General features: G+C 27.3%; 189 protein-coding genes, 8 tRNA genes, 6 rRNA genes, 1 other RNA gene and 1 pseudogene (2 of these 205 cut by a window edge). 179 read left to right on the forward strand and 26 right to left on the reverse strand.

Annotation, left to right across the window (positions count from 1 at the left end; genetic code table 11):
- Positions 1-124 carry the end of an IS30 family transposase gene (locus tag OMES3154_RS01325; RefSeq protein ID WP_156683029.1) on the forward strand. The gene continues 1,109 nt to the left of window position 1, outside the view, so only the last 124 of its 1,233 coding nucleotides appear in the window; its start codon lies off the left edge, out of view; the stop codon is at positions 122-124.
- Positions 125-385: 261 nt separating this feature from the next.
- Here OMES3154_RS01325 and OMES3154_RS01330 read toward each other — a convergent pair whose 3' ends face one another.
- Positions 386-2,113, reverse strand: a complete 1,728-nt coding sequence (locus OMES3154_RS01330; protein ID WP_156682836.1) for an IS1634 family transposase — start codon at positions 2,111-2,113, stop codon at positions 386-388.
- Between the two features lie 765 nt (positions 2,114-2,878).
- On the opposite strand from OMES3154_RS01330, the gene OMES3154_RS01335 reads away from it, so the two are divergent.
- Together OMES3154_RS01335 and OMES3154_RS01340 are read left to right on the forward strand one after the other, a co-directional pair.
- Complete coding sequence (locus OMES3154_RS01335) at positions 2,879-11,857, forward strand: OmpA family protein (protein ID WP_156683030.1); 8,979 nt, start codon at positions 2,879-2,881, stop codon at positions 11,855-11,857.
- Between the two features lie 116 nt (positions 11,858-11,973).
- Positions 11,974-12,882, forward strand: a complete 909-nt coding sequence (locus OMES3154_RS01340) for a Yip1 family protein (RefSeq protein ID WP_156683031.1) — start codon at positions 11,974-11,976, stop codon at positions 12,880-12,882.
- A 7-nt stretch (positions 12,883-12,889) separates the two neighbouring features.
- Here OMES3154_RS01340 and OMES3154_RS01345 read toward each other — a convergent pair whose 3' ends face one another.
- Positions 12,890-13,507, reverse strand: coding sequence for an SdpI family protein (locus OMES3154_RS01345; RefSeq protein ID WP_197271457.1), 618 nt, complete (start codon positions 13,505-13,507; stop codon positions 12,890-12,892).
- Positions 13,500-13,772, reverse strand: coding sequence for an autorepressor SdpR family transcription factor (locus OMES3154_RS01350; protein ID WP_156683033.1), 273 nt, complete (start codon positions 13,770-13,772; stop codon positions 13,500-13,502). The genes OMES3154_RS01345 and OMES3154_RS01350 overlap by 8 nt, the downstream gene beginning before the upstream one ends.
- Positions 13,773-13,923: 151 nt before the next feature.
- On the opposite strand from OMES3154_RS01350, the gene OMES3154_RS01355 reads away from it, so the two are divergent.
- The 50 genes and pseudogenes from OMES3154_RS01355 to argS all read left to right on the forward strand — a co-directional run bounded on the left by OMES3154_RS01355 (position 13,924) and on the right by argS (position 82,204).
- Positions 13,924-15,522 carry a peptide ABC transporter substrate-binding protein gene (locus tag OMES3154_RS01355; RefSeq protein WP_156683034.1) on the forward strand — a complete coding sequence of 533 codons (1,599 nt, stop codon included), beginning with the start codon at positions 13,924-13,926 and terminating at the stop codon, positions 15,520-15,522.
- A 67-nt stretch (positions 15,523-15,589) separates the two neighbouring features.
- Positions 15,590-16,426, forward strand: a complete 837-nt coding sequence (locus OMES3154_RS01360; protein ID WP_156683035.1) for an AraC family transcriptional regulator — start codon at positions 15,590-15,592, stop codon at positions 16,424-16,426.
- Between the two features lie 17 nt (positions 16,427-16,443).
- Positions 16,444-16,992: a hypothetical protein gene (locus OMES3154_RS01365; protein ID WP_156683036.1), complete on the forward strand. Its 549-nt coding sequence runs from the start codon at positions 16,444-16,446 to the stop codon at positions 16,990-16,992.
- Positions 16,993-18,066 carry a PrsW family intramembrane metalloprotease gene (locus OMES3154_RS01370; RefSeq protein WP_156683037.1) on the forward strand — a complete coding sequence of 358 codons (1,074 nt, stop codon included), beginning with the start codon at positions 16,993-16,995 and terminating at the stop codon, positions 18,064-18,066.
- Between the two features lie 3 nt (positions 18,067-18,069).
- Positions 18,070-18,918 carry a helix-turn-helix transcriptional regulator gene (locus OMES3154_RS01375; RefSeq protein WP_156683038.1) on the forward strand — a complete coding sequence of 283 codons (849 nt, stop codon included), beginning with the start codon at positions 18,070-18,072 and terminating at the stop codon, positions 18,916-18,918.
- A gap of 94 nt (positions 18,919-19,012) precedes the next feature.
- Positions 19,013-19,888 carry a CPBP family intramembrane glutamic endopeptidase gene (locus tag OMES3154_RS01380; RefSeq protein WP_156683039.1) on the forward strand — a complete coding sequence of 292 codons (876 nt, stop codon included), beginning with the start codon at positions 19,013-19,015 and terminating at the stop codon, positions 19,886-19,888.
- On the forward strand, positions 19,888-20,664 hold the full coding sequence (locus OMES3154_RS01385; protein WP_156683040.1) for a CPBP family intramembrane glutamic endopeptidase: 777 nt from the start codon (positions 19,888-19,890) through the stop codon (positions 20,662-20,664). The genes OMES3154_RS01380 and OMES3154_RS01385 overlap by 1 nt, the downstream gene beginning before the upstream one ends.
- A complete protein-coding gene (locus OMES3154_RS01390) occupies positions 20,657-21,799 on the forward strand; it encodes a serine hydrolase domain-containing protein (protein WP_156683041.1) in 1,143 nt (380 codons plus the stop codon). Before OMES3154_RS01385 ends, OMES3154_RS01390 begins: the two co-directional genes overlap by 8 nt.
- Positions 21,800-21,820: 21 nt before the next feature.
- A complete protein-coding gene (locus tag OMES3154_RS01395; RefSeq protein WP_156683042.1) occupies positions 21,821-23,653 on the forward strand; it encodes a glycerophosphodiester phosphodiesterase family protein in 1,833 nt (610 codons plus the stop codon).
- A gap of 208 nt (positions 23,654-23,861) precedes the next feature.
- The gene (locus tag OMES3154_RS01400; protein WP_156683043.1) at positions 23,862-24,395 is read left to right on the forward strand and encodes a hypothetical protein; all 534 of its coding nucleotides are present in this window, start codon (positions 23,862-23,864) and stop codon (positions 24,393-24,395) included.
- Entirely contained in the window at positions 24,385-39,795 is a 15,411-nt protein-coding gene (locus tag OMES3154_RS01405; RefSeq protein ID WP_156683044.1) for an OmpA family protein, read from the forward strand. Before OMES3154_RS01400 ends, OMES3154_RS01405 begins: the two co-directional genes overlap by 11 nt.
- Before the next feature lie 164 nt (positions 39,796-39,959).
- The gene (gene istA, locus OMES3154_RS01410; RefSeq protein WP_156683045.1) at positions 39,960-41,231 is read left to right on the forward strand and encodes an IS21 family transposase; all 1,272 of its coding nucleotides are present in this window, start codon (positions 39,960-39,962) and stop codon (positions 41,229-41,231) included.
- A pseudogene (gene istB, locus OMES3154_RS06640) lies at positions 41,218-41,965 on the forward strand (IS21-like element helper ATPase IstB). The gene istA and the pseudogene istB overlap by 14 nt, the downstream one beginning before the upstream one ends.
- Before the next feature lie 249 nt (positions 41,966-42,214).
- Positions 42,215-42,472 (forward strand): type II toxin-antitoxin system Phd/YefM family antitoxin, encoded by a 258-nt coding sequence (locus OMES3154_RS01420; RefSeq protein WP_156683046.1) that lies wholly within the window; start codon positions 42,215-42,217, stop codon positions 42,470-42,472.
- Complete coding sequence (locus OMES3154_RS01425; RefSeq protein ID WP_156683047.1) at positions 42,462-42,773, forward strand: type II toxin-antitoxin system RelE/ParE family toxin; 312 nt, start codon at positions 42,462-42,464, stop codon at positions 42,771-42,773. Before OMES3154_RS01420 ends, OMES3154_RS01425 begins: the two co-directional genes overlap by 11 nt.
- Before the next feature lie 78 nt (positions 42,774-42,851).
- Complete coding sequence (locus OMES3154_RS01430) at positions 42,852-45,392, forward strand: M1 family metallopeptidase (RefSeq protein WP_156683048.1); 2,541 nt, start codon at positions 42,852-42,854, stop codon at positions 45,390-45,392.
- Positions 45,393-45,539: 147 nt separating this feature from the next.
- Complete coding sequence (gene gnpA / locus OMES3154_RS01435) at positions 45,540-47,711, forward strand: 1,3-beta-galactosyl-N-acetylhexosamine phosphorylase (RefSeq protein ID WP_156683049.1); 2,172 nt, start codon at positions 45,540-45,542, stop codon at positions 47,709-47,711.
- Positions 47,712-47,719: 8 nt separating this feature from the next.
- Positions 47,720-48,610 carry a carbohydrate ABC transporter permease gene (locus tag OMES3154_RS01440; RefSeq protein ID WP_156683050.1) on the forward strand — a complete coding sequence of 297 codons (891 nt, stop codon included), beginning with the start codon at positions 47,720-47,722 and terminating at the stop codon, positions 48,608-48,610.
- 9 nt (positions 48,611-48,619) lie between these two features.
- Positions 48,620-49,489 carry a carbohydrate ABC transporter permease gene (locus OMES3154_RS01445; RefSeq protein ID WP_231679243.1) on the forward strand — a complete coding sequence of 290 codons (870 nt, stop codon included), beginning with the start codon at positions 48,620-48,622 and terminating at the stop codon, positions 49,487-49,489.
- Positions 49,486-49,647, forward strand: coding sequence for a DUF6903 family protein (locus OMES3154_RS01450; protein ID WP_156683051.1), 162 nt, complete (start codon positions 49,486-49,488; stop codon positions 49,645-49,647). Before OMES3154_RS01445 ends, OMES3154_RS01450 begins: the two co-directional genes overlap by 4 nt.
- A 17-nt stretch (positions 49,648-49,664) precedes the next feature.
- Positions 49,665-50,987, forward strand: coding sequence for a carbohydrate ABC transporter substrate-binding protein (locus tag OMES3154_RS01455; RefSeq protein WP_156683052.1), 1,323 nt, complete (start codon positions 49,665-49,667; stop codon positions 50,985-50,987).
- Between the two features lie 128 nt (positions 50,988-51,115).
- The gene (gene leuS, locus OMES3154_RS01460) at positions 51,116-53,683 is read left to right on the forward strand and encodes a leucine--tRNA ligase (RefSeq protein ID WP_156683053.1); all 2,568 of its coding nucleotides are present in this window, start codon (positions 51,116-51,118) and stop codon (positions 53,681-53,683) included.
- Between the two features lie 8 nt (positions 53,684-53,691).
- The gene (locus tag OMES3154_RS01465) at positions 53,692-53,958 is read left to right on the forward strand and encodes a PTS transporter subunit EIIB (protein WP_156683054.1); all 267 of its coding nucleotides are present in this window, start codon (positions 53,692-53,694) and stop codon (positions 53,956-53,958) included.
- Between the two features lie 179 nt (positions 53,959-54,137).
- Positions 54,138-55,478: a H2O-forming NADH oxidase gene (gene nox / locus OMES3154_RS01470; protein ID WP_156683055.1), complete on the forward strand. Its 1,341-nt coding sequence runs from the start codon at positions 54,138-54,140 to the stop codon at positions 55,476-55,478.
- Between the two features lie 79 nt (positions 55,479-55,557).
- The gene (gene trxA / locus OMES3154_RS01475) at positions 55,558-55,887 is read left to right on the forward strand and encodes a thioredoxin (protein ID WP_156683056.1); all 330 of its coding nucleotides are present in this window, start codon (positions 55,558-55,560) and stop codon (positions 55,885-55,887) included.
- Positions 55,888-56,141: 254 nt separating this feature from the next.
- A 16S ribosomal RNA gene (locus OMES3154_RS01480) occupies positions 56,142-57,653 on the forward strand.
- 53 nt (positions 57,654-57,706) lie between these two features.
- Positions 57,707-57,783 (forward strand) — tRNA-Ile (locus OMES3154_RS01485).
- A gap of 14 nt (positions 57,784-57,797) precedes the next feature.
- Positions 57,798-57,873 (forward strand) — tRNA-Ala (locus OMES3154_RS01490).
- Positions 57,874-57,959: 86 nt separating this feature from the next.
- Positions 57,960-60,865, forward strand: a 23S ribosomal RNA gene (locus OMES3154_RS01495).
- Positions 60,866-60,915: 50 nt separating this feature from the next.
- Positions 60,916-61,024, forward strand: a 5S ribosomal RNA gene (gene rrf / locus OMES3154_RS01500).
- Together the 16S, 23S and 5S rRNA genes with 4 tRNA genes alongside form the textbook arrangement of a ribosomal RNA operon.
- Positions 61,025-61,035: 11 nt before the next feature.
- Positions 61,036-61,112, forward strand: a tRNA-Asn gene (locus tag OMES3154_RS01505).
- A 68-nt stretch (positions 61,113-61,180) separates the two neighbouring features.
- A tRNA-Met gene (locus OMES3154_RS01510) sits at positions 61,181-61,257 on the forward strand.
- A gap of 27 nt (positions 61,258-61,284) precedes the next feature.
- Complete coding sequence (locus tag OMES3154_RS01515; RefSeq protein ID WP_156683057.1) at positions 61,285-62,169, forward strand: LysR family transcriptional regulator; 885 nt, start codon at positions 61,285-61,287, stop codon at positions 62,167-62,169.
- A 1-nt stretch (position 62,170) separates the two neighbouring features.
- Positions 62,171-62,965, forward strand: a complete 795-nt coding sequence (locus OMES3154_RS01520; RefSeq protein WP_156683058.1) for an endonuclease/exonuclease/phosphatase family protein — start codon at positions 62,171-62,173, stop codon at positions 62,963-62,965.
- Entirely contained in the window at positions 62,965-64,296 is a 1,332-nt protein-coding gene (locus OMES3154_RS01525) for an MATE family efflux transporter (protein WP_156683059.1), read from the forward strand. The genes OMES3154_RS01520 and OMES3154_RS01525 overlap by 1 nt, the downstream gene beginning before the upstream one ends.
- Complete coding sequence (locus OMES3154_RS01530) at positions 64,296-64,898, forward strand: TrmB family transcriptional regulator (protein ID WP_156683060.1); 603 nt, start codon at positions 64,296-64,298, stop codon at positions 64,896-64,898. The genes OMES3154_RS01525 and OMES3154_RS01530 overlap by 1 nt, the downstream gene beginning before the upstream one ends.
- Positions 64,882-65,367 (forward strand): dihydrofolate reductase, encoded by a 486-nt coding sequence (locus tag OMES3154_RS01535; protein WP_156683061.1) that lies wholly within the window; start codon positions 64,882-64,884, stop codon positions 65,365-65,367. Before OMES3154_RS01530 ends, OMES3154_RS01535 begins: the two co-directional genes overlap by 17 nt.
- Before the next feature lie 147 nt (positions 65,368-65,514).
- Positions 65,515-66,441, forward strand: a complete 927-nt coding sequence (gene rbsK, locus OMES3154_RS01540; RefSeq protein WP_156683062.1) for a ribokinase — start codon at positions 65,515-65,517, stop codon at positions 66,439-66,441.
- Entirely contained in the window at positions 66,428-66,829 is a 402-nt protein-coding gene (gene rbsD / locus OMES3154_RS01545; protein ID WP_156683063.1) for a D-ribose pyranase, read from the forward strand. The genes rbsK and rbsD overlap by 14 nt, the downstream gene beginning before the upstream one ends.
- Positions 66,829-68,313 carry a sugar ABC transporter ATP-binding protein gene (locus OMES3154_RS01550; RefSeq protein ID WP_156683064.1) on the forward strand — a complete coding sequence of 495 codons (1,485 nt, stop codon included), beginning with the start codon at positions 66,829-66,831 and terminating at the stop codon, positions 68,311-68,313. Before rbsD ends, OMES3154_RS01550 begins: the two co-directional genes overlap by 1 nt.
- A 10-nt stretch (positions 68,314-68,323) precedes the next feature.
- Entirely contained in the window at positions 68,324-69,259 is a 936-nt protein-coding gene (locus OMES3154_RS01555) for an ABC transporter permease subunit (protein ID WP_156683065.1), read from the forward strand.
- 40 nt (positions 69,260-69,299) lie between these two features.
- Positions 69,300-70,190, forward strand: coding sequence for a ribose ABC transporter substrate-binding protein RbsB (gene rbsB, locus OMES3154_RS01560; protein WP_156683066.1), 891 nt, complete (start codon positions 69,300-69,302; stop codon positions 70,188-70,190).
- 9 nt (positions 70,191-70,199) lie between these two features.
- The gene (locus tag OMES3154_RS01565) at positions 70,200-71,156 is read left to right on the forward strand and encodes a LacI family DNA-binding transcriptional regulator (protein WP_156683067.1); all 957 of its coding nucleotides are present in this window, start codon (positions 70,200-70,202) and stop codon (positions 71,154-71,156) included.
- 254 nt (positions 71,157-71,410) lie between these two features.
- Entirely contained in the window at positions 71,411-72,643 is a 1,233-nt protein-coding gene (locus OMES3154_RS01570; protein ID WP_156683029.1) for an IS30 family transposase, read from the forward strand.
- Between the two features lie 240 nt (positions 72,644-72,883).
- Complete coding sequence (locus tag OMES3154_RS01575) at positions 72,884-74,173, forward strand: YadA C-terminal domain-containing protein (protein ID WP_156683068.1); 1,290 nt, start codon at positions 72,884-72,886, stop codon at positions 74,171-74,173.
- A 280-nt stretch (positions 74,174-74,453) separates the two neighbouring features.
- Positions 74,454-75,686, forward strand: coding sequence for an IS30 family transposase (locus OMES3154_RS01580; protein ID WP_156683069.1), 1,233 nt, complete (start codon positions 74,454-74,456; stop codon positions 75,684-75,686).
- 324 nt (positions 75,687-76,010) lie between these two features.
- A complete protein-coding gene (locus tag OMES3154_RS01585) occupies positions 76,011-77,243 on the forward strand; it encodes an IS30 family transposase (protein ID WP_156683029.1) in 1,233 nt (410 codons plus the stop codon).
- Between the two features lie 240 nt (positions 77,244-77,483).
- Positions 77,484-78,773, forward strand: a complete 1,290-nt coding sequence (locus OMES3154_RS01590; protein WP_156683068.1) for a YadA C-terminal domain-containing protein — start codon at positions 77,484-77,486, stop codon at positions 78,771-78,773.
- Positions 78,774-79,053: 280 nt separating this feature from the next.
- Complete coding sequence (locus OMES3154_RS01595) at positions 79,054-80,286, forward strand: IS30 family transposase (protein ID WP_156683069.1); 1,233 nt, start codon at positions 79,054-79,056, stop codon at positions 80,284-80,286.
- A gap of 190 nt (positions 80,287-80,476) precedes the next feature.
- The gene (argS, locus tag OMES3154_RS01600; RefSeq protein ID WP_156683070.1) at positions 80,477-82,204 is read left to right on the forward strand and encodes an arginine--tRNA ligase; all 1,728 of its coding nucleotides are present in this window, start codon (positions 80,477-80,479) and stop codon (positions 82,202-82,204) included.
- Between the two features lie 19 nt (positions 82,205-82,223).
- Here the strand turns inward: argS and OMES3154_RS01605 are convergent, their stop codons facing one another.
- Positions 82,224-82,613, reverse strand: coding sequence for a thioesterase family protein (locus tag OMES3154_RS01605; RefSeq protein WP_156683071.1), 390 nt, complete (start codon positions 82,611-82,613; stop codon positions 82,224-82,226).
- A gap of 244 nt (positions 82,614-82,857) precedes the next feature.
- On the opposite strand from OMES3154_RS01605, the gene arcA reads away from it, so the two are divergent.
- From arcA to OMES3154_RS01630, 5 genes are all read left to right on the forward strand, one after another.
- A complete protein-coding gene (arcA, locus tag OMES3154_RS01610) occupies positions 82,858-84,078 on the forward strand; it encodes an arginine deiminase (protein ID WP_197271459.1) in 1,221 nt (406 codons plus the stop codon).
- A gap of 24 nt (positions 84,079-84,102) precedes the next feature.
- A complete protein-coding gene (argF, locus tag OMES3154_RS01615) occupies positions 84,103-85,095 on the forward strand; it encodes an ornithine carbamoyltransferase (protein WP_156683073.1) in 993 nt (330 codons plus the stop codon).
- A gap of 5 nt (positions 85,096-85,100) precedes the next feature.
- Complete coding sequence (arcC, locus tag OMES3154_RS01620) at positions 85,101-86,036, forward strand: carbamate kinase (protein ID WP_156683074.1); 936 nt, start codon at positions 85,101-85,103, stop codon at positions 86,034-86,036.
- 15 nt (positions 86,037-86,051) lie between these two features.
- Entirely contained in the window at positions 86,052-87,452 is a 1,401-nt protein-coding gene (locus tag OMES3154_RS01625; protein ID WP_156683075.1) for a YfcC family protein, read from the forward strand.
- Positions 87,453-87,533: 81 nt separating this feature from the next.
- On the forward strand, positions 87,534-88,520 hold the full coding sequence (locus tag OMES3154_RS01630; protein WP_156683076.1) for a LacI family DNA-binding transcriptional regulator: 987 nt from the start codon (positions 87,534-87,536) through the stop codon (positions 88,518-88,520).
- A gap of 12 nt (positions 88,521-88,532) precedes the next feature.
- On the opposite strand, the gene OMES3154_RS01635 is transcribed toward OMES3154_RS01630, so the two are convergent.
- The 3 genes from OMES3154_RS01635 to OMES3154_RS01645 all read right to left on the reverse strand — a co-directional run bounded on the left by OMES3154_RS01635 (position 88,533) and on the right by OMES3154_RS01645 (position 90,821).
- Positions 88,533-89,027: a hypothetical protein gene (locus tag OMES3154_RS01635; protein ID WP_156683077.1), complete on the reverse strand. Its 495-nt coding sequence runs from the start codon at positions 89,025-89,027 to the stop codon at positions 88,533-88,535.
- A gap of 65 nt (positions 89,028-89,092) precedes the next feature.
- Complete coding sequence (locus OMES3154_RS01640; protein WP_197271460.1) at positions 89,093-90,406, reverse strand: OmpA family protein; 1,314 nt, start codon at positions 90,404-90,406, stop codon at positions 89,093-89,095.
- 79 nt (positions 90,407-90,485) lie between these two features.
- On the reverse strand, positions 90,486-90,821 hold the full coding sequence (locus tag OMES3154_RS01645; protein ID WP_156683078.1) for a hypothetical protein: 336 nt from the start codon (positions 90,819-90,821) through the stop codon (positions 90,486-90,488).
- A 288-nt stretch (positions 90,822-91,109) separates the two neighbouring features.
- On the opposite strand from OMES3154_RS01645, the gene mnmA reads away from it, so the two are divergent.
- From mnmA to OMES3154_RS01770, 25 genes are all read left to right on the forward strand, one after another.
- Positions 91,110-92,195: a tRNA 2-thiouridine(34) synthase MnmA gene (gene mnmA / locus OMES3154_RS01650; protein WP_156683079.1), complete on the forward strand. Its 1,086-nt coding sequence runs from the start codon at positions 91,110-91,112 to the stop codon at positions 92,193-92,195.
- Between the two features lie 2 nt (positions 92,196-92,197).
- Positions 92,198-93,991: a tetratricopeptide repeat protein gene (locus tag OMES3154_RS01655; protein WP_156683080.1), complete on the forward strand. Its 1,794-nt coding sequence runs from the start codon at positions 92,198-92,200 to the stop codon at positions 93,989-93,991.
- Positions 93,975-94,460, forward strand: a complete 486-nt coding sequence (locus OMES3154_RS01660) for a hypothetical protein (protein WP_156683081.1) — start codon at positions 93,975-93,977, stop codon at positions 94,458-94,460. The genes OMES3154_RS01655 and OMES3154_RS01660 overlap by 17 nt, the downstream gene beginning before the upstream one ends.
- A gap of 1 nt (position 94,461) precedes the next feature.
- Entirely contained in the window at positions 94,462-95,751 is a 1,290-nt protein-coding gene (gene rsmB / locus OMES3154_RS01665; protein ID WP_231679244.1) for a 16S rRNA (cytosine(967)-C(5))-methyltransferase RsmB, read from the forward strand.
- A 1-nt stretch (position 95,752) separates the two neighbouring features.
- The gene (locus OMES3154_RS01670) at positions 95,753-97,483 is read left to right on the forward strand and encodes an NUDIX domain-containing protein (RefSeq protein ID WP_156683083.1); all 1,731 of its coding nucleotides are present in this window, start codon (positions 95,753-95,755) and stop codon (positions 97,481-97,483) included.
- Positions 97,473-98,036: an RNA methyltransferase gene (locus OMES3154_RS01675; protein WP_156683084.1), complete on the forward strand. Its 564-nt coding sequence runs from the start codon at positions 97,473-97,475 to the stop codon at positions 98,034-98,036. Before OMES3154_RS01670 ends, OMES3154_RS01675 begins: the two co-directional genes overlap by 11 nt.
- Entirely contained in the window at positions 98,036-98,422 is a 387-nt protein-coding gene (locus tag OMES3154_RS01680; protein ID WP_156683085.1) for a PTS-dependent dihydroxyacetone kinase phosphotransferase subunit DhaM, read from the forward strand. The genes OMES3154_RS01675 and OMES3154_RS01680 overlap by 1 nt, the downstream gene beginning before the upstream one ends.
- A gap of 1 nt (position 98,423) precedes the next feature.
- A complete protein-coding gene (locus tag OMES3154_RS01685; RefSeq protein ID WP_156683086.1) occupies positions 98,424-99,068 on the forward strand; it encodes a hypothetical protein in 645 nt (214 codons plus the stop codon).
- Positions 99,069-99,563 (forward strand): ribosome maturation factor RimM, encoded by a 495-nt coding sequence (gene rimM / locus OMES3154_RS01690; protein WP_156683087.1) that lies wholly within the window; start codon positions 99,069-99,071, stop codon positions 99,561-99,563.
- Positions 99,560-100,279 carry a tRNA (guanosine(37)-N1)-methyltransferase TrmD gene (trmD, locus tag OMES3154_RS01695; RefSeq protein ID WP_156683088.1) on the forward strand — a complete coding sequence of 240 codons (720 nt, stop codon included), beginning with the start codon at positions 99,560-99,562 and terminating at the stop codon, positions 100,277-100,279. Before rimM ends, trmD begins: the two co-directional genes overlap by 4 nt.
- Complete coding sequence (locus tag OMES3154_RS01700; protein ID WP_231679245.1) at positions 100,279-100,734, forward strand: ankyrin repeat domain-containing protein; 456 nt, start codon at positions 100,279-100,281, stop codon at positions 100,732-100,734. The genes trmD and OMES3154_RS01700 overlap by 1 nt, the downstream gene beginning before the upstream one ends.
- An 8-nt stretch (positions 100,735-100,742) precedes the next feature.
- Positions 100,743-101,270 carry a chromate transporter gene (locus tag OMES3154_RS01705; protein ID WP_156683090.1) on the forward strand — a complete coding sequence of 176 codons (528 nt, stop codon included), beginning with the start codon at positions 100,743-100,745 and terminating at the stop codon, positions 101,268-101,270.
- The gene (locus tag OMES3154_RS01710; protein WP_156683091.1) at positions 101,267-101,779 is read left to right on the forward strand and encodes a chromate transporter; all 513 of its coding nucleotides are present in this window, start codon (positions 101,267-101,269) and stop codon (positions 101,777-101,779) included. The genes OMES3154_RS01705 and OMES3154_RS01710 overlap by 4 nt, the downstream gene beginning before the upstream one ends.
- Positions 101,780-101,816: 37 nt before the next feature.
- Complete coding sequence (locus OMES3154_RS01715; RefSeq protein ID WP_156683092.1) at positions 101,817-102,527, forward strand: GntR family transcriptional regulator; 711 nt, start codon at positions 101,817-101,819, stop codon at positions 102,525-102,527.
- Positions 102,528-102,538: 11 nt separating this feature from the next.
- Entirely contained in the window at positions 102,539-103,087 is a 549-nt protein-coding gene (locus OMES3154_RS01720) for a DJ-1/PfpI family protein (RefSeq protein WP_156683093.1), read from the forward strand.
- 95 nt (positions 103,088-103,182) lie between these two features.
- Positions 103,183-103,743, forward strand: coding sequence for a bis(5'-nucleosyl)-tetraphosphatase (symmetrical) YqeK (gene yqeK, locus OMES3154_RS01725; protein ID WP_156683094.1), 561 nt, complete (start codon positions 103,183-103,185; stop codon positions 103,741-103,743).
- On the forward strand, positions 103,730-105,550 hold the full coding sequence (locus tag OMES3154_RS01730) for a ribonuclease R family protein (RefSeq protein ID WP_156683095.1): 1,821 nt from the start codon (positions 103,730-103,732) through the stop codon (positions 105,548-105,550). The genes yqeK and OMES3154_RS01730 overlap by 14 nt, the downstream gene beginning before the upstream one ends.
- Before the next feature lie 2 nt (positions 105,551-105,552).
- Positions 105,553-105,990, forward strand: a complete 438-nt coding sequence (gene smpB, locus OMES3154_RS01735; RefSeq protein ID WP_156683096.1) for an SsrA-binding protein SmpB — start codon at positions 105,553-105,555, stop codon at positions 105,988-105,990.
- A gap of 192 nt (positions 105,991-106,182) precedes the next feature.
- A 16S ribosomal RNA gene (locus OMES3154_RS01740) occupies positions 106,183-107,694 on the forward strand.
- A 136-nt stretch (positions 107,695-107,830) separates the two neighbouring features.
- Positions 107,831-110,736: ribosomal RNA gene (locus OMES3154_RS01745) — 23S ribosomal RNA — on the forward strand.
- A gap of 50 nt (positions 110,737-110,786) precedes the next feature.
- Positions 110,787-110,895, forward strand: a 5S ribosomal RNA gene (gene rrf, locus OMES3154_RS01750).
- A gap of 8 nt (positions 110,896-110,903) precedes the next feature.
- Positions 110,904-110,980 (forward strand) — tRNA-Pro (locus OMES3154_RS01755).
- Positions 110,981-111,005: 25 nt separating this feature from the next.
- Positions 111,006-111,081: transfer RNA gene (locus OMES3154_RS01760), tRNA-Gly, on the forward strand.
- 3 nt (positions 111,082-111,084) lie between these two features.
- Positions 111,085-111,160 (forward strand) — tRNA-His (locus OMES3154_RS01765).
- A gap of 5 nt (positions 111,161-111,165) precedes the next feature.
- Positions 111,166-111,249, forward strand: a tRNA-Leu gene (locus OMES3154_RS01770).
- A 108-nt stretch (positions 111,250-111,357) separates the two neighbouring features.
- Here the strand turns inward: OMES3154_RS01770 and OMES3154_RS01775 are convergent.
- Complete coding sequence (locus tag OMES3154_RS01775) at positions 111,358-112,644, reverse strand: ATP-binding protein (protein ID WP_156683097.1); 1,287 nt, start codon at positions 112,642-112,644, stop codon at positions 111,358-111,360.
- A gap of 115 nt (positions 112,645-112,759) precedes the next feature.
- On the opposite strand from OMES3154_RS01775, the gene alr reads away from it, so the two are divergent.
- The 8 genes from alr (at position 112,760) to dusA (ending at position 121,243) form a co-directional block, all read left to right on the forward strand.
- The gene (gene alr, locus OMES3154_RS01780) at positions 112,760-113,776 is read left to right on the forward strand and encodes an alanine racemase (protein WP_156683098.1); all 1,017 of its coding nucleotides are present in this window, start codon (positions 112,760-112,762) and stop codon (positions 113,774-113,776) included.
- A 64-nt stretch (positions 113,777-113,840) separates the two neighbouring features.
- Positions 113,841-114,671: a serine aminopeptidase domain-containing protein gene (locus tag OMES3154_RS01785; RefSeq protein WP_156683099.1), complete on the forward strand. Its 831-nt coding sequence runs from the start codon at positions 113,841-113,843 to the stop codon at positions 114,669-114,671.
- A gap of 4 nt (positions 114,672-114,675) precedes the next feature.
- Positions 114,676-116,040, forward strand: coding sequence for an aldehyde dehydrogenase family protein (locus OMES3154_RS01790; protein ID WP_156683100.1), 1,365 nt, complete (start codon positions 114,676-114,678; stop codon positions 116,038-116,040).
- 56 nt (positions 116,041-116,096) lie between these two features.
- The gene (locus tag OMES3154_RS01795; RefSeq protein ID WP_156683101.1) at positions 116,097-117,053 is read left to right on the forward strand and encodes an ROK family protein; all 957 of its coding nucleotides are present in this window, start codon (positions 116,097-116,099) and stop codon (positions 117,051-117,053) included.
- Positions 117,054-117,056: 3 nt separating this feature from the next.
- Entirely contained in the window at positions 117,057-118,649 is a 1,593-nt protein-coding gene (gene malQ / locus OMES3154_RS01800) for a 4-alpha-glucanotransferase (RefSeq protein ID WP_269432406.1), read from the forward strand.
- A 2-nt stretch (positions 118,650-118,651) separates the two neighbouring features.
- Positions 118,652-119,866 carry a replication-associated recombination protein A gene (locus OMES3154_RS01805; RefSeq protein WP_156683102.1) on the forward strand — a complete coding sequence of 405 codons (1,215 nt, stop codon included), beginning with the start codon at positions 118,652-118,654 and terminating at the stop codon, positions 119,864-119,866.
- Positions 119,853-120,299, forward strand: coding sequence for a DMT family transporter (locus tag OMES3154_RS01810; RefSeq protein WP_156683103.1), 447 nt, complete (start codon positions 119,853-119,855; stop codon positions 120,297-120,299). Before OMES3154_RS01805 ends, OMES3154_RS01810 begins: the two co-directional genes overlap by 14 nt.
- Positions 120,299-121,243, forward strand: a complete 945-nt coding sequence (gene dusA, locus OMES3154_RS01815) for a tRNA dihydrouridine(20/20a) synthase DusA (protein WP_231679246.1) — start codon at positions 120,299-120,301, stop codon at positions 121,241-121,243. Before OMES3154_RS01810 ends, dusA begins: the two co-directional genes overlap by 1 nt.
- 31 nt (positions 121,244-121,274) lie before the next feature.
- Here the strand turns inward: dusA and nhaC are convergent, their stop codons facing one another.
- From nhaC to OMES3154_RS01855, 8 genes are all read right to left on the reverse strand, one after another.
- Complete coding sequence (nhaC, locus tag OMES3154_RS01820; RefSeq protein WP_156683105.1) at positions 121,275-122,657, reverse strand: Na+/H+ antiporter NhaC; 1,383 nt, start codon at positions 122,655-122,657, stop codon at positions 121,275-121,277.
- Between the two features lie 245 nt (positions 122,658-122,902).
- On the reverse strand, positions 122,903-124,267 hold the full coding sequence (gene mnmE, locus OMES3154_RS01825; RefSeq protein WP_156683940.1) for a tRNA uridine-5-carboxymethylaminomethyl(34) synthesis GTPase MnmE: 1,365 nt from the start codon (positions 124,265-124,267) through the stop codon (positions 122,903-122,905).
- Between the two features lie 11 nt (positions 124,268-124,278).
- Complete coding sequence (locus OMES3154_RS01830) at positions 124,279-124,992, reverse strand: Jag family protein (protein WP_156683106.1); 714 nt, start codon at positions 124,990-124,992, stop codon at positions 124,279-124,281.
- A gap of 9 nt (positions 124,993-125,001) precedes the next feature.
- Positions 125,002-125,673: a YidC/Oxa1 family membrane protein insertase gene (locus OMES3154_RS01835; RefSeq protein WP_156683107.1), complete on the reverse strand. Its 672-nt coding sequence runs from the start codon at positions 125,671-125,673 to the stop codon at positions 125,002-125,004.
- A 9-nt stretch (positions 125,674-125,682) separates the two neighbouring features.
- Positions 125,683-125,892, reverse strand: coding sequence for a membrane protein insertion efficiency factor YidD (gene yidD, locus OMES3154_RS01840; RefSeq protein WP_156683108.1), 210 nt, complete (start codon positions 125,890-125,892; stop codon positions 125,683-125,685).
- Positions 125,873-126,208 carry a ribonuclease P protein component gene (gene rnpA, locus OMES3154_RS01845; protein WP_156683109.1) on the reverse strand — a complete coding sequence of 112 codons (336 nt, stop codon included), beginning with the start codon at positions 126,206-126,208 and terminating at the stop codon, positions 125,873-125,875. The genes yidD and rnpA overlap by 20 nt, the downstream gene beginning before the upstream one ends.
- Before the next feature lie 45 nt (positions 126,209-126,253).
- Positions 126,254-126,388 carry a 50S ribosomal protein L34 gene (gene rpmH / locus OMES3154_RS01850; protein ID WP_156683110.1) on the reverse strand — a complete coding sequence of 45 codons (135 nt, stop codon included), beginning with the start codon at positions 126,386-126,388 and terminating at the stop codon, positions 126,254-126,256.
- 98 nt (positions 126,389-126,486) lie between these two features.
- Entirely contained in the window at positions 126,487-126,735 is a 249-nt protein-coding gene (locus OMES3154_RS01855) for a hypothetical protein (protein WP_156683111.1), read from the reverse strand.
- Positions 126,736-126,838: 103 nt separating this feature from the next.
- Here OMES3154_RS01855 and dnaE point away from each other — a divergent pair, with 103 nt between their 5' ends.
- The 21 genes from dnaE to OMES3154_RS01960 all read left to right on the forward strand — a co-directional run bounded on the left by dnaE (position 126,839) and on the right by OMES3154_RS01960 (position 153,249).
- Positions 126,839-129,880: a DNA polymerase III subunit alpha gene (gene dnaE / locus OMES3154_RS01860; protein WP_156683112.1), complete on the forward strand. Its 3,042-nt coding sequence runs from the start codon at positions 126,839-126,841 to the stop codon at positions 129,878-129,880.
- A gap of 38 nt (positions 129,881-129,918) precedes the next feature.
- Positions 129,919-130,941, forward strand: coding sequence for a hypothetical protein (locus tag OMES3154_RS01865; RefSeq protein WP_156683113.1), 1,023 nt, complete (start codon positions 129,919-129,921; stop codon positions 130,939-130,941).
- Between the two features lie 19 nt (positions 130,942-130,960).
- Positions 130,961-131,980 (forward strand): tetratricopeptide repeat protein, encoded by a 1,020-nt coding sequence (locus OMES3154_RS01870; RefSeq protein ID WP_156683114.1) that lies wholly within the window; start codon positions 130,961-130,963, stop codon positions 131,978-131,980.
- A 9-nt stretch (positions 131,981-131,989) separates the two neighbouring features.
- Positions 131,990-132,907 carry a manganese-dependent inorganic pyrophosphatase gene (locus OMES3154_RS01875; RefSeq protein WP_156683115.1) on the forward strand — a complete coding sequence of 306 codons (918 nt, stop codon included), beginning with the start codon at positions 131,990-131,992 and terminating at the stop codon, positions 132,905-132,907.
- 54 nt (positions 132,908-132,961) lie between these two features.
- Positions 132,962-134,224, forward strand: a complete 1,263-nt coding sequence (locus OMES3154_RS01880; protein WP_231679247.1) for an MFS transporter — start codon at positions 132,962-132,964, stop codon at positions 134,222-134,224.
- A 23-nt stretch (positions 134,225-134,247) separates the two neighbouring features.
- Positions 134,248-134,970: a hypothetical protein gene (locus OMES3154_RS01885; protein WP_156683116.1), complete on the forward strand. Its 723-nt coding sequence runs from the start codon at positions 134,248-134,250 to the stop codon at positions 134,968-134,970.
- 33 nt (positions 134,971-135,003) lie between these two features.
- Positions 135,004-136,323 (forward strand): FAD-dependent oxidoreductase, encoded by a 1,320-nt coding sequence (locus tag OMES3154_RS01890; RefSeq protein WP_156683117.1) that lies wholly within the window; start codon positions 135,004-135,006, stop codon positions 136,321-136,323.
- 2 nt (positions 136,324-136,325) lie between these two features.
- On the forward strand, positions 136,326-136,655 hold the full coding sequence (locus tag OMES3154_RS01895) for a winged helix-turn-helix transcriptional regulator (RefSeq protein ID WP_156683118.1): 330 nt from the start codon (positions 136,326-136,328) through the stop codon (positions 136,653-136,655).
- 96 nt (positions 136,656-136,751) lie between these two features.
- Positions 136,752-136,940, forward strand: a complete 189-nt coding sequence (locus OMES3154_RS01900) for a hypothetical protein (RefSeq protein ID WP_156683119.1) — start codon at positions 136,752-136,754, stop codon at positions 136,938-136,940.
- 126 nt (positions 136,941-137,066) lie between these two features.
- On the forward strand, positions 137,067-137,570 hold the full coding sequence (locus tag OMES3154_RS01905) for a flavodoxin domain-containing protein (RefSeq protein ID WP_156683120.1): 504 nt from the start codon (positions 137,067-137,069) through the stop codon (positions 137,568-137,570).
- Positions 137,563-138,834, forward strand: coding sequence for an FAD-dependent oxidoreductase (locus OMES3154_RS01910; RefSeq protein WP_156683121.1), 1,272 nt, complete (start codon positions 137,563-137,565; stop codon positions 138,832-138,834). The genes OMES3154_RS01905 and OMES3154_RS01910 overlap by 8 nt, the downstream gene beginning before the upstream one ends.
- Positions 138,835-140,049 (forward strand): L-serine ammonia-lyase, iron-sulfur-dependent, subunit alpha, encoded by a 1,215-nt coding sequence (locus OMES3154_RS01915; RefSeq protein WP_156683122.1) that lies wholly within the window; start codon positions 138,835-138,837, stop codon positions 140,047-140,049. It abuts the gene before it with no gap.
- Between the two features lie 11 nt (positions 140,050-140,060).
- The gene (gene polA / locus OMES3154_RS01920; protein WP_156683123.1) at positions 140,061-142,589 is read left to right on the forward strand and encodes a DNA polymerase I; all 2,529 of its coding nucleotides are present in this window, start codon (positions 140,061-140,063) and stop codon (positions 142,587-142,589) included.
- The gene (locus OMES3154_RS01925) at positions 142,586-143,266 is read left to right on the forward strand and encodes an AzlC family ABC transporter permease (RefSeq protein ID WP_156683124.1); all 681 of its coding nucleotides are present in this window, start codon (positions 142,586-142,588) and stop codon (positions 143,264-143,266) included. The genes polA and OMES3154_RS01925 overlap by 4 nt, the downstream gene beginning before the upstream one ends.
- Before the next feature lie 4 nt (positions 143,267-143,270).
- Positions 143,271-145,316 (forward strand): carboxy terminal-processing peptidase, encoded by a 2,046-nt coding sequence (locus tag OMES3154_RS01930; RefSeq protein WP_156683125.1) that lies wholly within the window; start codon positions 143,271-143,273, stop codon positions 145,314-145,316.
- 10 nt (positions 145,317-145,326) lie between these two features.
- Positions 145,327-147,909 carry a single-stranded-DNA-specific exonuclease RecJ gene (recJ, locus tag OMES3154_RS01935; RefSeq protein ID WP_156683126.1) on the forward strand — a complete coding sequence of 861 codons (2,583 nt, stop codon included), beginning with the start codon at positions 145,327-145,329 and terminating at the stop codon, positions 147,907-147,909.
- Positions 147,910-147,949: 40 nt separating this feature from the next.
- Positions 147,950-148,438, forward strand: coding sequence for a flavodoxin (locus OMES3154_RS01940; RefSeq protein ID WP_156683127.1), 489 nt, complete (start codon positions 147,950-147,952; stop codon positions 148,436-148,438).
- A gap of 12 nt (positions 148,439-148,450) precedes the next feature.
- Positions 148,451-149,083, forward strand: coding sequence for a ribulose-phosphate 3-epimerase (gene rpe, locus OMES3154_RS01945; RefSeq protein WP_407938949.1), 633 nt, complete (start codon positions 148,451-148,453; stop codon positions 149,081-149,083).
- Positions 149,083-149,742 (forward strand): winged helix DNA-binding protein, encoded by a 660-nt coding sequence (locus OMES3154_RS01950; protein WP_156683129.1) that lies wholly within the window; start codon positions 149,083-149,085, stop codon positions 149,740-149,742. Before rpe ends, OMES3154_RS01950 begins: the two co-directional genes overlap by 1 nt.
- 1 nt (position 149,743) lies before the next feature.
- Positions 149,744-151,198: an Rqc2 family fibronectin-binding protein gene (locus OMES3154_RS01955; protein WP_156683130.1), complete on the forward strand. Its 1,455-nt coding sequence runs from the start codon at positions 149,744-149,746 to the stop codon at positions 151,196-151,198.
- Positions 151,199-151,206: 8 nt separating this feature from the next.
- A complete protein-coding gene (locus tag OMES3154_RS01960) occupies positions 151,207-153,249 on the forward strand; it encodes a glutamine synthetase III (protein WP_156683131.1) in 2,043 nt (680 codons plus the stop codon).
- Between the two features lie 97 nt (positions 153,250-153,346).
- Here OMES3154_RS01960 and OMES3154_RS01965 read toward each other — a convergent pair whose 3' ends face one another.
- Positions 153,347-154,519, reverse strand: a complete 1,173-nt coding sequence (locus OMES3154_RS01965; protein WP_156683929.1) for an IS110 family RNA-guided transposase — start codon at positions 154,517-154,519, stop codon at positions 153,347-153,349.
- 296 nt (positions 154,520-154,815) lie between these two features.
- Between OMES3154_RS01965 and OMES3154_RS01970 the strand changes: the two genes are divergently transcribed.
- Together OMES3154_RS01970 and OMES3154_RS01975 are read left to right on the forward strand one after the other, a co-directional pair.
- On the forward strand, positions 154,816-155,730 hold the full coding sequence (locus OMES3154_RS01970) for a D-alanine--D-alanine ligase (protein ID WP_156683132.1): 915 nt from the start codon (positions 154,816-154,818) through the stop codon (positions 155,728-155,730).
- Between the two features lie 6 nt (positions 155,731-155,736).
- Complete coding sequence (locus tag OMES3154_RS01975; protein WP_156683133.1) at positions 155,737-156,672, forward strand: NAD-dependent epimerase/dehydratase family protein; 936 nt, start codon at positions 155,737-155,739, stop codon at positions 156,670-156,672.
- A 69-nt stretch (positions 156,673-156,741) separates the two neighbouring features.
- Here OMES3154_RS01975 and OMES3154_RS01980 read toward each other — a convergent pair whose 3' ends face one another.
- On the reverse strand, positions 156,742-157,302 hold the full coding sequence (locus OMES3154_RS01980) for a hypothetical protein (RefSeq protein ID WP_156683134.1): 561 nt from the start codon (positions 157,300-157,302) through the stop codon (positions 156,742-156,744).
- Between the two features lie 185 nt (positions 157,303-157,487).
- Between OMES3154_RS01980 and OMES3154_RS01985 the strand changes: the two genes are divergently transcribed.
- From OMES3154_RS01985 to OMES3154_RS02015, 7 genes are all read left to right on the forward strand, one after another.
- A complete protein-coding gene (locus tag OMES3154_RS01985; RefSeq protein WP_156683135.1) occupies positions 157,488-158,660 on the forward strand; it encodes a cation diffusion facilitator family transporter in 1,173 nt (390 codons plus the stop codon).
- Between the two features lie 89 nt (positions 158,661-158,749).
- Positions 158,750-159,544, forward strand: coding sequence for a glucosamine-6-phosphate deaminase (gene nagB / locus OMES3154_RS01990; protein WP_156683136.1), 795 nt, complete (start codon positions 158,750-158,752; stop codon positions 159,542-159,544).
- Between the two features lie 94 nt (positions 159,545-159,638).
- Positions 159,639-160,688, forward strand: coding sequence for an extracellular solute-binding protein (locus OMES3154_RS01995; RefSeq protein WP_231679248.1), 1,050 nt, complete (start codon positions 159,639-159,641; stop codon positions 160,686-160,688).
- Positions 160,689-160,739: 51 nt separating this feature from the next.
- Positions 160,740-161,786, forward strand: a complete 1,047-nt coding sequence (locus OMES3154_RS02000; protein WP_156683137.1) for an extracellular solute-binding protein — start codon at positions 160,740-160,742, stop codon at positions 161,784-161,786.
- 81 nt (positions 161,787-161,867) lie between these two features.
- Positions 161,868-163,136: a histidine-type phosphatase gene (locus tag OMES3154_RS02005; protein ID WP_156683138.1), complete on the forward strand. Its 1,269-nt coding sequence runs from the start codon at positions 161,868-161,870 to the stop codon at positions 163,134-163,136.
- Between the two features lie 88 nt (positions 163,137-163,224).
- Positions 163,225-167,307: a translocation/assembly module TamB domain-containing protein gene (locus OMES3154_RS02010; protein WP_156683139.1), complete on the forward strand. Its 4,083-nt coding sequence runs from the start codon at positions 163,225-163,227 to the stop codon at positions 167,305-167,307.
- 14 nt (positions 167,308-167,321) lie between these two features.
- Positions 167,322-169,472 carry a BamA/OMP85 family outer membrane protein gene (locus OMES3154_RS02015; protein ID WP_156683140.1) on the forward strand — a complete coding sequence of 717 codons (2,151 nt, stop codon included), beginning with the start codon at positions 167,322-167,324 and terminating at the stop codon, positions 169,470-169,472.
- A 21-nt stretch (positions 169,473-169,493) separates the two neighbouring features.
- Here the strand turns inward: OMES3154_RS02015 and OMES3154_RS02020 are convergent, their stop codons facing one another.
- Positions 169,494-170,174, reverse strand: coding sequence for a DUF4299 family protein (locus OMES3154_RS02020; RefSeq protein WP_156683141.1), 681 nt, complete (start codon positions 170,172-170,174; stop codon positions 169,494-169,496).
- Positions 170,175-170,265: 91 nt separating this feature from the next.
- On the opposite strand from OMES3154_RS02020, the gene OMES3154_RS02025 reads away from it, so the two are divergent.
- Genes OMES3154_RS02025 through OMES3154_RS02070 form a run of 10 tightly spaced genes read left to right on the forward strand, consistent with a single transcriptional unit; the run spans position 170,266 to position 179,050 of the window.
- Complete coding sequence (locus OMES3154_RS02025) at positions 170,266-171,216, forward strand: hypothetical protein (protein ID WP_156683142.1); 951 nt, start codon at positions 170,266-170,268, stop codon at positions 171,214-171,216.
- A complete protein-coding gene (locus OMES3154_RS02030) occupies positions 171,213-172,022 on the forward strand; it encodes a MurR/RpiR family transcriptional regulator (protein ID WP_156683143.1) in 810 nt (269 codons plus the stop codon). Before OMES3154_RS02025 ends, OMES3154_RS02030 begins: the two co-directional genes overlap by 4 nt.
- Positions 172,023-172,041: 19 nt before the next feature.
- Positions 172,042-172,737 (forward strand): N-acetylmannosamine-6-phosphate 2-epimerase, encoded by a 696-nt coding sequence (locus OMES3154_RS02035; protein ID WP_156683144.1) that lies wholly within the window; start codon positions 172,042-172,044, stop codon positions 172,735-172,737.
- Positions 172,737-173,591: an ROK family protein gene (locus OMES3154_RS02040; protein ID WP_231679249.1), complete on the forward strand. Its 855-nt coding sequence runs from the start codon at positions 172,737-172,739 to the stop codon at positions 173,589-173,591. Before OMES3154_RS02035 ends, OMES3154_RS02040 begins: the two co-directional genes overlap by 1 nt.
- 1 nt (position 173,592) lies before the next feature.
- Complete coding sequence (locus OMES3154_RS02045) at positions 173,593-174,525, forward strand: dihydrodipicolinate synthase family protein (protein WP_156683146.1); 933 nt, start codon at positions 173,593-173,595, stop codon at positions 174,523-174,525.
- 45 nt (positions 174,526-174,570) lie between these two features.
- Positions 174,571-175,902 (forward strand): ABC transporter substrate-binding protein, encoded by a 1,332-nt coding sequence (locus tag OMES3154_RS02050; RefSeq protein ID WP_156683147.1) that lies wholly within the window; start codon positions 174,571-174,573, stop codon positions 175,900-175,902.
- 57 nt (positions 175,903-175,959) lie between these two features.
- The gene (locus OMES3154_RS02055; protein ID WP_156683148.1) at positions 175,960-176,850 is read left to right on the forward strand and encodes a carbohydrate ABC transporter permease; all 891 of its coding nucleotides are present in this window, start codon (positions 175,960-175,962) and stop codon (positions 176,848-176,850) included.
- Between the two features lie 12 nt (positions 176,851-176,862).
- Positions 176,863-177,696 (forward strand): carbohydrate ABC transporter permease, encoded by an 834-nt coding sequence (locus tag OMES3154_RS02060; protein ID WP_156683149.1) that lies wholly within the window; start codon positions 176,863-176,865, stop codon positions 177,694-177,696.
- Positions 177,693-177,947 carry a hypothetical protein gene (locus OMES3154_RS02065; RefSeq protein ID WP_156683150.1) on the forward strand — a complete coding sequence of 85 codons (255 nt, stop codon included), beginning with the start codon at positions 177,693-177,695 and terminating at the stop codon, positions 177,945-177,947. Before OMES3154_RS02060 ends, OMES3154_RS02065 begins: the two co-directional genes overlap by 4 nt.
- Positions 177,948-177,964: 17 nt before the next feature.
- Positions 177,965-179,050, forward strand: coding sequence for an ABC transporter ATP-binding protein (locus tag OMES3154_RS02070; RefSeq protein ID WP_156683151.1), 1,086 nt, complete (start codon positions 177,965-177,967; stop codon positions 179,048-179,050).
- A gap of 140 nt (positions 179,051-179,190) precedes the next feature.
- On the opposite strand, the gene OMES3154_RS02075 is transcribed toward OMES3154_RS02070, so the two are convergent.
- Both OMES3154_RS02075 and OMES3154_RS02080 read right to left on the reverse strand, forming a co-directional pair.
- Complete coding sequence (locus OMES3154_RS02075) at positions 179,191-180,288, reverse strand: chloride channel protein (RefSeq protein ID WP_197271463.1); 1,098 nt, start codon at positions 180,286-180,288, stop codon at positions 179,191-179,193.
- 35 nt (positions 180,289-180,323) lie between these two features.
- Positions 180,324-180,893 carry a LemA family protein gene (locus tag OMES3154_RS02080; protein WP_156683153.1) on the reverse strand — a complete coding sequence of 190 codons (570 nt, stop codon included), beginning with the start codon at positions 180,891-180,893 and terminating at the stop codon, positions 180,324-180,326.
- A 117-nt stretch (positions 180,894-181,010) separates the two neighbouring features.
- Between OMES3154_RS02080 and ssrA the strand changes: the two genes are divergently transcribed.
- The 27 genes from ssrA (at position 181,011) to OMES3154_RS02210 (ending at position 204,083) form a co-directional block, all read left to right on the forward strand.
- Positions 181,011-181,343, forward strand: a transfer-messenger RNA (tmRNA) gene (gene ssrA / locus OMES3154_RS02085).
- 19 nt (positions 181,344-181,362) lie between these two features.
- On the forward strand, positions 181,363-182,958 hold the full coding sequence (locus OMES3154_RS02090) for a ClC family H(+)/Cl(-) exchange transporter (protein WP_156683154.1): 1,596 nt from the start codon (positions 181,363-181,365) through the stop codon (positions 182,956-182,958).
- Positions 182,958-184,388 (forward strand): nicotinate phosphoribosyltransferase, encoded by a 1,431-nt coding sequence (locus OMES3154_RS02095; RefSeq protein WP_156683155.1) that lies wholly within the window; start codon positions 182,958-182,960, stop codon positions 184,386-184,388. The genes OMES3154_RS02090 and OMES3154_RS02095 overlap by 1 nt, the downstream gene beginning before the upstream one ends.
- A 14-nt stretch (positions 184,389-184,402) precedes the next feature.
- A complete protein-coding gene (gene trpS / locus OMES3154_RS02100) occupies positions 184,403-185,374 on the forward strand; it encodes a tryptophan--tRNA ligase (RefSeq protein ID WP_156683156.1) in 972 nt (323 codons plus the stop codon).
- Complete coding sequence (locus tag OMES3154_RS02105) at positions 185,371-186,279, forward strand: DNA polymerase III subunit delta (protein ID WP_156683157.1); 909 nt, start codon at positions 185,371-185,373, stop codon at positions 186,277-186,279. Before trpS ends, OMES3154_RS02105 begins: the two co-directional genes overlap by 4 nt.
- A gap of 78 nt (positions 186,280-186,357) precedes the next feature.
- Positions 186,358-187,395 (forward strand): LLM class flavin-dependent oxidoreductase, encoded by a 1,038-nt coding sequence (locus OMES3154_RS02110; protein WP_156683158.1) that lies wholly within the window; start codon positions 186,358-186,360, stop codon positions 187,393-187,395.
- 70 nt (positions 187,396-187,465) lie between these two features.
- Positions 187,466-187,711: a hypothetical protein gene (locus OMES3154_RS02115; protein WP_156683159.1), complete on the forward strand. Its 246-nt coding sequence runs from the start codon at positions 187,466-187,468 to the stop codon at positions 187,709-187,711.
- A gap of 62 nt (positions 187,712-187,773) precedes the next feature.
- Positions 187,774-188,643 (forward strand): HipA domain-containing protein, encoded by an 870-nt coding sequence (locus OMES3154_RS02120; protein WP_156683160.1) that lies wholly within the window; start codon positions 187,774-187,776, stop codon positions 188,641-188,643.
- A gap of 366 nt (positions 188,644-189,009) precedes the next feature.
- The gene (locus tag OMES3154_RS02125) at positions 189,010-189,330 is read left to right on the forward strand and encodes a cell division protein SepF (protein WP_156683161.1); all 321 of its coding nucleotides are present in this window, start codon (positions 189,010-189,012) and stop codon (positions 189,328-189,330) included.
- Between the two features lie 47 nt (positions 189,331-189,377).
- Positions 189,378-190,649, forward strand: a complete 1,272-nt coding sequence (gene obgE, locus OMES3154_RS02130; RefSeq protein ID WP_156683162.1) for a GTPase ObgE — start codon at positions 189,378-189,380, stop codon at positions 190,647-190,649.
- Positions 190,636-191,502 (forward strand): tRNA (adenosine(37)-N6)-dimethylallyltransferase MiaA, encoded by an 867-nt coding sequence (gene miaA / locus OMES3154_RS02135; protein WP_156683943.1) that lies wholly within the window; start codon positions 190,636-190,638, stop codon positions 191,500-191,502. The genes obgE and miaA overlap by 14 nt, the downstream gene beginning before the upstream one ends.
- Complete coding sequence (locus tag OMES3154_RS02140) at positions 191,492-191,938, forward strand: PTS sugar transporter subunit IIA (protein ID WP_156683163.1); 447 nt, start codon at positions 191,492-191,494, stop codon at positions 191,936-191,938. The genes miaA and OMES3154_RS02140 overlap by 11 nt, the downstream gene beginning before the upstream one ends.
- 7 nt (positions 191,939-191,945) lie before the next feature.
- Entirely contained in the window at positions 191,946-192,587 is a 642-nt protein-coding gene (gene udk / locus OMES3154_RS02145) for a uridine kinase (RefSeq protein WP_156683164.1), read from the forward strand.
- 1 nt (position 192,588) lies between these two features.
- Complete coding sequence (locus OMES3154_RS02150; RefSeq protein ID WP_156683165.1) at positions 192,589-193,185, forward strand: hypothetical protein; 597 nt, start codon at positions 192,589-192,591, stop codon at positions 193,183-193,185.
- Complete coding sequence (locus tag OMES3154_RS02155) at positions 193,178-193,813, forward strand: HAD family hydrolase (protein ID WP_156683166.1); 636 nt, start codon at positions 193,178-193,180, stop codon at positions 193,811-193,813. The genes OMES3154_RS02150 and OMES3154_RS02155 overlap by 8 nt, the downstream gene beginning before the upstream one ends.
- A gap of 2 nt (positions 193,814-193,815) precedes the next feature.
- Positions 193,816-194,544 (forward strand): NAD(+)/NADH kinase, encoded by a 729-nt coding sequence (locus OMES3154_RS02160; protein WP_156683167.1) that lies wholly within the window; start codon positions 193,816-193,818, stop codon positions 194,542-194,544.
- 1 nt (position 194,545) lies between these two features.
- Entirely contained in the window at positions 194,546-195,493 is a 948-nt protein-coding gene (locus OMES3154_RS02165; protein ID WP_156683168.1) for an alpha/beta hydrolase, read from the forward strand.
- A 14-nt stretch (positions 195,494-195,507) separates the two neighbouring features.
- Complete coding sequence (locus OMES3154_RS02170) at positions 195,508-196,449, forward strand: alpha/beta hydrolase fold domain-containing protein (RefSeq protein ID WP_156683169.1); 942 nt, start codon at positions 195,508-195,510, stop codon at positions 196,447-196,449.
- Positions 196,424-198,073, forward strand: a complete 1,650-nt coding sequence (recN, locus tag OMES3154_RS02175) for a DNA repair protein RecN (protein ID WP_156683170.1) — start codon at positions 196,424-196,426, stop codon at positions 198,071-198,073. The genes OMES3154_RS02170 and recN overlap by 26 nt, the downstream gene beginning before the upstream one ends.
- Positions 198,066-198,944, forward strand: coding sequence for a tyrosine-type recombinase/integrase (locus tag OMES3154_RS02180; protein WP_156683171.1), 879 nt, complete (start codon positions 198,066-198,068; stop codon positions 198,942-198,944). The genes recN and OMES3154_RS02180 overlap by 8 nt, the downstream gene beginning before the upstream one ends.
- Positions 198,937-199,320 carry a hypothetical protein gene (locus OMES3154_RS06520; RefSeq protein ID WP_231679250.1) on the forward strand — a complete coding sequence of 128 codons (384 nt, stop codon included), beginning with the start codon at positions 198,937-198,939 and terminating at the stop codon, positions 199,318-199,320. The genes OMES3154_RS02180 and OMES3154_RS06520 overlap by 8 nt, the downstream gene beginning before the upstream one ends.
- 12 nt (positions 199,321-199,332) lie before the next feature.
- Positions 199,333-200,112, forward strand: coding sequence for a TIGR00282 family metallophosphoesterase (locus OMES3154_RS02185; RefSeq protein ID WP_156683172.1), 780 nt, complete (start codon positions 199,333-199,335; stop codon positions 200,110-200,112).
- Positions 200,109-201,038 (forward strand): 50S ribosomal protein L11 methyltransferase, encoded by a 930-nt coding sequence (locus tag OMES3154_RS02190; RefSeq protein ID WP_156683173.1) that lies wholly within the window; start codon positions 200,109-200,111, stop codon positions 201,036-201,038. Before OMES3154_RS02185 ends, OMES3154_RS02190 begins: the two co-directional genes overlap by 4 nt.
- Positions 201,022-201,648: a (d)CMP kinase gene (gene cmk / locus OMES3154_RS02195; RefSeq protein ID WP_156683174.1), complete on the forward strand. Its 627-nt coding sequence runs from the start codon at positions 201,022-201,024 to the stop codon at positions 201,646-201,648. The genes OMES3154_RS02190 and cmk overlap by 17 nt, the downstream gene beginning before the upstream one ends.
- A complete protein-coding gene (locus OMES3154_RS02200; protein WP_156683175.1) occupies positions 201,645-202,202 on the forward strand; it encodes a CvpA family protein in 558 nt (185 codons plus the stop codon). The genes cmk and OMES3154_RS02200 overlap by 4 nt, the downstream gene beginning before the upstream one ends.
- Positions 202,202-203,308: a rod shape-determining protein RodA gene (gene rodA / locus OMES3154_RS02205; RefSeq protein WP_156683176.1), complete on the forward strand. Its 1,107-nt coding sequence runs from the start codon at positions 202,202-202,204 to the stop codon at positions 203,306-203,308. Before OMES3154_RS02200 ends, rodA begins: the two co-directional genes overlap by 1 nt.
- A complete protein-coding gene (locus OMES3154_RS02210; protein ID WP_156683177.1) occupies positions 203,289-204,083 on the forward strand; it encodes an RluA family pseudouridine synthase in 795 nt (264 codons plus the stop codon). The genes rodA and OMES3154_RS02210 overlap by 20 nt, the downstream gene beginning before the upstream one ends.
- A 28-nt stretch (positions 204,084-204,111) precedes the next feature.
- Here the strand turns inward: OMES3154_RS02210 and OMES3154_RS02215 are convergent, their stop codons facing one another.
- Positions 204,112-204,366, reverse strand: a complete 255-nt coding sequence (locus OMES3154_RS02215; protein ID WP_156683178.1) for an HPr family phosphocarrier protein — start codon at positions 204,364-204,366, stop codon at positions 204,112-204,114.
- Between the two features lie 73 nt (positions 204,367-204,439).
- Between OMES3154_RS02215 and dapB the strand changes: the two genes are divergently transcribed.
- The 3 genes from dapB to OMES3154_RS02230 are packed head-to-tail and all read left to right on the forward strand — an operon-like array spanning position 204,440 to position 208,413.
- The gene (gene dapB / locus OMES3154_RS02220) at positions 204,440-205,057 is read left to right on the forward strand and encodes a 4-hydroxy-tetrahydrodipicolinate reductase (RefSeq protein ID WP_156683179.1); all 618 of its coding nucleotides are present in this window, start codon (positions 204,440-204,442) and stop codon (positions 205,055-205,057) included.
- Between the two features lie 37 nt (positions 205,058-205,094).
- Positions 205,095-206,738: an AAA family ATPase gene (locus OMES3154_RS02225; protein WP_156683180.1), complete on the forward strand. Its 1,644-nt coding sequence runs from the start codon at positions 205,095-205,097 to the stop codon at positions 206,736-206,738.
- Between the two features lie 22 nt (positions 206,739-206,760).
- On the forward strand, positions 206,761-208,413 hold the full coding sequence (locus OMES3154_RS02230; protein WP_156683181.1) for an AAA family ATPase: 1,653 nt from the start codon (positions 206,761-206,763) through the stop codon (positions 208,411-208,413).
- 29 nt (positions 208,414-208,442) lie between these two features.
- On the opposite strand, the gene gpmA is transcribed toward OMES3154_RS02230, so the two are convergent.
- Entirely contained in the window at positions 208,443-209,129 is a 687-nt protein-coding gene (gpmA, locus tag OMES3154_RS02235; protein WP_156683182.1) for a 2,3-diphosphoglycerate-dependent phosphoglycerate mutase, read from the reverse strand.
- A 141-nt stretch (positions 209,130-209,270) separates the two neighbouring features.
- Here gpmA and OMES3154_RS02240 point away from each other — a divergent pair, with 141 nt between their 5' ends.
- The 7 genes from OMES3154_RS02240 (at position 209,271) to OMES3154_RS02270 (ending at position 214,546) form a co-directional block, all read left to right on the forward strand.
- Complete coding sequence (locus OMES3154_RS02240) at positions 209,271-210,158, forward strand: DMT family transporter (protein WP_156683183.1); 888 nt, start codon at positions 209,271-209,273, stop codon at positions 210,156-210,158.
- A 320-nt stretch (positions 210,159-210,478) separates the two neighbouring features.
- Positions 210,479-210,685: a YadA C-terminal domain-containing protein gene (locus tag OMES3154_RS02245; RefSeq protein WP_156683184.1), complete on the forward strand. Its 207-nt coding sequence runs from the start codon at positions 210,479-210,481 to the stop codon at positions 210,683-210,685.
- Positions 210,686-210,809: 124 nt separating this feature from the next.
- A complete protein-coding gene (locus tag OMES3154_RS06645; protein WP_407938968.1) occupies positions 210,810-211,121 on the forward strand; it encodes an OmpA family protein in 312 nt (103 codons plus the stop codon).
- Positions 211,122-211,334: 213 nt separating this feature from the next.
- Positions 211,335-212,594 (forward strand): signal peptidase I, encoded by a 1,260-nt coding sequence (lepB, locus tag OMES3154_RS02255; protein ID WP_156683185.1) that lies wholly within the window; start codon positions 211,335-211,337, stop codon positions 212,592-212,594.
- Entirely contained in the window at positions 212,584-212,946 is a 363-nt protein-coding gene (locus OMES3154_RS02260) for a GNAT family N-acetyltransferase (RefSeq protein ID WP_156683186.1), read from the forward strand. Before lepB ends, OMES3154_RS02260 begins: the two co-directional genes overlap by 11 nt.
- 12 nt (positions 212,947-212,958) lie before the next feature.
- Positions 212,959-214,023 carry a recombinase RecA gene (gene recA, locus OMES3154_RS02265; RefSeq protein ID WP_156683187.1) on the forward strand — a complete coding sequence of 355 codons (1,065 nt, stop codon included), beginning with the start codon at positions 212,959-212,961 and terminating at the stop codon, positions 214,021-214,023.
- On the forward strand, positions 213,998-214,546 hold the full coding sequence (locus OMES3154_RS02270) for a regulatory protein RecX (protein WP_156683188.1): 549 nt from the start codon (positions 213,998-214,000) through the stop codon (positions 214,544-214,546). The genes recA and OMES3154_RS02270 overlap by 26 nt, the downstream gene beginning before the upstream one ends.
- A 26-nt stretch (positions 214,547-214,572) precedes the next feature.
- Here the strand turns inward: OMES3154_RS02270 and OMES3154_RS06430 are convergent, their stop codons facing one another.
- Together OMES3154_RS06430 and OMES3154_RS02275 are read right to left on the reverse strand one after the other, a co-directional pair.
- A complete protein-coding gene (locus OMES3154_RS06430) occupies positions 214,573-214,746 on the reverse strand; it encodes a hypothetical protein (RefSeq protein ID WP_197271465.1) in 174 nt (57 codons plus the stop codon).
- Between the two features lie 72 nt (positions 214,747-214,818).
- The gene (locus OMES3154_RS02275) at positions 214,819-215,325 is read right to left on the reverse strand and encodes a hypothetical protein (protein WP_231679251.1); all 507 of its coding nucleotides are present in this window, start codon (positions 215,323-215,325) and stop codon (positions 214,819-214,821) included.
- Positions 215,326-215,491: 166 nt separating this feature from the next.
- Between OMES3154_RS02275 and OMES3154_RS02280 the strand changes: the two genes are divergently transcribed.
- From OMES3154_RS02280 to OMES3154_RS02305, 6 genes are read left to right on the forward strand one after another with little or no spacing between them, the layout of a single operon-like run.
- Positions 215,492-216,793: a sugar ABC transporter substrate-binding protein gene (locus OMES3154_RS02280; protein WP_156683189.1), complete on the forward strand. Its 1,302-nt coding sequence runs from the start codon at positions 215,492-215,494 to the stop codon at positions 216,791-216,793.
- A 60-nt stretch (positions 216,794-216,853) separates the two neighbouring features.
- A complete protein-coding gene (locus OMES3154_RS02285; RefSeq protein WP_156683190.1) occupies positions 216,854-217,270 on the forward strand; it encodes a hypothetical protein in 417 nt (138 codons plus the stop codon).
- A 4-nt stretch (positions 217,271-217,274) separates the two neighbouring features.
- Positions 217,275-219,356: a carbohydrate ABC transporter permease gene (locus OMES3154_RS02290; RefSeq protein ID WP_156683191.1), complete on the forward strand. Its 2,082-nt coding sequence runs from the start codon at positions 217,275-217,277 to the stop codon at positions 219,354-219,356.
- A 3-nt stretch (positions 219,357-219,359) separates the two neighbouring features.
- Positions 219,360-220,256 carry a sugar ABC transporter permease gene (locus tag OMES3154_RS02295; protein ID WP_156683192.1) on the forward strand — a complete coding sequence of 299 codons (897 nt, stop codon included), beginning with the start codon at positions 219,360-219,362 and terminating at the stop codon, positions 220,254-220,256.
- Between the two features lie 8 nt (positions 220,257-220,264).
- On the forward strand, positions 220,265-221,350 hold the full coding sequence (locus OMES3154_RS02300) for an ABC transporter ATP-binding protein (RefSeq protein WP_156683193.1): 1,086 nt from the start codon (positions 220,265-220,267) through the stop codon (positions 221,348-221,350).
- A 7-nt stretch (positions 221,351-221,357) separates the two neighbouring features.
- Positions 221,358-222,350, forward strand: coding sequence for a LacI family DNA-binding transcriptional regulator (locus tag OMES3154_RS02305; RefSeq protein WP_156683194.1), 993 nt, complete (start codon positions 221,358-221,360; stop codon positions 222,348-222,350).
- A 97-nt stretch (positions 222,351-222,447) separates the two neighbouring features.
- Here the strand turns inward: OMES3154_RS02305 and OMES3154_RS02310 are convergent, their stop codons facing one another.
- A complete protein-coding gene (locus tag OMES3154_RS02310) occupies positions 222,448-223,620 on the reverse strand; it encodes an IS110 family RNA-guided transposase (RefSeq protein WP_156683929.1) in 1,173 nt (390 codons plus the stop codon).
- A 298-nt stretch (positions 223,621-223,918) separates the two neighbouring features.
- On the opposite strand from OMES3154_RS02310, the gene OMES3154_RS02315 reads away from it, so the two are divergent.
- The 5 genes from OMES3154_RS02315 to sufB form a co-directional block, all read left to right on the forward strand.
- Positions 223,919-225,178 (forward strand): sugar ABC transporter substrate-binding protein, encoded by a 1,260-nt coding sequence (locus OMES3154_RS02315; protein WP_156683195.1) that lies wholly within the window; start codon positions 223,919-223,921, stop codon positions 225,176-225,178.
- Between the two features lie 13 nt (positions 225,179-225,191).
- On the forward strand, positions 225,192-226,880 hold the full coding sequence (locus tag OMES3154_RS02320) for a glycoside hydrolase family 13 protein (RefSeq protein WP_156683196.1): 1,689 nt from the start codon (positions 225,192-225,194) through the stop codon (positions 226,878-226,880).
- Between the two features lie 115 nt (positions 226,881-226,995).
- Positions 226,996-228,633, forward strand: a complete 1,638-nt coding sequence (locus OMES3154_RS02325) for a SulP family inorganic anion transporter (RefSeq protein WP_156683197.1) — start codon at positions 226,996-226,998, stop codon at positions 228,631-228,633.
- 149 nt (positions 228,634-228,782) lie between these two features.
- Positions 228,783-229,517, forward strand: a complete 735-nt coding sequence (gene sufC, locus OMES3154_RS02330) for a Fe-S cluster assembly ATPase SufC (protein WP_156683198.1) — start codon at positions 228,783-228,785, stop codon at positions 229,515-229,517.
- Positions 229,518-229,526: 9 nt separating this feature from the next.
- A protein-coding gene (sufB, locus tag OMES3154_RS02335) for a Fe-S cluster assembly protein SufB (RefSeq protein ID WP_156683199.1) crosses the window boundary here: on the forward strand, positions 229,527-230,686 show its 5' portion. 253 nt of this gene lie beyond the right edge of the window; 1,160 of the gene's 1,413 nt are visible here — the first part of the coding sequence; its start codon is at positions 229,527-229,529; its stop codon lies beyond the right edge, outside the window.

Raw genomic sequence — 230,686 nt, forward strand, 5'->3', positions numbered from 1 at the left:
TAATAAAACCCCTAATGATATGTTTATTGAAACTTATAGTAAAACTTTACTATCAAAACTATCATTAAGGGCATATAATTGTGATGAAGTTGTTTTATTACCATTAAATACAACCTCTAAATAATTATAAACCAAATAATAAAAAATAACAATTAGAAAATCCCAAAGTGTTGCATATCAAACTTTAAAAGTATATAAAAAAAATACTAGGTGTTGCATATCAAACTTTAAAGTACAGAGTGTGAAATTTGCAATTTACTTTGAAAATGTTATATAATCTTGAGTTTAGCAGTTTAAATTAAAATAAATAAAGCCTAGCCCTTTAAAAATAAGGGGTCTAGGCATTTTTTCTTTTGTGTAAAAGTCTGGACAATATCAAAATATTTTAAATTTTTTTAATATTTCCTATTAAGCTTCTTAAATCATTTCCATCGTATAATGTGTTATTTATTTTTAAGTTTAATGCTAATTGTATTTCAGCTATGACATTAGTTATTTTACTTATTTGGTAATAATTATTATTTCTTAGTTTATGTAGTTTAAAGTCTAATAAATTTTCTTGTATTTTTTCTATTGAGTATTTTCTTTTCAATAATAATTGTATTATTCTTAAAAATGACAATGCTAGAAAGCCAATTAAAAAATGTCCTTCTATTCTACAATCTTTTTTTAAATAAATATTATCAATATCTAAGTCTGTTTTTAAATGTCTGAATGATTCTTCTATTAAATACTGTTGTCTGTAGTTTTCTATTATTTCATCATCTTTTGTATTTAATTTATTTGTGATTAATAATGAATAACCTGAAGTAGTTTCGTACTTATCTAGTTTTTTCTCATCTAATTTTGCTTTTGCTTCTTTAGTGTCAGTTTTAACAAGTCCTGATGCAATGTTTTTGAATAAGTCTTTAAGTTTTTTTGGCTCTTTTATATACTTTTCAGCATTTTCTAATTCTTCCATTCTAATATGTTTTGAACGTTCATCATATTTCTTTGAGTACATAAATATATATTTTTGAGTTATAGATACTTTTGTGTTTTCTCCTTTAGTGTTTTTAACTGTTAAAGTTATATCTAATGGAATACTGAAGTAGCATCCTTTTAGATTTTCATTTGCTTTCATTATTTTTTCAATTTCAGGTTTAACAATTTTTTCAAATGTAGAATAAACATCTTTATTTACACGAAGAAGACTTTCTTTAAAGATGTAATTATTTTTGCTAAGTAATATCTTAACAATATTATCATTTGATACAAGTCCAGCATCAGCTACAATAGTAGTCTTTTTAATATTGAATTTTTTCTTTTGATCATCTAAAAACTCAACTAAAGTAGAAACATCATTTCTATTTCCACTAAAAAGCTTGTAATTAATAGGTAGACCCTTAGAATCAGTTAAAAGAGCCATTTGTATTGTAGGAAGACCATTCTTAACTTTACTATATCCTGGATTTATCAGTACAGTAGTATCATCTGTATATACAAAGTAATTAGTTAAATCATAATGAGTGCATGATAAATCATAGGGTATTAGTTTTTTTATATTTTTGTTTAAGTTTACAATTAATTCATCTTTATTTTTATTTAATAATTCTAACCCTCTATAAATATCATCTTTAGTTAAACTAAAAACGTCAGCAAGTTTATCTTGATGATTAAAATCAGATAATTTTGAAGAAGGATAAAGTATTCTACAAATTATTGATAGTTGAAGTAGTTTAGTAAGATTAATTTTACTTCTTTGACCTGCAGATATTTTTTTTGATAACTTATCAAATCCAAGTTGGTGATAAATACTTTGAATAATTAAACTACCTATATTTTTTTCTAACTTTTCATCAACTAAAGATAATGAGGATAAATCAGTAAGATTTATTTCTTCGTCAATAAAATCTAAAGATAAGACATTTTTCTTTTTATTAGTGAGTTTTTGAGTTCTATCCTTTTCAAATTCTTCTTTGTAGTATGCTATAGGATCAGCGTGTATTTTTTTTAGTTCTTCAAGTGTACCTAAAAGTTCTCTAACTTTTTTATATTTATTTTTCCCAACTCTAACATTTTCAGTTTTATATAGATAAGTAGCATAAGGTAATTTCCTAATATCAAGATACATGTTCAACACCTCTTTTTTATTTACATTATATCATATTTATTAAATATTGTCTATACTCTTTTTGAAAAAACTTGACAAAAAAAAGCTAATATTTTCATAGCTTACATATCATTTTATGATTTTTAAACTGCTAAACTCCCGAATAACAATTAGAAAATCCCAAAGTGTTGCATATCAAACTTTAAAAGTATATAAAAAAAATACTAGGTGTTGCATATCAAACTTTAAAGTACAGAGTGTGAAATTTGCAATTTACTTTGAAAATGTTATATAATAAGATTAGGGTAAATATAATTAAAAATAATTAGATGAATAGAGAGTGGAAAAATGAGAACTGTTAATAATAGAAATTTATATAAATCAAGGAATTATGATTATACTTAAATTTCAAATAATGTTATCTAATAAAATTAAAAATATACTGAAAGGAATAAAGAACATAAAAAATATTACACATCGCATATTATATAATAGATATTAAGATGTTTAATTGTTAAGGTAAAAACCTAAATAATGACGTACCAATACATTGTGAGTAAATTTAATAAACTATTATAAAAGAACTATGCATATTAGATAAATATACGTAATTCTTTCAAATATTAGGTAATAAGGAATTTTAAAGAATAGAAAAGGCATATTATGATTAAAATTGTATTTTAAATATCATAATATTTTGTGTTTAATAAAAAAATAAAATAAAGAATAAATAAGTATTGGAACGCATGTTAGGCTACATTAGCTTAGCGAAAAAAGGAGAAATAAATGAAAAATTTTAAAGAAATAGAAAGACAACTAAAGACGGTTTTAAAACATAGATTTAGTATTAAAAAAAGTACCGTTATACAGTTTTTAATGTTAGGTATGGTATTTGCAACTAGTAGTAGATCATTGGCAATAACAGAAGGGACAGCAACAAATAATGCCATTGCAATAGGTAGTGGATCAGTAGCGACATCTGAATCACTAGCTGTGGGAGTTGGTGCAAAAACAGAAAATACGCAATCAGTTGCTATAGGAAACTACGCAAAAGCTTCAGGAGATCAATCTGTAGCTATTGGTGGAGTTAGTTATTCTAATGGAAGTAGTTTAAATACGGAAGCAAGTGGAAATCAATCAATGGCTATTGGTGGGAATGTTAAAGCTTATGGTAATTCTTCTATAGCTATTGGTGGAGATGATACTGATAAGGTTAAAGATCAGGATATTGTATATAATGGTAAAAATATGACAGTAGATGCAGCATTAATAAAAGCTTCGGGAATAAGTCTAAATGCGCAAGGGCATTGGTACCCTACTATAACTGAAGGAGGAGGTTCTATTGCAATTGGTGTAAAAGCAAGAGCACTAAAAGCATTAAGTTTAAGTTTAGGAACAGCTTCAACAGCAGATGGTGTACTTTCATTAGCATTAGGAGCAGGAGCATATGCATCTAGAGATAACTCTATTGCATTAGGACCAGGATCATCTACAAAAGAAGAGGCTAAATTTGTTGAATTATCGGTTATAAAAACATTAACAGAAACAGGAGAAGATACAGGTAAAACTATAACATATAAAAACTTTGCTGGAGGGTCTGAAAATTTATCACCAGGAGATCAGGTTTCAATTGGGTCAAAAGGATTTGAAAGACAAATAAAGCATTTAGCACCAGGGGAAATATCTAAAACATCTACAGATGCAATTAACGGATCACAATTAGCTTCAATAGCTGGTAGTTTACAAGGTAGTATTGCTAAAAATGCAAAAGATATTAGTAATATAAAAGCAAAAGGAACACAATTACCAATAGTATACACAGATAAAGATGGAAACAAGTTATATAAACAAGAAGATGGAACATTTAAGAAAAATGCAGATGGTAGTGGAGATACAGTAACTGAGGTTATAACTTCATTACAAGGAGGAGATGAGTCAACAACAAATCCAGTAGAATTAGCAAATGTAAAAAGTGGAATAGATTCTGAAAAGATTGGAAAAGGTAAAATAGAAAAAGATACTGCAATAGAAGTAGCAAGTAAATTAAATGATTTAGATGACACTAAAGCATTAAATACAGCGGCAACAGTAGGTGACTTACAAGCGTTATCAGTAGCAGGATTAACATTTACAGATAATAAAGGGAATAAGATACATAAAAAACTAGGAGAAACACTACAAATTAAAGGTGGAAATGATGGTACATCAGTATCAGATAAAAATACATATGTTGAAGCTAGTACAGATGGTAAATTAGTAGTAAAATTTGCAGAAACTCCTTTATTTAAAGAAATTAAATTAGGAGAAGATGGAGCAAAAACTACATTAAAAACAGATGTTGATGGAGATTTATCAATAGAAAAACCTGTTGCAAGTGGAACAGCGACACCAGAAAAAGTATTAACAGATAAAAACTATGCAGAAAAAGTTCTATTATCATATAAAGTAAATGATGAAGCAGATACAGCTGCTAAGAAAGTAACATTACAAAAAGGATTAACATTTAAAGGTGATGCTAATATTACAGTAGAATCAGAAGCTAATGGAGTAATAACACATAAATTAAATAAAGACTTAACAGGAATAGACTCAATAGGAAAAACTGATGGAGCAAAAATCGCAATAGGAGCAGATACGGTAACATTATCAAAAGGATCTGATCCAGTTAAATTAACAGGAATAAAATCAGGAGAAATTTCTGACACTTCAAAAGATGCAATAACAGGAAAACAATTAAAAGGATTAGCAGATAAATTAGGATTAACACCAGATTCTAACGGAGAATTTCCAGATTTAACTGACATGCCACAGTTAAAAGGTGCAGATGGTCAAGATGCAACAGCAAGTACAAGTATATTAGATGCAATAAAAGCAAATGCAACAGCACTAAATAGAGGATTTAAAATTAGAGCAACTGATAATACAGGAGCAGATGATAAAACACAATATTTAGGAAGTACAACAACATTTGTAGAAGCAGGATCAACAGGAATTACTAAGAATACTGTTAAATACAATGGTTCAAACCTAACAACTAAATATACATACGATGGTGGAAATGGAAAAGTAGAAATAGGATTTAAAGAAACTCCTTTATTTAAAGGATTAGAATTAGGAGAAGATGGAGCAAAAACTACATTAAAAACAGATGTTGATGGAGATTTATCAATAGAAAAACCTGTTGCAAGTGGAACAGCGACACCAGAAAAAGTATTAACAGATAAAAACTATGCAGAAAAAGTTCTATTATCATATAAAGTAAATGATGAAGCAGATACAGCTGCTAAGAAAGTAACATTACAAAAAGGATTAACATTTAAAGGTGATGCTAATATTACAGTAGAATCAGAAGCTAATGGAGTAATAACACATAAATTAAATAAAGACTTAACAGGAATAGACTCAATAGGAAAAACTGATGGAGCAAAAATCGCAATAGGAGCAGATACGGTAACATTATCAAAAGGATCTGATCCAGTTAAATTAACAGGAATAAAATCAGGAGAAATTTCTGACACTTCAAAAGATGCAATAACAGGAAAACAATTAAAAGGATTAGCAGATAAATTAGGATTAACACCAGATTCTAACGGAGAATTTCCAGATTTAACTGACATGCCACAGTTAAAAGGTGCAGATGGTCAAGATGCAACAGCAAGTACAAGTATATTAGATGCAATAAAAGCAAATGCAACAGCACTAAATAGAGGATTTAAAATTAGAGCAACTGATAATACAGGAGCAGATGATAAAACACAATATTTAGGAAGTACAACAATATTTGTAGAAGCAGGATCAACAGGAATTACTAAGAATACTGTTAAATACAATGGTTCAAACCTAACAACTAAATATACATATGATGGTGGAAATGGAAAAGTAGAAATAGGATTTAAAGAAACTCCTTTATTTAAAGGACTAGAATTAGGAGAAGAATCTAATAAGATAACACTAACACCAGGAACAGATGGAACATTAATATTGGCTAAAGATCCAGTGGGAACACCAACAGATGATAAAGTAGTATTAAAAGGTTTAAAAGATGGAATAGATAAAGATTCAGCAGTGACTAAAAAGGCATTAGATGATGCTAAAAGTGAATTAAAAACTGCAGCAGATTCATTAGGAAATAAGGCATTAACAATAAGTGATGGTGGAACCGAAGATTCTCATAAGTTTGTAAGAAATAATAATGAAGATAAAACATTAAAAATAATAGCTGGTAATATTGCTACAGACTATAAAGATACAAATTTAAAGACGGAAATAGTAGATGGAGAAAATGGGAATAAGATATTAAATATAGGATTAAAAGAAAGTCCAGAATTTAAAGAAATTAAATTAGGAGAAGATGGAGCAAAAACTACATTAAAAACAGATGTTGATGGAGATTTATCAATAGAAAAACCTGTTGCAAGTGGAACAGCGACACCAGAAAAAGTATTAACAGATAAAAACTATGCAGAAAAAGTTCTATTATCATATAAAGTAAATGATGAAGCAGATACAGCTGCTAAGAAAGTAACATTACAAAAAGGATTAACATTTAAAGGTGATGCTAATATTACAGTAGAATCAGAAGCTAATGGAGTAATAACACATAAATTAAATAAAGACTTAACAGGAATAGACTCAATAGGAAAAACTGATGGAGCAAAAATCGCAATAGGAGCAGATACGGTAACATTATCAAAAGGATCTGATCCAGTTAAATTAACAGGAATAAAATCAGGAGAAATTTCTGACACTTCAAAAGATGCAATAACAGGAAAACAATTAAAAGGATTAGCAGATAAATTAGGATTAACACCAGATTCTAACGGAGAATTTCCAGATTTAACTGACATGCCACAGTTAAAAGGTGCAGATGGTCAAGATGCAACAGCAAGTACAAGTATATTAGATGCAATAAAAGCAAATGCAACAGCACTAAATAGAGGATTTAAAATTAGAGCAACTGATAATACAGGAGCAGATGATAAAACACAATATTTAGGAAGTACAACAACATTTGTAGAAGCAGGATCAACAGGAATTACTAAGAATACTGTTAAATACAATGGTTCAAACCTAACAACTAAATATACATACGATGGTGGAAATGGAAAAGTAGAAATAGGATTTAAAGAAACTCCTTTATTTAAAGGATTAGAATTAGGAGAAGAATCTAATAAGATAACACTAACACCAGGAACAGATGGAACATTAACATTAGCTAATAATCCAGCAGGACAAGGCAATGATGGTGGAAAAGTAGAATTAAAAGGCTTAAAAGCAGGAACAGATGATGATTCAGCAGTAACTAAGGGACAATTAGATGACCTAACTTCAAAAACAGGAGATTCAACAAAAGATGACCAAGATGCTAGAAATACAGCGGGAACTGCAGGAAATGATGGATTAAATGGTAAATCATTAAATGACAAAATAAATGCAGTAAGAAGAGGAGAAGCTGGAACTGTTGTATATACTAATGCTGCTGGAGAAAGATTAGTAAAAGCTAAAAACGGTAAATTCTATAAACTAGGTGAAGTAGATAAAGATGGAGAACCGGTTCAAGGAGCAAAACCAGTAGAAACTTCAGATGTAATAGCATCATTAGTAAATCCAGATGGAGAAACAACAGAACCTACAAGATTAGCAAATATATCAAGTGGATTAGATAATACTAAGATAGGAAAAGGTTTAATAGCTGATGCTGATGCCAAAACAGCAGTAGATAAATTAAATAAGTTAGTTGACACTAATATATTAAATTCAGCAGCAACATTAGGAGATTTACAAGCAATATCAGTAGCAGGACTTAATTTTGCAGGTAATAATAGTGTAGCAGATATACATAAAAAACTAGGAGAAACACTAGAAATACAAGGTGGATACACAGGAAATGAAAAATCATCTAAAAATACATATGTTGAAAACGATGGTAGTAAATTAGTAGTTAAAATTGCAGAAACTCCAGAGTTTAAAGGATTAGAATTAAAAGCAAGTGAAACAGCAAAAAAAGTTAAATTTACACCAGATGAAGCTGGAAACTTGACATTAAGTAAAGATGTAGCAGCAGGAGAAGATAATAAGGTAGTATTAAATGGACTTAAAGAAGGAACAACAGCTGATTCAGCAGTAACTAAGGGTCAATTAGATAAACTAGCAGAAAAATCAGGAGATTCAACAAAAGATGACCAAGATACTAGAAATACAGGTACTGGAGCAGCAGCAAAAGATGGATTAAATGGAAAATCATTAAATGATAAAATAAATGCAGTAAGAAGAGGAGAAGCAGGACCAGTTGTATATACTAATAAACAAGGTGATAGATTAGTAAAAGCAAAAGATGGTAAGTTCTATAAAGCAGAAGATGTAAATCCAGATGGAACAGCTATAACTGGAAAACAATCAGTAGATAATGTAGTAACATCACTAGTTAATCCAGATGGAACAACAACGGCTCCTACATCATTAGCAAATATATCAAGTGGAATAGATTCTGAAAAGATTGGAAAAGGTAAAATAGAAAAAGATACTGCAATAGAAGTAGCAAGTAAATTAAATGATTTAGATGACACTAAAGCATTAAATACAGCGGCAACAGTAGGTGACTTACAAGCGTTATCAGTAGCAGGATTAACATTTACAGATAATAAAGGGAATAAGATACATAAAAAACTAGGAGAAACACTACAAATTAAAGGTGGAAATGATGGTACATCAGTATCAGATAAAAATACATATGTTGAAGCTAGTACAGATGGTAAATTAGTAGTAAAATTTGCAGAAACTCCAGAATTTAAAGGATTAGAATTAAAAGCAAGCGATGGTGCTAAAAAAGTTAAATTTACACCAGATGCAGATGGAAACTTAACATTAAGTAATGATTCTACAGGAGAAGAAGCAGGAAAAGTAGAGCTTAAAGGATTAAAAGAAGGTACAACAGCTGATTCAGCAGTAACTAAGGGACAATTAGATAAACTAGCAGAAAAATCAGGAGATTCATCAAAAGACGCTGAGGACGCTAGAAATACAGGTACTGGAGCAGCAGCAAAAGATGGTTTAAATGGAAAATCTCTAAATGACAAAATAAATGCAGTAAGAAGAGGGGAAGCAGGACCAGTTGTATATACTAATAAACAAGGTGATAGATTAGTAAAAGCAAAAGATGGTAAGTTCTATAAAGCAGAAGATGTAAATCCAGATGGAACAGCTATAACTGGAAAACAATCAGTAGATAATGTAGTAACATCACTAGTTAATCCAGATGGAACAACAACAAACCCAACAACATTAGGAAATATTGCAAGTGGAATAGATCCAACTAAGGTAGGAGTAGATCCAGCATCAGGAGAAGAAGCAGCACCAATAAAAGATGATGTAGCAAAAGCAGTTACAGAAACATTAAATGGAATAAAAGATAAAAACAAATTAAATACAGCAGCAACAGTAGGAGACTTACAAGCAATATCAGTAGCAGGATTAACATTTGGTGGAAATTCTGGAACAGATATACATAAAAAACTAGGAGAAAAACTAGAAATAATAGGTGCACATTCTAAAGAAAACACATCAGATAAAAATACATATGTTGAAGCTAGTACAGATGGTAAATTAGTAGTTAAATTTGCTGATAGACCTGAATTTGATGAAATTAAGATAAAAGGAACAGATGCTAATAATCCAATAGTTATTAACTCAGACGGTATTGATTTATCAGGTAAGGCTATTACAAATGTTAAATCTAATTTAGATGATATAGCTAGTGATACAGCAGTAAAAGCAGCACCAACAGATGAAACTATTAAATCTATTAAATCTAACGCTGCAACAGTAAATGATGTATTAAACGCTGGATTTAATATACAAGGAAATGGTAATGCAGTAGACTTTGTAAAAGCTTATGATACTGTAAACTTTGTAGATGGATTAAATACAGTTGCAAAAGTTGAAAAGGATAATAATGGAGTTGTATCAGTTAAATATGATGTTGACTTAACAGAACTAAAAGATAATAACCCATTTGAATATGTAGATGCTAACGATAAAAAAGTTGTTAAATTAGGTGATAATTATTATCCAGAAGGAACAAAATTAAAAGAAGGTAGACCAGTTGATGCTAGTGGGAATGCTACAGAAGCATTAAATACTAAAGTTGTTAAATTAGGTGATAATTATTATCCAGCAGGAACAGTATTAAAAGAAGATAAGCCAGTTGATGCTAGTGGACAAGCTGTAGAAGCATTAAATCCTGATAAAGTAGCGTATAATATTTCTATAAAATCAAAAGGAGAAGCTAAACCACTTAAAAATATTGCAGATGGTAAAGTAGAAAAAGGATCAAAAGAAGCAGTAAATGGAGGTCAATTATTTGCAATAACGGGTGGTGTAGTATCTAACGGTGTTCCTGTAGATGAGAGTGGTAAACCAATGTTAAAAACATACAATGTTGATGGTCAAGGAGAATATGTACAAAATTCTGTTTATACAGCTATTCAACGTATGAATGAAGAAGGAATTAAATTCTTCCACGTTAATGATGGTACTAAAGAAGGAGAAACAAAAGATCAAACAAGTAACACAGAAGATGCTAGTGCTGGTGGACTATATTCAGCAGCTATTGGATATAAAGCAGATGCTAGTGGAAATGAATCGGTAGCATTAGGACATGGAGCTAAAGCCTCTGGAGAACAATCAATAGCAATAGGTACAGGAAATATAGTTACTGGAGCTCATTCAGGAGCAATAGGGGATCCTAATACTATTAAGGCAGATAGTTCTTATGCTGTAGGTAATGATAACACTATTAATACAGAAAATACATTTGTATTAGGTAATAATGTAACAGAAACACATGAAAACTCTATATTCTTAGGTGATAGTTCAGCTTATGTAGAAGCAGATTCAACAACAGCAGGGGCTGGTAAATTAACACAACAAACTCTTGGAGGTGGAGTAGTTAATGAATATGCAGGTGGAGATAATGTAGTTGGTGTACTAAGTGTTGGTAATAAAGGACAAACACGTCGTATTCAAAATGTAGCTCCAGGATTAATATCTAAAGACAGTAGAGATGCAATTAATGGTTCTCAACTATATTCAGTAAATGACAAAGTTAATAATGCATTAAGTGGTGTTGCAAATGCTATAGCAACTGCTAATTTAACTCAAGTAAGTTATAGAGGAGATTACAGTAAACAAATAAGTGCAGGGTATGGATATTATGGTAATGAACATGCATTAGGACTTGGATTTAGTGGTATAACTGAAGGTGGTAAAGTAATTTACAAACTAAGCGGAAGTATTAACACAAGAGGAAAAATTGGAGTTGGAGTTGGTTTAGGTTATCAATTTGATAAGAAAAATAGAGGCTCTGATGAATATGCAGAAAAAATATCTAAATTAGAAAATCAAGTAAGAGAATTAACTGAAAAAGTTAAGGAAAACAGAGAAAGACTATATGTTATAGATAATTATGTAAATGATAAATTCAGTTTAACTAAAACTCAAATAATTAAGTTAAAAGCTATAGTTAAAGAAATAAATGAAAAATATTCAGACAGAATTATAGATATAACAGGGTATACAGATACAAATGCATCTGATAGATATAATTTAGATTTAGGATTAAAAAGAGCTAATAAGATACAAGATGTAATGATAGAATTAGGACTAAAAAATCCTCAAAATATAAGAAAAGTGTCAAGTTTTGGATTTAATAATAAAGTAAATTCAAGCTTTGGAGAAAATAGAAGAGTAGAAATTATAGTTAAATAATTTTTAAAACTAAAAAAGGCTATTGCAGATTTAAAAAAATGCATAGCTTTTTTTCTTGACAAAAAAATAAATCGTAATATAAATTAGACAGATATAAAAAAAAGAGGTGTTGTTTTGTGGAAAATAAATTTGATGAAGCAATAAAGAATTATTTATGTATTGTTTGTATGAAAAATAAAAAGGATATGTATCTAAATACCATAGACGCAAGAATATATTGTGATGATTGCAAAAAAGATGGTATTTATAGAAAATGTGATAAGGCATATACTAAATTTATATTTACTCTAATTACAATGTTATTATTAGGTATAGGATTAGCTTATGTTGCTTATGAAATTGAGATTACAGCTCTAAGCAGAAGATATGGATATACAGAAGTAGAATCTGTTGCTAGGAAGTTAGTAGTAGCTGCTATGCTCTTTTTACCAGTATCTATTTGGAGTTTAAAAGTTAATGAGACAGATAGGAATTTAATTGATAATATTGCTTCATATACATATTCATTTTTATATTTTATATCACCATTAGCAGTACCTTTTTTAATATTGTGGCTAATCTTTTTAAATGAGATAGAATTATTTCATGTTATATTTTCTATTTTATCTGTAATTGTAATATTTCATGGATTAAATATAGTTTTTTTAATACCGAAAGAGAAAAAAAATCTTCAAGCTAAAAGAGATTATATAAATAGTGTTATTTCATTAATAGATGAACAAAAAAAAGCAGGAGGAATTCCACTTCGTTTATGGTATTTTTTAGATGATCTATTTGATAAAAGAGTAGTTTCAAAAGAAGAAATTTACCAAGATTTCCAATATTTCATAAAGTTTGATAATATTAATGAAAAATTAGCTAAACAGTATTACGAACTATTGAAGGTTTTAGTTGAAATGTCAGAAGAATATGAAGATTACGATATTGAAAAACCTTACGATGAAAATTATTTTAAAATAATATCAATTATTTCTGAAATGAGTAAAGTAGTTTTAGAAATCAAAGAAAATAAGGAAAGAGGCTAAAAGCCTCTTATTTGTTTTTCTTTACATATAAAATATATGAATATATAACTGGAATAAATAGTAATGATAGTGATGACATAAATAATATTAAAAATCCTTTATTATTTTTCATCGCTATAGAAAATATTAATATAAATCCAATAATAAATAATATCTTTCCTCCGAGCTTATTAGTTTTATTCCAAATCTCATCATCGTTTAGTGTCCAAGGTGTTTTAATACCTAGGGTATAGTTTCCTAGTATTATAAATAAAAGACCTAATATGATTTTTACTATCATAGAAATATTTACATCATAATTAAATGAAACTAGTAAAGAAACTAAATAAAGTATGTTAAGTAGTACAGGTATAATTACGATATATATATCTTTTAATTTTGCCTTATTATCTATATTTCTAGGGTCAAGATACATAAATGTAGAAACTATAATATTTAGTAAAAAGCTTGCAATAGGTGCTATAAAAACAAAAGCTTTTTTTGATGTATAACCATCTATATTACCATTAAAATCCCAATGTGTTGGAATAAGACTAGGTATACTTTGGTAAATTGGTATTGAATATATAAGTGGTATTAAACATAATAATGACACAATAAAAATTTTTCTATAATTTTTAATCATCTTTTTCATCTCCTTTTAAATTTTGAAACCATAACATCAATTCTTCAATTACAGATAAATTTATTTCGTAGTATATAAAGTTTTTGTATTTTGTTTCCGATATTAAATCAGCATTTTTTAAAATACTTAGATGGTATGAAACCGTTGGTGCTGTAATATTAAATTTTTCTGCAATTTCTCCAGCATTCATCTTCCCAGATTTTAAATACATAAGAATATTTCTTCTAACTGGATCTGATAAAGCTTTAAAATATTCTTTAAACATTTTAGACCTCCTATTTAGATATCTATCTATTTAGATTAAATTCTAAATAGATTCTATTGTCAATCACATATTTTTCGTTTGCTAATTATTAGGTGTGATTTTTTTTATTGTGTTAGAATAATATATAGCAAAATAAAAGGGGGAAAACAAAATGATAAAAAAAATATTAAGTATAGTAATTTTTTCTTTCGCATTAATATCTTGTGGAGGATCAAATGAAGTAATACCATTAACAATTAACGTAGGATCAGAAGGAAGAACATTAGATCCACAATTAGCAACTGATTCAACAACAACAGTTGTAAATACATTTTTACAAGAAGGGCTAACTAGACTTGATGTAAATAGTAAAAAAATAGTTCCAGGACTAGCTAAGAGTTGGGATCTAAGCAAAGATGGACTTGTTTGGACATTTTATTTAAGAGATAATATAAAGTGGTCAAATGGTGATGAAATAACAGCAAATGATTTTAAATATGCTTGGTTAAGAGCATTAAATCCTGATACTGCTTCAGAATACGCATATATGCTATTTCCAATAAAAAATGCAAAAGAATATAACGCAAAAAAAGTAAAAGAAGATGAAATTGGTATAAAGGTAATAAATGATAAAACACTAGAAGTTACGTTAAATTCAGTAACTCCATATTTCACATCATTAACATCATTTTTAACATATTTACCAGTAAATGAGAAATTTATAAAAAAAGTTGGTTCTGAATTTTCTCTAGAAGCAGATAAAATACTTTATTCAGGACCATACAAAATGGTAGATTGGGTACATAATGCTGAAATGAAATTAGAAAAAAATGAAAACTATTATGATAAAGATATCATAAGTGATCATAAAGTAGTTCTTAAATTTATTGCTGACTCAACAGCAGCATTAAATATATTTAAAAATGATGAGTTAGATGTAGTGGCATTATCATCAGAACAATATGAAAAATTTAAAGATGATAAAAGATTACATTTAGTAGAGGATGCAACTATATGGTACTTAGGGTTTAATCACATGAACTCGTCAGTATTAAAAAATAGAAAGATTAGAAAAGCAATACTACAAGCAATTGATAAAGAAAAGTTAGTTGAAATTGCAACAAATGGTATAAGTAAAGATATATATAATATAACGCCAACAGGTGTAGGAATTGAAGGATTTAAAACAAATGACTTTGCTTTAGAAGTTGGAGAAACTTTTTCTAGATTTAATAAAGAAGAAGCAAAAAAACTATTAAAAGAAGGAATGCGTGAGTTAAACATAGATAAAATGCCAACATTATCGCTAATAGTAAATGATGGTGGGGTAAACAAAAAGTTTGGTGAAATTATACAAGAAGATTTAAGAAAAAATTTATCAATAGATATTAATGTAGAGTTAGTTACATTTAAGGAAAGACTAGCTAGAACAAATGCAGGGGATTTTGATATTGTCTTACGTGGATGGAATGCAGATTATAAAGATCCACTAACATTTTTAGACTTATTTGTAACAAATGGTGGGAATAATAGTGGTAAATATTCTAATAAAGAATATGACGAAAGTATAAGAATAGCTCAAACAGAAAAAGATCCTAAAAAAAGATTTGAAGCATTAAAAAAAGCTGAAAAAATTGCAGGAGAAGATGTAATAGTAGCAATTTTACATCAACCAAAAAAACTATACCTTGTAAATCCAAGAGTAAGTAATTATGCTTTTTATGGTATAGGTGTGAAATTTGACTTTACAAGAGCAAAAGTTAAAGAGTAAAAATTGAAAAAAATAAGTATTCATGGTACACTATATGAAACACACGTAAAGATTTTAAGGAGATATCATGAATTACTTAGTAGTTATAAATAATATAATAAATTATCTTGAAAAAAATTTAGGAAGTGAGATTGATAAAAAATACATATCAGATACATCTGCACTTCCTTATGATATTATTTCAAGATTATTTACTATACTCACTGGATTTTCAATACATCAGTATTTTAGAAATAGAAAACTTAGCGAAGCTGCAAAAACACTTAGTGAAAATAGCGAAGTAAAAATAACAGAGTTAGCTTTCTTATATGGATATGATTCGCTAGAGGCTTTTAACCTAGCTTTTAGAAAATACCATGGGAAAGCTCCATCAAGTGTTTTAAAAGGGGCTTCGTATAATTATTTAACACCTTTAGAACTTCAATTAAATGTTTTAGGCGGAGATAAGTTGAATGTTAAAATAGAAACTATTAGTGATTTAGAAGTAAGTGCACTTAGAATTTCAGAAGCAAAAAAAATAAAAAAAGAAGATATAAAAAGTATATGGGATGACTTTAAATTAAAAATTGATGAAGTTATTGATCACAAAACAATAGATATATATGAAATTATATGCGATGACAGCAATAATGTACCTACGTATTATGCAGCTTGTAGTAAATTAGATGATAAATTAAATAAAAAACTAAATCTTAAAAGCTTAATAATACCTAGTAGGCAGTATGCCATATTCACAATAATAGGTTCTGTTGATGATCAAATAGAAAAAGTTATACAAAATATATTAAATACATTTTTTGATTTAGAAGATAATAATAAATATTTTTCTCCTGAATTTGCTTACTATAAAGCAGGTAATAGATTTGATGAGAAATATGAAATTAAATTCTGTATTGCAATCTAAAAAAGGAGGAAATTTATATGAAGGAAATAAAAAAATTAAAGCAAAAGTGTTTTGCTATTATTATTTCATTAGCGTTAATATCAACTTGGTATGTTCCTAGTATCATATCTAGTTTTATAACAGACAAAAAAGTAGTAGTTAAAAAAGGTGAAAAAGGTTCAATAAAATCATTTGATTTAGAGATTAAATTTGATGCACCAACTAATTGGGAAAGATCAAGACAGGAATCAGACGCCATAATAAAATACGAGTCTAAGGATGAAAAAGCTAAAATAGTTGTAGAAGTACTATCAGATTCAACTGATTTTAAAGTGACTTTAGATAGATACATAAAAAATAAAAATAGAGCTAATAAAGCAATTGCTTTAACAGATGAAAAAGTAGAAAAAAACGGATTTAAAGGTAAATACTTTTATGTTGTAGAACCAATAAAACAACTTTTTGGTAAAGGTGCTGTTTTATATAAAAATGGGACATTTTTATCAGTAATTTCTTATGGAAATGAAAAAGAAGCTACAGATAATTTAATGAAAATTTTAGATAGCTTAGAATGGGAGGCAATATAAATGTTAGATAATAATAATGTAGTAGAAAGAGAATTTTTTAGACCAGATTTAGCAACTTGGTGGATATTTTGTTTGTTTGTAGCAATATGTGGAGCAGGTGTTAGTATAGAATTTGCAAGTGGATTTATAGACACTTCTTATACAATTAAAACTCTAATTCCTTTATTTATTATTACAGCTTTAATATTTATTTCTATAATATTAATTGCAGATCCATATAAGGCTCGTAGAAATTTTGTTTTACTAATTTCTTTTATAGGAGGGTCTACTATAGCAACATATTTATCTTTACTAGGAAACGGTGAAATAGATAATATAGTAATAAATCTTTTACCAGATGGTAAAGGTCTTGAGTGGTCAGCTGCTATTGCGGGACCAACAACAGAAGAGTGGTCAAAAATGCTTGTAATAATTCTTGTTATGTTAATAGCATATAAAACTCTTGTAAGACCAATACATGGTTTTTTAGTTGGTGCATTTGTAGGTTTAGGCTTTCAAATGTTTGAAAATGTAAGTTATGCTACTAATAGTGCTTTAAGTAATGCAAATAGTGATTTAATGGGAGCTTTATCAACTACAATAATGAGATCTCTTGTAGGTATCTCATCTCACTGGCTATATTCAGCAATTATAGGAGTAGGGGTTGCAATTCTTTTAAATAGAACTATTCATAAAAAGAGTTTAAAAAAACGTATATTATTATTTATTGCATTTTATTTAATAGGATATTTTTGCCACTTTATATGGAATTCTCCACTTGGGTCTTCAAGTATTATAGGGTCTTTATTAATTCCTGTAAAAGTTATATTATGGATTGTTATTTTATACTATGTAGCAAGATATGCACTAAAAGAAGAAAGAGAGTATTTAAATCAAGTTAAGGATAAAATTGATTTATCTACATTTAAATATGATAAAGAATTATTAAGTAAAGCAATTTTAGATAGAAAAAATAGAAAGAAATTCTACAAGGTATTCAAAAAGGAAAAAGGGAAAGAAGAGTTAAAAGCATTAAAAAATGAACAAAATATTTATCTTGAAATGTTGCAGGAAACGGGAATAATAAGAGGCTAATATATGGATTATTTAGCTATATTAATAGAAGTTATAGAATATATAGAAAGTGATATAAAAAGAGCTATAGACAAGGAATACATTAGTATTAGGTTTGGAGTATCTTATGAAACTTTATCAAGAGTTTCTAGCATATATATGGAAGGCATTACCTTAACAAAATACATTAAATATAGAAGATTAAGTGAAGCTTGTAATGAATTATTAGAAACTAATAATATGATTAGCGATATGGCTATTCAATATGGGTATCAATCTAGTAATGCTTTTTCAAATGCTTTTAAAAAATATCACGGGAATTCGCCATTAGATGTAAGAAATGGTGCAAGCTATAAGAAGTTTTTATTTAATAGCACAAAACTTTATGAAAAATTAAGTGAAAAAGTAGTAATTACTGTGGAAAATATTAAATCCTATGAAGTAAGTGCTATAAAAATTGGAAACTATAAAGATTTAATAGAAAAAAAGGTTGATTTCTCATCGCTTTGGAATGATTTTACAAATGATAACGAGAAAAAAACTATGTTAAAAGATAAAAATGTATATGAAATTATTGATATAGATAACAAAAAAGAGGCTATATACTATATAGCATTTGAAAAACTAGATAAGAATTTAGAAAAAAGTTTAAATATGAAACCACTAAAAATTAAGTCTAGTAAATACACGGTATTATCAACAAAAGTAGCTGCAAGATCAAATTTGATGCCTAAAATTTTGGATTATGTTGTATCAAAATTTTTAAGCGAAGATAATAGAAAAAATCCTAGTCAAAATAGATTTTTATGTGCAAAATCACCTGCCTGGGGCAGTGTTGATTTCGACTTAAAATACTATATAGATATGGAATAATACATTTAGACCTCATTATTTTTTTACGAGAATGATTATGTACTGTAAAAAATAAATGTATTATACTTAAAGAAAAAACAAAAAAGGAGAAAAGATGTTTAAAGAAAGAAAAGACGCTATAAAATATAGTGGTATGGGAAAAATTATTGGATTAACTTTACTAATGTTTCTTTTAGGAAATATAGTAATAGAGGGAGTAACAAGTATACTAGGTGACTTAGTATTTGGAGCTAGTGAAAGCCAAATATCTATAGGATCTACTTTTGCTATGATTTTAAATGTAGTAATAATGACAGTAATTATGATGCTAGTTAGTAAAATCAAATTAAAAGACTTAGGTCTTGATTCAAAAGCAGTTATAAAAAATATATTAATAGGTGCTATCAGTGGGATACTTGTATTAACAGTTGTTGGACTTAGTATAAAGATGATGGGAGCAGTAACTATTGTAAGTGTATACAAATCAAGTTATTTAAAAATGATAATAGTTTCTCTTATATTTTTTATCTTTCAAGGAACATTCGAAGAATTAGTATTTAGATCATTTATAATGACGCAATTATCTAAAAAGTTTGGTGATTTTTTAGGTATTATATTAAGTGCCCTGTTATTTATATCAGTACATTTATTAAATCCAGGTATAAGCTACATGGCAATATTAAACCTATTAATAGCTAGTATTGTATTCTCAATGGTTTACTATGTTTGGGGAAATCTATGGTTATCAGGATTAGCTCATGGGCTTTGGAATTATACGCAAAGTGTAATATTTGGATCATCAGTTTCTGGTTTAACTTTAACTGAAAAGGTACTATTATCTACACCAGTTAATGGAAAAGACCTTATATCTGGTGGAGTTTATGGTTTTGAAGGTGGAATAGTTACAAGTATTATGGGTATAATTTTAATTGTAGTTTTAATTATAGTAGCTATGAAAAAAAATAATTGTAGTTGTAAGGTGGTAAAATAATGACGAAAAATCAAAGAATAGCAGTAATAACAACTGTAATTTATACACTGATAATGTCTATGGGTATGTTTGTAATGCATAATATAGTTGGATTAGACTATTCTAATTCTAATATGGTATATACCCTAGTATATTTTGAAATTGCAATGACAATTTTAACAATAGTAGTATATAGAAAATATTTTAAAAATAAGGCTTTTAACAAACCAAAAAATAAACCAAGAAAGATATTCTTGTTTGTATTTGCTGTTATGATATTAGGATCTTTAGTGTTAGCATACCAATATTTTATTAATGCAACATATAGTCCTACAAAAAATAAGCTACTGCTTATGGCTATAACAACAACTATGTTAGTTGGTTTTTCAGAAGAACTTATGTATCGTGGTATAGTATTACCTGCATTTTTAGAAAACCATTCTAAATTTAAAACAATACTAATTTCATCTGCATTTTTTTCATCGCTACATGCGGTTAATATTTTAGGTGGATTTGAACTAACAGGAGTAATATCACAAGTAGTAGTTACATTTTTTGTTGGTATAACATTTGCGTGTATATTTACTGAAATAAAAAGTTTATTACCATTAATAATATTTCACGGATGGTGGGACTTTTTATCAATTGGTGGAGGAGCAGTAACAGAATCAAAAATAACTGGAGCAATAACAGCTGCTATTGTTGTTTTTGAAATATTAATGGGACTTATCATGTTATTTACAGTTATAAGAAAAGACGATAAAATAAAAAAAATGGAGAATTTAGAAAATGAATAAAAAAATAATGAGTCTATTAGGAAGTTTAGTAGTTTTAACTACAGTTTCTTGTAGTACAACAAGTATAGAAAAAAAAGAAGTTAAGAAAAACTCATATATTCAATTAATGACTGAAAAATTTTCAGAAAATAATAGAAATACTGGAGTAGTAGTATCAATAGAAAAAGATGGAAAAACTAGTGTATATAAAAGTGGATATGCTAATTATGAAACTAAAAAACTTGTAAATGAAAATGACTATTTTGAAATAGGAAGTGCTAGTAAATTATTTACAGCAATAGCTATAATGCAATTAGTAGAAGATAAAAAGTTATCATTAGATACAAAAATAAGTAAATTTTATCCATCGGGAGATATTGTTAAATTAGCTACGTATAAAGGAAAAAACTACTGGGATACAATAACAGTAGAAATGCTTTTAAATCACACAACAGGATTTATAGATTACTTAAATGTACACGGGTCATCTGATAAAGTATTAGAGTTATATAATCATTCAAATGAAGTATTTAGTTTTGATGATTTAATAAAATTATCAACTGACTATGGTGATGCACAATTTAAACCAGGAGATAGCTTTGCATATTGTAATACAAACTACGTAATTTTAGGTGATATTATAAGTAAAGTATCAGGGATGAATTGGAAAAAATATATTAAGACTAATCTATTTGAAAAAGCAGGATTAAAAGATACATATTTAGGATCAGAATTACCAAAAGAAATAAAAGATAAAGTTATAACAGGATATTACGATGATTTAGAAACTAAAATGCCATTTAGTTTAGCTTCAAGTGCAGGAGAAATAGTTTCTACTCAAAAAGATTTACAAAAATTCTTAAGCTTCTTTATAAGTGGTAAGTTTTATAAAGATAAAAAAACTTTAGATATACAATTAAATAGAGGAAAGCATAGTATGCAAGAAGGAAAAGGGATGCCTATTTATAGCTTAGGAGTAACTGAGTTTTTAGGTGGATATGGACATAATGGACAAACATTAGGATTCCAATCATTTGTGGCAGCTAACCCAACAACAAAAACTAATTATGTTTTACTTATGAATAATGCAAATGCAAATAGTATGATGCTATATGTTATGCTTGTAAATGCTCTAGCACAATTAGAAAAAAATTAAAATAAGACAGGAAGAAAAATAATGGATAGTATGAAAGAAAATATATGGTCAAAAAAAGGGAAAATTATATGGTTATATACAAAATATCTAATAATTACAAAATTAATTACAGCTACATTATTATTACCTAGTTTTTCGTTTATAACTTCAAAATTAGTACACTTAAGTGGTAGAACTAATTTAACAAGTGGGAATTATAAGGGATTTATACTTAGTATATATGGGCTACCTTTAATAGTTATAGGTGTATTATTACTAGCTGTAATTTTAGCAATAGATATAAATACCTTTATAATAACAAGTGCATTAATAGAAGAAGGAAAATTAAATATAAAACTAAAAAGTGTTTTAATAGAAGCTATTAAATCTGTAAAACATTTTTTCTCACCAGTTGGTATGATAATGGTACTATTTGTGGCTTTTGCAATGCCTTTAATAGGTCTTGAAATAAAATTAGGTCCATTAGAAGAATTTAAGATTCCAAATTTCATAACATCCGTTATATTTGGAAACACTTTATATTTATCAATATATATAATTTCATTACTATTATTATTTATTATTGCTATCACATACAGTCTTACAATACACTTTATACTAATAGATGGGCAAGATATAAAAAAAGCACTTAAAAGTTCTAGACTTTTTATGAAAAAGTACTGGAAAACTTTTATTAAAGACTATATTATAAAAATAATAAAACTAACTATAAAAAGTGGTATAGCTATTTTAGTATTTGTACTAATAGCATATATATTTGATATTGTATTTAGTAGATTCTATACAAACGATAATGTTTCATTTATTATGCTACTATTAGCGCTATCTGAAATAATTGGGTATATAGCCTTTTTAGCAGTACCATTAGCAATTTCACATTTAACAGAACTATTTTATGAGTACCACAAAAAAGAAGGTAAAATACTGAAATTAAAATTAGTACCTGAGGAAGAATTAATTGTAAATGAAAAATGTTCAAAAAATATAAGTATGAAAACAAAGGCTGAAATATTTTTACTTTTATGTGCAATATTTACATTCAACTGGGTAGCAGCTAGTTTAACTGAAAAATATTTTGATCAAATATTTAAAATAAATAAATCAATTCAAATAGTTGCCCATAGAGCAGGAGGAGATTTAGAAGCTGAAAATACTGTAGAAGGTGTAAAAGAAGCTATAAAAGAAAACGCAAGCTTTGTAGAAATTGATGTTCAAAGAACAAAAGATGGTAAATATGTAATAAACCATGATGCAACTTTTAATAGAACTGCAGGAGTTGATAAAACTCCAATGGAGATGACTTTTAATGAAATAAAAGAGTTAGAAGTTGAAAATGCATTCGATTTAACTAAACCAAATAGAAAGGTTGCAAGTTTTGAAGAAATATTAGATGCAGCTAAAGGTAAAATTGGTGTATTTGTAGAATTAAAAGAAAAAAGTGCAGATTATAAGATGGTAGATGATGTTGTAAAAATTATTAAAGAAAAAAATATGTTAGATGAGTGTGTTATTTTATCACTAGATTACGATTTAATTGAATATACACATGATAATTACCCAGAAATTAAAACTGGATTTTTATACTTCTTCTCAACTGGAGATTTAAAAGATTTAAAAGCAGATTATTTAATAATGGAAGAAGGAGAAGCAAGTCATAGTAGAGTTTCTGAAATACATGAAGCTAATAAAAAGGCAATTGTATGGACTGTAAATACAGAAGAATCTATAGATAGATTTATAAAATCTAATGTTGATGGAATAATAACTGACCATGTACTTTTACTTAATAAGGCAAAAGAAGAAGTTAAAAAAAGAACTCATTTAGAAATAATAATAGATTCATTTAGAGAATAATTAAAAGCTTAGGGAACACCTAGGCTTTTTGTTATAAAGAGCTCTTCCAAAATTTGACAAAATAGGTGGGGGGGGGGGTATAATATATAAATAATTTTGGGGTAGTAATTATTAAGTTATTATCCTTTGTTTTATCACATAAAAAAACTACAGAGGCTATATTAACATATAGTTTTTTGTCGTTAATAAAGAAAGTTGGTGGGATGTTATGTTAAAAAGAGTACTAGTGATAGTTTTAATATTACTGTCCAATCTAGTATTTTCGCAGGATTTTGGTAAAGAGATAATAAAAAGGCAAGAAATAATAAAAAAAGCATTTGATGAAAATCTATTTTATGATGAAGGAGTAGTGTACGCTGATGTATTAGAAGCAGACTATTTTTTAGAAATACTAAATGATTCAAAATTGAATTTAAAGGGAAATGTAGGAGTTTTAGTATTTCCTGATTTAGATAAATTAGATAAATATTTAATAAGTGCATCAAAAAAATTAAAGGGTATAAAAATTTATTTATTAGATAAAAAAACTAACGCTTACAAAATGGAAAATAGAAGTTTTGAGGAATTAAAAAACAAAAATAAATATATTGAAATTAGTAACATAAAGTTCATTATAATATCTTCAGAAGATAAAATTATAAACGATATCTACTTAAATAGCTTAATAGAAAAAGATATGATGAATAATGTTATATATAAAAAGATGGGGATAAATTTCGGAGGAGAGTATAATGAATTCTAAAATACAAGAAATAGAAAGATGGCTAAAAAGAAGCCTTAAAAATAGGATAAGTATAAATAAAAATACTATAATAAGCTACATGATGAAAGGTATGGCAGGAGTATTTGCTATGCTTATTTTTAGTGCAAATACTTATGCTGGATTTAAGATTACTTGGATGGATGGTAGTGGATATGCTAGAGGTGAGAATGTAAATCAATATGAAAATTCTGTTGGAATTGGGTCTGGTTTTGAAGGTAAAAATGCAGTCGTAATAGGAACTTCTTCTAATGTAAAGGAATCTAGTGTTACTATAGGATTTAATACAACTAATAACGCAACATCTTCTGTAGCTATAGGTAGACAAGCTAATATAGAAAAGGCTGCATCTCAAAAAAGTGTTGCAATAGGTATGTTAGCTAAAATTACAGGGAGGTCTCAAAGTTCTACAGCAATAGGATATAATTCTACGGTTTCAAATGGAGGAGCTGTATCTATTGGTGCTGAATCAACAGCATCGGGTTTTTATTCAACTGCATTAGGAGGTTATGCAAATTCTAAAGGAAGAAACTCTATAGCAATTGGAGTTTTTGCAGAAACTGGAGAAGGAGATAATGCAAGAAGAGCAATAGCTATAGGGAGTGGAAGTAGGGGTATTTCAGAAGAAAAAAACTATGCAGGAGCTAAAGCTGAAAGAAAAGACTCTTTAGCAATAGGAACAGCAGCTAATTCACAAGGAGAAAGCTCAATTGCTATAGGTAAAGAATCAGTTTCAAATGGTTTAAATAGTATTGCTATAGGGACAAGTACACAGGCTAAAGTAGGTTCAGTAGCAATAGGAAGTGGTGCTTTAGCACAAACTAATGAAGACAATCATACAACAGTAGCAATAGGAAAAGGTGCTCAATCATTAGTAGGTTGGTCTGTTGCTATCGGAGAATCATCAAAAGCTCATGAAAGTGCTATTGGGATAGGATATAGTGCAATATCAAAGGGGTTATCAGTAGCTATTGGTAGAGAGAGTAATGCAAACCAATACTCAACAGCTATTGGTTTTAAATCTATCGCTGATGGTCCAGTAAGCACTTCTTTTGGGTTTGCATCAAACGCAAAAGAACTTAGAAGTACTGCACTTGGAGCTGAAAGTCATGCAGAAGGGAATGCATCTATTTCAATAGGATCACTTACTACATCGCGAGGAGATAGATCTATAGCTATTGGAGGAACTTTTGAAAAAAATGCTACTCCTGGAAAAAATCCTGAATTTTTCCCTGCTTATGCACTTGCAAATGATGCTATTGCAATAGGTGCAGCTACGCGTGCTGAAAATAAAGAATCTATAGCAATAGGTAAAGCAGCAAATGCAACAGGTGAGAGGTCAACAGCAATTGGTAATGGTTCAAAGGCAGGGAACGGGCAATCACTTGCTTTAGGTTCTAATGTGGAGACTAAAAAATCACAATCAATAGGTATAGGTAATGACATTGTAATAACAGGTGAAGGTGCTATAGGTATAGGAGGAGATGATTCTATTTCATATAATACTGGCTTGCTTGATGTTGTTACAAGTAAACTTTCACAAGAGAGTAAAAATGATATAGTTAATGGAAATTATTCAAAAACCTATGCTAATGGTACAGCTTCTGTTGCTATTGGTATGAGTACTTTAGCAGTTGGGGATGCTTCTACATCATTAGGTACTAGAGCAGCAGCTCTTGGTGAAAAATCAGTAGCTTTAGGATTTGAATCAGTAGCTTTAGGTAATTATAGTACAGCATTAGGTGAAGGAGCAAGGGCAATAGCATTAGAATCATTTGCAGGGTCTATTAATGCAAGAGCAACAGGAAAGCAGTCAATTGCCTTGGGTCATTATGCATCAACAGGTAAAAATGGATCATGGGTTACTGATAATAAAGGAACAAATGGTCAATATTCTATTGCTATAGGATCACATGCTACTGTAACAGGTGAAAAATCAATATATATAGGTAAAAGAAATGGTCATGAAAGTTCAGGAGTAAGTGGGAATGAATCAGTAGGAATAGGGTATAACAATAATGTACACTCAGATAATGCAATAGTATTAGGTAGTAATACAACGATAGCGCAAGGAAAAAATGATGCCATTGCAATAGGAAATACTGTTACTGTTGGAAATCCAAATGTAATAGCAATTGGTAAAGAAGCTAAAGCAAATGGGACTAATACAGTGTCAATTGGATTAAGTGCTGAGGCAGCAGCTGATCTATCAGTTGCAATAGGTAATGCTTCTAAAACAGAAGGAACAAATTCAACAGCTGTAGGGAATAGTGCTCATGCAGGAAATTGGGCAACAGCTTATGGTAACCAATCAAATGCTTCTACAGATGATGCTGTAGCAGTTGGTAATACAGCATTAGCTTCTGGTAATAATTCAACTGCTATTGGAGCTCATACAAATGCTAGTGCAGTTGGAGCAATTGCTATTGGTGGAAATAATACTAATAGAGCAACTGCAAGTGCAACTAATGCAATCTCAATTGGAGCAAATAGTACAAATAAAGAAGATGCTATAGCTATAGGAAGAGGAGCAAGTGTTTCTAACAATGGCGGAGTTGCTATTGGTGAAGGTTCTCAATCTCTAGTAAATTCAGGAGTAATTGGTTATGATTTATGGAACCAAACAAATTCAGGTGCTGCTTGGGTATCAACAAAAGCTGCTTTTGCAGTTGGAACATCTGCTAACACTAGGCAAATAACAGGAGTTGCTGCAGGTAAGGAAGATACTGATGCAGTAAATGTTGCTCAATTAAAAAGAGCAAAAGTTACAATTAGTGGAAATGGTGGAAATCATCAAGTATTAAAACAAACAGATGGTAATATAGACTTTAAAAATGGTAATAATACAACAGCTGTTGTAGAAACTGATAATACGGTTAAATATGATATAAATCCATTTGTTACATTACAAAACACAGGAGATAAAAATAGTGCTGGATTACATATAAAATATAGTGCAAATCCAGAAGCAAATTACTCAAAATTAAATGGAGATACACTTGAAATTAGTAGACAAGGTAATGGAATAACTAATGTTGTTAAGTTAGGTATAGATAGTAATAATAATGAAGGTTATTTAACTGGATTAGAAGACCGTTCACCTATTACAAGACAAAATCATAACTATAGTACAAATTATGCAAATGATAAAAAACGTGCTGCAACAGAAGGAGCAGTTGCAGACATTGCTAATTCACTAGGTTGGGAAATATTAAATGGAAATGTTAAAGTTGGAGATGTTGCAAAACTTGAAAGTGGAGTTGTAACTAAAAAACAAGTTGCATTTAAAGGAGTAGATGGGAAAACTAAAGTAGATGTTACTAGTAATAATAATGGTTATGATGTAACCATAGGACTTTCAGAAAGTATAGAAAATAAAATAAATAGTATTGATGTAAGTGCTAAAGCAGATAAAAATGGTTCTAATATATCTAATCCTAAAACTTGGAGAGACAATTTAGAGGTTTATTCAAAAGCTGAAGTCAATAGTAAGGGAATTACCTTTGAGGACGATAAAAATATAACTACGAAAATTAATTTAGAAGGTACTTTAGGTATTAAGGGTTCAAAGGATCAAAATAATTTTGGGACTGTTACAAAAATTTCAAATAATACAGTTACAATAGATCTAAATGAAGCTACAAAAAATGAACTTTCTAAAATAGGGACAACTGAAACAGGGTTAGGTGAATTAAAAAATAATAAATTAACTTTTAAAGATTCAAATGGAACTTCTTTTGAAAGAAAAAATAGTGAGGATAAGGTACTTACTATTAAAGAAGGAGATATTACAGATAAATATAAAGGGGATAATTTAAAAACACAAATTGAAAATACACAAGATGGTGCAATAATTAAAATTGGATTAAAGAAAAATTTAACTGCAATACAATCAATTTCTGATGGAAGAAATAAATTAGAGTTAAATAATAACGGTGCTATAAAATTATCAAATGCTAGTAATGAGTCTGTAAAATTAACAGGTTTAAGTGATGGGGAAATTGGTGAAAATTCAACAGATGCAGTAACAGGTAAACAGTTACACACATTACAAGAAAAAGCAATATCATTTGTTGGAAATGATGCAAATAATAAGGTAAATAGAAAATTGGGAGAAACTTTAAAAATTATTGGTGAAGGAACTTTAAAGGGAGAGACTGCAAGTAATAATATTAAAGTAGAAAAAAATAAGGAAGATACATTAGAAATTAAATTAGCAAAAGATTTAGTTGGAATTACCTCTATATCAAATGGAGATAATAAGATTACTATTGATGGAGATAAAACTACATTTAGTAATGATATTTATGTTGGGGGAAATAAAGTTGTAACTGAGAATAAAATATCATCTTTAGGAAATCTTACATATAAGGCAAATAGTGGTGAATCTAAAACAGTAGGATTAACAACAGGATTAGATTTTATAGGAGATAAAAATATTACTGCTTCTGTAGAAGAAAATGGTAAAGTTAAATATACTCTTAAAAAAGAATTAGAAATAGATTCAATAGCTAAAGAAAATGGAGCAAAAATTATTTTAGGTGAAAATGACATTACTTTAAGTAAAGGAAATAGTGAAGCTATAAAACTAAAAGGTGTAGCAAAAGGAACTTCTAATGATGAAGCTGTAAATTATGAACAATTAAAGCCATTTGTTGATTCTTTAGGTGGAAATGCAACTATTAATGCTGATGGTACTGTTGCAAAGCCAACATATTCTCTGAAAGCAGGTGGAAATCATAATACAGTTGGTTCTGCTCTTACAGCTATTGATGAAGTTTCAAATACTAATAAGGGAGATATAAAGGTATTACAAGATCATTCTATGACATTTAATGCTAGTAAGAATACTAATCCATTAATAAGAAAAAATAGTGAAACAAATGCTATTACAATAACTGAAGGAGATATAGACAATAATTCAGTTGAATATAAAGGAAATAACTTAAAAACAGAAATTGTAAACGAAGGGAATATATATAAACTTAAGATTGGTTTAAGAGAAAATTTAGAAGGTATAAAATCAATTAAGGGGGAAAATAATACAATTACTTTAGATGGTGAAAATGGAGCTATTAAGTTATCAAATGCTAATAATAATGTTAAATTAACAGGTATTGCAGATGGAACAGTAGCTAATGACGCAGTTAATTTTTCACAATTAGAAAAAAAGGTTGATAAAAGTACATATAATGATGCAATAAATAATATCAACACAACATTGAATAAAAAAATTAATATAGAAGCCGCTGATGGTAAATACGCATTAAAGAGTAATAAATTAGTTATAAAAGATAAAGAAAAAGGTATAAAGGAAATTAGCTATGGAGTAGAAACGTCTAATTTACAAATTACTGGTGATAATAATATTAACACAAAAATAAATAATGATGTATTAACTATTTCTATTGTTGATAAGCCAACATTTAGTGGTGCTACAATTGCAGGGGTTTCATTTAATCAAGATGAAAATGGAACAAAATTAATAAATGCTAATGGTGCTAAAATAGTAGCAATAACAGGTGGAGAAGTAAAAGAAGGAAGCGGAGCAGCTGTAAATGGTGGTCAATTATTTGATGTGAAAAAAATAGCTGATAAGGCTCAAACTGATGCAACAAATGCTATCACTAAGGCTGATAATGCACAAGAAAAAGCTAATAGTGCCTTTGATTTAGCAACTAATACAAAGGAAGAGTTAGATGTAGAAAAGCCAAAAATTAAAGCAAATGAAGATAAGATTAAAGAACACGGTACTAAATTAAATGACCATGATACTAAAATAAGTGAAAATAAAACTAAAATAGAAAAAGGATTTAATTTTGCAGCTGATAAGAATGAAGCATTTAATAGACCATTAGGCGGAACACTTAAAATTTCAGGTAATGGGAAAAATATTTCAACAGAAACTGATACAGCTAATGGAACAATTAAAGTTAAGCTAACAGAAAGTCCAACTTTTGGGGATATAATAATTAATGAAGGAAATAATGGTAAGATAACAGGCTTAGAAAATGGAACAAAGGATAAAGATGCAATTAATTTATCACAACTAAAACCATTAGCTGAAAGTTTAGGTGCAACTATTAATATTGATAATGGTACTGTTACTGGACCTACATATAAATTGGGAGATCAAAATTATACAAATTTAGGAGATGTACTTAAAAATATATATATTCAATCAACAAAACCAATAACATTTAAAGATGGTGCAAAAAGTCAAAATAGTAAGGATGTTGCACTAGGTGGAAACTTAACATTTAGAGAAGTTCAAGGAAGTAAAAATATTTCGGTTATTTTAAAACCACAAGATTATACATATGAATTTTCTATTAAAGAAAATCCTGAATTTAATGGTATCGTTAAGGCAACAAATGGGTTTGATGCAAATAGTAAAAAAATAATAAATGTTGCTGCAGGAACAGAAGATACTGATGCAGTAAACTTTAAACAATTAAAAGAAATTAAAGAAGGAATTAAAAGTAGTGTAAATCTTTCTTTAGAAGCACCAGTTTCTTATACAGCTGAAATAAACGAAACTCGTACTCAAGTAGTTCAAAAAAATAATAAATTCTATAAACCAGATCAGTTAGACATTAATGGGAATGTTAAAGAGGGTGAGACTGAATTACCACAAGAAGTATTAAATTCTATAAAAATATCTACTATTTCAAAAGGAGGCTCTATTTCAACTCCTGTAGTAATGACTAATATTGCTGCAGGTGAAGTAAAAGAAGGATCAACAGATGCGGTTAATGGTGGACAACTAAAGGCTGTAAAAGATGATATACAAAATGTATCAAACGATGTTAAAAAAGTTACTAATTCAATTTCAAAAGGAGATTTTGGAAATGTTGTAGTAACAGATGGTAATGGAAACAAATTAGTTAAAGTAAATGGTAATTACTATAATACTTCTGATGTTATAGAAGATCCAACTGATCATAGCTTAAAAGTAAAAGAAGGAAATAATGTAACTCCAGTTACAGAAGGTATTAAATTATCTGCTGTTAATCCAAGTGGACCAAGTACAACTAAAGCTACAATTTTAAGTAATATTGCAGCAGGTAAAAATGACACCGATGCAGTTAATGTATCTCAATTAAAAGATTTTGGTTTAGATCCTACAAATTCAAAACCAGTAGTAACTTATGATAATAAAAATAAAGAAAGCATCACTTTAGGTAATACTAATAATCCAGTAAGTATAACAAATGTAAAAGAAGGTAATTTAGTAGAAAATGGTAAAGATGCTGTAAATGCAGGACAGCTATATACTGTAAAACAAACGGCTGAAAATGCAAATACTTTAGCTAATAAAGGTTGGAATATAGCTGTTAATGATACTCATGATCATAAAGTTTCTTTAGGAGATACAGTTAGGTTTAAATCTGGAACAAATAATTTAACTATTTCAGAAATTGAAAATAGTCAAAATAGTAATAGTCATAATATTACTTTAAATATTATTGATAGTCCTAAATTTGGTGATATTACAATTAATAATGATAATAAAAATGTTATTACAGGATTAGGAAATAAGACATTTGACCCTAATTCATTTACTTCAGGACAAGCAGCAACAGAAGATCAATTAAAGGCTATTAAAGATTTAATTGATAAAAATATTTCAAGTAATAATGATCGTGCTGTAAAATACGATTTAAAAGATGGAAATGTTGATAAATCAAAGGTAAGTTTAGAAGGTGGATCTGGTGGAACAACTATAACTAATTTAAAAGATGGAGATGTTTCAGTAGCTTCTAAAGATGCTGTAAATGGTTCTCAACTATATAACCAAGCTCTTAATTTGAAAAAAGAGTTAATGGGAAATAATATTTCTGACATTAACACACCATTTAGTGTTGAGTTAAGAGATAATAATGGTAGACCTGCTACATATAATAGTGTAAAAGAGGCATTTGAGAGTCTAAATAATGGATTTAGAATAGCAGCTGCTAAAGTAGATCAAGCAAAATATGTAGGACCAAATCAAACTCTTGCAATAGTGGGTGAAAATGACGGGAATATATCAACAGAATTAAGTACTAAAATTATTCAACCAAAAGATGGAAAGGCTAATATAGAAATACCAACACTTACAGTTAAATTATCAAAAACACCAACATTTGATACAGTAACAGCTAAACAAAGTATTAGTGTAGGTGATACAACAACTAATACAAATAGTCCTGTAATTAAAATTAATGAAAACAATAATGGAAATATTACAGGATTAAAAAATATAACATTTGACCCTAATCAATTTACTTCAGGACAAGCAGCAACAGAAGATCAATTATCTATTGTAAGTAATAATGTAAATAAAAAAGTAGATGAATTTAGTGATGCAAGTCCATATGAATATACAAGTAATGGTACTAATAGTTTAATTAAAGGAAAAGACGGTAATTTCTATACAGCCGAAGAGCTAAAAGATGCAAGTTATGACCAAGCTAGTGATAAATATACAAAAAATAGTGTAGATGTAACTCCAAGTGTAGATAAAGCTAATGTTTATGTAAAAACAAAAGGTGCAGATTCTAAGAAGTTAGCAAATTTATCTAGTGGGCTTGAAAATAAAGAAATAGCCAAAGAATATTTAGGGCAAGATGTAGCGAACAAAGAAAAAGCTATTACTGATTCTCAAAACATATTAAAAGGATTATTAAATAATAAAGAAGATAGTACACTAAATACAGCTGCAACATTAAGAGATATACAAACACTTACTATTGCAGGTCTTGATTTTACTGCTAATAAATCTGAAGGTCAAAAAGCAAATAAAGTTCATAGAGAACTAGGGACTTCAATTGCTATTGTTGGAGGAGACGTAAGAAATGATATAACTTATGATACCAAAAATATTATAACTACATCAGATGCAGATAACAATAAAATCATAATCAAATTAGCTAATACACCAGAATTTAATGGAATAACAATTAAAGGAAAAAATGGTGAAAATGGTAAAAATGGAAAAGATGCTGAAATAAGTGTAGACGATGACGGTAATATTGTAGTAATTAATGGTATTGATGGTAAAAATGGTAAAGATGGTAAGGCTGGATCAAAAGTAGTAACTGAAGCTACTATTGGTGATACAAATATATCATATACTGCAAATAAAGCTTCTTCTAAAAAGACTGTTTCATTAAAAGATGGTTTTGATTTTACAAATGGTACAAATATAACTGCAGAAGTTGCAGATAATGGTGTGGTTAAATTTAACTTAAATGATACTTTAACAGGAATTAAATCTATTGATGCAGGAAATGATAAGGCTAAGATAACTTTAAATGGAAATGACATTACTTTAAGTAATGGAAATAGTAAAGCTATAAAATTAAAAGGTGTAGCAAAAGGAACTTCTAATGATGATGCTGTTAATTATGAACAATTAAATGACCTTATTAATGCAATAGGTGGTGGTGCATCAATTAATAAAACAGATGGAACTTTGACAAAACCAACATTTAATTTAAAAGCTGGTGCAACTGGTGGACAAGGTAATGAAACAAAAGGCTATAACACAGTTAGTTCTGCTTTAGAAGCATTAGATAATGCAATTAGTACAAGTAATGCTACACTTAGTGATTCAAAAATATACTTCCAAGGAAATGAGGAAAATAACAAAATAGAAAGAAAATTAGGTCAAACATTAAAAATAGCAGGAGAAGGAACTCTAGCTGGACAAACTGCAGCTAATAATATTCAAGTTGTTAAAAATAATGATAGTCTTGAAATTAAACTTGCTAAAAATATTGTTAATATAGAAAATATTACAACTACTGAAAGTGATGAAAAAGAAAAAGCAGTACTTGGTCAAAAAGGTGTTAAGGCTGAAAATAAAACAAATTTAACTAATTTAACAGCAAATGGACTTGAAATTAATAGTAAATTAGATGATAAAAAAGATGTTACAAAAGTTAATTTAGATGGAATAGAGTTAGCTAATAATTCAACTTCTGCTACAGTTAAAAATAGTATAACTAAAGAAACAATAACATTAAATGATACAAAAAGCGGTAATTATTCTAATACAAGTAGTGCTAAAGCAATAACATTAGTTGATAAAGATGAAAATAAAGCTATAATTACAGCTACAAATATTAGTATTTCAGGTAATAATGGATCTAGTTTAAAATTAGATAAGGAATCTATTATAACAAATAATTCTAAAATATTAATGAATGATAGTGATAAGATAACTTTATCTAAAATTACTACCGCTGAAAATAAGAGTATTAAATTAGATGGAATTGCAAATGGTAAAATTTCAGACACTTCAAAAGAAGCTATTAACGGTTCACAATTACACAGTTTAGCAGGTGTTTTAGGAGCTAGTGTAGATAATAATAATATTACAGCACCTGAATTTAAGAAACTAAAAGGCATAGATGGTAATGAGGATACAAATAATATAAAAACATATTCTGCAGCTATTAATAAAGTTTCGTCTAAGTTAAATGAAGGATTAAAGTATAAGGCAGAATTAGGTAGCGGTAATAAAGCTGAAAATAATACAACAACAAATTATCTAGGATCTACTTTAGAAATTATTAAACTTAAAGGTAATAGTAATATAACTTTAGGTGAGGGTGAAGTAGCTAAAACTTATGTAGGTAATAATTTAATAACTAAGATAAGTCAAAAATCAGGTAATTCAACTATAGAAATTGGATTTAATGAAAAACCAGAATTTAAGGCAATTAATATTAAAGAAGGAAATAAGTCATTAACTATTACAGCAGAAGGAATAACTGGATTAAAAGATTTAGAGGATAGCTCAGATGAATCTTCAGCTGTTAATAAGAAGTATGTTACAAATGTAAAAACAAAATTAGAAAATACAATAAATAATGTAACTAATAGTATAGAAAATCTTGATGACAGTATACCATATGAATATACAAGTAAGGGCACTGATAGTTTAATAAGAGGTAAAGATGGTAAATTCTATACTAAAGAAGAATTAAAAGGTGCTGAATTTAAAAATAATAGTTATATAAAAGAAGGTAGAACATTAGCTGATATAGAAGAATCTAATGTTTATGTTAAAACTAAAGATAATGCTAAGAAATTAACTAACGTAGCAAGTGGAATAGATAGTAGTAAGATTGGAGTTAATGAAAGCCTATTAAATTATTCATTGGCTAAAGAATTGATAAATGGTGGAAATAATACAAATGGACTAAATCAATTAACTAATAAATCTAAATTAAATACAGTATCTACAGTAGGAGATTTACAAGCAGTATCATTAGCAGGACTTGACTTTACAGGTAATACTTATACAGAAAGTAAAGATACACATAAAGTATTGGGAAGTAAGTTAGTTATAAAAGGAGAAGGAACTAATAAACCAGAAACTGGTGAATATAAATTTGAAAGTGCAAGCGGAAATATTCGTGTTGATTCAGATGGAAAAGATTTAACAGTTAGATTAAATAAGAACCTTACAAATATTAATAGTATTGCTAATTCAGGTGTTAGTATAAGTTTAGCTGATGGAGCAATTACTCTTTCAAAATCTAATTCGAATAGTGCTATAAAATTAAAAGGTGTAGCTATAGGTGAAGAAGATACAGATGCAGTTAATTTTGGTCAATTAAAAGAATTAAATATTAAAGTTAATAATATTTCAAATGGAGAAGACGGAGTAGTAGTATATACAACAAAAAATGGAGAAAAAGTTACTAAGTTAGGAGATATTTTCTATAAATCATCAGCTACTAAAGTTGATGGAAAACCTGTATATATTACTGAATCAGGAGAAAAATATGTTAAAGAATCGGATGGTAAATTCCATAAAGTAAATAATGGAAAAATAGAGGAAGTAGCAGCAGAAAATATTAATATTGAAAACTTTACAACTAATCCAGAAGTTAGTTCGTCTGATGTTGTAGCCTCATTAGTAAACCCTAATGGAAAAGCTACTACACCAACTATATTATCAAATATTGCAAGTGGAATAGATAGTAGTAAGATTGGTACAGGTACAAAATTAACAGAAGAGAGTGCTAAAGAAATAGTAGGTGGATTAAACAAAATAGAAGATAAATCTAAATTAAATACAGCCGTAACAGTGGGAGATTTACAAGCAGTATCATTAGCAGGACTTGACTTTACAGGTAATACATTTGATGGAAGTAAGGATACACATAAAGTATTGGGTAGTAAGTTAGTTATAAAAGGAGAAGGAACTAATAAACCAGAAACTGGTGAATATACATTTGAAAGTGCAAGTGGAAATATTCGTGTTGATTCAGATGGAAAAGATTTAACAGTTAGATTAAATAAGAATCTTACAAATATTAATAGTATTTCTAATTCAGGTGTTAGTATAAGTTTAGGTGATGGAGCAATTACTCTTTCAAAACCTAATTCAAATAATGCTATAAAATTAAAAGGTGTTGCTGAAGGAAAAGAGAATACAGATGCAGTTAATTTTGGGCAATTAAAACAAGTAGAAACGACTATTAACAATGAATTAAATCAAGTTACAAAAGGTGAAAAAGGAATATTAATTTATACAGACACTAAAGGGAATAGACTTGTTAAAATTGGTAAGGAATTCTATAACAAAGACCAATTAACAAAAGATGGAAAACCTAAATATAGAGCAGCTGATGGAAAAGAATATGTAAAAATTGAAGATAAATTCTATATTGTTACAAATGATCAGGTAAGTGAAACACCAGATGAAAAAATTACATTAGAAACATTTAATCAAAATGGTGCTAAAAAACCAAATATTCCTTTAGATGAAATTATTGTTTCAGTTGTTAATCCAGATGAAACAACAAGTAATCCTAAGAGAATTGCTAATGTAGCAAGTGGAATAGATAGTAGTAAGATTGGAGTTAATGAAAGCCTATTAAATTATTCATTGGCTGAAGAATTGATAAATGGTGGAAATAATACAAATGGACTAAATCAATTAACTAATAAATCTAAATTAAATACAGTAGCTACAGTGGGAGATTTACAAGCAGTATCATTAGCAGGACTTGACTTTACAGGTAATACATTTGATGGAAGTAAGGATACACATAAAGTATTAGGAAGTAAGTTAGTTATAAAAGGAGAAGGAACTAATAAACCAGAAACTGGTGAATATACATTTGAAAGCGCAAGTGGAAATATTCGTGTTGATTCAGATAGTAATGATTTAACAGTTAAATTAAATAAAGATTTAGTAAACATATCTTCTATTTCATCTAAGAATGAAAATGGAAAACAATCTAAAATCACCTTAAATAATGACCATATTATAATAAACAATGACATATATAAAGGTTCTAAAGAAGATGGAAATAAACTTATTACACAAACTGAAGTAAAAGATATTGTTAGTAATAGTGTAATGAAATTTAAAGGTGATAATGGAGAAGAAAAATCTGTTAAATTAGGTGAAACTTTAAATATTAAAGGTTCTGGTATGATAACAACTACATCTTCAGAAGATGGAATTACTATTGATCTAAAAGATGAAGTAAAAAAACAGATAAATAATATTTCAAATGGAGAAGCTGGTATTGTAGTATATACTACAAAAGATGGAGATAAAATTACTAAGGTAGGAGATACTTTCTATAAATCAGATGCTAAAAAAATAGAAGGAAACTATGTATATACTACTGAAGATTCTAAAGAATACATTAAGAAATCAGATGGAAAATTCTATATGATTGAAAATGGAAAAGCTAAAGAAAATGCTGATGATAGTATTACAATTGAAACATTTGATAAATCAAATGCGAAAAATCCAGAAATAAAATCTAATGAAATCACAGCCTCAGTTGTAAATGTAGATGGAACAGTAAAAACACCAACTATACTAGCAAATATTGCAAGTGGAATAGATAAAACTAAGATTGGTACAGATACAGAATTAACAAAAGATGGCGCTAGAGAAATTATAAATGGTAAACCAAAATCTGATAAAACACCTGCTATAATTGGATTAAATCAATTAAAAGATAAATCTAAATTAAATACAGCTGCAACAGTAGGAGATTTACAAGCAGTATCATTAGCAGGTTTAGGATTTAAAGCAAATTCTGGAAATGAAATACATAGAAATCTGGGTAGTTCAATTTCTATTGAAGGTGAAGCAATAAGAGATGGTGTTACATATTCTACTAAGAATATAACTACAGCAGTTAAAGATGATAAGATACTAATTAAAATGGCAGAAAATCCTGAATTTAAAGGCTTAACAATAAATGATGGAAATGATAAGACTAAGTCATTAGAATTAACTAAAGATAGTGTTGGAGTTAAGGATACTAAAATTACATTTGGTGAAGGTGAAGTAAATGTAAATGAAGCCAAGATAACTAACGTAGCAGATGGTAAAATCTCAGCTGATTCAAAAGAAGCAGTAAATGGTTCACAATTAAAGCAACTTGAAGATAAAATTAATAAATCTGGTTCTCAAAATTTTGAAATTGGTGATGGAAATACTGATTCTAAAATAATTATTAACTCAACAGATAATAAATTTAATATAGTTGGAGATGAAAATATTACTACTGAAATTACAGATAAAAATGTAAACGTTAAATTAAATAATAAACTTAATAATATTGATTCAATAAGTGGATTAGCTGATTTAGATGAAAATTCAGATGGAAGTAGAGCAGCTAATAAAAACTATGTTGATAAGCAAATAAAGGAGAATAACAAGAAAATTACATCAGGAGTGGCTGGAGCATATGCAATAGCTGCTATTCCACAGGTAACTTATGATAAATTATTTGGTGTAGGTGTAGGAGCAGGTTCGTTTGATGGAAGTAATGCTGTAGCGTTTGGTATATCAGGTCAAAATAGGGCAAGAAACTTTGTATATAAAGCTAGTGTATCTTTAAGTTCAGATTCAAAAGTTGGAGTAAATGCAGGATTTAATTATTCAATTGGAAGTGTTAAACAAACAGAAGATGTTAAGATAATTAATGAATTGAAAAATGAAATTAAAAAATTAAATAAAGAAGTAGCAGCATTAAAAGAAAATAAACGAAGAGATAGAATATCGTATGTACTTAATAATTTCACAACTGATAGCTCAAGAATTACTAAAGAACAAGTTAATATACTAAAAGAAATAGTTAAACTAGTTAATGAACGTTATAAAGATAGAACAATTGAAATTATAGGTCATACTGATATTAGACATACTGAAAAGTATAATCTTGATTTAGGATTAAGAAGAGCAAAAGCTGCTAAAAATGCCTTAATTAGATTAGGTTTATCAGATTATGTCAATGTAATTATTAAATCTGTTGGATATAATGAATCTGTTGATGGAGAATACGCAAATCAAAGAAGAGTTGAAATCTTAATTAATAATTTAGATCAATACTACAACCAAAAATAATTATTAAAATAACCTCAAAGTCATAGTTGATTTTGAGGTATTTTAGTTTAAAAAATTGCAAGTTGAATTATAATTATAAATGATAAAATAAGAATACCCAATAATGATAATTTAAGATTCCCCAGTTAGAATAAATTTGATATATTATTCATGAGGTGATATGCATGAATGAAATATATATAAATTCTAACTTAATTAATACACTAGATGATTTAAGAGCTTTATCTAGTATATATTTAAAAGGAGGATTGAAAAATTTGAATATTAGTAAGATAGCAAGAAAGCTAGGACATGATAGAAAAACAATTAGAAAAGCTTTAAAAGGGAACATTCCTAAGACTACAAGAAAAAGAAATAAATATGTTGATTCTTATCGAGATAGAATAATTAAATTATTACAAGATGATAAAAGAAAATTTGAATATTATCAACATATATATAACTACATGGTAAGAGAATATAGCATAGAATGTACTTATGCCACTCTTAAAAACTACATCATTAATGATGAGGAATTAAATAAACTTTTTAATAAAAGAAATAATACAAATAGTTTTACTGAAAGGTTTGAGACAGAAGCAGGTCAACAGGCACAATTTGATTTAAAAGAAAGAATGAAATTAATCGATACAAATGGAAATGAAATGATTGTAAACGTAGCTACCTTAACTTTAGGGTTTAGTAGATACAATGTTAGAAAGATAGTACTAGATACTTCTTATGAGACTGTTATTAATTTCTTAGCTGAAGCATTTGAAGAATTAGAAGGAGTACCTAGTGAATTAGTTATAGATAATATAAAATGCTTAGTTGATAAACCTAGAACTAAAAATAAAGAAGCATTAATAAATCCTAAATTTGAGGAATTTGCTAAAAATTATGGATTTAAAGTAAAACCGTGTATGCCATATAGGCCACAAACAAAAGGTAAAACTGAAACACAAAACAAAGTACCATCACAACTTTACAATTACAATACTGAATATATTGATATTTGCAGTGTTAATGATAAATTAGAAATAATAAATAAAGAGGATAATGAAAAGATTTCTCAAGCAACACATTTGCCACCAGTATTTCTTTTAAAAAGGGAAAAAGAAAAATTACAAAAATTACCAAGTCAAGAAATTAGAAAAGGATATTACATTAAATTAAAAGAAGTTATTGTTAGTAACGAGTCATTAGTATCCTATCTTAACTGTAAATATTCTGTCCCTAAAGAATATATTGGTAAATTAGTAGGAAGAACTATTAAAAACAACAAACTTCTAATTTATTATAACAAAAAAATAATAACATTGCACGAAATTTCAAAAAAAGTATTAAATATTAAAGATTCACACGATTTAAAATATGATAAAAATTTATCACCTAAAACAGAAGACAATAGTATAATTATTGAAGAAATGGAGAATATTAAATATGATAACGATTAATGATGTTTTAGAAAAATTAAAATACTTAAAATTAAATTCAGCATACAACCATTTAAAAGAATTAAATCTAGCAAGCGAAATAAGCCAAGAAGAGCTTAATGGGATAAATAAGGTGATAAGTAATGAAGTTGAAGCTAAAGAGCAAAATAATAGGTTATACAACGTGAAAGTAGCAGCATTTCCTTTTGTAAAAACAATAGAGGATTATGACTTTAGATTTCAGCCCTCAATAAAGGAAGAAAATATAAAGAATATAATTAATTCTGGATTCTATGAAGAAGCTAGCAATATACTCTTCATAGGCAATCCAGGAACAGGGAAAACACATTTATCTATAGCTATAGGGTATGAGGTAGCAATTAAAAGAAATAGTGTATATTTCATTAATTAATCTATTACTAAAAGCATATCAAGAAGGATTATTAGAAAAGAAAATAAGGCACTATTTTAAATATAAATTACTAATAATAGATGAGATTGGTTTTAACGAAATATCACCATTAGAAGCAAAATTATTCTTTCAATTAATAGATTTAAGATATGAAAAAAGATCAACTATTATTACAAGTAATATTAGTTTTGAAAAATGGGCAGAAATATTAGGGAAAGACGAAATGATAACTAAAGCAATATTAGATAGATTATTGCACCATTCATATTTATTTAATATTACAGGACCATCATATAGAATAAAAGATAAATTGAAAATTAAACATAAAAGTGAGGAATCTTAAATTTTAAAAAGTGGGGAATTTTAAATTGACATTTATAATAATATTAAAGATCATATAAATTATTGTTTATTTTACGTAATTAAAATTAATAGTGAATATATAATTAAGATAACTTCAAAATGTAAAAAAGCTGTTAATAAAAGATGTACTGAGATTTAATCAAGATAATTAAATAAAAAAATTATTTTGCTTTTATTATGTCTAAATTTAGGGTATAATATAGACATAATAAAAAAAGGAGTGTTGTGTATGAATATAATCCCTATAAAAGAACTTAAAAATACTTTAAAAATAGAAAAAATTTGCAAAAGCTCAGATTCCCCACTGTTTGTAACTAAGAATGGCTATGGTAGTTTAGTTATAATGGATATAGACTACTATTCAAATATGATAAGTGAAATGGAAGAGGCAAAATTAATTTTAGAAGCCTTAGAGGATGTGAAAAATAATAAATACCGTGATGGTGACGAGGTTATAAAAGGGTTGGAAGAAAAGTATGGGTTATAAATACAAAATAACAGATAAAGCGGAGGAAGATTTAGATGAAATTATATTCTATATATCAAAAAAACTTTTAAATTCAAAAGCAGCTTCAAAATTCTTATTAGATTTTAGAAAATCTATAGAAAAAATAAGTGACTTTCCAGAAATGTGTCCTTTGTCAAAAAATAAATACGTATTAAATGAAGATGTAAGGAAATTAAGAGTAAATAACTATACTGTATACTATATACCAAATCATAAATTGGAAACTAATATCATACTTAGAATTATTTATAGTAAATCTGATACAAAGTTACTTTTTTAAATCTTACGTAGTCTTGTAACATTGAAAAAACAAGATACTTGTGTTATTATTACTTAAAAAGTGAAAAAGGAGATTATTATGAATAAAGTAGAGCGTTTAATAGAAAAGTTTGTTCCAGAAATATATGATATATTTTTAGATATTAATAGAGCTGAAAAAACATTCTCTGGAATAGTTAAAGTAAAAGGTATTGCTAATGATAAAAAAATATCATTACATCAAAAGAAATTAAATATATCTTCAGTAGGATCTTATTCATTTTCAGTAGATGATAAAAGAGAAGCAGTTGATATAGTATTAGATAAAACAGGTGAAGTAGAATTAGAAATTAAATTCAGTGGTGTTATAACAGATAATATGACTGGAATGTATCCTTCATATTACACAGAAAACGGTGTAAAAAAAGAAATAATTTCTACTCAATTTGAGAGTCACTTTGCAAGAGAAGTTTTCCCTTGTATTGATGAACCTGAAGCAAAGGCAGTATTTAAATTAAATATTAAATTTGATAAAAAAGAAAATGAAAATAGTTTTGTAATATCTAATATGCCAGAAATAGAAGTTGAAAAAAGAGAACAAGACGGAATATATAGATTTGAAAAAACACCTAAAATGTCATCTTACTTACTTGCTTTTGCAGTAGGTGATATGCAAAGTAAAAAAGCAAAAACAAATAGTGGAGTTGAAATAGGAATATTCTCAACAAGAGCACATAAATTAGAAGAATTAGATTTTGCATTAGATATAGCAGTAAGATCAGTAGAATTTTATGAAAAATACTTTGGAGTAAAATATCCATTACCTCACTCATACCACGTAGCATTACCAGACTTTTCAGCTGGAGCTATGGAAAACTGGGGTCTAATAACTTATAGAGAAGTATACCTATTAGTTAATAAAAACTCAAGCGTATCAAGTAGACAACAAGTAGCATTAGTAATAGCACATGAAGTAGCTCACCAATGGTTTGGTAACTTAGTTACAATGAAATGGTGGGATGATTTATGGTTAAATGAAAGTTTTGCTAATATGATGGAATATGTATGTATAGATAGTATAGAACCAAGTTGGAATATATTAGAGGATTTCCAAACATCAGGTGTTTTAGGGGCATTAAAAAGAGATGCTGTTGATGGAGTACAATCAGTACACGTTGAAGTAAAACATCCAGATGAAATAGTTACTCTATTTGACCCTGCTATAGTTTATGCAAAAGGAAGTAGACTAATGCATCAATTAAGAAGATGGTTGGGAGATGAAAACTTCTCTTCTGGTTTAGGAGAATACTTTAAGAAAAATTCATACTCAAATACAATAGGTAAAAACCTATGGGACGCATTATCAAGTAAATCTAATTTAGATGTTTATGAATTTATGAATTCTTGGTTAGAACAACCAGGATATCCTGTAGTAAGTGTTAAAAAAGAAAATGATAAACTAGTTATATCTCAAAAACAATTCTTTATAGGTGAACATGTTGATAAAAATAGAATGTGGCAAGTACCATTAAATTCTAATTATGCTAATATGCCAGAAACTTTAAAAGAAAAAGAAATAGTTATAGATAATTACTCTAAATTAAGAGAAGAAAATGGAGTTTCATTTAGATTAAATGATACTAATACAGCGCACTATATAGTAAATTATGATGACGAATTACTAAATGACATATTAAGTGATTTAGATAAATTAGATGAAATAACTAAATTACAAATATTACAAGATACAAGATTACTAGCAGAAGGTGGATATATATCATATGTTAGATTACTAGACTTATTAGTTAAATTTAAAAATGAAAGTTCATATTTAGTAAGTTCTATGTTATCTAGCATAATAGCAAGTATAAAAGTGTTTATAACTCCAAATAGTGATGTTCATGATAAATTCCAAAAAATTGTAAACGAAGTATTTAGATTAAGTTATGAAAGATTAGGATCTATTCCTAGAGAAAATGATACAGATGAAGATGAAATGGTAAGACAAATAGTATTATCTAATATGATTTATGCTAATAATAAAGATGTATCAGAAAAATTAGAAAAAGTGTATAAAGAAAACGAAGCTAACTTAGAAGATGTAACATCATCTATTAGAGCATTTGTATTAATAAATGAAGTTAAAACAAATGAAAATATGAAATTAGTTGAAAAATATATAGATATGTATGCTAATACAACTGATTCTAATTTCCAAAGACAAATATCGAAAGCATTATCTTATACAAGTAATGAAGAAACTGTTGATAAGGTTATATCAATATTAAAAAATAAGGATATAGTAAAACCACAAGATTTAGCTATGAGTTGGTATGCACCGTTTTTAGCAAATGACTTCAGTATGAAAAAATTCTGGGACTTTGCATGTAATGAATGGGAATGGATAATTAAAACATTAGGTGGAGATATGTCATTTGATCGTTTTGTTATATACTCTGCAGCATACTTTAAAACAAGAGAATACTTAGATGAATATACTAAATTCTTTACACCTAAATTAAACGAAGTTTCACTTTCTCGTTCAATATCAATGGGTATAAATGAAATAAGTTCAAGAGTAGCTTTAGTAGAAAAAGAAAAAGAAAAAGTTGATAAAAAGATACTAGAAATTAAGCTATAGAGCAAGAATAAAAGGCACAATGTGTCTTTTTTTCTTTACTACTTTTGGTAAAATTTTAACTACTTTTTACCAATTTTACTTCGTTGACTTTTTAAATAGTAGTAATATAATGTACTATAGATATCTTTAAAAGAAAGGATTAGAAAAATGAATAGTAGAGGAAGAGTAACACTGCCTATAGAAGAAGGTAAAGAAGAATTAGTTCAAAAATTAATGGGATTATGGGGTAGTGATGCAATAAGAAATAGTGATGGAACAAAACTAAATAATTACTTTGAGAATCTTGACCAGATAATCTATGCAACATATTTTGTCGCTAGAGGTGACCAGAAATGGGCAAATGAAAATCCTGATGAGATTATAAATGCTGTTTTAGTGACTGATAGAAATACTGCTTTTTCTAACACCTTGAAAATAGAACTTTTAAAAACATACTATAAAGAACAGTTAGAAGTAAACGAAGATAAAAAAGCACTTGATTTAATGCAAGTTATAAATAAAACAACAAATAAGATATTAGATAAGAGTGAATATCACTATGAAAATGGTTTTGTGATAATAGAAAATGCAAAAAAATTCAATGAATACACAGTAAACTTTTTAGCAAAACAAGTTTGGGATATTACACATATGTATAATCATCTAACAAATAATTGGACAGGTGATAAAAGCACACCTTTTGATGCAGTATATGATAAGACATATAATCATATGTTAGAAAATATGAAAAATTGGTTAGAAATTAAAACAAATGTTGATGTAGTAAGATTTACAACATTTTTCTACCACTTTATGGTAATGTATGATAATAAAAAAAGACAAAAATACGGAGATTGGTTTGGTTACAGTGGTACAGTAAGTGTTGAAATGTTAGAAAAATTTAAAAAAGCTAAATCATATGAATTAACTTTAGAAGACATTGCTGATGGAGGATACTATAATAACCAATTTAGAAATCCATCTAAAAAGTTTTTAGATTATGTAGATTTTGTAAATGAATTTGTTTGTGAAAAAGCTAAAAAAATAGTAGATATAGTTCATGAATATAATAAAAAAGCAATTATGTTTATAGGGGATAACTGGATAGGAATAGAACCTTATTCTAAAAACTTTAAAAAGATTGGGCTTGATGGTTTAGTTGGATCTGCTGAATGTGGAGTAGATGTTAGAATGGTATCTGATACAAAAGATGTTGCTATAAAAGAAATAAGATTTTTACCATATTTCTTCCCAGATGTATTTGATAAATCAGGACAAGCATTAAAAGAATTAAAAAACAACTGGTATAGAACAAGACGTGCTATGCTAGTTAAAAATGTAGATAGAATAGGATTTGGAGGATATCTAAGTTTAGCAAATGAAGAAGTTGGATTTACAGAATATGTAGAAAATATATGTAATCAATTTAGAGAAATTCATGATATTACAAAAGATACTAAAAGTAAAAAGTTAGACAAAAAAGTAGCTATTTTAAATAGCTGGGGTAAATTAAAATCTTGGCAAGCAAATAGAACAGGGCATGCTAGTGGTAACTACGAAAACTATAAATATATAGGAGCACTAGAAGCTATAGCAGGACTTCCTATAGAGGTTGAGTTCATAAACTTTGAAGATGTTAAAAATAAAGAGAAGTTAAATGAATTTAATTTAATAATAAATGTAGGAAAGGAAAATACAGCATTTATAGGTGGAAAAAACTGGCTAGACGAAAAAGTATTAACAAACATTAGAGAGTTTGTATATGAAGGTGGAGCTATAATAGGAATAGCTGATCCTAGTGCTTGTAGTAAAGATAAAGGAACACATTTTTCATTAGCAGACATATTTGGACTTGATAAAGAAGTAGGAAATACATATCAATATTCAAAATATGAACAAAAATATGAAAAAGTTTTAAAAGATCACTATATATTTAATAACTTAGATAAAAACGAAATCTTAGAAAGTAAAGTCTTTGAAGATTCTTCAGACTTTATATATAGACTAGATGAAAATTTAGATATATTAGCAAGTAGTAATTATAGTATAAATATAGCTGCAAATGAATATGGAAATGGAAGAGCAGTTTATATAAATCAAAGTTATTATAGTTTAATGAATACTAAGATGTTATTTAACTCAATATTATGGGCGACAAAAAGTGAAAGCCCTAATATATATATAACAGATACAAAAGATGTAGAAGTTTATGAATTTAGTGAAGTTAACAAACTAGCTGTAGTAAATAATACAAATGAAAGTAAAAAAGCAAAAATATTATATAAAAATGAAGTTAAAAAGGAAATAAGTTTAGAACCAAATGAAATTAAATGGTTATAGGAGGGACTATGGGAAACAAAAAATCAAGTAGAATGTTTATATTTTTCTCTTTATTACCAGCGATACTAATTTATACAGTATTTAAAGTACTACCAGTATTTGAAGTATTTAAATTATCGTTTTATAGATTGTCTGTACTATCTTTTAGTGAAAAGTTTGTGGGACTACACAATTTTAGAGCATTAATACATGATAATAATTTTATAAGGGCCTTTCAAAACTCAGTACTTTTAATAGTATATGTTACAATAATTACTTTAGTATTATCTTTGATGTTTGCTAGTATTTTAGTAAATCTTAAGATAAAAGGATCTTCATTTTATAGAGTTATATTTTATGTACCATCTGTTTTATCAATAGTTGTAATTGGTGGAATATTTGCAGCAATTTATGATTCTAAAAATGGATTATTAGTATCAATACTAGGCTTTTTTGGACTTAAAGGACCAGAGTTAGGTTTTTTAGGAGATCAAAGTATAGTAATATATTCAATAATGCTAGTAATGGTATGGCAAGCATTAGGATATTATATGGTAATGTATATGGCTGCAATGTCATCTATACCAAAAAATATATATGAAGCAGCAGAAATAGACGGAGCAAATAGTGCAGTTAAGTTTTTCAATGTTACAATTCCATTAATATGGAGTAGTATAAGAACAACGCTCTCATTTTTCATAATTAGTAATATAAATATGAGTTTTTTAATAGCTACAATTTTAACTGGTGGAGGACCTGATGGAGCTTCTGAAGTATTTCTAACATATATGTATAATCAAGCATATACAAACCAAAGTTATGGTTATGGAATGGCAATAGGAGTTGTTGTATTTATATTCTCATTTGTGGTATCAGCTATTGTAAGTTTTGTTACTAAAAGAGAAGTATTACAATATTAAGGGGGAAATGTGAGAAAAGATAAATTATATAAAGCCTTTATATATCTAGTGTTAGTAGTATTTACACTATCAATACTAGTCCCAATAATGTGGGTATTTATGGCTTCTATTAAACAAAATTCAGAATTTATGGGAAATCCATTTTCTATACCAAAATCATTTTATTTTAAAAACTTTATTGATGCGTTTATAAAGGCAAAAATGGGTGTATATTTTTTAAACTCAGTAATAGTTACAGCAATGGCATTATTCTTACTTGTTATAACAGCAGTGCCTGCAGCTTATGTTCTTGCTAGATTTGAGTTTAGAGGTGTAAATGTACTTAAAAGTTTTGTAAAAGCTGGGATGTTTATAAATGTAAGTTATATAGTAATACCAATATTTTTATTACTGTTAAAAGGAGATAAATTCTTAAACTCACTGCATTTAATAAAAGGAGCATTTTTCTTAAATAACTTATTTGTACTAGCTTTAGTATATGCATCAACATCACTGCCGTTTACTATATATATATTAACAGGATTTTTCGAAACTTTATCTAAGTCATATGAAGAAGCTGCATATATAGACGGAGCAGGATATTTTACAACAATGATAAAAGTTATGGCACCACTAGCTAGACCTAGTATTATAACAATAATCTTATTTAATTTTATGGAATTTTGGAATGATTATATAATAGCCTTAACACTTATGACAGATAACAGTAGAACGCTGCCTGTAGGGCTACTATCATTAATGGCTTCAAGTAGAGAAGCTGCAAATTATGGGGTTTTATACGCAGGAATGGTTATAGCTATGCTACCTATTTTAATACTATATATAGCAGTACAAAATAAGATAACACAAGGTATGGCATTAGGAGGATCAAAAGAATGACAAAAATTAAAGTAATAATAAATTTAATAATATTTTTAGTTTCTCTATTTTTACTACACTATGGTCATAGAGAAACTAGTTTAAAAAACTTAGCAATTATGCTAGTAGGGATGTTTGGCGTATTATATGTATTATATAAATATAATAAAAGTAATTAATAGGAAGGATGATTATTATGAAAAAATTTAAAGTTTTTGCAACATTATTAATGTCGCTTGCAGTATTTTCTTGTGGTAGCAATACTGACACAAGTAAAGAAGCAGTTAAAGATGAAAAAGTAGAATTAAAATTCTCTGCTTTTGAAGGTGGATACGGAGATAAAGTATGGCCTGAAATAGTGAAAGCTTATGAAGAAGTTAATCCAAAAGCTTCTGTTATTTTAACACAATCTAAAACAATAGAAGATGAATTAACAAGTAAAATTAAAGGTGGTCAATACCCAGATGTAGTTATGTTGGCAACTGGAAGAAAAGCTGGACTTACTGAAAACTTTATAAAAGAACAAGCATTAGAAAATTTAAATGATGTTTTAAATAGAGTAGTTCCTGGTGAACAAAAGAAAGTTTCAGAAAAAGTTGAAGAAGGATTTATAAACAATGGTGTTACAAAACCATACGGTAACGATGATTTATACTTAATGCCAATATTCTATTCAACAACTGGATTATTCTATAATAAAACTTTATTTGAAAAAGAAGGATTCACTGTTCCTACTACTTGGGATGAATTTTTCATGTTAGCTAAAAAGGCAAAAGCTAAAGGAATTTCATTATTCACTTATGCAACACCATCATACTTAGATTCATTCTTACCATCAGCAATAGCATCTGTTTATGGTTATGAAGGTGTAAATAAATTCTATAACTTTGATAGTTCAATATTCAAAGGAGAAAAAGGAGATAAATTATTCTCTATTTTAAAAGATTTATTTGCTAATACAGATAAAACAACAGTATCAAACGCAAATGCTCAAAACTATAGAAAAAATCAACAATTAATAATTGATGGTAAATCATTATTCATACCTAATGGATTCTGGGTTGTAGATGAAATGAAAGACACAACTCCTGATACAATGAAATGGGGAATGATGGCGCTACCTAAATTAGATAAGGATAGATATGCATATAGTTTCTTTGAACAAGTATGGATACCAGCAAATGCTGAAAATAAAGAAGTTGCTAAAGATTTCGTAGCTTTCTTATACTCAGATAAAGCAGCAGAAATATTTGCTAAATACAAAGCAGTACAACCAATTAATTCATACCCATATGATAAATTACCAAAAGATACTCAATTATTCTTTGAATTATACAAAAATGGTGCTAAATCAATAGTTGGTGGATTTGTTCCAACAGAACCAGTTGAAGGATTAACTATACAAGATGAAGTATATAGTTCAATAGATTCAGTTGTAAATAAAACAAAATCTATAGATGAATATAGAAATAATTTAATCAAGAAATTTGATATCTTAAGAAAACATATAATAAAATAGTAATTCCAAATAATTTTATTAATTATGCTAGAGTAAGTAAATTCACTTATTCTAGCTTCTTTTTTTATACTAGAAATATAGTGTAAAATATAGTATAATTGGACTTAAGATAAAAACGAGGTGATAATATGGAATATAATCCTAAATTATTAGAAAAAAAATGGCAAGATATATGGTCAAAAAATAGCGTATACAAGTCATATAATAAAGTAGAAGGTAAAGAAAATTATTATGTTTTAGAAATGTTTGCATATCCATCAGGGAATTTACATGTTGGACATTTAAAAAACTATACAATAGGTGACGCAATAGCAAGATACAAAAAGATGAGAGGATTTAATGTACTTCATCCTTTTGGGTGGGATTCTTTTGGATTACCTGCTGAAAATGCAGCTATTTCAAATAATACACATCCTAGTATTTGGACTAAAAAAAATATTGCAGAAATGAGAAATCAATTAAAAGCTATGGGATTTAGCTATGACTGGGATAGAGAAATAGAAACATATAAGGCTGAGTACTATAAGTTCAATCAAAAATTCTTTATAGATATGTATAAAAAAGGACTTGTATATAAGAAAAAATCTTATGTAAACTGGTGTCCTGACTGTCATACAGTTTTAGCAAATGAGCAAGTAGAACAAGGTAAATGTTGGCGTCATGGTAAAACTGATGTAATACAAAAAGAATTATCTCAGTGGTATTTTAAAATCACAGATTACGCTGAAGAGTTACTACAAGATTTAGAACTTTTAAAAGATGGTTGGCCTAGTGAAGTTTTAGCTATGCAAAAAAACTGGATAGGTAAATCTACAGGTGCTGAAATTGATTTTAAATTAGCTGATTATGACAAAACTATATCAGTATTTACAACAAGACCAGATACATTATATGGAGTTACTTATTGCGTAATAGCGCCAGAACATCCATTAGTAAATGACTTAGTATTAAAAAATAGTCCTGAATTAAAAGATGAAATAGATTCTATGTTAAATGAAGATAAAATATCTCGTGAATCAGATGACAAAGAAAAAATAGGTATATTTAGTGGGCTTTATGTAATACACCCATTAACTAATGAAAAAATTAAATTATACATAGCAAACTATGTTTTAATGTCGTACGGTAGTGGAGCAGTTATGGCAGTAGCAGCTCACGATGAAAGAGACTATAAGTTTGCAAAAAAATATAATTTAGAAATAAAAGAAGTTATAAAGCCGGATAAAGAATTAGAGATGCCTTATACAGGTGCAGGGCATTTAATAAATTCTAGTGAATTTGATGGTATGAAAAATAGCCAAGCTAAAAAAGAAATTGTTAAAAAATTAGAAAAACTAGGATTAGGTAGAAAAAAAGTAAATTATAGATTACATGACTGGTTAATAAGTAGACAAAGATATTGGGGAACACCAATTCCTGTTTTATATGATGAAGATGGAAATATTTATTTAGAAGAAGAAAAAAATCTACCTGTATTACAAGCAGATGATATAGAGTTTACAGGACAAGGAAATCCTATTGAAACATCTAAAAAATATAAAAATGTTATATTACCAAATGGTAAAAAAGGATATCGTGAAACAGATACAATGGATACCTTTGTTGATTCATCATGGTATTATTTAAGATATTTAGATCCTAAAAATGAAAAAGAACCATTTAAAAAAGAAGATGCAAATAGCTTTACACCAGTTAGTCAATATATAGGTGGGATAGAACATGCAGTAATGCACTTACTTTATGCTAGATTTATACATAAAGCTCTAAGAGATATGAATTACCTAGATACAGATGAACCGTTTAAAAGATTGTTAACTCAAGGAATGGTATTATCTTATTCATACTACTCTAAAGAAAAAAGAGCATACTTATTTAGTAAAGATGTTGAAGTGAAAAATAACATAGCCTATGACAAAGAAACAGGAGAAGAATTAGTTTCTAAATTAGAAAAAATGAGTAAATCTAAAAATAATGGTGTAAATCCTATTGATATAGTAGATGAATTTGGAGCAGATGCTGCAAGATTATTCATACTATTTGCAGCTCCACCTGAACAAGAATTAGAATGGAGCAGTAATGGTGTGCAAGGAGCGTATAGATTTATAAATAGACTCGTATTATTATTTGATAAATCGTTAGAATTTGCTAAAAAAGGTGAGATAAACTTAAATAATAGAAGTGAATTTGATACAGAATTACAAAGAAAATTACATCAAACTATTAAAAAAGTTATAGAAAGTATGGAAGATAATTTCCACTTTAATACGGCAATAGCAGCACTTATGGAATTATTAAATGTAATGTCTAAATACTTTAATGATGTAATAGAAGCCAAAAATGAAACACAAGAGTCAGCTAAAATATGGTATGAAGCATTACTAAATATGATTTTAATGTTAGCTCCATTTACACCACATATAGCAGACGAATTACTAGGTGAATTAAAAGAAGATATATCATTTAATAAGGATTTTCCTAAATATGATGAAGAATTAACTAAAGAAGATACAGTAAATTTAGTTGTTCAAGTAAATGGAAAATTAAGAGATACTATTAAATTAAAATTAGGATTTAGTGAGGAAGTAGCAAAAGAACATGCACTAAATTCAGAAAATATAAAAAGATTTACAGATGGTAAAGAAATTGTTAAAATAATATATGTAAAAGATAAATTAGTAAATATAGTTATAAGATAGGAGGAAGTATGTTTTTTTCAAAAGATTATAAGGAAATAGCAAACGAAATATTTAAAAATGTTGGTGGAAAAGAAAATATTGTTTCACTTGATAATTGTTCAACAAGAGTTAGGGTAGAAGTTAAAAATATAGACAAGGTAGATATTAAATCTATAGTAAAAGCAGGAGCTAAAGAAGTATTGATCTCAGGTGAAGATTATCTTCAAATAGTAGTTGGGCCTACTATGGTAGCACCAGTAACTGATGCTATAAAAGTATTATACTACGAAGACTAAAATATGAAGGAAGTTCTTAGGGACTTCTTTTTTTGTTTCGAATAGTGAAAAAAATAACTGTATTTTTAATTACCAAAAAAAACATTCCTTTATTTTACTAGTTTGGTTAGTGAAAAATTTAGCTAAACAAAAATATTCATGTTATAATATAGTATATTATACAAGGAGGAACGAGATATATGAAAGTAGTTGTAGTAGGTGCAAACCATGCAGGAACAGCATGTATTAACACAATGTTAGACAATTTTAAAGATTTAGAGGTGACAGTATTTGATGCAAATAACAACATTAGTTTTTTAGGTTGTGGAATGGCTTTATGGATTGGTAACCAAATAAGTGGTTCTGATGGATTATTCTATTCAAATAAAGAAACACTAGAATCAAAAGGTGCAAAAATATTTATGAATACACCAGTTACAAGAATTGATACTAAAGAGAAAAAAGTTTATGCTAAAAATATTTTAGATGGAACAGAATATGTAGAATCATATGATAAATTAGTATTATCAACTGGATCTTTACCAATTGAAATTCCAATTCCTGGACGTGAATTAGAAAATGTTCAATTTGTTAAATTATTCCAAAATGCTAAAGAAGTAATAGAAAAATTAAATACAAATAAAGATATTAAACATGTAACAGTAGTTGGTGCAGGTTATATAGGGGTTGAATTAGCAGAAGCATTCCAATTAAATGGAAAAGAAGTAGCTTTATTAGATTCAGCTAATGAATGTTTAAGCACATATTATGATATAGAATTTAGAAAAGATATGAATAAGGTATTAGCTGATAAGGGTATTGATTTACACTTTGGAGAAACAGTAGAAGCTATATTAGGTGATAAAAAAGTAGAGGCAGTAAAAACTAGTAAAGGTGAAATCAAAACTGACATGGTTATTTTATGTGTTGGATTTAAACCTAATACAGCTTTATTAAAAGATGAATTAGAAACATTTAGAAATGGGGCTTATTTAGTAAATAAAAAACAAGAAACTAGTTTAAAAGATGTATATGCTATAGGAGACTGTGCTACAGTATACAATAATGCAAAAGATGATTTTGACTACATAGCATTAGCAACTAATAGTGTAAGATCAGGTATAGTTGCTGCATTAAATGTTGGTGGAGTAGAATTAGAATCATTAGGAGTACAAGGATCAAATGGAATTTGCATATATAAATACAAGATGGTATCAACAGGATTAACTGAAGAAGCAGCTAAAAGATACGGTATGGAAGTTTCTAGCACTTACTTTGAAGATAAACAAAAAGCAGACTTTATTGAAAAAGAACCAAATGAATTAGTTAAAATTAAAATAGTTTATGAAAAATCAACAAGAAGAGTAGTTGGAGCTCAAATGGCAAGTTATCACGATATGTCAATGGGAATACATATGTTTAGTTTAGCTATACAAGAAAAAGTTACTATAGACAAGTTAAAACTATTAGATATATTCTTCTTACCACACTTTAATAAACCATATAACTATATTACTATGGCAGCATTAGGTGCAAAGTAACCATTTTGTAACCTATTTACAAAATAATGGATATATATTAAAATATATTTATTACAAAAGAAAAAAGGAGTGATATAAAATGGCATTAGTACATTATGAAGGTGGAAAAACAAGAGATGACTTAATAGAAGAAGTTTCAAAATCAGAATATGCACTAGTTGACTTTTTTGCAACATGGTGTGGACCTTGTCGTGCATTAGGACCAGTTTTAGAAGAAATGCAATCTGAAGTAGATTATAATATAATAAAGGTAGATATAGATAGTTATCAAGAATTAGCAGCAATATATGGTGTTAGATCTATACCTACATTAATAGTATTTAAAGGACCTAATGTATTAGAAACATTTATAGGTGGAAGAGACAAAGAAACTCTTAAAAAAGAAGTAGCAAGAATTATTGGAAAATAAGTCGTTTTAAAAGGCAATGTAGTTTAGGCTATGTTGCTTTTTTCTGTGCTTTAAAAATAAGGGTTTTAGAGCTTTTTAGAAAAAAATAACAAAAAAAAATAAAAAGTTGTTGACAAACGAAGATATATTTGCTAATATATATTTTGTCAAGCGGGAAAGAAAGCTTGATAAGAACAATGAAAAGATAATAAAAACAAATGCAAACAAGTTAAGATAAAAGACAATAAGGTGAAAAAAAACAAGGAAAAATAAATTGAATGAAGAGTTTGATCCTGGCTCAGGATAAACGCTGACAGAATGCTTAACACATGCAAGTCGATGAGCTAAGTAAGCTTGCTTACAAGGCACATGGCGGACGGGTGAGTAACGCGTAAAGAACTTACCCACTAGACTGGGATAACAGAGAGAAATTTCTGATAAAACCGGATAAGTTAGTAGTAGGCATCTACTGCAAATGAAAAAGAGATTACTAGTGGAGAGCTTTGCGTCCTATTAGCTAGTTGGTGGGGTAAAGGCCTACCAAGGCGATGATAGGTAGCCGGCCTGAGAGGGTGAACGGCCACAAGGGGACTGAGATACGGCCCTTACTCCTACGGGAGGCAGCAGTGGGGAATATTGGACAATGGAGGTAACTCTGATCCAGCAATTCTGTGTGTGCGATGACGGTCTTCGGATTGTAAAGCACTTTTAGTTGGGAAGAAAAAAATGACGGTACCAACAGAAGAAGCGACGGCTAAATACGTGCCAGCAGCCGCGGTAATACGTATGTCGCTAGCGTTATCCGGAATTATTGGGCTTAAAGGGCATCTAGGCGGCAAAACAAGTTGAAGGTGAAAAGCTGTGGCTCAACCATAGTCTTGCCTACAAAACTGTAATGCTAGAGTACTGGAAAGGTGGGTGGAACTACACGAGTAGAGGTGAAATTCGTAGATATGTGTAGGAATGCCGATGATGAAGATAACTCACTGGACAGAAACTGACGCTGAAGTGCGAAAGCTAGGGGAGCAAACAGGATTAGATACCCTGGTAGTCCTAGCTGTAAACGATGATCACTGGGTGTGGGGAGTCAAATCTCTGTGCCGAAGCAAAAGCGATAAGTGATCCGCCTGGGGAGTACGTTCGCAAGAATGAAACTCAAAGGAATTGACGGGGGCCCGCACAAGTGGTGGAGCATGTGGTTTAATTCGACGCTACGCGAGGAACCTTACCAGATCTTGACATCTACGGAAGACAAAGGAGACTTTGTTGTGCCTTATAGGAACCGTAAGACAGGTGGTGCATGGCTGTCGACAGCTCGTGTTGTGAGATGTTGGGTTAAGTCCCGCAACGAGCGAAACCCCTATCATTAGTTGCCATCATTAAGTTGGGGACTCTAATGAAACTGCTAGCGAAGAGCTAGAGGAAGGTGGGGATGACGTCAAGTCATCATGCCCCTTATGATCTGGGCTACACACGTGCTACAATGGGTAGTACAATGAGAAGCAAGATGGCGACATTAAGCAAAACTCAAAAGCTACTCTTAGTTCGGATTGGAGTCTGCAACTCGACTCCATGAAGTTGGAATCACTAGTAATCGTGAATCAGCAATATCACGGTGAATACGTTCTCGGGCCTTGTACACACCGCCCGTCACACCACGAGAGTTGTTTGCACCTGAAGTTACTGGCCTAACTGTAAAGAGGGAAGTACCTAAGGTGTGAATAGTGATTGGGGTGAAGTCGTAACAAGGTATCCGTACCGGAAGGTGCGGATGGATCACCTCCTTTCTAAGGAGAAATGAAAAGACTTCTTATCTTGTTTGCAAATTATCTTTGAATAAGGGCGTGTAGCTCAGGCGGTTAGAGCACTGTGCTGATAACGCAGGGGTCAGTGGTTCGAGTCCACTCATGCCCACCAAAAAAGAAAATTATGGGGATATAGCTCAGCTGGGAGAGCGCCGCACTTGCACTGCGGAGGTCAGCAGTTCGATCCTGCTTATCTCCACCATAAAATTATTAGGACAATGAGAAATGAATAGTAGGTAAAATATTACAACTTTAACAAAAGAGATAGATAGAGTTAAAAAGAGAAAGAGAAAGCTAAATAAGGGCGTACGGAGGATGCCTAGCTAGTAAAAGCCGAAGAAGGACGTGATAAGCTGCGAAAAGCTTAGGGGAGTCGCATATAGACATAGATCCTAAGATATCCGAATGGGAGAACCTGTATATTAGAAGAATATACACGAAAGAGGTAAGCCTGTGAACTGAAACATCTAAGTAACAGGAGGAAAAGAAAGTAAAAACGATTTTCTAAGTAGCGGCGAGCGAACGGGAAAGAGCCTAAACCATAGTAGTGCCAAGAGGGTATCGTTGCTATTATGGGGTAGAGGGTATATATTAGTCAATTACCATAAGACAGTATGAGTATACTACGAAGCAGAACATAACTGGAAAGTTAGACCAAAGAAGGTGATAGTCCTGTAGGGCGTAAATAGTATATGAGTATATATATAACCCGAGTAGCATCAAGCACGAGGAATTTGGTGTGAATCAGTGTGGACCATATCACATAAGGCTAAATACTTTTACTAAGCGATAGTGGAGAGTACCGTGAGGGAAAGGTGAAAAGAACCCTGAGTAAGGGAGTGAAATAGAATTTGAAACCGTACGCTTACAAGCGGTAGGAGCCCTAAGGGGTGACTGCGTGGATTTTGGTTAATCATCCTGCGAGTTATGATATATGGCGAGGTTAAGTAAAGCGGAGCCGAAGGGAAACCGAGTCTTAAAAGGGCGATAGTCGTATGTTATAGACGCGAAACCTAGTGATCTATGCCTGACCAAGTTGAAGCAAAGGTAAGACTTTGTGGAGGACTGAACTCACCGCCGTTGAAATGATGGGAGATGAGTTAGGTATAGGGGTGAAAAGCCAATCGAACTAGGAGATAGCTCGTTCTCTCCGAAATGCATTTAGGTGCAGCCTTAATAGAAGATATGTGGGGGTAGAGCACTGTTTGACCTAGCGGGCGTATAGCTTAGTGAAGTCATGCAAACTACGAATACCATATATTAATAATTAGGAGTGAGACTATGGATGATAAGGTCCATGGTCGAGAGGGGAAAAGCCCAGACCAACAGCTAAGGTCCCAAATTATGTCTAAGTGGGAAAGGAGGTGGATATTCAGAAACAACCAGGAGGTTGGCTTAGAAGCAGCCATACCTTGAAAGAGTGCGTAACAGCTCACTGGTCGAGAGTATCTGCGCCGAAGATTTAACGGGGCTAAGACATAAACCGAAGCTTTGGAACATATGTAAATATGTTGGTAGGAGAGCGTTCTGTAAGCTGTAGAAGGAGAGTTGAAAGACGATCTGGAGGTATCAGAAGTGAGAATGCAGGAATGAGTAGCGAGAAAGTATGTGAGAATCATACTGGCCGGAAGTCCAAGGATTCCACGGCAATGTTTGTCAGCCGTGGGGGAGTCGGGACCTAAGTGAAGACAGGGATGTCATAGCGAATGGAAAATAGGTTAATATTCCTATACCACTAAATCAACGATTGAAGGGATGGAGTGACGCAGGAAGGTATGTGAGATAACTGACGGAATAGTTATTCTAAGCCAATAGCGTGATTATATAGGCAAATCCGTATAATTAAACGTGAAAGGTGATGGGTAAGCACAATAAGTGTAAGTCACAGATCCTACACTGCCGAGAAAAACTTCTACTGAGGAGATTAAGTGCCCGTACCGTAAACCGACACAGGTGGACAGGGTGAGAAACCTAAGGCCGACAGGATAACTCTAGCTAAGGAACTCTGCAAAATAGCCCCGTAACTTCGGGAGAAGGGGTGCCTATGGTAAGTGAGAAGATAAGTACTTCGAAGCTGAGATAGGCCGCAGTGAAGAGTCCCAAGCAACTGTTTACCAAAAACACAGGTCTATGCTAAGCCGGAAGGCGACGTATATGGGCTGACACCTGCCCAGTGCCGGAAGGTTAAGAGGAGGATTGAGAGATTCGAATTGAAGCCCCGGTGAACGGCGGCCGTAACTATAACGGTCCTAAGGTAGCGAAATTCCTTGTCAGGTAAGTTCTGACCTGCACGAATGGTGCAATGATTTGGGAGCTGTCTTGGCTGGAGACCTGGTGAAGTTGTAATAGCGGTGAAGATACCGCTTACCTGCAGTAGGACGGAAAGACCCCGTGGAGCTTTACTGTAGTTTGGCATTGGGTTTTGGCAATGTGTGTATAGGATAGTTGGGAGACTAAGAAGTAATTACGCTAGTAAATATGGAGTCAATGTTGGAATACCAACCATATATTGTTGAAATTCTAATCAATAAAATGAGACAGTGCTAGATGGGCAGTTTGACTGGGGCGGTCACCTCCAAAAGAGTAACGGAGGTGTTCAAAGGTTCCCTCAGGTTGGATGGAAATCAACCAAAGAGTGTAAAGGCAAAAGGGAGCTTGACTGCGAGATTGACGGATCGAGCAGGTACGAAAGTAGGACTTAGTGATCCGGTGGTACTGAATGGAAAGGCCATCGCTCAACGGATAAAAGCTACCCCGGGGATAACAGGCTGATACTTCCCAAGAGTCCATATCGACGGAAGTGTTTGGCACCTCGATGTCGGCTCGTCTCATCCTGGGGCTGGAGAAGGTCCCAAGGGTTGGGCTGTTCGCCCATTAAAGAGGCACGCGAGCTGGGTTCAGAACGTCGTGAGACAGTTCGGTCCCTATCCACTGCAGGCGTAGAATATTGAGAAGATCTGTCCTTAGTACGAGAGGACCGGGATGGACAAACCGCTGATGTATCTGTTGTCACGCCAGTGGCATGGCAGAGTAGTCACGTTTGGAACGGATAATCGCTGAAAGCATCTAAGTGAGAAGCCGACTTCAAGATAAGTATTCAAAGATACCTTCGAGACTAGGAGGAGATAGGCTAGGGGTGTAAGTGTAGTAATACATTTAGCTGACTAGTACTAATATATCGAAAGCTTTACTACTGTAATATTTTACTACTACTATTTATTTCTAATTGTCCTAGAACAATAAATTTGGTGATAATAGCCACGTGGATACACCTAGTAACATATCGAACCTAGCAGTTAAGCACGTGAACGCCGAAGATACTTCGTAAGCGGGAAAATAGGTAGTTGCCAAATTAAAATTGGATGTCTTTGTAGCTCAGTCGGTTAGAGCATCTGGCTGTTAACCAGAGGGTCGTTGGTTCGAATCCAACCAAGGACGCCATTTTTTTAAGAGTTTATGTATGTTGACAAAATATTTATACTATGTTAATATACAAAAGTATTATACGTGTCTAGGTAGCTCAATCGGCTAGAGCATACGGTTCATACCCGTAAGGTTAACGGTTCGATTCCGTTCTTAGACACCATTTTTTTATATTTGGAGGTATGATATTATGGACTTAAATGCTTTAAAAGTATATTATGAAGTTTGTAAAACAAGAAGTTTTACAAAGGCTAGTGAAAATTTATTCATTAGTCAATCAGCTGTTTCAATACAAATAAAAAAATTAGAAACTAGTTTAGATATTAAGTTAATTGAAAGAGATTCTAAAAACTTCAAATTAACCTTAGCTGGGAAAAAGGTATATAAGATAACAAAAGATATATTTAAAAAAGTTACAAGAGTAGAAAATGAAGTAAAAAGAATTGTTGATGATAAAGAATCAAAATTAATAATTGGAGCATCACATATTATAGGAGAACCTCTTTTACCAAGAATACTAAAAGACTATATTGGTAAAAATAAAGGGGTCAGTTTTGATATATATGTAAAAAATACAAACTCTCTTATTAATAAATTAAAAGATGCTGAGATAGATTTAGTACTAACAGAAGAAGAAATCTTAGAAGATGCTGATTTAAAGGTTATTTATACAGAAGAATATCCTTTTATAGTTGCAGCTCCTAATTTTGTAAAAAAATACGACGATTTAAAAGATATTTTCTTGCTACGTCGTGATAATATTAGAGCAAGTTACTACATTGATAAGTTTGAAAATTTAGTAGGATTTAAAAATAAGAATGAGATGATAGTAAATGGAAGTATAGAAACTATAAAGAATATGGTATCTATGGGTTTAGGATATGCAGTTTTACCGTATTACAGCGCATATGATAAATTAGAAAAAAAAGAATTTAAAATTTTACATAAATTTAAAGAAACAGATAGTAAATTTCAAATAATATATTTGAAAGATAATTTTGATAATGCACTTTTAAATGACTTTATACTATACTTAAAGGAAGAAGATATTACAAAACCACTAAGGGGAGAATAAGATGAAAAAAATTATACTGAGTATAATATGTTTTATATCTTTTTTTTCATACTCGGAAATAATTAGAGTAGCAAGTTTTAATGCTTTGCATTTAGGAACAAGTAAAAAAGATTATAAGACGATGGCTAGAATAATATCAAAATTTGATATTATTGCATTAGAAGAGGTTATGAATAAAAATGGTTTAGATAGACTAGTTAGTGAGTTAGATAATACATATGACTACAAGATAAGTAGCGCAGTAGGTTCTAAGAAATATAAAGAATATTATGCAGTAATGTATAAAAAAAATATAGTTGAAAAGGTTTCTTTGATTGGTAAATATAGGGAAAAAGAAAATGAGTTTATAAGAGAGCCAAGTGCATTTTATGTTAAATCTAATAAATTAGATTTTTTACTAATTCCAGTGCATTCAATATTTGGAGATAATCCTAAACAAAGAGCAAAAGAAGCTAGTAAATACGTAGATGTGTATAAGTATTTTAAAGAATTAACAAATCAAGATGATATTATCATCTTAGGTGATTTTAATTTACCAGCTACAGATAAGGCGTTTGATAATTTAAAAAAAGAAAATTTTTCAAATATTTTAGATCCTAGTGTGGATAAAACTACCTTATCTAAAAAAGGACTTGCTAGTAGTTATGATAATATATTTATAAACTTAAATAATACAAATGCTTTTACAAATAGATATGGGGTATATAACTTTACAAAGAATAATAATGAAGAAATTAGAAAGTATATATCAGATCATTTATTAGTTTTCATAGAAATGGATAATAAGGAGGATTAATGTCAAGTATATATAAAAGGATACTATATCTAGCTATTCCAATAACAATAGAAAACTTAGTTTATAATTTTATAAATTTTGTTGATATATTTATGGTAGGAAAGCCTGATGAAATTTTACATCTTGGACCAGCTGCAATTAGTGCGCTAGGTGTTTCAAACCAAGTATTTTTCATCTTTATAATTTCTTTATTTGGGCTTATGAGTGGTGCTAATGTCCTAGCTTCTCAGTACTATGGTGCAAGAGAGGATTCAAATTTAAGAAAACTTGTTTTAGTTTTTCTTTTAACATCTTTAGTTTATGTACTTCCGTTTTTCTTAGGTTCTACTTTTTTTACAAAAAGAATTATTTCGTTTTATACTAATGATTCTCTAGTTATTAAATTAGGAATAGATTATTTAAAAATAGTAGCATGGACATTTCCATTAACAGGAATTGGAATGGTATTTTCAATACTATTAAGATCTATTAATTTACCTAAATATACGCTTTATGCCTCTATTGTAGGACTTTTAGTGAATGTATCATTAAATACAGTATTAATACCTATATATGGAGTAAAAGGGGCAGCAGTTGCTACAATAATAGCAAGATTATCAAACTTAGTATTCCTTATGTTTATTTTGTTTAAAAAGAAGGTAAAACTAATACCTAATATAGGAGAAATTAAGACGATTAATATATCATTTGTAAAAAAATGTTATGCAGTGTCACTATTAACATTTGTACATGAGATTTTATGGGTACTTGCAATATCATTAAAAGCTTCATTTTATGGTAAGTTGGGAGTTAATGAATTTTCAAGTATACAAATAGCAAATAATATAAATAGCTTACTATTTACTATGTTTGTAGGGGTTACAGCAGCAACATCTGTAATTGTGGGTAATGAAATAGGAAATGATAATAAGGAAAAAGTTATTGAATATACAAATAAGATAGTAAGGCTTTTTATTTTCTTAATAATCATAATAGTGATTTTACTAAATATATCAGCTCCAGTAGTATTAAGATTTATGAAAGTCCCTGAAAATATATATATACTAACAAGAAGTATAATATACTCAGTGTCATTTACAACTATTTTTTCTTCATATACTATGCTATTTTTAGTGGGTATATTCAGAGCAGGAGGAGATTTAAAGTTCTCTATTTTAATAGAAATAATACCACTGTGGTTTGTAGCAGTCCCAATTACATATTACTTTAGTACTGTATACCCACTTCCAGTTTATTTAGTGTATATAGTATCTTACGCTGATGAAATTATTAAGTTAATACCTTGTATAATAAGATATAGAAGCTATAAGTGGATAAGAAAGGTGATATAGTGGAATTAGTTGAAAAATTAAAAAAAGTAGGATTTAGTGATTCGATGGCCTTAGTGTATATAGAATTATTAAAAAATCCTGGATACAACGGAACTCAAATATTTAAAGAATTAGATTTACCTAGAAGTAGTGTGTATAAAGCATTAGAAGATTTACTAGAACTAGAATATATAACATTAATACCAAGTAGTGAAAATTTAAAAAATTATGTACCAAAAGATCCAAAAATTTTAACAAAAGAAATTAAAATTGTATATGAAAATGTTTTACAAACACTAGGCTTAGAACTTGAAATGATATATAGACCTCAAGAATTTAATGAAGTATATAATATATCGGGGCTTAATAATTTTTATTATAAGCTAAATGAAATGATGGAAAAAGCAACTAAAAAAATTGTTGTATCTGGTAAAATTGATAATAGTAAGATTCAAGCAAAAACTGAACTGGAAATTATTAGTAAAAATATATTAGATGAAAATGAAGTATATATTTTAATAGATGATAGTGAGATTTTAGTAGCAAGATTAAATGATAATTATGCAGTAGGGATATATACTAAAAATAGTATAATAATTAAAAAGTATGAAAAAGAAAATTAAAAATTTAAAAATGATAGTATGTATAACAAAAGATAATTTAATGGGTTCTAAAAATGCAATGGGTAATGGACTTTTATGGGATGTAAAAGAAGAGCTTAATTACTTTAAAGAAAAAACAATGGGACACAGTTTATTATTTGGTGTAAATACTTCAAAATACGTACCGATAGATAAAATTAGAAAAACTAGAGATGTATATATACTAGATTATAGTGTAGATGTACCTAAGTTAATTGAAAAACTAGAAGGTGAAAATAAAGAAATTTTTATATGTGGAGGATACAATACCTACAAGTATTTTTTAGAAAAATATATACCTTCTGAAATATATGTTTCTATATTAAAAGATCATGTATTAATAAAAGAAAGCGAAAACAAGTTATACTTTCCTAAATTAGAAGAATATGGATACAAAAAAGAAATGATAAAAGAATATGATGACTTTTATGCTTATGTATATAAGAATTAGTCTTAAGGGCTAATTTTTTTTATATAAAAATGGTAGCGTTACCAAAAAAAATATATGAAGTCAAAAAATAACAAATAAAAAATTTGCTTTTTCAAAATTTTCAGGGTATAAAATGGTATCGATACCAATTTGAAGAAGGAGAAAATAATGAGAAAAGCATTAATAGTTGGGAGTCTTAATGTTGATATGACATTTAATGTAGAGAATTTCGTTAAAAAAGGAGAAACAATATTTGCTAAAAGCTATTATGAAAGCTGTGGAGGAAAAGGAGCCAATCAGGCAGTTTGTGTTTCTAAATTAGGGACAAAAACAGAAATGTTAGGAATGGTTGGATTTGATAAAGAAGGAGAAAAATTAATAAGCAATTTAGAAAATTTTGACATAAAATGTACAATTTTAAAATCTAATTTCCCTACAGGAAGAGCTATAATATCGGTTGATAAGAACGCAGATAATTCAATAATTGTAGTTGGAGGTGCAAATTTAGAAATAAAAAAAGATGATATTGATAATAATATAGAGTCTATAAAAAATAATGATATAATTATACTTCAAAATGAAATTCCAGAAGAGGTTGTAGAGTATACATTAGTAAAGGCAAAAGAAAATCACAAGCTAACTATATATAATCCAGCACCAGCAAAAAAAGTTTCTGAAAAAAAATTAGAAAATACAGATTATTTAGTTGTTAATGAAACAGAAATGGAATTTATATTTGAACAATCTATAAAAGATGAAAATTATTTAGAAAACTTGTTAAAAATAAAGAAAGAAAAAGATATTAAAAATATAATATTAACACTAGGTGAAAAAGGTGTTGTACTATTTGATGATAAAAATGATATTAAAAAGTATGCAGCATATAAAGTAAATGCCGTAGACACAACGGCTGCAGGAGATTCATTTATAGGTGCATTTGCTTCTAAAATTTTAGACACTAATATAGATGAAGCAATAAAGTATGCAATAGCAGTATCAGCTATAGTTGTTACTAGAAAAGGGGCTCAGGAATCTATTCCTACTTTAGATGAAATATATAAATTTATAAAGGAGAACGAAGATGAAAAAAAATAAATTAATTAATTCAGAAATTTCTTATGTGATTTCAAAAATGGGACATACAGATTCTTTAGTTATTTGTGATGCTGGACTTCCAATACCAAATGATGTTAAAAGAATTGATTTAGCGCTAGAAAAAGGGATACCTAGTTTTATTGATACATTTAAAGTGGTTTTAGATGAATTAAAAGTAGAAGCTGTAATAATGGCAAGTGAAATGAAAGAAATATCACCTAAATTACATGATGAAATAATTGAAATTTTATCTAAGGAAAATATAAAAATAGAATATGTAAAACATGCAGAATTTAAAAAAGAAACAAAAAAATCAATGGCAATCATTAGAACAGGAGAATATACTCCTTATGCTAATATTATATTAAAGTCAGGAGTAGTATTTTAATGGAAGAAAAATTATTGGAGTTAAAAAATATAACTAAGACATTTCCTGGTGTAATTGCTCTTGATAATGTTGATTTTAATGTTTATAAAGGTAAGATAATGGCTCTAGCTGGTGAAAATGGAGCAGGTAAATCTACATTGATGAAAATTATTACAGGAATATATATAAAAGATTCAGGTAAAATTTTATACGAGGGTAAAGAGGTTGAATATAAGTCAATAGTGGATTCTATAAATTTAGGTATAGGAATTATCCACCAGGAACTAAACTTACTACCAGAATTATCAGTTATTGAAAATATATTTTTAGGAAGAGAAAGAGTAAATAAGTTTGGTAAAATAGATTATAAGGTAATGGAAAAAGAAGTTTTAGAAATATTCTCTAAACTAGGTATAGAATATGACTTACATAAAAAAGTTAAAGAATTTAGTATAGCTGAACAACAAATGATAGAAATAGCAAAAGTTTTATCTCAAAATGCAAACCTTATAATAATGGATGAGCCAACTGATGCACTAACAGATAAAGAAATAGTAAAATTATTTAATGTTATACTAGAACTAAAAAAACAAGGTAAAGGAATAGTATATATTTCTCATAGGTTAAAAGAAATTTTTGAAATATGTGATGATGTTACAATTTTTAGAGATGGTAAATATATATGCGAAGAAAAAGTAGCTAATATAGATGAAAAAAAACTTATAGAATATATGGTAGGAAGAAAGATAGAAGATTACTTCCCTTATGAAAAAGTTGAAAAAGGGAAAACTGTATTAGAAGTATATAATTTAACAAATAAATATATAAAAAATGTATCATTTGAATTAAAAAAGGGTGAAGTTTTAGGTATTTCAGGATTAGTTGGAGCTGGAAGAACAGAATTATGTAAAACTATATTCGGAAGTTTAAAAAGAGATACTGGACAAATAAAAATAGATGATAAAAATGTGGAAATAAATAGTGTAGAAGATGCACTAAAAAATAAAATATATTACGTATCTGAAGATAGAAAAAAAGACGGATTAATACTAGGAATGAGTATAAAAGAAAATATGAGTATATCTTCTATAAAAGATTTTGAAAACTCTTTTTATATGATAGACCAAGAAAAAGAAATATCAGAAGTTAATAAATATATAGTAAAGTTTGGAGTAAAAGCACCAAGTATTAAAACTTTAATAAAAAAATTAAGTGGAGGAAACCAACAAAAAGTTTCTATAGCAAAAGCCTTAATGACAAATCCTAAGGTTTTAATATTAGATGAACCAACAAGAGGAATAGATGTAGGTGCTAAAAGAGACATATATTTACTTATAAATGAATTGAAAAGAAATGGCATAGCTGTAATATTAGTTTCTTCTGAAATGCCAGAAATTTTAGGTTTAAGTGATAGAATAATAGTAATGGCAAATGGAAAAATAACTAAAGAATTTGATAAAAGTGAAGCAACACAAGAAAAAATAATGAAAGCTTCAATAAATTAAAGGAGAGGTAATGAAAATAAAAGACAAAATTATGAAAAACAAACCGCTATTAGGATTAATAATTTTCTCAATAATAATAGCAATGATAAACCCAAGATTTTCTTCGGTTATAAATATATTAAACATATTTAGACAAACATCTATAAATGCAGTTATTGCTGTTGGTATGACTTTAGTAATTTTAACTGGTGGTATAGATTTATCAGTAGGATCAATTTTAGCTTTAACTGGAGCTAGTGCATCTATTTTATTAAAAAATAATGTAAATTCAATTCTTGTTTTAATTATAGTAATCTTATTAGGAGCATTACTAGGATACTTAAATGGAGTTGTAATATCTAGATTAAAATTACAACCATTTATAATAACATTAGTAAGTATGACAATCTTAAGAGGATTAACATTAGTTATAACAGATGGAAGACCTATTACAGTAGGAAATATTACAGGGTCATTTGAGTTTCTAGGTAACGGATATATTTTAAAAATACCATTCCCAGTAATATTAATGATAATAATTTATGCTTGCATGTACTATATTCTGAACCATACAAGATTTGGGAGATATATATATGCAATAGGTGGGAATGAAGAAACAACTAAATTATCAGGAATAAATACAAATAAAATTAAAACCTTAGCATATGTTTTAAGCGGTGTTTTTGCTACTATTGCTGGTTTGGTTATAACATCAAGATTAGCATCAGCTCAACCAACAGCAGGAAGTGGATATGAATTAGACGCTATAGCAGCAGTAGTTCTAGGTGGAACTAGCTTATCAGGAGGAATAGGAAGTATAGGTGGAACTTTAATAGGAGCATTAATTATAGGGGTTTTATCTAATGCATTAAACTTATTAAACGTCACAGCATATTATCAAATGATAATAAAAGGATTAGTAATATTTATAGCAGTAATTATAGATATAAAATCAAATAAAAATTAGTTATATAAAAAAATATATATATAAATTTAGGAGGAATATTATGAAAAAATTATTTTACGCAGTGTTAATGTCAGCTTTTGTGTTTTCTTGTGGTAGCAAAGAAGCTACTAAAACAGTAGAAAATGCTAATAAAAAAATAGGTGTTGTTATATCAACATTAAACAATCCATTCTTTGTAACCTTAAAAGAAGGAATAGAAGAAAAAGCAAAAGAATATAATTATGATTTAGTTGTAATTGATTCGCAAAATGATTCTGCTAAAGAATTATCAAGTGTTGAAGATTTATTAGTTCAAAAGGTAGATTTAATCTTAATTAATCCAACTGATTCTGATGCAGTTACAAGTAGTATAAAAAGAATTAATGAAGCTAATGTACCAGTTATAACATTAGATAGAGGAGCTAATGGTGGAAAAGTTGTAGCACACGTAGCATCGGATAATGTTAAAGGTGGTCAAATGGCAGGAGAATTTATCTTAGAAAAATTAAATTCTAAAGGTAAAGTTGTAGAATTAGAAGGTATTTCTGGAACAACAGCTGCAAGAGAACGTGGAGAAGGATTTAATAAGGCAATTGAAGGTAAATTAGAAGTTGTTGCAAGACAAACAGCTAACTTTGATAGAACAAAAGGATTAGAAGTTATGGAAAATATTTTACAATCTAATCCAGAAATAAATGCAGTATTTGCACATAATGATGAAATGGCATTAGGAGCATTAAAAGCAATAGAAGCAACAAAAAGAAATATCCTAGTTGTAGGGTTTGATGCAATTGATGATGCTGTAGCTTCAGTTAAAGAAGGTAAATTAGGTGCAACAGTAGCTCAACAACCAAAATTAATTGGTATTTTAGGGGTTGAAACTGCTAAAAAAGTATTAGATGGAAAACAAGTAGAAAAATATATACCAGTAGATTTACAATTAGTAAAATAAAGAGATATTATGAAAATAGGAGATATCGCAAGGTTAGCAGGAGTTTCTACAACAACAGTATCTAGAGTTTTGAATAATAGTAAAAATGTTAAAGAAGAAACAAGAATAAAAGTAAATAACGTAATAAAAGAACAAAATTATTATCCTAATATGATTGCTAGAAATTTATCTAGTAATAAAAATGATACTATTGGATTAATTGTTCCTGACATAAAAAATACTTATTTTTCTAAAATAGTTAATAATATGGTTACTAATGCAGGTAAAAAAAATCTAAATGTAGTTTTAGGCTGTAGTAATGAAGACTTTGAAATTCAAAAAAAATATATAGAATTATTTATAAAGCAAAGAGTAAAAGGAATTATTATAGCAGTAACTAAAAATTCGTACAATGAATTGGAATTTTTTGAGAATATTTCATCTAAAATACCGGTAGTATTTATAGAAAGAAAGATAAATTCTAATTTTCCAACAGTTTGTTTTGAAAATATAAATTCAACTATTAAATCAATAGAAAAGTTAATAGAAAAAGGACATAAAAAAATAGCATTTTTAGCTGGAGATTTAAGTATAAGTACAGCAAGAGAAAGACTAGAAGCTTACAAAAGAGTTTTGAAAAAGTATAATATTAAATACGATGAAAAATTAGTTTTTTACGGAGATTTCTCTATGGAAAGCGGGTATATACTAGCTAAAGAAATATTTAAAACAAATGTATCTGCTATATATATTTCAAATAATTTAATGCTACTAGGATTTTTAAAAGCATTAAAGGAATATAAGAAAAACGAAGATGAATATCTTATATCTACGTTTGAGCACGATGAGATAGTATACTTTATAAATCAAGACATAAACTCATATAAAATACCTTTTTCTGAACTTACAAAAAAAAGTATGGATCTATTGGAAGAAGTTAGCAATAAGGAAAATAAAAAAAATTTAGTTGAAATTGAATTAGATTAGAAATAAATTGCCCTGTTTTTATAGCAGGGTATTTTTAGTACAAAAATTTATATAGTGCATGTTAAAGTTTGATATGCAACACATAAAAAACATGACAAACATCAATAAAATCAATAGGTTTAGAGATTTTGATAAAAAATTTTAAACCTATTTTTTTTTGATAATTCGCTAGAACTTAATAAATTCAAGTGTTCTAAACAATAAAAATTTGATATTATTAAAGTTGATATGCAACACCCTTTTTTAAAGTTGATATGCAACACTTTGGTATTCAAGAAAGGGTAAAAATGAAATTAAAAGATAGAATAGAAATAGAAATTAGATTAAGAGAAAATACTGGTATTAGAGAAATAGCAAGATTATTAAATGTTAATCCTTCAACAGTATCAAGGGAAATTAAAAAGAATAGAATGGTATGTAGAAATAAAAAAGTAATAGAATTAAATTATAGAGATAATGAGGAAATATTAGAAACACATCCATGTGAATTGCTAACTAAAAGCCCAAATGTCTGCAATGGATGTCCTAGATATATAAATAATCATTGCTACTATCACTATGTAATATACAATGCAGAACAAGCAGATAATAATTATCTTAAGTTAAAATCAGAAAGTAATTCTAAAATTAAAAATGAAGTAGTACAAATAGAGTTAAAAAAAGATATACAAAAACTGTTAAATTTAGGACAACCTATCTCACACATACATATATCATTAAAAGAAATATATAAAGACGACATGGTATCTATTCAAACAATATATGACTGGATAAGTAAAGGTATTGTTAAATATACTAAAAAGAAAATAAAGACTAGAGCAACTAATTTAAGTAAAGATAAAATAGAATATAAGAAAAGATTAGAGTTTTTAAAGAATAAGGAATTTCAAGATTTCGTAGAATATACTAAAGGCAAGAACTTAAATATAGTTGAAATGGATTTGGTATGTGGACCTTTAGGGAGTAATGGATACATACTAACAATATTTATTCCTAGAATACAGTTTTTAATGGCATATAAATTAAAATATAAAACGCCTTACGAAGTACTAAGAGTACTAGATGATATTGAAAATAAGATAGGGTATTCTATGTTTAAAAAGCTATTTGGAGTAATATTAACAGATAGGGGATCTGAGTTTTTAAAATTTAATGAAATAGAAATTAGCAAGAAAACTCTTAAAAATAGAACGAAAATATTTTACTGCGATGCAGGAACACCAACACAAAAACCATTTATAGAGAATATTCATAGATTATTAAGAAAAGTGTACCCAAAAGGTGTAAGTTTAGAGAATGTATCACAAGAAGATTTATACGAAGTAGTAAGTAATATAAATAGTTTAAAGAAAAAAGCATACAATAATAAAACCCCTAATGATATGTTTATTGAAACTTATAGTAAAACTTTACTATCAAAACTATCATTAAGGGCATATAATTGTGATGAAGTTGTTTTATTACCATTAAATACAACCTCTAAATAATTATAAACCAAATAATAAAAAATAACAATTAGAAAATCCCAAAGTGTTGCATATCAAACTTTAAAAGTATATAAAAAAAATACTAGGTGTTGCATATCAAACTTTAAAGTACAAAAAAATCAAAAAAACTTGACAAAATGAGTTGTGGGGGGTATTATACATTTAAAGAGATTTTATCTATTAAAATTTATACAAATATTAATAGATATAATTAAATTATGTATAAAATGGGAGGATTTTATGAAATTAAAAATGATGTTGGTTGGGTTAGTTTTAGCAAGTGGTGTTGCTTCTTTTGCGGATGCAAATTTAGAGACTAAAAAATTACAATTGGTAACTAAATTAAGTTCTTTAAATATGCCAAGTTCTTTAAATAATGATATTATGTCTGCTAAGGATGATAATGAATTTGGTCTTGTTGAGAAAAAAGTTGTAGAAGAGGTTAATAAACAATTTTTAGATAGATATAAGAAATTTAAAAAAGCTAGATATGGTAAATTTCAAGGTTCTTTAATCAATTTAGAGGATGCATTTGATAGTTCTAAGGATCCTATAGTTACAATATATGATAAAAAATACAATTTATCAACTGTAGATGGAGCTATTGATTTAACTAATGTATTTTATAATAAAGCAAAGGGAGTAAATGCATTTGATAAAGAGACTGAAACTCTTTTTCCTAATAATGAAAAAGTAAAAGAAATAAAAACAAATACTAAAAAAATAGAAGAGATTATTGTAGGTGAAAAGGCAGCAATAACTTCATTGGATGAAATTAAATCACTGCCTGGTATAAGGGATGTTTATGATAATATAGAAAAAAAATCAATTGAAGGTGAAGAAGAAGATGCGATAGATACATATGATCCATTTGAAAACCAAGATGATCCATGTGAAAACCAAGATGATCCATGTGAAATCCAAATTGAAGCTTTTAATAAGTCAATGACAGATGAAGAAAAAAACAAAAGTGTATATAATGAAAAAAATGAAGAACAACTTCTAGAAAAAATTAAAGAAGGAAAAGCTATAGAAGAAAAAAATAGAGAAAAGAATGCAGAATATGATAATACATTAAAGGTAAAAGAAGGAGAGGTTGAACTTACAGAAGTTGTAAATTATGACTTTACTCTAAGAGAAGCTGATTTTGATGCTGAAGCGGTTGAAAAAAGAATTGTCATATCAGAAGGAAAAGCAATCCAACAAAATGAACAAATAAGAGTAGAATTAGAAAAAACAAATGCAGAAGTTGCTAAAAAAGCAGATAAAACTTATGTTGATGGAAGTTTAAAATCTTTAGGTGAAGCAACACAAAGAGGACTAGCAGAACAAGCAGCATTATCATCATTATTACAACCAGTAACAGCTGGTAAAGGAATGATAACAGCAGGATTTGGAGGACATAATAAGTCTGTAGCTGTTGCAGTAGGTTTAGGTTATAAATTTAATAATAAATTCTCTATAAGAGCAGGGCTTTCTACAAGCTTTAAATCAGTTTCATATAATGCCTCTTTAGGATATGAATTTTAATAATATATAAATTATCATAGAGAGTTTTGATGATAATAAAGTTCTATCCCTTATCCGTAAAATGGATGAGGGATTTTATTATGAATAAAGCTTTATAAATTTTACTTTGCATGTTAAAGTTTGATATGCAACACATAAAAAACATGACAAACATCAATAAAATCAATAGGTTTAGAGATTTTGATAAAAAATTTTAAACCTATTTTTTTTTGATAATTCGCTAGAACTTAATAAATTCAAGTGTTCTAAACAATAAAAATTTGATATTATTAAAGTTGATATGCAACACTTTGGTATTCAAGAAAGGGTAAAAATGAAATTAAAAGATAGAATAGAAATGGAAATTAGATTAAGAGAAAATACTGGTATTAGAGAAATAGCAAGATTATTAAATGTTAATCCTTCAACAGTATCAAGGGAAATTAAAAAGAATAGAATGGTATGTAGAAATAAAAAAGTAATAGAATTAAATTATAGAGATAATGAGGAAATATTAGAAACACATCCATGTGAATTGCTAACTAAAAGCCCAAATGTCTGCAATGGATGTCCTAGATATATAAATAATCATTGCTACTATCACTATGTAATATACAATGCAGAACAAGCAGATAATAATTATCTTAAGTTAAAATCAGAAAGTAATTCTAAAATTAAAAATGAAGTAGTACAAATAGAGTTAAAAAAAGATATACAAAAACTGTTAAATTTAGGACAACCTATCTCACACATACATATATCATTAAAAGAAATATATAAAGACGACATGGTATCTATTCAAACAATATATGACTGGATAAGTAAAGGTATTGTTAAATATACTAAAAAGAAAATAAAGACTAGAGCAACTAATTTAAGTAAAGATAAAATAGAATATAAGAAAAGATTAGAGTTTTTAAAGAATAAGGAATTTCAAGATTTCGTAGAATATACTAAAGGCAAGAACTTAAATATAGTTGAAATGGATTTGGTATGTGGACCTTTAGGGAGTAATGGATACATACTAACAATATTTATTCCTAGAATACAGTTTTTAATGGCATATAAATTAAAATATAAAACGCCTTACGAAGTACTAAGAGTACTAGATGATATTGAAAATAAGATAGGGTATTCTATGTTTAAAAAGCTATTTGGAGTAATATTAACAGATAGGGGATCTGAGTTTTTAAAATTTAATGAAATAGAAATTAGCAAGAAAACTCTTAAAAATAGAACGAAAATATTTTACTGCGATGCAGGAACACCAACACAAAAACCATTTATAGAGAATATTCATAGATTATTAAGAAAAGTGTACCCAAAAGGTGTAAGTTTAGAGAATGTATCACAAGAAGATTTATACGAAGTAGTAAGTAATATAAATAGTTTAAAGAAAAAAGCATACAATAATAAAACCCCTAATGATATGTTTATTGAAACTTATAGTAAAACTTTACTATCAAAACTATCATTAAGGGCATATAATTGTGATGAAGTTGTTTTATTACCATTAAATACAACCTCTAAATAATTATAAACCAAATAATAAAAAATAACAATTAGAAAATCCCAAAGTGTTGCATATCAAACTTTAAAAGTATATAAAAAAAATACTAGGTGTTGCATATCAAACTTTAAAGTACAAAAATTTATATATGCATGTTAAAGTTTGATATGCAACACATAAAAAACATGACAAACATCAATAAAATCAATAGGTTTAGAGATTTTGATAAAAAATTTTAAACCTATTTTTTTTTGATAATTCGCTAGAACTTAATAAATTCAAGTGTTCTAAACAATAAAAATTTGATATTATTAAAGTTGATATGCAACACCCTTTTTTAAAGTTGATATGCAACACTTTGGTATTCAAGAAAGGGTAAAAATGAAATTAAAAGATAGAATAGAAATAGAAATTAGATTAAGAGAAAATACTGGTATTAGAGAAATAGCAAGATTATTAAATGTTAATCCTTCAACAGTATCAAGGGAAATTAAAAAGAATAGAATGGTATGTAGAAATAAAAAAGTAATAGAATTAAATTATAGAGATAATGAGGAAATATTAGAAACACATCCATGTGAATTGCTAACTAAAAGCCCAAATGTCTGCAATGGATGTCCTAGATATATAAATAATCATTGCTACTATCACTATGTAATATACAATGCAGAACAAGCAGATAATAATTATCTTAAGTTAAAATCAGAAAGTAATTCTAAAATTAAAAATGAAGTAGTACAAATAGAGTTAAAAAAAGATATACAAAAACTGTTAAATTTAGGACAACCTATCTCACACATACATATATCATTAAAAGAAATATATAAAGACGACATGGTATCTATTCAAACAATATATGACTGGATAAGTAAAGGTATTGTTAAATATACTAAAAAGAAAATAAAGACTAGAGCAACTAATTTAAGTAAAGATAAAATAGAATATAAGAAAAGATTAGAGTTTTTAAAGAATAAGGAATTTCAAGATTTCGTAGAATATACTAAAGGCAAGAACTTAAATATAGTTGAAATGGATTTGGTATGTGGACCTTTAGGGAGTAATGGATACATACTAACAATATTTATTCCTAGAATACAGTTTTTAATGGCATATAAATTAAAATATAAAACGCCTTACGAAGTACTAAGAGTACTAGATGATATTGAAAATAAGATAGGGTATTCTATGTTTAAAAAGCTATTTGGAGTAATATTAACAGATAGGGGATCTGAGTTTTTAAAATTTAATGAAATAGAAATTAGCAAGAAAACTCTTAAAAATAGAACGAAAATATTTTACTGCGATGCAGGAACACCAACACAAAAACCATTTATAGAGAATATTCATAGATTATTAAGAAAAGTGTACCCAAAAGGTGTAAGTTTAGAGAATGTATCACAAGAAGATTTATACGAAGTAGTAAGTAATATAAATAGTTTAAAGAAAAAAGCATACAATAATAAAACCCCTAATGATATGTTTATTGAAACTTATAGTAAAACTTTACTATCAAAACTATCATTAAGGGCATATAATTGTGATGAAGTTGTTTTATTACCATTAAATACAACCTCTAAATAATTATAAACCAAATAATAAAAAATAACAATTAGAAAATCCCAAAGTGTTGCATATCAAACTTTAAAAGTATATAAAAAAAATACTAGGTGTTGCATATCAAACTTTAAAGTACAAAAAAATCAAAAAAACTTGACAAAATGAGTTGTGGGGGGTATTATACATTTAAAGAGATTTTATCTATTAAAATTTATACAAATATTAATAGATATAATTAAATTATGTATAAAATGGGAGGATTTTATGAAATTAAAAATGATGTTGGTTGGGTTAGTTTTAGCAAGTGGTGTTGCTTCTTTTGCGGATGCAAATTTAGAGACTAAAAAATTACAATTGGTAACTAAATTAAGTTCTTTAAATATGCCAAGTTCTTTAAATAATGATATTATGTCTGCTAAGGATGATAATGAATTTGGTCTTGTTGAGAAAAAAGTTGTAGAAGAGGTTAATAAACAATTTTTAGATAGATATAAGAAATTTAAAAAAGCTAGATATGGTAAATTTCAAGGTTCTTTAATCAATTTAGAGGATGCATTTGATAGTTCTAAGGATCCTATAGTTACAATATATGATAAAAAATACAATTTATCAACTGTAGATGGAGCTATTGATTTAACTAATGTATTTTATAATAAAGCAAAGGGAGTAAATGCATTTGATAAAGAGACTGAAACTCTTTTTCCTAATAATGAAAAAGTAAAAGAAATAAAAACAAATACTAAAAAAATAGAAGAGATTATTGTAGGTGAAAAGGCAGCAATAACTTCATTGGATGAAATTAAATCACTGCCTGGTATAAGGGATGTTTATGATAATATAGAAAAAAAATCAATTGAAGGTGAAGAAGAAGATGCGATAGATACATATGATCCATTTGAAAACCAAGATGATCCATGTGAAAACCAAGATGATCCATGTGAAATCCAAATTGAAGCTTTTAATAAGTCAATGACAGATGAAGAAAAAAACAAAAGTGTATATAATGAAAAAAATGAAGAACAACTTCTAGAAAAAATTAAAGAAGGAAAAGCTATAGAAGAAAAAAATAGAGAAAAGAATGCAGAATATGATAATACATTAAAGGTAAAAGAAGGAGAGGTTGAACTTACAGAAGTTGTAAATTATGACTTTACTCTAAGAGAAGCTGATTTTGATGCTGAAGCGGTTGAAAAAAGAATTGTCATATCAGAAGGAAAAGCAATCCAACAAAATGAACAAATAAGAGTAGAATTAGAAAAAACAAATGCAGAAGTTGCTAAAAAAGCAGATAAAACTTATGTTGATGGAAGTTTAAAATCTTTAGGTGAAGCAACACAAAGAGGACTAGCAGAACAAGCAGCATTATCATCATTATTACAACCAGTAACAGCTGGTAAAGGAATGATAACAGCAGGATTTGGAGGACATAATAAGTCTGTAGCTGTTGCAGTAGGTTTAGGTTATAAATTTAATAATAAATTCTCTATAAGAGCAGGGCTTTCTACAAGCTTTAAATCAGTTTCATATAATGCCTCTTTAGGATATGAATTTTAATAATATATAAATTATCATAGAGAGTTTTGATGATAATAAAGTTCTATCCCTTATCCGTAAAATGGATGAGGGATTTTATTATGAATAAAGCTTTATAAATTTTACTTTGCATGTTAAAGTTTGATATGCAACACATAAAAAACATGACAAACATCAATAAAATCAATAGGTTTAGAGATTTTGATAAAAAATTTTAAACCTATTTTTTTTTGATAATTCGCTAGAACTTAATAAATTCAAGTGTTCTAAACAATAAAAATTTGATATTATTAAAGTTGATATGCAACACTTTGGTATTCAAGAAAGGGTAAAAATGAAATTAAAAGATAGAATAGAAATGGAAATTAGATTAAGAGAAAATACTGGTATTAGAGAAATAGCAAGATTATTAAATGTTAATCCTTCAACAGTATCAAGGGAAATTAAAAAGAATAGAATGGTATGTAGAAATAAAAAAGTAATAGAATTAAATTATAGAGATAATGAGGAAATATTAGAAACACATCCATGTGAATTGCTAACTAAAAGCCCAAATGTCTGCAATGGATGTCCTAGATATATAAATAATCATTGCTACTATCACTATGTAATATACAATGCAGAACAAGCAGATAATAATTATCTTAAGTTAAAATCAGAAAGTAATTCTAAAATTAAAAATGAAGTAGTACAAATAGAGTTAAAAAAAGATATACAAAAACTGTTAAATTTAGGACAACCTATCTCACACATACATATATCATTAAAAGAAATATATAAAGACGACATGGTATCTATTCAAACAATATATGACTGGATAAGTAAAGGTATTGTTAAATATACTAAAAAGAAAATAAAGACTAGAGCAACTAATTTAAGTAAAGATAAAATAGAATATAAGAAAAGATTAGAGTTTTTAAAGAATAAGGAATTTCAAGATTTCGTAGAATATACTAAAGGCAAGAACTTAAATATAGTTGAAATGGATTTGGTATGTGGACCTTTAGGGAGTAATGGATACATACTAACAATATTTATTCCTAGAATACAGTTTTTAATGGCATATAAATTAAAATATAAAACGCCTTACGAAGTACTAAGAGTACTAGATGATATTGAAAATAAGATAGGGTATTCTATGTTTAAAAAGCTATTTGGAGTAATATTAACAGATAGGGGATCTGAGTTTTTAAAATTTAATGAAATAGAAATTAGCAAGAAAACTCTTAAAAATAGAACGAAAATATTTTACTGCGATGCAGGAACACCAACACAAAAACCATTTATAGAGAATATTCATAGATTATTAAGAAAAGTGTACCCAAAAGGTGTAAGTTTAGAGAATGTATCACAAGAAGATTTATACGAAGTAGTAAGTAATATAAATAGTTTAAAGAAAAAAGCATACAATAATAAAACCCCTAATGATATGTTTATTGAAACTTATAGTAAAACTTTACTATCAAAACTATCATTAAGGGCATATAATTGTGATGAAGTTGTTTTATTACCATTAAATACAACCTCTAAATAATTATAAACCAAATAATAAAAAATAACAATTAGAAAATCCCAAAGTGTTGCATATCAAACTTTAAAAGTATATAAAAAAAATACTAGGTGTTGCATATCAAACTTTAAAGTACAAAAATTTATATAGATATTGACAGTTAAATATAATAAATAGTATAATTTTTATATTAAAAATAAAGGAGAGTAATGTTATGAAGATATTAATTAATCAAGTATTAGAAGTTTTAAATAAAAATATTGAAAAAACTTTTAATATAGAAATAGATAGTAATGATATACAAAATTCAACTAAAAAGGAGTTTGGAGATTTTCAATCAAATTTTGCAATGAAAAATGCAAAAGCGTTAGGAGATAATCCAAGAAATATAGCTAATAAACTAATTGAAAATTTTGATGGTGAAGATATTATTGAAAAAATAGAATTAGCAGGTCCAGGATTTTTAAATATTTTTGTTAAAGATAGTATTTTAAATGAAGACATAAAAAAAATGACAAAAGAAAATATTGAATATAATATAGATAGTAGTAAAATTGTAGCTATTGATTATTCATCACCAAATATAGCTAAAAGAATGCACGTAGGGCATTTAAGATCTACTATCATAGGAGATGCTTTAAAGAAAATATACCAAGAATTAGGATTTAAAGTATATGGAGATAACCATATAGGAGACTGGGGAACACAGTTTGGTAAACTAATAGTTGCATACAACAAATGGCTAGATAGAGAAAAATATGAAAAAGATCCAATAGGCGAATTAGAAAGACTGTATGTATTATTTGGTACTGAAGCTAAAAAAGATCCTAGCTTAGATGATTTAGCTCGTGAAGAATTAAGAAAAGTACAAATTGGAGATGAAGTTAACTTTGCTTTATGGAAAGAATTTATAACTTATTCAATGAAGGAATATAATAAAGTTTATGATAGATTAGGGATAAAGTTTGAATTAATAAACGGTGAATCTTTCTATAATGAAATGATGCCAGATGTACTAGAAGATATTACTAAAAAAGGTATTGCAAAATTAGATGATGGAGCATTAGTTGTGTTTTTTGATGAAAACGAATCTAACTTACCTCCATGTATAGTAAGAAAAAAAGATGGAAGCTTTTTATACTCAACATCAGATTTAGCTACAGTTAGATATAGAAAAAGAGATTTAGGTGTAGGTATTGGAATATATGTAGTTGATGAAAGACAAACAGGACACTTCAAACAAGTTTTTGAAATTTCAAGATTAATGGGTGGAGATTATGACTACGATAAAATTCATACTGCATTTGGTATAATGAGATTTGGTGATGGTGCAATCTTTAGCTCACGTGGTGGAAATGTAATTCACTTAATTGACTTATTAGATGAAGCAAAATCAGAAGTATTAAAAGTAATCGAAGAAAAAAATCCAGAATTAACTAAAGAAGAAAAAGAAGAAATAGCAGAAGTTGTAGGAGTAGGAGCTATTAAATACTTTGATTTAAGCCAAAATAGAACATCTCCAATAATGTTTACTTGGGATAAAGTACTAGCATTTGAAGGAAATACAGGACCATATTTCCAATATACTTATGTAAGAATACAATCATTAAAAAGAAAAGCAAAGGAAATGGGTATAGAGTTAAATGAAAATATAGATGTATTAACTAAAAATTCAATAGCTTCTGAAAGAGAATTAGTTGCAACTATGTTAAAATATCCATCAGCTGTAATTAAAGCATATGAAACTAATAAACCTAATGTAATTGCAGATTACATTTATGATTTAGCAAAACAATTTAATAGTTACTACAATAATGAAAAAATATTAGCTAATGAAGATAAAGAACAAATACTTAATAAGTTAGCATTATGCGATAAAGTAGGAGAAGTTCTTAAAAAAGGACTATCATTATTAGGAATAAATACAGTAGATAAAATGTAATAAAAAAGTAAGCCCTGGCTTACTTTTTTTCATATACTCTTTTTTCAAATTTTTCATGATTTACAACAAATCTTTCGTGAATTCCTTTTCCAATTATTTCATCATTAACTAAACATTCGACACTTAAAACAATTTTTTTGCCAGACACTTCTTTAATTTCAACATTACAAACAACCTCAGATAAAATGGGACTTGCTTTAATATGCTCTATATTTACTTTTATACCAACAGTAATTTCATCATTTTCTAAAAATTTTGCTATATAATCACTTGATGTTTTTTCCATAAAAGCAATCATTGCAGGTGTTGCATATACCCTAGCAAGTCCAGAACCATAGCTACTTGCTAAATCTTTTTCATTTACTATCATTTTATTAGTATATTTACTTCCAACTAAAATTTCTTTCATATATCCTCCTGAATTTAAAAAAGTCTGATACTTAACCAGACTAGATTTAACGATTTCAATTTATTTTATTTAAACTCGTTGTGTAAAGTTTAATATGTCTTAAAACTTCAATAGTATTATATACCAAAATTCAGATAAATGCAACTATGTTAAAAAAATAACTTTTAAAATTTGCTTTTTAATATTTTAGGGGTATAATTCTAATGATGGTAACATAAAGTTAACTATACAAGGAGGAAGAATTATGGTTATTGATGTTAGAAGTGAAATTATGCCACTTAAAAAGGTTTTATTACACAGACCAGGTAAAGAATTAGAAAATTTAACACCTGATACTTTGGAAAGATTATTATTTGATGACATTCCTTATCTAGAAGTTGCTCAAAAAGAGCATGATAGATTCGCTGAAATATTAAGAGAAAACGGAATAGAGGTTGTATATCTTGAAGATTTAGTAGCTGAAACACTAGACCAAGATGAAAACTTAAAAGTACAATTCTTAAAAGAATTTATTGATGAAGCAAATGTTAAAGTTGATGAAGAGAAAGAAGCCTTATTTAAACTTTATATGTCATATACTGATACTAAAGAAATGGTTTTAAAAACTATGGAAGGTGTTAAATACAATGAATTAGATCTACATTCGAATGACCTACTATCTCACTTAAGAGATTCTAGCGAATTAGTAGTAGACCCAATGCCTAATTTATACTTCACAAGAGACCCATTTGCATCAACTCAAGACGGTGCTATTTTAAATAGAATGTACTCTGTAACAAGAAACAGAGAAACTCTATATGCATACTACATATTCAACTACCATAAAGACTATAAAGGACAAATGAGTCTATTCTATGATAGAAAAAATCCTTTCCATATTGAAGGTGGAGATGTATTAAATATTAGTGATGAAATCTTAGCAATAGGAATTTCACAAAGAACTCAAGCTGGTGCAATTGACAAAGTTGCTAAAAATATGTTATTTAATAAAGAGCACTCTAATATAAAAACAATATTAGCATTTGATATACCAAATAACAGAGCAATGATGCACTTAGATACAGTATTTACTCAAATAGATTATGATAAATTCAGTGTTCACCCAGGAATTTTAGGAACACTTAGAGTATTTGAATTAACAAGAGATAATGATAGTATAAAAACTGTTGAAAAAGTAGGAACTTTAGAAGAAATTCTATCAGAATACTTAGGGAAAAAAGTTACTCTAATACCTTGTGGTGGTAATGATAGAATTGCTGCTGAAAGAGAACAATGGAATGATGGATCTAATACATTATGTATAGCTCCAGGAACAGTTGTAGTTTATGATAGAAATACAGTAACAAATAGATTAATGAGAGAGCATGGTATAAATGTTATAGAAATGCCAAGTGCTGAATTATCAAGAGGACGTGGAGGTCCTAGATGTATGTCAATGCCTCTTGTAAGAGAAAGAATTAAATAAATTAAACAAAAAGGAGAAGAACAAATGGCAAAAAATTTAGCTGGAAAAAGCTTTTTAAAATTATTAGATTTAACACCAGAACAAGTAAAAGATTTAATTAAATTATCACAACAATTTAAAGATATGAAAATGGCAGGGATACCACATAAATATCTTGAAGGTAAAAATATAGTATTATTATTTGAAAAAACATCAACTAGAACAAGATGTGCATTTGAAGTAGCAGGTATGGATTTAGGAATGGGAGTAACTTATCTAGATCCAGGTTCATCTCAAATGGGTAAAAAAGAATCAATAGCTGATACAGCTAGAGTTTTAGGAAGAATGTATGATGGTATAGAATATAGAGGATTTAGTCAAGAATTAGTAGAAGATTTAGCTAAGTACAGTGGTGTACCAGTATGGAATGGGTTAACTGATGATTTCCACCCAACACAAATGATAGCAGACATGTTAACAGTACAAGAAAACTTTGGAAAATTAAAAGGGCTAAACTTTACATTTATGGGAGATGCTAGAAATAACGTAGCAAATTCATTAATGGTTGTTTGTTCTCAATTAGGATTAAACTTTACAGCTTGTGGGCCAAAAGAATTAATGCCTAAAAAAGATTTAATAGAAAAATGTGAAGAAATTTGTAAAGTTACAGGAGCAACACTTAGATTTACTGAAAGCGTAGAAGAAGGTTGTAAAGATGCTGATGTAATTTACACTGATATATGGGTATCTATGGGAGAACCTGATTCAGTTTGGGCAGAAAGAATTAAATTATTAAGCCCTTACCAAGTAAATAAAAAAGCTATGTCATATGCGAAAGAAGAAGCAATATTCATGCACTGCTTACCTTCATTCCATGACTTAAAAACAACTATAGGTAAAGAAATATATGAAAAATTTGGTTTACCTGAAATGGAAGTTACAGACGAAGTATTTGAATCCCCTCAATCAAAAGTATTCGATGAAGCTGAAAACAGAATGCATACAATTAAAGCTGTAATGTATTCAACATTAAAATAGAATAAATGAAAAAAGAAAGAATAGTAATAGCCTTAGGAGGAAATGCTTTAGGAAAAGATCCTAAAGAACAATTAAGCTTAGTAAAGAAAACTGCTAAGGCTATTGTTTCTATGACTAAAGAGGGGTATGAAATAATAATTGGTCATGGAAATGGTCCTCAAGTTGGAATGATAAATTTAGCTATGGATTATGCTGCAAATGGAGATGTTAAAACTCCATATATGCCTTTTGCTGAATGTGGGGCTATGAGTCAAGGATATATAGGATATCACTTACAACAAGCTATAAGAGAAGAATTAAAAAAAGAAAATATAGATAAAGAAGTAGCTACTATTGTAACACAAGTTTTAGTTGATGAAAATGATAGTGCTTTTACTAATTTAACAAAACCTATTGGTATGTTTTATACTAAGGAAAAAGCTGAAGAATTAGCTAAAGAAAAAGGGCATACTTTTGTTGAAGATGCAGGACGTGGATACAGAAGAGTAGTAGCAAGTCCAAAACCTAAAAAAATAATTGAACTAAAAGTTGTTGAACAATTAGTAGACTGTGGATATATAGTTATAACAGTTGGTGGAGGAGGAATTCCTGTAATTGACACTAACGAAGGATTAAAAGGTGTTGACGCTGTTATAGATAAAGATAAATCATCTGCAAAACTAGCAGAAGATTTAAAAGCAGACAAGTTAGTAATACTAACTGCTGTTGATAAAGTAGCAATAAACTTTAATAAGCCAGATCAAAAAGATCTTGATGAAATGACATTAGAAGAAGCTAATAAATATATAGCTGAAAACCAATTTGCTAAAGGTTCTATGTTACCAAAAGTAGAAGCTTGTATGGATTATGTAAAAAATTCAGGTAAAGTTGCTATAATAACTTCACTTGATAATGCTTCATTAGCATTAACAGGCAAAACTGGTACAGTTATAAAAAAATAGAAAGAAGGATTTAATATGGGTGAAAAGAAAAAAAGACAATCACTATCAGCATTTTCAATTATTTTCTTAATAATAATAGTATTAGCGCTGATAACTAGAATTCCTATGGAAGGAGTAGTTCCAGCTGGAATTAGTGATGTATTTATGTCACCATTTAATGGATTTAAAGATGCAGTAGATGTCTGTGTGTTTGTATTATTCTTAGGTGGATTTTTAGGATTAGTAACAAAAACAGGTGCCTTAGATGCAGGAATTGCAGCTTTAGTTAAAAAATTAAAAGGTAGAGAACTAATATTAATACCTATACTTATGTTCTTATTCTCACTAGGTGGAACAACATATGGTATGGCAGAAGAAACAATAGCATTCTATGTATTAATTTGTGGAACAATGTATGCTGCAGGATTTGATACTATGGTTGGAGCTACTGTTATTTTACTAGGAGCAGGTGTTGGGGTTTTAGGATCAACTGTTAACCCATTTGCAACAGGTGTTGCAATATCAACATTCAAAGGAACTGGAATTGAAATCAATAACGGAACAGTAATGATTTTAGGAACAATACTTTGGTTAACTTCATACTTAGCAGCAACTTGGTATGTTATGAGATATGCTAAGAAAATAAAAGAAGATAAAGGATCAATATTCTTATCATTACAAGAAAAAGAAAATATGAAAAAAGAATTTGGGCATATAGATTTAGAAAATGTAGAATATACAACTAAACATAAGATTACATTATTAATATTTGCGTTTACATTTGTAATAATGATTTTATCACTTATTGTTTGGTCAGAATATGATATTCACTTCTTTGAATCATGGACAGCATTTCTAACAGGTGTACCTTTAGGTGAATGGTACTTTGGAGAACTTGCTTGTTGGTTTGTATTTATGGGTATAGTAATTGCTGTAGTTAATAACTTCAGTGAAAAAGAAACAGTAGATACATTTATGGCAGGATCTGCTGACTTATTATCAGTTGTATTAATAATAGCACTATCAAGAGGAGTTTATGTAATAATGAGTGCAACTCACTTAGATGCATTCTTATTAAATCATGCTGTATCTATGTTACAAGGATTACCTGGATATATATTTGCACCAGCTTCATATGTAGTATATATGGGATTAACATTCTTAATTCCATCAACTTCAGGATTAGCAGGAGCAACTATGCCAGTTATGGGACCTTTAGCACATGGTTTAGGATTTAGTCCAGAAGTAATGATAATGATATTCTCAGCAGCAAGTGGAATTATTAACTTAATAACTCCAACATCAGCTGTAGTTATGGGAGGACTTGCAACAGCAAGAGTAGAATACTCAACATATATTAAATGGGTAGCAAAACTATTAGGAATAATATTCATACTAAACGTTGTTATATTAACTATAGCAATAATGGTATTTTAGAATAAAAAGGTTAAGGTCCAGATTAAATTATCTAGGCTTTAATTTTTTTTAGTGGTATAATACTATCGGAGGTAGTAATATATGACAATAAAAGAAATTGCTAAAATTTCTGGTGTTAGTATAGCAACAGTATCTAGAGTAATAAACAATGATGAATCTTTTAGGGTTAGTGAGAAAACTCGTGAAAAGATTATGAAAAATATTAAAAAGTATGGGTATATAAAAAGAAATATAGGGACTAATATAAACAGGTTTAAAGTAGGAATAATAAAACTATTTGAAACAGAAATAGAATATAAAAATACATACTATAGTATGTTTTATTTAACTCTTGAAAATAGGTTAAAAGAAGAAAAAATTAAATATGAAATATTTTTTAAAAAGAAATTAAATAATCCTAAAACCCTAGAAGAATTAAAATTTTTAGATGCTATAATTATTGTAGGAGAAACTTCTGATAAATTTTTATTAAGTCTTTTAAAATACAATACTAATATATTATGTTTAGATAATGATATTAAAATAGACAGTGTTGATTCTATAAGCTTTGACTATAAGTTAAGTGTTAAAAAAGTAATAGACTATTTAATAAAACAAGGTCATAGCAATATTGCACTAATTACAGGTAAATATGATAAAAAAGACTTTAGAGCAAAGTATTTTGAAGAAATAACTAAAAAAAGAAAAAACTTAAAAAGAACTATTTTAAAAGTAGGAGAATTTAAAAAAGAATCAGGATATTTGTTAACTAAAGAATTATTGAAAAATAAGAAAAATATACCAACAGCAATATTTTGTGGTAATGATAATATAGCTTCTGGGGTATATAACGCAATATATGAATCTGGTAGAAAAATACCTGACGATATATCAGTAATAGGATTTAATGATAATAAAATATCAAAATTTTTAAATCCTCCACTTACGACTATAAGCATAAATATAGATAATATTATAGACATTGGAATAAAGCTATTAAAAGAAAAAATATATAATAAAAGAACTTTTACTTGTAAAGTTCTAGTTCAAACAGACTTGATAATTAGAAAAAGTATAAAAAAATTATAGACGCATTTGCGTCTATTTTTTAAAATCTATATCTTCTCTTTGGACTAAAGTTTTTTTTGTTTGATTAATAAAATCACCAATTCTCATTCCTATACCAAAATTTATTCCATTTTTATATTCCTTTGTACTTTTTATATATGAACCATCATAACTAATTTCTAGTAAAAATACCTTATAATGAAATCCTAGCCCTAATGAATAGTTAATACTCATTTTCTTATTATCTACACCTATTCCAAATTTATCTAAGATATATATAGTTTTTTCCTTTATATTATCATTTGATCTATAAAGATTAGTTTTATTTACAAAATATAAGGGGATAAACTTATTTGGATATTCATAAACTGTACCTAAACCAAATTCAAATGTTCCCTTGTTATATGGTATTGCTTCTACCGACAAAGTAAATTTGTCATAGGGCTTATATGAAATTATACCATCAACTTCCCATGCTAAACTTGAAAAAGAAAAGAATAAAAATATTATACTTAAATATTTTTTCAATTTTATCAACTCTTTTCTAATTAAAAAGGTTGCAAGCAAATTACCTGCAACCAACTTAATTTATCTTATTTTAAGTGTGTGAAGTTTAATAGAACACGTCTATTTCTATATCTTCCTTCTTTAGTTTCGTTAGTATCTATTGGGTTAGTTTCTCCTTCACCTTTTGTGCTAACTTCTATTCCTTTGTTTAATCCATATTCTTTTAATAAATTAGCTACAGCCATAGCTCTTTTTTCAGATAATTTTTGGTTGTATTGCATAGAACCTGTAGAATCAGCATGTCCTATTACTTCTAATTTACCACTGTTAAATCTATTTACTTCAGCTACTAAATTTTTAATAGAAGCTATTTCTTTATTTATAGGTTTTACAGAATCAACATTGTAACCAAATACATTGTATGTTCCTGATACTTCATTAACTTCTGGAGTAACTACTTCTTCTACTTTTTCAACTACTATTTCATCTTCAGCAGGAGTTACAACTTCAACTGGAACTACTACTTCTTCAACTACTGGAGCAACTACTTCTTCAACTACTGGAGCAACTACTTCTTCAACTACTGGAGCAACTACTTCTTCAACTACTGGAGCAACTACTTCTTCTTTAACCATAGGAGCTTTTTTGAACAGCTTATCAAATTTGTATCCTAAGCTAATACCAAATTTGTGTTGTAATTTTTGGTTATCTTCTTCTTCTTTTGGAATAAATGCACCATCGTATAATAATTCACCTATAAAGTTTTTGTATTCAAATCCAAGACCTGCTGCATAGTATAATCCTGCCATGAATTTAGCATTCTTTTCTATTTCTTCAATTTTTTTGTTAGCCTTTTTAATTATTTTTTCACTACGTTGTTTAGCCTCTTCGCCTATACCATCTGGAAGTTCCATAGATGCAACTGTATGGAATTGTCTCTTGTATGCAGCTCCTCCAAATCTATTTACTAAATAAACTGTAGCATCATTTTTTTTGTATATATCGAAGTGTGATACTGCATAAACTGGGATAATATATTTTTTCTCAGTAAGGTCAAAATTAAATTTATCCCCTGAATGTTCTAATGAAGCTTTAAATGAATTTTCCATAGCTAATGATTTTTCACCAAAGTTATATTCTATACCGAATCCTAAATCTACTTTTTTATTAGTATAAGGGAAAACTTCAGCTCCTATTTTAAATCCTCTTCCATCTCTTGTACCTTCTATTGAAGTTGGAATTCCTTGTTCATTTTTAACAACTTTATTATCAGCAAAGTTAAATTGCCCTGATTTGTTGTGATTTCTTAAGAAATCATACCCTACTTTTACGTTTGCTTCTAAAGCGAATACATTTAAACTTGCAAATGCTAAAGCTAATAGTGTTATTTTCTTTTTCATATATTTTCTCTCCTTCAAAAATTATCTTTTTTATATTTTACCTTAAATAGAATAAAAAAACAATAAAAAAATGATAAATTTATAGATTTTTTTCTAATAAAGTCTCAACTTTAACCTTTTTTATCCTATAATCTCCAAATCTAATCCCAAAACCTATACCAATTTTATGTTTTAAGTCACCCTTTTTTAAATATGCACCCTCATAAATAAGTGATACATTAAATACCTCGTATAAAAATGTTAAACCAGTTGAATAATAAAATTTGGGCTTTGAATCATAAATAACTCCCCCAATTCTATTTGCTAAACTAAAAGATGTATTATTACTACTAGACTTATATAATTTAATTCTATTTGATAGATAAATTGGTATAAAGCCTTTGTTATAAACCCCGTAGTCAACTCCTAATCCCAAATCAACTATTCCTTTGTTGTATGGTATGTATTCAAGAGATAGACTAGCTCCTTTATCATTTAAGTTATGAATAGTTTTTACATCAATTTCCCATGCAAAAACACAAGGAGTTAATATTAAACAAAAAATTAGTAGATAAATTCTATTTTTAATATTTTGTATAGTTATATATATTTCCTCCTTTTCAATCTTTTAACTTATTGTATAATAAAACATATTAAAAATCAATTAAAAATATGGTATAATAGAAATAAAAAATAAATAAATTAAAGAAAGAAAAGAGATATAATGAAAAAAAGAGTGGTTTTAGGAATGTCAGGTGGAGTGGACTCATCTGTTGCTGCAATACTTTTACAAAAACAAGGGTATGAAGTAATAGGGGTTTTCATGAAAAACTGGGAAGAAAAAGATGAAAATGGAGTGTGTACAAGTGAAAAAGACTATAGCGATGCATTTAGTGTTGCAAATAAGTTAGGTATTCCATTTTATGCAGTAAATTTTTCAAAAGAATATTATGATAGAGTTTTTAGCTATTTTCTAAGTGAGTACAAAAAAGGTAGAACACCTAATCCTGATGTAATGTGTAATAAGGAAATAAAATTCAAGGCATTTTTAGATTATGCAATGAGTCTTGGGGCTGATTATGTAGCAACAGGGCACTATGCAAAAGTAATACATACAGAAAATGGAGCTTTACTACTAAGAGGTATTGATGATAATAAAGATCAATCATACTTTTTATCAAAATTAAACGAAAAGCAATTACAAAAATCTCTATTTCCATTAGGGGACTACGAGAAAACGAAAATACGTGAAATAGCACATGAATATGATTTGATAACAGCTAATAAAAAAGATAGCACTGGTATTTGCTTTATAGGTGAGAGAAACTTCAAAGAATTTTTAAGTAATTACCTACCTAATAAACCAGGAGATATAGTTGATAATAGTGGGAAAGTTTTAGGTAAGCATGATGGACTTATGTACTACACTATAGGTCAAAGAAAAGGTTTAGGTATAGGAAATACAAAAGATGGAAATGGTAAGCCTTGGTTTGTAGCTAAAAAAGATTTAGAAAATAATAAATTAATAGTATCACAAGGTGATACGGATATACTTTATTCAGACGCTTTAATAACTTATGACTTTGATGTAATAAATGAAGAGATTGTAAGTTTTCCATTAAGATGTACTGTTAAATTTAGATATCGTCAAGATGATGTAAGTGCTACAATAATAAAGGAGAATGATTATCATAAGGTAATATTTGACAAAAAACAAAAAGCGGTTACAGAAGGGCAAATAGTTGTTGCATATTTAGGGAATATTTGTATAGGAGCAGGAGCTATTGATAAAGTAATAAAGGGAGAATAGCAATGTTTAGTTTTTTTAAAAAGAAAAAAAAGGATTCAGAAATTGTTGAAAAAGAATATATAGTAGTAGTTGATGAAGATGGTAAGGCTATAGAATTAGAAAAGTATAAGTGGTTTAATGAAAATTTTAAACCTTATATAGAGAAAAATAAGTTAGATAGCTTAAAAGTGTCAGATATGATAGGAGTTGCAATAAACTATAACGTAAAAGAGGTTATAGACTATGCAATAGAAGAATACGATAGAAATCCAAATATAAATAACTTAAATAATTTATTTAAAGCTTATGAAATAAATAATTTAAATGAAGAAGCTATTAAACTTTACGAAGAAACTGCAAAAGAAGGTTTAACAAGCTATATGTATTATGATTTAGCTATTTTAAAAGAAAAAATGAATAAAGATGATATAGATGCACTGAAATATTTACATCTATCTTTTGGAATGAATAATGATAGTGAAAAAACAATAGATAAACTAATATCTTATCTAAAAGAAAGACACGATATGGATAAGGTATATAACTTATTAAAAGACTTAAATAATCATTCACATTCTTGGTACTTATCAAAAGAGTTAGCTAAGATGCAATTTTTAATGAAAAAAGATAATGAAGCTATAGAAAGTGTTGTAAAAGCTATAGGTTTATCTAAAAAAAATGAGAAGAAAATGTATGAATTAGCTAAAATATTGCTAGATAACAAAAAACATATTGAAATAGAAAACTATATTTTATCTGTATATGATAATAAAATAGAGAATCTTAAATTTAAAAATATCAAAGAATTTAATAATATAGTCCTAGAATATTTTTATGTAGTAAAAGAATATGAAAAAGCTATTGAATATCTAAAAGAGCTATATAAAGACGGAATATATATAAAAAATTTTGTAAGAGCTGAAAAACTTATTCTAAGTAAAAAAATTGAAGAAAAAGACTATATAAGGTCAGCTAAGATTAAAAGCGCAACTGATGATAAGTCGAATAATAAGGTGAAAGCATTAGATACACCAATATTTTATAAGCAATTAGAACTAAAAAAAGAAGAAAAAAATGGAGTTAATATTTCAATATTCCCAATAGTTAGTGAAGAAGTTGTAGGAGAATATAAAGAGGAAATAAAAAATATATTAAAAGCAAGTTCGTCATACATATTTGATATACTTTATACTCATTCAGATGCTAATATTAAAAATGCTTTTATGTATAATAGTTTAGGGCCATATGTAAAAATAGCAGGCTATACTAAAGAGTATTTTAGTAAAATTAAAGAAACTAATGAAAATTTAGACTATATCATATCTGCTAGTATAAGTGATGTAAAGGACTATAATTTCATAATAGAATTTTTCCTATATGATTTTTCAAGAGAAGAAAGTATAAGTTTACTAAAAAGAGAAACAAGTGTTGCAAATTATAAGAATGTAATAATGGAGTTAGTAAAAGAAATACTACCTAAAATGCTTGAGATAAAAATAGAGGATATAAAAGAAGAAGATGTCGATTTTATCAATATATATGAAGAATATTTAGAGATTTTTCTAAATATAAATAATGAAAATAAAAATAAGATATATACAATAGATAATGTAATAAAAAATCTATTATCAGCACCTAGTAAATATAAATTAAATTTAGTCATATCAATAATGTTAATTAATACAAATTACGCAAGTTATATTAACGAAAAATATAGAAATGAAATTAATCAAATAATTGAAAAAAACTTTGATAAAAAAGATTTTGAATTAAATTTAGAAAAAATTTATGGAGAAGCAGATGATAATGTCAAATAAAAAAATAGATGTTTTGGTACTAATACTATTTATAACTATGCTTTTAGTAAAAGAGTTATCTTTATTTGTTAATATAAGTCTAAACTTTTTAATATACATAACTGTTATATTATCCTTATTAAGAGCAATATATTTTCTAAAATTTTTAAAAATTAATTTTACAAGTAGTAGTTTAGTTTTAGTTTGTTTTTTAATGTATGGTATTTTACATAGTAGTAACTATTATTCAGATTTAACATTAGATAAATATTTTGTAGTATTTACACTATTAAATTTAATAAACATACTAAACTTCATATATGGTCTTTTTACTGTAAATAGTAAGTATATTGTAATTTTAACTATATATATTGTAATATCTATTCTTATGACAATAGAATATATTCCATATATATGCTACTCACTAGAAATTTTAGCAAGTTTAATATTTCTAGTAATATATGAGTTTACAAATAGAAAAGAGGATTAAAATGATAAAAGAAGATTTAGCAAATATATTAGATAATATAATAGAGCAAAAAAAGTTTAGTAATATAGAAATGAACTATCTTTTTACACTAAGGAATTATTCGTTAAAAGAAAGAGCATTTATAAAAAATATACTAAATCTAACTATAAAAAACTTAATATACATAGACTATATTATAGACAGTATTACTAAAAAAATAAGCAAAAGAAAAACAAGACAAATTTTAAGAATGTCTATCTGTCAAATGTATTTTACAGAAGCTGATATTAAAGGTGTAATATATGAAGCAAACGAGGTAGCAAAAAAAATAAATGTTGAACAAGGAAAGTTTGTAAACGCAGTTTTAAGAAAAGTTGTTAGCAAAAAAGAGCTTATTGATAAAAAAATAGAAGAAGACAACTTAGAGTATATAAAGTTATCATATCCTAAATGGATATATGAAAAGTTTTTAATAGATTTTGAAAATGGATATGATATGTTAAAAAGCTTAAAAGATAGATCGTATTTATCTATAAGAGTTAATAAAAAAAGTATAAGTATAGAGAACTTTTTAAAAAAAGTAGAAAAACTAGATACAAATATCTTATTTAGAGTTGATGATGTCTTTTATTTTGATAACTATAACGTATTAGAATCGAATGAATTTAATGAAAATGATTTAATAATTCAAGATGCAAGTTCATATCTAGTAGCTAAGAATATGAAATTAAAAAATACAGATGTTGTATTAGATGCTTGTAGTGCTCCTGGTGGTAAGAGTTTAGCAATTTTAAACATGTATGATATAGAAAAGTTAATAGCTTGCGATATATATGAACATAAAATAGATAAATTAAATGAACTAAAAGAAAAGTATAAGTTAGATAACATGTTAGTATTAAATAAAGATGCCACAAATCCTAATAATTTCATGAAAGAGTATTTTGACTCTATTTTACTAGATGTTCCATGTAGTGGCTTTGGTGTTCTAAAAAGAAAACCAGAGAAAATATATAACATTACAAACAATAATATTAAAACATTAAAAAAATTACAAAAAAATATTTTTGATGCAAATATACTTTTTTTAAAAAAAGGTGGAAGCTTAATATATAGCACTTGTACTTTAACCAAAAATGAAAACACAAATAACGCTAAATATTTTTTAGAAAAATATAAGGACTTAAAGGTAGAAAAACTAGACATACCAGAAAATGTTAAATGTGTTTTTGATGAGTTTGGAGGAGTGTATATAGATCCGTCAAATGGTTTTTTAGATGGGTTTTATATGATAAAATTTAAAAAGGAATAATATGAAACAAAAAATTGAAAAAGAGATTGAAAACGTATTAAATCTTTTAAAAGAGCATGGCCAAATATATGTAGTAGGAGGCTTTATTAGGGATAAAATATTAGGGATAAAATCAAATGATGTTGATATGATAACAGATATAAAATTTGAGGATTTGAAGGAGATTTTATCTAAATATTCACCAACAGTACATAATGAAAGGTATCAACTAATTAAATTTAAGTATAACGATTTTAGGTTTGAAATAGCTAGATTAAGAGAAGATATAGGGATTTTAGATGGTAGAAATCCTGTTAGAATAAATTTTGTAAAAGATTTAAAAATAGATGTTAAAAGAAGAGATTTTACAATAAATGCTATTGCATATGATGGAGAAAATATAATTGACTTATTAGGTGGCTTAAATGATATTAAATTAGAACGTATAAAAATAATAGGAGATACAAAAAAAAGATTATTAGAAGATAAACTAAGAATATTAAGAGCATTTAAGTTTATGGCAAAACTAAATTTTGATTTTGACGAACAATTAGAACTTGTAATTTCAAATTTATCAAATGATAGTGAACTTTTTTCAAACTTTTCAAAGGAAAGACTATTGGTAGAATTTAATAGTATAATAAGCCAAAAGTACAGCTATAAGGCTATAAAAAAGATGTACGATTTAAATATTTTAAAATATTTTATACCAGAATATGACAATAGAAGCTATGATAAAGAAACTTTTTATAAACTAATAAAAATGTATAAAGCAATGACTTTAAAGTATAAGGTCATAGACATTTTAATGGCATATGCACTACTTTTTTCATTTTCAGGTAAAAAAGAAAGTAATTTTAATGAAAAAAATTATGAAGTCACAAGCACGCATATATTTGAAAAGTTTGCAAATAGATTTAAGTTCAAGAAAAAAGAGATACTATATATTAATAATCTAATATATTATCATAATATTATACATAAAAACCCGAGTCTTAGAATGTTAAAAAGGATGTTACTTGATTTGGTAAATAATAATATGGTATGTAGACTCATAAATATGACAAAAATAATGTATGAGTGGGAATTTGAAAATGATACGATAAATAAGATACTATACAATATACAAAGACTTTATTTATTAGAAGAACCAGTGTTTTTGTTAGATTTAGATATAATAAGTATGGACTTATATAACCTAAATATAGAAAGTAGAAAGTTTTTAGATATAAAAAAAGATATATTTAGTGATGTTTTATCAGGAATAATACCAAATACCAAAGATGCAATATTAAAAAGAATTATAGAAAAAAATCATTTAAAAATAAACTTATTAGAGGAATATTGTAGTGGTGCAGTTGTATATAGAAAAATAAATAATAAATATGAATTTTTAATAATAAAAGGTTCAAATAAAGGCGGATATGGATTTTCAAAAGGTCATATAGAAAAAAATGAAAGAAAAATAGACGCAGCAATAAGAGAAGTAAAGGAGGAAACAAATATAGACATAAGTCTTGTAGATGTCAAAAAATTTCATCAATATTTAAGATACGTAATTAGTCCTAATATATATAAAGAGGTAAATATATATCTTGCTAAGGCAATAAATTATGATATAAAAATTGATGAGAATGAGTTAGATGAAGCAATGTGGATAAGTTATGAAAAAGCACTAGATATTCTAACTTACTCATATCAAAGAGAGATATTAAAAAAGGCTATGCTATATATATACGAAGATGAGAGATAATATTTTTGTTGGATTAGTACATTATCCAGTATACAATAAAAATGCAGAAGTTGTCGCAACTTCTGTTACAAACTTTGATATACATGATATATCAAGAGCTTGTAGAACATATGATATAAATAAATACTTTATTATCACACCAGTAGAATCACAAATTGAGCTTACAAACAGAATAATAGGTTTCTGGAAAGAAGGAGACGGTATTGGGTTTAATAAAGATAGAAATGATGCTTTTTTAAATACTTATGTAGTAGAAAGTATTGAAAAAGCAATTGATAGAATAAAAGATGAAACAGGTAAAACACCTATAATATTGACAACATCAGCAAGACATTTTGATAACTCTATAAGTTATGAAAATATGTCTAAGATGATATTTGAAAAAAATGAACCAGTTTTACTTCTTTTTGGAACAGGATTTGGGCTAACAGATGAAATAATGGATATGTCAACATATATATTAGATCCAATAAGAGCTAATACAAGATATAACCACTTATCTGTAAGATCTGCAGTTAGTATAATTTTAGATAGGTTATTGGGGGAAAAATAATGGTATCAATAGTAGTAATAACTCATAGTAGAGCATTAGGAGATGAATTAATAAAGTTTTCAGAAATTTTTAAAACATCGGAATTTAGTATAGAAAACGGGACAGATAAAAATCTAGATTTTGGAACTAATATAGATTATGTAGAAAGTAAAATTAAAAAAGTCGATGACGGATCAGGAGTTTTAATTTTTGTAGATTTAGGAAGTTCTATTGATATTGCATATAAGGTGAAAGAAAAATTATCAAAAGAGCATAAAATAGAAGTGTCAACTTCGCCTATTTTAGAAGGATTAATAACAGCTGTAGCTGCAAATGATGAAGATGTTGATTTAAAAGAATTAAAAAAATTAGCAGAAGATAGCATAAATTTTAGAAAGGCAAAATAGAATGCAAAAACTAGAATTTCTAAAAGAGGACTTTAAAAAAAATGATTTTAACCCTGTAAAAGTAGTTTTATTAAACTATAAAATATTAGTAAAAAGCTTGTATATATCTATACCTTTGATTCTATTATTACTTGCAAACTATTTTCACTCATTTGAAAGTGTAATATTACTTAAAATTTTTATATACTCTTTTGTATTTTTTTGGCTAGATGGTTTAATATATGGCAAGAAAAAATATAATCTAAAAAGACTAGTAGTATTTTTTGTTAGTATTATAGTATTACAGCTTGTTCCATTTTCGTATATATTTTTAATGTTTCCTTTTATGGTATTAACAAGAAAGTTGAAAATAAAAGAGGCACTTAGTTTATCTAGTTATATGATAATAAAAAATATAGTTAAGTTTTTTGTAGTTATCGCTATAAACGCACTAATATTAACTGTGGTTATTTTTCTTGTAACAACTTTTTTAAGAGTGTTTGTATATAAGCTTGACTATAGTGAAGTAGAAAAGATAAAAGCTTTAATTACAAGTAATTTAATGTACTATGAATTTTTAGTAAACTACATTCTAGCTACACAGTTTTATATAATATATAGAATACTAGAATATACTGAAATAATGAAAAAAGAGGAGAAAAATTAAATGGTAAATATAGGTAAAATAACTAGAACACATAATTTAAATGGAGCAGTAAAAGTAAATAGTTCTTTTATTAGAATAAAGGATTTAATTGGAGAAAAAGTTTTGGTAGAAAATGAAAAAGACACCAAGATATTAAGCATAAAAAATGTAAAAACAGTTAATGAAAAAATGCATATTTTAAGTTTTGTAGAAATAAAAGATATAAATGAAGCAAAAGATTTAATAGGTTTTAATATTAAAATTAGAGATGATTTAATGCCAGAAATTAATGAAGATGAGCTATATGTTGAGGATTTAATAAGTTTTAAAGTTTATGATAAAAATACATATATAGGTGATGTTGTAGATGTATTAGAAACAGCAGCACATGATATTTTAACTGTTGTAGATAAAGACAGAGAAGTTTTAATACCATATGTAGAAGATGTATTTATTAAAAATATTGATATAAAAGAAAAGAAGATTGAAGTTAATTTATTAGAAGGAATGTTATGATAATAAGAACATTAACACTATTTCCTAAAATATATGATATGTATCTTGAGCAAACAATACTAGATAGAGCAAGAAAACTAAATCAAATAGAGTATGAAATAGTAGATATTAGAACTTACGCAGAGTCTAGTAGAAAAATGGACGATATAGTTTATGGTGGTGGAGCTGGAATGTTATTAAAGCCAGAACCATACTTTAAATATTTTTTTGAATTAAAAAATAAGGGTATAAAAAAACCATATACTGTATTTGTAAGCCCTCAAGGTAAAAAGGTAAGCCAAAGTGTAATAGAAGATTTAAGCAAAAAAGATGATATACTAATAATTTCAGCTAGATATGAAGGTCTAGATCAAAGAGTCATAGATAGATATGTAGATTTAGAGCTTTGTGTTGGGGATATTGTTTTAACAAATGGAGATTTACCAGCTCTTAGTATAATTGATGCTATTGTTAGACAAAAAGACGGAGTTATAAAAGAAGAGTCTTATGAAACTGACTCTTTTTATAACGGACTTTTAGGCTACCCTCAATATACAAGACCAGAAAATTTAGGAAGACATAAAGTTCCACAGGTTTTATTAAGTGGCGATCATAAAAAAATTGAAGAATATAGATTTAAAGAGTCAGTTAAAAAAACAATTTTAAATAGGCCAGATTTAATTGAAGAAAAATTAAAAGATGAAGACTTTAAAAGGAAGGTAGAAAAGATATTATGATGAAAAAAATACTAATGTCAATAATTTTATTTTTATCTTTTTTAAGTTTTTCTGATTACAAAAATGAGTTATTAAAAGCTATAGAAACTGATAATTTATCTGAAATAAAATTATTGGAAGTTCAAAAAAGAAATATTGAAATTAAAGATAATATAATGGGTAAAAATATATTAGCTTATGCTATATATAATAATTCAGATAAAATAGCAAAATATTTAATAGAAAATAAAAAATATAAATATATGATAAATGAGATATCTAATGATAAAACTTTAGCTATAGAAGATGCAGTTTTAAAAGAAAATGAGCAAATACTAAAACTACTTTTAGAAAATGGTGCAATAATTAGAAAAAAAGATGGAAATAATATGGATGTATATGAACTTGCAACAAAATTTGGAAAAGGTAGAATGGTAAAAATACTAAGAGATTATGAATTAGAAAATGAAAAGTAGTGATATATATGACATATTTTAATTTATTTAAAAGAATATTTTATATAAATACATTTACATTTGGCGGAGGATATACAATAATCCCGATAATAGAATCTGTATTTGTAGATGAACTTAAACTAATAGAAAAAAGTGAAATGAGAAATATAGTATCACTTGCTAATACAGTACCAGGTGCTCTTGCAATATCTACATCTTTTTTAGTTGGATATAAAGTAAAAGGAACACTAGGAGCTATTGTAGCAGTATTAGCTTCTGTTAGCCCTTGTATAATAATAATAGCATTGGTATATAGTGTATATGAAAATTTAATAGAAAACATCTATGTTAAGTCTACAATGAAAGGTATTGGGGTAGCAGTTTCTGCTATACTACTAGGTGCAGTAGTCAATATGTTTAAATCCTTATTAAAAGAGAATAGAAAATATTTATACTTAGCTATATTTACTCTTTCATTTATACTTAGCTATTTTTTAGGCGTACACATAGTGGTAATACTAATATTAGCAAGTATACTAGGAAGTGGTATCATATGATATATATAAAACTGTACTTAGCCTTTTTAAATATAGGTATATTTTCTTTTGGTGGTGGATATGCAACACTTCCATTAATTCAAAAATATATAGTTGAAGAAAATCATTGGATTACAATGGATACAATGCTTGATTTAATATCAATATCACAAATGACACCAGGGCCTATTGCAATAAATTCAGCGAGTTTTGTAGGAAATAAATTAGCGGGTATACTAGGATCTATTATTGCAACTTTAGGGGTTATAACGCCACAAATAATAATTTTAAGTCTATTTTTATACTTTTTGCCAAGTTGGGTTAATAAATATTTAAAAGGTATAAATGCAGCGGTTGTTGCACTTATTTTAATAGCGACAATAAAGCTTATGAAATCATCATTATTTTTATATAATAATATAGTGTTTTACATATTGTTTTTATTTATATTTGTGCTATACTATAAAAAAATAGACATTATAAAATTAATAATACTAGGTGGAATAGTTGGTTTTATTACGAGTTTTTAGGAGGTGTATGTATATAGTTTAGCTATATACGATTAACATGGAAAAGGCTATATATCATAATATATACGATAATTTAAGAAAAGAAATATTAAGTGAGAAATATAAAAAGGGAGAAAAAATTCAAAGTGAAAGAAAACTTATGGAAAAGTATGGGGTTAGTAGAACGACAATAAGACAAGCCTTATTTTACTTGCAACAAGATGGATATATTTATAAAATACAAGGTAAGGGAAACTTTGTATCAAGTAAGTTAATAAATCAAAACCTAAATAAATTTTATAGTTTTTCAAATGAAGTAAATAAAGCTGGAAAAACGCCTACATCAGTACTTATTTCATATAAAATGCAGGATTGTGATTCGAGATTATCAGAAATTTTTGGCATAAATGAAGGATCAAAATTATACAATATTAAAAGATTAAGATTAATAGATGGAAGCCCTGCAATGTTAGAAGAAACTTTTATTCCTGAGTATAGATTTAAAAATTTCCCAGTAGATGATTTAAATAATATTCAAATGTATGAAATATTTAAGGAAAAATACAATGTAAGTTTTTCAAGTGCCCAAGAAAGATTTAAACCAATAAAAGCAGAAACAAAAGAAGACATTAAACATCTAAATATCAAGAAAAATGATATAGTTATTGAGATAGTAAGAAAGACTTATGAATTAAATAAGGTAATAGAATATACAATATCTCATGTAAAAAATGATGTTTTTAGTTATACAGTAAACCTAAACCTATAAGGAGGTAAAAATTGAGAGTAGCAATGCCAATAGTAAGCGATTTTGAGCTGTTAGAAATGACTGCTACACTAGATATTTTAAGAAGAGCTAGTATTAATGTTGATACTATAAGTTTGGAAAATACTCAAGTAGTATACGCTTCAAATAAAGTAGGAGTTATTGTTGATAAAAAGATTGAGGATATAAATTTAAAAGACTATGACAGTATAATTTTAACTGGGGGAAAAGGAACTATTAAATACTTTGAATACAAAGATTTACTTTCTAATATTGTTGAATTTAATAAAGATAAAAAATTAGTATCAGCGATATGTCAGGCACCTACAATTTTAGCTAACTTAGGAATTTTAAAAGAAAAATTGGCAACAGTTTTCCCAAATTTTAATAAGGAACTTATAGAAAATAATGTAATAATAGATAAAGTTGGTGTAGTAAAAGATAGTAATATAATAACAGCGACATCTGTAAACTATAGTATTGAGTTTGGCTTAGAAATAGTTGAGTATTTATTAGGAATTGAAAAAAGAAAAGAAATAGAAAAACAAATAATAAGATATTAAACATTAAACATTAAACTATTTTAGTTTAGTGTTTTTTTAAATTATTCATTGAAAAATAAAAATATATAAGTTATCATAATAAATAAAGAAAAGAAATGGGTATAAATATGGATATGAAGGATATGTTAAGTGAAAAAAGATATAATCATTGTCTTAGAACAAAAGAGATGGCAGAAAAACTATGTGATAGATACAATATTGATAAAAAAGCTATAGATGCTGCATTTTATCATGATATTTGTAAGGAATTATCTCTATCTGATATGATAGAACTTATTGGAGATAAATATGCTAATGATATTGATGGAATGTATAATAAAAGTATTTTACATGGTTATGCAGGGGCAAAATTTTTAGAAACTAAATTAGGTATATTAGATGAGGAAATATTAAGTGCTGTAAGATACCATACAACTGGTAAAAAAAACATGACTGATATAGAAAAAGTTGTATATATATCAGATGCAATAGAATTAGGAAGAGACTATCCTAATGTTGATAAAATAAGAGAAAAGGTTTTTGAAAATTTAAATGAGGGAATTTTAATGGAAATAGACTATAAAATAAAGATGTTAATAGATAAAAAAGTAGCTATTCATAAAAATACAATAGAATTTAGAAATGAACTAATAAAAGAGGTATATGGTGAAAAATAAAATAGGGGAATTAAGTCTACATAAAAGAGGCTTTGGCTTTATAATAGATGGCGATAACAAATACTTTGTGGCAAATAAAAATTTATTAAGTGCTGCAGAGGGCGATGTTGTAGAATATGAAGTAGTAATGTATAAAGGAAAAGAAGAAGCAAAAATTATTAAAGTTATAAAAAGAAAAAAAGATGAATTTATAGGAAGAATAATAAATAGTCAAAATTTTTCTTTTGTAGAAACCAACGAGTTAGCAAAAGATATTTACATAAAAAGAAAAGATACAATGAAAGCTAAAACAAATGACATTGTAAGAGTTAAAATAAAAGATTTTGGTTCTAAAGATAGAAAACCAGAAGCTATTGTAATTAGAATATATGGGAATGCAAATACAGCAACAGATATTGTTAATGCTAAAATAGATGAAATGCAAATACCAAGAAAATTTTCAAAAGAAATACTAACTTACACAGATAGAATTTCTAAATTTGATTTAGAAAAAGAATTAGAAAAAAGAGTAGATTTAAGAAAGATTGATCATATAACAATAGATTCAGAAGACACAAAAGATATTGACGATGCAGTAGCTGTTATTAAAACAGATTCTGGATACAAGCTATATGTAAGTATAGCTGATGTATCATATTTTGTTAAAGAAAATGATATATTAGATAATCTAGCAAAAGACAGAGGAAATTCTATTTATCTATATGATAGAGTAATACCAATGTTACCTAGAAGGCTTACAAATGATTTATGTTCTTTAAATGAAAAGGAAGAAAAATTAGCATTCACTGCTTTGATAGAATATGATAACAATGCAAAAGTAATTAGAAGTGAATTTTTCAAATCAGTTATAATTAGTAAGAAAAAATGTTCTTATGATGAGGTTAATGAAGTTTTAATAAATAATAAAGAACATGAGTTTAAAAAAATGCTAAATATAATGGATGAATTATCTAAAAAGCTCTCAATATTAAGTAAAAAAAGAGGTTCTATAGAATTTGAGTTTCCAGAACTAAAACTAGTTATGGGAGAGCATAATAAAGATATTATAGAAATTAAATTAAGAAACAGACAAGAAGCAGAAATATTAATTGAAAATTTTATGATAGCTGCAAATGAAGAGGTGGCAAAATACCTTTACTATAACAATATCCCAGCTATTTATAGAATACATGAAAAACCAACACTAGAAGCAATGTCTGAATTAAATAAAGAATTAAAATCTATAGGACTTTCAGTAAAAGATGAAAGTATATTAAGTAGTAGACTATATAAAATAGTTGAAAAGGTAAATGATACAGGCTACAAACACTTTATACATAAGTTGATTTTAAGATCTATGCAAAAAGCAATATATAGTAAAGATAACAAAGGACATTTTGGCTTAGCTTTAGATAATTACTTGCATTTTACATCACCTATTAGAAGATATTCAGATTTAATAGTTCATAGAGTTTTAGATAGAAGTTTGAATGAATATATAGATGAATTTAAAAAAGCTAAATTAGAAAAAAGATTTAATACTATATCTAATCATATATCAAACACAGAAAGAAGAGCACAAAGATTAGAAAATTTAGCTCAAGATATAAAGCTAGCAGAGTATATGAGTGATTATATAAATGAAAAATATGATGCTACAGTTACTAGTGTACTAGATAATTCTAAGGTATACATAACATTATCAAATTATATAGAAGCAGAACTTGAAAATGATAATAACTTATTGTATAACTTAAATGATAAGATAAAAGTTAGTATAACTAAAGTAGATATATTAAATGGAAAAGTTTATGCAAGAAAGGTTTAAATATGGTATTTGCAACAAATAAAAAAGCTAGTTTTGATTACTTTTTACTTGAAAAATATGAAGTAGGAATAAATTTAGTAGGGACTGAAGTTAAATCGGTAAGAAAATCTAAATTAAGTATAAAAGAATCATATGTAAAAATAATAAAAGATGAGCTGTATATACTTAACATGCACATAAGTCCTTATGAATTTGGAAATATAAATAATGTAGAAGAAACAAGAACAAGAAAACTATTAATGAAGAAAAAAGAAATTAGAAAACTAAAAGAAAAGATAAAAGAAAAAGGTTTAACATTAGTTCCTGTAAAAGTATACAGTAGTGGTAGATATGTTAAACTAGAAATTGCTTTATCAAAAGGTAAGAAAAATTATGATAAAAGACAAAGTCTAAAAGAAAAAGATATTAAAAGAGAAATTAGAAGTAAGTTAAATGTGTGATATTAAAGGGGTCTAGAATCCCTTTTTAATTTTTTCGAAATTTTTCTTGACAAGGTACCTAAAAATTTGTTAGTATATATCTTGTCAAGCGGGAAAGAAAGCTTGATAAGAACAATGAAAAGATAATAAAAACAAATGCAAACAAGTTAAGATAAAAGACAATAAGGTGAAAAAAAACAAGGAAAAATAAATTGAATGAAGAGTTTGATCCTGGCTCAGGATAAACGCTGACAGAATGCTTAACACATGCAAGTCGATGAGCTAAGTAAGCTTGCTTACAAGGCACATGGCGGACGGGTGAGTAACGCGTAAAGAACTTACCCACTAGACTGGGATAACAGAGAGAAATTTCTGATAAAACCGGATAAGTTAGTAGTAGGCATCTACTGCAAATGAAAAAGAGATTACTAGTGGAGAGCTTTGCGTCCTATTAGCTAGTTGGTGGGGTAAAGGCCTACCAAGGCGATGATAGGTAGCCGGCCTGAGAGGGTGAACGGCCACAAGGGGACTGAGATACGGCCCTTACTCCTACGGGAGGCAGCAGTGGGGAATATTGGACAATGGAGGTAACTCTGATCCAGCAATTCTGTGTGTGCGATGACGGTCTTCGGATTGTAAAGCACTTTTAGTTGGGAAGAAAAAAATGACGGTACCAACAGAAGAAGCGACGGCTAAATACGTGCCAGCAGCCGCGGTAATACGTATGTCGCTAGCGTTATCCGGAATTATTGGGCTTAAAGGGCATCTAGGCGGCAAAACAAGTTGAAGGTGAAAAGCTGTGGCTCAACCATAGTCTTGCCTACAAAACTGTAATGCTAGAGTACTGGAAAGGTGGGTGGAACTACACGAGTAGAGGTGAAATTCGTAGATATGTGTAGGAATGCCGATGATGAAGATAACTCACTGGACAGAAACTGACGCTGAAGTGCGAAAGCTAGGGGAGCAAACAGGATTAGATACCCTGGTAGTCCTAGCTGTAAACGATGATCACTGGGTGTGGGGAGTCAAATCTCTGTGCCGAAGCAAAAGCGATAAGTGATCCGCCTGGGGAGTACGTTCGCAAGAATGAAACTCAAAGGAATTGACGGGGGCCCGCACAAGTGGTGGAGCATGTGGTTTAATTCGACGCTACGCGAGGAACCTTACCAGATCTTGACATCTACGGAAGACAAAGGAGACTTTGTTGTGCCTTATAGGAACCGTAAGACAGGTGGTGCATGGCTGTCGACAGCTCGTGTTGTGAGATGTTGGGTTAAGTCCCGCAACGAGCGAAACCCCTATCATTAGTTGCCATCATTAAGTTGGGGACTCTAATGAAACTGCTAGCGAAGAGCTAGAGGAAGGTGGGGATGACGTCAAGTCATCATGCCCCTTATGATCTGGGCTACACACGTGCTACAATGGGTAGTACAATGAGAAGCAAGATGGCGACATTAAGCAAAACTCAAAAGCTACTCTTAGTTCGGATTGGAGTCTGCAACTCGACTCCATGAAGTTGGAATCACTAGTAATCGTGAATCAGCAATATCACGGTGAATACGTTCTCGGGCCTTGTACACACCGCCCGTCACACCACGAGAGTTGTTTGCACCTGAAGTTACTGGCCTAACTGTAAAGAGGGAAGTACCTAAGGTGTGAATAGTGATTGGGGTGAAGTCGTAACAAGGTATCCGTACCGGAAGGTGCGGATGGATCACCTCCTTTCTAAGGAGAAATGAAAAGACTTCTTATCTTGTTTGCAAATTATCTTTAAATTAAAAAAATAGGACAATGAGAAATGAATAGTAGGTAAAATATTACAACTTTAACAAAAGAGATAGATAGAGTTAAAAAGAGAAAGAGAAAGCTAAATAAGGGCGTACGGAGGATGCCTAGCTAGTAAAAGCCGAAGAAGGACGTGATAAGCTGCGAAAAGCTTAGGGGAGTCGCATATAGACATAGATCCTAAGATATCCGAATGGGAGAACCTGTATATTAGAAGAATATACACGAAAGAGGTAAGCCTGTGAACTGAAACATCTAAGTAACAGGAGGAAAAGAAAGTAAAAACGATTTTCTAAGTAGCGGCGAGCGAACGGGAAAGAGCCTAAACCATAGTAGTGCCAAGAGGGTATCGTTGCTATTATGGGGTAGAGGGTATATATTAGTCAATTACCATAAGACAGTATGAGTATACTACGAAGCAGAACATAACTGGAAAGTTAGACCAAAGAAGGTGATAGTCCTGTAGGGCGTAAATAGTATATGAGTATATATATAACCCGAGTAGCATCAAGCACGAGGAATTTGGTGTGAATCAGTGTGGACCATATCACATAAGGCTAAATACTTTTACTAAGCGATAGTGGAGAGTACCGTGAGGGAAAGGTGAAAAGAACCCTGAGTAAGGGAGTGAAATAGAATTTGAAACCGTACGCTTACAAGCGGTAGGAGCCCTAAGGGGTGACTGCGTGGATTTTGGTTAATCATCCTGCGAGTTATGATATATGGCGAGGTTAAGTAAAGCGGAGCCGAAGGGAAACCGAGTCTTAAAAGGGCGATAGTCGTATGTTATAGACGCGAAACCTAGTGATCTATGCCTGACCAAGTTGAAGCAAAGGTAAGACTTTGTGGAGGACTGAACTCACCGCCGTTGAAATGATGGGAGATGAGTTAGGTATAGGGGTGAAAAGCCAATCGAACTAGGAGATAGCTCGTTCTCTCCGAAATGCATTTAGGTGCAGCCTTAATAGAAGATATGTGGGGGTAGAGCACTGTTTGACCTAGCGGGCGTATAGCTTAGTGAAGTCATGCAAACTACGAATACCATATATTAATAATTAGGAGTGAGACTATGGATGATAAGGTCCATGGTCGAGAGGGGAAAAGCCCAGACCAACAGCTAAGGTCCCAAATTATGTCTAAGTGGGAAAGGAGGTGGATATTCAGAAACAACCAGGAGGTTGGCTTAGAAGCAGCCATACCTTGAAAGAGTGCGTAACAGCTCACTGGTCGAGAGTATCTGCGCCGAAGATTTAACGGGGCTAAGACATAAACCGAAGCTTTGGAACATATGTAAATATGTTGGTAGGAGAGCGTTCTGTAAGCTGTAGAAGGAGAGTTGAAAGACGATCTGGAGGTATCAGAAGTGAGAATGCAGGAATGAGTAGCGAGAAAGTATGTGAGAATCATACTGGCCGGAAGTCCAAGGATTCCACGGCAATGTTTGTCAGCCGTGGGGGAGTCGGGACCTAAGTGAAGACAGGGATGTCATAGCGAATGGAAAATAGGTTAATATTCCTATACCACTAAATCAACGATTGAAGGGATGGAGTGACGCAGGAAGGTATGTGAGATAACTGACGGAATAGTTATTCTAAGCCAATAGCGTGATTATATAGGCAAATCCGTATAATTAAACGTGAAAGGTGATGGGTAAGCACAATAAGTGTAAGTCACAGATCCTACACTGCCGAGAAAAACTTCTACTGAGGAGATTAAGTGCCCGTACCGTAAACCGACACAGGTGGACAGGGTGAGAAACCTAAGGCCGACAGGATAACTCTAGCTAAGGAACTCTGCAAAATAGCCCCGTAACTTCGGGAGAAGGGGTGCCTATGGTAAGTGAGAAGATAAGTACTTCGAAGCTGAGATAGGCCGCAGTGAAGAGTCCCAAGCAACTGTTTACCAAAAACACAGGTCTATGCTAAGCCGGAAGGCGACGTATATGGGCTGACACCTGCCCAGTGCCGGAAGGTTAAGAGGAGGATTGAGAGATTCGAATTGAAGCCCCGGTGAACGGCGGCCGTAACTATAACGGTCCTAAGGTAGCGAAATTCCTTGTCAGGTAAGTTCTGACCTGCACGAATGGTGCAATGATTTGGGAGCTGTCTTGGCTGGAGACCTGGTGAAGTTGTAATAGCGGTGAAGATACCGCTTACCTGCAGTAGGACGGAAAGACCCCGTGGAGCTTTACTGTAGTTTGGCATTGGGTTTTGGCAATGTGTGTATAGGATAGTTGGGAGACTAAGAAGTAATTACGCTAGTAAATATGGAGTCAATGTTGGAATACCAACCATATATTGTTGAAATTCTAATCAATAAAATGAGACAGTGCTAGATGGGCAGTTTGACTGGGGCGGTCACCTCCAAAAGAGTAACGGAGGTGTTCAAAGGTTCCCTCAGGTTGGATGGAAATCAACCAAAGAGTGTAAAGGCAAAAGGGAGCTTGACTGCGAGATTGACGGATCGAGCAGGTACGAAAGTAGGACTTAGTGATCCGGTGGTACTGAATGGAAAGGCCATCGCTCAACGGATAAAAGCTACCCCGGGGATAACAGGCTGATACTTCCCAAGAGTCCATATCGACGGAAGTGTTTGGCACCTCGATGTCGGCTCGTCTCATCCTGGGGCTGGAGAAGGTCCCAAGGGTTGGGCTGTTCGCCCATTAAAGAGGCACGCGAGCTGGGTTCAGAACGTCGTGAGACAGTTCGGTCCCTATCCACTGCAGGCGTAGAATATTGAGAAGATCTGTCCTTAGTACGAGAGGACCGGGATGGACAAACCGCTGATGTATCTGTTGTCACGCCAGTGGCATGGCAGAGTAGTCACGTTTGGAACGGATAATCGCTGAAAGCATCTAAGTGAGAAGCCGACTTCAAGATAAGTATTCAAAGATACCTTCGAGACTAGGAGGAGATAGGCTAGGGGTGTAAGTGTAGTAATACATTTAGCTGACTAGTACTAATATATCGAAAGCTTTACTACTGTAATATTTTACTACTACTATTTATTTCTAATTGTCCTAGAACAATAAATTTGGTGATAATAGCCACGTGGATACACCTAGTAACATATCGAACCTAGCAGTTAAGCACGTGAACGCCGAAGATACTTCGTAAGCGGGAAAATAGGTAGTTGCCAAATTAAAAAGTCGGTGTGTAGCGCAGTTAGGTAGCGCACTTGTCTTGGGAACAAGGGGTCGTAGGTTCAAATCCTGTCACACCGACCATTTTTTGAAAAGAGAAAAAAGAGTTGCGGGAATAACTCAGTTGGTAGAGTGTCAGCCTTCCAAGCTGAATGTCGCGAGTTCGACCCTCGTTTCCCGCTCCAATGGTGATCGTAGTTCAGCAGGTAGAGCGCCAGATTGTGGTTCTGGTTGTCGCGAGTTCAAGTCTCGTCGATCACCCCATAAATGCACGGGTGGCGAAATTGGCATACGCACTAGACTTAGGATCTAGCGTCTTTGACATGAGGGTTCAAGTCCCTCCTCGTGCACCAGTAAAGACTTAGGTCTTTTTTTTTGTCTTAAAACATTTCTACGAATAATTTCTGTGTATTCACACACTTTTTACTCGCAAAAAAAACGACTAAATATTTTAGTCGTTATTATTTAAAAAAATCATCATTTAATAGGAAATCTTTTATACCTATATAGTAAATTCCATACTCGTCATATCTTGGTACAATATTATCTTTAACTATAATAATTTTTTTGAAAGAATCATCAATTCTTTTTAGTGAGTTTCTTTCTTGTTCTTTTTTTTCTTCACTACTTAAATCAAATGCTGATTGTATATAGTATCTGATATTACCTCTATTTATTACAAAATCAACTTCTAATTGAACTCTTTTTGATTTATTATTTTCGCTTGAGAAATACTCAACAATTCCCACATCTACATTAAATCCTCTTCTTAATAAGTCGTTGTATATTATATTTTCCATAATATGAGTTTCTTCATTTTGCCTAAAATTTAATCTTGCATTTCTAAGTCCAATATCAGCAAAATAGTATTTAAGAGGTGTTGAAAAGTATTTTGACCCTTTAATATCATACCTTTTGACAGAAGAAATTACATAAGATTCCTCAAAGAGTGTTAAGTATTTTGAAATTGTACTGTTAGTTATCTTAGTTTTTCTTTCAGATAAAAACCTATTAGATAATTTAAGAGGATTTGTAAGTGACCCTATTGCTGATGATACAAAATCCAATAATACTTCTAAAACTTCATCACCATTTTTTATTTTATTTCTTTCTATAATATCTCTAATGTATGTTTCTTGAAATAGGCTTTTTAAATATTTACTTTTTTGATCAAATGTTTCAAGTTCTAATAAAAAAGGCATTCCTCCACAAAGTACATAATCTTGCCAAGCTTCATCAATACTTTCATAACAACTACTCATTTCAGAAAATGATAAAGGATAAACATGAATTTCATCTCCTCTATCTCTAAATTGTGTTAGAATATCTCTTGAAAGCATTTTAGAGTTGCTACCTGTTACATAAACATCAAGATTTTTCCTTCTCATTAATGAAATTAGTGTATCTACAAATGTAATATCTTCATCATCTTCAAAATATGGATTTTTTACTGTTTTTGAAAATTGTATTTCATCAATAAAAACATAATATCTTTTATCACTTGTTATTTTGCTTTTTACATAGTCATTTAATATGAAAGGATCTCTATATTTACTATTTTCAATATCGTCTAAAGCAATTTCAATTATTTGTTCTTCTTTAACTCCATTATTTAATAAGTAATTTTTATATATTTCGAATAATAGGTATGATTTCCCACATCTTCTAATACCAGTTATTACTTTAATTCTACCGTTATCCTTTTTTTTTATTAATTCGTCTAAATATTGTTTTCTTTCAATAAGCATATTATCACGTCCTTTACGAATAAATTTTGTGTATTCCCACACTTTTTACTCGCAAGAATAATATTTGACATAGACATAAAAAAGGACTAAACTAGTCTTAAAATAGGGGGTATATATGAGAGCATATGCAAAAATTAATTTAGATAAGTTAATTGATAATGTAAAAAAAGTATCAGATATTGTTTCAAAAGAAAAAATAATGGCTGTAGTAAAAGCAAATGCTTATGGACATGGAGATATTCAAGTTGTAAAAAAATTAATAGAATTTGGTATAAGAACATTTGCAGTTGCAACTTTTTTAGAAGCTAAAAGACTTAGTGAAAAATATAAGGAGATTGATATATTAATTTTAGGTGAAATTGAAAAAAATCAATTTAAAGAAATAGAAAATACAAATATATTGATTTCTATTTCTAATATACAAGATTTAAAGTATATACAAGAATGTGGGCTAAAAAATAGGGTACATTTAAAGTTAGATACTGGTATGAATAGGTTAGGCTTTTTAGCTAGTGAAATAGAAGAGGCAAAAAAATATATAGGAAAAATTAATATTGAAGGAATTTTTACACACTTATCTTCTGTAGAATCAGATGAAGAGTTTACAAAAAAGCAAATTGACATATTTTTAGAAGCAACAAAAGATTTAAAGATAAAAAAACACATTCTAAATAGTGCTGGTATAAAAAGGTACGAATGTTACCTAGATTATGTAAGATTAGGTATTGATATGTATACTGATGTTATGAGCCTTTATACAAAAGTTGTTCATATACATAGTATAAAAAAAGGAGAAAAAGTAGGCTATGATGGAACATTTGTAGCTAAAAAAGATACAAAAATTGCAACTGTTTCTATTGGTTATGCAGATGGATATAAAAGAGGGTTTAGTAATAAGGTAGAAGTGGAAATAAATAGTAGAAAGTATAAGCAAGTTGGAAATGTTTGTATGGATTTAATGATGGTAGAAGTAGATGATAATGTAAAAGTAGGTGACATTGTTACACTATTTAAAAATAATAAAGAGCTTATGGCTCTTGCAAAAATTGCTGATACAATTACATATGAGATATTTACAAGTATTTCTTTAAGAGTTGATAGAATATATGAGGAAAATAAGGCGTTGCAGTAAGTAAACTTATTGCAATGTATTTTTTTTAATGTTAAAATATATTATGTAGAAAGAAGGAGTTAATATGGCTATAGAGTATATTTTAGATATACCTTTTTTATGTTATGAACATGATAATAAAAAAGAAGACAGAAAAAATATAGTAATAATACATGACGCGTATGAATATATAGGTAGATATATGGAATTTTCGGAGTTTCTATTTTTAAATGGGTACAATGTTTATGTAATAGAATATAGCGGTCATGGATTACTTAGAAAAAAAGAAATAGGGGAGTTTGGGAATGCTACAATAAACGATATAGTAATTTCTATTAACAAAGTAATAACTAGTAAATTAAATAATATTAAGTACAAAGATATAGTAATAATAGGGCAAGGTTTAGGTAGCGTTATATCAATTGACCTAGCTGCAAGTTATGGATATTTTAATTTAGTATTATCAAGCATTCCTTTTGTATCTAACTTTAATATAGAGCTAAATAAGTTTAGATCTACAATAGAAGATATATTTTCTAAATCTGTATCAGGGATAAACAACAATGATATTAGTAATTTAACTAATGATAAAGAAGAGTTAGAAAAATATTTAAATGATGAGAATTGTAACTTTAAGGTTAGTCCTAAATACACTTATACATATTATGATTTATTAAAAAAATCTAGAGAACAGGTATCAAAAATTAGTAAAAAAGCAAATGTTTTAATAATATTTGGTGAAAATGATAAATATACAACAAAAGAAGATGTAAGAGAGTATATAAATGATTTGGATAATAAGACAAGAAATATTAGGGTTATAAAAAATAAAGAGGGATTAAAAGATTCACTGCATGAAGTAAATAAAAACAGTGTATATAAAAGTATTATAGAATTTATTGACGAAATGAGATGATAAGATGGAAAATATACAAATTTTTTCTCCAATTGATAATGAAAAATTAGGAGAAGTAAAGGCAATGACACCTAGTGAAATAGATGAAAAAATAGCTAGGCTAAATAAAAAATTTAAAGAATATAGAAATGAGTCTTTATTAAAAAGAGTAGAATATATTAAAGCAGCAATAGATGAATTAGAAAAAAATGAAGAAATGCTAGCTAGTCTTTTAACAAAAGAAATTTCTAAAAAATATAGCGATTCTTTAGATGAAATAAGAAGAAGTATAAAAATATCAAGATATACTATAGAAGAAGCACTTCATTTAGAAATGGAAGCGTACAGTGGTGAGAGTTTAGGATCAAATCAGGTATCTTTAGTAATAAGAGAGCCAATAGGTCTAATTTTAGCAATAGCACCATTTAATTATCCAATAAATCTATCATTAACAAAAATAATACCAGCTTTAATTATGGGTAATGTTGTCTTATTTAAACCACCTACTAGCGGAAGTTTAGTTTGTACAAAAATGGTGGAAATATTAAATAGTAAATTACCAGAATCAGTACTTGAAATTGTAACTGGTAAAGGTTCTGTTATAGGGGACTATATAGTAGAAAATAAAAATGTTAAAATGATAAACTTTACAGGTAGTACAGCAGTTGGTAATAGAATTAAAAAAATTGCAAATACAGATAGATTAATAATGGAATTAGGTGGAAAAGATTCTGCTATTGTACTAGAAGATGCTAATTTAGAATTAGCAGCAAAAGAAATTGTAAGTGGTGCTTTTAGCTATAGTGGACAAAGATGTACTGCTATAAAAAGAGTATTAGTAGTTGATTCTGTTTCAGAAAAATTAACTAAATTAATAAGAGAAAAAGTTGAAAAACTAAGTGTAGGAAATGCTTATGAAAATAAGGATATTACACATTTAATTGATAAAAAATCAAGTGATTTTGTAATGAATTTAATAAAAGATGCAATATCTAAAAATGCAACTTTAGTTATAGGAAATAAAAATGACAAAAATTTAGTATATCCAACTGTATTAGATAATGTAAAAAGTAATATGGACGTATATACTGTAGAGCCATTTGGACCAGTACTTCCTATAATTCATGTTAAAGACTATGATGAAGCTATTAAAGTAGCAAATGAAAGTGAGTATGGTCTTCAAAGTTCAATTTTCACAAAGGATACTAAATTAGCATTTGAAATTGCTAAAAAATTAGAGGTTGGAACTGTACAAATAAATAAGAAAACATCTCGTGGTCCTGATAATTTTCCATTTTTAGGTATAAAAAATAGTGGAGTAAATGTTCAAGGTGTAAAATACAGTTTATTAGCTACAACAAATATAAAATCATATGTTATGGAAATATAGAAAAATATAGAAAAATATGGTAAAATATATTGATTTTTTAATATAGGGGGATTATTATGAAATACTATGGGGGTATAGATTTAGGTGGAACAAATACTAAAATTGGTTTACTAGATACAAATGCAAATTTAATATTTAGTACATCAATAAAAACAGAAGCCATAAAAGGTTTTGAAGATACAGTTGATAGAATTTGTAATGCTTTTAAGGAAGAAGTAAGAAAAAATAATATAAATTATGATGATATAATAGCAATTGGTGCTGGTATTCCAGGTCCTGCATTAGATAAAAGAGTTTGTGTTGGATTTGCTAACCTACCTTGGCCAAATGATTTAAAAATGGCAGATTTGATAGAAGAAAAACTAAATAAACCTTGCTTTATAGATAATGATGTTAATGTAATTACACTGGGAGAAAATTTTGCAGGTGCTGCAAAAGGATATAAAGATATATTATGTATAGCTATAGGTACTGGTATTGGTGCAGGTATAATTAGTGGTGGAAAAATAATTTCAGGTAAAAAAGGTGCAGCTGGAGAAATTGGGCACTTAGTATTAGTTCCAAACGGAATGTTATGTGGATGTGGACACAATGGTTGTTTTGAAGCTTATGCATCAGCTACAGGGATTGAAAGAATTGCAAATTCAGAACTTGTAGTTAATAGAACAAGTAGCTTACATGAGCTTAAAAAAGTTAGAAATATTGAAGCTAAAGATGTATTTGATGCAGCTAAAAATGGAGATATATTAGCAAATCAAATAGTAGATAAAGAAGCAGACTACCTAGCATTAGGAATTTCACATGGACTTAATTTAGTAAACCCAAGTGTAGTTGTTTTAGGTGGAGGAGTAGCATTAGCGGGAGATTTTCTATTAGATAAAGTAAAAAAAATATTACCTCAATATGCATTATCTGCAACATTAGATGGACTTGAAATTAAAGGTGCAACACTTGGAAATGATGCAGGAATATATGGAGCAGCTTATTTAGCTATGACTGAGTTAGGAGAATAAAAAATGATAAAAAAAGCTAAACAAGAAGATGAATTTGAAAAAGAAGCTAAAAGTTTATTTGAAAAGCTAAAAGATAAGGTTGATTTTTCATTTAAGGAAGAAAAGTCTAAAAAAATAGATGAGCTATTAGAAAAAATGAACAATAAAAAAGAAAGAAAAGCTGGGATATTAATGCACCCGACTTCATTACAAGGTAATAATATAGTTGGTACATTAGGGAAACATGCTTATGAATTTATAGACTTTTTAGAAAAAGCTAATCAATCATTATGGCAAATATATCCATTAGGACCTACAGGATATAATGATTCACCATATCAATGTTTTTCAGCTTTTGCCGGAAACCCATATTTAATAGATTTAGAAGAATTAGTAAATGAGGGAATTATTACTAATGAGGATAAAGATGAAGTAGTATCAGATAATAACTTACTAGTTGATTATGGAAAACTATATTTTGTTAAAAATAGAATATTAGAAAAAGCTTATGAAAATCATCATATATTAGAAGAAGAATTTAATGAATTTAAAAAGGAAAATGATTATTGGTTAGATGATTATTCTTTATTTATGGCATTAAAAAAACATTTTAATGGTAATTCTTGGATAAATTGGGATGAAGATATTAAATATAGAGAAAAAGCTGTAATAGAAAAATACAAAACTTTACTAGCTAAAGATATAGAAGTTCAAAAATTCATGCAATTTCTATTCTTTAGACAATGGATAAAGGTAAAAGCTTATGCTAATAGTAAAGGAATTGAAATAATAGGAGATATACCTATTTTTGTATCAAGTGATAGTTCTGATGCTTGGGCAAATACTAATTTATTTGTATTTGAAAGTGTTGCAGGAGTTCCGCCTGATTATTTCAGTGCTACTGGTCAATTATGGGGTAACCCTTTATATGATTGGGAAGAAATGAAATATGATAAGTATGCTTGGTGGAAATTAAGATTTAAAGCTAACCTTACTTTATATGACATCATAAGATTAGATCACTTTAGAGGATTTGAATCTTATTGGGCTATACCAAAAGATGAAGAAACTGCAATAAATGGAAAATGGAAAAAAGGACCAGCTAAAGAATTTTTTGATGAAATATTTAAAGAATTTCCACATATTAATTTAATTGCAGAAGACTTAGGAACATTAACTAATGAAGTAGTAGAACTAAAAAATGAATTAAACTTACCAGGTATGAATATATTACAATTTGCATTTAGTAAAGATCCTAAAAATGTATATTTACCACATAATTATGTGAAAAATAGTGTAGTGTATACAGGAACTCACGATAACGATACAACTCTTGGTTGGTATCAAAAACTAAGTGATGAAGAAAAAGGAGAAGTTAGAGATTATTTAGATGTTAATGATGATAACATATGTTGGCATTTAATAAGACTTGCTCATAGAAGTATATCTGATATGTGCATAATACCAATGCAAGACTATATTGAATATGGAAGCGATGCTAGAATGAATACTCCATCAGTAGCTAGTGGAAACTGGCAATGGAGAATAGGTGAAAATGTATTAACAGATGAATTAGCTAATAGAATTTCACATATCACAAAAATATATGGAAGATAAAAATGCAGCAATTAGGAATATATGCAAATGAGGATAAAAAACCTCTTGCATTTAGTAGTAGACCAGAAAATTTAGATGATTTTTATGGTCAAGAAAAATCTTTGGCAATAATAAAAAAAATGTTAGAGAAAAAAGAATTAGTAAATTTAGTGATTTATGGACCTAGTGGAGTAGGTAAAACTACTATAGCTAGGATAATAGCAAAGAAAATGAATTATAACTTTGAATATTTAAATGCAACTAAAGTGGGGACTAATTCAATAAAAGAACTTTCTAATAGAGCAAGAGATTTAAAAAATTTAAATGGAACAAAAACTATCTTATTATTTGATGAAATACATAGATTTAATAAAGCACAACAAGATTCGCTATTAGAAGATTTAGAAGAACAAAACCTAATATTAATAGCAACTACAACTGAAAATCCATACTATGCTTTAAATAAGGCGATTTTATCAAGATGTATAGTGGTAGAGTTTAAAAAATTAGATGATGATAGTATAAGAAAAATAGTAAGAAACGTTTCAGAAAAAAATGGTATTAAAATAGATGATAAAACTTTAGACTACATAACTCACATTAGCCAAGGTGATGCAAGATATAGTTTAAACATACTAGAGTTAATACAAAAAACAGATTTAGAAAGTGTTAAAAATGGAATAGAAATTCAAAATAGATACAGTGTATCTGATAAATATGATAGGATTTCTGCGATGATAAAAAGTATAAGAGGAAGCGATGTTGATGCTAGTATATATTGGTTAGCATCAATGCTTGTTTCAAATGAAGATCCAATGTATATAGCAAGAAGACTTGTAATATCAGCTAGTGAAGATATAGGCTTAGCTAATCCAAATGCGTTAAATATGGCTGTATCTTGTATGAATGCGGTTGAAAAAATTGGTATGCCAGAAGCTAGAATAATACTAAGTGAATGTATAACATATTTAGCTTTGTCGCCTAAAAGTAATAGTACATATCTTGCTATAAATAAGGCGATGGAGGATATTATGCAAAATGGCTGTCAAGAAGTACCATTTCATTTAACAAAAAATGGTAAAGATAGTTATTTATATCCTCATTCATATGATAATCACTATATTAAGCAAGATTATATGAAAAAAAAGAAAAAATATTATGATTATGATAATAACAAGTATGAAATTGGCTTTATGCAGTATTGGAAAAAAGTAAAGGGAGAAAATGATAGAGAGTAAATTTATATATATATTATTAGTAATAGTAGCAGGAGTTTCTGTTACATTTCAAAATTCAATAAATGGAGCGTTAGCAAGTAAAACAAGTACAGTTTTTTCTGTATTTTGGGTGTTTTTAATAGGGACATTAATTATTATTCCTTATTTATTTATAAGTAAAACACCATTTCCAACAATACAAAATTTAAAAGAAATACCATTTCATTATTATCTAGGGGCAATAACAGGTTTAATTTATGTTGCATTAGTTATGATATCAATTCCTAAATTAGGAGTAGCATATACAACAGCACTGCTTATTGTATCTCAAATAGTTATATCTTTAGTAATAGATAGATTTGGATTATTAGGAGCTGAGGTTAAGTATATAACAATAGATAAGATAATGGGATCAATTTTAATGATTATAGGAGTTTATTATATAGGAAAATGATGAATAAAATTAGTGTAGCACCTATGGTAGATAGGACAACGAAAGAATTTAGAAACTTTTTTAGAATGTTTAATAAAAGCTCTACCCTATATACAGAAATGATAAGTGCTCAAGCAATAATAAATGGTGATATAGATAGACTTTTGAAATTTAATGATATAGAACACCCAATAGCATTACAAATTGCAACTCATGATAAAGATTATGCAAAAGAAGCTATAAAAATTGCAAATAAGTATAACTACGATAGTATAAATATAAATGCAGGTTGTCCATCAGATAGAGTATCTAATAATAAAATGGGAGCATATCTAATGAGTGAACCTGAGCTTATCGTATCAATAGCAAATGAAATAAGAAAAGTAACAGATAAACCAATAACATTAAAACATAGAATAGGAATTGATGGTAAAGGGATACTAGAAGATGATAGACTAATGGATTCATATGAAGAGTTATTGGAATTTGTAGATAAGGTATCTAATAATACAGATATAAATAAGTATATAATACATGCAAGAATTGCAATATTAAAAGGATTATCACCAAGTGAAAATAGAACGATACCACCAATAGACTATGATAGAGTGTATAGGTTAAAAAAAGAAAGACCAAATCTTAATATAGAAATAAATGGAGGTATAAAAACCTTAGAAGAAGTTGAAAATCATTTAAAATATGTAGACTCAGTTATGATAGGAAGACAAGCCTATGATAATCCAATGCTTTTAAATGAATTTAATATATCTAGATATGAAATTATAGAAAAGTTAATAAAGTATATAGAAGAAAATAAGGAAGTAAAACCATATCATATTACTATGCATAGCTTAGGATTATTTCACTCAACAAAATACAGTAAAATATGGAAAAATGTAGCTAGTAATAGTAGAATTGAAAGCACTGATTTAAAAAATTTCTTAAAGGAATTAGATAAAGAATAAATTAGAAAAAGGAATTAGAAATAATTCCTTTTTACTTTGATTTTGTTATTGTAAGACCTGTAAATCCAAATAATATAGTTAATATTAAACTAGCATAGCAAAATATTGAAAAAGGTACATAACTAATGGTTGGTACTCCTAACATACTTGATATAAATACACCACAAACTCCCCAAGGAACTAATGGATTTATTACAGTACCAGAATCTTCTAATGTTCTTGATAAATTTTTAGAATGAAGATTTAATTTGTCGTATACTGGTTTAAATGTTTTACCTGTTAATAAAATACTTAAATATTGTTCACCAACTATAAAGTTTATACCAAGAGCTGTTAGAACTACACAAATGGTTGCTCTTTTTGAATTAGTTAGAAGATGTGCCATACTATCAAGTAGAGTTGGAATAACGCCTAGCCCAAACAAAAGACCACCTAAACTCAATGCCAAAATTACTATAGTAAGTGTGAAAAACATACTATTTATTCCACCTCTTGTGATTAATGAAGAAATACTATCTGGTATATTTTCCATATAAAATCCTGAGAATAGAAAACTTGATATATTCTCTAAACTATAACTTGTATGAGTTAGAGATATAATAATACCAGTTATACTTGTATATATTATTGAAGGTATTGCTTGAACCTTCATTATTGAAAATAATATAAGAAGTATAAAAGGAATTAAAGAGTAATAATGCACTAAACCAGTTTTTAATATGTCTTCTTTAAATTTTAATATTGCACTAATATCACCAACATTATTTAAAGGTGATAATACTGTAAAAACAGCAGCTGATATGATAAAAGCTGGAATAGTTGTATACATCATATTTTTAATATGTTCAAATAAATCAACCCCTACTATAGTAGCTGAAATTCCTGTTGTATCTGATAAAGGAGACATCTTATCTCCAAAAAAAGCCCCAGATACTATAGCCCCAGCTGTTATTGCTGGATTTAATAAAAATGCATTTGATATACCCATAAGAGCAACACCTAAGCTTGCAACAGTAGTTAGACTACTTCCTATTGATATTCCAATTATTGCAGTTATTAAAAACGCTGATAAATAAAACATTTTTTCTGAAATAATATCTAATCCATAATACATAAGCGTAGGAATAGCCCCAGACATCATAAGAACTGAAACTAAGATACCTATAAAGAAAAATAAATAAATAGCTCCCATACTAGTAGTAACTGAATTAGTCATACTTTCTTGTAGTTTTGTAAAACTAACTTTTCTTATCATTCCATACAATAGTAAGAAAACAATACTAAATAAAACTGGAATATGCGGTATAGTATTAGGAATAAATATCATAAAAAAACCTAATAGTGAAAAAATAATACTTGTTATAACTAGCGCTTCAGCTAGGCTTGGGTTACGGTACTTTTCTAAATCGAACATAATAACTCCTCTCAAATAAAAAACTTCTTACGTATTTGCATAGGTAAGAAGCCTTGTATAAATTTTCTTTCCAAATTAGAGGCTCTTAGCTAATGCAAACCGAGCCACTAAGTTGGTGACTCTCTAATTCATATAATAGTAACTTTTTAAGCAATCAATATGCTTATTTGAAATTGTAATCATACAGATCACTTCCTTTCGTTAATTTAGTCTATATTAACACTTGTAATTTTTTTTGTCAAGCTCTATTTACCAACACAGAAATTTCCAAAAATATGATCTAGTATATCTTCTGATGTTATTTCTCCTGTTATTTCACCAAGTGAGTCTAATGCTTCTTTTAAATCAACAGAAATTAAATCTAAAGGAAGAGATAATTCTATTGTATTAAATATATTTTCTATAGCAACTTTTGTTTTTTCTAATGCTGTTTTATGTCTAATATTTGTTAATATATGTTTTTCTCCTGTATCTTGTACTTGATTTTCTGTAATAAATTCATATAATTTATCTTCCATATCAGAAATACCAATGTTTTTCATAGCAGAAATTTCGATGATATCACTATCTTTTAAATATGAAATATCAATTTTTCTCTCTAAATCGATTTTATTTAACAGATAAATTACTTTTTTATTATTTTCTGAAATAAAGTCTATAATTTCTTTATCTTCTTTTGTAAATTCGCTTGAACTATCTAAAATCATTAAAACTAAGTCAGCTTTTTCAATAATTTCTTTTGATTTTTTAACCCCAATACTTTCAACTATATCATCAGTTTTTCTAATTCCAGCTGTATCTACTAAAATTAAAGGAATACCTTTAATATTTATAGTTTCTTCTATAGTATCACGAGTTGTTCCAGCAACATTTGTAACGATTGCTCTTTCTTCTCTTAATAATGAATTTAGTAAAGTTGACTTACCAACATTAGGTCTACCTACAATAGCAGTTTTAATACCCATTTTAATAAGTTTACCCTTATCATAACTTATAATTAGCTCATTTGCCTTATCATAAACCTTATGTAAATCACTTAGTAGATTGTCAGGGATTGGATCATCTATTCCTTCTTCTGGGTAATCTAATACAACATTAACGTGAGCTGTAATATCTAAAAGAGTTTTTTTGAACTCTTTTATCATATTAGATAAATCTCCTCTTAAATTTTTAATAGATATATCTAGTGAGCTTTCGCTTTTCCCTTCAATTATATCTATAACTGCTTCTGCTTGTGACAAATCAATTCTACCATTCATAAAGGCTCTTTTAGTAAATTCACCCTTACTAGCAAGAGTAGCTCCATTTTTTAAAACAAGTTCTAGTACTCTTTGAGTTATTAGATAACCTCCATGACAGTTAATTTCTACTACATCTTCTGCCGTATAAGAACGAGGGCCAGGCATTTTAACTACCATGGCCTCATCTATTATTTTGTTATTATCATGAATAAAACCGTAACGTAATTTATAGTTACCAATTTCATTTCCTTTATTTAATTTAAATATTTTATCAAGTATTTCAAAAGATTTATCTCCTGAAATTCTAATAATACCAATACCACCTTCGCCTTTTGCAGTAGCAATAGCAGCTATTGTATCAAATAAGATATGTTTCATTTTTATTCTCCAATGTATTTAATAATTAGATATCTTTTTGGTTCTACTCCGTGACTTTGAGTTTCTAATTCAGGATATTTAGATAACTCTTCATGAATTATTTTTCTTTCTCTTGAACTAAGTGAAGGTAATTTAACGCTTGATTTTGAGTCTATTACCTTTTGTGCTTTTTTATTAGCCATAGAAATTAAAGAATTTTCTCTTTTTTCTCTATAACCATTTGCATCAAGTACAATTTTAACACCTTTTAATTCTTTTATAGAGTTTAATAAATATTCAAGTGAATTTAATGCGATTCCTTTTTCACCTATAATATATTTAATGTCACGCCCTTCAAGATTAACAAAATAAAGACCATTTTTTAATTTCACTGATTCAAGTGAAATATCTAAACCAAATGAATCTAATAGATTTTTTATTTTATTTTCAACTAAACTCATTTTATCATCCTTAGCTGGATTTTGTTTAACAGTTTCTTTAGCTTTTATTACTTCTTTTTCTTTCTTTTCAACTTTAACTTCAGTTTTTTTAGTTTCTTTTATTTTTTCTTTATTAACTATTTTAACTTCATACTCACCTTTTAAATGTATAAATAGAAAGTTAAAAGGTTTTTTAATTTCTTTAATTTCATAAGTTTCATCTTTTGACAAAGCTAGATTTTTTTTAATCATTTTTTTTAATTCTTCAAGATTATTTGCTTTTATTATTTGATTCATAATGCACTCCTATTTATTAAATTCTTTAGCTACTTTATGTTGTATGTATTTTTGTTGTGCGATTGAAATAACTGTATTTGCAACATAGTATAAGTTAACACCTGATGGGAATGAATAAAACATAAATGTCATTAGTAGTGGTAGAGCCATCATTGCATTTTGCATAGAATTTTCTACATTACTATCTCCACTTTTACTAGGTGCTTGCATTTTTTGTTGTACAAACATAAGAACTCCACTTAATATAGGTAATAAGTTAATGTTAAAGTTATGTATAGTAAATAATGCATCTGGACTAGATAACTTAAACCATAAAAATGTAGCTGTATCTGGTATAGCATTACTTGTAAATGTAAAGTATAAAGCCATAAATATTGGAAGTTGTACAAGTACAGGTAAACATCCGCCTAATGGATTTATCTTATTTTCTTTGTATATCTCAGCTGTTTTTTGAGATATAGTAGCTTTATCACCTTTATACTTCTTATTTATCTCATCAATTTGAGGTTGTATAAGTTTCATTTTAAACATAGATTTTTCTTGTTTAACTGAAAGTGGATAAAGTAAAATTTTTACAATAATTGTCGTGGCTAGTATAGCAAGCCCATAATTTCCTAGAATGCTTACTAAATATTCTAATAAGCTTAATACCATATTTTCGATAAATTGTATTCTAAACATTTTTTCTCCTTATTTTAAAGGGTCATATCCTCCATAATTTAGTGGATGACACCTAAGTATTCTTTTAAATCCTAGATAACTTCCTTTTAATACTCCATATTTTATTATTGCTTGTTTTGTATATTCAGAACAAGTAGGGTAATAAATACATCTTTTTTTTAGAAATTTTCTAGATATTTTTTGATAGATTTTAATTAAACTAAGTAATATTTTTTTCATATTTTTTAATTCCTTGTAATATATCTTTTCTTAAAATATTATAATTTAATATGTCAAAATCATCTTGACAGTTTTTTTTAGCTACGATTACATAGCTATGGTTTTTATCGAACTTGTCTATGTCGATTCTTATGACCGATCTAAAAATTCTTCTTAACCTGTTTCTTTTTACTGCGTTTCCTGTCTTTTTACTTGTTACAAAGCCAAATTTTTGTTCGCTTGTTTTTTTAATAAAAATAATAGTATATTTAGTATATACTTTTTCTCCCTTGTTATATATAAAGGAGAATTCACTTGTTTTTTTTAATGTTTCCATAAATTTCCTCTAAAAAAAATCGGTGTAATTTTTTGGACACCGATATTAAGCTGATAATTTAGCTCTACCTTTATTTCTTCTTCTTTTTAAGACATTACGTCCACTTTTAGTTTTCATTCTTTCTCTAAACCCATGATCTTTTTTTCTTTTTCTATTATTTGGTTGAAATGTTCTTTTCATAGTGCTTCTTTCCTCTCTTTTTATTTTTTAATACAATACATGATATATGAAACTCAAGTAAAAGTCAAGTGTATTATATCATTTAAAATGTTTTTTTGTCAATTAAGCGGTAAATCTTCGTCAAATATTTCTTCCATAGGAATTGTTTCATAGAATTTAGATATATTTAATTCTACCCAATCATAAAGATATTCTACCTTTTCAAGATTAGTAATTTCAGTATCACTTAGTTTATTAGCTTCTTTTATTACAAATTCTCTAAATTTATTGTGATTTGGAAATTGGTTCATATCTTTAATATCATCTAAAATATTTTCTAAATTTTTTAAAAATTCAATTTTGCTCATAATCCCTCCTAATTTACCTAAATTATATACTAAATAGAAAAAAATTACTATTAAAATGTTTAATTTTCTATGGTATAATCAAAATATATGATAAGGAGAGAGTATGTATATAAATTTAAAGCTACATAGCGATTATGACTTATTAGTTGCAGCTAGTAAAATAGAAGATTATTTGGAAAAAGCAAAGAAAATAAATATGCCATGTATTTCAGTTTCGAATACAAACTTATTTAATGCAATAAATAACTATATTTTATCTAAATCTTATGGGATTAGATATATTTTCTCATTAGAAGTAGATGGTTTTAACCTATATGCTAAAAATATAAAAGGGTATAAAAAGTTAATTTATTTAGCAAGTTTAGATAAAGCTAGTTATTCTAATTTACAAAAAAATTGCGAAAATTTAGTTGTAATTACAGGGTCATTTAATAGCTATATATATGAAAAATTAAAAAATAATGAATTTGATAAGGCATATGACTTAGTTTTAGAGTATAAAGAAAATTTTTCGGACTTCTATATAGAAATTCCTACATTTATTGCTAAAACTAATTTAATAGATTCATACATACAACTTATTAAAGCTACTAATGTTAATTATGTAATTACAAGTGATACATACTATTTAGAAAAAGAAGATGAGTATTTACAAGATGTAATACTTTCAATAAAAGAAAATAAGACAGTATCAAGATTAAAAAAAACATATCCTAGTAATTTATATTTTAAAACATATGAAGAGTTAAAAGATGAATTTATAGAATTAGAAGATGAAATTTTTTCAAAAGGAGTTAAAAATACCTTTGAAATAGCAAAAAAATGTGATGTAGAAATTAATTTTAATGAATTAAAATTACCTAAGTATGAAAAAAACATAGACGAAAAAGAAGAACTGAAAATAAGGGTGTTAAATGCCTTAGAAAAAATCAATAAATCAGATGACAGTGAATATATAAATAGACTAGATTATGAATTAGAAGTAATAGATAAAATGAAATTTAATTCATACTTTTTAATAACGCAAGATATAGTAAATTATGCAAGACAAAATGATATTTTAGTTGGGGTTGGAAGAGGTTCAGCTGCTGGGAGTTTAGTTTCATATTTACTTAATATTACAAAAGTAGATCCAATAAAGTACAAGTTAATATTTGAAAGATTTTTAAATGAAAAAAGACAAGGTATGCCAGATATTGATATAGACATAGAGGCAAAAAAAAGAGATTTACTAATAAATTATGTAGTTAGTAAGTATGGAATAGAATATGTATCAAATATTATTAGTTTTTCTAAACTTAAAGAAAAACAAATAGAAAAAGACTTAAAAAGAGTTTTGGATAGGAATGCAAACTTTACTAAAATAATATCTAAACTGTTAAATAATGTTAGGCATACATCTATTCATGCTTCAGGGCTTATAATATCGCAAGATAAATTAGTAGAAGATGTACCTGTAATTTATGATAAAAATACAAATACTAATGTAAGCCAATATGATATGAAAGAATTAGAAAAATTAGGCTTACTAAAAATGGATTTTCTAGCACTAGCTAATCTTGATATAGTTGCAGACACTTTAAAGGAAATAAATTTAAGTTTAGATGATATAAGGCTGGATGATTCTAATACTTTTTCTATGTATAATAGTGGAGATACGGTAGGAATTTTCCAAGTAGAAGCTTACGGTATGACAGAACTTATTAAAAAAATGAAAATAAATAGTGTAGAAGATATATCATTAGCCTTAGCCCTATATAGACCAGGACCACTAGCTAGTGGAATGGTCGACAAATTATTACAAAGAAAAAATAATAATGAAAAAATTGAATATGATATAGATGATTTAAAAGATATTTTAGATGAAAGCTTTGGGGTTATAATCTACCAAGAGCAAGTTATGAAAATCGCTACTAAAATTGCAGGATTTAGTTTAGTTGAAGCTGATATACTAAGAAAAGCAATAAGTAAGAAAAAAGCAGATTTAATAGAAAAATTAAAAGATAATTTCATAAGTGGCGCTATAAAAAATGGATATGAAAAAGAAAAAGTAAAAAAACTTTATGAGTTAATAGAAAACTTTGCAGAATATGGGTTTAATAAAGCTCACTCAATATCTTATGCAATAACATCGTATTATACAGCATATTTAAAAACTAACTTTAAAAAAGAATATATGACATCTTTATTAAATCATAAGATAACCGATTTTTCTAAGTTAAATGTTTACTATAATGAACTTTTAAAGTACAATATAGACTTATTTGGAGTAGATATAAATAAATCAGATATTTATTTCAAAGTAGAAAATGAGGGAATTAGATATGGAATATATAGTATATCAGGAATTAGTAAGAATTTCTCTAATGATATAGTAAAAGAAAGAGAATTAAGAGGGAATTTTTTAAATATAAATGATTTTGCAGTAAGAATGATAAAATATGGTTTAAATGAAAAAAACTTAAAAATTTTAGCAGAAAGTGGGGCTTTTCTTGAATTTAATATGACAAGAGCCGAAATAAGTGAAAATGCACAAGAAATAATAGAAATTGCTACTAAGAAAAATGATGATGAAAAAAATATTACAAGAAAACTATTTTATACAGGAGAAGTAGAAGAAAAAATATATTTAAAAAAAGATATAAAAGAATACACAAAAGAAAAGATAAACTTATTAGAGTTTAAAAATTTAGGGATAGCTCTAAAAAATACAAGTAGTTTTGAGTATAAGATGATATATAGTATATTTAGTAATATAGATAACTACTATTTAGCCTTTGTAAGTTCAAAAGATAAGTTATTTATTAATGGACTAGAGTATGAAGTAAGAAATATTAATTTAAGTATGTATATAAATAAAATTTGTGTTGCAAAACTAGATAAAAATAAGATAGTTTCTATATATACTTTAAAAGATAGCTTATTTAGTAAAAATACTAGGGTATATATAAGTATAGATGAATTAAGTGATGATATAAAAGTAAAATTAAAGGATCTAATTAGAAATAATGGAGGATCTAATAGAGTATTTTTTTATCAAAATAAAAAGAAATTAGAATCTAACACATATGTAGATTTAAATTTGGATACTTTAACTAGCTTAGTAAATAAAGTAGGTATAAAAAATATTAGAATAAAGTTGTAGCTTTATGGTATAATAAAGAATAAAAAAGGAGAAGCTCTATGAAAAAAGTAATAATGTTATTATTAGCTTTATCATCGTTTGGTTTTGCTGGCATAAAAGAAGACATAGAAGAAGCTAGAAATTTATATACTCAAAACAACGTAGAAAAAGCTATAGAAAAATTAAAATCAATAGAATTTGAAGATAAAAAAGGAGAAGATTTTGAATTAGTAAATTTCTCACTATTTAATTTAACAAATGATGTATCTTATTTAGAAAGTATATTAGAAGATAAAGATTCAAAAGGTGAATATGCAATACTAGCAAATGAAATATTAGCTAATAATGAAAAAGATATAAACAAAAAATTAATTTTACAAAAAGAGTTAAATAAAAGAACAGATAACAAAAATGCAGGATATTTATTAGATGAAGCAATAAGCTTATATATCCTTGATAACGAAGAAGAAGCAAATAGAATAAATTATTTTATTGATGTTGAAGCCAGCTTAGACATACAAAAGGTATATTATCAGGCTTTAACTAATAGACTATATCAAAATAATTTAGAAAAGTATGCAGCAAAAGCAGCAAATATTTCTTTAAATTTAGATAAAAAAGATACTAGCTATATAGCTAATATATACATATTAGTTGCAACATATCAGAAAAATGTAGAATCTGTAATTAAATATTTAGGCTCAGCTTTAAAGCTAGATGAAAGTGATAGTATAAAAGAAAAAGTAGCAATAGTTTATGCAAATAAAAAAGAATATGAAAAAGCTTTAGATATATACAAAGAATTATATAATAAAACTAATAATATAAACTATATTCCGTATCTATTTGCTTACTCTATTTTAAATAAAGATAGTAAAAATGAAAAAGCTTATTATGAAATTTTAATAAATAGTAAAGAATTTAATTTAAAAAATAAAGATTTAGCTGTATTTCTAGCTAACTTTGATGTTAATTTATTGGATAGGGCTATAATATATGGAAAAAAAGCAGTCTTAGAAAATGAAGAAAAAAGTAAAGAAGTTTTAGAAGAAATTACAAAATTAAAAGAAAATTCTAACTAGAAGGAAAGGGAGATATTAAATGAAAAAAGTATTATTATTAATCTTATCACTTGCAACATTTTCTTTTGCAGGTATAAATGAAGATGTAAATGAGTCAATACAATATATTAATCAAAAAAATTATGTTAAGGCTTTAGACAAACTAAGAACAATAAGGTTTGATAAAGAAGAAGGGGAACTATTTGAAAGAGTAAACTTTTCTATATTCCAATTATCTGGTGATTTAAATGAGCAAATAAATGCTTTACAAAAAATAGTTAAAAATAAAGACTCAAAAGGTGAATATGCAATACTAGCTAATGAATTATTAGCGGACTATGAAAAAGATATTAACAAAAAATTGGCATTACAAAAAGAATTAAACAAAAGAACAGATAATAAAAATATAGCCTATTTATTAAATGAAGTATTAAGCTTATATAAACTAAATAAAGAAAAAGAAGCTAATAAAATAAATGATATAATAGATAAAAATGAAAATTTAGATATAAAAAAGGCGTACTATATAAACTTAGTTGCAGCTTTATACCAAGAAAAATTAGATAACTATGCATCTAAAATATCTAATAGAGCTCTTAAATTAGATAAAAAAGATTCTGTATATTTAGCTAATGTGTATCTAGTAGTTGCAAATTATCAAAAAAACAATAAATCAGCAGAAAAATATTTAGAGTCAGCTTTAAAATTAGATAAAAGTGATAATATGCAAGTTAGAGTAGCTGATACATACGCTAAAAATGGTGAATATAAAAAGGCAATAAGCATGTTTGAAAATTTATACAAAAAAACAAAAGAATTTAAATATGCAGGAGCAGTACTTCTTTATTCAACTTTAGATAAAGATAGTAAAAAAGAAAACGCTTATTACGATATATTATTAAAAAGTGGAATAAAAAATACTGATATTGCAATATTCTTAGTTAACTATAATAATGAAAAATTATTAGATTCTGCAATAAAATATGCAAAAAAAGCAGTTTCACAAAATGAAGAAAATAGTAAACAATTATTAGAACAAATAACAAATTTAAAAAAATAAGGAGATAACATGGAAGAAATTTTAGTTTATGGACACAGAAATCCAGATTCAGATGCTATATGTACATCAATAGCATATGCCAATTTAAGAAATATTTTAAAAAATAATGAAAGAGCAGTAGCTGTTAGAATAGGTGAATTAAATGAAGAAACAAAATATGCACTAGAGTATTTTGGAGTAGATAATATACCTTATGTTGATAATGTAGCAGGTAAAAAAATAATAATGATAGATCATAATGAAAGAACACAAACTGCTAATGGTTTTGAAGAAGCTAAGGTATTAGAACTAATAGATCATCATAGAATAGCTAACTTTGTAACAGCAGAACCATTAAAAGCAAGAGTTGAACCTTATGGTTGCACTTCAACTATAGTTTGTGAAATGTATATGGAAAAAAATATAGTTCCAAGTAAAAAAATGGCAGGAATGATGTTAAGTGCAATAATTTCTGATACTTTATTATTCAAATCACCAACTTGTACACAAAATGATATAAAAGCATGTGAATATTTAGCTAGTATTGCAGAAGTAGACTTAAATAAATACGGAATGGATATGTTAAAAGCAGGAACAAACTTATCTAAAAAAACATTAAAAGAAATTCTAAATATGGATATGAAAATTTTTGAATTAGCAAAAGGAAGATTTGGAATAGCTCAAATTAACACAGTAAATGAAAAAGAACCATTAGAAAAGAAAGAAGAATACTTAAAAGAAATAAGTGCTATGATAGAAGAATTAAAATTAGATGGATTTATGTTTGTTATAACAAATATATTAACAAATAATTCAGTTGCTATTGTAAGTGGAGAAAAAGTAGATGTTATAGAAAAAGCATTTTCTAAGAGTAATGATAGTATAATAGAATTACCTGGTGTAGTTTCAAGAAAGAAACAAATAGTACCACCATTAACAAATGCATAAGATTAAAATTTAAGGCTACACTTTATTTAAGTGTAGCTTTTTTAGGGGGGAAATTTGAATAAAATTATTTTTTCAATAATAATGGTAGCAATAATACTACTTATCATTATTATTTTGAGTAAAAAATACAAACTAAACAAAAATCAACAAATAATATTTTGGATTTTAGTTTTGTTTTGGACAAGCGTTACTATAATAAGAGAGTATAGAAAAATATACATAGCAGGAAGTATAGCTACAGGTGGATTAGGTCTTGGTATAATAGTGGCTTCTAGTATAACCTCAGCCTATGGTTTAGTTAGCGTATTTATTAGAATGCCAGTGTTTTTCTTAACAGATATTTTAAAAAAAAGAAAGATCTTTATACAAATAGCACTAGGATTGATAATAATTACAGGGATATTTGTTGTAATAAAACCTAGTATAACTACTTTATACTTATCATCTATTGCAATGGGAGTATGTGCTTCAATGCTAGCTATATTTAATTTAATATTCTCTGAAACATTTAAAGAAAGTGAAGCATATGTATCAGCATCTATTTTATCAGTAGCACCACTTTTATCTGAGTTTATAGCAGCACCAATACAATATCTGGGAACATATAAAGATGTTAAAAATTATAGTCTTTTATGGATAGTATCTATAGCGATTGCAATTATTACACTAATGCTTAGCTTTAAAATAGAAGATAGTTCTAATAAAGAAACATTTTCACTTAGCAAGGTAAAATTTGTAATATCAAATAAGAAATTTTTATTTGCATGCTTTGTTGGTGTAATGATATCTTTTGTTAAATTTTCTACAAGTGTAAATAATATGGTATACTATAATAAGACATATTTAGATATGCCACCACTACTTCTTGCATACTTAGGTCCTTTATTTTCAGGGCCTCAACTAATAGCAAGTGTACTAATTGGAACATATTTTAATAAAAAGTTTGGTATAGAAAAAACCTTAATATTTGCACTAAGCTTTTTAGTAGCATTTAATCTAACTATGTTATTTACTAAAAACTATATTGTAGCTTTTATAGCATATAGTTTAAATGGATTTGGGTATGGAGCTACATATATAAGCTTATTATCTATGGCTATGGCATTTTTTAAAAAGGAATATAGAAATATAAGTATGGGAATATATCAAGGATTTTTTGCATTTGGTATATTTTTTGGAGATAGAATATATGTATTAGTATCAGGGGTTTTAAATGATAAACCAAGAATGATATTTTTAATACTTTTAACTATTTTAATATTTAGCATGCTTATATCAATATTTTCTTTATTATTTAGAAAAAAAATGTTAAAATAAAATAAAAGTGAATGGAGGATTGTATGAGATATACGAAAAGAATTTTATCTATTTTATTTACACTTATATTTGCAATATCATGTGTAAACTCAAATGTTCAACTAGATTTTGTCGAACCAAATAAGGGGACATCTAATATTGAATTTAAGATTAGTAAGGAAATCATATCAAAAGAAAAATTTGATAATACAGTAAAAAATGCAATATCTTTACTAAAATCACAAAATATAGAAGCAAGCTATAAGTATAATGGAATAGTTAAAGATAATTTATTAAACGAAACTTATGAAGCACATTCTTATGGGATAGATCTTAAGTTTAATAGTATAGAGGAATTAAAAAAAGCGTTTTCAATATTTGATGATACTATAGAAGTAAATGTTAATAGAATGAATGAAAGTAATGTTTATGAAATTGAAATACTAAATTCTGAGTTTGTTGAATATAGCATAAAAGTAAATGGACAAATTTTAACTATAAATGACAAAACAGCTAATGAAAAAACTAATGAGGTAGTATTTAAAGATCACCAAAAAAGATATTCATTAACTTATGAATATGCAAAAACAAGTATATTCATGATTATTTTAATAGTGTTATTAGTTCTTGCAATTATTTTATTTGCTTTATTTGCAATATTTAATAGAAAATATAACTTAGTAGATAAGGTAAAAGGACTTAAAAAAGAAAAAACTAATGACGATAAAGAAATTGAAAGCGAAGAAGATATAATAATAACAGATTAATTAAAAACTATATATATATTGGAGGAAACACATATGAGAAAGTACGATAAAATAATAATAGGTTTTGGTAAAGGTGGAAAAACTTTTGCTGGTTTTGCGGGTAAAAAGGGAGAAAAAGTAGCTTTAATAGAAATGTCAGATAAAATGTATGGTGGAACTTGTATAAATGTTGCATGTATACCAACAAAAAAATTAATAAACAACATGAGAATAAAAAGCTATATAAATGCAATAACTGAAAAAAATGAACTTATTAGTAATTTAAGACAAAAAAACTACAATAAAATTAGTAATTTAGTTGATATAATAGATGCAAAGGCATCATTTGTTGATAAAAATCACATCTTATTAGAATATACTAATGGGGAAACTGAAACAATATTTGGAGACACTATAATTATAAATACAGGTGCAACCCCTATAATCCCGCCTATTAAAGGTTTAAAAGAATCTAAATTCATGGAAACTAGTGAATCTATAATGGCAAAAGAAACTTTACCTAAAAACTTAGTAGTTATAGGAGCTGGATATATAGGACTAGAGTTTTCAAATATGTATAAAGAATTTGGAACTGAAAATGTTACTGTAATTGAAAGATCAGATAGTATCTTAAAAAGAGAAGATAGCGAAATTGCTGCTAGAGTTTTAGAAGACTTAAAAGAAAAAAATATAGAGTTTAAATTTGAAACTTCAATTGAAAAAATAGAAGATGAAAAAGATTATGCATTAATTACATTAAGTAATGGTGAAGTAATTAAATCAGATGCAATATTAGTAGTTATTGGAAGAAGAGCTAATACAGATTTATTAAAATTAGAAAATGCAGGAGTAGAAACTAGAGAAAATAGAAGTATTATAGTTAATGATACACTACAAACAAATGTAGAAAATATATATGCTCTAGGTGATGTTAGAGGTGGATTACAATTTACATACATCTCAATGGATGACTTTAGAATATTAAAAGACAATCTATATGGAAGCAAAACTAGAAGATTATCTGATAGAAAAAATGTACCAACAAGTCTATTTATAAACCCACCATTATCAAGTGTAGGTATAAATGAAGATGAAGCAAAAAGACTAGGTTTAAACTACAAAGTATTTAAAGTAGAAGCAGCAACATTACCTCAAGCTCATGTTTTAAATAATAAAAAAGGACTTATGAAAGCTATTGTAGATGCAGATACTGATATGATATTAGGAGCAACTCTATACATAGTAAACTCTTACGAAATAATAAATACTATATCAATAGCAATGGATAACAAGATTTCATATACTTATTTAAGAGACAAAATATTTAACCACCCAACAATAAGTGAAACATTAAATGACTTATTTACGGTGTAAAGATGTATAAGTTAAACGGAAGAGAATATGGTTGCCCAGTTGAAGCTGTATCTAATTTTCTAGGTAAAAAATGGGTAGCACAAATAATATGTGTGATAGGAAATAGACAAAAACATTTTTCTGAACTAAAAAGGAGCTTAGAAGGTTGTAGTACGAAAATGCTATCACAGCAATTAAAAATGTTACAAGAGTTAGGTATAGTAGAAAATAATAAAGAAATTTTAGAAAATAATGAGGTAAGATCTTTATATTATTTAACAGAAAAAGGTAAAACAATTTTACCTATACTAGAAAAAATAATATCATGGGGAGATAAAAATTTAGAAGCATAAATTAAAGAACATGTACAAAAAAACAAGTGCATGTTTTTTTTGAATATTAACATTAATAGTTATATAATAAAAAAAAAGAAAAATGAGATAATTATCATGAAAAGGTTCTTAAAAGTATTTATTGGCTTAGCATTAATATCAAATTTAGGATTTGCTGAAGTTAAATTAATGAAGTATGAAAATGGTAGTAAAGAAGAAGTTAATTATGTAAAAGGTAAAAGAGAAGGTAAATATATAGAGTACTACGCAAATGGAGATGTAGAAAAAGATACATATGAAGAATAGAAGATAAAATGTATAAAAATAGTGATAGTGAAGAAAGCTAGAAAATGGTCTAGCTTTTTATCTTTTATTTGAAAAATCTAGCTCATAATGATAAAATATGGTATATAAGTTAGGGGTGTGAATATTATGAAAAAGGCAATTTTTTATGGGACAACAACTAATACCACAAATGAAGTAGCCAGTATTTTATCTGACATAACAGGTATAGATGATGTATATAATGTAATAGATGGAATAGATAACATTTTAAACTATGATTTAATATATGTATTAACACCAACATACGGCAGAGGAGAACTTCAGGATGACTGGGCTTTAGTTATTGAGAAGATAGAAAAATTAGATTTCAGTTCTAAATATGTTGCATTATTAGGTACAGGAGATATTATAGTTCATGGTGATTCTTTTGTTAATACATTAAGAGCTATGTATGAAGTATTTAAAAAGGCAAACGCAAAAATAGTAGGTATGGTTGATACAAAGGGCTATGATTTTCTAGAAAGTAGTTCTATAGAAAATGGTAAATTTTTAGGGCTTCCTATTGATCATTTGAATGAATATGATTTAACAGAAGAAAGAATAGAAAATTGGCAAAAAATAATACAAAAAGAGGTTGATTTAAATGAATAAAATAGTAGTAATTGGTGGTGGAGCTGCTGGAATGATGTTTAGTACACAGCACATTAGAAAAAATAAAGAAGATAGCGTAATAGTTTTTGAAAAGGGAGAGTATGTAGCTTGGGCAGGTTGTCCTACACCATACTATATTTCATCTTCATTAGACTTTGGTGCTGTTGTTAGTAGAACAGTTGAGTCTTTTACATCAAAGGGAATTGATGTAAGAGTAAATACAGAAATAGTTTCTGTAAATAAAGATGAAAAATATGTAGTAACAGATAAAAATGAAAAAGTATACTACGATAAATTAGTAATAGCAGTTGGAGCTAAACCTAATTTTAAATTAGATAATGCATATACTTTATCTAACCCATCTGATGCTAAGAAAATAAAGGAAAAAATAGAAGATAGGTCTACTAAAAAAGCTTTAATAGTAGGTGGAGGATTTATTGGAATAGAGCTAGCTGAAAGCTTTATAGAAAAAGGTCTAGATGTATCTTTAGTAGAAGCAAATTCTGAGTTATTCCCTATAATATCAAAAAACACTAAAGATATTTTATACGACAGAATAAAAGAAAGTGGACTTAAATGTTATTTAGCAAAAAAAGTTACATCATTTAATGATAATTATGTAATACTAGATGATGATACTAAAATTGACTTTGATATCTTAGTTTTAGCAACAGGAGTTAAACCTAATATTGACTTTATAAGCCAAATAGTTGAAACAAAAGATGGTAAAATAGTAGTTGATAAACACTTTAATACAAGTGTAAAAGATATATATGCAATAGGAGATAGTGTATATAATATAAATAGAATGGGTGGAGAATATATTTATCAACCACAAGGAGATATTGCAAATAAGCATGGTTACTTATTAGCAGCAAATAAAGAATTTAAGGGAACAAATAGAAGTTTTGCAAGTTCATATTTTGAAATTAAAGTAGCTGGAACAGGGTATTCATTAGAAGAAGCTAAAAAATTAGGATATAATGCAAAATTAGTAGAAATGACAGGTGCTACAAAAAATTCACACTTTAAAGAAGCAAAAGAAAACAAGGTAGAAGTTGTAGTAGATGTTGATAATAATTTAATATTAGGAGCATTTAGTGTTGGTTATGATGCTGTAGCACAGTTTATAGATCAATTTTCAATTTTAATTAGTCAAAAAGTTAAAATAGATGAGCTAATAAATATAGATTTTTGTTACTCACCAACAAACTCAACGGTATGGAATCCTGTATTAGTGCTATACAGAAAGGTAGTTAAATAGATGGATAGTTTAAAAGAGCTATTTAAAATAGGTCGTGGACCTTCTAGTTCGCATACTATAGGACCAGAAAGAGCAAGTAAAATATTTAAAAATATGTATGAAGATTGTGATTCATATAATGTATATCTATATGGTTCGCTAGCTGCAACAGGAAAAGGGCATATGACTGATAAGATAATAATAGAGACATTAGCTCCCAAAAAAGTAAATATTTACTGGGACGCTAGTTTTGTTCATCCTTATCATACAAACTATTTAAAATTTGTTGCTATAAAAGATGATAAAGAAATCGGGAGTATAGATGTATTTTCAGTAGGTGGAGGTACTATTGAAATAGGAGAGTCTAAAAAAGATGAAAAAAAGAAGGTATATAAGCTTACTAAATTAAAAGATATAATAGCTTACTGTAAGGAAAAAAACATCACCCTATATGAATATGTAGAGCAAAATGAAGGAAAAGAAATTTGGGACTTTTTAAAACAAATTCTTAATCAAATGCAACAAACTATAGAAAACGGACTTAGTAAAGATGGTTATTTACCAGCTAAGATAAAAGTAAAAAGAAAAGCTAAAGATATGTATAAAGAATATGAAAAAGCAAATGAAGCACTAAAGTTAACAAAAAAAATATTTGCCTATGCTCTAGCTACATCTGAAGAAAATGCAAGTAATGGAACTATGGTAACAGCACCAACTTGTGGAGCTTGTGGTGTAATTCCCTCTGTACTTATTGCATTAAAAGAAGAATTTGCATTTTCAGATGAAATGTTAATAAGATCTTTAGCGATAGCTGGACTTATAGGAAACTTAATAAAAGAAAATGCAACAATAAGTGGTGCAGAAGGTGGATGTCAAGCAGAAATTGGAAGTGCAACATCGATGGCAGCAGCTATGGCAGCTTTTTTATTTGGCGCTAATATGGATGAAATTGAGTACGCAGCAGAAAGTGGATTAGAACATGCCCTAGGTATGACATGTGATCCTATAGGAGGTTATGTAATTATACCTTGCATAGAAAGAAATGCTGTATTTGCTGTAAAAGCATTAAATACTGCTAATTTTGTTGTATCAGTTGGACAAGACCATGTAATATCTTTTGATGATGTTGTAGTAACTATGGCAGAAACAGGTAGAGATTTAATTCCAGCATATAGGGAAACTTCAACAGGAGGACTTGCAAAATACTACGAAAAACTTCTAAATAAGGAAAAATAAATGGAGAAAAAATGAAAAAAATATTAATAATAGACACAAGTGCAGTTATGTATAGAAGTCACTTTGCTATGCAAAAACTAATGAATAGTAAGGGTGAATTTACAGGAGCTACTTATGGATTTGTAAAGCAGTTAGATATAGCTATAAACACTGTATCACCAGACTATATCGTTTGTGCTATGGACGTTAAAAGAAAAGATTTAAAAAGAACTAAAGAGTTTAGTGATTATAAAAGTGATAGAAAGTCTATGCCAGACGAACTAGCTAATCAAATTAAATATATTAAAGATATAATAGCATCATATAATATTAAAGCTGTAAGTATAGATTCATATGAAGCAGATGACGTTATAGGAAGTATATCAGAAATGGCAGTAAATAGTGGTGTAGAGGTTCATATTTTTACTGGAGATAAAGATATACAGCAATTAGTAAGAGATGATAAAATGATTATCATACACTTTTTAGGTAAAGATTTAATAATAGATGATAACGAAAAAGTAAAAGAATATATAGATGTATATCCAAGTCAAATACCTGATTTATTTGGTTTAAAAGGTGACAAATCAGATGGAATTCCAGGAGTTATGGGTATAGGTCAAGTTTATGCTGCAAAGTTAATAAATAAGTATGATAATCTAGAAAATATATATGAAAATATAGATAAGATTTCAGGTAAATTAAAAGAAAAGTTAATAAAAGATAAAAATCTAGCTTTCATCTCAAGAAAACTAGCTGTAATACACAAGGACTTAGAATTAGATTTTACTTTGGAGGATTTAGAATACAAAGAAAAAAATGATTTGAAATTAAAAGATATTTACAAAGAATTAGAATTAAATTCACTAATAAGAGAGTTAAATATTACTGATAAAAAAGAAGAAGCAGAAATAAAAGAAAATATAATAGATAAAGACCATATGATAAAGATATTAGAAAGTAAAAAGGATTTAACTATGTATGAAGATACAAGAAATCTTTATGTAATAACTGATAATAATCTATACTACACAAAAACTTTTAATCTAGATAATGTTAATTTAAAAGGATTTTTAAATGTATATGATGCAAAAAAATACATGCACTTGGGCTTAAAATTAGATAATAACTTTTTTGATATTTTAATTTCTGCATATGTAATATTTACTGAATCAAGATTAGATGTTGAGGATATAATATTTAAATATTTAGGAATAAATATAGAAAAGTATACAGAAGCTAAGTTAAAAAAATTAACAGAAGAAGAGTTTACTGATAAATCTATTAAAATTACTAAAGGAATATATAAGCTAAAAGATATACTAAAAGAAAAAATAAAAGAAGAAGATATAGAAAATACATATGAAAATATTGAAAAGCCATTAATTTCTATCCTTTATCAAATGGAAAAAAAAGGAATAAAAATAAGTGGTGAAAGATTTTTAAAATTAAATGAAGAATTTACAAAACTAATGACAAAGTACGAAGATTTAATATATGAAAAAGCTGGTGAAAAATTTAATATAGACTCACCAAAACAATTAGCTATTATTCTTTTTGAAAAAATGGGTATAAAAGCAGAAAAAAAGGTAAAAACAGGATACTCAACAGATGCAATGGTTTTATTAGATCTATCTTTAAGAGGAATAGAAATTGCAGACTATATTCTAAAATACAGAGAGTATAAAAAATTACTTACAACTTATGTTGAAGCAATACCTAATTTTTCTGATGAAAATAACAGGGTTCACTCGGTATTTAATGGCGTCGGAACAGTTACAGGAAGACTATCTTCATTAAATCCAAATTTACAAAATATACCAGCAAAAACAGATAATGGTAATAAGATAAGATCTTGCTTTATAGCAAAAGATGGATATAAGTTGGTATCTTTTGACTATTCACAAATTGAGTTAAGAGTTTTAGCAGAACTAAGTCAGGATGAAAGTTTAATTAAAGCATATAAAGAAGATTTGGACTTGCATGAACAAACAGCAAGAGAAATATTTAATAAGCATATGATGATAGAGGTAATAACAAAAGAAGAAAGAAATTTAGCTAAGATAATAAACTTTAGCGTCTTATATGGTAAGACTTCATATGGTTTATCAACTGAACTTAAAATAGATATATCAGATGCTAAAAAGTACATAGACGCATATTTTAATAAGTATAAAAAAGTAAAATCTTTTATAGACAAAATTATAGATGATGCTACTAAAAATGGCTTTGTTACAACTTTATATGGAACTAAAAGATATATAAATGGTATTAATTCATCTAATTCGTTTGTAAGTAAACAAGCAAGTAGAATGGCAGTCAACACTGTAATACAAGGTACAGCAGCTAATATTATAAAACTAGTTATGATAGAGTTAAGTAAAAAAGGCTATAACATGCTAGTTCAAGTTCATGACGAACTAATTTTTGAGATAAAAGAAGAAAATCTTGAAAAAGAAATAAAAGAAATAAAAGAAATTATGGAAAATACCATTAAATTTAAAAACATTAAATTGAAAGTAAATTACAATATAGGTGATAACTGGGGAGAACTTAAATGATAAAAAATATTTTAGATGGAATGAGAAAAAGTATTCCTGTATCTATTGCATATATTCCTTATGCATTTTCTTTGGGAGCACTTTCATCTAGTTTAGGTATACCTACACATATAATTGTTTTAATGTCAGTTTTTGTATATGCAGGAAGTAGTCAGATAATATTTTTAACGCTATATCCTTATGTAACTACTATATGGGATTTAGTAATTCCTATGGTAGTTGTTAATATTAGGTATATTTTAATAAATTTACCACTTATTAGAAAACAAAAAAACTATACTAACAGAAAAAAAATGTTAAGCTCTTTCTTATTAACAGATGAAAGTGTATCATATATGTTAACTCGTAAAATATATGATGCAGATACAGTTTTTGGATTTAATTTTTTAGCATACTCTATTTATGTTATATCTACATTATTAGGTTCAGTAATAGGTAAAAGTTTGCCTGCAGTTTTTGCTATTTCATTAAATTTTTGTCTTTATGCAATATTACTAAGTCTTTTAATCGATGTAACAATAACAAACTTAAAAACTATATACATTGTAATATTTACAGTATCTATAAAAGTGGGCTTAGAGTATTTAGGATTTGGAAAGTCATTAGCTATTTTTCTATCAATAGTAATAGGTGCAATAGTGCCTACAATAATAAAAGTAAAAAACAAAAAGGGGTGATAATGTGAAAAAAATTAAAAATATATTTTTTAGTATATTTATACTATTAAGTTTACTAAGTTTTTCAGAAAATAATGTAATAAAAGATGACTACAAAGGCGCTTTTAATGTATCAAAATACCTAATTGAAGATTTTTCGTATAATAAGAATATGAAAATAGATGAAAAAGTATCTAATTTCATATTTGATAGTTTAATAGAGTCATTAGACCCTAATAAAATGCTATTTACCCAAAAAGAACTTAAAGAGTTTAGTAATATAAAGCCAGTATATGCAAAATTAGAAACTGATGAGATTTTAGAAGTTGGAATATATGTAGTAAATAAATATTTAGATAATATTAAAAGACAATATGACTATTCTTTAAAGTTAATAAATAAATATGATTTTGATTTTAATAATGATGAAATCTATTACTATGACAGAAAAGACTTAGACTATGCAAAAGATTTAAATGAATTAAATAAGATTTGGAAAAAAAGAGTTTTAAATGATGTTGAAAGATTAGTAATAGCTGGAGATAAAAAAGAAGAGATAAAAAAAATCTTAATAAAAAGATATAAGTCAAATAAAAATAATATTTTAAAAATGACAGAAGAAGAAAAAAATGAGATAGTAATAAATGCCTTTGTAAGAGCTTTTGACCCACATAATAATTGGTATAGCCCAAGTAGTTCTGAGGATTTTGAAATTTCTCAAAGTTTAAATTTAATTGGTATGGGAGCTCAAATACAACAAAGAGGAGAATCAAATATTATTGCTAAGCTAATTGATGGTGGACCTGCTAAAAGATCTAATAAGTTTAAAGTTGGTGATATTTTCGTTTATGTAGGAGAAGGTGAAACTGGAGAATTAGTAGATGTTAGTAGCTATAGATTAAAAGATTTAGTAAAGCTAATAAGAGGAAAAGAAAATACTGTAGTAAGAATAGGTGTAAGATCTAGTGAAACTGCGCCTGTTAGAATAATAAGACTTGTAAGGGAAAAAATTAAACAAGAAGATGAGCAAATAAAATCTAAGATAGTAGATGTGGATAATAAAAAAGTAGGGTATATAATAATACCAGGCTTTTATTCACTAAGTTTTGACAATACTGGTCGTAGTGTATCAGAAGATTTAAAACAAGAATTAATAAAATTAGAAAAAGAAAAAGTAGAATCGCTTGTAATTGATTTAAGAAATAACGGTGGAGGTTCTCTTAGTGAAGTAGTTAAAATGTTAGGGTACTTTATAGGAAACAACAAAATTGCAGTTCAAGTAAAAGATGAAAAGGGACATGTAGATAAATATTATACAAACTTATCCTATGATCTTACATGGAAAAAACCTTTAGTTGTTATGATAAATAGAAATTCAGCTTCTGCTAGTGAGATATTTGCCGGAGCTATAAAAGACTACAATAGAGGTATAATTGTAGGAACTAATACTTGGGGGAAAGGTTCTGTACAATCTGTAAAACCACTTAATTTTAATCAAAATGGGAATAAGTTTGAGTTAGGAATATTTAAATATACAATAAATATGTTCTTTAGAGCAAATGGAAGTTCAACTCAAGTAAAAGGAGTAGCTCCAAATATAGAGTATATTAAATTAAGGTCAGAAATAGAAAACGGGGAAGATAAAGAATATAAAAATGCACTAAAATGGGAGAAAATAGATGATACAATAAATGAAAAATATAAATTTAAATTATCTAAACCTATTTACATACTTGAAAATTCACATAAAAGAAGAATAAAAAAAGATGAAAAATGGAAATTAGTAGAAGAGCAAATAAAATATTCTAATAAAGAGTACGATACTAAATCTACAACCCTTAATTTAGAAAAAAGAAAACAAAAAAGAAAAGAAAAAGAAAAAATACAAAAAGCTTTTAAAGATAAGGCTATAGAATTAGGAATACCAGTTGAAACAATTTTTGTATTAGATAATGGTTTATCATATAATGAAGATGATTTAGAAAAACAAAATAAAGAAAAAGAAATTTTAGACGAATATATAGATCCATATACTATAGAATCAGCTAGAATTTCATTAGATTTAATATAAAGGGAAAAAAATGAAAAAGACAAAGTGGGAATTAAAAAAGACTACTAAGTTAGACTTAAATTTACCAGTAGATGAAGATATATTAAGTATACTAAATGCAAGAGGTATAACTAAAAAAGAAGATATTATTAAATTCTTAAAACCTAGTTTAAAAGATTTAGAAGATCCTAAAAAACTATATGATATAGAAAAAGCAAGGGATAGAATCATAACTGCCATAGAAAATGATGAGAAAATTTGTATCTATGGTGATTATGATGTAGATGGAATAACAGCTACTACAATTTTGTATCTGGGACTAAAAGAATTAGGTTTAAAAAACATTACTTACTATATACCAGTAAGAGATGAAGGTTATGGACTTAATAATGAAGCACTAAAAAGTATAAAAGAGGATAATTGTGATATTGTAATTACAGTAGACTGTGGTATTACATCATATAAAGAAATTGATTATGCTAATAAACTAGGTCTTACAGTAATAATAACTGATCACCATACCTTATTAAATCCTATAGTACCTAATGCATATGCAGTAATAAATCCAAAAAGACTAGAAAATAAATACAGTTTTAATGACCTAGCCGGTGTTGGAACTGCCTTTATGCTTTTAATTACTCTTTTTGAAAAATATAATAAATATGAAGAAGCTTTTAAATATATTGATATAGTATGTTTAGGGACAATAGCAGATATAGTAAGTTTAACATCTAATAATAGAATAATAGTTAAATATGGTTTAGAAAAAATTTCATATACAGAAAATTTAGGACTAAAAACACTGTGTACTAAAATCTTTGGTGATATTAAAAATCATAAATTTACAAGTTCTGATGTTGGCTTTGGTATTTGCCCTATATTTAACGCAGCAGGAAGACTACAAGATGCTAAGCTAGTAGTAAAGCTACTTACAAGTGATAATATAAGAGAAGTTGAAGTAATTATAGATGAGCTATTTATAAAAAATGAAAAAAGACGTGAAATACAAAATGATATTTTTGAACTGGCAAAAAAAGAATTAGAAGATTCTAGTGATTTAGTTTTAGTAAGTAGTAGTCCAAAATATCATCATGGTGTAATAGGAATTGTTGCAGCTAAATTAGTTGATACTTACTATAAACCATCTATAGTATTAGAGGAAAAAATAGAAGAAAAAATAGCTGTTGCAAGTTGTAGAAGTATTAGTAATTTTGATATAACAGAAGCACTTAAAAATTCAGCTGATTTACTTGTGAAATATGGCGGACATAAAGGAGCTGCAGGGTTTACCATAAAAATAGAAAATATAGAAAAGTTTAAAAAAAGAATAAATGAGTATGCAAAAAAAATTTTAAAGGAAGAAGATTTCACAAAATTAATAAGCATAGATAAAAAAATAACAATAAACAAAATATCATATGAGTTCTATAAAACATTAGAGTTATTAAAACCATTTGGTTTTGGTAACCCAACTCCAATATTTTTAACAACTAATGTAATAGTTGATGAGTCAAAATTAATTGGGGAGAATAAAAATCATTTAAGTCTTAACTTTAGTCAAAAAGGTTATACTGTTAAAAATGCTATGTGGTTTTTTAATGATGAACTAAAAGATAATATATTTTACGATATAGTGTATAAGCTTAATATAAATGAATACAAAGGTAGAAGTTTTGTGAAAGTATATATTGAAGATATGAAAGAATCACTACTAACAGATGATAAGCTTTTATTTATGAAATCAATATATGATACAAGATTCCCCATAAAGTCTATATTTTATACAAACAAAGAAGTAGATATAAATGATAATTTAAGTATAAAAACAGAAGCAAATAGGATAGTTATTTTTAAAAATAGAGAATATATATCTAGGTTAGATGAAAATATATCTCAATTATTAATACAATTAAATATGTTCTACAACAGAAAGTTTAATATTAAAATAGAAAGCATAGAAAAAAAAGATGCTTTAAATGTAGTTGAGATTTTAATTAAAGAATCCTTTGATTTTGTATGCTATAAAAAAGAACCTGTAAATATATTTAATAAGATAAAAAAAGAGTTAATAGATAAAAGAAACTATAATACTTTAGAAAAAAAAGCCTTGGCTAGCTTATTTCATGATGATAAAAATTTATTAATATCTAATAAAAATATAACTGGTTTTTCATTTAAATCAGAACACTATTTAAATTTACTTAGAACTTTTGCCATTTTTTATACTAATAAAGAAGACGAAAAGCCACTTTTATTAACAAAAGATAAAACCTTATTAAATGATAGCTATTTAAAAAACTTTACAACTAATACTAAAAGTTCATATCTAATTTTAGATAGAAATACATATAAAAAAGAAGTAGATTTAACTAAATTTAAAAAAATAATACTTCTAGATAATAGCATAGAAAAATATGATAATTTTAAAGAATTACATTTAGAAATCAAGATAAAAGATAATGTTAAAAATATAAGTAAAGAAAATATTGAAAAATATGGAGTAGATAATATATATATAAAACAGCTACCTAATGATAATAAAATAGAATTAAAGCAAAAATATGAAAACGGGGAAATAATTTTAGCAGACAACAGTATTATAGAAATTATATAATTAAAATGATATAATTAAAAAAAAAGAAATGGAGTGTAATATGTCAGTAGGAATATTTTATGGAACAACAACTGGAGTTACAGAGGAAGTAGCAGAAATAGTAAATAATCTTATACCAAATTCAACTATGCACGATGTTGCAAATGGAATTGATGAGATGCTAGATTATGATTTTTTAATCTTATGTGCATCAACTTGGGGTTTAGGAGATATTCAAGATGATTGGATGGCAGTAATTGATGAACTACCAAACTTAAAAGAAAAACCAGTAGCCTTACTAGGAACAGGAGATGCTATGTCATTTTCTGATACATTTGTAGATGGATTAAGACTTCTGTATGATAAATGCAAAAAAAGAGGAGCTAGAATAGTAGGTTTTGTAGACCCTTCAGATTATGAATTTACAGAATCAATAGCAATAATAGATGGTAAATTTATAGGGCTTCCAATAGATCATATGAATGAAGCAGATAGAACTGAAGAAAGAATTGAAAAGTGGTTAGAATCACTTTCTAAATATTTAGCATAGAAAGGTATGAATATGAAAAAAATTAGTATAGCACCATCACTATTAGCAGCAGATTTTAGTGATTTAAAAAATGAAGTTAAAAATATTGAATTAGCTGGAGCTACACATTTACATTTAGATATAATGGACGGAGATTTTGTTCCTAATATATCTTTTGGGCCTATGGTAATAAAAGCAATAAGACCATATACAAACATGATATTTGATGTACATGTTATGGTATCTAATCCAGAAAGATATATAGAAGATATTGCAAAAGCAGGTGCTGATAGTATAACAATTCATATTGAAGCAACTAAGCATATAGATAGAGCAGTAAACTTAATCAAATCATTTGGTTGCAAGGCAGCTGTTGCAATAAATCCAGGTACAGCTGTAAGTAGTTTAGATGCAATAATAGATAGCTTAGATATGGTTTTAGTAATGTCAGTAAATCCAGGTTTTGGTGGACAAAAATTCATACCAAAAGCACTAGATAAAATAAAAGAAATTAGAGAAAAATATAAAGACATTGATATTGAAATAGATGGTGGAATAAATAACGAAACTGCAATATTAGCTAAAAGCGCAGGAGCTAATATACTAGTTGCAGGTTCTTATGTATTTAGTGGTAACTATAAGGAAAAAATAGAAAGTTTAAAATAATGATAGGTGAATTAGAAAATTTAATAAGAGACTTTAATAAGTCTTACCAAAAATTAGAACAACTTAATTTAGATAATACTATTAAATGTTTAACACAAAATGAAATATATATAATAAGAACTATAGCAGATAAAAATTTAACAGTTAATGAATTAAATGAATACTTAGAAACAACTGTAGGTACAACTTCATTAGCTATAACAAAGCTTGAAAAGAAAAAGTTTATTGAAAGAAAAAAAGATAAAATAGATAAAAGAAAAGTTTATGTATCTTTAAGTGAAAAAGGGAAACTTGCATATAATGTATATGATAATGTTCAAGAAAAATTATTAACCTATGCTATGCGTGGAATTGAAGATAAAGAGAAAAAAGAATTTTGTAATACTTTTTCAAAACTAATAGCTAATTTAAAAGAAATGAAAAAAATGTATGCAAAGATAAATTTATCGGATTTAAATGTATCAGATGTTGCTACTATTGATGAGATAAAGTTATCGTATGCAGGATTTAAGTACCTTTATGAAAAAGGAATTGCCATTGGAAAAGAAGTAAAGGTTATAGATAAAACTAAAAATGTATTAACTCTAGAAACTTTTAAAGGTAAAAAGAATTTAACGACAGATGATGCAAAAGAAGTTTTGTGTATAAAAAGGATATAAGATGATATATTTAGATACAGTAGGTTTTTCTTTTCTAGTTTCTGAGATAAGAAGCAGAATAAAGGATTTAAAGATAAGAAAAATTCAAAGTTATGATAGTAACTCATTTTCCATCTTATTTAACAAAGAAAACCTATATTTTGAAAATAAAAAAGAGGCTATTATCTATTTAAAAGATAAAAAAGTTGAAAATACAAATAAGGAATTAAATTTCATATTAAAATTAAAAAAAGATATACTATCAAGTATAGTAAAAGATGTTTCTATTTTATCAAATGACAGGATAGTGAATGTTAAATTAGAAAAGCTTGATTTATTAAATAATATAAAAGAATATAACTTAATATATGAATTTTTAGGAAAAAGTGTTAATGTAATTTTAACAGATGAAAAATATGAAATATTAGCAACTATGTATCCTAATATTTCAAATAGAGTACTTTTAAAAGGTGCAAAATATGAAGTTCCTGAAAATAATAATGAATCACGTCTTGTAAAAAATTTAAGTTTAGAAAAAAAAGAAAAATTCTTAAGTTCATATGAAGCTATAATATATGACAATAATTTACTTACATATAACGACTTTTATGAAAATAAAAAAAAGACAGTATATAATAGCTTAAATGAAGCACTTAATTTCTATTTTGAAAATACTAGTGAAATTTCACAAATGGAAACTAAAAAAAGACCAATACTAAAGAATATAAGACAAAATATAAAAAGATTAAATAAAATACTAGAAAAAATACCTAAAGATATTGAAGAAAATAAAAATTATGAAGAAAATAAAAAATTAGCAGATATATTATTAGCTAATCTATATAAAGTAAAAGAAGGTATGGAAAAAGTACAAGTATTTGACTACTATGAAAATAAGGAAATAAATATAAGCTTAGATAAAAATTTAAGCCCATCAAAAAATGTAGAAAAACTGTATAATAAATATTCTAAATTAAAAAGGAAAAAAATAGCTTTAGAAAAAAGAGAAGTAGAAGTTAAAAATGAACTTTACTATTATTTGGAACAAGAGCTATTTGTTTTAAATGAAAAGGAATTAGTTGGATTAGAAGAGATAGAAAAAGAATTAGGTATTAAAAATACTAAGATATCTTCTAATAAAAAAGAAAAAAGAAAAATTTATCACGAAAACTATCAAGGTTTTGATATATATATGGGGAGAAATTCTACAGAAAATGAAGAAGTTACATTTAAAATTGGTAAAAATAATGATATGTGGCTTCACGCAAAAGATGTTCCAGGCTCACATGTAATAATAAAGGGTAATAATATCCCAAGTGATGTACTAGAATATGCTGCAAAACTAGCTTTAAATAATTCAAAATCAGATAAAAGGGGGGATGTAGATTATACACTGAAAAAAAATGTATCAAAAATTAAAGGTGGAAAAAAAGCTATGGTAACATACGTAAATCATAATACTATAAATATAAAGTAGGAGAGTAAATGAAAAATATAATGGAAGTATTTGGAGTAAATACATTTACAGATAGTAATTTAAGAAAAAGAGTTCCCAAAAAAGTATTTGAAGATTTCAAAAGAGTACAAAATGGAGAAATTGAACTTTCAAAAGAAAATGCAGATATTATTGCAAATGCTATAAAAGATTGGGCTACTAAAAGAAATGCAACGCATTTTTGCCACTGGTTTCATCCATTAACCGATTTAACAGCTGAAAAACACGATTCTTTCATAGAACCTACAGGAGATAAAGATATTATCTATAGATTTTCTGGAAGTAATTTAATAAAAGGTGAATCAGATGCAAGTTCATTTCCAAATGGAGGCTTAAGATCAACATTTGAGGCTAGAGGATACACTATATGGGATGTAAACTCACCACCATTTATTAGAGAAAACGAAATAGGAACAACTCTATATATACCCACAGCTTTCATATCTTTTAATGGAGAAGCACTAGATAAGAAAATTCCGTTACTTAGATCAATAGACGCTATCAATAAGTCATCAGTAAGACTTTTAAATAATTTAGGATACGATAATATAACATGTGTAAAACCTACATTAGGAGTTGAGCAAGAATACTTCTTGGTAAAAAAAGAATACTTTGATAAAAGAGTAGATTTAATGTTTACTGGAAGAACATTATTTGGAGCAAAACCAACTAAAAACCAAGAAAATTCATTTCATTATTATGGAAAAATAAAAGATAATGTACTAAACTTTATGGCAAAACTTGACTATGAATTATGGAAATTTGGAATACCAGCTAAAACAAGACATAATGAAGTAGCGCCTAATCAGTTTGAAATAGCTTCAATATATGAAATAGCAAACTTATCAGCCGATCAAAACCAAATAATAATGGAAACAATAGAAAAATTAGCTATAAAAGATGGCTTTGTAGCGCTACTACATGAAAAACCATTTAGTTACGTAAATGGTTCAGGTAAGCATAATAACTGGTCACTTACAACAAATGAAAATAAGAACTTATTAGATCCAAAAAGTCCAACATTCTTAATTTTCTTATTAGCAGTTGTAGAAGCAGTTAATAGATACTATAAACTATTAAGAGCAGTAATAGCTACAGCATCAAATGACCTAAGATTAGGAGGACATGAAGCACCTCCAGCTATAATTTCCGTATTTTTAGGAAACCATCTAACAAATAAATTGGAAAATGCTAGTATTAGTGTTGTAGATAATAAGATAGTATGTAATGGATATACTAAAAATAAATTAGAAAATGTAAATATGATAAATATTAGTCGTGACTATGATGATAGAAATAGAACAAGTCCATTTGCATTTACTGGAAATAAATTTGAATTTAGAATGCCAGGAAGTATGGGTACACCTGCAAATTGTGCGACTATGATAAATACTATGATTTCAAAAGTTTTAAATGAATATAGTGATAGATTAGAAAAATCATCTGATAAAGTAGTTGAGATGAATAATATAATGAAAGAAAGTTTTGATAAACATAAAAGAATCATATTCAATGGAGATGGATATAGTCAAAATTGGTATGAGGAAGCTAAAAATAGAGGACTTGAAAATATTAGAACAACAGATGTTGCACTAAAAGCATATATAGATAAGGAAAATATAAAGCTATTGGAAGATGAAAATGTTTTAACAGAGCTAGAATGCAGCTCTAGATATAACGCATATATGTCAAGATATATAGAAGATAGATTAACAGAAGTTAAAACATTATCATATATGGTAGATAAAAATATATTTTCATACGCATACAAATATTTACCAAGTGTATTGTTAGATAAACAAAAAGACGAAATTTTAAAAATCTTAAATAAGTTATATGATAAAAATAATGAAATGAAAACTTTAATAGAAGAAATAGAAAAAACTGATGTTGAAACAAAGGCTAGTCTATTGTCTAAAAAAGCTTTTGAAATGCAAACAGAAATAAGAACAATAGTAGATAGTTTAGAAAATATAATACCTTCTAGCATATGGGATATACCAACTTATGTAGAGTTATTATACAAGTTATAAGACTAACTATTAAAAGTCAATAATAAAATTTAAATAATTATCTTAAAATTTATGCACAACAAAAATAACTATACTAATATAGAATTTTTTGAAATATTTATTTTAGTTCTACATAAGGTTCATTCTTTTTTAGAACAGCATAAATAATATGGCACATTTTACGAGCAACAGCATTAACAGCTACTAAATGATGTTTACCTTCAGAACGTTTTTTATCATAAAACTCTTTGAAAACAGTATCGTTAGTACATGCAATAAATGCAGCTTGAAATAAGGCTTTTCTTAGGTGTGTTGAGCCACGTTTACTTAAATGTCCATTTGTACCGTTAGATTCTCCTGATTGGGTAACAGTTGAATCTAAACCAGCATAAGCAACAATTTTCTTATCACTAGAAAATTTGTTAATATCACCTAATTCTGCAAGTATGGTAGCACCTGTTACAGGTCCTATACCAGGAATTGTTAGAATTGGAGTATTTAGGTCTTTGACTATTGACTCTATTTCAGATTCAAGAAGATCAATTTGTTCTTCAATAACTTTAATTTGTTCAATTAAACATTTAATTTGAATAGAGTAAGAATCAAGAGCAAAATTAATACCAAAGGAAGTTTTAGCTGCTTTTTTTAGATTGTTTAATTTTACTTTCGCAGAATTTTTAAGAGTAACATTTTTCAATACTTTTTTAAAATCGTTTGCTTTAAGTTTTTTAAAGTCTTCTGCAGTATTAAAATTAAGAAGTATTTCTTTAGAAGTTTGTCCAAAAATATCACTAAAATGTGATGAATATTCAGGGAATACTTGATCTAAGTTAGCTATAATTTTTCTTTTTAAATCACTTGTTTGCTCAATTAAATAATGTCTAAATCTAGTCATATTACGTAGATTTAAGTATTTTTCATCAGCAAGTGAAGTTGTTTCAAAATTGCCGTATCTAATAAAATCAGCAATCATAATAGAATCGATAATATCTGTTTTACGTTTTCTGATTTCAGTAGCACGACGCCAACCATCAGTTTGAATAGGGTTAATTACAATAATATTAAAACCTTTTTCTATTAGATATGAATATACTGATAGCCAATAATGACCAGTAGCTTCCATACCTACTAGAATATCATTTATTGAATATTTTTCTAATTTTTCAATTAAAGAATCAGTACCTTTAATAGAATTGGAAAAAGAATGAGCTTTAAAGATTGTATTACCATTATCATCAAGCAATGAAGCAACATGAGTATTTTTAGCAATATCAATACCTAAATAAAACATAAAATCACCTACCATTAATATATTTATAGATAGAAGTCCTCAAAGGCTGATAAAAGTCACTACCTTGTTCTAAATGCGAAGTACACTAATATGTCAACATCTAACTAATTCGTAAACACTTTATCAGAAGAGGCATCACTCTTAATAAACGAAGTCAAGCTACAAGGAGTAAACGATGTCACTCTATCTAATTAAGTATATTATATATATAAAACAATATATAAACAATATTATATAAATAAAATTTAACATATAGATTATCTAATTTTAGATAACTATATTATACAAGGAGTATTATGAATAAAAAAAGAGTTCTTGTCATAATGGGAGGAACATCAACAGAAAGAGAAGTTTCTCTAAAAACAGGAGAACAAATATACAATAATTTAGATAGAGGAAAGTATATAGTATCAAAACTTCTAATAAATAAAAATGAGGATATTTTTAAAATATTATCCATGAAAGATGAAATAGATTTTGTGTATATAGCGCTTCATGGATCTTTTGGAGAAGATGGGAGTGTTCAAGCAATATTAGATACAATGGGCCTAAAATATAGCGGGCCCAAAATGCTAACAAGTAGTATTTGCATGGATAAAAACGTTTGTAAAAAGCTTGTTAAAGATTATGTAAATGTAATACCAGGAACTAGCATGAAAAAAGATTCTTTATTAAAATATGAAGATGCTAAAAAATACGGAAATAAGTTAGTATTAAAGCAAGTAAATGGGGGGTCTAGTTTAGGTTTATACATAGTAGATAATGAAAAAGACTATAATAATGCAATAGTTGAGATATTTAAGTTATCTGATGAAATAATTTTAGAAAAATATATAAAAGGAATTGAGATATCTGTACCAGTTATAGATAATATTGTATACCCAACAGTGAGAATAACTCCTTTAAAATCTGATACTTTTGATTATGAATCAAAATATAGTGATGATGGCGCAATAGAAGAAGTTTATGAGTTTAATAAAAGCTTACAAGAAAAGATAAATTCTATGTCTAAAACTATATACGATAAAATAAATTGTAATTCTTTTTGTAGAATAGATTATTTAATAGATGAAAATGAAGTTGTATATATGATAGAAGTTAATACGCTACCTGGAATGACAAAAGCTAGTATATTGCCAAAAAGTTTAATGAGTAAGGGTATTGACTATAAAAGTGCATTGGATTTACTAATTGAGTCTTCAATAAAGTAGGTATATATGAAAAAAATATTAATATTTGGTGGAACTGGTAATATTAGTTTAGACTTAACAAATAAGTTAAAAGAAAAATATGATGTAAGTATACTAAATAGAAGTGATACTAAAGTTGTTGGTGTAAAAACAATAAAAGGGAATGTAGCTGATTTAAAATTATTAGAAAGTATAAAAGATGATTTTGATATTATATTTGATTTTCTTTTATTTAATGAAAATGAAGCAAAAGACAGAATAAAAATATTTTCAAATGTTAAACAATATTTTTTTATTAGCTCTGTTACAGTTTTTGATAGAGAAAATAATATATATATAGATGAAAATACAAAAAAGGGAAATCCATATAGTGAATATGCTAAAAATAAGCTACTAGCAGAAAAAGTTTTTGAAAAAAGTAGTATAAATTATACAATAATAAGACCATCTCAAACTTATTCTAATAGAAGAATACCATTAAGTGTTAAAGGTAAATATTGCTATCCAGTTATTAGAAGAATAATTGAGGATAAGTTTGTACTTATACATGGAGATGGAACAAATTTATGGTCAGCTATGCATAGTATAGATTTTGCAAATATTGTAGAGAAGTTAATCTTAAATCCGAAAGCAATAAGAGAGGATTTTAATGTATGTTCAACAAACTTTACTACTTTTAATGAGATTTATAAGATAATAGCAAAAAAAGTAAATAAAGAACTTAAAGTAAAATATATTACGAGTCAAGAATTATTGAAATACGATGAATATGATTTTAAAACTGCCTTTATGGGAGATAAAAGATATTCAAATATATACAAAAGAGATAAACTTGAAAGTATAGGAATATATGAAAAAGATAGCATAGATATAGAAAAAGGAATAGAAATGTACCTTGATAATAAGGAAAACGAAAAAGAAGTTGATAAAAATTTTGAGATTTTCTGTGATCGCCTAAAATAAAATTAGGCGATTTTTATATATTAAAAAGACTTAGCCTAAACTAAGTCTTGGGGATATAAAGGATATTTTTTATTTGTTGTAAACTGAAGTTGATATAAGTGTTGCGAATGCTTGTATTCTGTTATTTTGGTCAACATAAGTTGTGAATACAAATTTACCATTTTTTTCAGTATAAACAGCTACATCTTCGTCACCACTAATAACCACATCGTAAACTTTACCATTTAAGTCTATTTGTTTTTTATCTACATCTATATGAGCGTGCATATGAGCTGCACCTTCAAATGAGTGGAAATCAAATCCTCTTTTGTATTTAACAGTATTGAAAAGACTTCTGTCAAAAAATGGTATAACAAGTTCATTAACTAATTTACCGTCTTCTTCTTTAGCTCTTACTCTTAAATCTTCTGTAAAGTAAACATTATTTACTTTTTCTAATTCAAAGCTAGTTTCAAAATCATGTAATTCCATTCCATAGTCTCCGTCATCTGTTTTACCTAATTCAACAGTTTGAACTATAGCGTTTTGATTTTTATATACAGTTGGGTTTACTAAATTCATTTCTTCGTGCTCATGAGCTACTGCAAAAAATGATAAAAGCATTGTTAAGCTTAATAAAGTTTTTTTCATAATTTTTATTCTCCTTGTCCTTTTTTTATAGTATAATAAAAAAGAAAATAAAAAACAATATAGCAAAATTAGGTATGTATTCAGTTAAATTTATAGAAAATAATATGAAAGCTTAAAAAAGCTAGTGTAAAAAAAATAAAAAAAAATCAGATATTTTTTTAGATAAAATATTGAAAGGGTGAAAGATGATAAAGTTAAATAAAAAAGGTAAAAATAAATTTGAGTTAGAATTAATAGAAAATGATATTATTATATCAAAAGCTAGTATAAAAGATAATGTTATAGAAAATATAGAAGTTAATGACAAGTTTAGACATATAAGTTTTGGTAAAAAAACTCTTTATTATATCATAGCTGAGCTTAGTAAAAGAAAATATGATGAAGTTATAGTTTTAAATTACAATGAAGCAGGAAAAAATTTCTTTTTAAAAAATGGCTTTATTTTAGAAGCTGAGAAATTAGTATTAAGTGGATTAAAAGAAGAAAGAGAAGAAAAAAGACAACTTTTAAATACAAGTATAATATCTTTTATAATAAACATAATATTAGCAAGTATGAAAGTTTTTGTAGGATATGTTTTTAATTTAAACTCAATTATAGCTGATGGTATAAACTCAGCAACAGACTCACTAAGTACAATATTTGCAATATTTGGAATAAAAATATCGACAAAAAAAGAAAATGAAAAATATCCTTTTGGTTATGGTAAAATAGAAGCAATATTTAATTTATTTATTGGATTTTTTATCTTTATAACTACAGCTAGCGTATTTTATGCGAGTATTAAAAAACTATTTATAAACCCAAACCTAGAATTAGATAAAAAAAGTTTTTTAATTTACCTAATAACTTTTGTATTCATCTTACTAAAATTATTTCAATATCTTTATGTTAATACATATGCTAAAAAGTATAAAAATGAGGTTTTACTTACACTATCAAAAGATTATTTAGCAGATATTATGTTAGGGATTGCAGTTTTAGTTGGAGTTATACTAACTATTAAGTTCTCATATATATATGACGCATTACTTAGTATAATTATATCACTTTATATAATGTATCAGGCATTTGATATAGCTAAGCAAAACATAGATATATTACTTGAAAAGCAAGATGAAAAACTAATTAGAAAAGTTAGAACTATAATAATGAGAAATAAAGATGTATTTTTCTGCCACGACCTATATATGATAAGATCAGGAAAAAGTATATATATGTACGCTGATATTAGAATAAATAAAGATTATAGTTTAGAAAAAGCACACGAAATAGCAGAAGAAGTAAGTATAGATGTTAAAAATAGATTTAAAAATATTAAAAATATAAGTTTTCATATGGAACCTATATATATATAAATTAGGAGTTAAGAAAATTAAATAAAACTTGTAAAAACAAAAAAAATTGGGTAAAATAAGTTAAATGAAATAAAGAAAAGGAGTTCACGATGAGAGTTTTAATTTTAGATAATAAAGAAAAATTAAGTAAAAAAGTAGCTGAGATTGTAGCAAAAAGGATAAATGATTTTAATCCAACAGAAGATAAACCTTTTGTATTAGGTTTACCTACAGGATCAACGCCAATATTAGTATATAAAGAACTAATAGAATTAAATAAAAAAGGTGCAGTTTCATTTAAAAATGTTGTTACATTTAATATGGATGAATATGTAGGATTAGATGAAAATCATGAACAAAGCTATCACTACTTTATGTATGAAACTTTCTTTAATCATATAGATATTAAAAAAGAGAATATTAATATTTTAGATGGGATGGCAAAAGATATTAAACTAGAATGTGCTAGATATGAAGAAAAAATAAAATCTTATGGTGGAATTCACTTATTCTTAGGTGGAGTTGGAGAAGATGGACACATAGCATTTAATGAGCCAGGTTCATCACTAATGTCAAGAACTCGTGATAAAGAATTAACAGAAGATACTATCTTAGTAAACTCAAGATTTTTTGGTGGAGATGTTACGAAAGTTCCTAAATTAGCATTAACAGTTGGAGTTGGAACAATAATGGATAGTAATGAAGTTTTAATAATGGCTAATGGGACTAAAAAAGCAGAAGCTATAAGAAGAGGGATAGAAGAAGGAATTAATCATATGTGGACTATCTCAATGTTACAAATGCACAGAAACGCAATAATTGTAATAGATGAAGAGGCTGCAAATAATTTAATGTTAAAGACTTATAAGTATTTTAAAGATATAGAAAAAGATAATATTAAATAGTAATTAAAGTGCTAAAATTAGCACTTTTTTTCTATTTACAATTATATTAAAATGTGTTAATATTTTTTTAAATTGATTTAAAGGGGGACGACAATTGAAAAAAATTTTTAAACTATTTTTAATGTGTATTTTAAGTATTTTCGCTGTATCTTGTTCAGGTGAAAAAGAAGCTGAAAATGAATTAAATATATACACTTGGATCTATTTTGTTCCAGATGAAGTTATAGAAAACTTTGAAAAAGAAACTGGAATTAAGGTAAACATTAGCTATTATGACACTAATGACACTCTAATGGCTAAATTATTAAGTGGTACTACTCAATATGATATAGTATCTCCATCAACTGACTTTGTACCTATTATGGTAGAAGCAGGTATGTTAGAAAAATTTGATAAATCTAAATTAACAGAAACATTTAAAAATTTAGATACAGAAGGTTTAAATCTATATGAATATGCAAAAGTATATGATGATGGATTAAATTATTCACTACCTTATGGATTCTTTGCTACAGGAATAACAGTAAACAAAGAAAAAGTTGGTAATATACCATATAATTTAGATATATTCTTAAACTCTGACTTTAAAGGAGCTATGACAATGTTAGATGATGGGCGTGAAGTTATAGGAATGATGCTTCAACATTTTGGTTATAGTTCGGATTCAAGTAATGATAATGAATTAAATAAAGTAAAAGAAGAATTGATAAAATATAAGAAAAATTTAGCAAAATTTGATAGTACAACCTTTGGTAAAGGTTTAGCAGCAGGAGAATTTATCGTATCTCATGGATACCCAGATGTATTTTATGAAACAGAAGCTTATGAGCAAGATAAATTTGTATATATTTTACCAAAAGGTGCTATGATGTATATAGACAATATGAGTATTACTAAAAATTCTAAACATAAAGATAATGCATACAAATTCTTAGAATACTTATATAAACCTGAAAACTACAAATATGTATTTGAAAACTTTAGACAAATACCAGTAGTAAAAGGAGTATATGAGCTAACAGATACAAAACCAATAGCAAGTGCAAAAGATATTATGGAAAATGCAAAATTACCTCGTGCGCTTAGTGATGAGGCAAAAGAAAAACAAGAAAAGATATTCAATGAAGTGAAATTAGCAAAATAGAGAATCCTCTCTTAGGAGAGGATTTTTAAATAATGGGGGGTGTGAAATAAGTTGAAAAAAATATTTAATTTTATAACTTTAATTTTAATAAGCAGCATTTTAATATCATGTGGGAAAAATGAGGATAAAAATGTATTAAATATATATACATGGGAATCTTTTATACCTGAAGAAGTAATAGAAAATTTTGAAAAAGAAACTAATATACATGTAAACATTAGTTTTTATGATACAAATGATATTATGATGACAAAATTATTAAGTGGTGTTAAAGGTGAATATGATATAGTATCACCGTCAACTGATTTTGTTGAGCTTATGATAGAAGCTAATCTTCTTCAAAAATTAGATAAGAAAAAATTAAACGAGGTATTTAGTAATTTAGATGAAGAACTAAACCTATATGAATATGCTAAAATATATGATCCTAATTTACAATATTCAATACCTTATGGATTTTTTGCAACTGGTATAACAGTAAATAAAAGTAGAGTAAAAGAGTATAGAAAAGATTTAAGTATATTTTTAGACCAAAGATATAGCGGGAAAATGACTATGCTAGATGATGGTCGTGAACTAATAGGAGTAGCATTACAAAATTTAGGGTATAATTCTGATTCTAGTAGTGATAAAGAGTTAGAAGAAGCAAAAAACTACTTAATATCAATGAAAAAAAATCTTGCTAAATATGATAGTTCTATTTATGGTAAAGGTTTAGCCACAGGTGAATTTTTTATATCTCATGGATATCCAGATGTATTTTATGAAATAGAAGATAATGAGTTTGAAAACTTTGAATATTTCTTACCAAAGGGTGCTATGATGTATATAGATAGTATGGCTATATTAAAAGATGGTAAAAATAAAGAAAATGCATATAAGTTTTTAAAGTATTTATATAAGCCAGAAAATTTCAAATACACTTTTGAAAAATTTAGACAAATACCAGTTGTAAAAGGTGTTTATAAATTATCAGATGTAAAACCTATACTAAAAAAAGAAGAGATAATAAAAAATGCAAAATTACCTAAAAAATTAAGTGTAGATGCTAAATACAAACAAGATAAAATATTTAATGAAATAAAGTTATCTAAATAAAAAGATTAGAGCGAATCTAATCTTTTTTTTGAAAAAATATAAAATCAAGGTATAATTTACCATAAAAATAGGAGGTTTTATATGAAAAAGTTTAAAATTTTTTTAATGTTAGTATTAGGTTTAAATAGTGTTTCACAATTATCATTTGCAAAAGATGATTTGAAATTAAAAGAAATGGTAGTTTTAAGTAGACATAGCGTGAGAGCGCCTTTATCTTCTCCTGATAGTACTTTAGGAAAAGCAACAAATCACGAGTGGATAAATTGGTCTGCACCAAAGAGTTCTTTAACTACAAGAGGTGGAGTATTAGAAACTATGGCTGGGCAATATTTTAGAAAATATGTTGAAAAAAATGGGTTATTAGACTTAAATAAGATGCCTAGTAAAGATGAAGTAAATATATATACAAATAGTATGCAAAGAACAATAGCTACAGGTAGATATTTCTCTGTTGGATTTTCGCCAGTGCATGATTTAGAAGTATATCATAGATTTTCAGAGAGCAAGATGGATCCGGTATTTTTCCCAAGATTAACTAAAGTTAGTGATGACTTTATAAAAAAAGCTACTAAACAAATCAATAGTTTAGAAGGAAAAAAGAGCCTTTACGAATTAACAAAATCACTAGAACCATCATTTGATGAAATTGAAAAAACACTAGATATTACTGAGTCTAAGGCTTGTAAAATGGAAAAACTTTGTGACTTAAATGACTATGATACAAAGCTTTCATTTAAGTTAGGAGATGAACCTAGATTAAGTGGGTCTTTAAAGACTGGAACTATAATATCAGATGCTTTAATACTACAATATTTTGAAGAACCAAATGATGAAAAAGTTACTTTTGGTAAAAAATTAAGCAAAGAACAATATACTTTAATTTCTAAAGTTAAAGATACTTATGGAGAAGTTTTATTCTCAGCTCCTATAGTTGCTGTTAATGTGGCAAATCCATTAATTACATATATGAAAGATGAACTTCTATCTAAAAATAGAAAATTCACATATTTAGTAGGTCATGATTCTAATCTAGCTTCTGTTATGAGTGCTTTAGGTATAGAAGACTTTGAACTTCCTAATAGCGTAGAAACTAAAACTCCTATAGGTGCAAAATTAGTATTTGAAAAATGGTCTGACGAAAAAACTAATGAAGAATATATTAGTATAAAATTAATTTATCAATCTACAGAACAACTTAGAAATCTTTCTATTTTAGACTTAGAAAATCCACCTGTTATAGTAAATCTTAAATTGAAAGGTATTTCATATAACAAAAATGGTATGTATAAATTTAAAGACCTTATAGATAGATTTAATAAGGCATTAATGGAATATGAAAATATTAAATAAATAAATTAATTAAGCTGTGATATTTTAAAGTATCACATCTTTTTTTTAGCTTGACATTATGATATAATTAAATAAAAAAGGAAAAAATATGAAAAAACTAAGATATATAATATTAATGTTATTAGTTACAATTTTTTCTATGTTATCATTCATAATTTTATCTAATCTTACATTAATTGTTAACTATGTTTTTAAAGATATAGTGAAAGCAAATATAAGTGTTGGAAATATCGAGTTAAAAGGATTTAAGGTCATAGGGAAAAATGTAATAGTAAATACACTTGATAATAAGCCCGTGGCTAAAATTGAGAATGTAAGTTTTAAAATAAATCCACTTGCTATAACAAAATTAAAAAATATTAAAATTAATAGTGGATTTGTTTTAGTGTCTATGGATAAAAACAATATTTTAAATGTTGAAAAAATTTTTAAAGATTTTGAAAACAGTAAACTAAGTCCAAAGGTATATACAACCAGCATTTCTAAAATTGAATTAGAAAATATAGATGTTAGATATGAAACTCATGAATTTAATGACTTAATAGAATTAGATGCATATAATGTAAATGGATACATGGATATATCAAAAGTAAAAGATTTTTTTATTGATGTTAATGGTAAAGTAAAATCTCCTACAAATGAAAAAGATGGCTGGGTTAGATATAAGTATGATAAATTGAAAGATGTCATTAGTATAGAAATGAAGGATATATCAGCTAAAAAAGAAATAGCTCAGTTTTCTGAAACAGATCTTTTTTATGCAGATGACTATACTGCAAGCGGACATATAGATTTAAGCTTTGCTGGTAAAAAATTATTAGGCTCAAATATAGAATTAAATGGTTATGCAAATAATTTAAAATACATTGACTACGATGAAAAAATAAAAAAAGTCTATTTTGATATGAAAATGAAAGATGAAAAAGTAAATTTAAATGCAAAGTCTAAAATAGATGGTAAAAATGTAGAATTTGATTTGGATCTTGTACTAGATAAAAGTCTTGATGTTAAGTTAAATTTAGAAGATATGTCGTATAAAAAAATGAAAAAATTTGATTTGATAAAAAAATACGATATTGATTTAGAATCTAATATAAATTTTGATGGTAAATTTAGCTTTGATATAATAAAGCAAGATGAGGTTAATCTAAAAGATCTTAGTATAAAATTAGATACCAAAAAATTAAAATATAAGGATTATGAAATAAAAAATATATTTGCTGATATAAATAGCAATAAGCAAAATATAAAAGCAAAATTAGAAACTAATGTAAAAGGCTATGATATAAATAGTGATATATATGTAGAATCTAATTTAAATTTACTAAATAAAAAAGGGAATGCTAAAGTTTTAATAGAAAATAATATAGATATAGAAAAATTAAAAAAATTAAATATAGACTTTGAATTTAAAGGTCTAGATGATATAAAAGCAAAATTATATAATAAGTATATTTTAACAGATATAAAATATGATTTAGTTAAAGATGTTAATTATTTAAATATTAATTTAAAAGACGGGGAAAATAACTTAAGTATAATTGGTAATACAGATAATTTATCATATTTACATGATTATAAAATTAAAGCTAATTATGATAAATATAATGTAGACTTAGAATTAAGTGGTCAAAAATATGAGTTTAACTTAAAACCAACAATTAAGATTTCAAAATTTTCAAGAGACGATCTTTATTTATATAATACTACAATAAAAGGAAATATAAGTAATATTTTAAGTGATGATATAGAAGTTAAAATGAATGCAAATATATCAGAGCTTTGGTATAAATATCAAAGATTAAAAGATGTTAATTTAGATATATTATACAGAGATAACTTATTAAAATTAAATAATATAAAAAATGATAAATTAGCTGCTAATCTTTCGTATGATATAAAAAATGAAAAATTAGATTTAGATTTAAAATTACTAGACTATATGCTATATACAACAAATAAAAATATAGATGCAAACCTTTTAATAAGTAATTTAAGTCTAAAAGCAAAAGGAAAATTAAATGACCTTGTAGTAGAATCTAGATTAGATAAAAGTGATTTGAGTATAAATGATAAGCACATAGCTGATTTAGAATATGATATAAATACAATAGAAAATGATATTGTAATGAATACAAAACTAAATGATAAGAAATTTTTTAAACTAGAGTATTTAAAAGATAGCAAGGATGTAAAATTAGATTTAAATTTAGAAGAAGATTTAAAAAACTTTTTAAAAATAGATGATGCTTCTGCTAAAATAAAGTTAAACTCAAAACTTGAAGGTAAAAAAGACAGTTTAAAAGGGAATATAGATTTATCTATTAAGGATATAATTTATAAAGAATATAAAATTCCAAATATAAAACTAAATACAGATATATCAAACGTAAATGTGTTTTCAAATGAATTAAATGGAATAGTTAATATCAAGGAATTTAGTTCATATAATGAAAATGAGAACGATAAAATATTTTCTCTCAAAGAAAAAATTGATCTTTCTAATTTAGATGTAGATATTAAACTAGAGAAAAGAAGCTTTGATTTATCAAATGTATCAGAAAGATTATCGGGTAAAATAGAAGCAAGTGGAATTTTTAAATTAGATAAAAATGAAATGTATGGTAATATCAGTTTAGACTCTAAACAAATAAAAATTGAAGATAATAAATTTACCAATTTAATTTTCTTAGCACAAATGGATAAAAATGGGTTTGATATAGGACAAGGATATATAGAGTATCAAAAAAATCCTCTTTTAGTAGATGGGTATATGTTATTTAAACCATTTACATATAATATAAGAATGATAGCACAGGATTTTAATTTAGATTTCTTGAAATTTAATAAAAAAATTAGTGAATCAGGAGGTATTGCTAATATAAATGCAAGTTTTGAACCAAGTAGGTTTAAAGGAGATATTAAGGTTGAAAACTTTTTACTAAAAACTAAGGATTTAGATATAAAAAATACTAATATAGATGTCTTGCTTTTAAATAGACTGGTTAATATAGACAGACTTACATCTAATATAAATGGTGGAAATTTTAGTTTAGTAGGTCAGGTTGAAGTGCCAAAAATGGATAAAAACTCAATAACAAATAAGAAACTAAACTTAGATAATATAAATTTAAGAATGACAACAAATAATGTTGATTTAAAATATGCTAAAAATAATGCTGTATTGAGTTCAATAATTGATTTTAAAAAAAATTTAATAAGTGGTGCTATTGATATACATGGTGGAAATATAAATAACATTGATTTTATAAATTCTAATAAAAATTCTAAGACTAAGTCTTATTTTGTTTCATTTATTAAAGAAATATTGTATAATACATTAGAAGATTATGAAACAAAATTAGATATTGATATTGTAAAAGATATTAATATTAATGTACCGAATTATCTTGTTATACAAAAGATAAAAGGTAGTTTAAATGGTAATTTAAAGTTAAATGTTAAAAAATTAAATCCTTATATAATAGGAAAACTTAATCTTGTAAATGGTTCGTATTTATTTAACACTAATTTATTTAACATAGATAGACTTTCTATCGATTTAGATGGTGGGTCTAAATTAAATCCACATATAGATTTAATTTCTAGTACGTTAAAAAATAATGAAAAAATAAATATAACTATTAATTCGAAACTAGAGGATATGAAAATAAAATTATCATCTAGTACAAATAAAACAAGAGAAGAATTAATAAATGAATTAACTTTAAATACTAGTCAAAAGAATTTAGGAAAGGATTTAATAAATTTTGCAACAACAACAGCTGTAAATCAATTAATTAATACCTTTATAAATCCATTAGAAAAGACTCTAGGTCTTACAAAATTAGAATTAAATACAAATAATTTAAGTATACCTAGTTTAGAAGCAAGTAGAATATTTAAAAATATAAATGCAAATCTATTTATACAAGGTAAGATTTATAAAAATCTATACTGGGACTTTAGAACAAGTATTCCTTTTGATACAAGTACAAATCCCATTCATTATGGATTGGGATTATCTTATGAATTAAAAGGAAACCTTAATGCTGTTTTAGGTTTGGATATAGATACTTATCCAAATGGACAAAAAGATGTAGGGGGGTATCTAGGTATAAGCTATAAAAAAGATGCAATGTATTTATCAGAAATTTTTAAAAATAAATAAAAGTGAGGGAAAAAATGAAAAAAAACTTAAAGAAATTAATGATTTTAATGATGCTATCAATAAACTTTGTAGCATATTCAGAAGGACTTGGTGATAATTTACCTAGTACAACTGATTTAAGACTAAATAGAGATACTTTAGTTATAAATAAATTTGAAATTAAAGGAAATAAGAATATAGATTTATCAAAGATACTAAAAAATGAAAATATAAAAAAAGGAGATGCCTTTGATAAAGATAAACTACAAAAACTTATGAATGATATAATATCAACTGGATATTTTGAAACCGTAACTCCAAATGTTAGTGTTGATTCATCTAATAAGAGTGTAAATGTAGAATTAGTATTAGTAGAAAATAAGATAATAAAAAAAGTTAATCTAGAAGGTATAAATTCAGTTAATAAGGATGAACTTTTAAAAAGTATAGGTTTAGTAGAGGGTAGTGTTTTTAACTATAATTATGTAAATCAAGAAACAAGTCCTATTTTATTTGCATTAAGAGAAAGAGGGATTTATTTACCAATTATTTTAAATGCTGATATGAATGAAAAAAATGAGTTAACTATAATTGTATCAGAAGGGAAAATATCAAAGATCGAATTTATTAAACAAGGAGATAAAAAAGATAATATAAGATTAGATTCTAGTGATTTTAAATTAAAAACAAAAGACTTTGTATTGGAAAGAAACTTGGAGTTAAAAGTAGGAGATCCATTAACTATAATAGCTTTAAAAAATACTGCGGAAAATTTATTAAGAACAGGTTATTTTGAAACAGTAGAACCAAGAATAGAAATAGATCCATTAAATCCAGAAAATAGAATTGTTGTATTTGTAATTAGTGAAAGAAGAACTGCTTCTATATATGGTAATGGAAGTTACTCTACATCAACTGGATTCGTTGCTTCACTTTCATTAAAAGATGAAAACTTCTTAGGAGGACATCAAAGTGCTAGTATATCAGGGTCAGTTGGGACAACTGGAAGTTTAGATTTTAGAATATCATACATGAATCCATGGATAAGAGGAACAAATAACATACTAGCTGGTGGAGATTTATACTTCAAAAGAAATAGTGTGTCTAAAAAGAATTTAAGAGAAAATATAGCATATGATAGAACGAGTCAAATAAATGGAGTATTAGCAGAATATGTAGCAGCTAAATATAGAGATGAATTTGGATTTTCTGGAACAATAGGGAAAAGAATATATAGAAATCTGTATCTTGATGTAAATCCAGGTATAAATTATGAATATTCAAAAACAGTAGGAGGATTACAGTTAAGTAGTTCACTAAGAGGTTATACTAATGTAAATCTTACATACAATACTATAGACAATCCATATGCTCCAAGAAAAGGAAGTCGTGTTAGACTTTCTGCTGAAGGTGTTCAAATTTTTAAAGATTCAAGTATAAGTGCCACAGGTGTAAACGAAATAAAAAATGAACTATTTAATAAACAAAAAAGTATTTACAGCGGATTATCAGATTCTGATAAGAAAAGATACTTCAAAGACTACAGTAGCACTGGAAGTAATAGTGATATATATAAATTAAGTCTAACAACTGCTGGTGAAGAATACATGTCAGATCAATTAAAAAACTATGGGGAAGAATTTAAAAAGAAGGTTGAAGAATTCAGAGCTAAAAATGAAAACTTTGTAAACAAACCAAGATTCTTTGCTAAATTTGAATTTGATTTTGTAAACTACATACCTATAGTTGACAAGGTAAACTCTTTAGCAACTAGAATATTTATAGGTAAATCAACATTAGGAGCAGATAAGACAAGCTTATTCTCTGTTAAAGGGAACGGAACGTTCTTAAGAGGATTTGATACAGGAGATGTGACAAACTTTTTAATGGCTTCAACTGTTGAAAATAGATTTTATTTAAATAAATACTTAGAAGGTGTAGTATTTATGGATACTGGATTATATGCAAATCAAATAGGTGGAACACCAGAAGGTTATGCTAAATTTGAAAAAATAGCAGATGTATTTAAAAATGCAAAAGATAATTTAAGAATATCAATAGGTGCTGGAGTTAGAGTAAATACGCCGATTGGAATGTTAAGATTAGATTATGGTGTACCAGTATTAAATAATACTGAGTTAGAAGGAAGAGGAAAGATAGAGTTTGGATTATCTGAAAGCTTCTAAAAATAAGGGGTAGAATTAATTCTACCCTTTTAAATTAAATTTACTTTTTATTACTACATGATTTGAATCTATAAAACTAAAGTCTTCTTTTTTTAATAAATTTAAAAATTCAGAATATTTGAATATATTTATAGTTTCATATTTATTGTCTATTTTATCCACTATGTTTATATATGAATTTTTGTAATTAGATTCTACTGGAACATATTTTATTAGTGTATCAGTATCCCTATTAACATAATACATGTATATAATTTCTTTATTATCATCATAAAATTGTCTGACATTTGCTTCATAGATATCTATATACTGAACTTGATATACAAGTTTACTAAACTCACTTAGTAAATTAGGATTTTTTAAAAGCTCTTTAATTAGTTCTTTTGATAAATATACAGGTCTATTTATATACTGTATTACTGTATCTTTATCTTGAATGTTTTCTAACTCTTTTTTCAAATCTTTTTCGTAGTCTATATTAACCACACTATATTTATCAATATTTGCAACTATTTTCTTTGCAATTTCAAAGTCATTTTCTGTTGAGAATTTATTAAGCCTAACTAATATTTTATTTGCCTTTTTTTCAACTGTGACTGGCATACTAGATACATTTTCTATTATTACCATATTATCTTTAACTATCATACCATCACTTAGTATATCTTCTATTTTCACATCTTTTTCTATTATTATTTCCAATTTACTTACCCCTTATACTTTTTACTTTAGTATAACATGAAAAGAAATTTTTGCAAAAAAATGAAATTTTTTTCATTTTCAACTTGTCAAAATGAAAAATGAGGGTATAATAGAATTGGTGATGGCAATGTTTATTGAATTTAAAAAGATTTTAGATAATGGTGTATCTGGAGCAATAACAGCGGTATTGGGGGAATATATCCTAGTATATGGTGGCTCAAATTTTGAAAATAAGTATGATAGAAAGGTACACGACGAATACTACATATATGACATGGAATTTAATTTAATAAATCATGGCATAGGGAAAATAAAGCCAGATAACGGGGTTTTAGTTAAAGACGCTGCTAATAAGATATACTATATGTTATCAAATAAGGTTTATGAAATATACCTAGATGGAATTGATTTAGTAGAAAATGAAATTTTAAGTGTAGATGAAAATACATCTATAAGTTTTGGGGTTAAATATGAAAATAGGCTAATATTTGGTAATGACAAGGTATATGAATATGATTTTAGTGAAAAAAGCTTAGTAAGACTTTCTGATTTTATTTCAAGTCCTAGATCACAAGCAGTATATACATTAAGTAATGAACACATCTACTTATTAGGTGGTGCATCAAATGTAGCTTACCTTGAAACATATAGATATGATATTAAAAATAATGTGTGGGAAAAATTAAAAGATTTAGATTTTTCTTTATTAGGAGCAGCATCTATTAAACTAGATGAAAATAATCTACTAATTATGGGTGGATTTGATAAAACTGAGTATGATAAGGCGGTTATTAATTTAAAAGATAAAGGGTATAAGCCAATATACTTTGATAGAACTCGAGATAGTTTTAATTGGAATGATAAAATAATTAAGTACAATCTTTTAAACCAAACATATGAAGTAAAAGAAATATCAAGCTTATCTCGTATATGTGGAGGTGTACTTATTAAAAAAGATGAAAATACATATTATCTTGTTATGGGAGAATTAAAACCTGGATTAAGATCATCTTATGTATATAAATATGAGGTGGTTAAATGAAAATTTTAACAATAATAGATTCATGTTATCCAAATTTAAGTAAGCAAGGTAAAAAAGTAGCGGATTACGTAAAAATAAAAAAGCAGGATATTGCAATTATGAGTTTACAAGAAATTTCAAGAGAAATAAAAGTATCTGAAGCTACAATTACAAGGTTTACAAGAAAATTAGGCTTTCAGGGGTTTACAGATTTCAAATTAGAACTAGCAAGAGAAGATGAAATGTATTTAGAAAAGACTAATGGAAACTATATGGCAAAGATAGCGAATAATATTTCTAATATGGTTAGTGCAACAAAAGATTTAATTGATATAAATGAGCTAAATAAAGCGATAGGGTACATAGAAAATTCAAAAAATATTTTTACCTTCGGTATAGGTGCTAGTGGAATTGCCGCAAAAGAACTTCAAACAAGGTTTTTAAGATTTGGTAAGATTATAATTAGTGAAAGTATAAATCATTTTCAAATCATGTATTCATCGATTTTAAATGAAAAAGATTTAGTAATAGCAATTAGTCTAACAGGGGATACAAAGGATTTAATATACCCAATTGAAATAGCTAAAAAAAATGGATGTAAAGTAATAGCTATAACAAATCATTTATTATCTCCACTTGCAAAATTAGCAGATGCTACACTACTAACAGCAGGAAGAGAAACACCATTAGATGGAGGAAGTTTAGTATCAAAAATATCTCAGTTATATGTAGTTGATTTACTAGCGACAGGATATGCAATGAATAATAAGTGTGAAGCTATAAAATCAAAAGAAAAAATAGCATTATCAATAGCAAAAAGAAAATAAAGTAAAAGGAGGAACTATTTTGACAAAAGAAGAAATACTAAAAAAAATTAAAGGGCAACTAATAGTTTCATGTCAAGCTCTTGAAAATGAACCATTATACTATGACAAAATGTCTTTGATGCCTTTTATGGCAAAAGCTGCAATGCAAGCTGGTGCTAAGGGTATAAGAGCAAATAGTGTAAGAGATATAGAGCAAATAAAAAAAGTTGTTGATTTACCGGTAATAGGAATAATAAAAAAAGACTATGAAGGTGGAGAACAATATATTACAGTTTCAATGAAAGAAATTGATGAATTAGTTAGTATAGGAACAGATATAATTGCATTAGATTGTACACTAAGACCTAGATATGATGGGCTTACAATTAACGAACATGTTAAAAAAATTAAAGAAAAATATCCTGATATTGTACTAATGGCAGATATATCAACATTTGAGGAAGCTAAAAATGCAGAATTGATGGGAATAGATTTTATTGGTACAACATTAAGTGGTTATACACCTTATTCTAAAAAGGTAGAAGGACCAGATTTTGAACTAATTGAAAAGTTAGTTAAAGAGTTAAATACACCTATTATAGCTGAGGGTAGGGTTCATACACCAGAACATGCTAAAAAAATGTTAGAAATAGGTGCATACTGTGTAGTAGTTGGTGGAGCTATAACAAGACCATTAGAAATTGCTACAAGATTTATAAAAGGAATGGGATTATAGTGAGTACATTATGTTTTGACGTAGGTGGAATGAGCATAAAATACGCTAAAATTAAAGACGATACAAGTGAGATAAAAATTGAATCTATACCCACTAGAGTAACAGAAAATGACAACTTCATATTAGCTGATATACTAGATGTTATAGAAAGAAAATTAGATTCTGATATAAAAAAAATAGCTATATCAACAGCAGGAGTCGTAGATAGTAAAAAAGGTGAAATAGTTTTTGCAGGGCCTACAATTCCAAATTATACAGGAACTAAAATAAAAGAGACTATAGAAGCTAAATTTTCAATTCCATGTATTGTTGAAAATGATGTAAATGCTGCTGCATTTGGAGAATATAAATACAATAAATTAAAAGGTGATATATTCTGTATGACAGTAGGAACTGGTGTTGGAGGAGCATTGATAATAAATGATGATATCTACACAGGAAATACGGGAACTGCTGGAGAAATAGGGTATATGCCACTTAATAATAATTATTATCAAAACTTAGCATCAACTACATATCTTCTAGATAGTGTAGAGAAAAAATTAAATACTAGATTGAATGGTTTAGAAATTTTTGAAAGAGCAAAAAATAACGATAAGATTTGTCTAGAAGCTATAGATAATCTTGTAGATAATCTAACAACTGGGATGTTAAATATTATATACATATTAAACCCTAGTGTGATAGTTATAGGAGGCGGAATTACAGCTCAGAAGGAATATCTAGAAAACAAAATATTAAATAGCATTAACAAAAAAATAATAGATAAAAAGTTTAAAACAGAAATTAAACTAGCAAAATTAGCAAATTCTGCCGGTCTTTATGGTATGTTTTATCTTTCAGAAAGGATTTAAGATGAAATACGATTTAGAGAAATTTAAAGGAGTTTTTGTAGCACTTTATTCAGCATATGATGAAGAAGGTAATGTTTGTAGCGAAAGAGCAAAGAAATTAACTCAGTACTACTTAGATAAAGGAGTAAAAGGACTTTATGTAGGTGGAAGTTCAGGTGAAGGTGTACTACAATCAGAAGAAGAAAGAAAGAAAATGTTAGAAGCTGTTATGTCAGTAGCAAAAGGTAAAATGACAATAATAGCACATATTGGAGCTAACTCTACTCCAGAATCAGTAAGATTAGCTAAACATGCAGAAGAAATGGGAGTAGATGCTATATCATCTATACCATGTGTATATTATGGATTTAGTCCAAGAGCAGTTAAAAGACACTGGGATGCTATGATAGATGCAACTGATTTACCATTTATTATCTATCATATTCCGCAAACAACAAGATTTAATTTACCAATTTCTTTATTTACTGAAATGGCACAAAATGAAAAAGTTATTGGAATTAAGTGTTCATCAGAATCAACTTATGAATTAGAAAGATTCAAATTTGTTGGAGATAAAGTAAAAGGACATGACTTTATAGTATTTAATGGTCCAGATGAACAATTTGTTGCTGGAAGAATTATAGGGGCAGACTCAGGTATAGGTGGAACTTATGGTGTAATGCCAGAATTATTCATGAAACTAAATGATCTTATGGATCAAGAAAGAATAAAAGTAGCAAGAAAATTACAAGATGAAGTTAATGATATAATAGCTGACTTATTAAGTGGTCCAAACTTATATGGAGTTGCTAAATACATACTACACTTAAGAGGGGTTGAAACAGGAAATCCACGTGGACCTATGTTACCTGTTGAAACTGACGAAGATAAAAAACTTTGCGAAAGAATTAATAAGAAAATAGAAGAAGTTATAGAAAAATATAAAGATAAATAAAAGCTAATAAAAAAATTTATTAATAAAATTAGGAGGTAAATAATTATGAAAAACAAATTATTTAAATTTATGAGTGTTGCTGCTTTAACTGTTGCAGTTATAGCATGTGGTAACAAGGAAGAAAAAGCTAACAACCAAGAAGCTAAAGCTAACGAAGTTGTTACAATTAAATACTGGGGATTCCCTAACTTTAATGCGGATAGCGAATTTAAAGATTCAGAAGAATTCGATCACGCTTTAATTAAAGCTTTTGAAGAAAAAAACCCAAATATAAAAATAGAATATCAAAAAATTGACTTTACTGATGGACCAGCAAAATTAAATACTGCAATACAAGCAAATTCAGCTCCAGACGTAGTATTTGATGCTCCAGGACGTATCATAGCTTGGGCAAAAGATGGATACTTAGTACCATTTAATAATGTAGATAAATCTCAATTTGCTGATAGCTTAGTTACAGCTTCATCAGTAGATGGTAAATTATACTTAAGACCTTTAGGATCTCAACCATTCTTAATGGCATTCAACAAAAAAATAACTGATAAATTAGGTGTAACAGATATGTTACCATTAAACAAACCAGGAAGAAACTGGACAGTTAAAGAATTTGAAGCTTTATTAACAAAAATTCATAAAAAAGATGCTAGTATAGATCCAGTATTATTCTATACTAAATCACAAGCAGGAGACCAAGGACCAAGAGCATTTGTTTCTAATATAGGTAATGCTTGGATTACAAATAATGAAGTTACTGAATATGCAATAAATACTCCAAGTGCTATAAAAGGATTAACTTGGTTAAAATCTGCATATGATAAAGGTTTAATAGGTAAATCAGTATCAGCTGAAGCTAAAGATGCTCTAGAAGCATTTGCAACAGGTAAAGCTGCAGGAACTATTTTATACTCTGCAGGATTAAAAGCATTAGCTGCTCACCAAAAAGCAATAGCTGATGGTGTAATAGAACCAGTGTTCGTTGCATTCCCTAATGATAGTGGACAAGCTAAATTTGAATTCTTATTAGCAGGTGCTGCTGTATTTGATAATAATGATGAAAAAAGAGCAAAAGCTGCTCAAGAATTCGTAGAATTTGTTACAACTGACCCTGTATGGGGACCAAGAGCATTAAAAGCAACTAAGAACTTCTCACCAGTTAAAGGTGTTACAGGAACTTATGGAAATGATCCTGAAGTTAAATACTTAGAAAGCTTAAGTTCATTCTATGGACCATACTACAACATAATAGATGGATTCCCTCAAATGAGACCATTATGGTTCAACATGGTTCAAGGTGTATTAAATGGACAAATCACTCCAGCTGATGGATTAAATGGATTTGTTAAAGATGCAAACGCAACTATAAAAGACGCTAAATAGTAAAATAAAAAAAAGGAGGGGGTAAATCTCCCTCCTAACTATAAGAAAGGATAAAGTATGAGTACAAAAGCAAAGTTTAAATATAAAAAGATAGATTACAGTGCTTACTTATTCATAGCACCAGCATTACTATTTTTTATGACCTTCGTATTATATCCAATGATTAAAGGAGTTTACTTATCATTATATAAATTCAGAGGAAGAAGTGTAACATTTGTTGGAATGGATCATTATACTGATTTACTAGGAAATGAAGTATTTTTAAAATCAGTTGTAAATACAGTGCTAATAACTGCTATTGCAGTTCCAATAGTAGTTGCATTTTCTATATTTGTTGCAATGAATATATATGAAAAAAATCCAATAACAAGATCATTTTTTAGAGGAGTATTCTATCTTCCAGCAATTTCATCTGTTGTTTCAGTAACAGTTGTATGGAACTGGATATATCACCCTAAATATGGGATATTAAATTACATATTACAAAGCACACATATAATAAGTGAAAATATAGATTGGCTAGGTAATCCAAGAACAGCTATATATGCTATTATAGCAATATTGATTACTACAAGTGTTGGACAACCTATAATATTATATGTAGCTGCTTTAGGAAATGTTCCTAAAGATTTAATAGAAGCTTCAATGATAGATGGAGCAAACGATAGAAGCGTATTTAGACATATAATATGGCCTATGATAAAACCAACAACACTATATATTGTTGTAGTTACTACAATAAACAGTTTCCAAATATTTGCTTTAATTCAATTATTAACAGCAGGTGGACCAAACTATGCTACATCTACTGTAATGTATTTAGTTTATCAAAAAGCAATTGTTGAAAGTAGATTTGGATCTGCTTCTGCTATGGGTGTTGTGTTAGCAATAATAATTGGAATAATTTCATTAGTTCAATTTAAAATATTAGATTTTGATAAGGATTAGGAGGAATAAACAATGAGTGTTAAGAAAAAATCACCAATATCAATAATATTTATGTTAATATTAGTTGCTTTTGCGATATTCTTCTTATTTCCATTTTATTGGATAATAACAGGATCATTTAAAATACAATCAGTTGCAATAAGCATACCGCCTGAATGGTTTCCTAAAACTCCTACATTAGATAACTATAGTGTGTTATTTGAAGGAAATACATTTAGATGGTTTTTCAACTCAGTATTTGTATCAACAGTTACAACAATACTAGTATGTTCTACAGCAGCATTAGCAGGTTATGCATTAGCTAAAAAACAATTTCCTGGTATGTATATTCTATTTACTTTATTTGTTGCAGCTATGGCATTACCAAAACAAGTTATACTAATACCTTTATTAAAATTCATGACTGAATTAGGTTGGGTAGATACTTATAGAGTACTAATTTTACCAGCTGTAGGTTGGCCATTTGGGGTATTTTTAATGAAACAATTTTCACATTCGGTTCCAAAGGAATTATTAGAATCGGCTAAAATAGATGGTTGTGGGGAACTTAGAACATTTTTAAGTATAGTATTACCTATAGTTAAACCAGGAATTGGAGCATTAGCTATCTTTACATTCATAGCTTCTTGGAATGACTACTTCTCACAATTAATTTATACAAATAGTGAGCTTATGAAAACATTACCATTAGGGGTTGCAAGTATGGCTCAACAAGCTGAATTCTCATTAAACTATGGATTATTAATGGCAGGAGCAGCAGTTGCATCATTACCGATGATAATAATATTCTTATCATTCCAAAGTTACTTTACACAAGGTATTACAATGGGAGCAGTTAAAGGATGATATTTTTCTTATGGCTTTATTATGGTAAATTATTTATACTGGGGTCAATAATTGCAACTTATCTATTAAATAGGTTAACAAAAAGACTATATTATGCCCCATTGATTATAAATATGGTAAGTGTTATAATGCTAATGTTCATAGAGAAAAAAGATATGATGTACGCAATATACTTCAATTATTTACCAATAGTAATTACGAGTATAATTATGAATTTAATAGTATATATCTATAGAAAAATAAAAAGATAGGAAAGGAATGGATTAATATGGCAAAAGTAATATTAAAAGGAGTTGAAAAACAATATCCTAATGGATTTAAAGCAGTACATGGAATAGATCTTGAAATAAAAGATGGAGAGTTTATGGTATTTGTAGGTCCATCAGGATGTGCAAAATCAACAACACTTCGTATGATAGCAGGATTAGAGGATATAACTGGAGGAGAAGTTTACATAGGAGATAGATTAGTAAATGATATACCACCAAAAGACAGAGGAATAGCGATGGTATTCCAAAGTTATGCATTATATCCACATATGACAGTATATGAAAATATGGCTTTTGGATTAAAATTAAGAAAAACTCCAAAAGAAGAAATTGATAGAAGAGTTAAAGATGCAGCAGAAAAACTAGAGATAACAGAATTACTAGATAGAAAACCAAAAGAAATGTCTGGAGGACAAAGACAAAGGGTTGCATTAGGACGTGCTATAGTAAGAGAGCCAGAAGTTTTCTTATTTGACGAACCATTATCAAACTTAGATGCAAAATTAAGAGTATCAATGCGTGTTAGAATAACACAATTACATAAAGAGTTAAAAAATACAATGATATATGTAACACATGACCAAGTAGAAGCAATGACAATGGGAGATAGAATTACAGTATTAAAACTTGGAAGAATAATGCAAGTAGATACACCGCTTAATTTATATCATAAACCAGCAAATAAATTCGTTGCAGGATTTATAGGGTCACCTACAATGAACTTAATAGATAGTATGTTAGTAGAAAAAGAAGGCTCTATATATGTAGATATAAATGGAGTAGAAATTAAATTAAGTGAAGAAAAAGCAGAAAAAGTTAAATCATATGTAGGTAAAAAAGTTGTGTTTGGTATAAGACCAGAAGCAATATCAGTAGCAGCTGATGGTGTAGAAGGAGATATATCAGTAGTAGAACAAATGGGAAATGAAGAATATATTTACTTCAAACTAGGAGGACACCAATTTACATGTAGACAAAATGTAGAAGGAATAGTTCATAGAAAAGCAGGATTAGAAAAATTTGCATTTGATACAACAAAATGTCATATATTTGATATAGAAACAGAAGAAAATATTAGTTTATAAGTATTTAAGACCCTAGAGATAGGGTCTTTAAATTTTAATTGACAAAAATATTAAAAAATAATATAATATTAAATGTAAACGGTTTCATAAAGTCAATCCTAATTAATATTTATAAAAAAAATGAGGTGAATCCTCATTTTTTAGTATATAGAATTTTTTCTTGTTATAAAATATATTAATACAGAACTTATTACTGCATAAACTAAGCCATTATACCCAAATACTTCATAAGCTATCATCATAGGAGTTATTAGTGTATTAGTAGAACCTGAAAATACTCCAATATACCCAAGTGATGCAAATAAGTATACTGGTACATTAAATACATTTGAAATTATAACCCCAAGACTTGATCCCATTGCAAATAAAGGAGTTACCTCTCCACCTTGATAAAATAGTGAAAGAGAAAATGATGTTAAGAGTAATTTGAATAAAAAATCTAAATTTAAAATACTTGTTCCGTTATTCTCAAATGATAAACTTATTAAATTAGTACCAAGTCCTGCATATCTACCATCTCTAAAATAGTAAATTATTAAAGCTAATACTATTGATAATAAAAATACTCTTATAATATTTTTAGATAAATACGGTTTTAAAAAACTTGTTAGTTTAGTAAATATAACAGCTGAAATAGAAAATAGTATTGATGCAATTACTGTTACTAAGATTAGTTTTAAAGAAATATTATAGTTTTCTGTTAGCTTAAACTTAAAGTGTGGTAAACCTAGTTTAGCACTTGTAAAACTAGCTATAAAACTAGATAAAATAATTATTGATATATCAGCTATACCTAATTTTTTTTCTCTATTATGAAGTATTTCAATAGGAAATATAATAGCAGCTAATGGAGTTCCAAAAAGTCCACTAAATCCAGCACTCATTCCAGCTAAAATTGCTATATGTTTTTCTAGCTTAAAATACTTATATGTTAAATTAGAAAAGCTAGCCCCAATTTGAACAGCTACCCCTTCACGACCAACACTAGCCCCAAATAAATGAGATAGCCAAGTTGATATTGTAATAAAAGGAATTAGTTTTTTATCTATATCTTCTTCATAATTATACGATGCCTTTACATGTTTCATTCCCTTTTTTAAAATTTTCGCATACTTTTCATATACATAATATACTATAGCTCCAATAAAAGGTAAAAATAGTATTAAATAAATATGATTTTCACGATAACTTGATAAAAATAGAAGCCCTGTTCCAAATATATAGGTAATAATTCCCATAAAAATCCCTAAAAATATTGAAAATAAGATAAACATTAAAATTCTACCTTTACATCGTAGTTTTTATTATCATTTCCTTCTTCAAAAAAGATAGCTTTTCTAAATTTAAATAAGTTATAGAACATTGAATTAGGGAATTTTTCTATAAATATATTTAAATTTCTACAAGTTGCATTATAGTATCTTCTTGAATTTAGTACATCTTCTTCAATTTCACTTAATGAACTTTGAAGTTTTAAAAACTCTTTATCTGCTTTTAAATCAGGATACGACTCACTTAGCATTGATATATGTCTTAGTGCGTTTGTTAGCATATTATCATACTCTTTTATTTTCTCTATATTGTCTATATTAGATAAATCAATGTTAACTAATCTAGATCTAGCCTCTATAACCTTTTCTAGAGTTTCTTTTTCGTGTTTACTGTATCCTTTTACAGTATTAACTAAATTTGGAATTAAATCTAATCTTTTTTGTAAATAAACTTTAATATTGCTCCACGCTTCTTTATTTTGATTATCAAGTGTTACAAAATTATTTTTTATTGAAATTAAAAATATTAGTATAATTACTATCAATACTGATAGCAAAATTAAGTATATCATAACTTTTTCCTCCTGTGTTTTATACCCTAATAATAGCATTTATGCTAGTTTTTTTCAATTATACAAGTAAAATACCGTTGAATAAGTTACAAAAAATTGATATAATGACTTAACTGTGGGAGTGTAAAGGTTTCGACATGATAAGAAGCATTTAATAAGCAGGCAGTAGCGATACTATAAATCTTTTAAAATTTAAACGGAAATAAAAAATTCGCTTTAGCTGCGTAATGCAGCTTCGCTAGAACTATGATGCTATTTAGTAGTCTCTAGCGTCACTTTAAATAGCTAACCTTAGGTAATGCTTATAGCCTATGGGAAATTTAATAAGCTAGTTTATAGACATCTGTTATTCTATTATCTAATAAACGAAAAAGTTAGAATGACTAAGCTTGTAGAAGTTTATTTGGACCCTTATTATGGACACGAGTTCGATTCTCGTCACTTCCACCAAAATAAAAGAGGTAATAAAATGAAAAGAAGTATATTCGCATCAATAGGTGACGTTAATAAATTAAAATCAAATAAGACCAGACTAAAATTAATCCTCTTTTCTATAATAATTGGATTTTTAACTGGTATTGTAGTTGTATTATATAGAGTTAGTTTAGATAAGATAGTAATAATTAGAAATGAAATCATGGGATTTAATATAGGATTACTACTTTTTTTATTTTTCATATCAGCTATAATAATACAATTTTTATTAAATAAATTTCCTTTAATAAGTGGATCAGGTATTCCACAAGTAGAAGGTGTTTTAAATAGACAAATTACATTTAATTGGTTTTTTGAAATTGTAAATAAATTTTTTGCAGGGGTATTAGCCATATTTATGGGACTATCCCTAGGTCGTGAAGGACCATCAATACATTTAGGAGCACTAATGGCTGATGGTGTTAATAGCACATCAAATAGGCCAGATGTAGAGAGAAAATATTTACTAAGTTCAGGAGCTTCAGCAGGTCTTGCTGCGGCATTTAATGCTCCACTATCAGGAACAATATTCGCCTTAGAGGAATTAAAAAAATTCTTCTCACCAATTTTACTCATTTGTACTTTACTAGCTAGTATCTCATCAAATCTAGTAGTTCAGTATTTTTTAGGTAGAAATGTAGTATTATCCCATTTTATAACTGCAAACCCTATGGGAAATACAATAAAAGACATATCTTTTGAAATATTTTTAGTTTTAATTTTAAGTTTTTTTATGGCAATATCTGCAAAGTTATTTAATTATTGTCTTATTAAATCACTTAATATATATAGAGATATAAAGCTAAATAAGTATATAAAAATGATAATAGTATCTATTATATCTTTTTTTGCTGTATACTTTATGCCAGATATTACTGGTGGTGGACATAGTTTAATAGAGAAATTAATACTTAGTCAGACAGCATTTAAGGTAGTAATATTATTGCTATTATTTAAATTCATATTTACAATGTTTAGTTATTCAACTGGTGCAGCAGGTGGTATATTTTTACCTCTACTTGTATTAGGAGCACTAATAGGAAAAGTTTATGGAATAGTTATAGTTAATTTATTCAATTTAAGTGACGCATATTTAATACACTTTATGCTTCTATCTATGGCGGCTTACTTTAGTGCTATAGTAAAAGCTCCTATAACTGGAATAGTTTTAATACTAGAAATGACAGGGAATTTTTCAAATTTATTTTCACTTACAATAGCAGCAGCTTTTTCATATATAATATCTGATTTAATAAAAAATGAAGGAGTTTACGATTTACTATATCATAGAATGTTTGAGAAAAACTTAAAAGAATATGAGAATGATGAAGAAATAAAACCATCAAACAAGATGACAGCAATAAGATTAGCAGTTATTGAAAACTCTAAGTTAGCTGGTATGTTTATAAAAGATGTAAATTGGCCAAAAAATATGTTAGTTATTGGGATTGAGAGAAATAATTATGAGTTTATACCGGATGGTAATACAAAAATATATGAAGGAGATCAAATTATAATATTTGCTGATGATAACATAGTAGTGAAGAAGTTACACGAATTATTTGAAATGACAAGAGAGGATGTAAAATAATGAATATAAACCCAATTTTAACTTGTGATTCTTACAAAATATCACACCCAAAGCAATACCCAGATAATATGATGTATATGCATAGCTATATTGAAAGCCGTGGTGGTGAGTACGGATATACTAAGTTTTTTGGATTACAATATTACTTAAAAAAATATTTAACAGTAAGACTTACAAAAGAAATGGTAGATGAAGCAAGTGAAATTTTTAAGCTACATGGAATACCATTTATTAGAGAAGATTTTGACTATATTGTAGAAAAATTAGATGGGAAAATACCACTTAGAATAAGAGCAGTTGAAGAAGGCGCTATAATTCCTAATCACAATGTACTAATTACAGTAGAGTCAACAGATAAAAATGTTCCATATATTGTTTCTTGGTTTGAAACTTTACTTTTAAAAACTTGGTATCCAATTACAGTTGCTACTTATTCATATAAGATAAAGCAAATAATAAAATATTTTTTGGAAAAAACATGTGATAATGTAGATGAAGAAATTCTATTTAAGCTACATGATTTTGGGTATAGAGGTACAAGTAGTGAAGAAAGTGCTGGTATAGGAGGTCTTGCTCATTTAACTAACTTTTTAGGAACTGATAATATAAAAGCTTTAGTTTATGGTAGACATTACTATAACATTGACTGTGCAGGATTTAGTATTCCAGCAGCAGAACATAGCACAATTACATCTTGGGGAAGAGAAAATGAAAAAAAAGCAATAGAACATATAATTGATTCATTTAAAGATAATCAATTAGCTGTAGTTTGTGATTCATATAATTTCTTTAATGCAGTAGAACATATAATTTGTGAGGATTTAAAAGATAAAATAATAAAAAGAGATAATTTGTTAGTAATAAGACCAGATAGTGGTGACGCAATTACAAATATCTTATTTGCCCTAGAAAAATTAGAAAATGCTTTTGGGGTAACTATAAATAAAAAAGGATATAAGGTACTAAACCATGTGAGAATTATACAAGGTGATAGTGTATATGAGAATACTGTATGGGATATACTAAAGTCTATTACAGATATGGGGTATAGTGCTGAAAATATTAGCTTAGGTTCAGGGGGAGCTTTGCTGCAAGGTAATAAAAACTCTAGTATAAATAGAGACACTCATAGATTTGCTATGAAATGTAGCTCAGTAAAAATAAAGGATAGTTTTGTAGATGTATATAAAGACCCTATAACCGACAAAGGAAAAATTAGTAAAAAAGGTAGATTAGATTTAATAATAGATGAGAATGAAAAAATAAGAACTATAAATATTACAAATTTAGGTGAAAATAATTATCATAAAGATTCTATAATGAATATAGTATTTGAAAATGGAGAACTTTTAAAAGAATATAGTTTAGAAGAAATTAGAGAAAATGAATGCAAATACTATAAACCTCATTTAGAAAAAAGACCTTTTTAGAAAGTGGTGTAAAAATGAAAAAAAGAAGTTTATCTGGTATTCAACCAAGTGGGACACTTCATATAGGAAACTATTTTGGAGCCTTAAAACAATTTGTTGATTCACAAGATGAGTATGATGGGCTATATTTTCTAGCTGATCTTCACTCATTAACATCTAGTAAAGATAGTGAAAAATTAAAAGAAAATACAAAAAATGCGGTTTTAGATTACCTAGCATTAGGGCTAGATCCTAAAAAATCAACAATATTTTTACAATCAGACGTAAGTTATCACGCTGAACTTATGTGGATTTTATCAAATGTTACTCCTATTTCACTTTTAGAAAGAGGGCATGCATATAAAGATAAGATAGCAAAAGGTATGAAACCAAATACAGGACTATTTACTTATCCTGTATTAATGGCAGCAGATATCTTACTATATGATACAGATTTAGTTCCTGTTGGAAAAGATCAAAAACAACATGTTGAGTTTACAAGAGATATAGCTATAAAATTTAATGAAGCATATAATAAAAATGTATTCAAATTACCAGAAGATTTAATATTAGACTCAGTTGCAATAGTTCCTGGTACGGATGGTGAAAAAATGAGTAAGTCATATGGAAATATAATAAATATGTTTTTACCTGAAAAAGAATTAAAAAAACAAGTTATGTCTATAGTAACTGATAGTAAAGGACTAGAGGAACCAAAAGATCCAGATAATAATATAGTTAAACTTTATTCATTATTTGCAAGCAAAGAAGAAGTAGATATTATGAAAAATAAATTTTTAGCAGGTAATTATGGTTACGGACACGCAAAAAAAGAACTGCTAGAGTCAATTTTAGAATACTTTAAAGATGCTCGTTATAAAAGAGAAAAACTATTAAATAACATGGATTATGTAAATGAAATACTAGACCAAGGTAAAAAAAGAGCGCAAGAACTAGCATATAACAAAATGAAAGAAGTTAGAGAAACAATAGGTATATATAGATGATATACTTTGTATCTGGTTTAAATAGTAGACAAATTAAGATTGACGAAATAAAAAAAGAATATACTGATATATCAATTTTTGATGCCAGTATAGAAAGTGAATATGACTTATTTTTAAACAGTATATATAATGTAAGCCTATTTTCAAAACGAGAGCTTATTATACTTAGAAGAGCAGAAAAAGTAAAGAAAATGAAAAATCTAATTGATACTTTAAAAGAGTATGAAGATGATAAAAAAGATATATTGATTGATTATTTCGCAGAATACAAGACAAAAAATATATATTTAAAAGATTTTGAAAAAATAACTAAAAATATAGTAAATATTGAAAATGAAGACGATTTATTAAATGACTATATAGATAAAAACTTAAAAATTTCAAATGAAGATAAGAAAAAATTAATAAGCTTAATAGGAACAGACTATAATCATATAAAAAATGAAATATATAAATATAATTTAGTTTTAAAAGATGAAGTGTTTTCCTTTGCTAAATTAGATGGATTAATTAGCGAGAGTTTGGACAAGAAAATATCAGATATTGTAGATAATATTATGTTTGCTAATGTTGATATTGATAAAATAAATTCAAGTATGTATATGGGAATAGTATACGGTCTATATAAAGAGTTCGAAATTTTACATAGATTATCAAAATTAAAATTAAGTACTGATTACAATACATTTAAAAAAGAGTATGAAAAGTATAAAGATATATTTTTACTTCACTATTATGTTGCTTATTTAAAAAATAAAAATATAAATCGTTATACTACAAAAAATATATTTAAAATTTTATTAAATATAGTAAAAAATGAAACAATGTTTAAAAGTGGAGAGATAGATGATAAGCTTATGATTTTTAATATTGTAAGTTATATAAATAAAAATAAGAAAAGTTAACGGTTACTAAAAAGTACCTTATTGCAATATTTTCATAAAATGTTAATATATATGTATAAAAAACGAAGAGGTGATATTATGAAAATAGAATTAGGTATATCAACATTCGGTGAAACAACTGTAATGGAAGATGGAACAAAATTAAGTCATGATCAAAGAATAAGAAATATGATAGAAGAAGTGGAACTTGCTGATAAAGTAGGATTAGATATATATGCAGTAGGAGAACACCATAGAGATGACTTTGCAGTATCAAGTCCAGAAATGATTTTAGCAGCAGCGGCAGTTAAAACAAAACATATTAAATTATCAAGTGCTGTTACTGTATTATCATCAAACGACCCAGTAAGAGTTTACCAAAACTTCTCTCATGTTGATGCATTATCAAGTGGTAGAGCAGAAATTATGGTAGGTAGAGGGTCATTTATTGAATCATTCCCATTATTTGGATATGATTTAAGACATTATGATGAATTATTTAGCGAAAAGTTAGATATGTTATTAAAAATTAAGGAAAACGAAGTATTAACTTGGAGAGGTAAACACACACAAAGTGTTAACGCAAGACCTGTTTATCCTAGAGCATTAGATTTACCTATATGGGTTGCAACAGGTGGAAATCCTGAATCAACTATAAATATAGCTAAAAGAGGATTACCTATAGTATATGCAATAATAGGTGGAAATCCTAACTACTTTACAAGATTAGTAGAACTATATAAAAGAGTAGGGGAAGAAAGTGGATTTAAAAAAGAAGACCTAAAAGTAGGAGTACACTCTTGGGGATATGTAGCTCGTGATAACGAAGAAGCTATAAAAGATTACTTCCACCCAACAAAAGCTCTGCAAGATAGAATAGCACAAGATAGAGCAACATGGGCACCATTATCTTACCAACATTATTTAAATATGGTAGGAGAATACGGAGCAATGTTTGTAGGAAGTCCTGAAAAAGTTGCACAAAAATTAATAAGAGTCATGGAAGAAGTTGGAATAGATAGATTTATGTTACACTTACCAGTAGGATCTATACCTCATGAAAAGACTTTAGAAGCTATTAGATTATTCGGTGAAGAAGTTGCACCAATAGTTAGAGCACACTTTGAAAATAAATAAAGTATATAAAAAGCCAGAGATGGCTTTTTTTTCTAGCTTTAATGTGATAAAATTAGGTGAGGTGATTTATATGACTATAAATGAAAAAATAAAAATTGATTTTAAAGTACCTGACTATATAAATGATATGATTTTAGAATTAGAAGAAATTGCAAAACTTGCAAAAAGTGAAAATATTGATAAACAGAAGGTTAGTGATATGTGGGTAGAAAAAGCAAGTGAGTTAGAAGTATGCTCATTAATGGCACATAGAAATGGTAAGCTAACATATGAAGAACATTTAAAGTTAATGTATAGATATGATAAACTAGGGTAATATATGGAAATAAAAAAATTTGATAATTACAAAATAAATGATAGAGATTATGCGGGAAAAAAATAAAATTTCCACAGAAAAATAATGATTTCGTTAATACAAATATATCATACACAACTAGTCCTATTTCAGAATATTTAGGTTCACATATTTATCAAATTTTAGGATTTGATACTCATGAAACTAAACTGGGTATTTTTGATAATAAATTGGTTGTAGCATGTAGAGACTTTACTAGTAAAAATATTAGATTAAAAGAAATTAAAAGTATTTATAACGATTATTTAGTTGGGTATAATGAAACAAGAGAAAACTTTAAAACTGGTAATAGAAATAATACAAATTTAGAAGAATTATATTTAGTTTTTAAAACAAATCCTAAATTAAGAAATATAAATATAATTGACAGATTTTTTGATATGTTAGTTATTGATGGTTTCATTACAAATAATGACAGACACTTAGGTAATTTTGGATTACTTTTTGATGAAGAAAATAATATATATGAATTATCACCTATATATGATAATGGAAATTCCTTCTATAATAAGCATGATATAGAAAAAATAAATAAGATATTAAGTGAAGAAAGTGTATATAATTCTGTTTTAAAATTTGATAGCATTCCCTATGAAATGAACAAAAAACAAATAAATATTTTAGGAGCAATTGAAAAATTGACGTTTGGGAATGATGATAAAAATAAGCCTCTAAATTCAACTTTAGATAATCATTTAAAAGAAGCAATTTTAAGAAATCAACCTAAAATAAAAAGTAAAATAAATGATATACTAATGTTAGTAGATGGACTTCCAGAAAAGAAAGAAGACATTTATATAATTTCAAAAGAACAAAAAGAATTTTATAAAAAAATATTAAGAGATAGACTAGATAAAATTATCACTCCAGCATTTAATAAAATTAAATTTTAATTAAAGATGACTAAATTAGATTAAAAATTTCTAATTAGTCATTTTTTTTAGTTAATAAAATAATAAAAAAATATTTCAATAGGTATTGATTATAATTATAAACAACTAGAATTCTAAATAATATGAACTATGATAAATTTGATAAAAGAGTGAATTATAGACAATATGAAATTATAAAATAACAATTATTGAATTAAGTAATGCTTTTAACGTTAGTGTTTCAACTATAAAAAGAAAAGGAAGCTTAACTAATGGTAGTTTGGGAGTATGTTAATAAAAAAATAATCCCATTACAAAAAAAGCTTAGTTTCCTTGAAATAATGGGCAAAAAAGTATATAATTAAAAATAAATGGGAGGTTTTAACTATGGCAGTAAAATTTGGTAAATTTATAAATAATGAATCTGGTGAAGAAACATTTGACTTTGGTTTAAAAATAATAAGACCATTAAATTATAGTTCTGGAGCAAGAAAGATTGCAGAACTAATAAAGCAAAAGAATATAGTTGCTTTTAATCTTGAAAATTTATCAAGTGAAGAAGCTCAAAGAACTTATGATTTCATTCTAGGAGCAACAACGGTTCTAGGTGGAAGAATTGAAAAAATAACAGATAAAGTTTATGCTTCAATTCCTGCTTCTATAAGTGTAGAAAACCTAGAAGAAAAAGAAGAACAGATAGAAGAGTAATTTTAGGACTTATAATATAAGTCCTATTTTATAGATAAGGAGAATAAATGTTTATAGATGAAAGTGTTATAACGGTAAAATCTGGTGACGGTGGAGATGGAGCAGCAACTTTTAGAAGAGAAAAGTTTGTACAATTTGGTGGACCAGATGGTGGCGATGGTGGAAAAGGTGGAGATGTAATATTTTTTGCAGATCCTAATATGAACACCTTACTTAATTTTAAAAATATTAGAAAATTAAGTGCTACAAATGGAGCTAAAGGTTCTGGTAGTAGATGTGCAGGAAAAAATGGAGAAGATGTAATAATTCATGTACCTGTAGGAACTATGATAAGAGATTTTGAAACAAATAAGCTATTATTAGATTTGAATAAAGCTAATGAAACTAGAACCTTATTAAAAGGTGGCGATGGTGGAAGAGGAAATATACATTTTAAAAATTCAATAAGAAAAGCACCAAAAATAGCTGAAAGTGGAAGAAGTGGAATAGAATTAAAAGTAAAACTAGAATTAAAAATGTTAGCTGATGTTGCTTTAGTTGGATATCCAAGTGTAGGTAAATCATCACTAATAAATAAGGTGAGTCAAGCAAACTCAAAAGTAGGAGCATATCATTTTACAACACTAAAACCAAAATTAGGTGTTGTTAGAGTAAATGATACAGATTCATTTGTTATAGCAGATATACCAGGTCTTATTGAAGGAGCACATAGTGGAATAGGTTTAGGAGATAAATTCTTAAAACACATAGAAAGATGTAAATTGATAGTGCACATGGTAGATATATCAGAAATAGATGGAAGATCTGCTATTGAGGATTACTATAAAATAAATGAAGAATTAGAAAAATTTAGTAGTAAATTATCTAAAAAAAATCAAATAGTAGTTTTAAATAAAGTTGATATGCTATTTGATGAAACAAAAATAGAAGAGTTTAAAAATAAGGTAAAAGTTCCAGTTCATGAAATGTCAGTAATTTCTAATTATGGTATAAAAGAACTAATAAATCTAACTAATGAAAAACTAAAAGAAATCGAATATGAAGATATTGAAGATATAAGAGATTTAGATGAAGTTTTACAAGAAGTTATAAAAAGAAAAGAAGATTGGATAATAAAAGAAATAGAACCAAATGTATTTGAAGTTTCAGGACAAGTTGTGGATAATGTTTTAAATAAATATGTTTTCTTAGGAGAAGAGGGTATAATTCAATTCTTACAAGTAATGCGTAATATTGGAATGGAGCAAAAGCTATTACAAGCCGGTGTTAAAATAGGAGATACTATAGTAATTGAAGGATACGAATTTGAATATGTCTAGTAAATGTATTGTATTAGCAGGGCCTACGGCTGTTGGTAAAACTAGTTTATCATTAAGATTAGCAAAAGAATTTAATATGGAAATAATAAACTGTGATGCAACGCAGGTATATAAAAAATTAGATATAGCAAGTGCTAAAATTAAAGAAGAAGAAAAAAAAGGTATAAAGCATCATCTAATAGATATAGTGGAACCAGATTATGAATACAGTGTATCTGATTATTATAAAGATGCAAATAAAATTTTAAATGATAATAAAGATAAAGCTTTTATAATAACAGGTGGAACAGGACTATACATACAATCTATTACAGATGGATTAAGCGATACTAATAAAAAAGATGAAGCTTATAGAAAATATTTAGAAGGTTTATCAAAAGAAGAATTAATTGAGATATTAGATAAAAAAAATATAAAAAAAGATAAGCTAGATTTAAATAATAAGGTAAGACTTATTAGAAAAATAGAAATAGGGAATCATGAATATAATAATATTATTGGTAATGATAGAGAATTTTTAAAAGTATTTCTAGTAAGAGACAGAGAAAATCTTTATGATAGAATAAATAAAAGAGTAGATATAATGATTGAAACTGGACTAATAGAAGAAGCAAAGAATATATATGCTGAATTTGGTGAAAATATTAAAGCAATAGGATATAAAGAGTTAAATGAATATTTTAAAAATAATTTAAGTTTAGATGAAGCTATAGAACTAATTAAAAGAAACAGTAGAAGGTATGCAAAAAGACAGTTTACGTGGTTTAAAAATAAAGGATATTTAACTTTAGATGTATCAAAATACACTGAAGATGAAATTGTTGAATTAATAAGGAGAGAGTATGGAAATTAAAAGTATTTTAGACGAATCTAGAATAATATTTGATGTAAAAGCTAATGAAAAAGATAAAATAATTGAAGAAATTGCAAAACTTTTTACAAAAGATGAAGAAACTTTAAAAAAATTAGTTAGAGATATAATGGAAAGAGAAAAAATATCATCTACAGGAATGCAAGATGGTATAGCTATACCACATTGTAAATCTAAATATGTAAATGATATTAAAATGGCAGTTGCAATTAGTAGAGAAGGTAAGGAATTTAATTCTATGGATGGAATTGCTACTAGAATATTTTTCATGATAGTTGCACCAGAAAATGCTGGGCAAGAACATTTAGAAATTTTAAGAAAAATTTCAAAACTTTCATTTGAAGAAGACTTATTAGAAGAAATTTTAGAAATTACAAGTGATAAAAGTAGAGTTATTAGTGTTTTAGAACAATTATAGGAGAAATATGAACAAGGTAATAATAGGAATTGCTGGTGGAACAGGTTCAGGTAAAACAAGTGTTGCTAATTTAATAGTTGATGATTTGAAAAAGTATGGTTGTAAGGTTGCCTTATTAGAACAAGACTCATATTATGCAGATAATAAAGACATGCCTTTTGATGTAAGAAAAGAATTAAATTATGACCATCCAAATTCGATTGATTTTAAGCTTTTAGTAGAACATATAAAGGATTTAAAAGCTGGTAAAAGTATAGAAAAACCTATATATGATTTTACTACTCACCTAAGAACAGATAAAAGTGAAGTAATAGAAGCAGAAGATATAATAATAGTGGAAGGGATACTTCTTTTTGCAGTTGAAGAATTAAGAAATATGCTGGATATGAAAATATTTGTTGATACAGATGATGATATAAGATTACTTCGTAGAATGGAAAGAGATATAAAAGAAAGAGCTAGAAGTTTTGAAAGTATAAAGAATCAATATATAGAAACTGTAAAACCAATGCATTTAGAGTTTGTTGAACCAAGTAAAAGATATGCTGATGTAATAATACCAAATGGTAAGGATAATAGAGTTGGTATAAAAATGGTAACAAGTAGATTAAAATATTTAATAGGAAAAATTAAAAAAAGCGGAGAGTAAAATGAGTATAAAATATACATACAACTATGATAATTTAGATTACTATTTACTAGAAAATCTACATGATATAAATAAGTATCCTCTATTTAATGCTAAAATAAGAAAAATATTGGATAATAACATAGAGGTATTAGAATATATTTTAAATGCTATTAGAATAAAAAAAGAAAATAATAAATTAATAGAAAAGATAAATAAAAGTTTTTTAGATATTGACATCATTACATATGAGTTTAATGAATATGTATATATGGTATTTAATCTAAAAGAAAGTAAAAAAGCTCTATTTAAAAAAAATAATTTAGGAGTTCTTGTAATAGATGATAAATTAAATGAAGAAATATTAGAACTTGATCAAATACTACAATGCGCATTATCAATTGATTTAGTATTAGAATTAATGGAAGAAAATGAAGATATGAATAAGTACAAAGATTTAGTTGAAAAAGAAGTTAGAGAAGAGCATTTAGATAAATTTTTCTTTTTTGATAATTTTGTATACAAAATATTTATGAAGGGCTTCATAAATACTTTAATATCTAATAAAGTATTTGATAATGATAGGTTTATAAAAGTTTTAGGAGAAATAAATGAGTAAGAAAATAGTGATTTTTGATTTAGATGGAACATTAGTTGATACTATACCAGCAATTTGCAGAAGTGTAAATGTTGTTTTAAAAAAACACGGCTATAATACCTATGATGTTGAAAAATTTAAAGATTTTATAGGTAAAGGTTTTTCTGTCTTGTTTGAAAGGATTAATGATATTCAAAAATTAGAACTTAGTAAAGAAATATTAGTAGATGAAGCTATTGTAGAATATAATAAAGACTTCCTAAGTGGAATATATATTTATCCAAATATAGATAAACTTTTATCAGAACTTGAAAAAAGAAATATTGATATAGCAATAGTTACTAATAAAGATCACGACTTAGCAGTTTTACATTCTAAAACTATATTAAAAGATTTTAATTTTAAATATGTATTTGGACTAAAAAGAAATATTTCATATAAGGGTAAACCAGATCCATATTACTTAAATGAAATAGCAAAAGAATATGATAAAAAAGATATGCTTTTTGTTGGAGATATGATAGTTGATATAAACACTGCAAAAAATGCAAATATAGATATGATTTACTTAAATCATGGTTATGGTGAAAAAAATCTTGCCAAAATCAGTATAGATGATCCATTAGAAGTGTTAAAATATTTAGGATAATTATGAAGACTATTGGAATAAAAGTAGTAAAAAAAGATGGAATAGATATATCTAAACAGTTAGAAATATTAAAAGAGAATGGTTTTATTGAAACTAATGAAAATGTATCGTATATTTTTTCATTTGGAGGAGATGGAACAATACTAAGGGCAAAAAACTATAGCCTAAAACATATGGTACCAATAGTAGCTATAAATTTTGGTAAGATTGGATACATGGCAGATATAGAGTCAAAAGATATAAAAAAAGTTATTGATTCTATAAAAAATAATGAATATAAATTAAGCAAAAGGTACTTATTAGAGTGTAATATAGATGATAAGATAATTTACGCCTTAAATGATATAGTATTTAAAAATGAATATATAGAAGAAATAAAGCTATACGATAACAATAATTTAATAACATCATATAGAGCAGATGGCCTTATAATCTCAACTCCAACAGGATCTACAGCTTATGCACTAAGTGCAGGTGGGAGTATAATTCACCCTGAACTTAGACTTTTAAATATAGTGGCAATAGCCTCGCAATATTTATCAAATAGAAGTTTAATTTTAAAAGATACTATTTTAAAAGTAGTATCAGATTCTAATATATATGTAGATGGTTTAAAGATTGGAAATAAAAAAAATGTTAGTCTAAAGTTAAGTGATAAATATGTTGAAATATTGGAAACAAATGATATGAATTACTATAATGTATTAAAAAATAAATTAGAGTGGAGGTAGTATGAAACAAATAATAAAAAAAATATTAATGCTAATATCAACTTTTTTAATTGTTAGTTCATGTACCCCTTTTTATTTAGCAGCAATAGATATAATGATAAATAGGGTTGTAGATAACAAAGATACCGTTTATGAAAAATATGTAGAAAAAACCGTACCTAAAGATGATAGTTTAATACCAGAAAGTGACGAATATAAACTAAGTTCAAGAGAAGTTGAAGGTATTAAATATTATTTATATAGAAAAAATGTAAGTGATAATTTAGTTTTGTATGTACACGGTGGAGCATTTGTAAGAATAGTAATTTATCAAGATTATGTAAAAATGATGCAAGAAATTAAAGATATGTCAAAATCTAATTTTGATATTGCTTTTTTAAACTATAAGGGTAAAAGATTCCCTAGTCAAACTTATGAGTTAGAAGTGCTACTAAATTATTTAAAACCAAAGTATAAAAAGGTAATTCTTATGGGGGATAGTAGTGGTGGAAATGTTGTATTATCTAACACTTTACTTAGAAGAAATTTAAATGAAGAAAAAGTAGATGCCCTTGTACTAATGTCTCCATGGGCAGACCCAAGTAATAGAGTTAAAAGTAGATTTACAAGGTTTAAACAAGATCTACTAATGGGGAAAAGTATGTATAATAAGTTTTTATTACATAACCCTTATGTAGAAGGAAATGATGTTAAAAATCCTTTATTATCACCAGTTTATGCTGAGTTTTCTAGTTTCCCTAAAACTTTAATACAGTATGGTGGTTTAGAAATATTAGCAGATGATAGTAAAATAGTATGTGAAAAGATAAAAAAAGCAGGTTCACATTGTAAATTAGAAGAGTATGAAAATATGCCTCATGTATTTCAGTTATATACAATACTAGATAAAACAGAGCCAGCAAGAAAAAGTATAGTTGAATTTTTAGATGAAGTTTTCTTAGAGAAATAAAAAGGTGGTAAAGTTTGTATAAATTGATAATAGTATTTTTTTTAACAGTTTCGTGTTCAGCAATTAGCATTATTGATTATTCTGATAGGATAATAGGAGAAAATAAGGAACACATATATAAATTAGTAAGAAAATATAGAAAAGAGGGGGATCTAGTAGCTCCAAAGGGATATAAATTGAATAAACATAATGATAAAAAACATAGATACTATGTTTTAAGAAATAATGGGAATAGTGATAATTTGCTTTTATTAGTACATGGCGGTGCTTATGAAAGAACATATATACAACAAAAACAAATAGATTTTTTAGTTGATTTAAAAGAAAAAAATAACATAGAATATGATAATATTTTAATAGATTATAAGGAAAAAAAATACCCTTATCAAGGTGAGGAATTAGATAACTTAATAGATTTTGTAATAAAAAAATACAAAAAAGTAGTTTTAATTGGAGATAGTAGTGGTGCAGGTTTAATTTTATCAGTAATATTAAAAAGACAAAGTGAGAATAAGGTAATTCCAGATGCATTGGTTCTTATGTCACCTCTTGCAGATTTAAAAAATAGAGTAAAAAGTAGATTTAAAAACTTTAAAAATGATTTTTTAGCTGCCAGGAGTACTTATTTAACCCCTTTAATTCACAATGAATATGTTGATGAATCAATGTATGAAAATATATATGTATCACCTGTTTATGCTGATTATGTAGACTTTCCTAAAACCTTAATGCAATATGGTAAAAGTGAAATACTAGCAGATGATAGTATAATAGTATGTAATAAGATAAATAAAAACAATTCAAATTGTATATTAGAAGGGTATGATGATGTCATTCACGCATTTCAATATTTAAGATTTTTTCATGAAAAAAGAGAATTAGCAATTAAAAATATTAATAAATTTATAGAAAATATTTTTGGGAGTATAGATGATAAAAGAACTGAAAATAAATAATTTAGCAATAATTAAAGAATTAAAAATGGAGTTAGATTCTAACTTTTCAACCTTAACAGGTGAAACAGGAGCAGGTAAGTCAATAATTTTAGATGGAATTTCACTGATATTAGGTAGTAGATCAAATGTTTTATCTATTAGAAATGGAGAAAATAAGTTATCTGTTGAAGCAATAATTGAGTTAAATGATAAAAATTTAGAAAAAATAAGAAAAACATATGATACTATACCAATAGAAAGTAATGAGTTAATAATTTATAGGGAAGTTACAAAAGATAATAAATCAAAAATTACTATAAATGATAAAAGAGTAACATTAAATTTATTAAAAGAGTTAAGTTCAAATTTAGTAGATATAGTTGGACAACATGAAAATCAATATTTATTAAATAAAGAATATCATATTGATTTGCTAGATGCTTTTTTAAAAGAGAAGGAGAATTTATCTAAATATATAAAAGAAATAAAAGATATAGAAAAAGAAATAGAAAAATTAGAAGAAGAAAAGAAAAATATAATAGAAAAGAAAGATTTATATGAATTTAATATACAAGAAATAGAAAAACTAAATCTATATGCTGGTATGGATAAAGAATTAGAAGATGAATATAAGCTAATATTTAATAGTGGTAGAATAGTAGAGGCCTATGAAAAGCTTACTTATGAAATAGATAACGGCTTATTAGCATCTATAAAAAAATGTATTAAAAGCATGGATTCTATATCAGATCTAACTGATGATACTAAAGAAATTACTAATAAATTAGAAAATATTAAAGAAAATATTTTAGATGTATATTCAGATTTATCTTATTCTAATGATTTTTCAGATAGTGATTTAAGATTAGAAAAAATATCAGATAGTTTATCTAAGATAAATAAGATAAAAAATAAGTATAAAATGAATATAGAAAATATCATTGCATACAAAGATGATATGATAGAAAAGCTTGAAAAGATGACATATTCAGATGATTTGATAAATGAATTAAATGTAGCGAAAGATAAAATTATAGAAAAATACTATGAACTTTCATATAAGCTAAGTGAGAATAGAAAAAATATAGCTTTATTTATTGAAAAAGAAATAAATAAAGAATTAAAAGACCTAAATATGAAAGAAGCAGAATTTAAGGTTGATTTTAAAGAAAAAAAAGAGCTTAGTGAAAATGGAATTGATGTAGTTGAATTTTTAATAAGAACTAATAAGGGTACAAACTTTGATAAATTAAGTAAAATTGCATCTGGTGGTGAAATTTCAAGAATAATGTTAGCATTAAAACTAATATTTTCAAAAGTAGATAAATTAGAAACTTTAATATTTGATGAAATTGATGCTGGTATATCAGGAGAAACTGTAAAAATGGTTGCAAGAAAATTAAAAAAATTATCAAAAGATATTCAATTAATTTGTGTAACACATTCACCTAATATAGCAATTTTATCAGATGAGCAGTTCTTAATAGAAAAAAATATTTTAGATAGTAAAACTGAAACAAGTATAAGAAAACTTAACGAAGAAGAGAAAATAGAAGAAATAGCAAGAATTATAAGTGGTAATAATATAAGTGAAGATTTAAAAAATCATATAAAAAATGAAATAAAAAAGGGTAAATATGAATAGTGAAACAAATGTTTTAGTTGTAGAATTTTTGGATTATTTGAAAATAGAAAAAGGTCTTAGCGAAAATACTGTAAAAAGTTACAGGGTAGATCTTTATGAATTTTTTAAAATAATAAGTAAAAGTTATGAGAAAATTGAAAAAGAAGATATTTATACATATATAGATAATATGAGAAATAAGTTTAAAAATAATACAGTACAAAGGAAAGTATCTGCTGTTAAAACTTTTTTTAAGTATCTATATATGAATAAAAAGATAAAAAAAGATCCACTAAATACAATAAAACTTATGAAAAAAGAAACAAGGTTACCTGAAATAATAGATGAAGAAGAGTTTAATAAGATTATAGAAACATTTAACCATAATCCAAAGGATGTAAGAGATAAGCTAATTTTAAAACTTTTAATGGCTAGTGGAGCTAGAATATCAGAAATTGTAAACTTAGATGTATCAAATATTAAAGATAATGACTACAGATATATAAAAGTTTTAGGTAAAGGAAGTAAGTACAGATTCATTCCTATATATGATAAAATTGCTGATGAGATAAAAGAGTATATAGAAAAGGAAAGAGAAGAAATAAAAAGTTCAAAAAAAGACTATAAGTTATTTCCGGGAGCTAGTAGAACAACTTTTTATCTTAAATTAAGAGAAAAAGCTAAAAATGCAGGCATAAATAAAAATGTTCATCCTCATACAATAAGACACTCAGTGGCAAGTCTACTTTTAAAAAATGGACTAGATATTAGATATGTTCAAGAGTTACTAGGACATAGTAGTATTACAACAACAGAGCATTATACTCATGTAGAAAAGTCTAAGTTAAAGTCAATATATGATAATGTTGGTTTAGGTGATGATGTTGAATAAATTAAAGATTATAATAAACTTAAAGATAAATAAATTATTAAAATTGTCAATTTTTGCTTTTTTACTAAGTTATTTTTTAACCTTATATAATAACGATATAGTATATTTTCTTTTATTGTCTTGGCTATATCTTATATACAATTTAGTTTTAATTTACTATAAGAACACAAAGATAATATTAAATTTTTTATTAGCATTAATTGATTTGATATATATTAGTTTATTTAGTTTTAATTTAATGTATATTTTAGTATACTTATTTATCACCTTATTTCTAACCTATAGAGATAGGGAGAATATGAAAAATAATATAGAATTTTATTTAATTTATACAATAGTAAAAATAATATTTATTATTTTACTAATTTTAATATAGAAGGGTTTTAATATGAAAATGGTAATGATAGGAGATGTAGTAGGTGAACCAGGTAGAGATATACTATATAAATTCCTAGAAAAAAGAAAAAATGATTATGATTTCATCATAGTAAATGGTGAAAATGCAGCTAGTGGATTTGGAATAACTCCAAAGATAGCTAAAAGTTTTTTAGATAAAGGTGTTACAGTAATTACATTAGGGAATCATACATATGATAGAAAAGAAATATACAGTTATTTAGATGAAGAAAAAAGAATAATAAGACCACTAAATTATCATGAGGCTAATAGTGGGCATGGTTATGTAGTTGTAAATAAAAATGGAGTAAGAGTTGCAGTTATTAACTTGCAAGGAAAAGTTTTTATGCAACCAATTGCCTGTCCTTTTTTAGCAATAGATGATTTTATTCCTAAAATAAAGGATAAGGTAGATATAATAATAGTTGATTTTCATGCTGAGGCAACAAGTGAAAAACAAGCAATGGGTTGGAATTTGGCTGGAAATGTAAGTGTAATTTATGGAACACATACACATACACAAACAAGTGATGATAGAATACTTTATGGTAAAACTGGCTTTATAACAGACATTGGTATGACTGGTGGATTTGATGGAGTTTTAGGTATGAATAAAAGAGAAAGCCTAAAAAGATTAAAAGAAGGTTTTAGTTCAAGATATGTACCTTGTGAAGAAAATTTAAGAATACATGGTATAGAATGTATTGTAAATGAAAAAACAGGTTTTTGTGAAAGCATTAAAAGACTTGATTTAGGGTATGATGAAATATGATATTAAAAAAGATTAAAATAAGTTATTATTCTGATTTTCTAGAAAAAACAAAAGATAAGATAGTAAAGGTATTAAATGAATTTGGTGTTTTTTCTTTTGAGTTAGTAGAAGATTTTACAAATAATAAATTAGATTATGATGTCAATGAATATAAGTTAGATACTTGGGAAATAATATTTTATTTGCCAAATAATAGATTTTTACAAGACAAGATAAATCAAATAAATAAAAGACTCAGTGATTTATTAGATGAAAGTGAACTAATTGAAATATATGAAGCTATATTAGATACTGATTCATATAAAGATGAATGGAAAAAAAGCTTTATAACAACTAAGATTACAGATAGAATAACGGTAAATCCTAGTTGGCTTAATTATGAAAAAGAAAATGAAGATGAAATTGTAATAAATATAGATCCCTCAATAGCCTTTGGAACAGGAACACATGAAACTACTTCTTTATGCATAGATATGCTTCAAAAATATTCAGATGATAAAGAAGAAATTCTAGATATTGGTTGTGGGTCAGGAATACTTATGTTAATAGCTAGAAAGCTAGGTATAAAATATGCAGAAGGTATTGATATAGATAAAAACTGTAAAGAAGTAGTTGAAACTAATTTTAAATTAAATAATTTAGATAACTATAGTGTTAAAATAGGGAATCTAGTTGATAAAATAGATAAAACATTTGATATTGTAGTTTCTAATATATTAGTAGATGTATTAGAACATTTATTAGAAGACATTAAAAAAGTAATAAAAAAAGATACAATTTTAATTTTTTCAGGTATTTTAAAGGAAAAAGAAGTTAGATTTTTAGAAAAAGCCAAAAAGAAAAATCTAGTTCTAATAGATAGAAAAGAAAAAAATGCATGGGTAAGTTTAGTGTTTAAGGGGGGTATAGATGATAATAGCAATTGATGGGCCTAGTGGAGTAGGTAAAAGTAGCATTGCAAAAGCGATTTCTAAGAAATTAAATATATATCACCTAGACACAGGAGCTATGTATAGAACATTAGCATACAAGCTAAAAAAAGATAATATAGAATTTAGTAAAGAATTATTAAAGGATTTTGATTTTCAAATAAAAGATAATAAATTTTACTTAGATAATGAAGATATTACTGACAAGATAAGAGAAAACGATATTTCAATATTAGCTTCAAACATATCTAAAATAAAAGAAGTTAGAGAATTTATGGTAGAGCTTCAAAGAAAAATTTCGAATAATAAAGATGTAGTTTTAGATGGGAGAGATATTGCAACTGTAGTTTTTCCAAATGCAGATATAAAACTATATATTGATGCTAGTGCTGAAATTAGGGCAAAAAGAAGATTTTTAGAATTAAATGAAACTATTAGCTTTGATAAAATTTTAGAAGATATAAAAAATAGAGATTATCAAGATATGACAAGAGAAATTGCACCTCTTGTAAAAGCAGATGATGCTATTTTAGTAGATACTAGTAATATGAGTTTAGAAGAAGTTATAAAAAAAATAATTGATATAATAGAAGGGGAACAAAAATGATTTTAGACATAGTTTTAGGAGTTTTATTAGTACTTTTATTTTTAAGAGGTATATATAAAGGTGCTATATACATGGTTTTTGGATTAGCTAAAGTAATATTAGCTATAATTTTCACACCAGTTTTTAAAGGATATATATATGAATATATAAAAGACTATAACCTATGGTTATCACCTAATATATTAGCATATATAATTACTTTTATGATAATTATTATAATAGTTACTATAATTCAAGAAATATTTACAAAATTTGTAAAAATAACAGGATTAGGTACATTTGATAGATTATTAGGAGCAGTAGTAGGTATTTTAGAGGGAGTAGTTTTAGCCTTTTTTATAATAATAGCTATGCTGTATGCAAAAGACTACAATAATTCTTTAACTGACACTTTATATAGTAGTAAAATAGCATACAATTTATCTTTATATACTCATGATATAAACGAAAGATTCCCAGAAAAAATAAGAGAAAAATTAGATAATTTCTATTATGAAAATAAAAAAAGAGAATTAAAAGATAAGATTTTAAATAAATTAGAAATAGGTGAATAATGAAACTTTTTAAAAATTTTAGAAGAAAATTTGAACGTTTCGACTTAACATTGATATTTTTAGTATATATATTGTGCACTGTAAGTACCATATTTATTTACAGTGCGACAAGATCTAGATACTATTTAAAGCAAAATATCATTTGGATTTTAATAGGGACAGTCTTTTTACTTCTATCAATATTTATAGATTATGAAATAAGTTTAAAGTATATAACATATATATATTTATTTTCTATTTTACTTCTTTTGTATGTAAGATTTTTTGGAGTAGTTACACTAGGAGCTAGAAGATGGATTACGGTTTTTGGTTTTAAATTACAACCATCAGAGTTTATAAAAATACTTATTATAATGATTTTATCATATATTATGGCTACAAAATTTAAAGATGGTATAAATAATATAAAAGATATTATAATGGTTTCATTATCTATTATGCCTTTTTTAGTGTTAATATTAACGCAACCTGATTTAGGGACTACACTAATAGTTCTATTTTCATATGGCTGCATGCTATTTCTAAGTAATGCTAATATTAGACCTTTAGTGTATATTGGACTTATTCTAATACTTCTGTCTTATCCAATTTATAAATTTGGATTAGATGATTATCAAAAACAAAGAGTTGAAGTATTTTTAAATCCAGAAAAGGATATAAGGGGAAAAGGTTGGAATGTTAGTCAATCTAAAATATCAGTGGGAAGTGGTGGACTATATGGTACTGGTCTATATAATGGTAGTCAAAGTAGATTAAAGTTTTTACCAGAACCACAAACAGACTTCATATTTTCTGTGATAGCAGAAGAAACAGGTTTTTTAGGTAGTAGTACAATAATACTTATATACTTTTTCCTTATATGGCGTATGATAAACATAAGTAGAAAAGTATATGATGCTTACGGCAGAAATATAATTTATGGAATTGTTGGTATATTTTTTGGACATACAATAGTTAATATAGGAATGACAATAGGTTTGGTACCTGTTACAGGAAAAACCTTATTATTTTTAAGTTATGGAGGAAGTTCATATCTTTCTTCTTTTATTATGATAGCGTTAGTGGAAAGTATAAAGGTATATTCAGATGACTTATATAGTAGATAAAGATAATGTAGATGTTAGATTGGATAGATTTTTAAGAAAAAACTGTATAAATAATTCAATGTCAGAAATTTATTCTAGTATTAGAAAAGGCTATGTTAAAATAAATTCAAAAAAGAAAAAAGAAAACTATAGATTAAAATTAGAGGATGAAATATATATATCTAATTTAGATTTTAAATTAGTGAAAAATAAAGAAATTTCAAATAATATAGATAAAAATTTAATATTTTATGAAGACTCTGATCTTTTAATTATTGATAAACCAAAAGGTATAGCAATACATAAGGGTACAGATAATGATAAAGGCTTAGCTGAAATATTAAATGTAGATTTTGCTAATAGGCTAGATAAAAAAACAAGTGGACTTGTAATTGCAGCTAAAAATAAAAAGACATTAAGAGAAATTACAAAGTTAATAAGAGAAAATAAAATAATAAAAAAATACAAGGTAAAATGTATAAGTAATAATAAGTATAAAGTAGGGGATAGTTTTGTAATTGAAAATAAGTTAGAAGAAACTGATAAAAAAGTGATAGTATCTAACAAGGGGAAAATTTCAAAAACAAAATATAATGTATTAGATATTAAAGATAATATAATAACACTAGAAGCAATACTTTATACAGGTAGAAAACATCAGATAAGAGTACAACTAGCTAATGTAGGGCTTAGTATAATTGGTGATGATAAATATGGAAACTATAAAAAAGAAGATGAATTAGAACTTGAATGCTATTATCTTGAATTTAATGGTAAGGTATTTGAAAAAAAATAAAAAAAAGGAAGCTTTTGCTTCCTAAATATTAATCAACAACGTTAGCTAAAAATTCAACTAATGCGTCAACAGCTTCTTCAGTATCAGCTGCAACTGTTATTTCACTTCCACTTTTAATACCAAGTGCTAGTAATTTAACTAAGCTTGTAGCTTTTGCTTCATTTCCATTGAATATTAAAGTTGGGTTTGCTTCTTTATATTCTTTAGCTTTTTTTACAAATCCACCAGCTGGTCTTGCGTGTAATCCGTTTTTACCAGTAAAAACAAGTGTTTTTTCTATCATCGTAATTCCCCCTAATTTTTATTAAATATATCTTACAATAAAAAGTGTAAATTGTCAATGTGAAAGGAAGTTTATGAGAGTACTAATTTTAGGTAATGGAGTAATGTCAAACATCTTAAAAGATGTAGTAATAAATAGTAGTGATACTTTTGTTGATATGATAGATACAAAAGAAAATATAGAATGTGATTTAGATTTTGATGTAATAATAGATTTTTCAAATCATTTAGCAACAAAAAAAGTAGTTGATTTTGCTATAATGAAAAATAAGCCACTTTTAATTGCAACAACTGGTCAAACAGAAGATGAAATTAAATATATAGAAAAAGCAAAAGAAAAATTAAATATATTAAAAATATCTAATACATCATTAGGTGTTTACGTTATGAATGAAATAGTAAAATTAGCAAGTAGTATATTAGAAGATTTTGATGTAGCTGTAGAAGAAATACACCACACAAGAAAGTTAGACTCTCCTAGTGGAACAGCATTAACTTTAATTGAAAACATTAAAAAGTCTAATGAAAATAAAGAAGTTCAAGTTAATAGTTTAAGATTATCTAATATATCAGGTATTCATAAGGTAATATTTTCAGCAGAAGATGAAATACTAGAAATAAAGCATACAGCAATATCAAGAAAGATATTCGCTCTAGGTGCTATAAAGTATGCTAGAAAAATGTTAGATTAGTGGTATAATAAGTGTATAAAGGGGAGGGAATATATTTATGAGTATAAACTTTAAAACAAGTTTTAGTATAGAAAAAGTAAAAAAGAATACTTTCTACATAGACAAAACTATGATAATAGATAAGTTAATAGATGAAGATGGTGATAGTAAAACTGAAACTCTACTAATATGTAGACCAAGAAGATTTGGTAAAACCTTAGCCTTAGAAACAATTAAGTATTTCTTTGACCCTAATACTAAAGATACTGCAATAGAATTTTTTAAAGATAAAAAAATAGCAAAAACAGAAAAATTTAAATACCTAGGTACAAGACCTGTAATACATATGAGCTTTGCTAATGATGTCATTGAAAGTATAGAAGAATTTTATGAGAATATATATATAAAAATATTTGAGCAAATAAAAATACTGGGATTATCTAATATGCAAAATATAATTTTAGAGTCTTTAAAACAAAATATGTATAGACCTAGCTTTTTAAAAAAATCATTGGAAATGTTAATAGATTTAGTACATAAAAATACAGGAATAAAACCAATATTATTAATAGATGAATATGATAGTTATGTAATAGATATGCTAGATAATCCTGATTTAGCTAAGGTAATAGACTTTTATAGAGCTTTTTTTGGAAAGGCATTAAAGAATAATCCTAACTTACATTTTGCTGTCTTAGTAGGTGTTACAGAACTAACTAAAAATTCTGTATTCTCTGCACTTAATAATGTTAAGATATCTAATATATTAGATTCTGAGGAATTAGGATTTAAAGATTTATTTGGATTTACAGAAGAAGAATTAGATCCATATTTAGAAAAATTAGATTTAATGAGTGAAAAACAAAGATTAAAAGAATTTTATGATGGGTATAATATAGGGAATACAGAGCTATATAACCCAGCTTCAATTACAAGTGCTTTAGAAATACTAAGTGTAAATAAGAAGGGGCATTTAACTAATTATTGGGTATCAACAGGATCAAATAAGATAATTGAACAAATTTTTAAAAACTACTATGTTAGTGATGAGTTAATTCTAGAATTAAATGAACTAATAGCAGGAAATAGTGTAGAAGTAGGTATAGATAAAGAATTTAATATTAAAAATCTAAAAAGTAAAGATGCCTTTTATACTTTCTTACTATATGCAGGTTATTTAACAGTTGATAAGATAATAAATAACGAGATTGTAAGAGTAAGAATACCAAATTCTGAAGTTAAACAAGCCTTAGTAAGTGCTTCTAGAAAAATATTTGATAAACCAGAATACAAGGAATACAAAGAGTTAAAAGAAGCAGTAGTAGACTTTGATTTAGAAAATATATCAACTACTTTATCTAGCTTATTAAAAAAGGTATATTCGTATGATATTAAAACAAATGAAAATGCGTATAGAACAGCAATAGCATCAGCAATTACCTTAACTGGAGTATATGAAGTAAAATCAAATATTAATGCAGGACTAGGAAGATCTGATCTTGTATTGATACCAAGATATTATGATAAAGATCCAAAGATAATAGAAATGAAAATAGCAAAAAATGCAGAAGAAAGAGATAAAAAACATAAAGAAGCACAAGAGCAAATAAAAGACAGAAAATACCAAGATTACTTTGATAAAGAGGTAAGTCTATATAGTTTAGTTTGTTGTAACTATGATGTTAGTATTAAAGAAATTTAAATAAAGTGGAGGAAATATATTTATGGAAATAGGATTTAGTACAAGTTTTAGAATAGAAGATGTATCTAAAGACATTTTTTACATAGACAAAACTATGATAATAGATAAGTTAATATATGATAATGGTGCAAGAAAGACTGAAACTCTACTAATATGTAGACCAAGAAGATTTGGTAAAACCTTAGCCTTAGAAACAATTAAGTATTTCTTTGACCCTAATACTAAAGATACTGCAATAGAATTTTTTAAAGATAAAAAAATAGCAAAAACAGAAAAATTTAAATACCTAGGTACAAGACCTGTAATACATATGAGCTTTGCTAATGATGTATCTGGGAGTTTAGAAACTTTTTACGCTAAAATTTATGATAAAATGTATAAACTTTTAAGAGTAGAAAAAATTAACTCTAAAGATAATTTGTTAATTGAAGATTTAGATGAAATAATTAATAATCCTAAAGATATATCTACACTTGAAAATTCTTTATCAATTTTAATAGAAGCAGTTTATAAAAATACAGGAATAAAACCAATATTATTAATAGATGAATATGATAGTTATGTAATAGATATACTAGATAATCCTGATTTAGCTAAGGTACTAAACTTTTATAGAGCTTTTTTTGGAAAGGCATTAAAGAATAATCCTAACTTACATTTTGCTGTCTTAGTAGGTGTTACAGAACTAACTAAAAATTCTGTATTCTCTGCACTTAATAATGTTAAGATATCTAATATATTAGATTCTGAGGAATTAGGATTTAAAGATTTATTTGGATTTACAGAAGAAGAATTAGATCCATATTTAGAAAAATTAGATTTAATGAGTGAAAAACAAAGATTAAAAGAATTTTATGATGGGTATAATATAGGGAATACTGAGCTATATAACCCAGCTTCAATTACAAGTGCTTTAGAAATATTAAGTGTAAATAAGAAGGGGCATTTAACTAATTATTGGGTATCAACAGGATCAAATAAGATAATTGAACAAATTTTTAAAAACTACTATGTTAGTGATGAGTTAATTCTAGAATTAAATGAACTAATAGCAGGAAATAGTGTAGAAGTAGGTATAGATAAGGAATTTAATATTAAAAATCTAAAAAGTAAAGATGCCTTTTATACTTTCTTACTATATGCAGGTTATTTAACAGTTGATAAGATAATAAATAACGAGATTGTAAGAGTAAGAATACCAAATTCAGAAGTTAAATCTGCCTTAGTAAGTGCTTCTAGAAAATTATTTGATAAACCAGAATACAAGGAATTAAAAGAGTTAAAAGAAGCAGTAGTAGACTTTGATTTAGAAAATATATCAACTACTTTATCTAGCTTATTAAAAAAGGTATATTCGTATGATATTAAAACAAATGAAAATGCGTATAGAACAGCAATAGCATCAGCAATTACCTTAACTGGAGTATATGAAGTAAAATCAAATATTAATGCAGGACTAGGAAGATCTGATCTTGTATTGATACCAAGATATTATGATAAAGATCCAAAGATAATAGAAATGAAAATAGCAAAAAATGCAGAAGAAAGAGATAAAAAACATAAAGAAGCACAAGAGCAAATAAAAGACAGAAAATACCAAGATTACTTTGATAAAGAGGTAAGTCTATATAGTTTAGTTTGTTGTAACTATGATGTTAGTATTAAAAAGATATAAATAAAAAAAGGCATAAAGCCTTTTTTATATTACCAAGATTTTGGTGATTCAATTATATTTAAATCTTTATCTATTTCAAATACTAATGGTTTTCCTGTACTAATATTTAAATCTAATATATCTTCGTCAGATATGTTTAATAAGTATTTAACTAATGCTCTTAATGAGTTACCATGAGCAGCTATTATTACATTTTTACCAGCTTTAATATCTTTTGATATATATTCATCCCAGTAAGGTAGCACTCTTTCTATAGTCATTTTTAAGCTTTCTCCTCTTGGTAAATCTTTTTTATCAAGTGAAGCATATCTTCTATCGTTTTCAGGTAATCTTTCGTCACCATCTTCTAAGAATGGAGGTGCTATATCAAAGCTTCTTCTCCAAATGTGTACTTGTTCATCACCGTATTTTTTAGCTGTTTCAGCTTTATTTAATCCTTGTAATGCACCATAGTGTCTTTCGTTTAATCTCCATGTTTTGTTAACTGGTAAATATATTTGATTACAAGCTTCTAAAACATAGTTTAAAGTTTTTATTGCTCTTTTTTGGAATGAAGTGTATGCAACATCAAATAAAATTCCTTCTTCAAGTATTTTTTTACCACCAGCTATTGCTTCTTCAACCCCTTTAGGTGTTAAATCAACATCTGTCCAACCAGTAAATTTATTTTCTAAGTTCCATTCACTTTGTCCGTGACGTACTAAAACTAATTTCATATTTCTCTCCTCTCAAGCTTTATAGTTTATTATATCAAAAGAGGTGTTTTTTTTCAATAAGACTTTGTTACAAAAATATTTAATTGGAAATAAAATCTTTTAAATGATATACTTTATCTAAAAGCAAAAAAGGAGAGCAAAATGAAAAAAAATTATAATTATCTGTTATTTATAGTAGTAATAATATGGGGAGGAGGATATTCAGCAACTGAATATTTAATAAAAGCAAGTTACGGAACTTCTCTAATAAATACCTTAAGGTTTTTAATAGCAACTATTTTACTATTTCTAATATTTAGTAAAAAAATACTGAGGATAAGCAAGGATGAAATTAAATTTGGCTTTATATCAGGACTTTTTATGTTTCTTGGCTTTTATACACAAACATTAGCACAAAAATATACAAACTTATCTAACGTAGCATTTTTTACAGCAACAGGCGTTATTATGTTACCTTTTGTATCGTACTTTTTTACGAAAAAAAAGCCAACAATATCAGTAATCTTAATATCTTTTGTAGCACTATTAGGTAGTTTGATACTAAACTACAAAGGGCAAGGTATTAGTTTTAATAAGGGAGATTTTTTAGCTCTAAGTTGTGCCCTATTTTTTACCTTGCAAATATGTTATCTAGATTATGCTACAAAAAAATCAGATACAGTTAATATTAACTTTTCACAAATGTTTTTCTCTTTTGTTTTTTCACTTACTACGTTAATAGTAACAAGAGAAAATATTGTGAATGTAAACTACAAAGAAGGATTTATTTCAATAATTTATTTAGGAGTATTTAGCACCTTTATATGTTATCTAATACAAACCTTTGCACAAAAATATACAGATGCAGTTACAACTGGTATAATATTATCACTAGAAGCTGTTATGGGATCAATATTCTCTATAATACTAGGATTTGAAATTTTTAGTCTATCTTTACTAATAGGTGGAAGTTTAATAATTTTATCTAGTATATTAATTAATATATATGACTATTATAAAGAAAAAAATAATAAGAAATTAAGGATGTAATATATAAAGTTTAAGTTTCATTATTTGAAAATGTGTTATAAAAAATATATTTAATAAGAATAAGAGCTATTCCCATTAAATTGACTCATAAATTTAAAAATGTATATTTAGTTAGAATATCTTAATTAAGAAGCTATTCTAACTAATTTTTTTATTTTTGAAATTCTATATAATCTAAAATATATTTTTCAATTTCTTCAAATGTATCAAACTTTTTTTGTCCAATTTATGGGGAATACTTCTCTGTTAATAAAGAACAATTAGATGAAATTGGAACACAAGTTAAAAAAACAAATAGTGGAGTTGCAAGTTCATTTGCTATGGCAAATATACCACAAGTAGCAAGTGATAAGTTATTTGGTATAGGAGCAGGAGTAGGTTACTATAAAGGTGAAGGTGCAATAGCAGTTGGAATTTCTGGTCAAAACAGAGGTAAAAATGTTGTGTATAAAGGAAGTGTATCTTTAGGAACTAAATCAGATATAGGAGTAGCAGCAGGAATCAATATATCACTAGGAGAAAGTTAAACTTCCATTAAGTAAGAAAATTGACGACAGATTAAATGCGTTAGAAAAAGAAAATCAAAATCTTAAAGATGAGATAGTAAATCTAAAAAAAGAATCAGCTAAATCTTCTGAAGTACTATATGTAATTGATAGATTTACAAATGATTCAAATAGACCAACAAAAGCACAAGTTATTAAACTAAAAGCTATTGTTAAAGAAATTAATGAAAAATATCCAGAAAAGAGTATAGATATTTCAGGATTTACTGATATATCTTCTTCTGAAAGATATAATTTACAATTAGGTCTTGAAAGAGCAAATATTGTTAGTGAATTACTAATAGAACTAGGACTTAAAAATCCACAAAATATTAGAAAAGTATCAAGCTTTGGATATAATAATAAGGTTAATGGAACATTATCAAATAATAGACGTGTAGAAATTTTAGTTAAATAAGAGATAAAAGTGGCGATGCCACTTTTTTCTTCTTTGACAAAAGTTTTAAAAAAAGTTAAAATTTAAGTAAATTAGATAAAAGAAAAAAGCTAGAAGTAGTTAAAAATAACTTACTATAAGCTATATATTTTATTAACTTAGAAAAATACTAAATAATTTTTATGAAATTGAAAGAAAAATTTTTAAAAATATAGTATAAACAAGGAGGACAAAATGATTTTATGGATAATTTTTTATATCCTAACAATAAGCTTAATATTTCTATTTTTCATTAATGAAAAATTTTTAATAGCTAAAATAGATACAGTAGCAGATTTTCTATCAAACTATGTATTAAAAGTTAGTATAAAAGATGAAAATAAAAAGTTTTTAAAACTTTTTAATATTGCAAGTGTGGTAATTTTAGTATTGATTCACTTTGTATATGTAAATAAAGAGCCAAGTAGTGTAATACCTATAAGACATATAGCAGTATGGGCGGTATTTTTAATAAATGCAGTATTTTTACTGTTTAATTTTAAAAAAGGATATTTAGCTATACTTAATATTGTTATGTATTTTACAGCAAATTTACTTTTTGCTATTGAAGATAAATTCTTTTTCTATGAAATGTTAATTGCAACATTTCTTGTATTAGTTTCTATAATAATAGAAAATAAATTAATAAAAAAAGAATTTAGAATAATTTTAAATGGCTTATTTTTATTCGTGTTAGTAATAATTATTCAAAATTTCTATATAGGTAACTATGTAATACCGACTCAATCTATGGAACCTACAATTTTAGTTGGAGATAGAATATTCTCAAATAATGCTATATATAAATTTAGTGATGTTAAACTAAATGACATAATATCTTTTTCTGAACCACTAGATAATACCTATCTATATACAAAAAGAATAACAGGTATTAAAGGAACTACTTTTGAGATTAAAGATAACAAGGTATTAAGTAATGATAAAAAAATAAGTGACAGATATTATTCTAACGGAACAAGTTCTGTATATTCATTATTAGGTGCTGGGAAATACTACATACCTAAAAAAGGTGATAGCGTAAGAATAAAATATATACTTGAGTGGGATACGCAAGATAAAGTAGTAAAAAGCATAGAAAATAATGAAGATTTCAATAAGTATATAAAAGAGGCTGACTATGAAAAAATATTTGGAGTATATAATAAGTATGATGGAAGATTTAGATATACATACATATTAGAAAGTGACAATAGTAAGTATCTATTATTGCCTATACTTGATTTTAAATATGATAAGTCTAAAATGAAAAAGTTATTAAATAAAGAAACAATAATATTAGATGATGACTACTATATGGCTATGGGAGATAATACAGATAATAGTCAAGATTCAAGATATTTTGGATATGTTTCAAAAGCTAGATTAAAAGGTAAATTGATGTTAAGATGGTACCCATTAAGTAGAGTAGGAATTTTAAAATCAAATGACAAGTAATGAAAAAATAGTAAAACTACATAATGAAATATTTAATGATAATAAGGATTTATCGTATTTAGACGGATTAAATATTAAAAATATAACTATATACTCTGATGTTGCGTATATTATAGTAATAGATAGCATAGATGTATATGAAATATTTGAAATTGGAGTATTAAAAGAATATAGAAGAAAAAATATTGCAAGTAAGTTAATAGACAGTCTTGATTTAGATAAAGATATATTTTTAGAAGTAAGAGAAGATAATATAGCAGCTATTAAACTATATGAAAAAAAAGGTTTTAAAAAAGTTAGTATAAGAAAAAATTATTATAAAGACAAAAATGCTATAATAATGAGTAGATAAAGGAGATTAAGCATGGCAAAGAAAAAAGAAAATTTAAGTGAAGCTGAAGAAAAAGAAAAATCACTACAGTTTACATTAGATACAATAAAGAAAAATTATGGTGATGGTAGTATAATGAAGCTAGGAGAAAACCAAAAAATGAACATTAGTGCTATATCAACAGGTAGTTTAAATCTTGATTTAGCTCTAGGTATAGGTGGGGTTCCTCGTGGAAGAATAGTAGAAATATATGGTGCTGAATCATCAGGTAAAACTACAATTGCATTACATATTATAGCGGAAGCTCAAAAAAATGGTGGAATAGCAGCATTTATAGATGCAGAACACGCACTAGATCCAGTATATGCTAAAGCACTAGGTGTTAATATAGATGAGCTTTTAATATCACAACCAGACAATGGTGAACAAGCCTTAGAAATTGCAGAACTTTTAGTAAGAAGTGCTGCTATTGATGTTGTAGTAGTTGACTCAGTAGCTGCTCTTGTTCCAAAGGCTGAAATAGAAGGTGAAATGTCAGATCAACAAATGGGACTTCAAGCAAGACTTATGTCAAAAGCTTTAAGAAAATTAACTGGGACAATATCTAAATCAGATACAGTTATGATATTTATTAACCAAATAAGAGAAAAAATAGGATTTTCTTTTGTACCAGGTGTACAAACAACTACATCTGGAGGAAGAGCGCTTAAGTTCTTCTCTACAACAAGAATAGAAATTAAAAAAGGACCAGCTATAAAACAAGGTGACGATATAATTGGAAGTGAAGTAATTGCAAAAGTTACTAAAAATAAGGTAGCACCTCCATTTAAGGAAGCAAGATTCCCAATAATGTATGGAGTTGGAATATCAAGAGCATCAGAAATACTAGACTTAGCAATAGAAATGAAAATTTGTTCAAAAAGTGGTTCATGGTTTAGCTATGGCGATGTAAGATTAGGACAAGGTAAGGTAAATGTAGAAAAATACTTACAAGAAAACAAAGATATATTTGAGGAAATAGAAAATAAGGTACTAGCAAATATAGATCCTAGTATTTTAAGGGCAGTAGACGATGATAATACAGAAGATCAAGAGTAATAAACTTTATTTAGAAAATGATGAAGTAATAGATATAAATCCAGATATTATCCATGAGTTTAAATTAAAATCTAATATGGATATATCTGGTATTTATACCGATATTATTAAAGCATCAATAAAAAATAAGGCATTTTACTATATATACCTAAAATCAAGAACAAGATATGAATTATTATCAAAATTAAAATTAAAATATTTTGATAAAAAAGAACTAATAGAAGAAGTCCTAGATTACTTAGAAGAAAATCTATATATAAATGATGTAGATTATGCTATATCATATATATTAAGTCATAAAAATAGTAAAACTAAAAATACTATGAAACTTTTGCAAAAGGGTATAAAAAAGCAAGATATAGATGAAGCTTACGAGGATATTCCAAATGACATGGAAAAAGAACAACTAAGTGAAGAAGTTAGAAAATTAAAAGAAAAAAACTATGAAGATGCTAAAATCATATTAACTCTAACTAGAAAAGGTTATAGATATAATGATATAAAAGAAAATTTAAAAAAATAAAAGAGATAAGCTAATAAACTTACCTCTTATTTTTTTATAATAGCTACTTGTTTTTTCCCATGTATTTTTGTAATAAATTTATTATATTCACCTGATGATTTCCATTCTCCAGCAACGATTATAATATTATCCATATTATTATATATTTCAGAACGAATTTTTTTATAATAATCTTCATCTGAAAAATATAATGTAAACATATATTTTTCGCTATAAATAGGAGATACTAAATAAATTTCTCTCTTACTATCATTATATAATGTTTTTCTTTCTCATTTAGCTTCTATTATCCTCATTCCATAAAATCCATTTTGGTACATATATTCACTTCTATCATCTAATAGCAATAATCCTATTTTTCTATCAGCGTATATGTCATCAACAGGGAAACTTTTACATAAAGAATATATTTGTCTTAATGTTCTTGGTGGTTTTATACTATGTTCACCATAGGAATTATGTAAAATATTATTTATTGCATCCTCGTAATTAAATTTTTCTTCATCAAATTTACTACTATCAAAATTTGCAACACTATTACCGTAGTAACAGTTTTTAATATGCTTAAAATGAGCCTTAGTTGCCCTAAAATAAGCATTTTTACTTCCACTAATTGAACAAATATATAATTTTGCATTACAATTAGGATTAGGACAATAAAATTCATTATTTCTATCTTCGTCTGTTGCTTTATTTGCATAAATAATATTTTTCCTATTTTCATCTCTATAAGCATATTTAGTCATATCATTAACTCTCAATTTAAATTTACCTTTCATTAAATTATAACTAAAGGTATCTATTAGTCAATATTTTAAATTGAAAATTAGATATTTTTTACAAAAGAAACTATCGAAAAAAAACTTTTTTTTCTTGACAAACTTAGAAATCAAGGTAAAATTAAGGTGTAAAATTGAAAACGGTTTCAAATAGGAGGAATTATTTATGAAAAAGAAATTAATTTATTCTGTTGTTAGTTTATTAACAATAGCAGGTATTGTTTCATGTGGAACAAGTAAAGAAGAAGTAAAAGCGGAAGCTAAAAAATCAGCTGAAATAACAGTTCAAGCTGAAAGTTCTTGGGTAGATTACTACAAAAAAGCTGCTGAAAAAGTTATGAAAGAAAATCCAGGAGACAAGATAAATGTAGTTGAAATGGGATCATTTGATTTATTAGATAAGTTAGATAAAACTGATGCAACTAATCCAGATATAACTGACGTATTTGCATTCCCATTAGATAGATTAAGTAAGTTATCTCAAGCTGAAGCATTAGCAAGTTTTGATGCGAAAGCACTAGCAGGTAAAATTGGTGGATTTGGTGATTATGATAAAGGTCTAGGAGGACAAATAGTAGTTGATGGTGCTTATTTAGGTTTTCCATTTAATATTGAAACTTTAGTAACATTTGTAAATACAAAAAATGCTAAGAATTTAAATATTGACCTAACTAAACCAGTTGAATTAGTACAAAAAGATGTAAATAATGTAATGATAGCTATGTTTAACGCTTGGTTTGCAGTAGCTGCAACAAATGCTGGAAATATAGAATTATTAGGTAAAACTAGTGATGGGTTCTATTCAGATTTAGTAAAACCTTATGACGAATTATCAAAAGAACAAAAAATGGTTATAGATCAATTATTTAAATACTGGCAAAAAGCAAATGCTCAAAAAACAACTTTATTTGACGCAGGTGCAACTTGGGGATACATTGATGAACAATTCAAAGATGGTGGTAAAGCAGTACTTAGAATAGATGGTCCTTGGTCAGTTGGTGGATTATCTGAGTTATCTAAAAATTTAGATGTGCTACCTATTGGATCAATTAGTGTAGCAGGTGAAGCATTAAGACACTGGAAAGGTGGTTGGGCTTTAGGAATAAACGCTAGAATAGAAGAAGATATGGATAAAAAAGCATTAGCTGAAAAAATGATAGCTGAATTAATGAATAGAGAAAATGCAGCAGAATTATTTAAAGTTTCAGGTAAGATAATGCCTAACGTATCAAAAGAAGAATATGCTAAATCAAACTTAGAACAATTTAATAAAAAAGTTATAGCTGCTGTTATAGATTCTTATGAAGATTCAGTAGCAAGACCATTATTTAAAGAATGGGATAAAGTATGGGATACTTGGCAAAATGGTATCTTATCATGGAACACAGCACAACCTAAAAATGCAAAAGAAGCATATAACGAATTAAGCGCTTCATTCAAAGCAATGATGCAAAATATTGACAAATAGTTAAAAAAAAGGTACAAAATGGGGGGTGGAGATTTACCCCCTTTAATTTACAGGAGTAACATGAAAAAAGGATTTAACTTATCATTTAAACAGTTAGTTATAATATTAACTATTATTTTTTTTGTAATATCATCAGAAAGTGTTAACTTTCTATATATAACAAAAAATACTGAGTACATGAATAATTTTTTAAAAACAACTGATATTTTAATAACAAAAGATACCTATATATTGGCTAATATGATTACATACTTTTTTGTTGTAATAAACTATGTGATATTAGCACTTTTTACATATATAGGTAGAAATAAGATAAAAGTAGGTGTTGTTTATAAAGCAGTATACTTTTTTATAATATTATTCACCTTAATTTATGAAATATTTTTAAATAAGGCAATATATATAAATTATGTAGCTATAATATTACAAATAGTCCTTATGATATATGTAATAAACTTAAAAGAAAAAAGGAGTTGAAAAAATGCTAAATGAATTTGTATATGATAGTTTTCAAGTACAGCACGAGAGAAAAAATCTATATTTACTAGATAAAGCTCGTGGAATAAAAGTAGATAAAGCTAAGCATCCTTACATTATTAAATTAAATAAATTTAAAGAAGAAGAAGCAAGTTTTATTAAAACAAGAAACAGTAAAATAAAAGAAATTGAATCTAGTTTATTAGAGAATGACAAAAGAATTAAAAAAGCAACATTAAGATTAGAAAAAGCTAAATTAAATAAAGAATTCTATGAAAAATTTTATGATTTAACTTATGATGCAAGCTTTTTATTAGATGTATCAAAAGTAGAAATTAACATGCTAGAAAGAGTATTAAAGACATATAAAGATAAAAAAGATGAAATAGAAGTATATATTGAAAATCTAAAACATCTTGATATGGAAGAAGAAAAAGAATCTAAAGAAAAATATGAAATAGAAAAAGAAAAAATCAAAAAAGAACAACAAGTAGAAATTGCTAAGTTAAAAGAACTTTATGATGATGGTATAATTTCTAAAATGGCATATAAAAATAAAATAGAAGCGCTAAAGATTAAAGAAAAAGATGAATTAGAAGTTTTAAAAATGGAAATTCCATCTATTTTAATTAAAGCAAGACTTAAGAGTTTAAAATATGGTATAAAGCAAGAATACAAGAATATGTTAAATATATTAGAATTAGAAATTTCAGATATTAGAAGAAGAACTCCTATAGAAGTTTCTCGTGTTAATAAAACATTACCAATACTAACATTCTTAATACCAGGTTTAGGTCAGTTTATAAATAAACAATACTTTAAAGCTAGTCTATTTTTCATTCTAACTTTATTTACATACTTTGCTGCAATTCCATACGCATTAGGTTATGGAAACTATCGTGGAACAGGAATATCTGGATTAATCACATTAGCACAAGGTGGATCAAAGTTAGATAAATCAATGATCTTTATGATAGAAGGAGTAATTGCAGTATTTCTATTATGTATTGTAATTGCTGCATATTACTTTGCATATAAAGATGTTAAAGATGTACTTAATGATAAAATGAAAGGTATAAGACCTAAAACATATTTTGAAACAGTAGAATCATTAAGTGAAGAAGGACTACCATATATAGTAGCAACAGGAGCCTTCATATTAATCCTATTTATAGTAATAGTACCAATACTAACAACAATACTATTATCATTTACAGGAATGGATCCTAACCACCAATCAAAATTCCCTTGGGTAGGACTTGAAAACTATAAACTGTTAATTCAAGCTAAAGGTGTAGCAGGAGGACCTTTCTGGTTAATTATAGGGTGGACATTAATGTGGACACTAGGAGCTACAACATTATCAATATTTGTAGGATTTATGTTAGCAATTATTGCAAATAATGATAGAATTAAATTTAAAGGTGTATTTAGAACAATATACTTATTACCATGGGCAGTACCAGCATTTATTACAATAATGTATTTTAGTATAATGGTAAGTCCAAGTGGAAGTATAACAACATTTATGCATGATCGTTTAGGTATAGATTTACTAATTAAAAATAGCCCAGCAGCAACTAGAATATTCTTAATTCTAATGCAAACATGGCTAGGTTCATCATATGTTTTCTTACTATCAACAGGAGTATTACAAGCAATATCAGAAGACCTATATGAAGCAGCTGATATAGATGGATCTACTGCTTGGCAAAAACTAAGTAAAATTACAGTACCATTAGTACTATTCCAAACAGCACCACTATTAATAGGTCAATATACATTTAACTTTAATAACTTCTCTATAATCTATCTATTTAACCAAGGTGGACCGTTCTTACCAAGTAAATATGGGAATATAGCAGGAGCAAGTGACCTACTTATATCATATATATATAAGTTAACAATAAATAGTCAATATCAATCAGCAGGAGCAAGTGACCTACTTATATCATATATATATAAGTTAACAATAAATAGTCAATATCAATCAGCAGGAGCTGCTATTACGATATTCATATCAATAGCACTTATGATAATAGCATATGTAGGATTTAAAAATTCTAAGGCGTTTAAGGAGGAATAAGATATGTTTTTTAAGAAAAAAAATAATTCAAGTCTTTACCTATCAGATAAACCACCTTTATCATTTGGTGGAAAGGTAATGTTAGCTTTATCTTATCTGGTCTTAATAATTTGGGCCTTATTAATAATTGTTCCATTAGTTGAAATGGTATTAGGTTCATTTAATGGAGCACAAGCTAAGTATATTATAGCTAATGGGGAATGGAAATTTTCATTAAATCACTTTAAATTTTTAATAAATGAAACTCTATTTTTAAGATGGGTAGTAAATACAATTTATGTTGCTGTATTAACAGCTGCAATAAATTTAATAGTAGTATCATTAACTGGTTATGTTTACAGCAGATACAGATTTAAAGGTAGAAAAGCTTCGTTAATGGCTATTATGTTAATTCAAGTAATACCAGCATTTGGTGGAATTATTGCTTACTTTACTATGTATCAAATAATAAATGCTGTAGTTCCATTATTCTCAAGACAAATGATGTTAATTCTAATATATGCAATAGGAGGAATTGCAACTAATACCTTCATATTAAAAGGATATATAGATTCAATTTCAACAGAATTAGATGAAGCTGCTCAAATTGATGGTTGTAGTAGTTTACAAATATATAGACTGATTATCATGCCAATAGCAAGACCAATGTTATCAATAATCGCACTATGGTCATTTATAGGTCCATTTATGGATTACTTACTACCAAGTGTTTTATTAACAAATACAAAAACATATACATTAGCAGCAGGACTATTTACATTAATATCAGATGAAAGAACACTAAACCAAACAGCATTTGCTGCAGGAGGATTACTAACTGCAATTCCAATTGTAATACTATTTATGTACTTACAAAGAGATTTAGTATCAGGTTTAGCTAAAGGATCTGTTAAAGGGTAGGAGGAAAAATGGAAGTAATATTAAATAATTTAGGTAAAAAATACGAAGGTAGAGATAACTTTACAATTAGAAATATAGATTTAAAAATAGATGACAAAGATTTTTGTGTAATTTTAGGAAGTAGTGGATGTGGTAAATCTACATTACTAAGAATGATAGCAGGATTAAACTCAATAACTGAAGGTGAACTTATCTTTGGAAATAAGGTTGTAAATAAATTACCAAGTAAGGATAGAGATATAGCTATGGTATTCCAAAGCTATGCACTTTATCCACATATGACAGTATATGATAATATGGCTTTTAGTTTAGCGATGAGAAAAATTGATAAAAAAATCATACATGAAAGAGTAATGGAAGCTGCAAAAGTATTAAAAATAGAAGACTATCTATACTCTAAACCATCTGATATATCAGGAGGACAAAGACAAAGGGTAGCTCTAGGACGTGCAATTGTTAGAAAACCTAAAATATTCTTAATGGACGAACCATTATCAAATTTAGATGCTAAGCTGCGTGAACACATGAGAGTTGAATTAGTAAGAATACATCAAAGCTTAGAAACAACAACAATATATGTAACACATGACCAAACAGAAGCGATGACAATGGCAACTAAAATAGTATTACTAGATAAAGGTAAAATTCAACAAGTTGGAAAACCAGAAGAATTCTACAATAGACCAGCTAATATATTTGTTGCTAAATTTATAGGATCTCCTACAATGAACTTAATAGAAGGTGCTGTTGTAGATGGTCTTTTTGTAAGTAATAGTAAAGAAGTAGAAATTGAAGTACCTGAATATATTTATAGAAATTATGAAGGTAAAAAAATAACAGTGGGAATTAGAAGTGAAAGATTTAAATCTTCTAAAGAAGAAAAAAATTCATTTGAAGCAAGAGTAGATGTAGTTGAAATGTTAGGTAAAGAAAAAGCCTTATATGTTGTTCTAAAAGATAATACTCAAATGATAATAACAGTTCCAGGACACTATGATTATAAAGTGGGAGAATACCACGATTTCACATTTGATTTAGAAGCATTACATTATTTTGACGAAGAAGGAAATAGAATAAAAGATATAGTAAAGTAGGAGATTTATGAGTGACATAACTATAAATGACGTTGCTAAAAGAGCTGGAGTTAGTAAGGCAACTGTTTCAAGAGTAATTTCTAACTCTAGTAAAGTATCAAAAAAAACGCGTGAAATAGTAGAGAAAGTTGTGAGCGATTTAAACTATATACCAAATTCAGCTGCACAAAATTTATCACAAAATAATAGTAGAATAATAGGTATAGTATTAAATTCAGAAGATTTAAATCCACTACTTAATAATACATTTTTTTCTACTGCAATAAATGCTATATCAGAATTTTTAATAGAAAATAAGTATTACACTATATATATACACTGTAATAATTCAAAAAAAGAAAAAGAATATATAGATTTCTTGGTAAAAAGCAGAAGAGTAGATGGTTTAATATTTTTAAGAAACTATGATGATGAAAGCATATTTAATTATTTAGAAGAAATTAGTTTTCCATTTAGTATAATAGGTAAACCAAATCATGCAGAAAAATATTTATGGGTGGATAATGATAATATAAAATCTGCTTATGATGTAACAAAAAAAATGATAGAACAAAATAGAAAAAATTTTATATTTATTGGTGGAAGTATGAAATTAAATGTTACAAAAAATAGATATACAGGATTTATAAATGCTTTAGATGAATATAATATAAAATTTAATAAGGAATACTTAATTAATGCTAAATTTAATGAAAAAGATGCATATAATAAATTACTTAATATTGTAAAACAAAATAATATTGATGCTATATTTACAACTGATGATATATTTGCAATTGCAGCTACTAAAGCAATTGAGTCTATAAATAGAACAGATATAAAAGTTAGCGGATATAATAATTCTTTTTTAAGAAAGTATGTAGAAAAAGATTTTTTAACTGTTGATATTAATGTTGAGAAATTAGCTATAGAAGCATCTAAATTAGTTTTAAAAAAGGTTAAAAAAGAGAAAATTGAAATAAATTATAGTATAGTTAAAAGTAAATTAATAGAAAAATAAGACTAACTATTAAAAGTCAATAATAAAATTTAAATAATTATCTTAAAATTTATGCACAACAAAAATAACTATACTAATATAGAATTTTTTGAAATATTTATTTTAGTTCTACATAAGGTTCATTCTTTTTTAGAACAGCATAAATAATATGGCACATTTTACGAGCAACAGCATTAACAGCTACTAAATGATGTTTACCTTCAGAACGTTTTTTATCATAAAACTCTTTGAAAACAGTATCGTTAGTACATGCAATAAATGCAGCTTGAAATAAGGCTTTTCTTAGGTGTGTTGAGCCACGTTTACTTAAATGTCCATTTGTACCGTTAGATTCTCCTGATTGGGTAACAGTTGAATCTAAACCAGCATAAGCAACAATTTTCTTATCACTAGAAAATTTGTTAATATCACCTAATTCTGCAAGTATGGTAGCACCTGTTACAGGTCCTATACCAGGAATTGTTAGAATTGGAGTATTTAGGTCTTTGACTATTGACTCTATTTCAGATTCAAGAAGATCAATTTGTTCTTCAATAACTTTAATTTGTTCAATTAAACATTTAATTTGAATAGAGTAAGAATCAAGAGCAAAATTAATACCAAAGGAAGTTTTAGCTGCTTTTTTTAGATTGTTTAATTTTACTTTCGCAGAATTTTTAAGAGTAACATTTTTCAATACTTTTTTAAAATCGTTTGCTTTAAGTTTTTTAAAGTCTTCTGCAGTATTAAAATTAAGAAGTATTTCTTTAGAAGTTTGTCCAAAAATATCACTAAAATGTGATGAATATTCAGGGAATACTTGATCTAAGTTAGCTATAATTTTTCTTTTTAAATCACTTGTTTGCTCAATTAAATAATGTCTAAATCTAGTCATATTACGTAGATTTAAGTATTTTTCATCAGCAAGTGAAGTTGTTTCAAAATTGCCGTATCTAATAAAATCAGCAATCATAATAGAATCGATAATATCTGTTTTACGTTTTCTGATTTCAGTAGCACGACGCCAACCATCAGTTTGAATAGGGTTAATTACAATAATATTAAAACCTTTTTCTATTAGATATGAATATACTGATAGCCAATAATGACCAGTAGCTTCCATACCTACTAGAATATCATTTATTGAATATTTTTCTAATTTTTCAATTAAAGAATCAGTACCTTTAATAGAATTGGAAAAAGAATGAGCTTTAAAGATTGTATTACCATTATCATCAAGCAATGAAGCAACATGAGTATTTTTAGCAATATCAATACCTAAATAAAACATAAAATCACCTACCATTAATATATTTATAGATAGAAGTCCTCAAAGGCTGATAAAAGTCACTACCTTGTTCTAAATGCGAAGTACACTAATATGTCAACATCTAACTAATTCGTAAACACTTTATCAGAAGAGGCATCACTCTTAATAAACGAAGTCAAGCTACAAGGAGTAAACGATGTCACTCTATCTAATTAAGTATATTATATATATAAAACAATATATAAACAATATTATATAAATAAAATTTAACATATAGATTATCTAATTTTAGATAACTATATTATACAAGGAGAAAATTATGAAAAAAATTTTAATGTTATTAGCACTTCCATTTTTTATAGCATGTGGGGCAAAAGAAGAATCTTTAGAATTAACAGTTCAAGCTGATCCAAGTTGGGTACAATATTATCAAAATGCTGCTCAAAAAGTTATGGATGCAAATCCAGGAACTAAAATTAGTATTGTTGAAATAGGAGCTTTTGATTTATTACAAAAGGTTACTGAAACAGATATAACAAATCCAGATGTAACTGATTTATTTTCATATCCATTAGATAAATTAACAGTATTAAGTGGTAAGGAAGCATTAGCTAGTTTTGATGCAAAGAAACTAGCAGAAAAAATCGGAGGATTTGATGATTATGATAATGGATTAGGTGGAAAACTTGTAATAAATGGAAATTACCTAGGATTTCCTACAAATATTGAAACATTAGTAACTTTCTATAATAAAAAGAATGCAGAAATTAATAATGTTGATTTAACAAAAAAACAAGAAGTAATACAAAAAGATATAAATACAATAACTCTTCCAATATTTAATGCGTGGTATGCAATTGCTCTTTTAAATAGTGCTGATATAGATTTATTAACTAAAAAAGATGGTAAATTCTATTCAGATATGACAAAAGATTTTGATAAATTAACAAAAAAAGAAAAAGATGTAATTTCAACCCTATATGAATATTGGAAAAAAGCAACAGAACAAAAAGCAACACTATTTGATGTGGATGCAACTTGGGGATATATAGATGAACAATTTAAAAATGGAAATAAAGGTGTATTTAGAATTGATGGACCTTGGGCAGTACCAAGTTTAGTAGGATTAACTGATGATTTAGATGTATTACCAATAGGTATAATTACTGTAAAAGGAGTACCTATTAGACACTGGAAAAGTGGTTGGGCTATTGGTATAAATGCTAGAATTGAAGAAAATAATAAAAAAATGCAACTAGCAGAGCAATTTATAGCTGAAATTTTAAATCCCAAAACAGCAGATATTTACTTTAAACAAACAGGTAAAATAATGCCAAATGTAAGTAAAGAAGAATTTGATAAATTAGATTTAAAAGATATGGATAAAAAAGTTATAGCAGCTGTAATAGATTCATATAAAACTGCTGCTGATGTTCCAACTGAAAAAGAATGGTCAAGAGTATGGGAAACTTGGCAACATGCAATATTATCTTGGGATATATCAAAACCTAAAAATGTTAAAGAAGCATATAAAGAAATAAAAGCTTCATTTGATGCAATGATGTCAAATATGGAGTAATTAGGGGGGAATAATGTTACATAAATTAGCTGTCTATCACAAATCAGAATCAATATACTCATTCCCTATTTCTGAAAATGAAGTAGTAATAAGATTAAGAATGGCTAAAGAAGATAAAGACTTAGATGTTAAAATAGTATATAACGATAATAGATACAAGTTTTATGAAACAAGATATGAAAAAAACATGCAGGTTAAATACATAGATGATTTGTTTTCTTACTTTGAAGTAAAATTAAAATTAGAAGATAAAAGACTAGGATATATTTTTAAAATTAATGATGGTAAAAATACTTACTATTATCATGAAAATGGTATAACAAAAGATTATGACTATAACTATGCTTATTATAACTTTTTCCAAATACCATATATAAATAAAGAAGATATAGTAAAAGAAGTTAAATTTATGAAAAATTCAGTTTTCTATCAAATATTTGTTGAAAGATTTAATAGAGCTAATTATGAAAAAGACGATAGCTATATAGATAAAAAATGGGGAGAATTACCAACACCTACAAGTTTTTCAGGAGGGGATTTAAAAGGGATTACTAAAAAACTAGGATATTTAAAAGATTTAGGAATAAATGCAATATATCTAACTCCGATTTTTAAAGCAAATAGTAATCATAAATATGACACATTAGACTATTTTGAAATAGATCCACATTTTGGTACAAAAAAAGATTTAAAGGAATTGGTAGATACTGCTCATAGTTTAGGAATAAAAATAGTATTAGATGCTGTGTTTAATCATATTAGTAGTAGTCACAAGTTTTTCTTGGATGTAATAGAAAATGGAAAAAATTCAAAATATTATGATTGGTTTTTAATAAAAGATGATTATGTAGATTTAGATAAAATGAACTATGAAGTTTTTGCTGATGTAGCATATATGCCTAAATTAAATATTAAAAATGAAGAAGTTAAAAAATATCTAATAGAAATTTCAAAACATTACTTAAAAGAATATGATATTGATGGTTGGAGATTAGATGTAGCAGACGAATTATCACATACTTTCTGGCAAGAATTTAATAGGGAATTAAAAGCTATTAAAAAAGATTTTGTGATAATAGGAGAAGACTGGCATGACTCACAAGCCTTTTTAAGAGGAAATGAGTGGGATAGCATAATGAACTATGGACTAACTAAAATATTTTTAGATTACTTTGCTATGGGAAAAATTAGTATAAAAGATGTAGCAAATAGACTTAATTCATTAATAGTTAGAAATATAGATCAAATAAATACAATGAATTTAAATTTATTAGATTCACACGACACACCAAGACTTATGACACTTGTTAAAAAAGAAAAAAATACATTCTTATCAAGTCTGGCTATGTTATTTACATATATAGGAACACCTTGTATATACTATGGAACAGAAATAGGTTTAGAGGGAAATGGTGATCCTGATTGTAGAAGAACATTTGAATGGGATTTTAATAAAATAGATATTAACTTACATAATACAGTTAAAAAGTTAATTGAAATTAGAAAACTAGATGTATTTAAAAATACAAATATATCAATATATGAAGAAGATAAGAAGCTATATATTAAAAGATATGACGATAAAAATGAATTAACTTTAATTATAGCTAAAGACTTAAACTACGATGAGAGTGACATTATACTAAGTTCAAAAGATTATGATAACAAAAAAGGAATAAACTTTGTAATTAAGTATCAATAAGGAAATTAAAGATCAATACCTCCATTTGTGCGATATGGAGGTTTTTATAATAGTAAAAAAATTTTTTTCATGATATAATCGAGAAAAATTAGAGAAAAAAAGGAATGAGTAATAGATGAAAATATTTTATCCAAAACTGATAACAACAATGAAAACATACACTAAAGAGCAATTTATTAAAGATTTAATTGCAGGATTTATTGTATCAATAATAGCTTTGCCTTTATCAATAGCACTTGCTATAGCCTCTGGAGTTAGTCCAGAAAAAGGGCTATATACAGCAATTATTGCAGGTTTTTTCATATCATTACTAGGTGGTAGTAGAGTACAAATAGGTGGACCTACAGGGGCTTTTATGATAATAGTTTATGGTATTGTATCAAAATATGGAGTAGATGGTATTATTGTAGCAACCTTTATAGCAGGTATACTCATAATTTTAATGGGACTATTTAAGCTTGGAAGTGTAATAAAATATATACCATATCCAGTAACATCCGGCTTTACTACAGGAATAGCTGTCACAATTTTTGTATCTCAAATAAAGGACTTTTTAGGGCTTAGAATAGATGCTAAAATGCCAGCAGAGTTTGTGGAAAAAATAAAAGTCCTATTTGAATATATATATACTTTTAATAGATATTCAATATTAATAGGGATTTTATCTTTACTTATCCTATTTTACTGGCCAAGGGTAAATAAAAAAGTGCCGGCAGCTTTAATAGTTTTAATAATATCGTCAGCTATAACATATATATTTAAACTCGATATAGCTACAATAGGAACAAGTTTTTCTAATTTGAATGCAAGTTTTCCACTTCCTAAAATACCCAATATTAATTTTGATATAATAAGTAAAATGTTTATGCCAGCAGTAGCTATTGCAATACTAGGTTCTATTGAATCTTTATTATCTGCAGTAGTAGCAGACGGTATGATACAAGCAAAACATAGATCTAATACAGAGTTAATAGCACAAGGTATTGCTAATATATTTAGTTCAATATTTGGAGGTATTCCAGCAACAGGAGCAATAGCTAGAACAGTTGCTAATATAAATAACGGAGCAAGAACACCAGTAGCTGGTATTATGCACGCCATATTTTTATTAGTTATTGTCCTTATATTCTTCCCACTGGCAAAACTAATTCCATTATCAGCTCTATCAGCAATACTAATGATGGTAGCTATAAATATGGGAGAATGGAAAGAATTAAAAGAAATAAAAAAATCCCCTAAAAGTGATGCCTTTGTACTTGTGACAGTATTTATTTTAACAGTAGTATTTGATTTAATAATTGCAATAGAAATAGGAATGATATTAGCCTCATTTTTATTTATGAAAAGAATGGCTGATTTAACAGATATAAAGATAAGTAGTTTAGACTATAGCGAAGAATATGTAGAGAATAAAAATAAGGTAGATAATATTGATTTTAGAAAAACTGGAGTTTATGTATATGAAATAAATGGACCATTTTTCTTTGGAGCAAGTTATAAGTTTGTGGAAACTATATATAATATAAATAGCGATACAAAAGCAATAATAATAAAAATGACTAATGTAAATAGTGTAGATTCTACAGCAATATCTGCTATTAAAAGAATGATTACAATATGTAATGAGAAACAAATAAAGTTAGTTTTTTGTGAGTTAAATTCTCAAGTTAAAAATACCTTTGATAAAACAGGACTTAGTTTAGAAAAAGTATATGATAGTTTTATAGAAGCTAAAAAGAGTATAGACTTTTAAAGTTTATACTCTTTTCATATAAGGTAACAAAAATTGAAATAAGTCAAAAAAATATAGGATATGTGTTGAATATTAAATAAATTTTTGACATAAAATAGATATAAGATATATAATGTATGTATAGAAATTAATAAAAAGAGGTAGGTAAAATGGAATTACTAAAAATAAAAAATCTTCACGCAGGCGTTGAAGAAAAAGAAATATTAAAAGGTATTGATTTAGAAATAAATAAAGGTGAAATCCATGTAATAATGGGGCCTAATGGTGCAGGTAAATCAACATTAGCTTCAGTATTAGTAGGGCATCCTAATTATGAAGTTACAAGTGGTGAAGCTTTACTTGAAGGAGAGGATATACTTGAATTAAGCGTTGATAAAAGAGCAAGAGCAGGGATATTTTTATCATTTCAATATCCAGAAGAAATACCTGGTTTAACACTAGAGGATTTTCTAAGATCTGCAAAAGAAGCAGTAAGTGGAGAAAAACAATATTTTACAAGATTTCATAAATATTTAGTAAAAACAATGGAAAAATTAAATATAGATCCAAGCTACTGTGATAGACACTTAAATGTAGGATATTCTGGTGGAGAAAAGAAAAAAAATGAAATATTACAAATGGCAGTATTAGAACCAAAACTTGCAATACTAGATGAAACTGATAGTGGATTAGATAGAGATGCAACAAAAATCGTATTTGAGGGATTAAGAAGTCTTAAAAATGAAAATTCATCTATGCTAATTATTACACACTATGATAAAGTTTTAGAATACTTAAAACCAGATTTTGTTCATATTTTAGTAAATGGTAAAATAGTTAAAACTGGTGGAATGGAGCTAATTAAATACATAGAAGAAAACGGATTTGAAAGTTTTAAAAAATAAGGGGAAAAAATGTCAGAAAAGAAAAAAAGAACCTATGTTGAAGATATAGAACGTGGGGTTTACGATATAAAAGATGAGGTACGTGCAAAATTTAGTACAGGCTATGGAGTAAATGAAGAGGTTGTAAAAAAAATATCTGATAGAAAAAATGAACCAAGTTGGATGTTAGAATTAAGACTAAAAGGATTAGAAGAATTTAATAAAAGACCTATGCCTATGTGGAGTGCAGACTTATCAAAATTAGATATAAATGAAATAATAAGTTATCTAGAACCAGATGCAAATGAATCAGATAACTGGGAAGATGTACCAGCATATATTAAAAATACATTTGATAGATTAGGTATACCAGAAGCTGAGAAAAAAACATTAGGTGGAGTGGGTGCTCAGTATGACTCAAATGTTGTTTATCATAAATTAAATGAAGAATTAGAAGCTCAAGGTATCATATATTTAGATATAGAAACAGCACTTAAAAAATATCCAGAAATTGTAAAAAAATATTTTATGAAATTAATTCCAATTAATGACCATAAATTCTCTGCACTTCATGCTGCAGTTTGGTCTGGTGGAACATTTTTATACATACCAAAAGGTGTAAAAGTAGAAAAACCTATACAATCATATTTTAGACTAAATGCACCAGAAGCAGGACAATATGAACACACAATAATAATAGTAGAAGATGATGCTGATGTACACTTTATAGAAGGTTGTTCAGCTCCAAAATATCAAAAAAATACAATACATGCAGGAGCTGTTGAACTATACGTAGGGAAAAGAGCAAGACTTCGTTATTCATCAATAGAAAACTGGTCAAAAAATATGTATAACTTAAATACAAAAAGAGCAGAAGTAGATGAAGATGGGGTTATAGAATGGATTTCAGGATCATTTGGATCTAAGGTATCTATGCTATATCCTATGAGTATACTAAAAGGTGAAAGATCTCGTTCAGAATATACTGGGGTATCTTTCGCAGGAAAAGGTCAGTATATAGATAGTGGTTGTAAAGTATTACACGCAGCTTCTTATACAAGTTCTAAAGTAAACTCTAAATCAATCTCAAAAGATGGAGGTTGGTGTAATTATAGAAGTTTACTTAAGGTATTACCTGGTGTTAAAAGAGTAAAAGCAACAGCAGAGTGTGAATCACTAATGTTAGATGA

It is taken from the genome of Oceanivirga miroungae (genome assembly GCF_902505095.1).
GTDB classification, from domain to species: Bacteria; Fusobacteriota; Fusobacteriia; order Fusobacteriales; family Leptotrichiaceae; genus Oceanivirga; species Oceanivirga miroungae.

What these genes read in the sequence shown, in the direction of transcription:
- OMES3154_RS01330 (WP_156682836.1), bottom strand. Translation starts at nt 2,113, where the DNA reads ATGTATCTTGATATTAGGAAATTACCTTATGCTACTTATCTATATAAA.
- OMES3154_RS01335 (WP_156683030.1), top strand. Translation starts at nt 2,879, where the DNA reads ATGAAAAATTTTAAAGAAATAGAAAGACAACTAAAGACGGTTTTAAAA.
- OMES3154_RS01345 (WP_197271457.1), bottom strand. Translation starts at nt 13,507, where the DNA reads ATGATTAAAAATTATAGAAAAATTTTTATTGTGTCATTATTATGTTTA.
- OMES3154_RS01350 (WP_156683033.1), bottom strand. Translation starts at nt 13,772, where the DNA reads ATGTTTAAAGAATATTTTAAAGCTTTATCAGATCCAGTTAGAAGAAAT.
- OMES3154_RS01355 (WP_156683034.1), top strand. Translation starts at nt 13,924, where the DNA reads ATGATAAAAAAAATATTAAGTATAGTAATTTTTTCTTTCGCATTAATA.
- OMES3154_RS01360 (WP_156683035.1), top strand. Translation starts at nt 15,590, where the DNA reads ATGAATTACTTAGTAGTTATAAATAATATAATAAATTATCTTGAAAAA.
- OMES3154_RS01365 (WP_156683036.1), top strand. Translation starts at nt 16,444, where the DNA reads ATGAAGGAAATAAAAAAATTAAAGCAAAAGTGTTTTGCTATTATTATT.
- OMES3154_RS01370 (WP_156683037.1), top strand. Translation starts at nt 16,993, where the DNA reads ATGTTAGATAATAATAATGTAGTAGAAAGAGAATTTTTTAGACCAGAT.
- OMES3154_RS01375 (WP_156683038.1), top strand. Translation starts at nt 18,070, where the DNA reads ATGGATTATTTAGCTATATTAATAGAAGTTATAGAATATATAGAAAGT.
- OMES3154_RS01380 (WP_156683039.1), top strand. Translation starts at nt 19,013, where the DNA reads ATGTTTAAAGAAAGAAAAGACGCTATAAAATATAGTGGTATGGGAAAA.
- OMES3154_RS01385 (WP_156683040.1), top strand. Translation starts at nt 19,888, where the DNA reads ATGACGAAAAATCAAAGAATAGCAGTAATAACAACTGTAATTTATACA.
- OMES3154_RS01390 (WP_156683041.1), top strand. Translation starts at nt 20,657, where the DNA reads ATGAATAAAAAAATAATGAGTCTATTAGGAAGTTTAGTAGTTTTAACT.
- OMES3154_RS01395 (WP_156683042.1), top strand. Translation starts at nt 21,821, where the DNA reads ATGGATAGTATGAAAGAAAATATATGGTCAAAAAAAGGGAAAATTATA.
- OMES3154_RS01400 (WP_156683043.1), top strand. Translation starts at nt 23,862, where the DNA reads ATGTTAAAAAGAGTACTAGTGATAGTTTTAATATTACTGTCCAATCTA.
- OMES3154_RS01405 (WP_156683044.1), top strand. Translation starts at nt 24,385, where the DNA reads ATGAATTCTAAAATACAAGAAATAGAAAGATGGCTAAAAAGAAGCCTT.
- istA (WP_156683045.1), top strand. Translation starts at nt 39,960, where the DNA reads ATGAATGAAATATATATAAATTCTAACTTAATTAATACACTAGATGAT.
- OMES3154_RS01420 (WP_156683046.1), top strand. Translation starts at nt 42,215, where the DNA reads ATGAATATAATCCCTATAAAAGAACTTAAAAATACTTTAAAAATAGAA.
- OMES3154_RS01425 (WP_156683047.1), top strand. Translation starts at nt 42,462, where the DNA reads ATGGGTTATAAATACAAAATAACAGATAAAGCGGAGGAAGATTTAGAT.
- OMES3154_RS01430 (WP_156683048.1), top strand. Translation starts at nt 42,852, where the DNA reads ATGAATAAAGTAGAGCGTTTAATAGAAAAGTTTGTTCCAGAAATATAT.
- gnpA (WP_156683049.1), top strand. Translation starts at nt 45,540, where the DNA reads ATGAATAGTAGAGGAAGAGTAACACTGCCTATAGAAGAAGGTAAAGAA.
- OMES3154_RS01440 (WP_156683050.1), top strand. Translation starts at nt 47,720, where the DNA reads ATGGGAAACAAAAAATCAAGTAGAATGTTTATATTTTTCTCTTTATTA.
- OMES3154_RS01450 (WP_156683051.1), top strand. Translation starts at nt 49,486, where the DNA reads ATGACAAAAATTAAAGTAATAATAAATTTAATAATATTTTTAGTTTCT.
- OMES3154_RS01455 (WP_156683052.1), top strand. Translation starts at nt 49,665, where the DNA reads ATGAAAAAATTTAAAGTTTTTGCAACATTATTAATGTCGCTTGCAGTA.
- leuS (WP_156683053.1), top strand. Translation starts at nt 51,116, where the DNA reads ATGGAATATAATCCTAAATTATTAGAAAAAAAATGGCAAGATATATGG.
- OMES3154_RS01465 (WP_156683054.1), top strand. Translation starts at nt 53,692, where the DNA reads ATGTTTTTTTCAAAAGATTATAAGGAAATAGCAAACGAAATATTTAAA.
- nox (WP_156683055.1), top strand. Translation starts at nt 54,138, where the DNA reads ATGAAAGTAGTTGTAGTAGGTGCAAACCATGCAGGAACAGCATGTATT.
- trxA (WP_156683056.1), top strand. Translation starts at nt 55,558, where the DNA reads ATGGCATTAGTACATTATGAAGGTGGAAAAACAAGAGATGACTTAATA.
- OMES3154_RS01515 (WP_156683057.1), top strand. Translation starts at nt 61,285, where the DNA reads ATGGACTTAAATGCTTTAAAAGTATATTATGAAGTTTGTAAAACAAGA.
- OMES3154_RS01520 (WP_156683058.1), top strand. Translation starts at nt 62,171, where the DNA reads ATGAAAAAAATTATACTGAGTATAATATGTTTTATATCTTTTTTTTCA.
- OMES3154_RS01525 (WP_156683059.1), top strand. Translation starts at nt 62,965, where the DNA reads ATGTCAAGTATATATAAAAGGATACTATATCTAGCTATTCCAATAACA.
- OMES3154_RS01535 (WP_156683061.1), top strand. Translation starts at nt 64,882, where the DNA reads ATGAAAAAGAAAATTAAAAATTTAAAAATGATAGTATGTATAACAAAA.
- rbsK (WP_156683062.1), top strand. Translation starts at nt 65,515, where the DNA reads ATGAGAAAAGCATTAATAGTTGGGAGTCTTAATGTTGATATGACATTT.
- rbsD (WP_156683063.1), top strand. Translation starts at nt 66,428, where the DNA reads ATGAAAAAAAATAAATTAATTAATTCAGAAATTTCTTATGTGATTTCA.
- OMES3154_RS01550 (WP_156683064.1), top strand. Translation starts at nt 66,829, where the DNA reads ATGGAAGAAAAATTATTGGAGTTAAAAAATATAACTAAGACATTTCCT.
- OMES3154_RS01555 (WP_156683065.1), top strand. Translation starts at nt 68,324, where the DNA reads ATGAAAATAAAAGACAAAATTATGAAAAACAAACCGCTATTAGGATTA.
- rbsB (WP_156683066.1), top strand. Translation starts at nt 69,300, where the DNA reads ATGAAAAAATTATTTTACGCAGTGTTAATGTCAGCTTTTGTGTTTTCT.
- OMES3154_RS01565 (WP_156683067.1), top strand. Translation starts at nt 70,200, where the DNA reads ATGAAAATAGGAGATATCGCAAGGTTAGCAGGAGTTTCTACAACAACA.
- OMES3154_RS01570 (WP_156683029.1), top strand. Translation starts at nt 71,411, where the DNA reads ATGCAACACTTTGGTATTCAAGAAAGGGTAAAAATGAAATTAAAAGAT.
- OMES3154_RS01575 (WP_156683068.1), top strand. Translation starts at nt 72,884, where the DNA reads ATGAAATTAAAAATGATGTTGGTTGGGTTAGTTTTAGCAAGTGGTGTT.
- OMES3154_RS01580 (WP_156683069.1), top strand. Translation starts at nt 74,454, where the DNA reads ATGCAACACTTTGGTATTCAAGAAAGGGTAAAAATGAAATTAAAAGAT.
- OMES3154_RS01585 (WP_156683029.1), top strand. Translation starts at nt 76,011, where the DNA reads ATGCAACACTTTGGTATTCAAGAAAGGGTAAAAATGAAATTAAAAGAT.
- OMES3154_RS01590 (WP_156683068.1), top strand. Translation starts at nt 77,484, where the DNA reads ATGAAATTAAAAATGATGTTGGTTGGGTTAGTTTTAGCAAGTGGTGTT.
- OMES3154_RS01595 (WP_156683069.1), top strand. Translation starts at nt 79,054, where the DNA reads ATGCAACACTTTGGTATTCAAGAAAGGGTAAAAATGAAATTAAAAGAT.
- argS (WP_156683070.1), top strand. Translation starts at nt 80,477, where the DNA reads ATGAAGATATTAATTAATCAAGTATTAGAAGTTTTAAATAAAAATATT.
- OMES3154_RS01605 (WP_156683071.1), bottom strand. Translation starts at nt 82,613, where the DNA reads ATGAAAGAAATTTTAGTTGGAAGTAAATATACTAATAAAATGATAGTA.
- arcA (WP_197271459.1), top strand. Translation starts at nt 82,858, where the DNA reads ATGGTTATTGATGTTAGAAGTGAAATTATGCCACTTAAAAAGGTTTTA.
- argF (WP_156683073.1), top strand. Translation starts at nt 84,103, where the DNA reads ATGGCAAAAAATTTAGCTGGAAAAAGCTTTTTAAAATTATTAGATTTA.
- arcC (WP_156683074.1), top strand. Translation starts at nt 85,101, where the DNA reads ATGAAAAAAGAAAGAATAGTAATAGCCTTAGGAGGAAATGCTTTAGGA.
- OMES3154_RS01625 (WP_156683075.1), top strand. Translation starts at nt 86,052, where the DNA reads ATGGGTGAAAAGAAAAAAAGACAATCACTATCAGCATTTTCAATTATT.
- OMES3154_RS01630 (WP_156683076.1), top strand. Translation starts at nt 87,534, where the DNA reads ATGACAATAAAAGAAATTGCTAAAATTTCTGGTGTTAGTATAGCAACA.
- OMES3154_RS01640 (WP_197271460.1), bottom strand. Translation starts at nt 90,406, where the DNA reads ATGAAAAAGAAAATAACACTATTAGCTTTAGCATTTGCAAGTTTAAAT.
- mnmA (WP_156683079.1), top strand. Translation starts at nt 91,110, where the DNA reads ATGAAAAAAAGAGTGGTTTTAGGAATGTCAGGTGGAGTGGACTCATCT.
- OMES3154_RS01655 (WP_156683080.1), top strand. Translation starts at nt 92,198, where the DNA reads ATGTTTAGTTTTTTTAAAAAGAAAAAAAAGGATTCAGAAATTGTTGAA.
- OMES3154_RS01660 (WP_156683081.1), top strand. Translation starts at nt 93,975, where the DNA reads ATGATAATGTCAAATAAAAAAATAGATGTTTTGGTACTAATACTATTT.
- rsmB (WP_231679244.1), top strand. Translation starts at nt 94,462, where the DNA reads ATGATAAAAGAAGATTTAGCAAATATATTAGATAATATAATAGAGCAA.
- OMES3154_RS01670 (WP_156683083.1), top strand. Translation starts at nt 95,753, where the DNA reads ATGAAACAAAAAATTGAAAAAGAGATTGAAAACGTATTAAATCTTTTA.
- OMES3154_RS01675 (WP_156683084.1), top strand. Translation starts at nt 97,473, where the DNA reads ATGAGAGATAATATTTTTGTTGGATTAGTACATTATCCAGTATACAAT.
- OMES3154_RS01680 (WP_156683085.1), top strand. Translation starts at nt 98,036, where the DNA reads ATGGTATCAATAGTAGTAATAACTCATAGTAGAGCATTAGGAGATGAA.
- OMES3154_RS01685 (WP_156683086.1), top strand. Translation starts at nt 98,424, where the DNA reads ATGCAAAAACTAGAATTTCTAAAAGAGGACTTTAAAAAAAATGATTTT.
- rimM (WP_156683087.1), top strand. Translation starts at nt 99,069, where the DNA reads ATGGTAAATATAGGTAAAATAACTAGAACACATAATTTAAATGGAGCA.
- trmD (WP_156683088.1), top strand. Translation starts at nt 99,560, where the DNA reads ATGATAATAAGAACATTAACACTATTTCCTAAAATATATGATATGTAT.
- OMES3154_RS01700 (WP_231679245.1), top strand. Translation starts at nt 100,279, where the DNA reads ATGAAAAAAATACTAATGTCAATAATTTTATTTTTATCTTTTTTAAGT.
- OMES3154_RS01705 (WP_156683090.1), top strand. Translation starts at nt 100,743, where the DNA reads ATGACATATTTTAATTTATTTAAAAGAATATTTTATATAAATACATTT.
- OMES3154_RS01710 (WP_156683091.1), top strand. Translation starts at nt 101,267, where the DNA reads ATGATATATATAAAACTGTACTTAGCCTTTTTAAATATAGGTATATTT.
- OMES3154_RS01715 (WP_156683092.1), top strand. Translation starts at nt 101,817, where the DNA reads ATGGAAAAGGCTATATATCATAATATATACGATAATTTAAGAAAAGAA.
- yqeK (WP_156683094.1), top strand. Translation starts at nt 103,183, where the DNA reads ATGGGTATAAATATGGATATGAAGGATATGTTAAGTGAAAAAAGATAT.
- OMES3154_RS01730 (WP_156683095.1), top strand. Translation starts at nt 103,730, where the DNA reads ATGGTGAAAAATAAAATAGGGGAATTAAGTCTACATAAAAGAGGCTTT.
- smpB (WP_156683096.1), top strand. Translation starts at nt 105,553, where the DNA reads ATGGTATTTGCAACAAATAAAAAAGCTAGTTTTGATTACTTTTTACTT.
- OMES3154_RS01775 (WP_156683097.1), bottom strand. Translation starts at nt 112,644, where the DNA reads ATGCTTATTGAAAGAAAACAATATTTAGACGAATTAATAAAAAAAAAG.
- alr (WP_156683098.1), top strand. Translation starts at nt 112,760, where the DNA reads ATGAGAGCATATGCAAAAATTAATTTAGATAAGTTAATTGATAATGTA.
- OMES3154_RS01785 (WP_156683099.1), top strand. Translation starts at nt 113,841, where the DNA reads ATGGCTATAGAGTATATTTTAGATATACCTTTTTTATGTTATGAACAT.
- OMES3154_RS01790 (WP_156683100.1), top strand. Translation starts at nt 114,676, where the DNA reads ATGGAAAATATACAAATTTTTTCTCCAATTGATAATGAAAAATTAGGA.
- OMES3154_RS01795 (WP_156683101.1), top strand. Translation starts at nt 116,097, where the DNA reads ATGAAATACTATGGGGGTATAGATTTAGGTGGAACAAATACTAAAATT.
- malQ (WP_269432406.1), top strand. Translation starts at nt 117,057, where the DNA reads ATGATAAAAAAAGCTAAACAAGAAGATGAATTTGAAAAAGAAGCTAAA.
- OMES3154_RS01805 (WP_156683102.1), top strand. Translation starts at nt 118,652, where the DNA reads ATGCAGCAATTAGGAATATATGCAAATGAGGATAAAAAACCTCTTGCA.
- OMES3154_RS01810 (WP_156683103.1), top strand. Translation starts at nt 119,853, where the DNA reads ATGATAGAGAGTAAATTTATATATATATTATTAGTAATAGTAGCAGGA.
- dusA (WP_231679246.1), top strand. Translation starts at nt 120,299, where the DNA reads ATGAATAAAATTAGTGTAGCACCTATGGTAGATAGGACAACGAAAGAA.
- nhaC (WP_156683105.1), bottom strand. Translation starts at nt 122,657, where the DNA reads ATGTTCGATTTAGAAAAGTACCGTAACCCAAGCCTAGCTGAAGCGCTA.
- OMES3154_RS01830 (WP_156683106.1), bottom strand. Translation starts at nt 124,992, where the DNA reads ATGAATCAAATAATAAAAGCAAATAATCTTGAAGAATTAAAAAAAATG.
- OMES3154_RS01835 (WP_156683107.1), bottom strand. Translation starts at nt 125,673, where the DNA reads ATGTTTAGAATACAATTTATCGAAAATATGGTATTAAGCTTATTAGAA.
- yidD (WP_156683108.1), bottom strand. Translation starts at nt 125,892, where the DNA reads ATGAAAAAAATATTACTTAGTTTAATTAAAATCTATCAAAAAATATCT.
- rnpA (WP_156683109.1), bottom strand. Translation starts at nt 126,208, where the DNA reads ATGGAAACATTAAAAAAAACAAGTGAATTCTCCTTTATATATAACAAG.
- rpmH (WP_156683110.1), bottom strand. Translation starts at nt 126,388, where the DNA reads ATGAAAAGAACATTTCAACCAAATAATAGAAAAAGAAAAAAAGATCAT.
- OMES3154_RS01855 (WP_156683111.1), bottom strand. Translation starts at nt 126,735, where the DNA reads ATGAGCAAAATTGAATTTTTAAAAAATTTAGAAAATATTTTAGATGAT.
- dnaE (WP_156683112.1), top strand. Translation starts at nt 126,839, where the DNA reads ATGTATATAAATTTAAAGCTACATAGCGATTATGACTTATTAGTTGCA.
- OMES3154_RS01865 (WP_156683113.1), top strand. Translation starts at nt 129,919, where the DNA reads ATGAAAAAAGTAATAATGTTATTATTAGCTTTATCATCGTTTGGTTTT.
- OMES3154_RS01870 (WP_156683114.1), top strand. Translation starts at nt 130,961, where the DNA reads ATGAAAAAAGTATTATTATTAATCTTATCACTTGCAACATTTTCTTTT.
- OMES3154_RS01875 (WP_156683115.1), top strand. Translation starts at nt 131,990, where the DNA reads ATGGAAGAAATTTTAGTTTATGGACACAGAAATCCAGATTCAGATGCT.
- OMES3154_RS01885 (WP_156683116.1), top strand. Translation starts at nt 134,248, where the DNA reads ATGAGATATACGAAAAGAATTTTATCTATTTTATTTACACTTATATTT.
- OMES3154_RS01890 (WP_156683117.1), top strand. Translation starts at nt 135,004, where the DNA reads ATGAGAAAGTACGATAAAATAATAATAGGTTTTGGTAAAGGTGGAAAA.
- OMES3154_RS01895 (WP_156683118.1), top strand. Translation starts at nt 136,326, where the DNA reads ATGTATAAGTTAAACGGAAGAGAATATGGTTGCCCAGTTGAAGCTGTA.
- OMES3154_RS01900 (WP_156683119.1), top strand. Translation starts at nt 136,752, where the DNA reads ATGAAAAGGTTCTTAAAAGTATTTATTGGCTTAGCATTAATATCAAAT.
- OMES3154_RS01905 (WP_156683120.1), top strand. Translation starts at nt 137,067, where the DNA reads ATGAAAAAGGCAATTTTTTATGGGACAACAACTAATACCACAAATGAA.
- OMES3154_RS01910 (WP_156683121.1), top strand. Translation starts at nt 137,563, where the DNA reads ATGAATAAAATAGTAGTAATTGGTGGTGGAGCTGCTGGAATGATGTTT.
- OMES3154_RS01915 (WP_156683122.1), top strand. Translation starts at nt 138,835, where the DNA reads ATGGATAGTTTAAAAGAGCTATTTAAAATAGGTCGTGGACCTTCTAGT.
- polA (WP_156683123.1), top strand. Translation starts at nt 140,061, where the DNA reads ATGAAAAAAATATTAATAATAGACACAAGTGCAGTTATGTATAGAAGT.
- OMES3154_RS01925 (WP_156683124.1), top strand. Translation starts at nt 142,586, where the DNA reads ATGATAAAAAATATTTTAGATGGAATGAGAAAAAGTATTCCTGTATCT.
- recJ (WP_156683126.1), top strand. Translation starts at nt 145,327, where the DNA reads ATGAAAAAGACAAAGTGGGAATTAAAAAAGACTACTAAGTTAGACTTA.
- OMES3154_RS01940 (WP_156683127.1), top strand. Translation starts at nt 147,950, where the DNA reads ATGTCAGTAGGAATATTTTATGGAACAACAACTGGAGTTACAGAGGAA.
- rpe (WP_407938949.1), top strand. Translation starts at nt 148,451, where the DNA reads ATGAAAAAAATTAGTATAGCACCATCACTATTAGCAGCAGATTTTAGT.
- OMES3154_RS01950 (WP_156683129.1), top strand. Translation starts at nt 149,083, where the DNA reads ATGATAGGTGAATTAGAAAATTTAATAAGAGACTTTAATAAGTCTTAC.
- OMES3154_RS01955 (WP_156683130.1), top strand. Translation starts at nt 149,744, where the DNA reads ATGATATATTTAGATACAGTAGGTTTTTCTTTTCTAGTTTCTGAGATA.
- OMES3154_RS01960 (WP_156683131.1), top strand. Translation starts at nt 151,207, where the DNA reads ATGAAAAATATAATGGAAGTATTTGGAGTAAATACATTTACAGATAGT.
- OMES3154_RS01965 (WP_156683929.1), bottom strand. Translation starts at nt 154,519, where the DNA reads ATGTTTTATTTAGGTATTGATATTGCTAAAAATACTCATGTTGCTTCA.
- OMES3154_RS01970 (WP_156683132.1), top strand. Translation starts at nt 154,816, where the DNA reads ATGAATAAAAAAAGAGTTCTTGTCATAATGGGAGGAACATCAACAGAA.
- OMES3154_RS01975 (WP_156683133.1), top strand. Translation starts at nt 155,737, where the DNA reads ATGAAAAAAATATTAATATTTGGTGGAACTGGTAATATTAGTTTAGAC.
- OMES3154_RS01980 (WP_156683134.1), bottom strand. Translation starts at nt 157,302, where the DNA reads ATGAAAAAAACTTTATTAAGCTTAACAATGCTTTTATCATTTTTTGCA.
- OMES3154_RS01985 (WP_156683135.1), top strand. Translation starts at nt 157,488, where the DNA reads ATGATAAAGTTAAATAAAAAAGGTAAAAATAAATTTGAGTTAGAATTA.
- nagB (WP_156683136.1), top strand. Translation starts at nt 158,750, where the DNA reads ATGAGAGTTTTAATTTTAGATAATAAAGAAAAATTAAGTAAAAAAGTA.
- OMES3154_RS02005 (WP_156683138.1), top strand. Translation starts at nt 161,868, where the DNA reads ATGAAAAAGTTTAAAATTTTTTTAATGTTAGTATTAGGTTTAAATAGT.
- OMES3154_RS02010 (WP_156683139.1), top strand. Translation starts at nt 163,225, where the DNA reads ATGAAAAAACTAAGATATATAATATTAATGTTATTAGTTACAATTTTT.
- OMES3154_RS02015 (WP_156683140.1), top strand. Translation starts at nt 167,322, where the DNA reads ATGAAAAAAAACTTAAAGAAATTAATGATTTTAATGATGCTATCAATA.
- OMES3154_RS02025 (WP_156683142.1), top strand. Translation starts at nt 170,266, where the DNA reads ATGAAAAATGAGGGTATAATAGAATTGGTGATGGCAATGTTTATTGAA.
- OMES3154_RS02030 (WP_156683143.1), top strand. Translation starts at nt 171,213, where the DNA reads ATGAAAATTTTAACAATAATAGATTCATGTTATCCAAATTTAAGTAAG.
- OMES3154_RS02045 (WP_156683146.1), top strand. Translation starts at nt 173,593, where the DNA reads ATGAAATACGATTTAGAGAAATTTAAAGGAGTTTTTGTAGCACTTTAT.
- OMES3154_RS02050 (WP_156683147.1), top strand. Translation starts at nt 174,571, where the DNA reads ATGAAAAACAAATTATTTAAATTTATGAGTGTTGCTGCTTTAACTGTT.
- OMES3154_RS02055 (WP_156683148.1), top strand. Translation starts at nt 175,960, where the DNA reads ATGAGTACAAAAGCAAAGTTTAAATATAAAAAGATAGATTACAGTGCT.
- OMES3154_RS02060 (WP_156683149.1), top strand. Translation starts at nt 176,863, where the DNA reads ATGAGTGTTAAGAAAAAATCACCAATATCAATAATATTTATGTTAATA.
- OMES3154_RS02065 (WP_156683150.1), top strand. Translation starts at nt 177,693, where the DNA reads ATGATATTTTTCTTATGGCTTTATTATGGTAAATTATTTATACTGGGG.
- OMES3154_RS02070 (WP_156683151.1), top strand. Translation starts at nt 177,965, where the DNA reads ATGGCAAAAGTAATATTAAAAGGAGTTGAAAAACAATATCCTAATGGA.
- OMES3154_RS02075 (WP_197271463.1), bottom strand. Translation starts at nt 180,288, where the DNA reads ATGGGAATTATTACCTATATATTTGGAACAGGGCTTCTATTTTTATCA.
- OMES3154_RS02080 (WP_156683153.1), bottom strand. Translation starts at nt 180,893, where the DNA reads ATGATATACTTAATTTTGCTATCAGTATTGATAGTAATTATACTAATA.
- OMES3154_RS02090 (WP_156683154.1), top strand. Translation starts at nt 181,363, where the DNA reads ATGAAAAGAAGTATATTCGCATCAATAGGTGACGTTAATAAATTAAAA.
- OMES3154_RS02095 (WP_156683155.1), top strand. Translation starts at nt 182,958, where the DNA reads ATGAATATAAACCCAATTTTAACTTGTGATTCTTACAAAATATCACAC.
- trpS (WP_156683156.1), top strand. Translation starts at nt 184,403, where the DNA reads ATGAAAAAAAGAAGTTTATCTGGTATTCAACCAAGTGGGACACTTCAT.
- OMES3154_RS02105 (WP_156683157.1), top strand. Translation starts at nt 185,371, where the DNA reads ATGATATACTTTGTATCTGGTTTAAATAGTAGACAAATTAAGATTGAC.
- OMES3154_RS02110 (WP_156683158.1), top strand. Translation starts at nt 186,358, where the DNA reads ATGAAAATAGAATTAGGTATATCAACATTCGGTGAAACAACTGTAATG.
- OMES3154_RS02115 (WP_156683159.1), top strand. Translation starts at nt 187,466, where the DNA reads ATGACTATAAATGAAAAAATAAAAATTGATTTTAAAGTACCTGACTAT.
- OMES3154_RS02125 (WP_156683161.1), top strand. Translation starts at nt 189,010, where the DNA reads ATGGCAGTAAAATTTGGTAAATTTATAAATAATGAATCTGGTGAAGAA.
- obgE (WP_156683162.1), top strand. Translation starts at nt 189,378, where the DNA reads ATGTTTATAGATGAAAGTGTTATAACGGTAAAATCTGGTGACGGTGGA.
- OMES3154_RS02140 (WP_156683163.1), top strand. Translation starts at nt 191,492, where the DNA reads ATGGAAATTAAAAGTATTTTAGACGAATCTAGAATAATATTTGATGTA.
- udk (WP_156683164.1), top strand. Translation starts at nt 191,946, where the DNA reads ATGAACAAGGTAATAATAGGAATTGCTGGTGGAACAGGTTCAGGTAAA.
- OMES3154_RS02150 (WP_156683165.1), top strand. Translation starts at nt 192,589, where the DNA reads ATGAGTATAAAATATACATACAACTATGATAATTTAGATTACTATTTA.
- OMES3154_RS02155 (WP_156683166.1), top strand. Translation starts at nt 193,178, where the DNA reads ATGAGTAAGAAAATAGTGATTTTTGATTTAGATGGAACATTAGTTGAT.
- OMES3154_RS02160 (WP_156683167.1), top strand. Translation starts at nt 193,816, where the DNA reads ATGAAGACTATTGGAATAAAAGTAGTAAAAAAAGATGGAATAGATATA.
- OMES3154_RS02165 (WP_156683168.1), top strand. Translation starts at nt 194,546, where the DNA reads ATGAAACAAATAATAAAAAAAATATTAATGCTAATATCAACTTTTTTA.
- recN (WP_156683170.1), top strand. Translation starts at nt 196,424, where the DNA reads ATGATAAAAGAACTGAAAATAAATAATTTAGCAATAATTAAAGAATTA.
- OMES3154_RS02180 (WP_156683171.1), top strand. Translation starts at nt 198,066, where the DNA reads ATGAATAGTGAAACAAATGTTTTAGTTGTAGAATTTTTGGATTATTTG.
- OMES3154_RS02185 (WP_156683172.1), top strand. Translation starts at nt 199,333, where the DNA reads ATGAAAATGGTAATGATAGGAGATGTAGTAGGTGAACCAGGTAGAGAT.
- OMES3154_RS02190 (WP_156683173.1), top strand. Translation starts at nt 200,109, where the DNA reads ATGATATTAAAAAAGATTAAAATAAGTTATTATTCTGATTTTCTAGAA.
- cmk (WP_156683174.1), top strand. Translation starts at nt 201,022, where the DNA reads ATGATAATAGCAATTGATGGGCCTAGTGGAGTAGGTAAAAGTAGCATT.
- OMES3154_RS02200 (WP_156683175.1), top strand. Translation starts at nt 201,645, where the DNA reads ATGATTTTAGACATAGTTTTAGGAGTTTTATTAGTACTTTTATTTTTA.
- rodA (WP_156683176.1), top strand. Translation starts at nt 202,202, where the DNA reads ATGAAACTTTTTAAAAATTTTAGAAGAAAATTTGAACGTTTCGACTTA.
- OMES3154_RS02210 (WP_156683177.1), top strand. Translation starts at nt 203,289, where the DNA reads ATGACTTATATAGTAGATAAAGATAATGTAGATGTTAGATTGGATAGA.
- OMES3154_RS02215 (WP_156683178.1), bottom strand. Translation starts at nt 204,366, where the DNA reads ATGATAGAAAAAACACTTGTTTTTACTGGTAAAAACGGATTACACGCA.
- dapB (WP_156683179.1), top strand. Translation starts at nt 204,440, where the DNA reads ATGAGAGTACTAATTTTAGGTAATGGAGTAATGTCAAACATCTTAAAA.
- OMES3154_RS02225 (WP_156683180.1), top strand. Translation starts at nt 205,095, where the DNA reads ATGAGTATAAACTTTAAAACAAGTTTTAGTATAGAAAAAGTAAAAAAG.
- OMES3154_RS02230 (WP_156683181.1), top strand. Translation starts at nt 206,761, where the DNA reads ATGGAAATAGGATTTAGTACAAGTTTTAGAATAGAAGATGTATCTAAA.
- gpmA (WP_156683182.1), bottom strand. Translation starts at nt 209,129, where the DNA reads ATGAAATTAGTTTTAGTACGTCACGGACAAAGTGAATGGAACTTAGAA.
- OMES3154_RS02240 (WP_156683183.1), top strand. Translation starts at nt 209,271, where the DNA reads ATGAAAAAAAATTATAATTATCTGTTATTTATAGTAGTAATAATATGG.
- OMES3154_RS02245 (WP_156683184.1), top strand. Translation starts at nt 210,479, where the DNA reads ATGGCAAATATACCACAAGTAGCAAGTGATAAGTTATTTGGTATAGGA.
- lepB (WP_156683185.1), top strand. Translation starts at nt 211,335, where the DNA reads ATGATTTTATGGATAATTTTTTATATCCTAACAATAAGCTTAATATTT.
- OMES3154_RS02260 (WP_156683186.1), top strand. Translation starts at nt 212,584, where the DNA reads ATGACAAGTAATGAAAAAATAGTAAAACTACATAATGAAATATTTAAT.
- recA (WP_156683187.1), top strand. Translation starts at nt 212,959, where the DNA reads ATGGCAAAGAAAAAAGAAAATTTAAGTGAAGCTGAAGAAAAAGAAAAA.
- OMES3154_RS02270 (WP_156683188.1), top strand. Translation starts at nt 213,998, where the DNA reads ATGATAATACAGAAGATCAAGAGTAATAAACTTTATTTAGAAAATGAT.
- OMES3154_RS06430 (WP_197271465.1), bottom strand. Translation starts at nt 214,746, where the DNA reads ATGTTTACATTATATTTTTCAGATGAAGATTATTATAAAAAAATTCGT.
- OMES3154_RS02275 (WP_231679251.1), bottom strand. Translation starts at nt 215,325, where the DNA reads ATGAAAGGTAAATTTAAATTGAGAGTTAATGATATGACTAAATATGCT.
- OMES3154_RS02280 (WP_156683189.1), top strand. Translation starts at nt 215,492, where the DNA reads ATGAAAAAGAAATTAATTTATTCTGTTGTTAGTTTATTAACAATAGCA.
- OMES3154_RS02285 (WP_156683190.1), top strand. Translation starts at nt 216,854, where the DNA reads ATGAAAAAAGGATTTAACTTATCATTTAAACAGTTAGTTATAATATTA.
- OMES3154_RS02290 (WP_156683191.1), top strand. Translation starts at nt 217,275, where the DNA reads ATGCTAAATGAATTTGTATATGATAGTTTTCAAGTACAGCACGAGAGA.
- OMES3154_RS02295 (WP_156683192.1), top strand. Translation starts at nt 219,360, where the DNA reads ATGTTTTTTAAGAAAAAAAATAATTCAAGTCTTTACCTATCAGATAAA.
- OMES3154_RS02300 (WP_156683193.1), top strand. Translation starts at nt 220,265, where the DNA reads ATGGAAGTAATATTAAATAATTTAGGTAAAAAATACGAAGGTAGAGAT.
- OMES3154_RS02305 (WP_156683194.1), top strand. Translation starts at nt 221,358, where the DNA reads ATGAGTGACATAACTATAAATGACGTTGCTAAAAGAGCTGGAGTTAGT.
- OMES3154_RS02310 (WP_156683929.1), bottom strand. Translation starts at nt 223,620, where the DNA reads ATGTTTTATTTAGGTATTGATATTGCTAAAAATACTCATGTTGCTTCA.
- OMES3154_RS02315 (WP_156683195.1), top strand. Translation starts at nt 223,919, where the DNA reads ATGAAAAAAATTTTAATGTTATTAGCACTTCCATTTTTTATAGCATGT.
- OMES3154_RS02320 (WP_156683196.1), top strand. Translation starts at nt 225,192, where the DNA reads ATGTTACATAAATTAGCTGTCTATCACAAATCAGAATCAATATACTCA.
- OMES3154_RS02325 (WP_156683197.1), top strand. Translation starts at nt 226,996, where the DNA reads ATGAAAATATTTTATCCAAAACTGATAACAACAATGAAAACATACACT.
- sufC (WP_156683198.1), top strand. Translation starts at nt 228,783, where the DNA reads ATGGAATTACTAAAAATAAAAAATCTTCACGCAGGCGTTGAAGAAAAA.